243 protein-coding genes, 9 tRNA genes, 3 pseudogenes and 1 CRISPR repeat array (2 of these 256 running past the window's edge) are annotated in these 230686 nt (G+C 48.6%); of the genes and pseudogenes, 135 read left to right on the top strand and 120 right to left on the bottom strand.

From position 1 onward, the window contains the following. Nucleotides 1–890 carry the 5' portion of a 5,10-methenyltetrahydromethanopterin hydrogenase gene (hmd, locus tag N5910_RS07745; protein WP_074359413.1) on the bottom strand. It extends 145 nt beyond the left edge of the window, so only the first 890 of its 1035 coding nucleotides appear in the window; the start codon lies at nucleotides 888–890; the stop codon falls past the left edge of the window. A 597-nt stretch (nucleotides 891–1487) separates the two neighbouring features. Here hmd and N5910_RS07740 point away from each other — a divergent pair. The 13 genes from N5910_RS07740 (at nucleotide 1488) to mcrA (ending at nucleotide 15041) form a co-directional block, all read left to right on the top strand. Next, nucleotides 1488–1847 carry a hypothetical protein gene (locus N5910_RS07740; RefSeq protein WP_074359412.1) on the top strand — a complete coding sequence of 120 codons (360 nt, stop codon included), beginning with the start codon at nucleotides 1488–1490 and terminating at the stop codon, nucleotides 1845–1847. A gap of 4 nt (nucleotides 1848–1851) precedes the next feature. After that, the gene (locus tag N5910_RS07735; protein ID WP_074359411.1) at nucleotides 1852–2895 is read left to right on the top strand and encodes a molybdopterin-dependent oxidoreductase; all 1044 of its coding nucleotides are present in this window, start codon (nucleotides 1852–1854) and stop codon (nucleotides 2893–2895) included. Between the two features lie 5 nt (nucleotides 2896–2900). Continuing rightward, nucleotides 2901–4043 (top strand): Coenzyme F420 hydrogenase/dehydrogenase, beta subunit C-terminal domain, encoded by a 1143-nt coding sequence (locus N5910_RS07730; protein ID WP_074359410.1) that lies wholly within the window; start codon nucleotides 2901–2903, stop codon nucleotides 4041–4043. Nucleotides 4044–4052: 9 nt separating this feature from the next. Continuing rightward, nucleotides 4053–4478: a hydrogenase iron-sulfur subunit gene (locus N5910_RS07725; RefSeq protein ID WP_074359409.1), complete on the top strand. Its 426-nt coding sequence runs from the start codon at nucleotides 4053–4055 to the stop codon at nucleotides 4476–4478. Between the two features lie 113 nt (nucleotides 4479–4591). Beyond that, nucleotides 4592–6109, top strand: a complete 1518-nt coding sequence (gene hmdC, locus N5910_RS07720; RefSeq protein ID WP_261599520.1) for a 5,10-methenyltetrahydromethanopterin hydrogenase cofactor biosynthesis protein HmdC — start codon at nucleotides 4592–4594, stop codon at nucleotides 6107–6109. Between the two features lie 172 nt (nucleotides 6110–6281). Beyond that, entirely contained in the window at nucleotides 6282–6707 is a 426-nt protein-coding gene (locus tag N5910_RS07715; RefSeq protein WP_074359407.1) for a hydrogenase iron-sulfur subunit, read from the top strand. 12 nt (nucleotides 6708–6719) lie between these two features. Continuing rightward, entirely contained in the window at nucleotides 6720–7646 is a 927-nt protein-coding gene (gene mvhG, locus N5910_RS07710; RefSeq protein ID WP_074359406.1) for a F420-non-reducing hydrogenase subunit MvhG, read from the top strand. Beyond that, complete coding sequence (mvhA, locus tag N5910_RS07705) at nucleotides 7647–9065, top strand: F420-non-reducing hydrogenase subunit MvhA (protein ID WP_261599519.1); 1419 nt, start codon at nucleotides 7647–7649, stop codon at nucleotides 9063–9065. It begins immediately after the preceding gene. 20 nt (nucleotides 9066–9085) lie between these two features. Next, nucleotides 9086–10324, top strand: coding sequence for a polyferredoxin protein MvhB (gene mvhB, locus N5910_RS07700; protein ID WP_261599518.1), 1239 nt, complete (start codon nucleotides 9086–9088; stop codon nucleotides 10322–10324). Nucleotides 10325–10725: 401 nt separating this feature from the next. Beyond that, on the top strand, nucleotides 10726–12057 hold the full coding sequence (gene mcrB, locus N5910_RS07695; RefSeq protein ID WP_074359404.1) for a coenzyme-B sulfoethylthiotransferase subunit beta: 1332 nt from the start codon (nucleotides 10726–10728) through the stop codon (nucleotides 12055–12057). A gap of 19 nt (nucleotides 12058–12076) precedes the next feature. Then, on the top strand, nucleotides 12077–12538 hold the full coding sequence (mcrD, locus tag N5910_RS07690) for a methyl-coenzyme M reductase operon protein D (protein WP_261599517.1): 462 nt from the start codon (nucleotides 12077–12079) through the stop codon (nucleotides 12536–12538). Nucleotides 12539–12579: 41 nt separating this feature from the next. Then, the gene (gene mcrG / locus N5910_RS07685) at nucleotides 12580–13377 is read left to right on the top strand and encodes a coenzyme-B sulfoethylthiotransferase subunit gamma (protein WP_074359402.1); all 798 of its coding nucleotides are present in this window, start codon (nucleotides 12580–12582) and stop codon (nucleotides 13375–13377) included. Continuing rightward, nucleotides 13377–15041 (top strand): coenzyme-B sulfoethylthiotransferase subunit alpha, encoded by a 1665-nt coding sequence (gene mcrA / locus N5910_RS07680; RefSeq protein ID WP_261599516.1) that lies wholly within the window; start codon nucleotides 13377–13379, stop codon nucleotides 15039–15041. Before mcrG ends, mcrA begins: the two co-directional genes overlap by 1 nt. Before the next feature lie 135 nt (nucleotides 15042–15176). Here the strand turns inward: mcrA and N5910_RS07675 are convergent, their stop codons facing one another. Continuing rightward, nucleotides 15177–15356 (bottom strand): CooT family nickel-binding protein, encoded by a 180-nt coding sequence (locus tag N5910_RS07675; protein WP_261599515.1) that lies wholly within the window; start codon nucleotides 15354–15356, stop codon nucleotides 15177–15179. Between the two features lie 83 nt (nucleotides 15357–15439). Then, nucleotides 15440–16714, bottom strand: coding sequence for a dihydroorotase (gene pyrC, locus N5910_RS07670; RefSeq protein WP_261599514.1), 1275 nt, complete (start codon nucleotides 16712–16714; stop codon nucleotides 15440–15442). Nucleotides 16715–16836: 122 nt separating this feature from the next. On the opposite strand from pyrC, the gene N5910_RS07665 reads away from it, so the two are divergent. The 4 genes from N5910_RS07665 to N5910_RS07650 all read left to right on the top strand — a co-directional run bounded on the left by N5910_RS07665 (nucleotide 16837) and on the right by N5910_RS07650 (nucleotide 20027). Beyond that, nucleotides 16837–17937, top strand: coding sequence for a nucleotidyltransferase family protein (locus N5910_RS07665; RefSeq protein WP_261599513.1), 1101 nt, complete (start codon nucleotides 16837–16839; stop codon nucleotides 17935–17937). Next, nucleotides 17928–18662: a peptidylprolyl isomerase gene (locus N5910_RS07660; protein WP_074359397.1), complete on the top strand. Its 735-nt coding sequence runs from the start codon at nucleotides 17928–17930 to the stop codon at nucleotides 18660–18662. Before N5910_RS07665 ends, N5910_RS07660 begins: the two co-directional genes overlap by 10 nt. Nucleotides 18663–18843: 181 nt before the next feature. After that, entirely contained in the window at nucleotides 18844–19707 is an 864-nt protein-coding gene (locus tag N5910_RS07655) for a PAS domain-containing sensor histidine kinase (protein ID WP_084531272.1), read from the top strand. Then, a complete protein-coding gene (locus N5910_RS07650; protein ID WP_261599512.1) occupies nucleotides 19653–20027 on the top strand; it encodes an ATP-binding protein in 375 nt (124 codons plus the stop codon). Before N5910_RS07655 ends, N5910_RS07650 begins: the two co-directional genes overlap by 55 nt. On the opposite strand, the gene N5910_RS07645 is transcribed toward N5910_RS07650, so the two are convergent. Genes N5910_RS07645 through N5910_RS07630 form a run of 4 tightly spaced genes read right to left on the bottom strand, consistent with a single transcriptional unit; the run spans nucleotide 19963 to nucleotide 22943 of the window. Then, entirely contained in the window at nucleotides 19963–20316 is a 354-nt protein-coding gene (locus N5910_RS07645) for a hypothetical protein (protein ID WP_261599511.1), read from the bottom strand. The two genes, N5910_RS07650 and N5910_RS07645, sit on opposite strands and share 65 nt — an antisense overlap. Before the next feature lie 39 nt (nucleotides 20317–20355). Beyond that, nucleotides 20356–21924, bottom strand: a complete 1569-nt coding sequence (serS, locus tag N5910_RS07640) for a serine--tRNA ligase (RefSeq protein WP_261599510.1) — start codon at nucleotides 21922–21924, stop codon at nucleotides 20356–20358. 4 nt (nucleotides 21925–21928) lie between these two features. Then, nucleotides 21929–22147, bottom strand: a complete 219-nt coding sequence (locus N5910_RS07635) for a KEOPS complex subunit Pcc1 (protein ID WP_074359392.1) — start codon at nucleotides 22145–22147, stop codon at nucleotides 21929–21931. A 1-nt stretch (nucleotide 22148) separates the two neighbouring features. Beyond that, nucleotides 22149–22943, bottom strand: a complete 795-nt coding sequence (locus tag N5910_RS07630; RefSeq protein WP_074359391.1) for an ATP-binding protein — start codon at nucleotides 22941–22943, stop codon at nucleotides 22149–22151. 197 nt (nucleotides 22944–23140) lie between these two features. Here N5910_RS07630 and rplJ point away from each other — a divergent pair, with 197 nt between their 5' ends. The 4 genes from rplJ to N5910_RS07610 are packed head-to-tail and all read left to right on the top strand — an operon-like array spanning nucleotide 23141 to nucleotide 27647. Next, nucleotides 23141–23623, top strand: a complete 483-nt coding sequence (gene rplJ, locus N5910_RS07625) for a 50S ribosomal protein L16 (protein WP_074359390.1) — start codon at nucleotides 23141–23143, stop codon at nucleotides 23621–23623. Between the two features lie 52 nt (nucleotides 23624–23675). Further along, entirely contained in the window at nucleotides 23676–25958 is a 2283-nt protein-coding gene (gene ppsA / locus N5910_RS07620; RefSeq protein WP_074359389.1) for a phosphoenolpyruvate synthase, read from the top strand. A gap of 21 nt (nucleotides 25959–25979) precedes the next feature. Further along, nucleotides 25980–27125 (top strand): tyrosine decarboxylase MfnA, encoded by a 1146-nt coding sequence (mfnA, locus tag N5910_RS07615; RefSeq protein WP_261599509.1) that lies wholly within the window; start codon nucleotides 25980–25982, stop codon nucleotides 27123–27125. A gap of 18 nt (nucleotides 27126–27143) precedes the next feature. Then, on the top strand, nucleotides 27144–27647 hold the full coding sequence (locus N5910_RS07610) for a fumarate hydratase C-terminal domain-containing protein (RefSeq protein ID WP_191216152.1): 504 nt from the start codon (nucleotides 27144–27146) through the stop codon (nucleotides 27645–27647). Between the two features lie 154 nt (nucleotides 27648–27801). Here N5910_RS07610 and upp read toward each other — a convergent pair whose 3' ends face one another. The 4 genes from upp to cobZ all read right to left on the bottom strand — a co-directional run bounded on the left by upp (nucleotide 27802) and on the right by cobZ (nucleotide 30794). Beyond that, entirely contained in the window at nucleotides 27802–28446 is a 645-nt protein-coding gene (gene upp / locus N5910_RS07605; protein ID WP_238337891.1) for a uracil phosphoribosyltransferase, read from the bottom strand. Next, entirely contained in the window at nucleotides 28424–28978 is a 555-nt protein-coding gene (locus N5910_RS07600; RefSeq protein ID WP_191216606.1) for a tRNA (cytidine(56)-2'-O)-methyltransferase, read from the bottom strand. Before N5910_RS07600 ends, upp begins: the two co-directional genes overlap by 23 nt. Before the next feature lie 208 nt (nucleotides 28979–29186). Next, nucleotides 29187–29930, bottom strand: a complete 744-nt coding sequence (cobS, locus tag N5910_RS07595; protein WP_191216151.1) for an adenosylcobinamide-GDP ribazoletransferase — start codon at nucleotides 29928–29930, stop codon at nucleotides 29187–29189. A gap of 15 nt (nucleotides 29931–29945) precedes the next feature. Then, the gene (gene cobZ / locus N5910_RS07590) at nucleotides 29946–30794 is read right to left on the bottom strand and encodes an alpha-ribazole phosphatase CobZ (protein WP_238337890.1); all 849 of its coding nucleotides are present in this window, start codon (nucleotides 30792–30794) and stop codon (nucleotides 29946–29948) included. A gap of 180 nt (nucleotides 30795–30974) precedes the next feature. Between cobZ and N5910_RS07585 the strand changes: the two genes are divergently transcribed. The 3 genes from N5910_RS07585 to queC are packed head-to-tail and all read left to right on the top strand — an operon-like array spanning nucleotide 30975 to nucleotide 33246. After that, a complete protein-coding gene (locus tag N5910_RS07585) occupies nucleotides 30975–31307 on the top strand; it encodes an MJ1244 family protein (protein WP_074359385.1) in 333 nt (110 codons plus the stop codon). A 56-nt stretch (nucleotides 31308–31363) separates the two neighbouring features. After that, entirely contained in the window at nucleotides 31364–32575 is a 1212-nt protein-coding gene (gene larC, locus N5910_RS07580) for a nickel pincer cofactor biosynthesis protein LarC (protein ID WP_261599508.1), read from the top strand. After that, nucleotides 32572–33246 (top strand): 7-cyano-7-deazaguanine synthase QueC, encoded by a 675-nt coding sequence (gene queC, locus N5910_RS07575; RefSeq protein ID WP_238337889.1) that lies wholly within the window; start codon nucleotides 32572–32574, stop codon nucleotides 33244–33246. Before larC ends, queC begins: the two co-directional genes overlap by 4 nt. Before the next feature lie 415 nt (nucleotides 33247–33661). On the opposite strand, the gene oadA is transcribed toward queC, so the two are convergent. Beyond that, nucleotides 33662–35368, bottom strand: a complete 1707-nt coding sequence (gene oadA, locus N5910_RS07570; protein ID WP_261599507.1) for a sodium-extruding oxaloacetate decarboxylase subunit alpha — start codon at nucleotides 35366–35368, stop codon at nucleotides 33662–33664. Between the two features lie 178 nt (nucleotides 35369–35546). On the opposite strand from oadA, the gene N5910_RS07565 reads away from it, so the two are divergent. Then, nucleotides 35547–35732 carry an ATP-binding protein gene (locus N5910_RS07565; RefSeq protein WP_074359381.1) on the top strand — a complete coding sequence of 62 codons (186 nt, stop codon included), beginning with the start codon at nucleotides 35547–35549 and terminating at the stop codon, nucleotides 35730–35732. A 112-nt stretch (nucleotides 35733–35844) separates the two neighbouring features. Here the strand turns inward: N5910_RS07565 and N5910_RS07560 are convergent, their stop codons facing one another. From N5910_RS07560 to N5910_RS07540, 5 genes are all read right to left on the bottom strand, one after another. Continuing rightward, entirely contained in the window at nucleotides 35845–36939 is a 1095-nt protein-coding gene (locus N5910_RS07560; RefSeq protein WP_261599506.1) for an inositol-3-phosphate synthase, read from the bottom strand. Between the two features lie 293 nt (nucleotides 36940–37232). After that, on the bottom strand, nucleotides 37233–38102 hold the full coding sequence (locus tag N5910_RS07555; RefSeq protein WP_261599505.1) for a hypothetical protein: 870 nt from the start codon (nucleotides 38100–38102) through the stop codon (nucleotides 37233–37235). A 299-nt stretch (nucleotides 38103–38401) separates the two neighbouring features. Then, a complete protein-coding gene (locus tag N5910_RS07550; RefSeq protein WP_074359378.1) occupies nucleotides 38402–39187 on the bottom strand; it encodes an MBL fold metallo-hydrolase in 786 nt (261 codons plus the stop codon). Between the two features lie 54 nt (nucleotides 39188–39241). Continuing rightward, nucleotides 39242–39889: a nucleoside/nucleotide kinase family protein gene (locus tag N5910_RS07545; protein WP_074359377.1), complete on the bottom strand. Its 648-nt coding sequence runs from the start codon at nucleotides 39887–39889 to the stop codon at nucleotides 39242–39244. Beyond that, nucleotides 39886–40566 (bottom strand): diacylglycerol/polyprenol kinase family protein, encoded by a 681-nt coding sequence (locus N5910_RS07540; protein WP_238337886.1) that lies wholly within the window; start codon nucleotides 40564–40566, stop codon nucleotides 39886–39888. The genes N5910_RS07545 and N5910_RS07540 overlap by 4 nt, the downstream gene beginning before the upstream one ends. 70 nt (nucleotides 40567–40636) lie before the next feature. Here N5910_RS07540 and N5910_RS07535 point away from each other — a divergent pair, with 70 nt between their 5' ends. Then, nucleotides 40637–41485: a UbiA family prenyltransferase gene (locus N5910_RS07535; RefSeq protein ID WP_074359376.1), complete on the top strand. Its 849-nt coding sequence runs from the start codon at nucleotides 40637–40639 to the stop codon at nucleotides 41483–41485. Between the two features lie 393 nt (nucleotides 41486–41878). Here the strand turns inward: N5910_RS07535 and N5910_RS07530 are convergent, their stop codons facing one another. From N5910_RS07530 to N5910_RS07515, 4 genes are all read right to left on the bottom strand, one after another. Further along, complete coding sequence (locus N5910_RS07530) at nucleotides 41879–42352, bottom strand: pyridoxamine 5'-phosphate oxidase family protein (protein WP_261599504.1); 474 nt, start codon at nucleotides 42350–42352, stop codon at nucleotides 41879–41881. 64 nt (nucleotides 42353–42416) lie between these two features. Continuing rightward, entirely contained in the window at nucleotides 42417–43562 is a 1146-nt protein-coding gene (locus N5910_RS07525; RefSeq protein WP_370518318.1) for a rhodanese-like domain-containing protein, read from the bottom strand. Further along, on the bottom strand, nucleotides 43489–43830 hold the full coding sequence (locus tag N5910_RS07520) for an MBL fold metallo-hydrolase (protein ID WP_238337885.1): 342 nt from the start codon (nucleotides 43828–43830) through the stop codon (nucleotides 43489–43491). Before N5910_RS07520 ends, N5910_RS07525 begins: the two co-directional genes overlap by 74 nt. 96 nt (nucleotides 43831–43926) lie before the next feature. After that, entirely contained in the window at nucleotides 43927–44166 is a 240-nt protein-coding gene (locus N5910_RS07515) for a hypothetical protein (RefSeq protein ID WP_145924544.1), read from the bottom strand. A 131-nt stretch (nucleotides 44167–44297) separates the two neighbouring features. On the opposite strand from N5910_RS07515, the gene N5910_RS07510 reads away from it, so the two are divergent. The 23 genes from N5910_RS07510 (at nucleotide 44298) to crn3 (ending at nucleotide 70135) form a co-directional block, all read left to right on the top strand. After that, nucleotides 44298–45236, top strand: coding sequence for an ATP-binding cassette domain-containing protein (locus N5910_RS07510; RefSeq protein ID WP_261599502.1), 939 nt, complete (start codon nucleotides 44298–44300; stop codon nucleotides 45234–45236). 5 nt (nucleotides 45237–45241) lie between these two features. After that, on the top strand, nucleotides 45242–46006 hold the full coding sequence (locus N5910_RS07505) for an ABC transporter permease (RefSeq protein WP_191216146.1): 765 nt from the start codon (nucleotides 45242–45244) through the stop codon (nucleotides 46004–46006). A 187-nt stretch (nucleotides 46007–46193) separates the two neighbouring features. Continuing rightward, a complete protein-coding gene (cas6, locus tag N5910_RS07500) occupies nucleotides 46194–46913 on the top strand; it encodes a CRISPR-associated endoribonuclease Cas6 (protein ID WP_261599501.1) in 720 nt (239 codons plus the stop codon). Next, complete coding sequence (locus N5910_RS07495; RefSeq protein WP_261599500.1) at nucleotides 46906–47628, top strand: hypothetical protein; 723 nt, start codon at nucleotides 46906–46908, stop codon at nucleotides 47626–47628. The genes cas6 (N5910_RS07500) and N5910_RS07495 overlap by 8 nt, the downstream gene beginning before the upstream one ends. 184 nt (nucleotides 47629–47812) lie before the next feature. Continuing rightward, nucleotides 47813–48589 carry a hypothetical protein gene (locus N5910_RS07490; RefSeq protein ID WP_261599499.1) on the top strand — a complete coding sequence of 259 codons (777 nt, stop codon included), beginning with the start codon at nucleotides 47813–47815 and terminating at the stop codon, nucleotides 48587–48589. Then, nucleotides 48564–49502, top strand: coding sequence for a type I-B CRISPR-associated protein Cas7/Cst2/DevR (gene cas7i / locus N5910_RS07485; RefSeq protein ID WP_261599498.1), 939 nt, complete (start codon nucleotides 48564–48566; stop codon nucleotides 49500–49502). Before N5910_RS07490 ends, cas7i begins: the two co-directional genes overlap by 26 nt. A 10-nt stretch (nucleotides 49503–49512) precedes the next feature. Then, nucleotides 49513–50205, top strand: a complete 693-nt coding sequence (cas5, locus tag N5910_RS07480; protein WP_261599497.1) for a CRISPR-associated protein Cas5 — start codon at nucleotides 49513–49515, stop codon at nucleotides 50203–50205. A gap of 21 nt (nucleotides 50206–50226) precedes the next feature. Beyond that, entirely contained in the window at nucleotides 50227–52629 is a 2403-nt protein-coding gene (gene cas3, locus N5910_RS07475; protein WP_261599496.1) for a CRISPR-associated helicase Cas3', read from the top strand. A gap of 11 nt (nucleotides 52630–52640) precedes the next feature. Continuing rightward, nucleotides 52641–53129: a CRISPR-associated protein Cas4 gene (gene cas4 / locus N5910_RS07470; protein WP_261599495.1), complete on the top strand. Its 489-nt coding sequence runs from the start codon at nucleotides 52641–52643 to the stop codon at nucleotides 53127–53129. 47 nt (nucleotides 53130–53176) lie between these two features. Further along, a complete protein-coding gene (gene cas1b, locus N5910_RS07465; RefSeq protein WP_261599494.1) occupies nucleotides 53177–54121 on the top strand; it encodes a type I-B CRISPR-associated endonuclease Cas1b in 945 nt (314 codons plus the stop codon). A gap of 14 nt (nucleotides 54122–54135) precedes the next feature. Next, nucleotides 54136–54402, top strand: a complete 267-nt coding sequence (cas2, locus tag N5910_RS07460; RefSeq protein ID WP_261599493.1) for a CRISPR-associated endonuclease Cas2 — start codon at nucleotides 54136–54138, stop codon at nucleotides 54400–54402. A 105-nt stretch (nucleotides 54403–54507) separates the two neighbouring features. Next, nucleotides 54508–58503: direct repeats of the CRISPR family, unit length 30 nt; unit sequence GCTTTAAAATAGACGGAATCGTATGGAAAT. Nucleotides 58504–58885: 382 nt separating this feature from the next. Next, nucleotides 58886–59587, top strand: a complete 702-nt coding sequence (cas6, locus tag N5910_RS07455; protein WP_261599492.1) for a CRISPR-associated endoribonuclease Cas6 — start codon at nucleotides 58886–58888, stop codon at nucleotides 59585–59587. Then, the gene (locus N5910_RS07450; RefSeq protein ID WP_261599491.1) at nucleotides 59584–59742 is read left to right on the top strand and encodes a hypothetical protein; all 159 of its coding nucleotides are present in this window, start codon (nucleotides 59584–59586) and stop codon (nucleotides 59740–59742) included. The genes cas6 (N5910_RS07455) and N5910_RS07450 overlap by 4 nt, the downstream gene beginning before the upstream one ends. 684 nt (nucleotides 59743–60426) lie before the next feature. Then, on the top strand, nucleotides 60427–62850 hold the full coding sequence (gene cas10 / locus N5910_RS07445) for a type III-A CRISPR-associated protein Cas10/Csm1 (RefSeq protein ID WP_191216142.1): 2424 nt from the start codon (nucleotides 60427–60429) through the stop codon (nucleotides 62848–62850). Beyond that, nucleotides 62843–63247 carry a type III-A CRISPR-associated protein Csm2 gene (gene csm2 / locus N5910_RS07440; RefSeq protein WP_238337884.1) on the top strand — a complete coding sequence of 135 codons (405 nt, stop codon included), beginning with the start codon at nucleotides 62843–62845 and terminating at the stop codon, nucleotides 63245–63247. Before cas10 ends, csm2 begins: the two co-directional genes overlap by 8 nt. Nucleotides 63248–63320: 73 nt before the next feature. Then, nucleotides 63321–64025, top strand: a complete 705-nt coding sequence (csm3, locus tag N5910_RS07435) for a type III-A CRISPR-associated RAMP protein Csm3 (protein ID WP_191216140.1) — start codon at nucleotides 63321–63323, stop codon at nucleotides 64023–64025. Nucleotides 64026–64030: 5 nt separating this feature from the next. After that, a complete protein-coding gene (gene csm4, locus N5910_RS07430; protein WP_191216139.1) occupies nucleotides 64031–64936 on the top strand; it encodes a type III-A CRISPR-associated RAMP protein Csm4 in 906 nt (301 codons plus the stop codon). After that, nucleotides 64937–66100: a type III-A CRISPR-associated RAMP protein Csm5 gene (gene csm5, locus N5910_RS07425; RefSeq protein WP_074359358.1), complete on the top strand. Its 1164-nt coding sequence runs from the start codon at nucleotides 64937–64939 to the stop codon at nucleotides 66098–66100. Continuing rightward, nucleotides 66090–67295: a TIGR02710 family CRISPR-associated CARF protein gene (locus N5910_RS07420; protein ID WP_074359357.1), complete on the top strand. Its 1206-nt coding sequence runs from the start codon at nucleotides 66090–66092 to the stop codon at nucleotides 67293–67295. The genes csm5 and N5910_RS07420 overlap by 11 nt, the downstream gene beginning before the upstream one ends. A 40-nt stretch (nucleotides 67296–67335) precedes the next feature. After that, on the top strand, nucleotides 67336–67494 hold the full coding sequence (locus N5910_RS07415) for a hypothetical protein (protein ID WP_191216137.1): 159 nt from the start codon (nucleotides 67336–67338) through the stop codon (nucleotides 67492–67494). Nucleotides 67495–68518: 1024 nt separating this feature from the next. Next, nucleotides 68519–69166: a CRISPR-associated CARF protein Csx1 gene (gene csx1 / locus N5910_RS07410; protein ID WP_261599490.1), complete on the top strand. Its 648-nt coding sequence runs from the start codon at nucleotides 68519–68521 to the stop codon at nucleotides 69164–69166. Between the two features lie 7 nt (nucleotides 69167–69173). Further along, on the top strand, nucleotides 69174–69812 hold the full coding sequence (locus tag N5910_RS07405; protein WP_261599489.1) for a TM1812 family CRISPR-associated protein: 639 nt from the start codon (nucleotides 69174–69176) through the stop codon (nucleotides 69810–69812). 20 nt (nucleotides 69813–69832) lie between these two features. After that, nucleotides 69833–70135 carry a CRISPR-associated ring nuclease Crn3/Csx3 gene (gene crn3, locus N5910_RS07400; protein ID WP_261599488.1) on the top strand — a complete coding sequence of 101 codons (303 nt, stop codon included), beginning with the start codon at nucleotides 69833–69835 and terminating at the stop codon, nucleotides 70133–70135. 74 nt (nucleotides 70136–70209) lie between these two features. Here crn3 and N5910_RS07395 read toward each other — a convergent pair whose 3' ends face one another. Both N5910_RS07395 and N5910_RS07390 read right to left on the bottom strand, forming a co-directional pair. Further along, nucleotides 70210–70545: a class I SAM-dependent methyltransferase gene (locus tag N5910_RS07395; RefSeq protein ID WP_261599487.1), complete on the bottom strand. Its 336-nt coding sequence runs from the start codon at nucleotides 70543–70545 to the stop codon at nucleotides 70210–70212. Then, entirely contained in the window at nucleotides 70517–70675 is a 159-nt protein-coding gene (locus N5910_RS07390; protein WP_191216136.1) for a hypothetical protein, read from the bottom strand. Before N5910_RS07390 ends, N5910_RS07395 begins: the two co-directional genes overlap by 29 nt. 208 nt (nucleotides 70676–70883) lie before the next feature. On the opposite strand from N5910_RS07390, the gene N5910_RS07385 reads away from it, so the two are divergent. The 4 genes from N5910_RS07385 to N5910_RS07370 all read left to right on the top strand — a co-directional run bounded on the left by N5910_RS07385 (nucleotide 70884) and on the right by N5910_RS07370 (nucleotide 75380). Further along, on the top strand, nucleotides 70884–71312 hold the full coding sequence (locus N5910_RS07385) for a carboxypeptidase-like regulatory domain-containing protein (RefSeq protein ID WP_261599486.1): 429 nt from the start codon (nucleotides 70884–70886) through the stop codon (nucleotides 71310–71312). 39 nt (nucleotides 71313–71351) lie between these two features. Further along, a complete protein-coding gene (locus tag N5910_RS07380; RefSeq protein WP_261599485.1) occupies nucleotides 71352–71813 on the top strand; it encodes a hypothetical protein in 462 nt (153 codons plus the stop codon). A 212-nt stretch (nucleotides 71814–72025) separates the two neighbouring features. Beyond that, entirely contained in the window at nucleotides 72026–73135 is a 1110-nt protein-coding gene (locus N5910_RS07375) for a DUF11 domain-containing protein (protein WP_261599484.1), read from the top strand. Nucleotides 73136–73145: 10 nt separating this feature from the next. Continuing rightward, on the top strand, nucleotides 73146–75380 hold the full coding sequence (locus N5910_RS07370; RefSeq protein WP_315901953.1) for a DUF11 domain-containing protein: 2235 nt from the start codon (nucleotides 73146–73148) through the stop codon (nucleotides 75378–75380). Nucleotides 75381–75561: 181 nt separating this feature from the next. Here N5910_RS07370 and N5910_RS07365 read toward each other — a convergent pair whose 3' ends face one another. Then, nucleotides 75562–76500, bottom strand: a complete 939-nt coding sequence (locus N5910_RS07365) for a calcium/sodium antiporter (protein ID WP_074359352.1) — start codon at nucleotides 76498–76500, stop codon at nucleotides 75562–75564. 157 nt (nucleotides 76501–76657) lie between these two features. Between N5910_RS07365 and hypD the strand changes: the two genes are divergently transcribed. Genes hypD through pscS form a run of 6 tightly spaced genes read left to right on the top strand, consistent with a single transcriptional unit; the run spans nucleotide 76658 to nucleotide 82409 of the window. Continuing rightward, the gene (hypD, locus tag N5910_RS07360) at nucleotides 76658–77704 is read left to right on the top strand and encodes a hydrogenase formation protein HypD (RefSeq protein ID WP_191216135.1); all 1047 of its coding nucleotides are present in this window, start codon (nucleotides 76658–76660) and stop codon (nucleotides 77702–77704) included. 11 nt (nucleotides 77705–77715) lie between these two features. Beyond that, entirely contained in the window at nucleotides 77716–78384 is a 669-nt protein-coding gene (locus N5910_RS07355) for a phosphoglycolate phosphatase (RefSeq protein ID WP_084531262.1), read from the top strand. Between the two features lie 4 nt (nucleotides 78385–78388). Beyond that, nucleotides 78389–79681 (top strand): TldD/PmbA family protein, encoded by a 1293-nt coding sequence (locus tag N5910_RS07350; protein ID WP_084531260.1) that lies wholly within the window; start codon nucleotides 78389–78391, stop codon nucleotides 79679–79681. Between the two features lie 59 nt (nucleotides 79682–79740). Further along, on the top strand, nucleotides 79741–80733 hold the full coding sequence (locus N5910_RS07345) for a radical SAM protein (RefSeq protein ID WP_261599483.1): 993 nt from the start codon (nucleotides 79741–79743) through the stop codon (nucleotides 80731–80733). Between the two features lie 27 nt (nucleotides 80734–80760). Continuing rightward, the gene (locus N5910_RS07340; protein WP_261599482.1) at nucleotides 80761–81267 is read left to right on the top strand and encodes an NTPase; all 507 of its coding nucleotides are present in this window, start codon (nucleotides 80761–80763) and stop codon (nucleotides 81265–81267) included. A gap of 5 nt (nucleotides 81268–81272) precedes the next feature. Next, on the top strand, nucleotides 81273–82409 hold the full coding sequence (gene pscS, locus N5910_RS07335; protein ID WP_191216131.1) for an O-phospho-L-seryl-tRNA:Cys-tRNA synthase: 1137 nt from the start codon (nucleotides 81273–81275) through the stop codon (nucleotides 82407–82409). 27 nt (nucleotides 82410–82436) lie between these two features. Here pscS and N5910_RS07330 read toward each other — a convergent pair whose 3' ends face one another. The 4 genes from N5910_RS07330 to N5910_RS07315 form a co-directional block, all read right to left on the bottom strand. Continuing rightward, the gene (locus N5910_RS07330) at nucleotides 82437–82844 is read right to left on the bottom strand and encodes a transcriptional regulator (RefSeq protein WP_261599481.1); all 408 of its coding nucleotides are present in this window, start codon (nucleotides 82842–82844) and stop codon (nucleotides 82437–82439) included. Nucleotides 82845–82858: 14 nt separating this feature from the next. Beyond that, a complete protein-coding gene (locus N5910_RS07325; RefSeq protein WP_074359346.1) occupies nucleotides 82859–83302 on the bottom strand; it encodes a universal stress protein in 444 nt (147 codons plus the stop codon). Nucleotides 83303–83304: 2 nt separating this feature from the next. Beyond that, nucleotides 83305–83781, bottom strand: a complete 477-nt coding sequence (locus N5910_RS07320) for a TIGR00288 family NYN domain-containing protein (protein WP_074359345.1) — start codon at nucleotides 83779–83781, stop codon at nucleotides 83305–83307. 184 nt (nucleotides 83782–83965) lie between these two features. Further along, the gene (locus N5910_RS07315) at nucleotides 83966–84613 is read right to left on the bottom strand and encodes a TetR/AcrR family transcriptional regulator (RefSeq protein WP_191216130.1); all 648 of its coding nucleotides are present in this window, start codon (nucleotides 84611–84613) and stop codon (nucleotides 83966–83968) included. Nucleotides 84614–84764: 151 nt separating this feature from the next. On the opposite strand from N5910_RS07315, the pseudogene mtrA reads away from it, so the two are divergent. Beyond that, a pseudogene (gene mtrA / locus N5910_RS07310) lies at nucleotides 84765–85301 on the top strand (tetrahydromethanopterin S-methyltransferase subunit A); the annotation flags it as partial. A 139-nt stretch (nucleotides 85302–85440) separates the two neighbouring features. Here mtrA and N5910_RS07305 read toward each other — a convergent pair. The 22 genes from N5910_RS07305 to N5910_RS07200 form a co-directional block, all read right to left on the bottom strand. Continuing rightward, nucleotides 85441–85525 (bottom strand) — tRNA-Ser (locus tag N5910_RS07305). A 39-nt stretch (nucleotides 85526–85564) separates the two neighbouring features. After that, nucleotides 85565–85649 (bottom strand) — tRNA-Ser (locus tag N5910_RS07300). Nucleotides 85650–85738: 89 nt separating this feature from the next. Next, the gene (gene rpsJ, locus N5910_RS07295; RefSeq protein WP_074359342.1) at nucleotides 85739–86047 is read right to left on the bottom strand and encodes a 30S ribosomal protein S10; all 309 of its coding nucleotides are present in this window, start codon (nucleotides 86045–86047) and stop codon (nucleotides 85739–85741) included. A gap of 33 nt (nucleotides 86048–86080) precedes the next feature. Beyond that, a complete protein-coding gene (gene tuf, locus N5910_RS07290; RefSeq protein ID WP_074359341.1) occupies nucleotides 86081–87322 on the bottom strand; it encodes a translation elongation factor EF-1 subunit alpha in 1242 nt (413 codons plus the stop codon). A gap of 114 nt (nucleotides 87323–87436) precedes the next feature. Then, on the bottom strand, nucleotides 87437–89629 hold the full coding sequence (locus tag N5910_RS07285) for an elongation factor EF-2 (RefSeq protein ID WP_261599480.1): 2193 nt from the start codon (nucleotides 89627–89629) through the stop codon (nucleotides 87437–87439). Nucleotides 89630–89646: 17 nt separating this feature from the next. Beyond that, entirely contained in the window at nucleotides 89647–90207 is a 561-nt protein-coding gene (gene rpsG, locus N5910_RS07280; RefSeq protein WP_191216128.1) for a 30S ribosomal protein S7, read from the bottom strand. 5 nt (nucleotides 90208–90212) lie between these two features. Further along, a complete protein-coding gene (locus N5910_RS07275) occupies nucleotides 90213–90638 on the bottom strand; it encodes a 30S ribosomal protein S12 (RefSeq protein ID WP_191216127.1) in 426 nt (141 codons plus the stop codon). A gap of 21 nt (nucleotides 90639–90659) precedes the next feature. After that, on the bottom strand, nucleotides 90660–91091 hold the full coding sequence (locus tag N5910_RS07270) for a NusA-like transcription termination signal-binding factor (protein WP_074359337.1): 432 nt from the start codon (nucleotides 91089–91091) through the stop codon (nucleotides 90660–90662). 6 nt (nucleotides 91092–91097) lie between these two features. Then, nucleotides 91098–91394: a 50S ribosomal protein L30e gene (locus N5910_RS07265; protein ID WP_074359336.1), complete on the bottom strand. Its 297-nt coding sequence runs from the start codon at nucleotides 91392–91394 to the stop codon at nucleotides 91098–91100. Nucleotides 91395–91404: 10 nt separating this feature from the next. Then, a complete protein-coding gene (rpoA2, locus tag N5910_RS07260; RefSeq protein WP_261599479.1) occupies nucleotides 91405–92754 on the bottom strand; it encodes a DNA-directed RNA polymerase subunit A'' in 1350 nt (449 codons plus the stop codon). A 17-nt stretch (nucleotides 92755–92771) separates the two neighbouring features. Further along, the gene (gene rpoA1 / locus N5910_RS07255; protein ID WP_074359335.1) at nucleotides 92772–95384 is read right to left on the bottom strand and encodes a DNA-directed RNA polymerase subunit A'; all 2613 of its coding nucleotides are present in this window, start codon (nucleotides 95382–95384) and stop codon (nucleotides 92772–92774) included. Nucleotides 95385–95422: 38 nt separating this feature from the next. Next, nucleotides 95423–97234 carry a DNA-directed RNA polymerase subunit B gene (rpoB, locus tag N5910_RS07250; protein ID WP_074359334.1) on the bottom strand — a complete coding sequence of 604 codons (1812 nt, stop codon included), beginning with the start codon at nucleotides 97232–97234 and terminating at the stop codon, nucleotides 95423–95425. Nucleotides 97235–97258: 24 nt separating this feature from the next. Further along, nucleotides 97259–98803 (bottom strand): DNA-directed RNA polymerase subunit B'', encoded by a 1545-nt coding sequence (locus tag N5910_RS07245; protein ID WP_191216124.1) that lies wholly within the window; start codon nucleotides 98801–98803, stop codon nucleotides 97259–97261. A 66-nt stretch (nucleotides 98804–98869) separates the two neighbouring features. Next, nucleotides 98870–99103 (bottom strand): DNA-directed RNA polymerase subunit H, encoded by a 234-nt coding sequence (locus N5910_RS07240; protein WP_261599478.1) that lies wholly within the window; start codon nucleotides 99101–99103, stop codon nucleotides 98870–98872. 42 nt (nucleotides 99104–99145) lie between these two features. Next, nucleotides 99146–99219 (bottom strand) — tRNA-Lys (locus N5910_RS07235). An 8-nt stretch (nucleotides 99220–99227) separates the two neighbouring features. Next, nucleotides 99228–99299, bottom strand: a tRNA-Asp gene (locus N5910_RS07230). Between the two features lie 130 nt (nucleotides 99300–99429). Beyond that, nucleotides 99430–99503, bottom strand: a tRNA-Tyr gene (locus tag N5910_RS07225). Nucleotides 99504–99546: 43 nt separating this feature from the next. After that, nucleotides 99547–99621: transfer RNA gene (locus N5910_RS07220), tRNA-Pro, on the bottom strand. Between the two features lie 18 nt (nucleotides 99622–99639). Further along, nucleotides 99640–99713: transfer RNA gene (locus N5910_RS07215), tRNA-Thr, on the bottom strand. 40 nt (nucleotides 99714–99753) lie between these two features. Further along, on the bottom strand, nucleotides 99754–100974 hold the full coding sequence (locus tag N5910_RS07210) for a phosphoglycerate kinase (RefSeq protein ID WP_074359331.1): 1221 nt from the start codon (nucleotides 100972–100974) through the stop codon (nucleotides 99754–99756). A 13-nt stretch (nucleotides 100975–100987) separates the two neighbouring features. Then, nucleotides 100988–101662, bottom strand: a complete 675-nt coding sequence (tpiA, locus tag N5910_RS07205) for a triose-phosphate isomerase (protein ID WP_074359330.1) — start codon at nucleotides 101660–101662, stop codon at nucleotides 100988–100990. A gap of 174 nt (nucleotides 101663–101836) precedes the next feature. Continuing rightward, nucleotides 101837–102430 carry a transglutaminase domain-containing protein gene (locus N5910_RS07200; protein ID WP_145924540.1) on the bottom strand — a complete coding sequence of 198 codons (594 nt, stop codon included), beginning with the start codon at nucleotides 102428–102430 and terminating at the stop codon, nucleotides 101837–101839. A gap of 538 nt (nucleotides 102431–102968) precedes the next feature. Here N5910_RS07200 and twy1 point away from each other — a divergent pair. From twy1 to N5910_RS07185, 3 genes are all read left to right on the top strand, one after another. Next, nucleotides 102969–103880 (top strand): 4-demethylwyosine synthase TYW1, encoded by a 912-nt coding sequence (gene twy1, locus N5910_RS07195; RefSeq protein WP_261599477.1) that lies wholly within the window; start codon nucleotides 102969–102971, stop codon nucleotides 103878–103880. Nucleotides 103881–104127: 247 nt separating this feature from the next. Next, nucleotides 104128–104988, top strand: coding sequence for a DUF1002 domain-containing protein (locus N5910_RS07190; RefSeq protein WP_074359327.1), 861 nt, complete (start codon nucleotides 104128–104130; stop codon nucleotides 104986–104988). A gap of 63 nt (nucleotides 104989–105051) precedes the next feature. Further along, complete coding sequence (locus N5910_RS07185; RefSeq protein WP_074359326.1) at nucleotides 105052–106137, top strand: hypothetical protein; 1086 nt, start codon at nucleotides 105052–105054, stop codon at nucleotides 106135–106137. A gap of 117 nt (nucleotides 106138–106254) precedes the next feature. Here the strand turns inward: N5910_RS07185 and sucC are convergent, their stop codons facing one another. The 11 genes from sucC to N5910_RS07130 form a co-directional block, all read right to left on the bottom strand. Beyond that, nucleotides 106255–107349, bottom strand: coding sequence for an ADP-forming succinate--CoA ligase subunit beta (sucC, locus tag N5910_RS07180; RefSeq protein ID WP_074359325.1), 1095 nt, complete (start codon nucleotides 107347–107349; stop codon nucleotides 106255–106257). Beyond that, the gene (locus N5910_RS07175; protein ID WP_261599476.1) at nucleotides 107346–107906 is read right to left on the bottom strand and encodes a 2-oxoacid:ferredoxin oxidoreductase subunit gamma; all 561 of its coding nucleotides are present in this window, start codon (nucleotides 107904–107906) and stop codon (nucleotides 107346–107348) included. The genes sucC and N5910_RS07175 overlap by 4 nt, the downstream gene beginning before the upstream one ends. Nucleotide 107907: 1 nt before the next feature. Further along, on the bottom strand, nucleotides 107908–108768 hold the full coding sequence (gene korB / locus N5910_RS07170; protein ID WP_074359323.1) for a 2-oxoglutarate synthase subunit KorB: 861 nt from the start codon (nucleotides 108766–108768) through the stop codon (nucleotides 107908–107910). 10 nt (nucleotides 108769–108778) lie between these two features. Further along, the gene (locus N5910_RS07165) at nucleotides 108779–109909 is read right to left on the bottom strand and encodes a 2-oxoacid:acceptor oxidoreductase subunit alpha (RefSeq protein ID WP_261599475.1); all 1131 of its coding nucleotides are present in this window, start codon (nucleotides 109907–109909) and stop codon (nucleotides 108779–108781) included. Then, on the bottom strand, nucleotides 109902–110105 hold the full coding sequence (locus tag N5910_RS07160) for a 4Fe-4S dicluster domain-containing protein (protein ID WP_074359321.1): 204 nt from the start codon (nucleotides 110103–110105) through the stop codon (nucleotides 109902–109904). Before N5910_RS07160 ends, N5910_RS07165 begins: the two co-directional genes overlap by 8 nt. A gap of 86 nt (nucleotides 110106–110191) precedes the next feature. Beyond that, on the bottom strand, nucleotides 110192–110560 hold the full coding sequence (locus N5910_RS07155; protein WP_074359320.1) for a dihydroneopterin aldolase family protein: 369 nt from the start codon (nucleotides 110558–110560) through the stop codon (nucleotides 110192–110194). A 98-nt stretch (nucleotides 110561–110658) separates the two neighbouring features. Continuing rightward, the gene (locus N5910_RS07150) at nucleotides 110659–111381 is read right to left on the bottom strand and encodes a class E sortase (protein WP_261599474.1); all 723 of its coding nucleotides are present in this window, start codon (nucleotides 111379–111381) and stop codon (nucleotides 110659–110661) included. A gap of 35 nt (nucleotides 111382–111416) precedes the next feature. Then, a complete protein-coding gene (locus N5910_RS07145; RefSeq protein WP_084531256.1) occupies nucleotides 111417–112310 on the bottom strand; it encodes a hypothetical protein in 894 nt (297 codons plus the stop codon). A gap of 94 nt (nucleotides 112311–112404) precedes the next feature. Next, nucleotides 112405–113706, bottom strand: a complete 1302-nt coding sequence (locus N5910_RS07140) for a DUF515 domain-containing protein (protein WP_261599473.1) — start codon at nucleotides 113704–113706, stop codon at nucleotides 112405–112407. Continuing rightward, nucleotides 113690–114400 carry an archaetidylserine synthase gene (locus tag N5910_RS07135; protein ID WP_074359317.1) on the bottom strand — a complete coding sequence of 237 codons (711 nt, stop codon included), beginning with the start codon at nucleotides 114398–114400 and terminating at the stop codon, nucleotides 113690–113692. Before N5910_RS07135 ends, N5910_RS07140 begins: the two co-directional genes overlap by 17 nt. A gap of 165 nt (nucleotides 114401–114565) precedes the next feature. Beyond that, nucleotides 114566–115231 carry an archaetidylserine decarboxylase gene (locus tag N5910_RS07130; protein WP_074359316.1) on the bottom strand — a complete coding sequence of 222 codons (666 nt, stop codon included), beginning with the start codon at nucleotides 115229–115231 and terminating at the stop codon, nucleotides 114566–114568. Between the two features lie 192 nt (nucleotides 115232–115423). Between N5910_RS07130 and N5910_RS07125 the strand changes: the two genes are divergently transcribed. The 14 genes from N5910_RS07125 to hemA all read left to right on the top strand — a co-directional run bounded on the left by N5910_RS07125 (nucleotide 115424) and on the right by hemA (nucleotide 127126). Beyond that, nucleotides 115424–116056: a hypothetical protein gene (locus tag N5910_RS07125; protein WP_074359315.1), complete on the top strand. Its 633-nt coding sequence runs from the start codon at nucleotides 115424–115426 to the stop codon at nucleotides 116054–116056. Between the two features lies 1 nt (nucleotide 116057). Beyond that, on the top strand, nucleotides 116058–117131 hold the full coding sequence (locus tag N5910_RS07120) for a rod shape-determining protein (protein ID WP_261599472.1): 1074 nt from the start codon (nucleotides 116058–116060) through the stop codon (nucleotides 117129–117131). Nucleotides 117132–117149: 18 nt separating this feature from the next. Beyond that, the gene (gene rnhB / locus N5910_RS07115; RefSeq protein ID WP_074359313.1) at nucleotides 117150–117779 is read left to right on the top strand and encodes a ribonuclease HII; all 630 of its coding nucleotides are present in this window, start codon (nucleotides 117150–117152) and stop codon (nucleotides 117777–117779) included. Between the two features lie 80 nt (nucleotides 117780–117859). Beyond that, complete coding sequence (locus N5910_RS07110) at nucleotides 117860–118699, top strand: MotA/TolQ/ExbB proton channel family protein (RefSeq protein WP_191216115.1); 840 nt, start codon at nucleotides 117860–117862, stop codon at nucleotides 118697–118699. 4 nt (nucleotides 118700–118703) lie between these two features. Then, nucleotides 118704–119090, top strand: coding sequence for an ExbD/TolR family protein (locus N5910_RS07105; RefSeq protein WP_074359311.1), 387 nt, complete (start codon nucleotides 118704–118706; stop codon nucleotides 119088–119090). A 111-nt stretch (nucleotides 119091–119201) separates the two neighbouring features. Further along, nucleotides 119202–119804, top strand: a complete 603-nt coding sequence (purO, locus tag N5910_RS07100; protein ID WP_074359310.1) for an IMP cyclohydrolase — start codon at nucleotides 119202–119204, stop codon at nucleotides 119802–119804. Nucleotides 119805–119834: 30 nt separating this feature from the next. Beyond that, complete coding sequence (locus N5910_RS07095) at nucleotides 119835–120590, top strand: coenzyme F420-0:L-glutamate ligase (RefSeq protein WP_074359309.1); 756 nt, start codon at nucleotides 119835–119837, stop codon at nucleotides 120588–120590. 18 nt (nucleotides 120591–120608) lie between these two features. Further along, a complete protein-coding gene (gene cofD, locus N5910_RS07090) occupies nucleotides 120609–121514 on the top strand; it encodes a 2-phospho-L-lactate transferase (protein ID WP_074359308.1) in 906 nt (301 codons plus the stop codon). Further along, entirely contained in the window at nucleotides 121511–122260 is a 750-nt protein-coding gene (locus N5910_RS07085) for a GTP cyclohydrolase III (protein WP_074359307.1), read from the top strand. The genes cofD and N5910_RS07085 overlap by 4 nt, the downstream gene beginning before the upstream one ends. After that, a complete protein-coding gene (locus N5910_RS07080; protein WP_238337878.1) occupies nucleotides 122257–123006 on the top strand; it encodes an MJ0144 family RNA dihydrouridine synthase-like protein in 750 nt (249 codons plus the stop codon). Before N5910_RS07085 ends, N5910_RS07080 begins: the two co-directional genes overlap by 4 nt. 112 nt (nucleotides 123007–123118) lie before the next feature. After that, nucleotides 123119–124711, top strand: coding sequence for a methyl coenzyme M reductase system, component A2 (gene atwA / locus N5910_RS07075; protein WP_074359306.1), 1593 nt, complete (start codon nucleotides 123119–123121; stop codon nucleotides 124709–124711). A gap of 121 nt (nucleotides 124712–124832) precedes the next feature. Then, on the top strand, nucleotides 124833–125300 hold the full coding sequence (locus tag N5910_RS07070; protein ID WP_074359305.1) for a methanogenesis marker 9 domain-containing protein: 468 nt from the start codon (nucleotides 124833–124835) through the stop codon (nucleotides 125298–125300). Between the two features lie 12 nt (nucleotides 125301–125312). Further along, entirely contained in the window at nucleotides 125313–125936 is a 624-nt protein-coding gene (locus N5910_RS07065) for a precorrin-2 dehydrogenase/sirohydrochlorin ferrochelatase family protein (RefSeq protein ID WP_191216114.1), read from the top strand. Then, nucleotides 125933–127126: a glutamyl-tRNA reductase gene (hemA, locus tag N5910_RS07060; protein WP_074359303.1), complete on the top strand. Its 1194-nt coding sequence runs from the start codon at nucleotides 125933–125935 to the stop codon at nucleotides 127124–127126. Before N5910_RS07065 ends, hemA begins: the two co-directional genes overlap by 4 nt. A 51-nt stretch (nucleotides 127127–127177) precedes the next feature. Here the strand turns inward: hemA and N5910_RS07055 are convergent, their stop codons facing one another. From N5910_RS07055 to eif1A, 8 genes are all read right to left on the bottom strand, one after another. Further along, complete coding sequence (locus tag N5910_RS07055) at nucleotides 127178–128293, bottom strand: AAA family ATPase (protein WP_074359302.1); 1116 nt, start codon at nucleotides 128291–128293, stop codon at nucleotides 127178–127180. A 250-nt stretch (nucleotides 128294–128543) separates the two neighbouring features. Next, on the bottom strand, nucleotides 128544–129374 hold the full coding sequence (locus N5910_RS07050) for a deoxyribonuclease IV (protein WP_315901935.1): 831 nt from the start codon (nucleotides 129372–129374) through the stop codon (nucleotides 128544–128546). 17 nt (nucleotides 129375–129391) lie between these two features. Then, nucleotides 129392–130405 (bottom strand): phosphorylating glyceraldehyde-3-phosphate dehydrogenase, encoded by a 1014-nt coding sequence (locus N5910_RS07045; RefSeq protein ID WP_074359300.1) that lies wholly within the window; start codon nucleotides 130403–130405, stop codon nucleotides 129392–129394. Nucleotides 130406–130715: 310 nt separating this feature from the next. Then, on the bottom strand, nucleotides 130716–131777 hold the full coding sequence (locus N5910_RS07040; RefSeq protein WP_074359299.1) for a DNA topoisomerase IV subunit A: 1062 nt from the start codon (nucleotides 131775–131777) through the stop codon (nucleotides 130716–130718). Further along, entirely contained in the window at nucleotides 131770–133344 is a 1575-nt protein-coding gene (top6B, locus tag N5910_RS07035; RefSeq protein WP_074359298.1) for a DNA topoisomerase VI subunit B, read from the bottom strand. The genes N5910_RS07040 and top6B overlap by 8 nt, the downstream gene beginning before the upstream one ends. A gap of 178 nt (nucleotides 133345–133522) precedes the next feature. Beyond that, entirely contained in the window at nucleotides 133523–134089 is a 567-nt protein-coding gene (locus N5910_RS07030) for a KH domain-containing protein (protein WP_074359297.1), read from the bottom strand. A 42-nt stretch (nucleotides 134090–134131) separates the two neighbouring features. After that, nucleotides 134132–134947 (bottom strand): serine protein kinase RIO, encoded by an 816-nt coding sequence (locus N5910_RS07025; RefSeq protein ID WP_191216113.1) that lies wholly within the window; start codon nucleotides 134945–134947, stop codon nucleotides 134132–134134. Between the two features lie 25 nt (nucleotides 134948–134972). Further along, the gene (gene eif1A, locus N5910_RS07020) at nucleotides 134973–135272 is read right to left on the bottom strand and encodes a translation initiation factor eIF-1A (protein WP_074359295.1); all 300 of its coding nucleotides are present in this window, start codon (nucleotides 135270–135272) and stop codon (nucleotides 134973–134975) included. A 153-nt stretch (nucleotides 135273–135425) separates the two neighbouring features. Here eif1A and N5910_RS07015 point away from each other — a divergent pair, with 153 nt between their 5' ends. Beyond that, nucleotides 135426–136646 carry a molybdenum cofactor synthesis domain-containing protein gene (locus tag N5910_RS07015; RefSeq protein ID WP_074359294.1) on the top strand — a complete coding sequence of 407 codons (1221 nt, stop codon included), beginning with the start codon at nucleotides 135426–135428 and terminating at the stop codon, nucleotides 136644–136646. Nucleotides 136647–136767: 121 nt separating this feature from the next. Here the strand turns inward: N5910_RS07015 and cobK are convergent, their stop codons facing one another. The 3 genes from cobK to N5910_RS07000 all read right to left on the bottom strand — a co-directional run bounded on the left by cobK (nucleotide 136768) and on the right by N5910_RS07000 (nucleotide 140671). Next, complete coding sequence (gene cobK / locus N5910_RS07010) at nucleotides 136768–137559, bottom strand: precorrin-6A reductase (RefSeq protein ID WP_074359293.1); 792 nt, start codon at nucleotides 137557–137559, stop codon at nucleotides 136768–136770. A gap of 4 nt (nucleotides 137560–137563) precedes the next feature. Further along, the gene (locus N5910_RS07005; RefSeq protein WP_074359292.1) at nucleotides 137564–140059 is read right to left on the bottom strand and encodes a calcium-translocating P-type ATPase, PMCA-type; all 2496 of its coding nucleotides are present in this window, start codon (nucleotides 140057–140059) and stop codon (nucleotides 137564–137566) included. Nucleotides 140060–140239: 180 nt separating this feature from the next. Beyond that, nucleotides 140240–140671 carry a UPF0146 family protein gene (locus N5910_RS07000; protein ID WP_074359291.1) on the bottom strand — a complete coding sequence of 144 codons (432 nt, stop codon included), beginning with the start codon at nucleotides 140669–140671 and terminating at the stop codon, nucleotides 140240–140242. A gap of 19 nt (nucleotides 140672–140690) precedes the next feature. On the opposite strand from N5910_RS07000, the gene rimI reads away from it, so the two are divergent. From rimI to N5910_RS06960, 8 genes are all read left to right on the top strand, one after another. Next, complete coding sequence (rimI, locus tag N5910_RS06995; protein ID WP_084531363.1) at nucleotides 140691–141194, top strand: ribosomal protein S18-alanine N-acetyltransferase; 504 nt, start codon at nucleotides 140691–140693, stop codon at nucleotides 141192–141194. Nucleotides 141195–141207: 13 nt separating this feature from the next. Next, complete coding sequence (carA, locus tag N5910_RS06990) at nucleotides 141208–142290, top strand: glutamine-hydrolyzing carbamoyl-phosphate synthase small subunit (RefSeq protein ID WP_074359290.1); 1083 nt, start codon at nucleotides 141208–141210, stop codon at nucleotides 142288–142290. A 17-nt stretch (nucleotides 142291–142307) separates the two neighbouring features. Further along, nucleotides 142308–145487, top strand: a complete 3180-nt coding sequence (carB, locus tag N5910_RS06985; RefSeq protein ID WP_074359289.1) for a carbamoyl-phosphate synthase large subunit — start codon at nucleotides 142308–142310, stop codon at nucleotides 145485–145487. 126 nt (nucleotides 145488–145613) lie between these two features. Beyond that, the gene (locus tag N5910_RS06980; protein WP_261599470.1) at nucleotides 145614–146954 is read left to right on the top strand and encodes a PKD domain-containing protein; all 1341 of its coding nucleotides are present in this window, start codon (nucleotides 145614–145616) and stop codon (nucleotides 146952–146954) included. Nucleotides 146955–147052: 98 nt separating this feature from the next. Continuing rightward, on the top strand, nucleotides 147053–148201 hold the full coding sequence (locus N5910_RS06975) for an amidohydrolase family protein (protein ID WP_074359288.1): 1149 nt from the start codon (nucleotides 147053–147055) through the stop codon (nucleotides 148199–148201). 5 nt (nucleotides 148202–148206) lie between these two features. Next, nucleotides 148207–148638: a universal stress protein gene (locus tag N5910_RS06970; RefSeq protein WP_074359287.1), complete on the top strand. Its 432-nt coding sequence runs from the start codon at nucleotides 148207–148209 to the stop codon at nucleotides 148636–148638. Nucleotides 148639–148672: 34 nt separating this feature from the next. Then, the gene (locus N5910_RS06965; RefSeq protein ID WP_074359286.1) at nucleotides 148673–149518 is read left to right on the top strand and encodes a CBS domain-containing protein; all 846 of its coding nucleotides are present in this window, start codon (nucleotides 148673–148675) and stop codon (nucleotides 149516–149518) included. Continuing rightward, nucleotides 149511–149927, top strand: coding sequence for a hypothetical protein (locus tag N5910_RS06960; protein ID WP_261599469.1), 417 nt, complete (start codon nucleotides 149511–149513; stop codon nucleotides 149925–149927). Before N5910_RS06965 ends, N5910_RS06960 begins: the two co-directional genes overlap by 8 nt. Before the next feature lie 87 nt (nucleotides 149928–150014). Here the strand turns inward: N5910_RS06960 and larE are convergent, their stop codons facing one another. From larE to ercA, 6 genes are all read right to left on the bottom strand, one after another. Next, entirely contained in the window at nucleotides 150015–151085 is a 1071-nt protein-coding gene (larE, locus tag N5910_RS06955; protein ID WP_261599468.1) for an ATP-dependent sacrificial sulfur transferase LarE, read from the bottom strand. Nucleotides 151086–151164: 79 nt separating this feature from the next. Further along, complete coding sequence (locus N5910_RS06950; RefSeq protein WP_261599467.1) at nucleotides 151165–151809, bottom strand: TfuA-related McrA-glycine thioamidation protein; 645 nt, start codon at nucleotides 151807–151809, stop codon at nucleotides 151165–151167. 214 nt (nucleotides 151810–152023) lie between these two features. Further along, on the bottom strand, nucleotides 152024–153211 hold the full coding sequence (locus N5910_RS06945; protein ID WP_261599466.1) for a YcaO-related McrA-glycine thioamidation protein: 1188 nt from the start codon (nucleotides 153209–153211) through the stop codon (nucleotides 152024–152026). Nucleotides 153212–153253: 42 nt separating this feature from the next. Further along, nucleotides 153254–153829, bottom strand: a complete 576-nt coding sequence (locus N5910_RS06940; RefSeq protein ID WP_074359283.1) for a site-2 protease family protein — start codon at nucleotides 153827–153829, stop codon at nucleotides 153254–153256. Nucleotides 153830–153955: 126 nt separating this feature from the next. Further along, a complete protein-coding gene (locus N5910_RS06935) occupies nucleotides 153956–155059 on the bottom strand; it encodes a sensor histidine kinase (protein ID WP_074359282.1) in 1104 nt (367 codons plus the stop codon). A 62-nt stretch (nucleotides 155060–155121) separates the two neighbouring features. Further along, nucleotides 155122–156252 (bottom strand): alcohol dehydrogenase-like regulatory protein ErcA, encoded by a 1131-nt coding sequence (gene ercA / locus N5910_RS06930; protein ID WP_261599465.1) that lies wholly within the window; start codon nucleotides 156250–156252, stop codon nucleotides 155122–155124. Nucleotides 156253–156386: 134 nt separating this feature from the next. Here ercA and N5910_RS06925 point away from each other — a divergent pair, with 134 nt between their 5' ends. The 8 genes and pseudogenes from N5910_RS06925 to N5910_RS06890 all read left to right on the top strand — a co-directional run bounded on the left by N5910_RS06925 (nucleotide 156387) and on the right by N5910_RS06890 (nucleotide 163364). Continuing rightward, nucleotides 156387–156842, top strand: coding sequence for an HIT family protein (locus N5910_RS06925; protein ID WP_261599464.1), 456 nt, complete (start codon nucleotides 156387–156389; stop codon nucleotides 156840–156842). A gap of 158 nt (nucleotides 156843–157000) precedes the next feature. After that, a pseudogene (locus N5910_RS06920) lies at nucleotides 157001–157870 on the top strand (M24 family metallopeptidase); the annotation flags it as partial. 256 nt (nucleotides 157871–158126) lie between these two features. Beyond that, entirely contained in the window at nucleotides 158127–159068 is a 942-nt protein-coding gene (locus N5910_RS06915; RefSeq protein WP_074359280.1) for a type II secretion system F family protein, read from the top strand. A gap of 31 nt (nucleotides 159069–159099) precedes the next feature. Continuing rightward, nucleotides 159100–159288, top strand: coding sequence for a class III signal peptide-containing protein (locus tag N5910_RS06910; RefSeq protein WP_074359279.1), 189 nt, complete (start codon nucleotides 159100–159102; stop codon nucleotides 159286–159288). A 10-nt stretch (nucleotides 159289–159298) separates the two neighbouring features. Next, the gene (locus N5910_RS06905; RefSeq protein ID WP_074359278.1) at nucleotides 159299–160711 is read left to right on the top strand and encodes a lactaldehyde dehydrogenase; all 1413 of its coding nucleotides are present in this window, start codon (nucleotides 159299–159301) and stop codon (nucleotides 160709–160711) included. A gap of 482 nt (nucleotides 160712–161193) precedes the next feature. Further along, on the top strand, nucleotides 161194–162384 hold the full coding sequence (locus N5910_RS06900) for a chitobiase/beta-hexosaminidase C-terminal domain-containing protein (protein WP_261599462.1): 1191 nt from the start codon (nucleotides 161194–161196) through the stop codon (nucleotides 162382–162384). 156 nt (nucleotides 162385–162540) lie between these two features. Next, nucleotides 162541–162759, top strand: a pseudogene (locus N5910_RS09465) (4Fe-4S cluster-binding domain-containing protein); the annotation flags it as partial. Nucleotides 162760–162788: 29 nt separating this feature from the next. Next, complete coding sequence (locus N5910_RS06890) at nucleotides 162789–163364, top strand: radical SAM protein (RefSeq protein WP_261599461.1); 576 nt, start codon at nucleotides 162789–162791, stop codon at nucleotides 163362–163364. Here the strand turns inward: N5910_RS06890 and N5910_RS06885 are convergent. After that, nucleotides 163361–164083, bottom strand: coding sequence for a tRNA-binding protein (locus N5910_RS06885; protein ID WP_074359276.1), 723 nt, complete (start codon nucleotides 164081–164083; stop codon nucleotides 163361–163363). The two genes, N5910_RS06890 and N5910_RS06885, sit on opposite strands and share 4 nt — an antisense overlap. Nucleotides 164084–164377: 294 nt before the next feature. Between N5910_RS06885 and N5910_RS06880 the strand changes: the two genes are divergently transcribed. Genes N5910_RS06880 through N5910_RS06865 form a run of 4 tightly spaced genes read left to right on the top strand, consistent with a single transcriptional unit; the run spans nucleotide 164378 to nucleotide 166736 of the window. Further along, nucleotides 164378–164707 (top strand): PRC-barrel domain-containing protein, encoded by a 330-nt coding sequence (locus tag N5910_RS06880; RefSeq protein WP_074359275.1) that lies wholly within the window; start codon nucleotides 164378–164380, stop codon nucleotides 164705–164707. Between the two features lie 21 nt (nucleotides 164708–164728). Next, nucleotides 164729–165493: an aspartate dehydrogenase gene (locus tag N5910_RS06875; protein ID WP_074359274.1), complete on the top strand. Its 765-nt coding sequence runs from the start codon at nucleotides 164729–164731 to the stop codon at nucleotides 165491–165493. Between the two features lie 14 nt (nucleotides 165494–165507). Next, nucleotides 165508–166251: a tRNA(His) guanylyltransferase Thg1 family protein gene (locus N5910_RS06870; RefSeq protein ID WP_238337874.1), complete on the top strand. Its 744-nt coding sequence runs from the start codon at nucleotides 165508–165510 to the stop codon at nucleotides 166249–166251. 56 nt (nucleotides 166252–166307) lie between these two features. Then, a complete protein-coding gene (locus N5910_RS06865) occupies nucleotides 166308–166736 on the top strand; it encodes a Mov34/MPN/PAD-1 family protein (RefSeq protein WP_084531254.1) in 429 nt (142 codons plus the stop codon). Nucleotides 166737–166899: 163 nt separating this feature from the next. Here the strand turns inward: N5910_RS06865 and serA are convergent, their stop codons facing one another. Continuing rightward, a complete protein-coding gene (serA, locus tag N5910_RS06860; protein ID WP_074359798.1) occupies nucleotides 166900–168468 on the bottom strand; it encodes a phosphoglycerate dehydrogenase in 1569 nt (522 codons plus the stop codon). Nucleotides 168469–168577: 109 nt separating this feature from the next. On the opposite strand from serA, the gene N5910_RS06855 reads away from it, so the two are divergent. After that, nucleotides 168578–169318: a hypothetical protein gene (locus tag N5910_RS06855; protein ID WP_261599460.1), complete on the top strand. Its 741-nt coding sequence runs from the start codon at nucleotides 168578–168580 to the stop codon at nucleotides 169316–169318. Nucleotides 169319–169489: 171 nt separating this feature from the next. On the opposite strand, the gene N5910_RS06850 is transcribed toward N5910_RS06855, so the two are convergent. Beyond that, a complete protein-coding gene (locus N5910_RS06850) occupies nucleotides 169490–170425 on the bottom strand; it encodes a transcriptional regulator (protein ID WP_261599459.1) in 936 nt (311 codons plus the stop codon). A 21-nt stretch (nucleotides 170426–170446) separates the two neighbouring features. Between N5910_RS06850 and N5910_RS06845 the strand changes: the two genes are divergently transcribed. The 15 genes from N5910_RS06845 to N5910_RS06775 all read left to right on the top strand — a co-directional run bounded on the left by N5910_RS06845 (nucleotide 170447) and on the right by N5910_RS06775 (nucleotide 185083). Beyond that, nucleotides 170447–171739, top strand: a complete 1293-nt coding sequence (locus N5910_RS06845; protein WP_074359270.1) for a tRNA(Ile)(2)-agmatinylcytidine synthase — start codon at nucleotides 170447–170449, stop codon at nucleotides 171737–171739. Nucleotides 171740–171777: 38 nt separating this feature from the next. Next, nucleotides 171778–173097, top strand: coding sequence for an MmgE/PrpD family protein (locus N5910_RS06840; RefSeq protein ID WP_191216106.1), 1320 nt, complete (start codon nucleotides 171778–171780; stop codon nucleotides 173095–173097). A 48-nt stretch (nucleotides 173098–173145) separates the two neighbouring features. Then, nucleotides 173146–174045 carry a U32 family peptidase gene (locus tag N5910_RS06835; RefSeq protein ID WP_074359268.1) on the top strand — a complete coding sequence of 300 codons (900 nt, stop codon included), beginning with the start codon at nucleotides 173146–173148 and terminating at the stop codon, nucleotides 174043–174045. A gap of 4 nt (nucleotides 174046–174049) precedes the next feature. Beyond that, complete coding sequence (locus tag N5910_RS06830) at nucleotides 174050–174892, top strand: fumarate hydratase (protein WP_261599458.1); 843 nt, start codon at nucleotides 174050–174052, stop codon at nucleotides 174890–174892. A gap of 19 nt (nucleotides 174893–174911) precedes the next feature. Then, nucleotides 174912–175754: a citryl-CoA lyase gene (locus N5910_RS06825; RefSeq protein ID WP_261599457.1), complete on the top strand. Its 843-nt coding sequence runs from the start codon at nucleotides 174912–174914 to the stop codon at nucleotides 175752–175754. Nucleotides 175755–175978: 224 nt separating this feature from the next. Next, a complete protein-coding gene (gene ahaH / locus N5910_RS06820; protein WP_074359265.1) occupies nucleotides 175979–176293 on the top strand; it encodes an ATP synthase archaeal subunit H in 315 nt (104 codons plus the stop codon). 10 nt (nucleotides 176294–176303) lie between these two features. Then, a complete protein-coding gene (locus N5910_RS06815; protein WP_261599456.1) occupies nucleotides 176304–178271 on the top strand; it encodes a V-type ATP synthase subunit I in 1968 nt (655 codons plus the stop codon). Nucleotides 178272–178276: 5 nt separating this feature from the next. Continuing rightward, on the top strand, nucleotides 178277–178765 hold the full coding sequence (locus tag N5910_RS06810) for a V-type ATP synthase subunit K (protein WP_074359264.1): 489 nt from the start codon (nucleotides 178277–178279) through the stop codon (nucleotides 178763–178765). Between the two features lie 4 nt (nucleotides 178766–178769). After that, the gene (locus tag N5910_RS06805) at nucleotides 178770–179390 is read left to right on the top strand and encodes a V-type proton ATPase subunit E (RefSeq protein WP_074359263.1); all 621 of its coding nucleotides are present in this window, start codon (nucleotides 178770–178772) and stop codon (nucleotides 179388–179390) included. Nucleotides 179391–179406: 16 nt separating this feature from the next. Beyond that, a complete protein-coding gene (locus N5910_RS06800) occupies nucleotides 179407–180564 on the top strand; it encodes a V-type ATP synthase subunit C (RefSeq protein WP_191216102.1) in 1158 nt (385 codons plus the stop codon). After that, nucleotides 180561–180881, top strand: coding sequence for a V-type ATP synthase subunit F (locus N5910_RS06795; protein WP_261599455.1), 321 nt, complete (start codon nucleotides 180561–180563; stop codon nucleotides 180879–180881). Before N5910_RS06800 ends, N5910_RS06795 begins: the two co-directional genes overlap by 4 nt. Beyond that, nucleotides 180878–182632 carry an ATP synthase subunit A gene (locus N5910_RS06790; RefSeq protein ID WP_261599454.1) on the top strand — a complete coding sequence of 585 codons (1755 nt, stop codon included), beginning with the start codon at nucleotides 180878–180880 and terminating at the stop codon, nucleotides 182630–182632. The genes N5910_RS06795 and N5910_RS06790 overlap by 4 nt, the downstream gene beginning before the upstream one ends. A gap of 2 nt (nucleotides 182633–182634) precedes the next feature. Beyond that, on the top strand, nucleotides 182635–184026 hold the full coding sequence (locus tag N5910_RS06785) for an ATP synthase subunit B (RefSeq protein ID WP_074359259.1): 1392 nt from the start codon (nucleotides 182635–182637) through the stop codon (nucleotides 184024–184026). Nucleotides 184027–184058: 32 nt separating this feature from the next. Then, nucleotides 184059–184700, top strand: a complete 642-nt coding sequence (locus N5910_RS06780) for a V-type ATP synthase subunit D (RefSeq protein WP_074359258.1) — start codon at nucleotides 184059–184061, stop codon at nucleotides 184698–184700. After that, nucleotides 184700–185083: a DUF22 domain-containing protein gene (locus N5910_RS06775; protein WP_261599453.1), complete on the top strand. Its 384-nt coding sequence runs from the start codon at nucleotides 184700–184702 to the stop codon at nucleotides 185081–185083. Before N5910_RS06780 ends, N5910_RS06775 begins: the two co-directional genes overlap by 1 nt. Nucleotides 185084–185122: 39 nt before the next feature. Here N5910_RS06775 and N5910_RS06770 read toward each other — a convergent pair whose 3' ends face one another. Together N5910_RS06770 and N5910_RS06765 are read right to left on the bottom strand one after the other, a co-directional pair. After that, complete coding sequence (locus tag N5910_RS06770; RefSeq protein ID WP_261599452.1) at nucleotides 185123–185521, bottom strand: hypothetical protein; 399 nt, start codon at nucleotides 185519–185521, stop codon at nucleotides 185123–185125. A 14-nt stretch (nucleotides 185522–185535) separates the two neighbouring features. Continuing rightward, a complete protein-coding gene (locus tag N5910_RS06765) occupies nucleotides 185536–185868 on the bottom strand; it encodes a hypothetical protein (RefSeq protein ID WP_261599451.1) in 333 nt (110 codons plus the stop codon). Between the two features lie 59 nt (nucleotides 185869–185927). On the opposite strand from N5910_RS06765, the gene N5910_RS06760 reads away from it, so the two are divergent. Together N5910_RS06760 and N5910_RS06755 are read left to right on the top strand one after the other, a co-directional pair. Next, nucleotides 185928–186335, top strand: coding sequence for a DUF61 family protein (locus N5910_RS06760; protein WP_074359254.1), 408 nt, complete (start codon nucleotides 185928–185930; stop codon nucleotides 186333–186335). A 13-nt stretch (nucleotides 186336–186348) separates the two neighbouring features. Beyond that, nucleotides 186349–186498, top strand: coding sequence for a hypothetical protein (locus tag N5910_RS06755; RefSeq protein ID WP_261599450.1), 150 nt, complete (start codon nucleotides 186349–186351; stop codon nucleotides 186496–186498). Nucleotides 186499–186619: 121 nt separating this feature from the next. Here the strand turns inward: N5910_RS06755 and N5910_RS06750 are convergent, their stop codons facing one another. The 5 genes from N5910_RS06750 to ppcA all read right to left on the bottom strand — a co-directional run bounded on the left by N5910_RS06750 (nucleotide 186620) and on the right by ppcA (nucleotide 190473). Then, a complete protein-coding gene (locus N5910_RS06750; protein WP_074359253.1) occupies nucleotides 186620–187711 on the bottom strand; it encodes an ATP-grasp domain-containing protein in 1092 nt (363 codons plus the stop codon). Between the two features lie 28 nt (nucleotides 187712–187739). Next, nucleotides 187740–187811: transfer RNA gene (locus tag N5910_RS06745), tRNA-Gln, on the bottom strand. Nucleotides 187812–187875: 64 nt separating this feature from the next. After that, nucleotides 187876–187947: transfer RNA gene (locus tag N5910_RS06740), tRNA-Gln, on the bottom strand. A 118-nt stretch (nucleotides 187948–188065) separates the two neighbouring features. Next, on the bottom strand, nucleotides 188066–188890 hold the full coding sequence (gene heR, locus N5910_RS06735; RefSeq protein WP_261599449.1) for a heliorhodopsin HeR: 825 nt from the start codon (nucleotides 188888–188890) through the stop codon (nucleotides 188066–188068). 131 nt (nucleotides 188891–189021) lie between these two features. Continuing rightward, entirely contained in the window at nucleotides 189022–190473 is a 1452-nt protein-coding gene (ppcA, locus tag N5910_RS06730; RefSeq protein WP_191216092.1) for a phosphoenolpyruvate carboxylase, read from the bottom strand. A gap of 180 nt (nucleotides 190474–190653) precedes the next feature. On the opposite strand from ppcA, the gene N5910_RS06725 reads away from it, so the two are divergent. Further along, entirely contained in the window at nucleotides 190654–191214 is a 561-nt protein-coding gene (locus N5910_RS06725; RefSeq protein ID WP_074359251.1) for a M48 family metallopeptidase, read from the top strand. Between the two features lie 12 nt (nucleotides 191215–191226). Here N5910_RS06725 and N5910_RS06720 read toward each other — a convergent pair whose 3' ends face one another. Further along, complete coding sequence (locus tag N5910_RS06720) at nucleotides 191227–191568, bottom strand: Mth938-like domain-containing protein (protein WP_074359250.1); 342 nt, start codon at nucleotides 191566–191568, stop codon at nucleotides 191227–191229. 107 nt (nucleotides 191569–191675) lie between these two features. Then, the gene (locus N5910_RS06715; RefSeq protein ID WP_074359249.1) at nucleotides 191676–191969 is read right to left on the bottom strand and encodes a TIGR04076 family protein; all 294 of its coding nucleotides are present in this window, start codon (nucleotides 191967–191969) and stop codon (nucleotides 191676–191678) included. A gap of 65 nt (nucleotides 191970–192034) precedes the next feature. On the opposite strand from N5910_RS06715, the gene N5910_RS06710 reads away from it, so the two are divergent. Together N5910_RS06710 and N5910_RS06705 are read left to right on the top strand one after the other, a co-directional pair. Further along, on the top strand, nucleotides 192035–192430 hold the full coding sequence (locus tag N5910_RS06710; protein WP_074359248.1) for a metal-dependent transcriptional regulator: 396 nt from the start codon (nucleotides 192035–192037) through the stop codon (nucleotides 192428–192430). Between the two features lie 33 nt (nucleotides 192431–192463). Continuing rightward, the gene (locus N5910_RS06705; RefSeq protein WP_074359247.1) at nucleotides 192464–192754 is read left to right on the top strand and encodes a carboxymuconolactone decarboxylase family protein; all 291 of its coding nucleotides are present in this window, start codon (nucleotides 192464–192466) and stop codon (nucleotides 192752–192754) included. Between the two features lie 79 nt (nucleotides 192755–192833). On the opposite strand, the gene N5910_RS06700 is transcribed toward N5910_RS06705, so the two are convergent. From N5910_RS06700 to N5910_RS06680, 5 genes are read right to left on the bottom strand one after another with little or no spacing between them, the layout of a single operon-like run. Then, nucleotides 192834–193271, bottom strand: coding sequence for a hypothetical protein (locus tag N5910_RS06700; RefSeq protein WP_261599448.1), 438 nt, complete (start codon nucleotides 193269–193271; stop codon nucleotides 192834–192836). A gap of 2 nt (nucleotides 193272–193273) precedes the next feature. Further along, a complete protein-coding gene (locus tag N5910_RS06695) occupies nucleotides 193274–194005 on the bottom strand; it encodes a nitroreductase family protein (RefSeq protein WP_074359245.1) in 732 nt (243 codons plus the stop codon). A 24-nt stretch (nucleotides 194006–194029) separates the two neighbouring features. Beyond that, complete coding sequence (locus N5910_RS06690; RefSeq protein ID WP_074359244.1) at nucleotides 194030–194761, bottom strand: DUF6544 family protein; 732 nt, start codon at nucleotides 194759–194761, stop codon at nucleotides 194030–194032. Between the two features lie 36 nt (nucleotides 194762–194797). After that, nucleotides 194798–195307 carry a MarR family transcriptional regulator gene (locus N5910_RS06685; protein WP_074359243.1) on the bottom strand — a complete coding sequence of 170 codons (510 nt, stop codon included), beginning with the start codon at nucleotides 195305–195307 and terminating at the stop codon, nucleotides 194798–194800. Then, nucleotides 195279–196106 carry a hypothetical protein gene (locus tag N5910_RS06680; RefSeq protein ID WP_013296122.1) on the bottom strand — a complete coding sequence of 276 codons (828 nt, stop codon included), beginning with the start codon at nucleotides 196104–196106 and terminating at the stop codon, nucleotides 195279–195281. The genes N5910_RS06685 and N5910_RS06680 overlap by 29 nt, the downstream gene beginning before the upstream one ends. A 159-nt stretch (nucleotides 196107–196265) precedes the next feature. Between N5910_RS06680 and N5910_RS06675 the strand changes: the two genes are divergently transcribed. The 9 genes from N5910_RS06675 (at nucleotide 196266) to N5910_RS06635 (ending at nucleotide 202971) form a co-directional block, all read left to right on the top strand. Then, a complete protein-coding gene (locus N5910_RS06675; RefSeq protein WP_013296121.1) occupies nucleotides 196266–196961 on the top strand; it encodes an endonuclease/exonuclease/phosphatase family protein in 696 nt (231 codons plus the stop codon). A 155-nt stretch (nucleotides 196962–197116) separates the two neighbouring features. Continuing rightward, nucleotides 197117–197512 (top strand): hypothetical protein, encoded by a 396-nt coding sequence (locus N5910_RS06670; protein WP_048901217.1) that lies wholly within the window; start codon nucleotides 197117–197119, stop codon nucleotides 197510–197512. A gap of 168 nt (nucleotides 197513–197680) precedes the next feature. Further along, nucleotides 197681–197884, top strand: a complete 204-nt coding sequence (locus tag N5910_RS06665; RefSeq protein WP_048175579.1) for an ATP-binding protein — start codon at nucleotides 197681–197683, stop codon at nucleotides 197882–197884. Continuing rightward, nucleotides 197874–198872, top strand: coding sequence for a tungsten-dependent formylmethanofuran dehydrogenase subunit FwdF (gene fwdF, locus N5910_RS06660; RefSeq protein ID WP_013296119.1), 999 nt, complete (start codon nucleotides 197874–197876; stop codon nucleotides 198870–198872). The genes N5910_RS06665 and fwdF overlap by 11 nt, the downstream gene beginning before the upstream one ends. Then, nucleotides 198836–199615: a Rossmann-like domain-containing protein gene (locus N5910_RS06655; protein ID WP_231855379.1), complete on the top strand. Its 780-nt coding sequence runs from the start codon at nucleotides 198836–198838 to the stop codon at nucleotides 199613–199615. Before fwdF ends, N5910_RS06655 begins: the two co-directional genes overlap by 37 nt. A 2-nt stretch (nucleotides 199616–199617) precedes the next feature. Then, nucleotides 199618–200400: a molybdate ABC transporter substrate-binding protein gene (modA, locus tag N5910_RS06650; protein ID WP_010876557.1), complete on the top strand. Its 783-nt coding sequence runs from the start codon at nucleotides 199618–199620 to the stop codon at nucleotides 200398–200400. A gap of 21 nt (nucleotides 200401–200421) precedes the next feature. Then, nucleotides 200422–201129 carry a Rossmann-like domain-containing protein gene (locus N5910_RS06645; protein WP_013296118.1) on the top strand — a complete coding sequence of 236 codons (708 nt, stop codon included), beginning with the start codon at nucleotides 200422–200424 and terminating at the stop codon, nucleotides 201127–201129. A 125-nt stretch (nucleotides 201130–201254) separates the two neighbouring features. Further along, nucleotides 201255–201920, top strand: coding sequence for an ABC transporter permease (locus N5910_RS06640; protein ID WP_231855378.1), 666 nt, complete (start codon nucleotides 201255–201257; stop codon nucleotides 201918–201920). After that, nucleotides 201874–202971: an ATP-binding cassette domain-containing protein gene (locus N5910_RS06635; RefSeq protein WP_261599447.1), complete on the top strand. Its 1098-nt coding sequence runs from the start codon at nucleotides 201874–201876 to the stop codon at nucleotides 202969–202971. The genes N5910_RS06640 and N5910_RS06635 overlap by 47 nt, the downstream gene beginning before the upstream one ends. A 7-nt stretch (nucleotides 202972–202978) precedes the next feature. Here the strand turns inward: N5910_RS06635 and N5910_RS06630 are convergent, their stop codons facing one another. From N5910_RS06630 to N5910_RS06610, 5 genes are all read right to left on the bottom strand, one after another. Then, nucleotides 202979–204289: a formylmethanofuran dehydrogenase subunit B gene (locus N5910_RS06630; RefSeq protein ID WP_010876552.1), complete on the bottom strand. Its 1311-nt coding sequence runs from the start codon at nucleotides 204287–204289 to the stop codon at nucleotides 202979–202981. Then, a complete protein-coding gene (locus tag N5910_RS06625) occupies nucleotides 204286–205488 on the bottom strand; it encodes a formylmethanofuran dehydrogenase subunit C (protein WP_013296115.1) in 1203 nt (400 codons plus the stop codon). The genes N5910_RS06630 and N5910_RS06625 overlap by 4 nt, the downstream gene beginning before the upstream one ends. 17 nt (nucleotides 205489–205505) lie before the next feature. Next, the gene (locus tag N5910_RS06620; protein ID WP_010876550.1) at nucleotides 205506–206048 is read right to left on the bottom strand and encodes an FmdE family protein; all 543 of its coding nucleotides are present in this window, start codon (nucleotides 206046–206048) and stop codon (nucleotides 205506–205508) included. A gap of 77 nt (nucleotides 206049–206125) precedes the next feature. Beyond that, complete coding sequence (gene tfx / locus N5910_RS06615; RefSeq protein ID WP_074359241.1) at nucleotides 206126–206542, bottom strand: DNA-binding protein Tfx; 417 nt, start codon at nucleotides 206540–206542, stop codon at nucleotides 206126–206128. Between the two features lie 29 nt (nucleotides 206543–206571). Further along, complete coding sequence (locus N5910_RS06610; RefSeq protein ID WP_013296113.1) at nucleotides 206572–207195, bottom strand: RIO1 family regulatory kinase/ATPase domain-containing protein; 624 nt, start codon at nucleotides 207193–207195, stop codon at nucleotides 206572–206574. A 149-nt stretch (nucleotides 207196–207344) separates the two neighbouring features. On the opposite strand from N5910_RS06610, the gene N5910_RS06605 reads away from it, so the two are divergent. The 3 genes from N5910_RS06605 to N5910_RS06595 all read left to right on the top strand — a co-directional run bounded on the left by N5910_RS06605 (nucleotide 207345) and on the right by N5910_RS06595 (nucleotide 212099). Further along, nucleotides 207345–207863: a hypothetical protein gene (locus N5910_RS06605; protein ID WP_074359240.1), complete on the top strand. Its 519-nt coding sequence runs from the start codon at nucleotides 207345–207347 to the stop codon at nucleotides 207861–207863. 40 nt (nucleotides 207864–207903) lie between these two features. Next, the gene (locus tag N5910_RS06600; protein ID WP_145924538.1) at nucleotides 207904–209910 is read left to right on the top strand and encodes a hypothetical protein; all 2007 of its coding nucleotides are present in this window, start codon (nucleotides 207904–207906) and stop codon (nucleotides 209908–209910) included. Between the two features lie 713 nt (nucleotides 209911–210623). Continuing rightward, entirely contained in the window at nucleotides 210624–212099 is a 1476-nt protein-coding gene (locus tag N5910_RS06595; RefSeq protein ID WP_191216069.1) for an MBL fold metallo-hydrolase RNA specificity domain-containing protein, read from the top strand. A 64-nt stretch (nucleotides 212100–212163) separates the two neighbouring features. Here the strand turns inward: N5910_RS06595 and N5910_RS06590 are convergent, their stop codons facing one another. The 10 genes from N5910_RS06590 to N5910_RS06545 form a co-directional block, all read right to left on the bottom strand. Continuing rightward, the gene (locus N5910_RS06590) at nucleotides 212164–214230 is read right to left on the bottom strand and encodes a right-handed parallel beta-helix repeat-containing protein (RefSeq protein WP_191216068.1); all 2067 of its coding nucleotides are present in this window, start codon (nucleotides 214228–214230) and stop codon (nucleotides 212164–212166) included. 152 nt (nucleotides 214231–214382) lie between these two features. Continuing rightward, nucleotides 214383–214799: a hypothetical protein gene (locus N5910_RS06585; protein WP_261599446.1), complete on the bottom strand. Its 417-nt coding sequence runs from the start codon at nucleotides 214797–214799 to the stop codon at nucleotides 214383–214385. 11 nt (nucleotides 214800–214810) lie between these two features. Then, nucleotides 214811–215044 carry a hypothetical protein gene (locus N5910_RS06580; RefSeq protein ID WP_261599445.1) on the bottom strand — a complete coding sequence of 78 codons (234 nt, stop codon included), beginning with the start codon at nucleotides 215042–215044 and terminating at the stop codon, nucleotides 214811–214813. A 131-nt stretch (nucleotides 215045–215175) separates the two neighbouring features. Then, nucleotides 215176–215706, bottom strand: a complete 531-nt coding sequence (locus N5910_RS06575) for a THUMP domain-containing protein (protein WP_238337870.1) — start codon at nucleotides 215704–215706, stop codon at nucleotides 215176–215178. 132 nt (nucleotides 215707–215838) lie between these two features. After that, nucleotides 215839–216036: a hypothetical protein gene (locus N5910_RS06570; RefSeq protein WP_074359216.1), complete on the bottom strand. Its 198-nt coding sequence runs from the start codon at nucleotides 216034–216036 to the stop codon at nucleotides 215839–215841. Between the two features lie 10 nt (nucleotides 216037–216046). Beyond that, nucleotides 216047–217156, bottom strand: coding sequence for an aldo/keto reductase (locus N5910_RS06565; protein ID WP_074359215.1), 1110 nt, complete (start codon nucleotides 217154–217156; stop codon nucleotides 216047–216049). 73 nt (nucleotides 217157–217229) lie between these two features. After that, a complete protein-coding gene (locus N5910_RS06560) occupies nucleotides 217230–217661 on the bottom strand; it encodes a DUF1284 domain-containing protein (protein WP_084531246.1) in 432 nt (143 codons plus the stop codon). Beyond that, nucleotides 217615–218271, bottom strand: a complete 657-nt coding sequence (locus N5910_RS06555) for a biotin transporter BioY (protein WP_261599890.1) — start codon at nucleotides 218269–218271, stop codon at nucleotides 217615–217617. The genes N5910_RS06560 and N5910_RS06555 overlap by 47 nt, the downstream gene beginning before the upstream one ends. 99 nt (nucleotides 218272–218370) lie before the next feature. After that, nucleotides 218371–219735, bottom strand: a complete 1365-nt coding sequence (gene phrB, locus N5910_RS06550; protein WP_261599444.1) for a deoxyribodipyrimidine photo-lyase — start codon at nucleotides 219733–219735, stop codon at nucleotides 218371–218373. Between the two features lie 114 nt (nucleotides 219736–219849). Further along, entirely contained in the window at nucleotides 219850–220791 is a 942-nt protein-coding gene (locus N5910_RS06545; protein WP_074359213.1) for a YbgA family protein, read from the bottom strand. A gap of 60 nt (nucleotides 220792–220851) precedes the next feature. Between N5910_RS06545 and N5910_RS06540 the strand changes: the two genes are divergently transcribed. Both N5910_RS06540 and N5910_RS06535 read left to right on the top strand, forming a co-directional pair. Beyond that, the gene (locus N5910_RS06540) at nucleotides 220852–222240 is read left to right on the top strand and encodes a sensor histidine kinase (RefSeq protein WP_074359212.1); all 1389 of its coding nucleotides are present in this window, start codon (nucleotides 220852–220854) and stop codon (nucleotides 222238–222240) included. Next, nucleotides 222240–223301, top strand: a complete 1062-nt coding sequence (locus N5910_RS06535; RefSeq protein ID WP_261599443.1) for a sensor histidine kinase — start codon at nucleotides 222240–222242, stop codon at nucleotides 223299–223301. The genes N5910_RS06540 and N5910_RS06535 overlap by 1 nt, the downstream gene beginning before the upstream one ends. Before the next feature lie 116 nt (nucleotides 223302–223417). Here the strand turns inward: N5910_RS06535 and N5910_RS06530 are convergent, their stop codons facing one another. The 10 genes from N5910_RS06530 to N5910_RS06485 form a co-directional block, all read right to left on the bottom strand. Beyond that, nucleotides 223418–223762 carry an ArsR/SmtB family transcription factor gene (locus tag N5910_RS06530; protein ID WP_074359210.1) on the bottom strand — a complete coding sequence of 115 codons (345 nt, stop codon included), beginning with the start codon at nucleotides 223760–223762 and terminating at the stop codon, nucleotides 223418–223420. Nucleotides 223763–223784: 22 nt separating this feature from the next. After that, a complete protein-coding gene (locus N5910_RS06525) occupies nucleotides 223785–224222 on the bottom strand; it encodes a universal stress protein (RefSeq protein WP_074359209.1) in 438 nt (145 codons plus the stop codon). A 122-nt stretch (nucleotides 224223–224344) separates the two neighbouring features. Next, nucleotides 224345–224548, bottom strand: a complete 204-nt coding sequence (locus N5910_RS06520; protein ID WP_074359208.1) for a hypothetical protein — start codon at nucleotides 224546–224548, stop codon at nucleotides 224345–224347. A gap of 61 nt (nucleotides 224549–224609) precedes the next feature. Beyond that, nucleotides 224610–224840, bottom strand: a complete 231-nt coding sequence (locus N5910_RS06515; RefSeq protein WP_074359207.1) for an MTH895/ArsE family thioredoxin-like protein — start codon at nucleotides 224838–224840, stop codon at nucleotides 224610–224612. A 12-nt stretch (nucleotides 224841–224852) separates the two neighbouring features. After that, on the bottom strand, nucleotides 224853–225389 hold the full coding sequence (locus N5910_RS06510) for a permease (RefSeq protein ID WP_261599889.1): 537 nt from the start codon (nucleotides 225387–225389) through the stop codon (nucleotides 224853–224855). 35 nt (nucleotides 225390–225424) lie between these two features. Then, a complete protein-coding gene (locus tag N5910_RS06505; protein WP_261599442.1) occupies nucleotides 225425–225820 on the bottom strand; it encodes a permease in 396 nt (131 codons plus the stop codon). 115 nt (nucleotides 225821–225935) lie between these two features. Continuing rightward, nucleotides 225936–226853: a site-specific tyrosine recombinase/integron integrase gene (gene xerA, locus N5910_RS06500; protein ID WP_261599441.1), complete on the bottom strand. Its 918-nt coding sequence runs from the start codon at nucleotides 226851–226853 to the stop codon at nucleotides 225936–225938. 40 nt (nucleotides 226854–226893) lie between these two features. Continuing rightward, nucleotides 226894–228399 carry a Lon protease family protein gene (locus N5910_RS06495; RefSeq protein WP_074359205.1) on the bottom strand — a complete coding sequence of 502 codons (1506 nt, stop codon included), beginning with the start codon at nucleotides 228397–228399 and terminating at the stop codon, nucleotides 226894–226896. Between the two features lie 26 nt (nucleotides 228400–228425). Next, nucleotides 228426–229571 carry a DNA primase DnaG gene (gene dnaG / locus N5910_RS06490; protein ID WP_074359204.1) on the bottom strand — a complete coding sequence of 382 codons (1146 nt, stop codon included), beginning with the start codon at nucleotides 229569–229571 and terminating at the stop codon, nucleotides 228426–228428. A gap of 64 nt (nucleotides 229572–229635) precedes the next feature. Beyond that, nucleotides 229636–230043, bottom strand: coding sequence for a toprim domain-containing protein (locus N5910_RS06485; RefSeq protein WP_074359203.1), 408 nt, complete (start codon nucleotides 230041–230043; stop codon nucleotides 229636–229638). Nucleotides 230044–230236: 193 nt separating this feature from the next. Between N5910_RS06485 and N5910_RS06480 the strand changes: the two genes are divergently transcribed. Next, nucleotides 230237–230530, top strand: a complete 294-nt coding sequence (locus tag N5910_RS06480; protein ID WP_074359202.1) for a DUF211 domain-containing protein — start codon at nucleotides 230237–230239, stop codon at nucleotides 230528–230530. Between the two features lie 4 nt (nucleotides 230531–230534). Beyond that, nucleotides 230535–230686: the beginning of an RraA family protein gene (locus tag N5910_RS06475; RefSeq protein ID WP_261599439.1), read on the top strand. Its footprint extends 508 nt past the window's final position; only the first 152 of its 660 coding nucleotides appear in the window; the start codon lies at nucleotides 230535–230537; the stop codon falls past the right edge of the window.

The raw sequence follows: 230686 nt of genomic DNA, 5'->3' as shown, positions 1-230686 counted from the left end.
GCTGTTAACTGTTCGAGTGACTCCTTGGCCATCATCTGTGCGAAACCTGCAGGTGCACCGAGGACCTGTGTAACTGAGTCCCTGTAGGTGAGTATACCGGCGTATGTTATGGCTGTGAGTGCAGAGCACATGTCACAGACAGGTCCCAGGAGTTCGGCTGGCAGTTTGTATGCGTTGCCCCTTGCCTTCTGTCCGAGTTCGAAGAGGGTGTTTATGGCTTCCTCTGAGGCGTAGCCCTCTGCAATGTAAACCTGCCCCTTCATTTCAGGTACAGCACCAGGGTGGTAGGATGTTACGTTGAGTGTTTCAGGTCTGGTTACGAGGTCACCGTGTTTTTCTTCAAATATCTTGTAGAACTTGGTGGTTGGGATTGTACATGCGTGGGTGACTATTGCACCTGGTTTTATGTCGTCTATGAATTTGTTGATTATGCCTGGCTGCATGTCACCCTTAGGGAACCAGGTCATTATGAAGTCAGCATCTGCAACAGCTTCCCTGTCATCGGTTGTTATTTCGAATCCAAGGTCTTCAGGGTGTGTGAAGTGGATTGCGCCTTCAGGTGGTTTTGGAAGTTCCTTTGCAACTTCGTTGACCTTTTCCCTTATCTGGGGCATTATCTTTTCAGGGTCCTCCTTGTGGGCCTCTATAACGTCCTCGTAGGCGAAGTCGTCTATCACTGTGAACTGGTTGTCAAAGACAGGGTCGGCGACAACGACTTCATCCACACCTGCAAGTTCCTTGAGCTCTGCACCCATTGTTATTGTGGAATGGGTCATGGCTATTTCTGGTTTTCCAACCATTTCAGCGACTTCGCAGGCCCTGGAGAAGTTTGTTATTCCACTGGCCGCGTGGGTCCTGTAACATCCTGCACCTAGTATTGCAAGTTTCATATTTATCACTCCATTCAGTAATACTACCTATTTTATTAGTAGTACAAATTAATCTGTTAGCGATATAAATATACTTTTTGATCTTTCTTAAACCAAAAAGCTCATAAATAGATTCTATGGTTCCTTTCAGATCCTTGAAAATCATCAAAACGGGAATCACGGTAAACCTGTTGAGAACCACTATGTTATAATAATATATTAAAAATTATTAAAATATTAATATTAATTTTACTGGTTACATGCCTCCAGATTTCATCTTAAAACATCTGAAGACCATCCCTCATGCTGGGAGGGGCATAAATATCATAGTACAGCCATCGGACCCCACCCGATCATTAATATTAAAAAATAAAAGTTTATTACTAAATTCTCTTTTTTCTTCTGATATTAACCATCTGCATTTCAGGACATTCAAGGAACCTATCAAGGATTATGAAGCATTTAAAAGTCCTGATATTTCTAATATCGCATCTAATGTATCATTTTGTCTTGTAATCTCTTCCAAACCCTTTTTGATTTTAGAAACATTTATATAAGTAATACTTATTAGCAGATAATTATGATAACCGTGATAGAACCAGAGGTTGTGGTGAAACCATGGAAATACAGATTCAGAAGATTGGACTTTTTCGCCCTGAGAAAAATCCAAAATCATGCACCCTGAGCCTTGACCTTGACTGGAAAATAGATTACACCTACTTCAGGAAGGATTCGGTCGGCTACGTGTTCTACGTGACCTCAAAAAATGACCTGTCCCTGGACTTCAAGGTTGAAGGCAGGGTCCTGCTGGAGGACTCTGATGAGCTTCCATGCAACCTTTCAAATCTCATACTGGACTCCGGCCTTGAGATGATGGTTGGAATTTTCAACATAACCCGTGAAAGGCCCGTGGAAGTCCAGAATGAACTTGTCAGCATCGATGAATTCAAAAATCAGCTGAAAAACCTGGAGGTTTAGAGAGATGATGGTGAAACATACAGTATGCCCATCCTGCAGTGCCGGCTGCGGGGTGAACCTTATAGAAATTGAAGGATCCCCGGTGGGTACCTACCCCTACAAGAGGCACCCTGTTAATGAGGGGAAGACCTGCAGACCCGGCAGGGAATGCCATGAGATACCCGTAAAGGAGAGGATAACATCCCCCGCCATAAAAAAATCAGGAGCACTCACGGGTGCCGGCTGGGAAGATGCACTGTCACTGCTTGCAGATAAGCTGAGTTCCACATCCCCTGAACAGATATCTGTTCTTGCAACAGGGACCCTTACAGATGAAGAGGCAGCAAAGCTCGGTGAACTCACAGAAAAACTTGGAATAAATGCAGGTGTATTAACGGGTTTCCCTGAATTCAGCTACCCTGAAGTCAAAATCGAGAAAATTAAAGATTATAAAAGTATAGCTGTCATCGGCGATCCACTGACCTGCGCGCCCCTAATTGGAAGGAGGATATTCCATGCAGCCGAGAGGGGTGCAGAGGTAAGATCCTATGACACACGGGACTCAACCAGGATGAGCCTCAACTTCAATTCACACATCCGCTTCAGTGGAGCGGAGGAACTTGTCGGCGCCCTTGAGGAACTCCCTGAAGGATCACTCCTCATCATAACACCCGAGATACCAGGGGTCATAGGAAGCGTCGTTGAACTTGCAGACCGGAAGGGACTTGATGTCATCCCCATCCTTGAGGACTTCAACACAAGGGGGGTCATGAAACACCTCAAACCATTGAGTGAACCGCCCGCAGAAGCCGAAATTGTATGGTTAATCGATCCGGGAGCAGAGGCTGACCATGAAATCAGATCAGACTTTCTTGTTCTACAGTCCATAAGGAGGGGAGAATACAGTCCCGATGTCTTCATCCCCACAGCCGCCTGGTGTGAAAAATCAGGCTCATACACAAATGCCCTTGGATACACCCAGAGACTTGAACCAGCACTCCCCAGACCAGCGGGAGTCCTTACAGATGGAGAAATATTTGAAAGAATTTCAGATTACCTGGAGAGGTGACTGGAATGAAATACCTGCTTGCAAGATCAACCGATGAGGAAATCAGGAAGAGGGGAGAATGTGGCGGTGCCGTCACAGGCATATTCAAGTACATGCTGGATAAGGACATAGTAGACGGTGTTCTGACCCTTGAAAGGGGAGATGACATCTACGACGGTATCCCGGCACTCATTGAGAGCTCTGAGGACATAGTATCAACCTGCGGCTCACTGCACTGTGCGCCCACAATGTTCGGTGACCTGATCTCAAAACATCTCAGGGAAATGAGGCTTGGAGTGGCTGTCAAACCATGCGATGCCATGGCCATAAGGGAACTTGAGAAGAGGCACCAGATAGACCCTGAAAGGGTATACAAGATAGGACTCAACTGTGGAGGAACCATCAGGCCGGTTTCAGCTCGGGAGATGATAGAGCTGTTCTATGAGGTGGACCCCGACGAGGTTGTGAAGGAGGAGATCGATAAGGGGAAATTCATAGTTGAACTTGCAGATGGAACCCGCAGGGAGATATCAATAGACTACCTTGAGGAGGAGGGTTTCGGCAGACGTGAAAACTGCCAGAGATGCGAGATGATGGTCCCGAGGAACGCCGACATCGCCTGCGGTAACTGGGGAGCCGAGGAAGGATGGACCTTCATAGAGGTGAACACGGAGAGGGGTGAAAAACTCCTTGAGGGAGCAAGAAGCGGGGGCTACATTGAGACAAAAACTCTCCCCAAGAAGATGATAGATATCAGGGATAAAATCGAGAAGGCCATGATAAGGATGGCGGGAGAATTCCAGGACAAATACCTTGAAGAGGAGTACCCATCCATTGAGGAATGGGATGAATACTGGAGGCGCTGCATAAACTGCTTCGCATGCAGGGACGCATGCCCGGTCTGCTTCTGCAATGAATGTGAACTTGAAAGGGACTACCTCATGGAGGCAGAGGACCGCACACCGGACCCCCTCACATTCCAGGGGGTCAGAATGTCCCACATGGGATTCAGCTGCATTAACTGCGGCCAGTGCGAGGACGTCTGCCCCATGGACATCCCAGTTGCAAGGATCTACCATAGGATCCAGAGGAAGTACCGCGATAGAACCGGGTTCACAGCAGGTATCAGCCAGCAACTGCCACCAATGTTCAGCGGGGAAAAGGACTGAGGTGATAAAATGAGCTTCGAACCAAAAATGGTTGGATTCTGCTGTAACTGGTGTTCCTACGGCGGGGCCGACACCGCCGGAACAGCGAGGATGCAGTACCCCCCCAACGTCCGGATAATACGGGTGATGTGCTCTGGTCGTGTAAACGCCTCAATGATACTCAAGGCATTCAGGGAAGGCGCGGACGGTGTATTCGTTGGGGGATGCCATATAGGTGACTGTCACTACGATTCAGGAAACTACAAGTGGAAGAGAAGAGCCCAGTTCATTGAGGACATACTCCCAGAATTTGGAATTGAAAAGGAAAGGTTCAGATGGGACTGGATATCAGCATCAGAGGGTGAAAAATTCCAGAAGACAATGCAGGAATTCCATGACCAGGTGAAGGCCCTAGGGCCACTCAGGAGGAAGGAGAAATACCGGGCCGGAAAGTGAGTTAATACCACTCCCACCTTTTTCACCCCATTTTTATTAACTTAAAATTTTTGTCAAAGCTTAAATCAGGCACTCCCCTAATAGTGAATCACAGTGAAGTTAAGGTGAAAGTTATGCATGACATCATCAGGGAAGCCATAAATGACCCGGAAGCTGCATGGGAAATCATTAAGATGGACAGGAACGTCACAGAGGTGGTGGATGCTGTTTCTGACCTATCAAGAGAGGATAAAATCAAACTCGGAGCAACCTTCAAGAGATTTCCACTGGGATGTGACCTCACGGAGCTCATTGTAGGGACATGCGCATCCGACCTTGAGAGGATGGACCTCCTTGGAAACTGCATGGTAGCAGATGCCATCGGAGCAACCATACACGTGTGTGCATATGCATTTGCAGACATCGCCGAGAACTACGGTATGCGGCCGGTAGAACTCATGAGGGATGTCCGTGAGATAACCGAGGTCCCCCTCGACCTTGACCACTTTGGACGATACGGTCCCATGAGGTTCCCTCCTTCAATAACAGGCTGCGGGGGCCAGTGCTACCTCGAGGGACCGCCCTTTGAGGGCTGCCCGAGGGAACGCATACACTCGAGGCTCATTGACAGGGAGAAGGAGGGCCTCCCGGACAGAGAAGAATGGGTTGAACTCGCATCCTCGGTGGCGGTTAACCTTACACCGGTCCAGGGTGCCGATACACATGCAGCACCACTTAGCGAGGCAGAGGAGGTCCTTGAAATCGCAAGAAAGCACGGTAAGGGTGTTGAGGCCATAATGTTCGTTGGCGACGGGTATGATGACCTGATCTCAGGCTTTGAGGCAGGACTTGAGATGGGGGTGGATGTATTTGTTATAGAGGGAGGCCCCTTCAACCTTGCAGGTAACCGTCTGGACGCCTTTGCAGGGGCGGTTGCGGCTGCAAGGATACTGACACCTGGAAAGATAGTTGCAACCAACGGTGCCTATGAGGATGAATGCCGCATAGGACTCAGGGCGGGTCTCAATGCAATAATCACAGGGTTCCCCAGGAATCATCATGGATACATGTGCGGTTACAGTCCAGGGACAGCCAGGAGGGGTAGATTCGGGCTTCCAAGGGTCATGAAGATAATGAGGGATGAGGTCCCGGCTGGCCTCACACCGGTACCTGTACAGAAGCCCCAGCTCGAGGCCCTTGCAGCGGCGGTTAAGGCCAGCGGCACAGAGAACGTTTACCCTGAAAGGATAGGTTACACCTATGTGGGCGACGCCCACTGGGCCTGCCTCCCATCAACACCCATCTATGAGAGGGTCCGGGTAAAAAGGGATGTGAATGGCCTTGTTGAAATGGCTGAAGCCGGTGAAATATCTGGAACGGTCGCAGTATTCGGTGCAAGATTTGTTTCATGGGTCATTGCAAAGAAACTGGACGGCCTGGTGGATGAATTCATCCTCGTGGACAGGGACCCGTGGGTCGAGTCTGTAACCGTGGATAACCTCAGCTCTGAACTCAAATCAGGGGTTCACGGTGGAGGATCCGATGATAGGAGGGCCTATGAACTGGCAGACTCTTCGGTGATATCAACAACCATTCCACAGATATCTGCAGGAATTTCCGAAAAATTCACCGACGCCATAACCCTCCTATGATCACTCCAGTGAAGGCCGATGGATAAAAGGAGGGGTATTAAAAATAATAAAAATTTTAACCACATATATAAAACTTTCTAAATTGTTTCATAAGTAACCTTTATACTCACCCCTCCTAAACCATATACCAAGTACAGTTATAGTACAACCCAAAAAGCAAGGAGGAAACTCTATGGCTGAAGATGACATAAAAATTGTGATGTTCTGTTGTAACTGGTGTTCCTACGGTGGGGCCGACACCGCCGGAACAGCGAGGATGCAGTACCCTACAAACATTAGGGTTATCCGTGTGATGTGCTCAGGAAGGATAGAGCCACAGTTCGTTCTCAAGGCATTCAGGGAAGGCGCCGACGGTGTTCTGGTAACAGGATGCCACCATGGTGACTGCCACTACGATGCAGGGAACTACAAACTGGACAGGAGAATGAGACTCATCTACAAACTGGCAGATGAACTTGGAATCGGCAGGGAAAGGATCCACCACGACTGGATATCCGCATCAGAGGGTGAAAAGTTCGCTGAAACCGTTAAGATGATGGTTGACAGAATAAGGGCCCTTGGTCCATCCCCACTCAAAAAACAGTTAGCTGAAGCATAAGGAGGATGTTAAATGGCCGAAAAAGTAAAAATAGGAACAATGTGGCTTGGAGGATGCGCCGGATGCCACCTATCCATCGCAGACTTCCACGAAGCACTTATTGATGTGATGGAACTTGCTGACTTTGAATTCAGCCCTGTTTTAATGGACACAAAATATGATGAAATCCCTGAACTTGACGTTGTGATCATAGAGGGTGGAATCGTAAACGATGAAAACAGGGAATTCGCCGAAGAACTGAGAGAAAAGGCAAAATTTGTCATAAGTTACGGTACATGTGCAGTTTATGGAGGAATACCTGGCCTCAGGAACCTCTGGGATAAGGATGAGGTCATCGAAGAGGCATACATAAACTCCATAACCACACCAAACGAGGAAGGCGTGATACCATCCGAAGAGGTACCGCACCTTGAAGGAAGGGTCAAACCCCTCGGTGAAGTAATAGACGTTGACTTTGAGGTGCCAGGATGCCCACCAAGGTCAGATGTGGTTGCAGAAGTTGTACTGGCCCTGCTAAAGGGCGAAGAAGTTGAACTGCCACAGACAAACCTCTGTGAAGTCTGCCCAAGGGAAAAACCACCGGAAGGCCTTGCAATGGACTTCATAAAGAGGCAGTTCGAGGTCGGTAAACCAGAAGATGACCTGTGCCTCATACCCCAGGGCCTCATCTGCATGGGTCCAGCAACAGTATCCATATGCGGAGCAGAGTGCCCCAGCATAGCCATACCATGCCGTGGCTGCTACGGTCCAACAGCACGTGTCGAGGACCAGGGCGCCAAGATGATAAGTGCTATAGCCTCTGACTACAAGGTCGAAGAGGACAAAACCGTCGACCCTGAGGAAGTGGCTGAACAGCTGGATGATATTGTTGGAACATTCTACACCTTCACACTTCCAGCCGCACTCGTACCAATGAAAATAAAGAAGGAGGGTAAATAGATGGTTAAACTCACAATGGAACCTGTAACCCGTATCGAGGGCCATGCCAAGATTACCGTACACCTTGATGATGCAGGTAATGTTGAAGACACCAGACTCCACATCATGGAATTCCGTGGATTCGAAAAGTTCCTCCAGGGAAGACCAATTGAGGAAGCACCAAGGATAGTTCCAAGGATCTGCGGTATCTGTGACGTTCAGCATCACCTTGCAGCTGCCAAGGCAGTTGACGCATGCTTCGGATTCGAACCGGATGATATCCTGCCTGCCGCCTACAAGATGAGGGAGATAATGAACTGGGGCTCATACATGCACTCCCACGGACTGCACTTCTACTTCCTCGCAGCCCCTGACTTCATAGCAGGCAAGGACAGGAAAACCAGGAACGTTTTCCAGATCATAAAGGACGCACCTGACGTTGCACTTCAGGCCATAGAGCTACGTAAAAACGCCCTTGAACTCGTCAGGGCAATAGGTGGCCGACCGATACACCCAACATCCTCCACACCAGGAGGTATTTCAACAGAACTCGATGATGAAACACAGAAGGACCTTCTCAAGAAGGCCCAGAGGAACGTTGAACTTGCAGAGGCCACCCTTGAACTTGCAGTGCCAATATTCGAGGAGAACATTGACCTTGTGAACTCCCTCGGGAACATTGAAACATACCACACAGGCCTTGTTAAGGACGGTGTATGGGACGTCTACGACGGTGTCGTGAGGATCAAGGACAAGGAAGGAAACATGTTCAGGGAGTTCAAGCCAGCAGACTATGCCGACACAATCGCAGAGCATGTTAAACCGTACTCATGGCTCAAATTCCCGTACATCAAGGACCTTGGCTACCCTGATGGTGTATACCGTGTATCACCACTCTCAAGGCTCAACGTTGCAGACAAGATGCCTGATGCCGCTCCAAAGGCACAGGAGTACTTCAAGGAATTCAGGGAAAACTTCGGATACGCACAGCAGACACTCCTCTACCACTGGGCAAGGCTCATAGAGATCCTTGCATGTGCTGAATGCGCCGCAGACGCCCTTGAAGGCGACCTTTCAGGTGAAAAATTCCCTGACTCCCTTGAGAGACAGGCAGGAGATGGTGTGGGTATAGTTGAGGCACCAAGGGGAACACTCACACACCACTACACCTGTGATGAAAATGGACTCATCACCAGGGCAAACATCGTGGTTGCATCAATCCAGAACAACCCTGCCATGGAGATGGGTATCCAGAAGGTTGCCCAGGACTACATCAAGCCAGGTGTTGAAGTGGATGATAAGATATTCAACCTCATGGAGATGGTTATAAGGGCATACGACCCATGTCTCTCCTGTGCAACACACACCATTGACAGTCAGATGAGACTTGCCACCTTGGAAGTTTACGACAGTGAAGGCGACCTTGTTAAAAGGATCTGATTTCACCAGAAGGTGGTAAAATGATAGTTGTCAATAAAGAGGACTGCATAAGGTGCGGGGCCTGTCAGGGTACCTGCCCAACTGCAGCCATTGAGGTAACACCTGAAGATGTCATCTACTGTGACATCTGTGGCGGGGAACCCAAATGTGTTGCAACCTGTCCAACAGGGGCCCTCAAACTCGAGGACCTTGTGGTTGATGAAGCAGGGAATACACAGGGCAGGATAGTCTTCAACCCTGATAAGTGTAACGAGTGCGGGGACTGCGTGGAGGTCTGCCCTCCCCAGACCCTGAAACTTGAAGAGGGCAAGGTTAAAAAGATACCGCTCCAGGGCTTCTGCGTCATGTGCCAGAAGTGTGTTGACATATGCCCGGTTGGAGTCATAGGCGTTGAGGGCATAAAGGAACCTGCAAAGATTGAACTGGACATTGAGGGCCCGGTATTCATTGCGGACTGTGTCGGGTGTGGAATGTGCGTACCCGAGTGTCCTGTTGACGCCATAACCCTTGAGGAGGTCGGCGGCGTCATTGAGATAGATGAGGACACCTGTATAAAGTGCGGTGTATGTGCACAGACCTGCCCGTGGAACGCTGTCTTCATATCAGGCAGGAAACCAGAGAAGAGGTCCAAGGAGATCAAGAAATTTGAACTTGATGAAGAGGCATGTATCGGGTGTAACACCTGTGTTGAGGCATGCCCCGGGGACTTCATAACAGCAAAAGCATCAAACCTCACGGTTGAACTCCCAGCCATCTGTACAGCATGCGGTCTCTGTGAACAGCTCTGTCCGGTGGATGCCATCGACCTTGAAGTGGAACTCGGACCCGCCAAACCGGCCAGTGAAGAGGGCCTTGTCTGGGATGAAGAGAAGTGTGACTTCATCGGTGCATGTGCAAACATCTGTCCAAACGATGCCATAAGGGTCGTGACAAAGGAGGGCATGAAGCTGCCTGATAATGTGAAGGTGGATGAGGAGCCATCCTTTGCAATGTGTACCCGCTGCGGTGCATGTACCATGGCATGTCCTAAGGGTGCACTGAGCCTTGTGGACATGGACAAGGTGGTTGATGGAGAGGTTGTTAAAAGGAAGAGGGTGCAGTACAACCCTGCGCTCTGTGACGAGTGCGGTGACTGTATAGAGGCATGCCCCTACGACATGCTGAAACTCACAGAGGAGAAGGTACCCCTCAAGGGATTCTGCATACTCTGTGATCAGTGCATACCTGCCTGTCCAAAAAATGCACTTTCACTGAAATAACCCCTCCTCTTTTTTTCTGTTTTCATCCATGAGACCCCTTCTGCAGGAATGCTGTTATTACATGGATGATTATTTTTATGAAAAACGATTTTTAATATTTAAAATTTTTCTTTTTTTCCTTTTGAAAACATTTATATTATCCTTTTTTCTTATTCAATAGAGTCATAGATGTCAGAAAACTGAAGCATAAGCGGTTATATGCCCGTTAATACTGGTTAATAACTGCAAATCTGGTATGGTCTGTTCTAATATGGGCTGTGCTCTGGAGGTTGGAGGATGAACTTCGGTATAACATGAAGGTTTCTTTCAGGCACTGAAACCATGTTCCATGATACCATCAGTTTTATTAATAAAATAATAAATTTTATTAATAAATAAATAAAACAAGAGGTGTGAATACCATGCCAATGTATGAAGACAGAGTAGATCTCTACGGGGCAGACGGTAAGCTCCTGGAGGAAGACGTTCCTCTTGAAGCCGTGAGCCCCCTTAAAAACCCGACAATTGCAAACCTTGTAAGCGATGTGAAAAGGTCAGTTGCAGTGAACCTTGCTGGAATAGAAGGAAGCCTCAGGAAGGCAGCCCTGGGTGGAAAATCCAACTTCATCCCAGGAAGGGAAGTCGACCTGCCCATAGTCGAAAACGCAGAAGCAATAGCCGAAAAGATTAAAAAACTCGTCCAGACATCAGAGGACGACGACACAAACATCCGCCTCATAAACAACGGCCAGCAGATACTTGTCCAGGTTCCAACCACAAGGATGGGTGTCGCCGCAGACTACACAGTCTCAGCACTGGTGACAGGCGCAGCTGTTGTACAGGCAATAATAGACGAATTCGACGTTGACATGTTCGATGCAAACGCAGTCAAAACAGCCGTCATGGGCAGATACCCCCAGACAGTTGACTTCACAGGCGCAAACCTCTCAACACTCCTCGGACCACCAGTACTCCTCGAGGGTCTTGGATACGGTCTAAGGAACATAATGGCAAACCACGTCGTTGCAATAACAAGGAAAAACACCCTCAACGCATCAGCACTATCATCCATACTCGAACAGACAGCAATGTTCGAGACAGGTGACGCTGTGGGAGCATTTGAAAGGATGCACCTCCTCGGCCTCGCATACCAGGGACTCAACGCCAACAACCTCCTCTTCGACCTCGTTAAAGAGAACGGTAAAGGAACTGTCGGTACAGTCATAGCATCCCTCGTGGAAAGGGCTATAGAGGACAGGGTCATTAAAGTGGCCAAGGAAATGACATCAGGCTACAAGATGTACGAACCAGCTGACTGGGCACTATGGAACGCATACGCAGCAACAGGACTTCTTGCAGCAACAATAGTCAACGTGGGTGCTGCAAGGGCAGCCCAGGGCGTTGCATCAACAGTACTCTACTACAACGACATACTTGAATATGAAACAGGACTCCCAGGTGTGGACTTCGGAAGGGCCATGGGTACAGCGGTAGGTTTCTCATTCTTCAGCCACTCCATCTACGGTGGTGGAGGTCCAGGTATCTTCCACGGAAACCACGTGGTTACAAGGCACAGTAAGGGCTTCGCACTCCCATGCGTGGCTGCAGCAATGTGCCTCGATGCAGGTACCCAGATGTTCTCCGTGGAAAAAACATCAGGACTCATAGGATCCGTTTACAGTGAAATAGACTACTTCAGGGAACCTATAGTCAACGTTGCAAAGGGCGCTGCAGAGATAAAGGACCAGTTATAGGTTACCATGGGGAGTGAGCATGTCAGAAGAAACAGGATTCGTCGATATAAAGATCTTCCCCCAGAGGCTTCTCAAACCAGAGACAGTTGAGAAGCTGCTGAACAGGATATACGAACTCGACGGGATAGTAAGGGTCCTTGTCCACGGACCATCCATACCAGACAGGGTCTACTATGGACCTGCAAGGGGAACAGAGGTCAGGCACAGCGACAGGAAAACAATAACAGTCAGGGGAGAAGAAGTAGAGCTCAGGGTGAAGGTCGGTGAGATCATCGTGGGCATACTCCCGGAAGCCCTGGCGGAGAGGATGGAAACAATTGAAGAGATCCTGGAAGACGTGCTCCCATGCTCCTACAGGGTATTCGTAGGCGCCTTCACAAAGAAGGACATCACCATATCCGATTACCTCAAATACGGATTGAACTTTGAGGATAAAATAGATCCAAGAGTAATAGGAATGGTTGATCCAAGTTCAAGTTGAAGGACACGGTTGTCAATATAAAATGATTGTGAGGTTATGATATGTCTTACAAAGCCCAGTACACTCCTGGGGAAACCAGGATAGCTGAAAACAGAAGAAAACACATGAACCCTGATTACGAATTACGTAAATTAAGGGAAATATCAGATGAGGACCTGGTCAAGGTCCTGGGACACAGGAACCCCGGTGAAAGTTACAAGTCCGTGCACCCACCACTCGATGAAATGGACTTTGAAGAGGACATTGTAAGGGACCTTGTGGAACCAATACAGGGCGCGAAGGAAGGTGTAAGGGTAAGGTACATCCAGTTCGCGGACTCCATGTACAATGCACCTGCCCAGCCATACGACAGGGCAAGGACCTACATGTGGAGGTACCGTGGTGTTGACACAGGTACACTCTCAGGAAGGCAGGTTATTGAGATGAGGGAACTTGACCTTGAAGGGGTCTCAAAGGAACTGGTTGAAACAGAACTCTTCGACCCTGCAACAACAGGTATAAGGGGTGCCACAGTCCACGGACACTCCCTCAGACTCGATGAAAACGGTCTCATGTTCGACGCCCTCCAGAGGTACGTCTTTGATGAGGAAACAGGCCACGTCGTCTACGTCAAGGAACAGGTCGGAAGGCCCCTTGATGAACCTGTGGATATGGGCCAGCCCCTGGATGAGGAGGAGCTCAGGAAGATCACAACAATCTACAGGAAGGACAACATTGCTATGAGGGATGATAAAGAGGCAATTGAAGTTGTTGAGAACATACACACAGGCCGTACCATGGGCGGATTCGGTATGGATGTATTCAAGGAAGACCTAAGAAAAAGGCTAGGTGATGATTAATGGATAACGAAAAGAAACTATTCCTTAAGGCTCTTAAGAAGAAGTTTGAGGGAGAAGACCCTGAAGAGAAATCCACAAACTTCTACTGCTTCGGAGGATGGGAACAGTCTGAACGTAAGAGGGAGTTCACAGAATACGCCAAAAAGGCTGCTGAAAAGAGGGGCGGAATACCCTTCTACAACCCTGACATAGGCGTGCCTCTGGGTCAGAGGAAGCTCATGGCTTACAGGGTCTCAGGCACAGACGCCTACGTTGAAGGTGACGACCTCCACTTCGTCAACAACGCCGCCATCCAGCAGATGGTGGACGACATAAAGAGGACCGTCATCGTTGGTATGGACACAGCCCACGCGGTCCTTGAGAAGAGGCTCGGTGTGGAGGTGACACCCGAAACAATCAACGAGTACATGGAGGTAATCAACCACGCCCTCCCTGGTGGTGCTGTTGTCCAGGAGCACATGGTGGAGGTCCACCCTGGAATCGTCGAGGACTGTTACGCCAAGGTATTCACAGGTGACGACAACCTTGCAGATGAACTCGACAAGAGGATACTCATAGACATAAACAAGGAGTTCCCTGAAGAACAGGCAGAACAGCTCAAGAGCTACATAGGTAACAGGACATACCAGGTTAACAGGGTTCCCACAATCGTCGTGAGGGCATGTGACGGTGGTACAGTATCCCGATGGTCTGCAATGCAGATCGGTATGAGTTTCATCTCAGCATACAAGCTATGCGCAGGGGAAGCAGCAATCGCAGACTTCTCATTCGCCGCAAAACACGCTGACGTTATTGAGATGGGTACAATAATGCCTGCAAGAAGGGCAAGGGGACCGAACGAACCTGGTGGTGTTGCCTTCGGTACCTTCGCTGACATCGTCCAGGCTTCAAGGGTTTCAGACGACCCTGCAAACGTCTCACTTGAAGTCATAGCCGGTGCAGCAGCACTCTACGACCAGGTATGGCTTGGATCATACATGTCAGGTGGTGTTGGTTTCACACAGTACGCAACAGCAGCCTACACCGACGACATCCTTGACGACTTCCTCTACTACGGTATGGAGTACGTTGAGGACAAGTTTGGAATCTGCGGATCAGAACCAACAATGGATGTTGTGCGTGACATATCCACAGAGGTCACACTTTACAGCCTTGAACAGTACGAGGAGTACCCAACCCTCCTTGAGGACCACTTCGGAGGATCCCAGAGGGCAGCCGTTGCAGCTGCAGCAGCAGGGTGTTCAACAGCCTTTGCAACAGGAAACTCCAATGCAGGTGTCAACGGATGGTACCTCAGCCAGATACTCCACAAGGAAGCCCACAGCAGGCTCGGATTCTACGGTTACGACCTGCAAGACCAGTGCGGTGCATCCAACTCCCTCTCAATCAGAAGCGACGAGGGACTTATCCACGAACTGCGTGGACCTAACTATCCAAACTACGCCATGAACGTGGGTCACCAGCCAGAGTACGCCGGTATAGCCCAGGCTCCACACGCTGCAAGGGGAGACGCCTTCTGTACCAACCCACTCATAAAGGTGGCCTTTGCAGATAAGGACCTCTCCTTCGACTTCACATCACCAAGGAAGTCAATTGCAAAGGGAGCCCTCAGGGAGTTCATCCCAGAAGGAGAAAGGGACCTCATCATACCTGCTGGAAAATAATTCCAGCAAAACCTTATTTTTTTAGAAATGGCTATCCCGGTAGGAGCACCGTTTTTTTTCTGCACATGAAAAATAATATTCGTCTGGAATAGGTAATGGAATGTACATCCTGTGTTTTTCAGGGTTGAGCTGTTTTTACTGCAGCCTGATGTATATCCTGTGCTTGTCAAGGTCGAGCCTTGTGAGTGATCCCCTGAATTCCCTTGATGTGTTAAGGATGTCAGTTGCCTTTATGCCATCATCAAGGACCTCGATGAGTATAACGTCCTCCATGAGGAGTTCACCATCCTCAGAGTACAGGTTTGATTCACACATACTTTTTCACCGTCCGGTTTTCACTGGATTCAGGGATATGTTTTTATGGAATATAAATTTTTTCATTATTAATCATGTTCTTTTCAATGTTCGCTGGCCACGTACCTGCCATCACCCTCAAGGACCTCACCATCCTCCATAACAACCTGCCCCCTTACAATGGTCATCACAGCCTCACCGGTATATTTGAAGCCCTCAAAGGGTGTGTAGTGGGCTTTACTGTAGAATTCATCAGCCCTTATGGTTCCGGCGGCCTTCAGATCAACAACGGTAAAGTCGGCATCCATACCCTCCCTTATATGGCCCTTGGACCTCAAACCAAAGATCCTTGCAGGTTCCTCGGCAAGCATCCTCCTGACGGTCTCGAGATTCACCCTCCCCATGGATACCAGGGTGAGGAGGAGTCTGAGCACAACCTCAAGGTTAGGTATCCCTGGCGGAGCATCCCACACACCACGCTCCTTCTCCTTGAGGGTGTGTGGGGCATGGTCGGTTCCGATGATGTTGATCCTCCCAAGATCTTCAGGTGAAAGTCCCTCACCCCTCGCCCTCAGGGGCGGGTTTGTCTTTGCAAGTGTACCGAACCCTTCAAGGGACCCTGAGTCCAGGAGGAGGTGGTGGGGTGTGACCTCGCATGTAACATAATCCCTGAAGGGTTCGATGAGTTCAAGGGCCTTCCGAGTGCTTAGGTGGCACACATGGACCGGGTGTCCATGGTGCAGTGCAAGCGCCAGGACCTCGGCAACGGAGACCTCCTCTGCAAGGGGGGGCCTTGCAAGTGAATAGGCGAAGGGGTCATCCCGCCCCTTGAGCTTCTCCATGGAGCGCCCTATAACCTCCCTGTTCTCACAGTGGACCGTCACAGGCACCCCTGATGACAGCTCCCTGAGCCTCCTGAAGAGGGCGTCAACCATGGGTATCTCTGCAAGATCCATGAAGACCTTGAAGGATGCGGGTTTTAATTCAAGCACCTCCTCGATTTCTGATGGATCGGAGTAACCTGCATGCAGTCCAAAGTCGACGATGCTCTTACCTTCACCTATCCTTATCTTTCTCCTGAATTCCCTGGCATTATCTGTGGGGGGTATGGTGTTTGGCATGTCAATGACCGTTGAAAAACCGCCATGGGCGGCTGCCATGGATCCTGTCCTGAAGTCCTCCTTGTACTCAAGCCCGGGGTCCCTGAAGTGCACATGGGCATCTATAAGTCCTGGGAGGACGAAATAGCCCTTAAGGTCAATCCTCTCCGAGGCCCTGAGCTTTTCATGGGATATCCTGGCTATCCTTCCATCATCAACACCAATATTCACAATGAGGTCCCTTTCGATCCTGCAGTTCTCGAGTAAAAGGTCAAACATTCATCACACCCGCTCTGAATCTCACATCCACTGTTACACTCACAGAATGCTGATCCCCCACCACAGCATTCACCGTGGTGATGCTCTACATATTTATCTGGTGCTAACCCCTATTAATTAACATGCCCCCTGAACCTTCATTCCTTGAGAGCATCATTGAGAGGGACCTTGAAATAATCAGGCGTGATGCGCATCTGAGGCCCGAGTACGGGGACCACTCCCCTGAACCCATGATAATGGCTGACTTCACAGAGTACTCCCCCTTCCATAAAGGCCACAGGCACTGCATGATGGAGGCAAGGAAACGGTTCCCCGGAGCCCTCTTCGTCGCCATCATACCAGGACCCCTCGAGCGCAGTGGGAGGGGAGTACCCTACATAATGAGCCGGGAGGCGAGGGCAGAGATAGCCATACGCGCCGGTGCAGATATAGCTGTTGAGGGACCCCCCATGGGTGTTATGGGGTCAGGGCAGTACTCCCTCTGCCTTGCAGGGATGTTCAGGGCCCTTGATGCCGACAGGATACCCAGGGGTTATAGGCAGGTCCCTGGCTTTAAAGAGGTCCTCAGGAGAATAAGCCACGGCCACAGGGTCGTCCCAAGACCATACAGGATCGTGGACCTTGATGAGGGCGAAACGGTCCTTGAGGGACCCCTTGAGGAGGACAACTATGTTATAGTTTCACTTGCACGGGCCCTTGGTAAGGTTGGCTTTGACTTCACCGGCAGGTTCATATTCATTGAGAGAATCGGGGGGGTCAGCGGGACACGGATAAGGAGGGCTGCAGCGAGGGACGAGCTTGAATCGGTATCCCACATGCTACCCCCAGAGACACTCAGCGTCCTTGAAGGTGAGATAAGGGAGGGAAGGGCGCCTATGCATGAAATACGCCTTGAGGACAGGATAATCAGGAACGCAGAAACACTCCCCCGGGATGAACTCATGGACCTCAACCTCTTTGATGAGGTAACCGCATTAGCCATTCTAAGGAGAAGGCCCTACAGCAGCATCAAAGAGGTGGAGGCAGCAATACCCGGATCATTCAGCCGGCACCACAGACAGCGCATACTATCGGTCCTTGAGGCAAAGGTTCATAAGGGGCTGATCCATAAATATATAGAAAATTATCCATCCGTAATTCGAATTCTTGGATTTAAGGATAAACAGGTCCTTAAAGAATTTAAAGATAGAATACCACACAGGAGGCTAGAGATATGGCAGTGAATAAAGGAGACTTTATAAAACTTGAATTTACAGGAAAGATCAAGGAGACCGGCGAGGTCTTTGACACAACCAGCGAAGAGGTTGCAAAGGATGCAGGTCTTCAGATAAAGAAAACATTCGGCCCAATACCAATCGTTGTAGGCGGCGGCCACCTCATAAAGGGCCTTGATGAGGCAGTAACGGGTATGGAGGAAGGCGAGGAAAAGCACATTGAAATCGAACCAGAGAACGCCTTCGGTAAGAGGGACCCTAAACTCGTCCAGCTCATACCCATGAGGGAGTTCAAGAAGCAGGGAATAAAACCATACCCTGGAATGGTGCTCACAATCGAGGGCCATGAGGGAAGGGTCCTCAATGTTTCAGGCGGCCGTGTCAGGGTTGACTTCAACCATGAACTTGCAGGCAAAACCCTTGAATATGATGTTAGGGTGGCCGAGATCATCACCGATGATACCGAGAAGGTTAAGAGCATGATCCAGCTCCACTACCCTTCACAGAACATGGACATCGACAAGACAGAGGTCAGGATAGAGGATGGTACGGTGACCATCTACATGGATGAGATGACCAAGTTCGATAACAGGCCATACATGGACGTGACCCTTGCAAGGTTCAGGATATCAAGGGACATCTGGCAGAACATGGAGGGCATTAAAAGGGTTGAATTTGCAGATGTCTTTGAGAAAAAGGATGAGGAAGTCACTGAGGAGGAAGCAGAGGAGTGATCCTCCCCACACCACCCCTCCTGTGAAGTTTCCGCAGGGAGGGAAATTTATTATATTTTCCATTACATACACTAACACATGAAGAGAGGGGGAAACCCCCTATAGAAGATTTCCAGACCCCCGGCGGCTGGGCCCAGGGATAGCGGCCTTCATAATAGCTGCTTTCTATGCTATTTTCAGCATGGTATGGATCCTTGTATCTGACTACAAAGCATACTTGAACGGTAACGTCTCACTTATTTTTGAACTCTCGGTTCTCAAGGGATCCATGTTCATAATCTTAACCTCACTCCTTCTCTACGCACTCCTCAGGACGTATCTGGTCTCTCTCATGGAGAGGGAGGACTCCCTGAGGGCCAGTGAAGAGAAGTTCAGAACCCTCTTCATGGAACTCTCTGTAGGCCTTGCCCTTTTTGATGAAAACTGGGTGATAGTTGAATCCAACCCCCTCATGGAGGAGATCTTCAATGGACCTGTTATAAGTAAAGTCCCCGGTGAACTGGATGGAGGGCTCCTCCCGGAACCTGGAAGGGAATCCCTTATAAGGAGGGATAGTAGGTGGATCCGTGTAAGATTTCAGAAGATCAGAGGGGGATTCCTAGGGATATTTGAGGACGTAACAGATATAAAAAGGTCTGAGGAGGCTGCCAGGGAGTCCCTTGAGAGGAACAGGGCACTGCTCGCCGAACTCCACCACAGGGTTAAAAACAGCCTCCAGCTGATATTAAGCCTTATAAACCTCCAGTCATACAGGCTGAGTGATAAAGAAGCAGCTGAAGCTATGAGGAGCCTTCAGAGGAGGATAAAGTCCATTGCAATCATACATGAGATACTGCTCTCAAGGGGGGATGTTGATGTCGTGGATTTCAGGGACTACACCCTCAGGCTTACATCATACCTCAAGGACCTTTACCGTTCAGATGCAGGGATCATGGTTGATGTCCCTGAACTTGCACTTAACATTGAGACCGCGATTCCCCTTGGAATCATATGGATGAACTTGTATCCAACAGCATCAGGCACCTCCCTGAAGGAGGAGAGATAACCGTCTCCCTTGAAGAGAAGGATGATGGCTTCATACGCTCTGTCACTGACAACGGCCCCGGGCTCCCTGATGACTTCAGTATTGAGGAATCAGGGGGCCTTGGAATGGAACTTGTAAGGAACCTTGCAGCCCAGCTGAACGGAGGGTCAGCTATGAATCCGGTGATGGAACAGCCTTCAGGGTTGAGTTCACCGAACTCAGGTATGCTGAGAGGCTTTAGGTTCCTGGAACCCTATATGCAGCAGGTAACCGGTGTCAGAAGCCGATCCTCCATGAGAGGAACCTTATTATCCTCTGGGGGTCCTCCATTAGTATGCTGATTACATTCTGAAGGCTTCCATAGTAGGGTGCAAGGTAGACCAGGTACAGGATATAGAACAGGCAGACGAGAAAGGCGATGATCAGGATGAAGGTTATGAGGAGCTTCTTAAGGGCCCCCATCCTTTCATCCACCGGACCCTCCACGCTCCTCTCCCGGAATATCCTGTCGGCACAGCTCTGACAGTAGTTCTTACCACCAAGCCTCAGCCTGCACTCCTCACACATTATCCTTCCACATATTATGCATGATGCAATGCCTTCACGTTCCGGGTGCTTGTCACAGTTCAAGGTTAATCACCTGGACGGTTCAATCATGATCTCTGCCTATCACTCCACCCGGGGCCATGTGAGGATCCTGGGCACCTCAACCCTCTCCATCCTCTTCCTTACGGCCTCAGGCCACCTTTCAGTGTCAAAGCCCTTCTGGGCGAGGAAACCATATATCCACCTTGAAAGCCCTATACCGGTACACCCGGTCCATATTTTCCTGTTACGGGCCTCCCTGATTGAAAAGCCCTCTATGAAGTGAGTTCCATGGACATTGGCGGATACAACCGCAACACCCTTATCCCTTCCCGGCAGGGAGAGCCTCATCTCATACTTGGGGACATCAGGGAACTCTATACCCCTCTCCTCCACGCGTCTGCCCTCAAGGTAGAAGGGGTCATCACCGACCTCGGTGTACCATTCAAGTTCAAGTTCATCTGCCAGTTCATGGGACAACTCCACGGTCCTGTCACGGATCTCCTCGGTCTGCCCAGGTGTGCCCAGCCACACCAGCTCGATCCTCTGGAACTCATGGACCCTGTCAAGTCCCTTGGCACCCCCCGCCTCCCAGCGGTAGGTCCAGCCGCTCCTGTCAAAGAACTTTATGGGGAGGTCCTCTGCACTCACAACCTCATGTGAGAGGAACTGGTAGAAGGGCTCGCACTGGGCAGGGGCAATAACATAGCCGGGGTCCTTTATACCCTTCTTCAGGAGCTCCATCGGAACCTCACGGTTTATCACAAGCTCATTCTTGAACCTTTCAAAGGTCTCGGGGTCCCTGCGGGGTGCGCAGCAGTAGTACATCCCCTCAGGGAGGCCCTCAAGGTACCTCATCCTGTTCATCACGTCAAGGGGTATGAGCTTGGGGAAGAGGCACTCAACGAATCCCAGGGGCTTCACAATCCCTTCGATGAGGATGTCCTCAAGGACCCTGTGGAGGGCGGTTATCTGGGGGCCGTAGAACCACTGGCCCCGCCCGGGAAACTTCTTAACCCATCCAAGGCGGACGGCCTCCTCTGTTGGTTCACCATGGAAGAGGAACTCCATCTCCCTGCTCCTTGCAACCACCTCACCGGGTGTTGCCTTTGTCACCTTAACCGTCAGGTCCTTGGTTTCAGTCCCTTCAGCCTCACCTGCGGATGATTCAACAAGGTTTAGGGCGTGCTTCACGACCCTGTCAACCACGTGCCTTCGCAGCTCGGACTCCCCGAGGGGGCTGAACTTAACCCTGATCTTACCATCAGCCACCACGGCCTCCTCCACGAAGGGGAGCTCCCCGAGTCCCGGTATTTCAGAGACCCCTGGCGCATCCATCTCAAGGGTGTAATCCTCCACACTCATACCCCGGACCCCCGCCCTGTATCCGGGTCCAAGGAGCTGCCCAAGGGGTTTTTTAAGCCTCAGGAGACCTTCATGTGCACGGACACGCCGCCCTGATTCCATCTCGATGATTATCCGGTCCCCTTCAAGTTTCCATGATTTCACATGGCTCGCCTCTTCCTCTTGGCCCCCTGGAACCCCCCTTCTCAGTATGTCCTCTTCAGCCTCTTTAAAGAACCTTTCAAGGTCTTCCTCTGCTTCAGGAACCTCTCTGCTTAGCTTTATCATGCCTTTAAGTCTGAATTTCATACGATCACCTTATCATACTTTCAACTATCATCTCAGAGAATATCAGATCATCTGCAGTGTTGAGGGCTGTTGAAATGGAATCCGACTCCATATGGAACCTTACCATTGATCCCTGAATTTCAGAGTACACGTAGGATTCGTTTTCCGGTTCGAGGGCTTTCATGACGATTTCTGCTTCCTCATGGTTATCATACTCTGCGGTTACGGTTATCCTCACATTCATTTTAACATTCCTTCTGGTTCTTCATGGATATTATGGTTTCTGAGATCTTTCTTATGGCCCTGTATGCAGCTGATTCAGGGTACCTGCTGAGGGGTTCGCCGTTCATATCAGCCATTATAACGGTTTTATCTGCAGGCACGGTTCCAAGGACGGGTATCCCCATAGATTCAAGCTTCTCCCTTACAAATTCCTCCTCATCCTCACCGGTGACCTTGTTTATGACGGCCATGATCCTTTCTATCCCGATGTCCCCTGCAAGGCCCTTTATCCTTGAAGCTGTTTCAATGGACCTGAGGCCGGGTTCAGCGACCACAAGCATCAGGTCAACGGATTCGGCTGTTTTACGGCCAAGATGCTCTATACCAGCCTCCATGTCAAGGATGACCATCTCATCCTTCCGTACTATGAGGTGCCTCAGGAGGGCCTTAAGGAGTACGGAGGCCGGGCAGACGCAGCCATCACCCCCGTGCTCCACGGTACCCATCACCATAACCCTCAGGTTGGGGCGCCGGGGGTGGGTGACCGAGAGGGACTCAGGAAGGTCGCTTATCCTGGGGTTGAGCCTGAAAACCTCACCGAAGGAGGAACCAGGCTCTGCACCAGTCCTCTCCTTTATAATCCCCCTCATCTCTGCAATGGGGGTTATGTCCTCCATTATCCCTATACTCGATGCGAGGTTCATATCAGGGTCAGCGTCTATTGCAAAAACCCTGAATTCTTCTGAGAATATGCATGCAAGCGTACCTGCAATGGTCGTCTTCCCGACTCCTCCCTTACCAGTTACAGCTATCTTCATGATGACACCATAAACCTTTAAGAGGTATTCCATCCAGATATGTATTTTATATTATTAGAGACCATAACTTATAACCTATTGCTGGAGTCCAAGACAATATTTATTAATGGTTACTGAGATACTCATTTCATAGTTATTCCTCGCGGTCCATCGCGAGCTTGCAGTATTCTCATAGACTTAATTTAGGAGGATTATTTATGGTTCGTGCATACACGAGAAGAGATTATATCAAGAAGATCCCCGGATCAAAGATCGTTCAGTATGATATAGGTAATCTAGCAGCGGAATTCCCCATTTCAATGAGCGTGGCGGTCAAGGCACCCACCCAGATAACCCACAACGCCCTCGAGGCAGCTAGGATAGCATCCAACCGTTACATGCAGAGGCGAGCGGGGAAGATGGGCTACCACCTTAAGATAAGGGTGTACCCTCACCACATTGTCCGTGAAAACCCAATGGCGACAGGTGCCGGGGCTGACCGTGTCCAGGATGGTATGAGGAAGGCATTCGGGAAACCAGTAAGTAGAGTTGCTCTTGTAAAGAAGAACCAGAGGATAATTACAATCGAGACAAACAAGAGGAACTTCAAGGACGCCAAGGAAGCCCTGAGAAGGGCTGCCATGAAATTCCCTGTACCATGCAGGATCGTCGTTGACAGGGGAGAAGAACTCATAAAATAAACACTCATTTTTTTAATTATTCCAGACCTTAAAAGAAAGACCAGGGGATAGAATGGCTAAGTATGTGGCGTTTTTTGAGGAACTCGGTAAGGATGATGTGGGAATTGCCGGTGGAAAGGGGGCTAACCTTGGTGAACTGACACAGGCAGGCATACCAGTCCCTCCGGGCTTTGTTGTAACAGCAGCAACCTATGAAAAGTTCATGGCAGATACGGGCCTCCAGTCCGTGGTCATGGACATGCTGGAGAACCTTGATGTGAACGACACAAAGGAACTCCAGAGGGTATCGGCGGAGATAAAGGATATAATCACATCAACAGAGATCCCGGAGGACATACAGACACTCATAATAGAATCATACAACGCCCTCTGCCAGAGGATAGGGAAGGACGACGTATACGTGGCGATACGTTCCTCGGCCACAGCAGAGGACCTCCCGGAGGCATCATTCGCGGGTCAGCAGGACACCTTCCTCAACATAAAGGGCGCCGAAGATGTCATGGAGTACGTTAGAAAGTGCTGGGCATCCCTCTTTGAGGCAAGGGCAATATTCTACAGGGAAGAGAACAACTTTGACCACTCCAGGGTCTACATAGCCGTCGTGGTCCAGGAGATGGTTGATGCCGAGAAGGCCGGAGTAATGTTCACGGTCCACCCGTCAACAGGCGAGGACAAGATCCTCATTGAAGGGTCATGGGGACTTGGAGAGGCGGTTGTTTCAGGCTCAGTGACCCCCGACACCTACTGGGTTGATAAGAAAACAGGGAAACTCCTTGAATTCACGGTGGGTGAAAAGAACGTCATGTTCACAAGGGAGGATGGAAAAACCGTTAAAAAGGAGGTCCCTGAGGAACTCAGGAACAGAAGGGTCCTCTCCGATGAAGAGATCGCAGCCCTCAACGAGATGGGTAAAAGGATACATGAACACTACGGCTACCCCCAGGACACCGAGTGGGCCATAATGGACGGTAAGGTCTACATGCTCCAGTCAAGACCCATAACAACCCTTGCAGAAGCCACCGGGGAAACCGTGGAGGCGGCGGAGGCAGAATCAGGGGAGGTCCTGGTGAAGGGCCTCGGGGCAAGCCCGGGCATTGCATCAGGTAAGGTCAAGATAATCAGGGAGATCCATGAACTCGACAAGATACAGGTCGGCGACATCCTCGTGACGGTCATGACAACACCGGATATGGTACCCGCAATGAAACGCGCCAGTGGTATAATAACCGATGAGGGAGGAGTCACATGCCACGCAGCCATAGTCTCCAGGGAACTTGGAATCCCGTGCGTTGTGGGTACAGGGAACGCAACCCAGGTCCTCAGGGAGGAACAGGTGGTCAGCATCGACGGTAACAGGGGACTCGTATATGAGGGGCGCGTCCTTGGCGAGGAGAAGGCTGAAGCCGCACCCGAAACCGTCACGGTGGAATCACCACTACTCACGGTAACAGAGGTCAAGGTCAACGTGAGCATGCCTGAAGCCGCCAGGAAGGCTGCTGCAACAGGCGCGGATGGTGTGGGTCTCCTGAGGACCGAACACATGATGCTCACAACAGGGCTTCACCCAAGGAAATTCATTGAAGAGGGACGTGAGGATGAACTGGTCAGGACCCTGGCCGAGAACATACTCAAGGTTGCGGATGAGTTCTACCCACGCCCGGTATGGTACAGGACCCTTGACGCGCCAACAGATGAATTCAAGACCCTTGAGGGCGGAGAGAACGAGCCCTACGAACACAACCCCATGCTTGGCTGGAGGGGTATACGCAGGGAACTCGACGAACCCGAGATACTGAGGGCAGAGTTCAGGGCAATAAAGAAACTGCATGACCAGGGATACACCAATATAGGCATAATGATACCCCTGGTCCAGCACCCGGATGAACTCCGCAAAGCCAAGGAGATCGCAGAGGAGGCAGGCCTGAAACCCCACAGGGACGTTGAATTCGGTATAATGGTCGAGACACCCGCAGCAGCCCTCATAATAGAGGACTTCATAGAGGTGGGCGTTGACTTCGTCAGCTTCGGAACAAACGATCTTACACAGTACACCCTTGCAATTGACAGGAACAATGAGCACGTAGCGGACCTCTACACAGAGGGCCACCCCGCCGTACTGAAACTCATCGAGAGGGTTATAAGGAAGTGCAACGAGGCAGGTGTTAAGACAAGCATCTGCGGACAGGCAGGAAGCATTCCAAGGATAGTTGAAAAACTGGTTGAACTTGGAATAAGCAGTGTATCAGCCAATACAGATGCGGTTGCAGAGGTAAGGAAAACCGTTGCACGGGCCGAGCAGAGACTCCTCCTGAAGGCAGCGAGGAAACTACTCTAAACTATTTTTTCGTGGTAGATGATGGATGAAAAGGGCCTTTCAAGGGAAGAGGTGCTCCGGCTCCTGGAGGAATACCGGAAGCAGGATATGAGCTACAGCTCCGGAAGGATACTGGGCTCCATGTGCACCTGCTCCCACCCCCTTGCAAGGGAGGTCTACTGCAGCTTCCTTGAATCGAACCTGGGAGACCCCGGACTCTTCAGAGGCACCAGGGACCTTGAATCAAGGGTAATAGGGATGCTCTGCGCCCTGATGGGGAATGCTGATGCCAGGGGGCACATCGTAACAGGGGGCACCGAGGCCAACCTCATGGCCATGAGGGCCGCCAGGAACATGTCAGAAACCAAGAAACCCGAAATAATAGTACCCAGGTCAGCCCACTTCTCCTTCAGGAAGGCCGCGGATATACTCCGCCTTGAGCTCAGGGAGGCTGAACTGGATGATAACTACAGGGTGGACACGTCATCGGTTTCGGACCTCATATCGGATGACACCGTGGCGGTTGTGGGGGTTGCAGGGACAACGGAGCTGGGTATGATAGACCCCATCCCTGAACTCTCAGAGATCTGCCTTGAGGAGGGCATCCACCTCCACGTAGACGCCGCCTTCGGGGGATTCATAATACCCTTCCTCAGGGAGGCCGGTTATGAGCTCCCTGAATTCGATTTCAGACTCCCAGGGGTGTCATCCATAACCGTCGACCCCCATAAGATGGGCCTGGCACCCATACCCAGCGGATGTATCCTCTTCAGGGACGAATCCAGCCTTGATGCCATGAGCATCGACACACCCTACCTTACAGAGAAGCAGCAGTCAACCATAGTGGGCACAAGGACAGGTGCATCGGCTGCAGCCACATGGGCCGTTATGAAGCATATGGGCCGTGAAGGTTACCGTAAACTGGCCCTGAAGGTTATGGGGGTAACATTTAAGCTCCTGGAGGGCCTCAGGGGCCTCGGCTACATACCGGTCACCGAGCCAGAGCTCAACATAGTGGCATTCAACCACCCATCAATCCCACCAGGGGAACTTGCAGGGCTCCTTGAGTCAAGGGGATGGGCGGTTTCAGTTGCATCCTGCCCCCCCGCCATAAGGGTGGTCCTGATGCCCCATATCAGGGAGGAGCACATTGAAATTTTCCTCGAGGACCTTGAAGGCCTCATCTGATAAGCCTGGAGTGATAGGATGATTGAGATAACACTACCCGCAGACCCTGCAGAGATAGGGAAACTTGAGGTGGGTGACAGGGTCCTCCTCAGGGGCACCATCTTCACAGGAAGGGACGCGGCACTCCCGAAACTCGTAGGGGCACTTAAAAATGGTGAAAGTCCCATAGATGTCAAGGGGGCTGCCATAATGCACACCGCCGTAAGCCCTGCAGGGATAGCCCCCACAAGCAGTAACAAGGAGGATATAGAGGAAAGCATACCCTACCTTGCATCTGCAGGGGTCCTGGTACATATAGGGAAGGGTAAGCTTGGCGATGACACAATCAGGGCCCTTGGAGAGGCAGGGGCTGTTTTTATTGTAACACCACCAGTAGCGGCACTCCTCACAAGCAGGGTGAAATCCAGGAGGGTGGCGGCCTTCGAGGAGGAGGGCATGGAGGCCATATTCGAGTTAAGGGTTGAGGGGATCCCGGGGATAGTTGCAGCGGCCTCCGGGAGATCCATATACAGTAATGAATGATAGGATGCCCTCAGCAGGGACCTTTTTTCATGGATCCACGGATAATCTGTGTTGGTTTTGCGGTTATTTTTATTGTGGCTTGTGATGACGACTCCACATCCAATCCATGGATAATCTGTATGGCTTCATGACCCATATCCAGGCAGGAGCCCCTTTATTTTCTGCATTCTGATGGCCTGCCGAAGGCCAGGTCACCTGCATCACCGAGGCCCGGGACGATGTACCCCCTATCATCGAGTTTGTCATCAACACCGCAGGTGTAGACCTCAAGGTCCCGCCTGAGCACCCTTTCAAGGCCCTCCCTTGAGGAGAGCACATTGAATATCACGGTCCTATCAGGGGACCCGAAACCCCCCAGCTCCTCAAGTATGCCCAGCATGGTGTTACCGGTTGCAAGCATGGGGTCAGCCACCACAAGGATCCGGCCATCCAGCCGGGGCATCCTTATGTAGTCTATGGATACATTGAATGGGGGTTCATCTGACCGCCGGGCGCCTATGATCCCGTGATGGGCCTCAGGGAAAACCTTCATCACACCCTCACTGAAGGGCAGCGAGGCCCTGAGTATGCTCACAACAACCATCCTTTCCCGGTCGCTTATCTCAACACCACCTGCAACGCCCAGGGGTGTTTCAACCTCCACATCCCTGTAGTTGAGGGTGTCTGCAAATTCATAGGCCATGTAACGCCCCAGCTCAGAGAGTCCCCGCCTGAAATCCGCAGCTCTAACCCCCTTACGCCTTATGGAGGTCAGGGTCTCCCTTACGATAAGGTTATCAATCAATTTCAGCATCCTCATCACCATCCCCTGTCCTAATCCTTTTACCATGGGCCTGGGGGACCACCTCCACCATGGCATCACTGAATTTAAGGTCGAATTCAGCACCATCAAACAGCATGTGGAGGAACACGGCAAGGGATGATACCTCGGAGTGGGGCTGGTTTGTCACACCAACGTTGTAGTCGGCCAGCCTGTAGACCTTCCCGGGGACCCTTGCACCCCCGACAACCACCAGTTTATCCCTCCCCGTCTCCCTCATGGAGGGTATAACGTCCCTTGCAGGGAGCCCGTACATTGTAAGGTGCACGACCTCTCCACCGCTCCTCTTCCAGTCATCAATGACTCCCTGCCAGTTACGCCTGTAGCTAACCCTGAAGGGACCGCCCCAGCGTTCAACAACATCCTCAACGCTCTCCATAAGATTACGATCCTCCTCACCGCTCAGTATAACCTCCGAGGCCCCGAAGGCCCTTGCGGTTAAACATACATGTGTGGTTATCCTAGCATCCCTTGATCTCCGATGACCCAGTCTCAGAACCTTAACATCCATATCATACTCCTCCAGCTGATTTCTTTTCTTCATTAATCAATCCACGATCAGACAATTTTATCGGTGTTGCGTGTTTAATCAGGGGTTTATCCTTACATTTGATATGCTGGAATTTTATCGTGATGCGTAATCGGCACCATCATATCTGACACCCGCGGGAATCCAGGGTACATGTTGAGCATCAACCCCCCGGCCCGGTCTTCATTAATCATATTAACCTGACACCTGCAAGAAGCCCCAGGAGGGACATCATCCTTGCAAACTCATTGGATGCGCCGAGCACGTCACCAGTACTCCAGTAGAAGTTCCTCCTTGCAACAAGTCCCATGAAGACCCCTGCCAGGATTCCGGAGACAACCGAGACCGCCCCCGGCAGCCCGAGGATGAGGTACCCTGCAACCATCCAGATGAGCCAGACAGGGAGAGCACCACCCCTCCTGGCAGCCAGTATAAAGTAGCGTCCGGTCCCGGTGTCAAGGGGCCTTGATACAAGGGCACATCCAGTTATACCCAGCTTGGCCCCAACCTCGGAGATGAGAAGCCCCTGAAGGATAAGGCCCGTGGGGAGGGAGTAGATTGATGCAATGGTGGTGGAGGATACGATTAGAAGAAGCCCCAGGCCGCCGGTACCTATCCTGGGGTCCCTCATTATCTCAACCTTCCTCTCAAAGGTCCCGTGGGACATGAGGGCATCACCCATATCTATCAGCCCATCAAGGTGATGGAAACCGGTGAACCAGACGGCCACAGCATAGGCCAGGCATGCAGCAACAGGACCCGGCAGGACCCTTGAACAGATAAGTCCGCTTAAACCCACAACACCCCCAATGAACAGCCCAACAAGGGGCCAGTGGAGGGTCAGGGATGCTATATCCTCAACACTCGCATCTGAACGGATCGGAACGATGGTTGAGAAGGATAGGAGACCTGCGAATTTCCTGATGAAGTCCATCTCCAGCCACCTTAATCATTCAAAGATGCGGGACATGCACCCTGCTATGAGCCCTGCAACAGCATCATCGACCATGGGGCCCAGCCCACCTATAACCCCGGGCTTCTCCTCATCATAGCGTTTGAAGTTAAATATGGCCTTTGTACCGGCTATCTGGTTTGCGATGGCCATCCCTATAACCTCATCACTGTAAAGGAACGCCGGGTCATCCCTGAGGTCAAGGCCAAGGAGCCTCCGGTTTTCTATGTCATCCTCAAGGTGGAGTGCCGCTGCAAGAAGGGCCCTCACGTTAAGGTCACCCAGGGCCCGGGTTATCTCGGCCTCAAGCCTTTCCCGGAGCTCAGCGGTGACCTCAACACCGACACAGAGCTCCATTCCAGCATCAACCATCTCTTCCATCCCGGCACCGTGCATCCTCAGGCATTCCTCAACACCAGGACCCGGCAGGAGGACCTTGCCGAGAACATCCCCCACAGCACCCCTGAGGCAGGAATCATCATATTCTGAGCTTCCAGGGAGGGATACAAGGGTTATCCTGGACCTCAGGAGCTTCATGAGTATCCCTGCCCTGAGGGAGGCCTCCTCAACCGCGGCCCTGAAGCACTCCAGGACACGGTCACCGCAGGGCTCCCCAAGGACCACAAGGAGATCCAGGACACCATCATGATATGATGATGCGCAGGTAACATTCTCCAGGGAGCTAACCTCAATATCCCCTGACACCATCTCATATTCAAGTTCACCGGTAAACAGTATGGAGTCTCCAGCCACCACCAGTCCAGAATCCCCAGAGACCACCACCTTATCGCCTTCAAATGATACTCCAATCCCGTTAACATTCACTTCTTCCTTCAAAGGGTTCACCTTCAGTTATTTATCGGTTCATCCAGGCATATCCACATTCATGAGGTTCACCCACATGCGGATGGAGGATACCCATATCCTTATCGGCCCATGGCATCCATCTTATGGACCCTGCCTGTAAGGATCTCCCATCATCAGATTTATTATCTGCACAACACATATCTATATCTGGTGATGTTAATGAAGGTGCATCTGCGTATATTCATTGAGGTTGAGAACCTCGGCCGTGTCATGAACATACTGGCTGATGAGGGCGTCACAGGCTTCTACATTGTGGAGTACAGGGGTGTTTCCCCGGCAGAATGGAAGGGATTCACTGTTAAGGAGGACCCTGAATCAGCCATCTCACTGATACATGACTATGCAAGGGACGCCGTCCTCGTATGCTCCGTTGTGGATGAGGAAATGGTTGAACCCATCATAAAAAGGTTCAGGGATGATATGGGTGAGGAGAAGTACACCATAATGGAGATCCCCATAAAGAGGATAATAGTAAACTCCCCGGGTACCTAGATCCAGGTTTTAGCCATATTCACTGAATGCTTCATGACAGGAATACAGGTGCTCCCATGGTTACGGTAATAGACCCCCAGGTTGCAGGTGTTTCAGGGAACATGATGGTCGGGGCCCTCATGGACCTCGGAGCCCACCCCGAAAGGACAGTTGAGGTAATGGAGGAGGCAGCATCCCACTTCGGCGGTGCTGAGGTCAGGGTCTCTGAGGTTAAAAGGGCGGGTATCAGGGCAACCTACGTTGAAGTGAAAACCGATGAATCACAGGCCATAGGATACAGGGAGTTCCTCAGGCGCCTTGACGGCATCAAAAACCCCCTCCTTGATGATGATATGATGTCAATGGCCAGGGCAGTGTTCCATACAATCGCCCAGGCAGAGTCATCGGTACACGGCAGGGGACTCGATGAGATACACTTCCATGAGGTCGGAGCTGCAGATGCGGTTGCAGATGTTATCGGGGCGGTCTTCGCCTACTTCGACCTTAACATGCACATGGATAAGGTCTACACGCTACCTGTTTCGGTTGGGGGAGGCAGGGTCATGGGGGCCCACGGTATAACACCGGTACCCGCACCTGCAACAGCAGAAATCCTGAGGGGCTTCCCGGTGGAGGGAGGGCCGGCCGAGGTGGAACTCACAACACCAACAGGGGCGGCGCTCCTGGTTAACATGGCAGAGGGCCACAGGAGGTTCTACCCTCCAATGGAGATACAGGCCACAGGCTACGGCGCAGGCAGGATGGACCCGGACTTCCCCAACGTCCTCAGGATCCTCAGGGGAAGGGAACCCCTACCCTCCGACAGGATAGTCCTCCTTGAGACAAATGTTGATCACCTGAGCGGGGAGGTCCTGGGGAGCCTATTCAAGCGACTCATGGATGAGGGGGCCCTTGACGTGACACTAACCCCTGTTATAATGAAGAAGAACAGGCCGGGTCAGCTTATCAGGGTAATATGCAGGGAGGCGGAGCATGAAAGGATCCTTGAGGCCCTGTTCAGGGAGACCGGGACGCTTGGGGTCAGGGTTTTCCCGCAAGTCCACAGGAGCATACTTGAAAGGAAGATAATAGAGGGTGAGGTTGAAATCAGGGGGAGGCGCAGGGCAAGGTTCAAGGTGGGATTCCTTGGATCCAGGCCACTGAACGCAAGGATAGAGTACGATGACGCCCGGAGGATATCCCTTGAGACAGGCATACCCCTCAGGGATGTTATTGAGATGGCGGAGGAACAGTTCAGGGCGTCTCTACAGAGATCAGGAGGTCAATGATGAGGAAGGCCATCAGCATATTATCAGCAGGTATGGATTCGGGTGTCTCAACGGCACTCCTAAGCAGAGAATACGATATAAGTGCCATCACATTTGATTATGGGCAGAGGAGCGCCCAGATGGAGGTCAGGTACGCCAGGAAACTCTCAGAGTACCTGGGAATTGAACACAGGGTCATAGAGCTCCCATGGCTCGGCGAACTCGGAGGTTCCGTGTTGACGGATGATGGGGAGCTGCCCTCACCAGGGGACCTTGATGATGTTGAGGAGTGCCTTGAGACAGCCAGGAAGGTCTGGGTCCCCGGCAGGAACATAGTCTTCACCTCGGTGGGGGTGTCCTTTGCAGAGGCCCTTGACGCGGACGCGGTTATAGTTGGCTGGGACAGGGAGGAGGCAGCCACATTCCCGGATAATTCAAGGGAATTCCTCGAGGCCTTCAACAGCCTCCTGGGTATAGGGACCCTCAGGGGTGTCAGGGTCCTCGCCCCCGTCATTGACATGACCAAGAAGGAGATAGTTGAGGCCGGTATGGAGATGGACTTCCCCTTTGAACTCACATATTCATGTTACACCGGAGAGGATGTCCACTGTGGAGTCTGCGAGTCATGCCTCCGGAGGAGGAGGGCCTTTGAACTTGCAGGGGCTGAGGACCCCACAGAGTACCGTGAATGATGAATAGAAGGTCATTCACGGCCTTTAATCAGAAGGCATCCCCATCCCCTTGAGGGCATAGGCATTCACTCTTTCTTCGAGGGAACCAATCCGTAGAAGCCTCATGAAATGACTGTTAGATGGGAAAGGTGGCGGTCAGTGATTATTATTTAATTTTTACCCGGAAGGTAGCCTAAAACCTGAATTTAGAAACCCTCCTGAGTCTCCTGATTATTACGCTGGCCGCACCCGCAGTAATAGCCAGAGAGCCCTGACAATTTATGGTATGCGTCGGATTTTCAGAAAAGAGTGCTGCCTCGGAAGTTTTTCCAGTATCATCAGCTAAAAGGCGCCGACTTTGAAGTTTTTCATTTCAGCTAAAATAGAAAAAAAATAAATTGGGAGGTTCAGGATGTGGGGAAAGGGATCAGTCTAACTATTTTATGACCATGAGGACGGCTCCGGTCTCCACACGTTCACCCTCCTCAACATATATCTTCTCAACAACACCACCATGGGGTGTCTGGATGTCGTTCTCCATCTTCATGGCCTCAACAACCGCAACAACATCCCCTGCATTCACAGTGTCACCCTCATTGACCTTGATCTTCACAACCATACCCTGCATCGTTGACTTAACCGCACCCTCAACATCCAGGGGTTCGGGTTCAGCCTCCTCTATGGTCATGTAGCCTGCAGGAACCACCCTCACCTGGAACTCGTCACCATCAACCTCAACATGGAAGAGGGTCGGCACGTCACCGGGTGCAGGTGACTCCTCTCTGGGTGGCTCCAGGGGTTCGGCTTCAACTTCACCCCTCAGGAACCTGGGTGCTATGGCAGGGTAGAGGGCCAGGGTGAGGATATCCTCCTCCTTCCCTATTATACCCATCTCCTCACCGCGCCTCCTGCACTCCTCAAACTGCGGTTTAAGGGTGTCTGCGGGCCTGCAGTCTATTGGCTTCTCATCCCCTATAACCTTCCTGGCGACCTCCTGATTCACAGGGGCGGGGGGCCTCCCGTAGAGTCCCCTGAAGTAGTCCTTAACCTCATTGGTGACCATACTGTACCTTTCACCGCTTAGGACATTCATAACGGCCTGTATACCGACTATCTGGCTGGTGGGCGTTACAAGTGGAGGGTAACCCATATCCTTCCTCACCCTGGGCATCTCCTCCAGCACCTCCTCATAGCGGTCAAGGGCGTTCTGTTCCTTGAGCTGGGATACAAGGTTTGACAGCATACCCCCAGGGATCTGATAGATCAGCACATCCGTGTCGATCTGCTCGGCTATAGGGTCCAGGATGCTGCTGTACTTCTTCCTTATCCCCTCGAAGTACTTCTTTATGTTCTTGAGTATCCGGAGGTCAAGTCCGGTGTCGTATGGCGTGTCCCGGAGTGCAGCCACAACACTCTCGGTCGGCGGCTGCGACGCCCCCCATGAGAGGGGTGATATTGCAGTATCAAGAATGTCAACACCAGCCTCACAGGCAGCATAGTAACTCATGGGGGTCATGCCGCTTGTGCAGTGGCAGTGGAGGTTCACCATAAGGTCCGTCTCCTCCTTCAGGGTCCTTACCAGTTCATAGGCGTCATGGGGTGATATGAGCCCTGCCATGTCCTTTATAGCCACTGAGTCACATTCAAGGGCCTCAAGCTCCCTTGCAAATTCAACGTAACTCTCAAGGGTGTGGTAGGGGCTTATGGTGTAACAGATGACCCCCTGGACATGGGCATCCTGCTCCCTGGCAACCTTTATGGCGTACTCCATGTTCCTGAGGTCATTGAGGGCGTCGAATATCCTGAAAACATCAACGCCGTTTTCATATGCCTTCTCGATGAACTTCCTCACAATATCATCGGGGTAGTGTTTGTAACCGACAAGGTTCTGTCCCCTGAGGAGCATCTGGATGGGTGTCTTCTTCACGTTATCCTTAAGAGCTCTGAGTCTTTCCCATGGATCCTCATTGAGGTAGCGTATACATGTATCGAAGGTTGCGCCGCCCCAGGCTTCCAGTGAAAAGAAACCCACCCTGTCCATTTCCTCTGCAATGGGTATCATGTCCTCGGTACGAAGGCGGGTTGCAAGGAGTGACTGGTGCGCATCCCTGAATGCTGTTTCAATGACCTTTATCCCTTTCATGGTGACCCTCTCATGAAATCAATCAAATTCTTTATATAGATAGTAGGAACTTCCTTAAATACTTGGAAGCGGTATTAATATGGAGGCCTTTCATCCCACACCCGTAAAGGGTTATAAGGGATGATGACCAAATTCTAACCATTAAATTCACTCATAAAACTGTAAGGGAGAATAGGAAATGGCAAAGATAATAATAGATTACGATGAATGTGATGCATGCGGAGAATGCGTTGATGTATGCCCGATGGAGGTACTCATAATAGTCGACGGGAAACTCAAGGTCCAGCACCCTGAGGAATGCAATGAGTGCGAGGTGTGCATGGACGTCTGTCCAAACGAGTGCATAGAGGTCCAGGAGGACTGAGGTCCTCCGGAGACAACCCATCAAGGGATGTATTTCTCTTTCCCCTTCAAAATCAGGGGGTTTTTAAAATACTTGTTTTTCCCCCCTCAGATTCATTTATAAAAATAGATGTTTATCTTTCTCTTTTCCCTTCAATGAATTCATCCACCATCCTCGCAGCCTCATCATCGGTGTACTGTTCAGGCGGATGCTTCATGGTGTAGGCTGATATGGATGTCAGGGGACCCGCAACACCCCTCTCGATTCCCAGTTTACAGCACCTTATGGCGTCAATGACACACCCCGCTGAGTTAGGAGAGTCCTCAACGCTCAGTCTGAGCTCAAGGTTCATTGGAACATCACCGAAGAGCCTCCCCTCCATCCTCAGGAAGCAGATCTTGTTATCCTTCTGCCAGGGTATGTAGTCACTTGGACCTATATGGATGTTTTCGGGTTCAAGGCGATCATCACCCAGTATTGACTGGACAGCCTCTGTCTTTGACTCCTTCTTTGAGTCAAGACGGTCACGGTTCAGCATGTTAAGGAAGTCGGTGTTTCCACCCGTGTTTATCTGGTATGTCCTGTCAAGCTTCACACCCCTCCTTTTGAAGAGGTTTGCAAGGGTCCTGTGGGTTATCGTAGCCCCGAGCTGGGCCTTTATATCATCACCCACAATGGGGATCCCCCTCTCCTCAAACTTCCCGGCCCATTCAGGGTCACTTGCAATGAATACAGGCATGTTGTTAATGTAGGCAACACCGGCATCAAGGGCGCACCTGGCATAGAACCTGGCAGCCTCCTCTGACCCCACCGGGAGGTAGTTGAGGAGTATCTCAGCACCACTCTCCCTTAGGACCTCAACAACGTCCACGGGATCCTCATCAGCAACCACGAAGGTCTGATCCTCAGGGTAATCCTTCATGTGCGGGGCCACCCCGTCTAGGACGTGGCCCATTGAAACCTTAACACTGGTCTCAGGGACATCACAGAACACGGTTGTACAGTTCGGGGGTGCGAATATGGCTTCACTTAAATCCTTACCCACTTTTCTCTTGTCTATATCGAATGCTGCAACCACCTCAATGTCCCCGGGACCGTATCCGCCGATTTCCCTGTGCATGAGGCCTATTGCATCATCAGCACCCTTTTTCTGATAATAATATATCCCCTGGATAAGGGAGCTGGCACAGTTCCCCACACCTACTATAGCGATCTTTATCTTATCCAATTGAAACACCTTTCAGAGATTTATGGTAATCATAAAATCAAGGCTATGAATTGATTAACTTACTTTTTAAGGTTTGCATATTAAACTATTTAAATCTTTCGCCGGGACACACCTCTGAATGGAGGTCTCTAAAATGGGGGATGGTGAACCACCATGATGCAGCACACCATCAATGTGGAGTTCTCTGGGGTCCTCCATGAGGCTAGGCCATGAAAGGACAAAACCACCCTTCCCTGCTGTACTTTATCAGTTGATGTTCTGGAGTGGGAGTATCATCCGGAGTATAGGGTGTTTCAGTAGTTTATCAGTGAGGCTCTGATGAAGAGGAGTATCATCCAGAGTATAAAGAGGAAGAGCCCTGAAAACCGCCGGTAACCTGGAAGCCCCCTGTTGAACCTCCAGTTAAGGACAACTATAAGGAGCAGGACAATGTTTTCAACGTTCCCCATTATGTTAAGGGGGTTTGTGATGTAGGTGAGGGCCCATCCCAGGGCAAGAAGGAGGATACCGCCCCATCCAAGCCGCTTAAGGGGCCCGTATATTTCAGGGGACCCCCTCCCGCTCCTTGAGAAGATCAGGATGGCGAGGAATGCCCCCATACCCGCAACCATACCAAGGAACTGCATGAAAAGGGGGAGGACAGGCACGTCGAAGACATCGGACTTAAGCAGAGGGAGGAGCAGGAGGGCGTTGAGGGCCTCTGCCGGTGGGAAGGATTCAATATCCCCCACTGCAAGGACATAGGGGTCCCTGTTTGTCTGGCTCCGGACCCTTATACGGTAGGTTCCAGGTTCCACCGTACGGTTGAACTCGGGCCCCTTGAAGTAGGAGTCGCCGCCGAATTCTTCAAAGTACGGCTCCCATTCTGTGAGGTTACCCTGGAGGGTCGTGATGAGGGTGCCGTCATCCCTGAGGATATCAACAGCCACAGGCCTGGAATCCACAGAGTAGGGGACCAGTATGTTAACGTATAACCTGAAGGGTTTATCAGAACTCACCGTGAAATAGACGGGTTTTCCCGTGAGCTTTCCGTAGAATGCCTGGGATACTTCAGGGTTTTTAATTGTAACATCCGTACCAGTGACGAGTCTGGGCTGATGTGCGCATGCAGTGCCTGCAAGGGCAGCTGCAAGTAGAAAAATTAACAGGAGACGCCATCTCATGTTACCATTTATGTTAAATTAAACTAATAAGTTTTACTACCGGTGAACTAAAATCTTATTACAGTTTAGTGGGGCTGTTATGGGTTTTTGTCAGGGAATATGATCTTATTACAGTTTAGTGGGGCTGTTATGGGTTTTTGTCAGGGAATATGATCTTATTACAGTTTAGTGGGGCTGTTATGGGTTTTTGTCATGGAATCTGATCTTACTACAGTCCACTGCACATGTTACGGCTTAGAGTTTTATCACGGTACTGCAGGTCCCTGAACCCTTATTCCACACCATAAGCCTGTTACGGCCTAGAGTTCTATCACGGTCCCGGGTCGCAGGGGCCTGACATTACCCAGGATGTCATCAAGTTCATGGAGGGCCTCCTCTGATGTGCAGTGGCCGGTGTAGATCTCACGGACCTTGAATTCCGCAAGTCCCCGGGCAACCCCGCTGACGTCACCTGAAAGGTGGAACCCCCCTGCAAGGACACCGATGCTCCTATCAGGGAAGAGTTGAGAGGCGGCTTCAACAATATTCAGGATCCCGCTGTGGGAGCAGCCGGTTATAATGTGAACCTCACGCCCGGATTCGATGACAAGGACGATTTCATCCTGAAAGCTGTCAGGTACCAGTCCCGACCCGGCTTCCATGAAGAGTGTCCGGTTACCCGCGGGCCTCCCGAACCTTCCCCCAAAGTCCTTCAGGATGGTGTAGCCATCCCCCAGGGGTAATGTTTCACCCACAAAGTTTATACGCTCACTTTTAACTTCAGGGATACCTATGAACCGTTTAACAGAATCTTCAACCGCGTAACGCCTCCTGAAAGCCCCCTCCCCCATGAACACCTCTGCACTGTCGTTGATACCCATGAAGTGTCTGAGGCCGCCTCCATGGTCATAGTGTCCATGGGATATGATGGCAGCATCTGCACCCCCCAGTTCAAGGCCGAGGATGGACGCGTTTTCTGCAAAGAGGCTGCTTTGACCGGTGTCAAAGAGGATGTCCCTTTCACCCTCAATGTAGAGGGAAAGTCCGTGCTCCCCCATGAGTGTGTGTGATGGCTTATCCTCAACAAGGCATGTTATCCTATTCATTCAGGTCCTCCGGTACTTAGCATGGGATTGGGTTCTGGTGTGGGGATAGTACTCCTATTCATTCAGGTCCTCCGGTACTTCAGCCGGGGCACCCTTCACTGTCCCGGCCCCATGATCCTCCGAGTTTCTCATATCCAGCCTGTCAAGGATCCTGTCGATCCTCCTCTGAACATCCTCGATGGGGTCCTCGGTGTTTATAATGTACCATCCATCCGCAAGTTTAAGGGCCTTCTCACGGGTCTTCCTGAGGTCCTCAAGGTTTTCAAACATCTCATGCTCATCCCTCTCCATGAGCCGCCTCAGGGACTCCTCGGGTGAGACGTCAAGGAAGAACATGTACTCGGTTGTCGGCAGGACCCTGTAGAGGACCCTGTAGAGCAGTACAGCCAGGAACTCAGGGAGATAGGCCACACCCATAAGGTACCTTGAGAATATCAGCGTATCAGCCCCTGGATTCGATCGCCACCGGTACTTCCAGAGGGACCTTATAACGTCAAGGGCGTAGAATATGGATGCACGGATATGGTTTATCCTCCCACCCTCAAGGAGGGCCCTCCTGGCCCTCCTACCGTAGGGGTTGTCATCCTCGGGGTGTGACCTGAAGACCACCCGTTCACCCATTGAGAGGTACCTCCTCTTTATAAGCTCGGCATGGGTGTCCTTACCGGCACCATCAAGTCCATCAATAACTATGAACCTCATAGACCCACCCCTGTGGTCAGAAGGTAGGCTGCAACAGCCCCGAAGCATGCCGTCAGGTTATCAAGCCCCTTAGGTGTCAGCCCCTCAAGGAGGGTTGCTGTAAGGGCAACCAGGAGGATGATGATGGGGTTGGGCCTCTGGGAGTAGTATATGAGTACCAGGGGGATGGTGACCAGGAGGACCAGGAACATCCCCAGGGACCCCTCAAGGCTCTTCCTGTCACCGAGCACACTGTAGGTGGTTTTACCGAAGCGCTGGCCTGTGAGGCTCGCGAATCCATCACCATAGGACATTGCAGCTATACCTATCCCGGTGATCCACGGCCTGTCAAAGAAGATATACGCCATTAGGGTCCAGGATATGGAGTAGTATACAAGGCCAAGGCCATGGCCGTAGGATGAGGCGCGATGCTTTATCTTAAGGGGAGAGTAGGGACTTATAAGGAAGGTGAGGACTATGAAGGGGGCTGCTGCAAGGAATGTGATTACAAATCGGCTCTGAAAGAGGGGAAGTATAAAAAGGATGTTACCCACCATTATATGTATGAATTTACGGCTTAGATTTGGTTTATCCTCAGGTAACCTCTCAGACACAAGTAATAAAACTGCAACATACACATATACCATTAGAAGTCCAAGAACATCACTGCCGTTCATAGAGACTATGAAGTATTTCACTCTATAAGTGACTTTTGATTTAAAGTGGAGCATAGAATCATTTATCACACCCATATGGAGGTGCATCACCTTGAACCCGTACCTTGAGATACTCAGACCAGTAAACGCCCTTATGGCGGTTATAACCATAATACTCATGGCACTCATCGCAGGCAGCTCTGACCCATCAGTCATTGTTGCATCGGCCGTTGTGTTCATCGCAACAGGGGCAGGTAATGCCGTTAACGACTACTTTGACCATGAAATAGACGCTGTGAACAGGCCATCCCGCCCAATACCATCAGGGAGGATTAGCCGGAGGGCTGCAGGGATCTACTCCGCCGCCCTATTTTTTACAGCCTCCCTCCTGGGCCTTTACCTGGGCACCATCCCGGGCCTCATAGTGGTTTCAAGTTCACTCCTCATGGTCTACTATGCATGGAGCCTCAAGAAGAAGTGCCTTGTGGGTAATGTCACAATATCATTCCTGACCGGCCTCAGCTTTGTCTTTGGTGGCGTGGTTGTGGGTGAGGTTGCCACATCCATTTACCTCGGTTTCTACGCCTTCCTCATGACCATGGCAAGGGAGATAGTTAAGGACATGGAGGATGTCCGGGGCGACAGGCTTAACGGGGCATCAACCCTCCCCATAAAATATGGGATGAGGGTTTCAGGCATCCTTGCAGCTGTATTCATGTTCTCAGCCAGCCTAACAAGTCCGGTACTCTATTTCATGGGCATATTCTCTGCACTCTACCTTCCGGTCCTCATGGCTGCAATAGCAGTGTTCCTCAGGGCTGCCCTGATGATCCTGAGGGAACAGGATGTTGAAACGGCCTCCAGGGTGTCCCGGCTGATAAAGACCGGCATGGCGGTGACCTTCATGGCATTCGCAGCCGGAAGCAGGACCCTGACAGGGATTCTGATGGGACTGATATGATGGTCGAAACCATGATCCCTCCAGGTTAAGGGACCCATATAATGGCATGAAGGTGAAATTCACATCCCCAACCCGCCTAGGTGAAGATGTTCACATAAAAACTTTAGTGTATGTGAAGGGCAGTTAACATTAGGGTAGGTGAAGGAGGTAGATGTTCATCCCCCCAACCTTGACACAAACTCCTTCAAAAACCACCCTAACCTTTTCATCCCCCTAACCATGTTCCAGGTGGAACCACCTGGAACCCTACTTCTTTTTCTCCTCTAAAAACTGCACCTATAGAGACGGCTGGCCCTGAAACTGTTTTTAAAAAGAATTAAGTGATCCATCCCACCAAGGGTCCGAGGGTTAAAAAAATTATTTATAAGTCAGGGGACCTGAATTTACCCTTCACTAACCGCTCTTTATCCCCGTTATATCAACCACATCAACGAGTTTCCGGACATGGCTCCTGTTCATCTTCACGAGACAGGCAAGGGGGTCCTCGGGTGAATGACCCAGGGCCCTAAGGATGTTCCTTGACAGGTTCCTGGTCTCTATGAGGTCAGCGAACATCTTCTTAACACGTTCAACCTCCCCGGGTTCCGTCTCCTCAACTATCTGGCCCTGCAGTGTGACGAAGCGGTACTCTGAAAGGTCAGGTTTATAGTTCTCTATCTCAACAGCCACACAGGGGTTGTTCCGCAGGAGTTCTATCTTCCTACCGTACCTTGTTGAGAGGAAGTAGATGTGCTCACCATCAAAGACGTAGAGGAACGGGGCTATGTAGGGGTATTCCCCGTTGAATGCTATCCTGCTCATGAAGTTCTCTGATATGAATTCATCATACTCCTCCCTGCTCATGAGGGGTATCTTAACTATTCCCATGATCTGTCACCTCCAGTGTTTTACGGGTCCTTAAGGATGGTGCCATGACCGTGCAGTGGACAGGCTAACCCTCCACCACAGGGTAACCCGCCCTCACCCAGGCGGTTATACCCCCCAGGAGCGTGGCCGCATCCACCCCGTGTCCCTGCAGTAGGCTTGCAGCGATGGTTGACTTGTAGCCAGAGTCACAGTAGATGAGAAGGTTCCCCTCAGGCACACTGTCAATGTTCCCGGGGAGATCCCCGACCCAGATGTGCTCCGAGCCCTCAATATGGAACCTTTCACGGTCAGTTATCTTCCTGACATCCAGTAAACTGAATTCATCAAGCCTCTCAGCGAGCTCATGGACCCCAAGGGCATCCAGCTTACTGACCTCGTTACCAGCCATGTACCATGACTGGAATCCACCTGCAAGGTAGCCGGCCATGTTATCATACCCGATCCTTATCATGGACCTCCTCACAGGGTCCAGGCCATGGCCCTCACCCACGATGACCAGGGGGTCCTCATAGTTGAGGAAGTAACCGGCGAAGGCAGCGAACCCATCCTGCCAGATGTTAATGCTCCCGGGCACGTGTCCGCCTGCAAATCCAGCGGGGTTGCGGACATCAACCACCTGGGCACCATCATCCATAAGTTCCCTGAATTCAGGGACGCTGAGGGCCTCAAGGTACGGGTTATCAACCGGGGCCCCCTTCAGGTTGTTCTCCTCCATCCTCCTGAAGTATGGGGGAGTGTAGAGCCTCTCTGATCTCTTGTGTTCAATGAACTCCCCACGGCTCATTGAGAGGTAGGGGTTTGTGAGCTTCTCATAGCCGATGGTTGTAACGTCCTGGTCCCTTATCTCGGCACCGCACACAGATCCCGCCCCGTGGGCAGGCAGGAGAAGGACATGGTCACCCAGGGTGAGAATCTTTTCATGTATACTGTCATAGAGGAGCCCCGCAGTTTCCTCTATCCTTTCAGGGCCAAAGAAGTCAACACGCCCGGTTTCACCGGCGAAGAGCACATCCCCCGTAAACACCATTATGGCATCATCGCTGACATCAGGGTACCTTACAGCCACTGAGATGCTCTCATATGTATGGCCTGGAGTTTCAAGGACCTCCAGTTCCAGGGACCCGACTTTAAAGGTGTCACCATCCACCACAGCCGTACCGTACCTGAAGCTTGTGAAGGATCTGTTCATTTTCTTCGGTTTCAGGTCCATCCACCACAGCCGTACCGTACCTGAAGTCCAGTGCAGAGCCATGGAGTATCTCCGCATCCACGTAGCGTGCAAGCTCCACGGACCCGATGGTGTAGTCCTCGTTCCGGTGGGTCTCGAAGATGTACCTTATGTTCATGCCGTGCCCCTCTGCAAGGTCAAGGTAGACGTCAACATCCCTCCTGGGGTCTATGACCGCAGCTTCACCACCGGAACCAAGGAAGTAGGAGTTATGTGAAATTCCCCCGGACTTTACGGTTTCAAGTATCATACCATCACCATATAACAATATGGATGGTACATTCAGTTATAATTTTTTATAAAAATTTAACAGCAAAAATTATTTAATCATGAAAACCGTTAAGATCTATGATTCGTCCAGTGGCACATCAGTTTCTGAATTATCCAGGGGGAATCTGACCCCTATGCGGACACCATCCGAGCCATCTATTTCAAGCCGGCCTCCAAGCTGCCCTGCAAGGTTTATCATGAGCTCCATCCCCAGCTTACCGTCCCTTTCGGGGTCAAAATCCGGAGGAAGTCCCACGCCGTCATCAGCCACTACAAGGTTCGCAGTGTCCCCATCCTGCATAATGGGACTGCTCATGGATCCAGAACACCCAGAATAAAGTTTAAATGATCCTAAGGCCCCCCTGATGGCCTGGGGAGAACAACAAACCCACCACATATTAATAGTATTACCCATAGATTAATCCATGAAACAAGAGGGGGTCCAGTGTGAACATTATAGAGACAGAGGCCATAAGCAAAAGGTATGATGACTTCCTTGCAGTTAACAGGGTTGACCTCCAGGTCCCGGAGGACTCAATATACGGTGTCCTGGGACCCAACGGGGCAGGTAAGACTACGCTCATATCAATGCTCTGCACCATCCTCCACCCGACATCAGGGAGGGGATGGGTGAATGGATACGATATTGTGAGGGAGTCAAAGAAGGTGAGGGAGTCCATAGGGATAGTATTCCAGTCAAGGGCCCTTGACGATATCCTCACAGGGAGGGAGCACCTTGAAATGCACGCAGCCCTCTACGGAGTCCCGGGGGATATAAGGAAACAGAGGATAGAGGAGGTCCTTGAACTCATAGCCCTCGGTGACAAGGCGGATGAATACGTGAAGACCTACTCTGGAGGTATGAAGAGGCGGCTCGAGATAGGCAGGGGCCTCATACACCACCCAAGGGTACTCTTCCTTGATGAACCAACACTCGGACTCGACCCCCAGACCAGGGAGAGCATATGGAAGTATATAAGGAAGCTCAACAGGGAGGAGGACGTCACGGTGCTCCTCACAACACACTACATGGAGGAGGCCGATAAACTCTGCGACGAGGTGGCAATAATGAGCCGGGGCAGGATAATAAAGGCCGACGCACCCCGGAACCTTAAAAGGGAGCTCGGGGCCGATAAGATAACCGTGAAGGTTGACAGGGCAGGGGAGTTCTATGAACTCATAGGTAAACAGGACTACGTCAGGGAGGCCTTCATCTCAGGGGATGAGATAAAGCTGCTGGTGGAGGTGGGTGAGAACCTCATACCTGAGATAGTGAACTTCGCAGCGGCCCGGGGATTCTACATCAGGTCGGTTGAACTGGAGCACCCGACCCTTGAGGATGTCTTCATAAAGTACACGGGTTCAGGTATAGGCGGGGAGGCCTGATACCGATGCCGGAACTTGAAGGTATATACACGATATGGCTCCGTGAGATGAAGAGGTTCTTCAGGTACAGGTCAAGGATAGTGACGTCGGTTGTGACACCTCTGCTGTGGCTCATAATATTCGGGACCGGCCTGGGGGCCGCTGTACGCTTCGGAGGAGTTTCAGGGGGGTACAGGGCCTTCATCTACCCGGGTATAATCGGTCAGACCATACTCTTCACCTCAATATTCTCGGGGGTCTCGGTGATAATAGACAGGCAGTACGGTTTCCTCAAGGAGATCCTCGTAGCCCCGGTATCAAGGCAGGCGATAGTTATAGGGAAGGCCCTGGGTATAAGCACGGCGTCCATGATACAGGCAGCCATACTCCTCCTCCTGTCATTCATAGTGGGTGTTACTATGTCCCCGGCCTGCTTTGCTGTGAGCATGGTCATAGCCCTCATAATATCCATGGGACTCGGCGGCCTGGGCCTTGTTATCGCGGCCTTCACGGATAGTATGGAGGGGTTCAACCTTATAATGAGCTTCATAGTCCTCCCGATATTCCTCCTGAGCGGGGCCCTGTTCCCCATCACGGGCCTCCCGGCATGGCTGCAGGGCGCGGTCTACATCAACCCCCTCACCTATGCTGTTGACGCCCTCAGGTTCACCATACTCAGGGAGTCGGTCCTCCCCCTCGGCCTTAACCTTGCCGTTATAACATTCTTTGCAGTGGTTTCTGTCTCGGCAGCAGCATTCCTCTTCAGCAGGAAGGAGCAGAACCTGATGTGATCATGGGAGTTGAGGACGCTTCAGAAAGGTGAAGGAATCTTTCTTTCCATTGGGGGGATAAGCTTATCCGTGAAACAATGGAAGCACCATATTAAAAGTTTATTATTTTTATTGAATGGTAAATTTTATATATTCTTTCAATTAGATGTGTTGTATACATATTGGCAAATACTGGAATGGTGTATATATGAGGCTTCTCCTAGAATTTAAGACTGATGAAGACTTTAAATACACTGCAATTAACAATTACACCATTCAGGGCTTTATATACTCTTTTTTAAAGAGAAGCAGGTCATTCCATGAGTACCATGACATGGATGGCTTCAAGTACTTTTGTTTTTCAAACATCTTTCCAGTATCTGATTTTAGAAAAGAAGAACCTAAGAGGATACTGATATCATCTCCTGACTATAGGCTAATAAGGACCCTTGAAAGAGAAATCAGGAGAAACCGCTCCGCATATCTGGGCAAATACCCTGTTAAAATAGAATCTGTAAGCCTGTTTAAACCGAAACTCGAAAGAAGTTTCATAACCAGCACCCCGGTTGTCCTGTACCAGAATGCAAGTAAGAATTATTTTTTTTCAATGAAGAAAACTAATGACTTCCAGTTTTTCATGGATCGCTTGAAAGAAAATGCCCTGAAAAAGTATAACTCGTTCTATGATGATCAATACTACTTTGAAGGGAATATTTTTGACCGGCTTGAATATTCTCGTGAAGTGGCGGTTAGACTCAAGAAGGCGGATAAACTTTTTATAGTTATAGGCACACTATGGAAAAACCTTGAAAAGTTTAACATGGATAACAAAAAGTTTTATTATTTCTTACTGGAGTGCGGCCTTGGTGAAAAAAATTCACTCGGATTTGGAATGTTAAACACAGTGGGGAGTATTAAAAATGGTTGAGATGAATTTTGACAAACACGACTTTCTATATGATAACGGCCTTGTAAATATCTTTTTAGAGATGAGGTCTGATGAGAGATTTGAAAACATCGATGAGTATACGGTAAGGTACAGAAATTCAGATTTCAGACTTAAAGATACCTCTCTTGAGTTCAAGGGGACATTTGAGGACTTGAAAGAAGCCTATTTCATTTTACGCAGCATTTATTATTCCAGAGTATTTGAGGAAACTCAAAATTACAAACCTTACTATGACCCAAGGATTGATGATGTTGTAATAAGGCCAAAACTTAATGTTAAACCATTTCTTCAGAGATCCGAAAGGACAAAGGATCTTTTACCTAAAATCAGCGTTCCTAAAGAAAAACTGGAATTTCTAAAAGAGAGAGAAATCGAAGTGAAGAAAAACTTCGATAAAAAGATAGGTAAAAATGAGAGTCTTCAGTACGGTAAAACTGGAAAGGTCATGATTCACCTAGAACCAGAAAAGCTTGGTGAAAAGATTGCATATAAGGTAAAGGAACTTCATGAAGGAGATGGGTGTTACTTCTGTGGCCTTAAATACTCAAAATACCTCGATGCCGAAAGTAAAAAAGAGAAGAAGTTCACAATACTATCTTCTAATCTGATATTTGATTTCGGAACAGGGGACTCAAAGCCATCTTTTAGAGATCTAAGAGCAAAGAAAGACATAACCGTCTGTTTTTTTTTGTGATTTAATATACAGGTACGGTCTTTTAAATAATTATTTTCAGAATAATAACGTTTTCATAATAGCAGCACCTTCCTTAAGATTCCTTTATAATGTTAAAAGGAAGCTGAAAATTCCTGCAGATTACCTTGAAGAATCAAAGAACAGTTCTAATTTCATTTTAGCAGGAGATTTTGCAGCAACTGACGTGTATTCAAAACTGTTACTTTTAATATATAAGGTTAAATCAAAGATTCTGGACAGGGATGATCTCTCATATCTTTCCATATTTTACTTTATAGTGACTTCAAGGAGTGTTGATGATCTACGAGTATATAATAGGCTTTCATATATATCAGAGTTCTTTGATAAAACAGGAGATATAAAAAACAGCTCAAACACTTCTTTTTTAAAAACACTGATAAATTATGCATATTACAAGAATATAAGTAAATTTGAGGTCAAGAATTTACCCAGGAAGGAACTTTCAAGGAGAATACTACTGGGTCTTCCTCTTGACCCTGTCATAATGGATCTCTCTTTTTATAATTTATCTTTGGATAATCCGTCCGGCTTGAATCCCTTATTACTTTATCTGTTTTCTGAAAAATACCTGGAGGTAACTGGAATGACAGAATTAAAGGAATTGCATAGAATATGCAGACTTGTGGGAGACAGGATAGGCTACTTTGCAGCCCAGTACGGGAACAAGGACATACTGTACCCTTTAAGGGAGATAGGGAACCTTGAAGGACTCACAGAGTTTTTCAAGAACCTTGAATATGAAGTAATGAAAGAAGACGCTGGAGCCATATGGAATTCTAAGGCAGATGAAACAGGTAAAAAATACAGCGAGCTGATACACGACATCCTGGAAGAAGCAGACAATAACAAAAAAATCCTCTTAATAAGGAATTATCTTGCTATTTATGCAATACAGAAGTATCTAGCCGCCAAATATGCCAAAAACAAAGGAGGAAATTAAGATGAGCAGAAAATTTGTGAATGTTGGATACATAACTCGGGTCAACATCGACAACCTAAACAGCAGTGAGAACCCCGGGAACATGGTAGTTCTGAAGAAAGTTCAGGACAGTAAAGGAAACTATTTCCCATACGTGTCAGGACAGGCATTGAGATACTACCTGAAGGAGACAATGAACCAGCTTGGAATGAAAATCACAAAACTAGATAAGAACGGCGAATATGTAATTGAAGCTAAAAGTAAGGGAGATGAGAGATACAGGGAGATACTGGATAACCATCCCGACCTTGATCTGTTTGGCTTCATGGAAGCCGCTAAGGGTTCGGGAAAAATGGCTCTTAGGCGCTGGTCCCCTGTAAAGGTTTCACCATTAATAAGCATCTTCCCATGGAAGGGGGAGAGCGATCTCCTCACAAGAAAGAAGGAAGGCCAGGAAGGAGGAGATCTTGTAAAAGTTGAAATCAACACCTTTAATTTCATGAAAGGAAACATCGTAATGGATATTGACGCTATAGGCTCAACTGTTGACGAGCTGAACTATGATATCGAGGCCGTCATAGGACCTGAAGAGAAAAAATCAAGGATAGGGTACATTGTCGATGCAATAAAGAACATAGACGGTGGAGCGAAAAAGGCAAGACTTCTTGATGACTTAACTCCAAAATTAGTGGTTGTAACGCTCCAGAAGGCAGGAACTCCAATTTTCCTCAATGCCCTCGATGTCGATGAAAGCGGAAATGTTAAAATAGAATATATAAAGGAGATAATCGACGAATTCAGTGAAATAATTGAAGACTACTGCATAGGCATAAGATCCGGAATATTCTCCAATGAGGAAGAGATAAAATCAGAATTTAATGAGAATGTAACCTCCGTTAACAGGGCTCTTGACCGTGTCAAGGAATGGGTTTAACGGTGTTAAAATGAAGGCAGTGAGGTTCATTGCAGAGGGCCTTATAAATTCTTTCAGGATGCCCCAGACGTCAGTATTTCAGCTCACATACCTTGCGCCCACAAAGACCCAGATAGCGGGCTTCCTGGCAAATATCATGGGCAAAACAGAGGAAGAATACTACCAGCTCCTTGATGACATCAAAGTAGGGATAGTGCCTTTATACATAGAATCTATTTTCAATGATGCATGGACATTCAAAAAATGGAAATCTAGCGGAGCGGGCAGAGATATACTGCAACGCGAAAAGATTTACAGAGGCAAATTCCTGATTTACATCTCCGCAGACGAGCCTGTCCTTGAGGATATCCTGAAATTTTTAAGGTATCCCTCAAGGATACCCTCTCTTGGAATGGACGATGAACTGGTCCTGATAAGGGACGTAAAAAAGATTGAAATGGAATCTAAAGATGATTCGGTTGTCCACAGTGTATTTACTTACAATGAGGGAATGGAATACAAGTATCGCCCTAAAGGGGATAATTCGCTTCTATTTCCCCCCCGGCTAATCACAGTCAACCTTAAATTTGACAGGAAAGCAATTCCCAGGAAGCCCACGGATTTTGTCCAGGTGGTGGAGTCCCTGGGATTCGAATTTGATGTCAGCGAGGACAAACGAGTCCATATTGACAGGGAATATGAATACAGTGTGGAACTGATCTGAGGGTTATACAGAGGGCATAAAATGATGGAGCTACGGGATTTTGTAGTGGAAAATAAGGACAGGTTTCTTCAGATCTATGATAGGGAACCTTCTTTTTTTGAGAAGAACCTAATAGCAAAAACCAGTAGCGAGGAACCATTTACTCTCCAGGGACACACTGAAAAGGCTTTGAATGCCCTCAAGGATTTTTTAAATGAAAACATGGAGGTCTTCGATTCATTTGCAGAGAGACACAATATCAGTAAACAGTTCCTTCTGGACGCTATCTTTTTTTCAGTTTTCTTCCATGACCTTGGAAAGGGGACCCTTGAGTTCTATAATGACAAGATTCTCAACAAGGGAAAATCATACCATCCCCTTTACTCAATCTACTTTACACACAACCTTAACCTGACCATAGATGATGTTGATTATGTCACACTCGCGGTACTCACACACCACACGGTTTTACATGATGAAATATACTCTGATGAAAAATTTAAGGACATGGATCCCCCCAAATTCTTCAAAAAAACCCTTAAGTTCGCTGAAACTTATCCGGAATACTATAAAAAATTTTTTAAAAGGGATTGCCCTTACACATTCAGATTCCAGATATCATCTGAAAATCCGTATAACCTATTAAGATCCAATTTTTCATGGAATTTTGATGAAAACGGTATTTTAGACAGTCTTAATAATATTCTCAGCGAATCAAACACCTCAGAGAAGAAAAGAATAAAGGAGATTTATGGATTCATAACAGGTAACTTGATAAGGGCTGACTGGCTTGCCAGCGGTTCATATATAACCACCAGGGAATTTATCTCAACGGATGAATTCTGGGAAAAAATCAGACTCAGAGCCAATGATAAAAAAAGAAAATTTGTTAAAAAAGCCTTCCAGGAAGAAGCATCCAGGAGCCGTGAAAATCTCCTTATAAAGATACCTACAGGGGAGGGAAAGACAGAGGCATCACTACTCTGGGCCCTGAATAACGTGAAAAATGAACATACGAAAATCATATATACAATGCCCACACAGGTTACAAGTAATTCAATGTACAAACGCCTTAAAACTTACTTTGGGGATGAAAACGTAGGCATACTGCACGGGTCTTCATCGATTATACTTAAAGAAGAATACGATGATAATGAGAGGATATGGAAGGAAAAGATTCTGAATAAGACATTTTCAAAGCCCGTGACAGTATCAACCTTGGATTCGTTCATTCTAAGTTTTTTCAACGTGAAAAAATGGCCACTATCCCAATTGAATATTGAGAACTGCCTCCTGATAATTGACGAGATACACTCCTACGACTGGCAGATGCTGGGGGCTCTTAAGAGAATACTGCATGAACTCAGGGTCAGAGGCTGCAAGTTCACCATAATGAGCGCCACGTTTCCTGAAAACATTGAAAAGTTCCTCCTTGAGGGTATTGAATACAGGGTGATAACTGAAAATGACCTTTTTGATTACAGACCGTTCACTTTAAAAACAGAAAAATCCCTGATAACTGATAAAACAGATGATATAATCCACGCCTTCAAGGAAAAAAAGAAGGTTTTAGTGGTTACTAATACTGTAAGTAAGTCTAAAGAGGTTTATAGAAATTTGAAGGAGTCAGGAGTTTTTAATACAAGCCAATATTTCGATAAAAGCACAAACCTCATACTTTACAATTCACAATTCACCAAAAAGGACAGGAAAGGCAAAGAGAATGAAATTGAATTTAAGGAAAAATGGAAGGATAAGGGGCTGGTTCTTGTTGCAACCCAGGTAGTTGAGATTTCTTTGGATATAGACTTTGACGTCCTCTTCACTGAAATAGCGCCACTTGACGCCCTAGTACAGAGGGCGGGGAGGATAAATAGGAATAAGGACCCCCTCAGGATGGGTGAGATTTACGTAGCAATGGAAATTGAAGCTGAAAATAAAAGAGGAGACTGGTCTTACCCCTATGAAAGGGATGTGATAGAATGTTCAAAGACCATGGCTAAAGAGGGAACACCCTCCCTGGGTGAAATGGCTGAAATGGTATCTGATCTTTACAGATCTCTTTTTGAAATTGAACAGATTCACTTTGAATTTAAAAATAAATTTAAAAAGGGTTATGATAAATACTGTACAGTTATAGAAAAAAAAGGCCCCTACAGTGTAAGGTTCAGGACAGAGGACCTTGAAGAGATTTCAAAGTTACTAGCCCTCAGGGACATTGATGAGCGCTTCGCGAAAATCGATGTTGTTCCTGCAGTTCTTGCTGATGATGAGGATGCTGACAGATTTGAAAACACGGTTGGAATACCTAAGTATCTCTTTATTAATATGCTAAAGGAGGGCAGGATAGACGAGATGAAAAGATTTTATCTTGTCCATGGTTGCAGTTACACTTACGAATCGGGCCTTGACCTTGAAGAAGAGGATGACTGGAATTTTATTTGACTGTGATCTTCATGAGAGTAACAGGTGTGATGATACAGTACTATGTAGCATGCAAAAGGGAGCTCTGGTTTTTCTCCAAGCAGATAAACATGAACTATGATAACGAGGACATTCTGATTGGGAGAATGATACATGAAAAGAGTTATTCCAGAAATAATAAGAGTATAAATTTTGGGGATATCGCGGTGGATTTTATAAATAACAAAAATTTGACTGTTTTTGAGGTAAAAAAATCAAGTAAACTCGAAGAACCTGTGAGATGGCAGCTTTACTATTATTTATGGTACATTAAAAAATTCACGGGGAAGGATGTTAATGGAGTGATCCTTTACCCAACTGAGAGGAAGAGAGAAGAAGTTAAACTAACCAGGGACATCGAAAGAGAAATAGAAAGAATATTGGATGACATAAAGAAAATTATTGAAGAAAAAAATCCTCCGCCTCCTGTTTTTAAGCCTTACTGTCGTCGATGTAGCTATTATGAATTTTGTACCGTCTAATAAATAAAGGAGGGAGTATATGAAGGATTCCCTATACATAACTTCCCATGGGACGTTGTCTCGCCTTGGCAACACGTTATACTTCATCAATAAAGACGTTAAAAAAACCCCTGCCTGTCAATCGCATAAATGAAATAAACTGTTATGGAAAGGTTACTCTCAAATCAGGAGCATCTTCCATGCTGATGAAAATGGGGGTACCTGTTAATTTTTTCAATAAATATGGTTATTATGAAGGATCTCTATACCCTCGATTACAGCTTAACTCTGGCCTTGTTGTGGTAAAACAATCTGAACATTATCTTGATCCTGATAAGCGTTCAGAGATTGCTAAAGAGATGGTTCTTGGCATCAAACACAACTTGCTTAAGTCCCTGAAGTATTACAGAAAAAAGGGTAAGGATGTTGATCCATATATAGACATCATAAAAAAGGAGAGGGTGGAGGGTGATGTCCCACAGTTGATGAGCAGCGAGGGGCGCATGTGGAATGCGTATTATCAGAGCTTTAACACTGTCTTGAAGAAATTTAAAATGGTTAAAAGGGAGATAAGACCCCCAACAACGGAACTCAATGCTTTAATCTCATTTGGAAATTCTCTTCTTTATGTGAGTGCATTGTCAGAAATCTATCATACTTACCTGCATCCTTCTATCAGCTTCCTCCACGAACCCGCCGAAAGGAGGTTCTCACTTTCTCTTGATATTGCAGATATTTTTAAGCCCCTCATAGTCGGCAGAGTAATATCAAAACTTGTCAATAATAATATGATCTCTGAGAAAGATTTTGAAAGAGATATTGGTGTGATGTTAAATGATAGAGGTAAGAGGATATTCTTGAAGGAATACCAGAATAAACTTGAAACCACCATAAAACATCCGAAAATCAAAAGAAAAGTTTCATATAAATATTTAATGAGATTGGAAGCATATAAGCTTATTAAGCATGTTTTAGGCGATCAGGAGTATGAGAGCTTTAAGGCATGGTGGTAATCAGGGTGTCTTAAATGTATTTGCTTGTAGTCTATGACGTAGGCGACACCACTCGACTTAATAAAGTACATAAATTTTTGAAGACGTATCTTCACTGGAGACAGAACTCTGTATTTGAAGGTGAGATCAGCAGGGCACAGTTTAATGCAATAAAAACAGGCCTTAAAGAGATAATTGATGAAACTTCTGATTCCATCATGATCTACAGGTTGCCCAATAAGAATTATCTATCTATAGATATTATAGGAATTGAGAAAAACCCCATTGAATTCATTCTCTAGGTCTGCCTTTATAAGTAGAGTACATCATTGTAGGTGGACTTATAAGTACCTTGGAACAAAGGATTTTCATCAGGTATTTTCCTGAAAAACCAAAAAATCCGCTCCGCTTTAAAATAGACGGAATCGTATGGAAATTTCTTCAGATATCATGAATTCTATTTTGTTTTCAACTTTAAAATAGACGGAATCGTATGGAAATTATGGGAAATGGAGGGCGATAAGGGGTGTTGCGTTTAGCTTTAAAATAGACGGAATCGTATGGAAATAGGGGGGCCGGTCGAAGATCACGATCACCCGTGAGGCTTTAAAATAGACGGAATCGTATGGAAATCTAAGGTACCGTATGAACAATTCATCAACCAGCTGACTTTACTTTAAAATAGACGGAATCGTATGGAAATAAGTCCGTATCTAGGGGTCCGTATCGTGGACCGTATCGTGCTTTAAAATAGACGGAATCGTATGGAAATACCCATTCCTGGACTCAGGGTACTTGGATTCCTTGAGCTTTAAAATAGACGGAATCGTATGGAAATAGGTCTACAGGTGGATAGAGGCATGAGGAGGGTGAACAGGCTTTAAAATAGACGGAATCGTATGGAAATCTTTTCTCCTTTTTTGTAGTGGTCTCTGTGTCTGCTTTAAAATAGACGGAATCGTATGGAAATACCCATTCCTGGACTCAGGGTACTTGGATTCCTTGAGCTTTAAAATAGACGGAATCGTATGGAAATAGGTCTACAGGTGGATAGAGGCATGAGGAGGGTGAACAGGCTTTAAAATAGACGGAATCGTATGGAAATCTTTTCTCCTTTTTTGTAGTGGTCTCTGTGTCTGCTTTAAAATAGACGGAATCGTATGGAAATAAGTCCGTTTCTGAAGTCTGTTTCTGAAGTCCTATCTGGCTTTAAAATAGACGGAATCGTATGGAAATGCGGCGTTCAGACCCGCACCGAATGCTCTGACGACTGCGCTTTAAAATAGACGGAATCGTATGGAAATAGGGAACGATCAATGAAATGCGCTGGATCCTCAAAAGCTTTAAAATAGACGGAATCGTATGGAAATCCTACATAAACACTGGGAACACGGCGGAAATGGCCCGTACCAGGCTTTAAAATAGACGGAATCGTATGGAAATTATAACGAACTTCATCAGGAACAGAAAAATATATATGCTTTAAAATAGACGGAATCGTATGGAAATAGTGTTGTGTATATAGGATAGATTGAATCTAGTATGTAGGCTTTAAAATAGACGGAATCGTATGGAAATATGTATATGGTGTGGGTGATTTCCTGGTGTTTCGTGGCTTTAAAATAGACGGAATCGTATGGAAATATTCCGAGTATCCTGCGTTGGATGGCGGGGTCGTTGGGTGGTGAGCTTTAAAATAGACGGAATCGTATGGAAATAGGCTTGCTGAATGCTTGGTGGATGAGGATGTTGCGCTTTAAAATAGACGGAATCGTATGGAAATTCACATAATCCTCGTCCACGTCCATGGAATAGGATAGCTTTAAAATAGACGGAATCGTATGGAAATGAGACCACCTACGAAAAAAAATCAACGACACAATCCGGCTTTAAAATAGACGGAATCGTATGGAAATAGGAGGAGGTTCTCGACAGGCTCCGCGAGTTCCCCCCAACTTTAAAATAGACGGAATCGTATGGAAATAACCTCCTACGGTTCCAGGTGAGGAGGATGCCACTTGTGCTTTAAAATAGACGGAATCGTATGGAAATTGAAGGGTCATAAGGCCCTCATATGGTACTTCAAAAGGGCTTTAAAATAGACGGAATCGTATGGAAATCCCTCATTCACCGCCCGTGTGGGGAAGGACAGCTATGCTTTAAAATAGACGGAATCGTATGGAAATTTTCATCCGCACCACCATCCGGGCCCTTCAGAGTTTCGCTTTAAAATAGACGGAATCGTATGGAAATGAGACCGCCAGGAGCGCGTCAGCAGCTCCAGGAGCCTGCTTTAAAATAGACGGAATCGTATGGAAATGGTCTAGGATTTTTTCTTCGAGTTTTCTGCGTGTGTGCTTTAAAATAGACGGAATCGTATGGAAATATGACTTCGAGGAAGGTCCTGCTGTACCTTATTATCGTGCTTTAAAATAGACGGAATCGTATGGAAATTAAGGCTAATAGCACGTATGGGAACAGACAAAGCATATAGCTTTAAAATAGACGGAATCGTATGGAAATTTGTTCATTCTTTATATATTTTTCGGTTTTTACCCACGCTTTAAAATAGACGGAATCGTATGGAAATTTGTTCATTCTTTATATATTTTTCGGTTTTTACCCACGCTTTAAAATAGACGGAATCGTATGGAAATAGATATATCAGAAATGACATGGAAGGCTAATGATGGGCTTTAAAATAGACGGAATCGTATGGAAATTGGTTCTGGGGGTGTTTCCATGTATATGGGGCGGGCTTTAAAATAGACGGAATCGTATGGAAATACATTCATCCTCATCATGTCACCTCATGCCCAAAACGGCTTTAAAATAGACGGAATCGTATGGAAATAAGGACATGCAACGCCGCTACAACCTCTTCAAGAAAGCTTTAAAATAGACGGAATCGTATGGAAATTCTGCCTATCTGCTGTTCGTATCTGGGGCTGATCTCATGGCTTTAAAATAGACGGAATCGTATGGAAATTTTTGAGCGGGCTATGTCGGTTTGTATGGCTGTCTTGGCTTTAAAATAGACGGAATCGTATGGAAATTCACCCTGTTGGAGACCCATGTCGTCTTCTAGGACGGCTTTAAAATAGACGGAATCGTATGGAAATATGAAACCAGTCACATCAGCCTTTATTTTCACCACCGGCTTTAAAATAGACGGAATCGTATGGAAATTCGATCTCAGGGTCTTCTAGTTCAATCTCCATGGGCTTTAAAAGCTTTAAAATAGACGGAATCGTATGGAAATGTAAATGGGTGTGGAGAACCACACCCAAAAAAAGAAAAAGCTTTAAAATAGACGGAATCGTATGGAAATACAGACGGGCGCATCACAGTATCACGTTACACACCCGCTTTAAAATAGACGGAATCGTATGGAAATGTAATAGGTGTGGAGAACCACACCCAAAAAAAAGAGAAAGCTTTAAAATAGACGGAATCGTATGGAAATTCAGAGGTCTTACGGAGCCTGCTGAAGAGAAAGAGGGCTTTAAAATAGACGGAATCGTATGGAAATATACACCCCAGAAACACCATAGATACGGACTTGATACACCGCTTTAAAATAGACGGAATCGTATGGAAATTATTTTTCGGTTTTTCGCGCCATACTCACATGCTATGCGCTTTAAAATAGACGGAATCGTATGGAAATTATTTATACTTTTCGTTTTTGCACCACACACCTACCGGGCTTTAAAATAGACGGAATCGTATGGAAATCCTGTGAGGAAGCGGGCTCTCTGGTGGGATGAACTGGGCTTTAAAATAGACGGAATCGTATGGAAATAAATCCTGAATGCGGGGTCGGGGAGGGGTGTGAGCATGCTTTAAAATAGACGGAATCGTATGGAAATACAGGGAAATACTTGTCTTCAAAGGCCGTCACCACTGCTTTAAAATAGACGGAATCGTATGGAAATGGGGTGTTCTCATATACATGGGGGGGTGATTTCTGGCTTTAAAATAGACGGAATCGTATGGAAATACTCTCCGGATGTTTCCTCCGGGGAGTTTCATGTACGCTTTAAAATAGACGGAATCGTATGGAAATTCGGGGAGGGGGATGTATAGTTTCCCGCTCCTGATCGCTTTAAAATAGACGGAATCGTATGGAAATGTCGAAAAAGACAGAAGCCTCTCTAATATCTTCAAAAGGCTTTAAAATAGACGGAATCGTATGGAAATTATAGATTCATGGGGGTCTTGGGGTGTTGCGCGGCTGGCTTTAAAATAGACGGAATCGTATGGAAATTCCGTGTGTTGGACTGTTGTCTCCGACCCGCCAGGGTGCTTTAAAATAGACGGAATCGTATGGAAATCTACAATTACTACATAGATGGTCACATCTATGTACCGCTTTAAAATAGACGGAATCGTATGGAAATTCAGTTTCTGGCATGACACTGTGAGTATATTGTTTTTTCTGATTTAAAATAGACGGAATCACCATGTAATTTCAATTTTCAAATTTACTATTTTTTTAAGGGGATGGAGCAGAATCTCATCATAGAGGGGTCTCAGGACTGATGAATCATGATGCACATATAGCAAAACAGTGCTATGCGTACAGAGATGAGCGTTTGTCTCAGGACTGATGAATCATGATGCACATGAAAATAAACATATCCGTGAAGGATGAAACATCACATTAAAACTTTATTATTTTTATTAGATAGTCAAATTTATATATTTCAGCTTCTAATTAAATCACAGTGATTCTACTCTGGAGGGATTGAAGTAAGACTGAAAATTGAACTTAAATCACCTATGAGACCATTCAAGATTCCATACAACTACAATCACGTTGTATCCTCCATAATCTACAGAAGGATAGCTGACCTTGACCTTGCAAGTGAACTCCACTCCAGAGCTGGTTTTAAATTCTTCACGTTCTCACAGCTCAGCATACCTCGGAGAAAAGCCTACAAGAACTTCCTGGTATCAGAGGATGGTAGATTCCACCTTTTCATATCATCACCGAATCATGAACTCATCAAGAACCTTGTAGAGGGGTTTATCGATAAACCAGAAATTGATTTTCTGAGGAGAAAGGTCCAGGTGGAGTATGTGGAGTTCCTTGAGCCCCCTGAATTCAGAAGGAACATGAAGTTCAGGACACTATCTCCGATAATCATTAAGACGGTGAGGAAGGATAATGGTGAACTAAGACAGTGGGATGTCAACCCTAATGACCTTAAATTCTATGAGAACATGCAGAAGAACCTTGTAAGGAAATACAGGGAATTCTATGGGGACTATGATGGGGATGAATACCTCAAGGTTGTCCCCTATCAGAGTTCCATTAAGAGGAAGAGAATCATGATCCCTAAGGAGGGTTCTGAGACATACCATCGCGCCTATCACATGAAGTTCCGGGTAGAGGGCGACCCACGACTTCTAGAGTTTGGATACGACTGTGGCTTCGGTGAGAAGAACAGCATGGGATTCGGGATGGTGGTGTCATCATGAAATATGAATTCAAAGGGAGCTCAGACCTTGAATTTACAGGTAACTGGTTTGTTGATTCCGGTATTCTTGGATTTATATTTATCCTTGAAGATATTTATGGCTTCAGTATCAGTGAAGTCATGGAACTTTCAGGAATGAAGGAAATTACCTATTAATGGCAGTCTTTTTCATTATATTTCAAAGTTTTTAAATTCAATAACAGTCATATGGATTCTGCCCTTTGAGTATTCCCTGAACTCCTGAACATCAAAAACTGAAAGGTTACATAAGCACCTGCATCATATGTTCTATAGAAAAATATAAATAATTATTTTAGTAATAAATACTATTGGCAATGTGGACTTTACCAAGAAATTTCATAGCATTATGATCAAACACAGAAAAAAAATCCGCTTCTTGAAATCAGACCAAAATGGGATTGAAATAAATCAACAGTTACTGGAATGCTGCAGAATGCCATATGATTAAAATCAGACCAAAATGGACTTGAAATGACACCTTTTAGCTATTTCTATTAATTTTTTTACATGTTAAAATCAGACCAAAATGGGATTGAAATCTGATGCGAAGATAAACATTGATGTGGAGTATAAGTTAAATCAGACCAAAGTGGGCTTGAAATAATTTATCTTATAAGGTTCTATCATCCATTCCAGATTTCTTTTACTTTCACAGAAATAATCTTTCTTTTAAGGAGACTGTTCAATCATACCCTGAGACTAGCGCGGTCGGTTAGTATTCACATTTACCATATAACCTTTTTCATTTAGTCTCAATCATAAATTATATATTACTCATCATATAGTTTTATAATCAAAACGTTAATTCTGGTGTTACAAATGAAACTTGAAGATATACAGCTGGCTGCCCTTCTTCATGATATAGGTAAATTTTATCAGAGAACATCTTTACAACTCAGTAAATACAAGGGACGCACTGACCTGGACCTTGGGCGTTCAGGAGCCCATGGTAAGTGGTCAGCGGAATTTGTAACCGAAAATAATCTTGGGGAGGACATAGAGGACCTTGTACTCTACCACCACAATCCTTCAAACTCCAGAAACCCTGAGTACGCCAGAATAATAAGGGATGCGGATCATCATTCAGCCTCTGAAAGGAAAAGTGCTGAATCAAAACAGAAGGTTAAGGAAAACCCACTCATATCGGTATTCTCCCGGGTTAACATAACTGACGAGAAACCTGAAGGCGAGTACTACCTGCCGCTCAGGGAACTTGATCCCAGGAGTCTTGACAGCATAAAACCTGAGAGGATGAAGAAGGCGGTGATGTCCGGCTACAACCTTACAGGGGAATACAGGAGGCTTTGGAAGCTCTTCTCAGATGAAATGAAAGGACTTAGAAGACCGGATCTCAACACAGTATATCATCTCCTGAGGAAGTACACATCACTCATACCGTCAGCCGTTTACATGAGCGTACCGGACATATCACTCTTTGACCACCTCCGCACTACGGCCGCCCTGGCCGGCTGCCTGTACCTCCAGAGGGAGGATGGGGGGGATGGTAAGCCATACCTGATAGTATCCGGTGACGTTTCGGGGATTCAAAACTTCATAACAAGTGTGGCGTCGCCTGATGAGGCTCAGAAGGGGATGAGTAAACGTTTAAGGGGAAGATCCCTCTACATAAGCCTCCTTACGGATGCTGTTGCAAACAGGATAATCTCTGAGATGGGCCTTTCCCAGTCAAACATCCTCTTCTGTGGAGGAGGCCACTTCACCCTTATACTCCCCAACACGGAGGGTGCGCGGGGCGTCCTCGAGGGGGTCTCAGATGAGGTTAACAGGAGGTTCATCGAGGCCTTCAACGCTGAACTTTACCTTGCAGTTGCAGCTAGGGAGGCTGATGGAGATGAGCTTAAGGACTTCGGGGCCATCATGGATGACCTTGCAAGGGAGAACCTTAAAAACAAGAGGTCAAAGTTCAGGGGCCTCCTAGATGACTTCTTCAGGCTGGAGGATGAACAGCCAGCAGGTACATGTGCCGTCTGCGGTCTGCCCTCAGCATCATCCATCTGCAGCTCATGCAGGTCCCATGAGGAACTGGGCGCCAGGGTGGCAAATGCAGATTACATGATAAGGGTTCAGGGTTCCATGGGATCTGATTTCAGTGAAGCAGGGGTATCGTACTTCTTTGAGACCGCGGATTCTATAATTTCAAGGCTCGAGGGACTTGCAGGTCATGATGGGCGGATAGATGTGCTTAGGCTTAACAGCACGGACTTCCTTGAAATCCAGGAGACTATTCAGGCTGAAAACGTTTCCTTTGGCTTTTCCCTTATGGGGAACACCGTGCCTGCGGCTGATGGACGCGCCCTTGACTTTACGGAGATATCATCCCTGAGCATTGGGGCGAGTAAACTGGCCGCCCTGAAGATGGACGTTGACAACCTGGGTCAGATATTCAGCCAGGGGCTTGATTACAGGTCGATATCGAGGATTTCAACCATGAGCTCCTTCATGGACCTTTTCTTCCTCGGATACATCAACCAGGTGGCATCGGAGTTCTTCTTCCTCAGGGACCCGTGCAAGGAATGCAAGGGGAAACTCCTGGAGACTGAGAGTGAAATTGGAACTGTATACAAGGCAGGAGGGGCTGAGATCTGCGAGGGGTGCAGGGAGCGTTCAACCCCCACCATATACATAACCTACTCTGGAGGGGATGATGTCCTGGTATTCGGCCCATACGATGATGTTGTTGCATTCGCCGGAAGACTCAGGGATGAGTTCAGGGAGTGGACGTGCAGCAACCCGTCCCTGGAGATATCAGGGGGTGTGTTCATGGGGGGACATAAGTTCCCGGCCGGTAAGGCGGCTGAGATCGCGGATGAACAGCTCGAGAAATCCAAGAAGCTGGGTAAGGGTAAAATATCGGTCTTCGGGGAGACGGTCCAGTGGGATACGGACCGGTTCATCGGGTTCACCGAGCTCCTGGAATTCGGCAGGAAACTGGAGGATAACCAGAGGGCGGGTAAACTGTCAAAGAACTTCATATATTCACTTCTGAAGCTCTGGGAGTCATCATTCGATGAGGATGTAAGGGATTCTGATGAATGGATTGATTCACAGGAGACGAGACTCAGAAAAAAGGATTACGTCCCCTACTATGTGTATAAACTTCGAAACATATCAGATAAACAGTTAAAAAAGGATCTGTTTAATGACATCAGGTTCATCCCGTGGATCAGGATACCGGTCTCATGGGTCAGTTTAAGAACAAGAAATGGTGATAGCCATGAGTGATCTGTCTGTTAAGGATATTAAGAATGAGATAAGTAGACTTGATAAGCTCAGCGACCTGGAGGTGAAGAAATACGCTGACACCGGAGGATATGCTGATGTGATAGCCAGGGCGAACAAGAAACTTAAAACAACACAGTTAAGGAAGTTCTTCGGGGCCATAAGGAGCATGGAAAAGAAAGCAGATTCATGGGAAAAGATAGAGGCCGATTTCTACCTCCTCAAACCACAGCTTGCAAATGCGCTTGGAAGAGACCTTATACCCCGGGAATTCTATGAGATAATGATGGCGATAATGGACAGGGTCGACAGGGGAGATGATGCTGAGAAACTTGAAAATTTCAGGGTCTTTGTAAGTTTTCTTGAATCAATAGTAGCCTATCATAAGTTCTATGAGTGAAATAGTCGGAGGAGATGAAGTAACTCTCGGATAAAAGCCCATTAAGCTATATCATGAGGATGAAGGTGTTAAAATGAAGTTCCAGAAAAATTATATTATATCCGGTGAAATCCTGTGCAGAACAGGACTCCATATAGGGGGGTCCAAGGACTCCATTGAGATAGGCGGCTCAGACAATGTTATAATAAGGGACCCCATAACGAGGCTTCCCTACATCCCGGGGTCATCCATCAAGGGTAAGATGAGATCCCTCCTTGAACTTGCACGCGAACGCTTAACCAAGGGTGGTCCATGCAAATGCGGGGAATGTGAAATATGCAGGGTGTTTGGCAGCGCAGCGGATAACACCAGCAACCTTGGACCGACAAGGATAATAGTAAGGGACGCCTTCCCCACAGATGAAACCATTGAAACCTGGGATGAGAGCACTGATGTTGTTGAAGGCGCTGAACTGAAGTATGAGAACACCCTGGACAGGATAACCTCAAGGGCAAACCCCAGGAACCAGGAGAGGGTCCCCAAGGGTTCAAGGTTCGGGTTTGAGATGGTGGTGAGTGAATACGAGGGCGACGACAACAACCTGAAACTGGTAATTGAGGGCCTCAAACTCCTTCAGGACAGTTACCTTGGAGGTAGCGGGACCAGGGGTTACGGTAAGATCGAGTTCAGGGATATAAAGATCATGGAGAGACCCGCCGAATATTACCGTGGGAAGTCCGCTGAGAAATCCCTGGGGGACTTCGAATCCATTTCAACCATCAAGTTACCTGAAGAGTGAGTTAAATGCTCGTCTACCTTAAACCAGAGTCCTCCCTCCCGCGGCTGTCCTCGGACACCATATTCGGGGCATTGATCTACGGTTTCAGCCAGCTCTACCCTGATGAGGTGGATGACATAGTTGATCTCTTTACCGAGGAACCGCCCTTCCTTATATCATCAAGCTTCCCCTACATTGAGGGGGATGAGAGGCTGCGCTTCTACCCGAGGCTTATAACGGAGCCGGGAAGCTATGACCCCATCAGCTTCAAGGAGTACAAGGGAGCCTCATATATACCTGAGGAAGTCTTCATCGAATGGACCTCCGGGGAAATATGTGAGGAGGACATAGTGAATTCTATGGATGATTACAGGGTTTACGGGGGCCTCCTGATTGATAGAACAGATTTAAAGTTCGGGGAGAAGGAATTTGAGGAGCCCCATAACGTTGTGAACAGGATTGAAAGAATGACCGAGGGAGTGTTCCATCTGAGGCGGGTCTTCTATGAGAACATGGGGAGATTCTTCCTTGTGAGGCTGAGGGATGCATCCTTCAGACCATACATTGAGGCGGCCCTGAGGTTCCTCTCTGACAGGGGCTTCGGCCCTGATGTGTCAACAGGGAAGGGAGCGTTCAGCTTCGAGGTTGACAGCAATCCCCTTGAGGATAATGCTGGTGAAAGGTTTGTAACGCTTTCCAGGCTTATCCCGGCACGGTCTGAACTTGAAGACATAACAAGGGGCGCCTGGTTTGAACTGGGATCAAAGAGGGGGAGAGGCCCTGATGGTGAGATAAGGAAGCAGGTCAGGTTCTTCAGGGAGGGTTCAACCTTCAGGGACACCGGCAGGGAGTACTACGGGACCATGGTCAGGTCGGGGAGATCCGCAGTGGAGTACGGTCTGGCATATAAATTTACACTTGGTGGTGGTTAATTGAAATGCACCCTTCAGGTTATAACACCGGTTCATGTTGGGAACGGGTTGAAGTACGGGCCCCAGGAGTTTTACACTGGAAGGACAAAGGATGGGAAAAAAATTTTTGGGAGGGTTGACGTCTCCCGGTTTTACTCAAACCTTGATGATGACTTGAGGGATAAGTTCATCCATAATCTATCAACACCCGACTTCAGACTGGACAGTATCAAGGAATTTAAAAGAACTGCAAGAAAGTCAGTGAGATACAGGGGGCTTCTTAAAACCGATGCCTCAGAGGTAAAAGAGGTTAGTGAACATATTAAAACCCTGGATGAACTCTATATCCCTGGTTCATCCATCAAGGGCTCCATAAGGACAGCCCTTCTCTATGAACACCTCAGCGGTGATGAACTCAAGGGTATCTCAGAGGCAGTTTCACAAGCACTTGAAAGTAAAAGAAAGAGGAACTGGAAGACTTTGAGGAAAAAACAAGAAGAAATAAAGGATATAATAGACAGTTTTTTTGCATCTGACAGAAGAGAAACCGCAAAGAAGGATGGGAGAGAAACCGCAAAGAAGGATGGGAGAGAAACCGCAAAGAAGAGCATAATGAGGTTCCTTGAGGTCACAGATACCACCACATTTAAATCACCCGCAATCTATCCCGTCAAGGTTCTGAAAGTGTCGGATAACAGTTATAAGAGATTCCGTTATGAGAACTTCCTAATTTACATGGAGTTCCTACCGAAGACAAAGAGAAAACTGGAATTTGAGATGAACTTCACCTATAATGGAAGGTATGATCGTATCGGGCTGGGGAATAAGCGCCGCCTGGTCACCCCTGAAACCATAAAAGAGTCACTGTACACCTTCAGCAGGGATTACATAGAACATGAAAGGAAGTTCGCATCAAGGTATGGTGTGGATTTCCTTGAGAAGATATACAGAAAGCTTGGGAAGCAGAACTCTCCTGATGCCCCCCTCATGAGGATAGGTCACGGAAGCGGGTTCCTTGCAACCACGATAGGCCTCAGATTCAAGGAGGATGATCCCATGACCTATGAATCCATAAGGAAATTTAAGAGGGGAAGAAGCTATCAAGATGAGTTTCCAAAGACAAGAAAGCTTATAGATGGGGAGATACCTCCTGGCTGGGTTAAGGTGATCTTCAATGAAGAGTAGGGTACTTTTCATGACCGTCGGGACAGGGACAGGTGACAGTAATGAAAGGGTGAGGAGCCTTGCCCATGGACTTCTCCAGTCAATATACCATAGAAGACCTGATAGAATAGTGTTCTTCGGGTCTGATAAAAGCAGGGAGACCCTGGATTACCTTCTGGAGGAGGCTAAGAGGGAGGAGAAGGATATACCTGAATACGAGTTCATTGAGGTACGTGAAGTTGACAGGGTCAACGAGTGGCTCGAGGTTTTTGAGGAGCAGATGAAGAAGTACAGGGATTACGATGTGGTGGTGGATTACACATCAGGGACCAAGACCATGACCTCGGCGGCCTTTGTCATGGCAATCCTTTACAGGAAAGAGGTTTCGGTGGTTTCAGGGTTCAGGGATAAAAACGGAACAGTTCAGAGGGGAACGGAGCAGGTTATAACCCAGAACATGTACCAGGTATACGATAAACTGAGCATAAGGCGCTTCAAGGATCTTTTCAACCTTGGCAGGTTTGAAACAGCCATAGATGTACTTGAGAATGATGTGGTTAATCATAATAGAAGGGACGCCTACCTGAACCTCACAAGGGCGTACCTCCACTGGGACCTATTTGAACATGAGAAGGCGTTAGATTACCTTAACAGTGAAGAGGTCAGGTCCCTGGATGAACTCGAGGATGTTATAAAGAGGAACAAGAGGATACTGGGGGAGATTGTCAGTTCAAGGACCGGGAAACGGAAATTCAAGTACAGGCCTTTCCTGCCTGACCTCCTTGCAAATTCCAGGAGAAGGGCTTCTGAGGGCAGGTATGATGATGCAGCGGCCCGGCTTTACCGTGCGCTTGAACTGATAGCACAGGTGATCATCGAGGAGAAATACGGTGATGAGACAGACAGCCTCTCACCTGATAAGTACAGTATGGGGACAAGGTCAACGCTCAAGCTCAATGCTAAGAGGCGTGTAGCCCTCAGGGATGCGTATAAGCTCCTTGCATGTGAGGATTATGACATTGGAAAGGCTTTCATTGAGGATAATAGGGTGATGGATCTTCTTACCGTTAGGAACTATTCCATACTGGCCCACGGCCTTGAACCTGTTAACAGGGATGATTATAAGAAGTTCTATGATAGGGTTCTTTACTATGCAAGGATCCTGGATAAAGATATAGATTCGAAGATAGAGGATGCCACATTCCCCCAGCTTTAATAATTTTTTAATTATCCAGTGAATTATGACAGGTGACCATATGGAGGACTATATGGGGCTCTGCGGCGCCCTCAGGAGCACCATCCTCAAGTATAGGATGGGTGGGGATGATAAGCTCCTGGTCCTTGAGGCGCTCCTCACACTTGACGGTGAGGATGGTGAACTCCTCCTGGAGGGGTTTCAGGAGGATCTGGAGTAATCGGGGGAGGTCCGGGATCGTGACATGGGGGGCGGGGTCTTTAACGGGTTAAATTGGAGGATCTGCGGAGGATCAGTTCCTGGAAGGTCCTGTGAGGATGAAATGATTTGAGGGGGGGTTTTTGTTCTTCATCATCAGGGTTTGGTCTGCATCACTGTGATGGTGCTGGCCCCTACACCATCCATGGGGATCTAAAGGGGAGGGATAATATGAAGGAATTGAGCGAGGCTCCTTTCAAGTGCAATTATCATGGTTGTGGGTGAGAAGGGCGGGCTCCTGGTCAACCTACCCGCGACGGATCCTCAGATGGTGTCTGGGTATGTCAAGTTCCCTGTGGATGTGCGACCTGCTGAAACGCATCGGTGAGTTAAAATCAGATCATCATTTAAGCCTAATTGAAGTTAAAGGGGGACACCCTTATGGCTGGATGGGTCATGTGTAAGGAGAAGGGGGGTGAGAATAATGGATGAGTTATCACTATTACTACTATCTTTGATCGTCGCAGCGATTCTGGTCCCAACGGTAGGGTTACCTGTTTTAATGCTCTTTTTAATGATAATACTCCTGAAGATGTATCCTTTCCTGACTTATATTCTGGTATTTATTGTTCTAATCTTAATTTTATGGTCTTATCTTGGGGGACGCCTATTATTTTTAATATTATTTATTCTATTTCTTTTATTCCTGGGCGCTTTTTGGGATGGCGGGTAGGAGATGTGGCAGAATCACAATGAGGGCGCGGCACTAATGCAGAGAAACTTTCGGCGCGAACAAATCTTTTTTTACTACCCATTTTTACCCACTTTCTTCAGAGCAAGCCCCATAAACATATAATATTTTAATTCATCTGCCACTTCTTACCTGTTCAGTTCTGAGTTTAGGATCAAGGGTTTAATATTTAACACTCGGTCATAAGCCCTTTTCCATGTACCTGAAACAGCAACTCATTTTATTTAGTACTTATCAAGAATATAAACTGGGGGGCGAAGCCATTCCTGCAGATTGTTACGGTAAGGTGTAATAAATGAAAGTTTTAATAGCTCCGTGGGGAAATCCTACACGTTGGAAGGAAGTAACATACAGTCTGGAAGGGAATAACCTAAAATCTAAAACTTCATTAGCACTCCTTCAGGAGACTGTAAATCCAGATAAAGTTATTATAATTGGCTTAGATACTCTTGCAGAGGGAGGTTTAGATTATTTAAGCGTAAAGGAAAATGCGAAGGAACCTATTAAATCTTCAGTTAACTTTAACCAAGATCTCAGTGTCCTAGTGGCTCCCGGCATCGGGGTTTTTAAAAACGGTGCTTTTATTGGGGAAGCTCTTGATTATTATTACTACATTTTAACCGCCATTTCATTAGAACTATTGGAACTTTTTGATGATTCAATAGAGATCCATCTTGACTTAACACATGGGCTGAACTATTCTACGGTACTTACCTATAAGGCTGTCAAGGATATATCAGAAGTATTTTCAGTTTTTGGGGATGTGAAGTTTAAAGCTTATAACGCGGATCCCTTTGGATCAACAGACAACCTCAAAATAAATATTATTGAGGACGTAAAGGTAGTTCCAAGACCCTTTACTGGGGTAATTAAAGGGGGGGTCTGGGCAAAGAGTCCTGGAACCACAAGTATTATCTCCAGAAGAGAGAAAAAACCTCTATAAAGAAGATTTGAAGTTTTTAAGAGAAATAGGTAAATCTGAGATTTCTGCTTTTCTTGGGGCCATGTATAATGGTTTACCTCTGGCTTTATTTAGGTTCTATCCGGACAGGGATAAACTGAAAACCTTGATTGATAATGTCATTGAAAACTTTGAGAAATATACATGTATAGAAAATGGCGATGGAAAACTTAATGTAAAGAGGAAGTTAAGATTTGGAAAGGATTTCGAAGCGTATCTGTTCAGCTATCTGACCTCAGTTTTGCTGAAAAAAAGGGAACTGATTTCTTCGCGGAAGAGTGAAGTAGAAATTAAGGAAATAAAGAAATTAGCCAATGATTTGTTCAAATTCGATGGAAGGTTTAAGAATAGAATTAGTAATGACATTTCTAGGATTGAAAGAGATACGGGGGAGGAAGATAATTTCGATTGGAAAACTTATAATGAATTTTATGGTGAATACGGTAAGCAAGCTGATCTAAGAAAACACGGTAAACAGCAACCTGATCTAAGAAATTTCCTAGCACATTCTGGATTTGAAAGGAACATGGTTCAACTTAAGAAATTTGAGGGCAAAGTGTACCTTAAATACGAGGACAGTATGATTAACACTATAAAGCGTTTCTGTGCGTTCAGTGATCAAAATTAAAGGTTTCATGGAGTCTGAGGATGTCTGTTGATTTCAAAATTATAGAAAAGAAGAATTATACAGTAGTTCATTTTGAACTGAAGGATAAAGTAACTCCTAATATCCTAAAAAACATGAATCCTCCAGGTTTAAGGTGCTCAAAGGGTGTGGTAATAAGTGGGTGTGGCCCAATATGGCTTCACTGCTATCTTGTCCATTATTATCATCCCACATCATTCATCGCTACCTATGACCCTCGTGTTGAGGGGGCAATAATTGTAGAGTCTCATAAAAAAGGTTATGAGACGGGGGATGTTATAAAGGTAGATTGTGATAATTTATAGAGTAAAATAATCTCTTAAGCACGTTCAATGATGATCCCCTGAAATTATTTCGTTATATGTGACTATAACGAACATCACTTTATTATCATGACCTCACCGCACCCGGTCTCACTGCGGTAGGATGCCCTCTGAATCTCTGTGTTACACAGTCTGAATTCATCAAGAACCCCACTCAGATACCTTGACCTCCTCCTTTTATGGACATTATTCACCGGGAATATTCTGACCTCCCCTCCAACCCTCAACATCTCCCTGATGGATTCAACGTGGAACATGTAGCTCAAACGATCTTCATAGAGGAAAAGGAGGTTTGATGAGAGCACAAGGTCGAATTCCCCGTCATCGAAGAGTAGGGCGGGCAGTTCACAGGCAACGTAACCATCAGGGTCTTCTGAAAAACAAAGAAACACCCTGAAATGCTACTGAAGGTTCACCGGCAACGTAACCATCAGGGTCTTTACGGTAGTCCCTGATGAACATCTCATGGACAATTTTCCTGTACTCTGAAAGACCCCTACCTATGAAAACAATGGGCTTCATACATCTAACATGTATTTTATTATATAAATTAATTCCTCTAAATGGCAGGATTTACATCAATCAATGTATATATGACCATTAAGATTGAGAGATTTTTCTAATTTTTTTGAAAACACTTCCAGAATTCCCGTTCTGATGGAATATTATAAATAAATGAATTCACATAATATACAGATGTGTAAAAAAAATGTAAAGGGGGGGGTGAAAAATGAAAAGATTTACACTGGCACTTTCGGTTTTACTGCTGCTACTTACAGTGGGAAGCGTCAGTGCTGCAGATTATGACGATCAAAATGACTCAGATTCTCTTATAACAGGTACGGTGACGTACTGTAACGATTCAGAGCCATTCGAAGGAGTCGTTATTGATGTTACCTCCACGGCAGGTGATAGAGTTGCATCAACTATAACAGGACCTGACGGCACCTACAGCGTATCCTTCAGCTCACCTGAGAGGACATTTATCGTCTCAGCAGTCGCACCGGGCCACGTTATACCCTCAAGGACAGTCACACTGGATGACTCCGGGAGGGCCACAGCTGATTTTAAACTGGGAACACTCAATCTAACAAAGGGTTCATGGGACATAGTAGGACTTGACCCACTTGGCTGCAGGTTAAGGTTAGCTGAGCTTTAAACGGGTTCATGGGACATAGTAGGACTTGACCGCAACGATGTGAATACCGGTCCGAACCAGTATCTCATACAGATCCGTGTGAGGAACGATGCCCTGACCACCGCAAACAATGTAACTGCAAACCTCACATTCACAACAGCCAACCCATACATTAACCTTGCACAGAATGAAACAGCAATCAAGTACCTTGGTGACATACCACCCGGGGTAACTGTGGACGTATTCTACCTTGTGGAGATAACAAGAACACCATTAGCCCATCTCACATCAAGGAATTATACCGTGACCGTAGGCGGAACCAACACAGGATCAGCAGACACCATAGATGGAATCCTCTACGTTGAAAGACTCAACTCACAGAACCGTAATGACGTGGTTTCAATAAGTGTAAGCAACCCAACACCGGCCATAGGGGATGTGATTGCAGTTACCGTTGTATCAACAACTGCATCAGCAACTATGACATCGTTAACCTTCCGCTCACAAATTACAACCCCTTAATACTCCAACCCATCAATGTCACAGTAACCTACGGGCCGAACACAAGCAACAATATACGTATTGATTCACCGGGACAGACCAACTTCGTCTCTGTATGGCTCTTCAATGTAACAGGGGCTGGTGTCACAAGGCTCTTTGGACTCATAACCGACAGAAGCGGTTCAAGCTACCATTACAAGTCAGACTATGGGGAGAACATTACAATAGTCGCTGTGGTTAAGTCTGACCTTGCAATAGCAAAATCCGTTAACAACACAGCACCGAACCTCGGCGATGAGGTTAAGTTCACCATAACAGCGGTTAACTACGGACCAAACAATGCCACAGGAGTATACGTGACAGATATTCTACCACCGGAACTCATATTCCAGTCAGCCACAGCATCAAAGGGCACCTACAACAGCACAACGGGAATCTGGTACATCGGCGACCTTGACTACTTTGAAACAGCAACCCTTAACATAACAGCCATCGTTAACTCAACAGGACTCATAGTTAACAATGCAAACATCACGGGTAACGTCTCAGACCCCAACATGGAGAATAACTATGCATCAGCAACCATCAATTCTCCACCGGCATCAGACCTCACCATTGACAAGACTGTGAACAATCCTATGCCCTACGTGGGTGAAACAATCCAGTACACAATCACGATAAGTAACAGGGGACCTGATAACGCAGCCAATGTCGTGGTGGAGGATGTTCTACCGGCAGGCCTTATACCAGTAAGTGCAACGCCATCAAAGGGCACATACCTGCTCGGTGTCTGGAACGTGGGTGAACTGAACTACCTTGAAATCGCAACCCTGACAATAATTGCAAGGGTTAACGCGACGGGTGTACTTGAGAACTTCGCCAACATCACATCACCGAACTTCGACCCCAACCCGGATAACAACAACGCAACATGTGAAGTTGAGGGTGTACCCTCAGCAGACCTCAGGATAGTCAAACACGTGGATAACAGAAGTCCCAATTATGGATCAAACGTGACCTTTACGGTCACCGTAACCAACCTTGGACCAAGCACGGCCACTGGCGTCACGGTCATAGATGTACTCTCAGAGGGCCTTGAATACATCAGCCACAGCCTCACCAGGGGTACCTATAACAGCACAACTGGAGTATGGACTATAGGAACACTGAACTACCTTGAAGCAGCAATACTTAACCTCACGGTCCTTGTTAACACTACAGAGGATGCCAATAACACGGTTTCAGTGACGGGTAATGAATATGACCCTGACAGGACAAACAACAACGCTGCATCAACCCTGAACGCTGTATCTGCAGATCTGAACATCCAGAAAAACCGTTGACAGGCCCGTTATAAATAACGGTGAGACCGCCACGTTCACCATCATAGTCCGAAATGCAGGTCCTGATACACCATCAAATGTCACTGTAACGGATCTCTTACCTGCAGGCCTATCACTGTTATCCTACACGGTCACACAGGGTTCATTTAACGACACAACTGGAGTGTGGACTGTTGGAGAACTACCCGCACTCTTCCAGGCAACCATGACGCTCCTTGTGAGGGCCACGCAGGCAGGCTTCCAGACAAACATCGTCAATGTTTCATCTGAACTACCTGACCCATTCCCTCAGGACAATGTGGATGCTGTAACTGTTACCGTGATGCCTTCAGCTGACGTTATGGTTACAAAGACAGCGAATAACACTTCACCATACTACCTTGAGGAGGTCACATTCTACATCATGGTGACAAACCTTGGACCGGATAATGCGACTGTTGTGAGGGTGGTTGACACTCTACCTTCAGGTCTGGTCTATCTGGCTCATCAGGCATCAGCAGGGGTCTATTTCCCTGAATTCAATGTATGGACAGTTCCTGTACTTTCACCGGGAGCATCAGAGACACTTAACCTGACGGTACTTGTAAATGCGACAGGTACCTTAGTAAACACAGTCTCAGTAACAAGTGCTGAATACGACCCTGACCTCACAAATAACTTCGCTTCAGAGGTTATGAATGGTGAGGAGATCGCTGATATCGCGGTGCAGAAGACGGTTCTCGTGACACCCATAAATAACGGGCAGACCACAAACTTCACGGTGACGGTAACAAACAACGGACCAAGCGGCGCAACTGGTGTGGTTGTAACCGACTTCTTACCAGCCGGACTCTTAATAGTGTCCTCCACGGTCACGCAGGGTTTATTTGATAGCTTAACCGGCGTCTGGGATGTTGGCAGCCTTGCAAATGGATCATCAGCTGTACTGACACTTGAGGTCCTTGCAAATGCCGTGGGTGTATTCATAAACTATGTGAATGCATCAGCATATCAGTATGACCCGATACTGTCAAACAACAATGCAACGGCTCTACTTACTGTGAACCCATCTGCGGACGTCGCGGTAACCAAGACGGTGAGCAACAGCACACCAAACTATGGTGACGTCATAGTATTCTACATCACGGTCACCAACAATGGACCTGACAATGCGACTGGCGTAACCTTAACAGAGTCTCCACCTGCTGGACTTGTGCACATCTCACATGTGGCATCACAGGGTGTATGCGACCCACTGGCATGCCTCTGGGTTGTAGGTTCACTGGCAAGCGGTTCATCCGCAACCCTGAACGTCACTTTACTTGTGAACGCTACAGGTGAATTTGTAAACAGGGTCCAGGTTGTGGCATCAGAGTTCGATCCGTACCCAGAGAACAACACAGCAAATGTAACGGCCAATGTTCCTCCGGCTGCTGATATTGTGGTTGAGAAGGTTGCTAATGTGACTTCAGCCAATTACAATGACACCGTCACTTTCACTGTGACTGTGAGGAACCTTGGACCTGACACTGCGATGAATGTTGTGGTGAGTGATGTCCTGCCGGTTGGTCTTGTCTATCAGGGTTACGTGGCTACTAAGGGTGTGTATGATTCTGTGACTGGTGTCTGGAACGTCGGTGACCTCTTGAATGGTGACGTGGCTGTGCTTAATATCACGGCTCTTGTGAATGCTTCCAACACTACACTGGTGAACAATGCGAGCGGCTCATCTGATGTGTATGATCCTGACCCTGAGAACAATAATTCAACGGCAACTGTTGATGTTGGTCCATGGGCTCAGCTTACCATCTCCAAGTCTGTTGACAGGCGTGCTGTGCGTGTTGGCCAGAACGTGAAGTTCACCATCACGGTGACCAACGAGGGACCCGACACTTCACTGAACACCACGGTAATTGAGAACCTATCAGGTTCATTCAGGTTCATCTCATCCAATGCAAGTATGGGTTCATTCAACCCATCAACGAAGCTATGGACAATAGGAGACCTCACAGCAGGTTCAACAGCCGTCCTTGAGATCGTTGTACAGGTCCTTGAAAGGGGAAGGTTCGTCAACATAGCTACGGTGAGTTCTGGATCAGGAGCTGATGAGAACAGTACCGAGGTTATCGTTGATGTCACAGAACCAGAACCGGAACCTCAGCCAGAACCAGGCAAGATTCCTATGCAGCCAACAGGTGTCCCTGTACTCATCCTCATAGCGGGATTCCTGCTTGCTGCTGCAGGATCAGTCATCAGCAGAAAATAAAAAAACAACTTTCCTTTTTTATATTTTTTTCCCTTGAATTGTGCTAGTTTTCTTCATGAATACCTTATGAGAGCTTACCCAAGTTAAGGCTCTGATACTGTAGCATGGCCGATAGTTTTCATGCGAAGTATTCTCAGTGAGATGGAATAATTGGGGGGGACCATGCAGGTTTTCTCTGTTTTCATGTGAGGTATATTCTTACTGAGGCATACAGGATGTAAATTATGAGGAGGGAGGCCCCCTCGGTCCTTCTAAGTTCCATGTCCGTCCACATGAAGTACATCAGAATCAGTGTCACGGCTATGAGCACAGGGGCGTCAAGGATAACTGAAAGGGGCTCTACGGGGATTTTAACGAAGAGGGAGGGTATTCCAATACCTATGAGTATGTTGAATATGTTACTGCCGAGGACGGTGCCGAGGGAAAGGCTGCACATGTGTTTCCGTGCGGAGTTAACTGCAACAACCAGCTCGGCAAGACTTGTACCAATTGCAAGGGCGAAAAGACCGATTATCATTTCGGGGACGCTGGCTATTTCTGCAATTTCAACCGCACTGTAAACAAGAACCCTGCACAGGATAACAAGCCCTATAAATCCTGTAATGGCATAGAGGACGGTTTTTGGTTTAATCTCACCCTCCACTTGGGGGTGGTTCAAGTAGTATCTCCTCTGCTTCTTTATGAGTATCCGGAGGTAGATGGCGTAGAGCAGAAGCAGCACGGCACCGGCCAGGAATCCAACCATCCCCATAATCATGAAAATAAGGAGTAGGATTATGCTCAGGAGGCCGAAGAGGCCGTCCCTTTTGATCTCATCCTGGTTTGTTGTCACGGCACACGACAGGGTGGTGGATATCCCGATTATCCCTGCTATGTTCCATATGTTTGACCCTATAACCACACCAACACCGAGGTCAGGGTTTCCTGTTAGAACGGCTATCATTGCAGATCCGAATTCAGGCAGTGAGGTGCCTGCAGCAGCCACCGTAACACCCAGCATGATCTGGGGTATCCTCAGGGCTCCTCCAATATCAACTATGCTGTCCACGAAGATGTCCGCTGATTTTATGACACCGAGAAGAGATGCGATGAAGAGAAATATGAGGATGATGACTGACATGTATAATCTGTTTACTCACCATCAACGATATATTTTTTCTGCTGCCAGCTTCCTGAAACAGCTTTCTATACCTCTGTGGATGTCCTTGTTATGAAAACAATTCTATATATATGGATCATGAGAAATAGACCCTTAAGTGGAATTTGGTGGGTAACACATGAAGAATCTTGCAAGGGAGATAGTCTCAAGGATAAATGAAATAGCCAGACCAGTGAAGATAATGCATGTCTGCGGTTCACATGAACACACCATAATGCAGCACGGCGTCAGGTCCCTCCTGCCGGAGGAGGTTGAGGTGGTCGCGGGTCCGGGCTGCCCTGTCTGCTGTGTACCTTCAAGGGAAATCGATGAATGCCTTAAACTCGCAGAACAGGGGGTCACCATAACAACCTTTGGTGACATGCTCAGGGTCCCCGGCTCGAAGGGTTCACTTGCAGATGCAAGGGCCGATGGGGCGGATGTAAGGATAGTCTACGGTGTCAGCAACGCCGTTGAAATAGCAAGGAAACTCGATAATGAGGTGGTCTTCATGGCAGCCGGCTTTGAAACAACAGCACCCACAACGGCATCCGAGATACTCTCAGGGCCCCCTGAGAACTTCTCGGTCCTCTCATGCCACAGGCTGATACCACCAGCCCTCAGGTTCCTTATAGAGTCTGGTGAGGTGAACCTGAACGCCCTCATAGAACCGGGACACGTATCAACCATTATAGGCATGAAGCCATATGAGCCCTTCTCAAGGGACTACGGGATACCCCAGGTCATAGCAGGCTTCAACCCCTTGGATATCCTCATGGCGGTCTACATGATACTCCGCCAGATCAACAGGGGGGAAGCCAGGGTTGAGAATGAGTATAAGAGGGCTGTCAGACCGGAGGGTAACCTGAAGGCCCAGGAGGTAATGGATGAGGTCTTCTATATCACCGAGAGGGAGTGGAGGGGATTCCCGACCATACCCGACTCTGTATATGAGATAAGGGATGAGTTCTCCCAGTACAATGCAAGGGAGAAATTCGATATAGAAGTTGACGAGGTTGTTGACACACCTTCAGGGTGTATCTGCGGAGCAGTCCTCCGCGGTGTTGCAAGGCCAGAGGACTGCACACTCTTCAGGGACCCCTGCACCCCCACCAACCCTGTAGGCGCATGCATGGTTTCAAGGGAGGGGACCTGTAACATAGCCTACCGTTACAGTTCCCTCTGAGGTGCGTCAGGTTGAAGGCCGTTGCAGTGGACATCGATGGCACGATAACGGATACCGCCAGGAAGCTCTGCCCGGAAGCATTAAAGGCCATAAGGATGCTTGAATCCAGAGGTATACCGGTGATACTCGCCACAGGGAACATCCTCTGCTATGCAAGGGCGGCCTCAGTACTTATAGGCACCAGCGGAGGCATCGTGGCGGAGAACGGTGGAGTCATATACGCTGATGAGGAGGTAAGGGTCCTCGGGAACATCCAGAAGGCGCTGGATGCATATGGGCACCTAAGGCGCTTATACCCTGTCAGGAAGGTTCAGTTCTCTGAACTGAGGGTTTCTGAGGTCGCCCTCACCCGTGAAGTGCCTGAGGAGGCTATAAAGGAGGCCCTCAGGGACTTTGACGTCGAGGTCTATGATACAGGGTTTGCCATACACCTCACCGACCCTGCCGTCAGCAAGGGGTCCGGCCTTGAGATGGTGGCAGCTTCAATGGGGCTGGATGCCTCCAGGATAATGGCCATCGGTGACAGTGAAAATGACATTGAATTCCTTGAAGCGGCAGGGTTAAAGGTGGCTGTTGCAAACGCGGACCCTGAGCTCAGGGAGGTGGCTGATTACGTGACAGCTGCACCCTACGGGGATGGTGTGGCGGAGGCCATCCATAAATTTATACTTAAGGGGTGATCTGATGTTCGAAATCGGAGAAAAGACTCTTAGATTAGCTTTAAGGGATGCTGAAATGGCTGAGGTCTACATTGAAAGGGAGGACGCGGTTGAACTGCAGGTGCAGCGTGAAAGAATAGACTTTGCAAAGACAGAGACCATCACGGGTATCGGCGTGAGGGTCATAAGGGATGGGAGGATGGGCTTCGCATACACCTCGGACCCCTCCGGTGTGGATGAAACGGTAAGAAGGGCCATCGATAACCTCGGCATAGGAGACCCCGATGAAAACTTCGGCATCTCAGAACCATCAGATTACCCCTCGGTTAAGGGGGTCTTTGACGGCTCATTCAGGGACCTTCAGGTTGATGACTACGTGGATGTGGCGCGGAGACTTGTGGACAGGGTCCTTGAGGATGGCTGCGCCCCCACAAGCGGGGGGTTCTCAGCGTCACTGCTTGAAACATTCATCGTGAACTCGGAGGGTGTTGAAGCATCATCCAGGTCAACGGGCTTCTCAGCCCACATATCCGTGAATGCAGAGAAGGGCGGTGTGAAGACAACGGCCTATGAATCTGATTCATCATGCAAATTTGACCTTGACCCTGAATGGATAGCCGGGAGGGCCTGCAGGATAGCATGGAACTCACTGGGGGGTGAAGCCATTGAAACAGGGGACATGCAGGCCGTTCTTGATTACCATGCAGCAGCAGGCTTACTCGGGACCTTTGCAGAGTCCTTCAGCGCAGAAAACGTGCAGAGGGGAAGATCCATCCTTGCAGATAAACTTGGATCCAGGATAACATCATCGGGACTCACGGTGTATGATGACGGCACCCTCCAGGGGGGTCTTCGATCAGGACCCTTTGATGGTGAAGGGACGGCCTCCCAGCGAACTGTGCTTGTAGATGAGGGTGTTCTTGCCGGTTACATCCATAACATCTACACCGCGTCCCGTGCATCAGCAGAGAGCACTGGTAACGGCCTCAGGGATTACTCTGACATACCCGGGGTATCGCTTACAAACTTCATCCTTGACTTTGATGATGCTGAACCCCTTGAGGATTGCGGGGGGATATTCGTAACCGATGTCCTGGGGGCCCACACGGCAAACCCCATATCCGGTGACTTCTCTGTGGAGGCAAACAATGCCTTCCTACTGGATGGAGGGGAATACAGGCCGGTTAAGAAGGCCATGATATCTGGGAACATCTTCAGTCTAATGGAGGGGGTCTCATGCATTGAAATGGAGGAGAGGCAGATAGGCCCCTTCATACTGAAACCATTACTTGTTGAGGGTGTGCGCGTGACCGGTTGAGGTGGATTAACCTGTTCCCGTCACTGATTTACGGTCAGCTGCAGGTCTGGTTGAGTGAAATGTCTGTTAGGAGGGTGCTCGGTCACTACTTTGCGGTGAGGGATAACCTTAAGGAGGCAAGGTTCCTTGTTGCAGCAAGGACACCTGCATCATTCAATCCAGATTCGGGTCTTGAAGAGCTCTGGCTTGAACATGAGAGGATAGCCCGCGGGGGGAGGTGCGATGATAACTGCACAAGGTCATTCCTCGACCTTAAAATTGAGATAGCCCGACGAATTTTCAGTAAATGCTCCCTGTGCCCATGGATGTGTGGCGTTGACCGTTCGGTGGGCAGGGGGCACTGTGGTGTTGGAGACCCCCACGTGGCATCCGAGTTCCTCCACCATGGTGAGGAGGAGCCCCTGGTGCCAAGCCACACCATATTCTTCGCCGGATGCACCATGGACTGCGTCTTCTGTCAGAACTGGGACATATCATGGGACCCATCAGCCGGGAGATACATACCGGAGGATGAACTCGCATCAGTCATAGAGGAGAGAAGGCGTGATGGATCAGCTAACGTCAACTTCGTTGGCGGAGACCCCACCCCCGCCATCCCTTACATACTCAGGGTCCTCTCGAGGGTATCGGTCAATGTCCCGGTGGTATGGAACAGTAACATGTACATGTCAGGGGATGCCCTGGGGCTCATCCTGGGGGTGGCTGACCTCTACCTTACCGACTTCAAGTTCGGTAACAGTGACTGTGCAGAGAGGCTTGCAGGGGTCAGGGACTACTTTGAGGTTGTCTCAGGGAATCACCTCATGGTATCATCGGAGGATATGATAATAAGGCACCTTGTACTCCCCGGGCACCTTGAATGCTGCACAAAGCCCATACTCTCATGGATAGCAGAGAACCTAGGGGAGGAGACGGTTATAAATATCATGGCCCAGTACCGGCCCCTCTACCGTGCAGCTGAACACCCTGATATTTACCGTTACCCGTCAATGGCTGAGATAAGGGAGGCCCGGAGATGGGCGCTGAAGCTTGGCTTTGAGAACATTCTATGATGTTTCAGTGTGTATGGAGGTTTCTCTGTGAAGATTGTAATCACCGGCAGACATGGTAGCGGGAAGAGCACGCTGGTTTGGAGGATAAGGAGTTACCTTGAGGAGACCGATAGATCCACAGGGGGTATCATAACACCTGAAATCAGGGAGGGATCCTCCCGGAGGGGATTTGAGATTGTGGATATTAAATCAGGGAGGAGGGCTGTTCTTGCAGCATTAGATATCAGGGGGCCCCGCGTTGGAAGGTATGGTGTCAGTGTGGAGGCGGTTGATGAAGTGGCTGTACCCGCACTGAGGAGGGCCATGGAGGAGGATGAATACGTTATCATTGATGAGATAGCCCCAATGGAACTTAAGAGTGAGGAGTTCAGGGGGCTGGTTGATGAGCTCTTCTCATCAGGGGTTAATGTCATCGCAGCCGTCCACAGGGGCCTCGTTCAAAGTATAAAAAAGAGGGGGGACATAAAGTTATTTGTAATAAACCCTGAAAACCGTGATGATATTTACAGGGAGATAATCGATTTACTCGGGTGATGCTCATGGAATGCTCTGATTATGGACTTACAAGGACCCTTGAAAGGGATAATCTCAACCTGAACCCGCTTCAGCGTGGCGGTGTCCTGCCAGCCGCGGCAAGGAAGGCGCTGTATGAGTTTGGTGATGGTTACAGTGTCTGCGATTACTGTGAGGGCCGCCTGGACCAGATCCCAAGGCCGCATGTTAACAGCTTCCTTGATGACCTTGCAGATTTCATAAAGGCGGATGCGGTCAGGACGGTCCACGGTGCCAGGGAGGGAAAATTTGCAGTCATGCACGCCCTCTGTGAGGAGGGGGACACAATCGTGGTTGATGGCAACGCCCACTACACCACCCACCTGGCTGCTGAGAGGAACGGCCTTGAAATTGTGGAGGTGCCGTCAACCGGGCACCCTGATTATGAGATAAAACCTGAAACCTACAGGGAGGTTCTTGAGGAGACCCTTGAGGAGACTGAGGTTAAACTGGCTGTACTCACCCATGTTGATGGGAACTACGGCAACCTCACCGATGCAGCTGCTATTGCGGGTATATGCAGGGAACTGGGGGTCCCCCTGCTCCTGAACTGCGCCTACTCCATGGGCCGCATGCCGGTGGAGCTTAAAACCCTGAAGGTGGACTTTGTTGTTGGCAGCGGACATAAGAGCATGGCGGCCTCCGGGCCCATAGGGGTCCTGGGGATGGGTGCTGAATGGGAGGATCTTCTCCTTAAGAGGTCCCCAAGGCATGAGAAGAAGGAGGTTGAGCTCCTTGGCTGCACCAGCAGGGGGGCGCCCCTCGCAACCCTCATGGCATCCCTCCCCTATGTACGGGAGAGGGTTTCACGATGGGATGAGGAGGTTGAGAGGACAAGGTACCTGGTGTCTGAACTTGAGAAGATGGATGGTGTGAGGCAGATAGGTTTAAGGCCCAAGGAGCATGACCTTGTCAGGTTCGAAACCCCTGTATTCCATGAGATAGCATCTTCACATCCAAGGAGGGGCTTCTTCCTTTACGAGGAACTTAAAAAGAGGAGGATAGTCGGTATAAGGAGGGGTCAGACCAGGTGGTTCAAGTGCAGTGTATACGGGATGACTGACCGGCAGGTCCAGTACATCATAGACTCATTCAGGGAGATCGTTGAGGAAAACAGGGACTGACTGCCGACGCACCTGAAAAGGGAGGGGTTACAGGACCACTGGGAACTGCACTTCCCTTGTCTTTTCATGGTAGATCTCCCTTGGAGCACCTATAACATCAAGTTCATTCTCTTCAACGTAATTTACAAGTTCTTCATATGCACTCTCCCTGTCCTTGGAGTACTCTGTTGAGATAACGGTGTGGCCGGGTACCGTCACGATCTTCACCCTTCCGTCACCTGTGGCTTCTCCCTTCACAGGGAACCCAACATCGTATCTTCCTTCATCCTTCAGGGATGCTGTGTAGAATATTACGGTGGGATCACCGTCCACAGCGAGTTTCTCTGACTCTATGAACTCTGAGACTTCCTCCAGGAGTCCTTCTGCTTCAACAAGCTTACCTGTGAATGTTATGAGTGCAAGTTTTTCATCATCAATCCTTTTTTTGCTTATCATATCCATCACCATCATCATCCTACAACCATTATAGGGGTCTCCGCTGATCTGAGGACCTTCCTGGTAACGCTCCCGGATATTATCCTGTCAAGGCCATGCTTTCCGGAGCTCCCCATCACGACAAGATCAACCTCCTCGTCCTCCATGACTTCGAGGATGACCTCTGCAGGGTTACCCTCAAGTATACGGGTCTCCAGGCTGCAGCCCACCATGTGGCCTTCCCTCTGCATGGACTTAAATTTATCCATGAGGGTTTTCACAGCATTCTCTGCCTGATTCCTCAGTATCTCCTCGAGCCTTGCATTAACGTTATCTTCAAGTAATTTACGGTAGGATGTGTCAACAACACTTATACCGAGTATCTCTGCATTGCTGTACCCTGCAAGGGTGAAGGCATGGTCTGTTGCCTTTTCAGCGTCCCTGGAGCCGTCGGTGGGTATCATTATCTTCCGGTACACCGCTATACACCTTCACTTTCAAGTATTATTGAGTCGTCCGCCGAGTTCTGCAGGGCCACGCTGAATCCTGGCTCCGCCCCTATTACTATGGTTTCCTTACCGTTCTCCTTTGCTATGTTTATGAGGGGGAGGAAATCCGCGTTTCTTGTCATAAGGGCAACCACATCAATGTTGGGGTTGTGTATCAGTTCAAAGGCCTCCACGGCGAGCTGCACATCAACGTCACCTGCAACTATCATGGGGGAGAACCCCTGGTTTACAACTGCCTCTATCAGTTTGTCTGAGGCGTACTGGTTCAGGAGGACCTTACCTATCTTCAGGTTTCCCCTGTCAACTAGGAGGTTCTTCACCACGTCAAGGTCTGAGCAGAATTCCTTTCTGAGCATGTTCGGGCCGTCCACTAGGAGCCCGAGGTTTTTCATGTCCTTTATACTGTTATGGATTATCACGTATTCTCCGAGTTCATCATGAATCTTCATTTTTTTTCCTCACTTAGATTAGATTTACTTTTAATACCTTTATGTATCTAAAAGTTTATATACTTAAGTCTGTCCAGGGGTTCTTTATGGGCTGACGGTACATTCTGGCGGTACCGTGTTTGAGAACCGGCTGTTATCTTCCATGGCAGGGGGGATATCTGATAAAATTCAGGTCCCTGCGTCCCTATACCTTTTCCCTGCTCCCGGGTCTGAGTGCTGCTTCAAGAAAGAGTTCAAGGTCATCCCAGAACCTGTCCATGGGGATGTTCCTGGCCTTAAGCACCATCTTTGATGGGAGGTCAAGGTTAAGTGCATTTATGGTCAGTGTATGGATGTATATTGATAGCGCCACAGGGTCCAGGTCACTGCGGATGCTCCCATCCTGCATTCCCTCCATTATGGCCTCCACCATGATCCTCCACATCCCTGTCCTGAGGTCCACGATCTCCCTTGCATCGGGGCTTTCACTGAGCTCAAACCTTTCTGTACCGCTGTAACAGTAGATTCGGAAGTAGTCAGGGTGTTCCTTTGAGAAGTCGTAGAGTGCCTTGGTCATGGCCCTGACCTTACCGTATCCGTCGGTGTCGAGCCTTAAACAGTCCCTGTACATGTCGTGGAGTATCCTGACACCGTAGAGGTTCACTGCAAAGAAGAGGGCCTCCTTGTTTTTAAAGTAGTAGTAGAGGAGGGCCTTGTTGACTTCTGCCTCCCTGGCTATCTCGTCCATGGTAACCCTGTCGTATCCCTTTGCAAAGAAGACCTTCTCTGCAGCCTTTATGATTTCCTTTCGCCTTTCTTTTCTTTCACGTTCTCTCCTGGAATTGGTGGACATGCCCGGATTTCACCTCTATGCTGCTGTTCTATGGTATATTCTAATTCTTTTAAAACACTTATTGCATCGAAAACCTTATATAGGATTAACTCCAAGTTAAACTTTAACCATTAGTTAAAATTTAACTGGTGGTTAAATAGGAGGTATTTCTATGGTCAACAAAAGGGAGGTACCAGAGGAATGGCCCCACATAGTTGGAGATTACGAGGTTGGCGACTCAGAAAGCCCGGTTGCAGTTGTAACCCTCGGGTCCCATATGGGTGATTCACCTGTAAAGGCAGGAGCAGCCATTGCAGGACCACTACACACCGAAAACCTTGGCATAGAAAAGGTTGTCGGGAATGTTGTTGCAAATCCAAACCTCAGGTTCCTAGTCGTGTGCGGTGCTGAGGTCCAGGGCCACATAACAGGTCAGAGTATAAAGGCGCTCCATGCCAACGGTGTTGACCCTGAAAGCGGAAGGATAATCAATGCAACCGGCGCCATCCCCTACATAGAGAACATGCCTGATGAGGCAATAGAGAGGTTCCGCCAGCAGGTGGAACTTGTTGACATGGTGGATGTTGAGGACATGGATGCTATCAGCTCAGAAATAAAGGAATGTGTAATCAAGGATTCCGGGGCCATGGAAGAAGAAACCCTGATACTGAAAATCAAGGAAGATGATAAGGATAAAAAGGTGGAGCAGAACACCTAGACCTATTTTTATGGGGTCCGGCCGAATCACTGGTCGGCCTCTTCCTCCTTTAATTGGCCTGATGTCTTATTTTTAACCGTCATGGAATCATAACCAGAACATGATACTGCCTTATAAATCTGATTTTTTACGCCGGGACTGGGATTTGAACCCAGGAGGAGCAAAGCTCCACAAGATTTCCAGTCTTGCGCCTTACCTGGCTAGGCTATCCCGGCACAGGGGAGCATGTTAAACAGTTCAGAAAAAGTTTTAAACGCCGGGACTGGGATTTGAACCCAGGCGGAGAGAATCTCCACGGGATCTCAAGTCCCGCGCCTTACCTGGCTAGGCTATCCCGGCACTCTCGGATAAAAGAGATTGATAAACAGTATCTTATATACTTTTTGGTTTTTTTTGGGGTAATTTAGTTATAGGGGGTTTAACCCCAGTTAACTTTTGAGTTCAATTTCAATACTGACATTGTCAGGCACATTCACCTTCATAACCTGGCGCATGGCCCTCTCATCAGCCTCTATACCCACAAGCCTCTTGTGGATCCTCATCTCCCATTTTTCCCATGTTGCGGTTCCCTCACCATCAGGTGACTTCCTTGTCGGGACCACAAGCCTCTTTGTTGGGAGCGGTATCGGGCCTGACATGTCAACGCCTGTCCTCTCAGCGATCTTCCTCAGCTGGTCGCAGACGTATGCCAGTTTTTCAGGGTCTGTCCCTGTGAGTTTAATCCTTGCTTTGTGCATTTAAATCCTCCTAATAAAAAATGGGAAGGGGGTTTATTTTGCTGGCACAAGGTCTATACACATTCCAGCAGCCACTGTCTGGCCCATGTCCCTTATGGCGAACCTTCCCATGTGTGGGATGTCCTTTATCTTTTCGATTACAAGTGGCTTGGTTGGTTTGACCTTCACGACAGCAGCGTTACCTGTTTTGAGGAAGTCAGGGTTTTCCTCTTCCACCTGACCGGTTGCAGGGTTCATCTTCTGCACCAGTTCAAGGAAGGTACATGCAACCTGTGCTGTGTGGCAGTGGAATACAGGTGTGTAACCCACGGTTATAACACCTGGATGCTGGAGGACGACTATCTGTGCTGTGAACTCCTTGGCAACCTTTGGTGGGTTGTCGAGGTGTCCTGCAACGTCTCCCCTTCTTATGTCGTTTTTACCTACACCCCTGACGTTGAAACCTATGTTGTCACCGGGTTCGGCCTGGTCGATCATCTCGTGGTGCATTTCAATGGATTTAACTTCTCCACTGACACCTGCAGGCTCGAATATAACGTTTTCACCCTTCTTGAGGACACCTGTTTCAACACGTCCCACAGGAACAGTACCCACACCTGTGATGGAGTACACGTCCTGGATCGGGATCCTCAGTGGGAGGTCCACTGGTTTTTCAGGTGCTTCAAGGTCGTCAAGTGCTTCAACGAGTGTTTTGCCCTTGTACCATGGGGTGTTTTCACTCTTGCTTGTTATGTTGTCTCCTTCGAAGGCTGAGAGTGGTATGAATTCAACTTCACTTGGCTTGTAACCCACTGTCTTGATGAGTGCTGAGACTTCATCCTTGAGTGCGTTGAATTTTTCTTCATCGTAGTTAACAAGGTCCATCTTGTTGATGGCGACTATGAGCTGGTTTATACCGAGGGTCCTTGAGAGGAAGACGTGTTCCTTTGTCTGTGGCATTACACCGTCATCAACTGCAACAACCAGTACTGCTGCGTCTGCCTGGGATGCACCTGTTATCATGTTCTTAACGAAGTCACGGTGTCCTGGGCAGTCCACAATTGTGAACTCGTACTTGTCTGTTTCAAACTTGGCGTGTGCAAGGTCGATTGTAACTCCCCTTTCCCTTTCCTCGGAGAGCCTGTCCATAACAAACCTGAACTTGTCTTCACCGTCAGCTAACTGCTGTTCGGCGATTGCTCCGGCCTGCAGGAGCAGGTGTCCCACTAATGTGGTTTTACCGTGGTCTACGTGTCCAATAAACGCCAGGTTCATGTGTTCTTTTTCTTTAGCCATTAATATACCTCCATTTTGTATGTGATTAGCCTGATTTCAGTCCAGCACAATGGGTGCTGTTTGTCTAAGGTAATCTCCTATATTGTTTTTAATTATATAAGTTTAATGGGAGGGTTAACCCAGGTAGTGATCTGCCTTGTATGGCTCTGGGCTGAGACCCTTCCTTGTCCTCACTTCTCTTATGATTGTGTGCTGGAGTTCGTTTGGCAGTTTCTCAAATCCAGCGTTCTCTGTTGACCATAGGCATCTTCCTTCTGTGGCTGATCGGATGTCGCCTGCGAATCCGAACATCTCTGCAACAGGCACCGTTGATTCCACCGTTACCATGTCACCCTCCTGGGTCATGTTAACGATCTGTCCACGCCTGTTCTGTATTTCACGTGTCGCGCTTCCCATGTAGTCCTGAGGAACGTTGATGAACACCTTCTGTATTGGCTCGAGTATGGTGGGCTCTGCAGACATCATGGCACCGAAGATACCCTTCCTTATGGCGGGCAGCACCTGTGCCGGACCCCTGTGGACAGCGTCCTCGTGTATCTTGGCGTCCATGAGCTTTATCTTAACACCCATGACCTTTTCCTTTGCGATTGGACCGTTGTCCATGGCGCTCTCAAACCCGTCCATGAGGAGTTCCTTGATCTCGTCAAGGTACTGGATACCACGGGTCATGTTGATGAAGAGGGTTTTCTCATATACATCCCAGACCCTTCTGGCCTCCTCCTTATCCATACCCGCCTCTATAAAGGTCTTGGCCATCTCTTTACCTTTAACACGGCCTTCCTTTATTTTACCTTCCTGTATGGCCTTCATAACAGATTCTTCAACGGGTTCGATTTCTATGTAGAAGCGGTTGTGCTTGTTGGGTGATTTACCCTCAACAGGACCTGCGGTGCCTGAGACAGTCTCCCTGTAGACAACGATTGGCTCTGAGGTTTCTATCTCAACACCCTTCTCATTTATCCTGTAGGCTATGATCTCCAGGTGCAGTTCACCCATACCTGATATGAGGTGTTCGCCTGTCTCCTCATTGATCTCAACCCTGACGGTGGGGTCCTCCTTACCCACCTGTCTAAGCACCTCTATGAGTTTTGGCAGGTCCTTGGTGTTCTTGGCTTCAACCGCAACTGTAACAACGGGTTCTGAGATGTGTTCAAGACCCTCGAAGGCTTTTATCTTCCTTCCGACGTCGCAGATGGTCTCCCCTGCAACGGCATTCTTTGCACCTGTTATTGCAACGATGTTACCTGCAGGGACCTTATCCGTGTTAACCCTTTCAGGCCCCATGTAGACTCCGACCTGCTGTACACGTGCCTTGCTGTGTGAACCCACAAGGAAGACTTCGCTTCCCTTCTCTATGGCACCACCGTAGACACGGCCTGTTGCAACTTCCCCTGCGTGCTTGTCAATACTTACGTCTGTCACCATCACTGCAAGGGGGCCATCAGGGTCTGTTTTGAGCATGGCCTGACCTTCCTCACTTTCAAGGTCACCGGACCATATGATGGGCACCCTGTAGGCCTGGGACTCTGCAGGGCTTGGGAGGTGCTCAACGACCATTCCAAGGATGACCTGGTGCAGCGGGACCTTCTGGGCCAGTTCTTTCTGGTTATCCTCCTTACAGTACTTGTAGATGTCATTGAAGTTTATACCGGTTTCCTGCATTATTGGAACGTTTATAGCCCAGTTGTGGTATGCGGAACCGAATGCAACACTTCCGTCCTCAACACGCACCTGCCATTTCTCCCTGAATTCCTCAGGGGCCATGTTCTTGATGAGTTTGTTAGCGTTTGCAATTATCTTTATGAACCTCTCCTGGAGTTCATTGGCATCCAGTTTAAGTTCATTTATAAGCCTGTCCACCTTGTTTATGAAGAGGACCGGTCTTACGTTTTCCTTGAGGGCCTGTCTCAGCACGGTTTCTGTCTGGGGCATTATACCCTCAACTGCACATACAACAACTACTGCTCCATCCACGGCCCTCATTGCCCTTGTAACGTCTCCTCCAAAGTCAACGTGACCTGGAGTGTCTATAAGGTTTATTAGGTACTCATTTCCCTCGTAGGAGTGGACCATTGATACGTTTGCAGCGTCAATGGTTATACCCCTTGCCTGTTCCTGTTCATCGAAGTCAAGGAAACGCTGATCCCCTGCCAGTTCAGCTGAGATCATCCCTGCACCAGCCAGGAGGTTGTCTGAGAGTGTTGTTTTCCCATGGTCAATGTGGGCCACTATACCGATGTTACGGATATAGTCCGGCTGGTACATGAGCTCCTTAATCTTGCTAATCATTTTTGCACGTCTGCTCACTAAAACCACCTGTAAGTTTAATGTGCGGATCTGGCTATCCTTTCTTTCTCTTCCTTCTTCTGGATTGCGAAGCTCCTTGTATCGTAGTCTGCAGCCAGCATGATTTCATTTGCAAGGCATTCCTCTATGGATTTCTTGTTCTTGAATGCTGCCTGCATGGCGCCCTTGGTTATGAATCCAAGGGATAGGTCCACCCTTCTCTGGGGGGATATGTCCACTGCAACCTGGTACCCTATACCACCGTACTTGATCCTTGTTGTCTCCTCCCTGGGGGATGTGTTTTCAACGGCCTTCACAAGGATCTGAACAGGGTTCTCCTTTGTCCTCCGGTTTATTATTTCGAAGGCCTCCTGGACTATCTTGTAGGCCTTGTTCTTTTTACCTGAATTTCTCTCGGTCCTCATAACCTTGTTTATGAGTCTCTCGACGATTGAGACCTTTGACTTTGCAAACTGTCTCTTCACGTGCCTTCCCATGGTGTGGGGGACGAGGATATCATCAAGGCATATGTACTTGGCGAGGCCCATGTCTTCGACCTTCACCTCGTTAAGTTCCCATCTGTCAAAAACTAAACTCATAGGGATTACCTCACTGGTTTTTCTATTTTTCCTTTAACCATTTCCTGGAGGGACACGTTGTTAACCTTCGTAACCTTCCATCGAACACCAGGGATGTCGCCCATGGACCTCCCTGATGGTCCTCCTATTCCTTCAACAACGACCTCGTCGTGTTCATCGATAAAACCAATGGCGCCGTCTCCAGGTGCGAAGGCCGTGATCTGCTTCCCGTTCTTTATGAGCTGAACCCTCACACACTTCCTTATGGCTGAGTTGGGCTGTTTTGCCTCTATACCCACCTTTTCTATTACGATGCCCCTTGCCTGAGGTGCTCCTTCAAGGGGGTCTGTCTTCACGTCAAGGCGCAGTGATCTTCTCTTGTAATGTGTGTCCTTCCATCTAAAATTCTGTCTTTTACTCTTGAGCTTTTTTGCTGCGAAAAGTCCTGGCAAATGAAATTCCTCCTCTGAAATTTATTTTATTATTATGTTGCTTATGTTATGCTGTCTCCTGGCCAGTAGTCTGGCCCTTTCAATGTTCTGCCCGCCCCTTCCAATGGCGATTCTCTTGTTTTTGGGATCGGTTTCTACTGTGGCTATTTTTTCACCGTTCTCCTTCTGGAGTATCCTTATGCTCCTCACCTTTGCAGGTGCCATGAGGTTCTTTATGAACTCCACAGGGTCGTTTGAGTGTTCGATAACCTCAACGCCCTTGTCAACGGCCTTCTGAACCTTGGCAACTGTGCTTCCCTTTTTACCGATGGCAAGACCCATATCTCCCTTCTTAACAAGGAATGTTATCCTGCCGCTATCGTCGTCAACGATGCAGTCCTTTACCATTGCACCGGTCATGCTTTCAAATAGTGCAATGTACCTTATCTCGTTGGTGGTGAATTTGATGGTCACAGGAACCTACCCCACAATTTCCAGTATTGTTGAATCACCGGGGTCCTTGATGAGGAGGGCACCCACGGTGAATGGTTTACCGCATACAGAGCCTAATTCGACACTGGTGCCTTCATGAGTGTAAACTGGAATCTCTGATAGACCAGCATAGTATTCTATATCCTCCTTCAGGTCCTCTGGAATGTTACTGGCCATTACAACCAGTCTTCCTTTACCCAGTTTAAGGTTCTGGACTGTCTCCTTTGATCCAAGAATAACATTACCAGTATCTACAGCGACTCGTATTCCTCTATCTATGTCCATCTACTGCCTCCTATTTTTTCATTATAACACTAACGGAACCTGTACCCAGGGGTATAGGTTGCCCTATAATAATGTTCTCTATAATACCGGTGAGATGATCGACCTCTCCCCTGATACTTGCTCTTAGAAGGTGTTTCCCGGTTTCTTCAAAAGAAGCCCTTGCAAGGACGCTCGCTTTCTCACCGCTAATACCATGTCTTCCAATGGACTTGACAGAACCATCGGCAGTCATCATATCTGCAACGAGCATTATATGTCTTATGTCCACGGTGAGACCCTGTTCCTCCATGGTTCTCTTTGCTTCGTGAATTATCGCGTTTCTGGCTGCCTCTATACCAAGGACTGTTTCTATCTCATGAATGTCGTTGGTGGTCGTCCTGACCTTATCCACACCCTCTTCTTTAAGAACAGCTCCAAGGTTTGAACCCTCTGTATGGATTACCCATTCATCATCCTCTTTACGGATAACCACCTTGCCTATATTTTTAACCCCGCTTATCTGGAGTTTCCTTACTTTATCTGCAAGCAGTCTGAGCTCCCTTATGGTTGGCTTGGGGGGTTCAAATCTCAGTATGTTGTTATCTATTTCTACTTTCTTAAAAGTTTTTTCCACCTTGGCTATTATATCATCATATTCAAGGTGTTTTTCACGGATTTTCTCATCATCCAGCTCTGCTTCAACTGACATGTCGGCATACTGGATGCTGAAATTTTTAAGGACATCGTTGAGGGTGCTCTTACCTATCTTGTTGGCCTTTTTCCTCACGAACTCCTCATCGTATTTCCTGTCGCCTTCAAAGTATATGCTCATTGTTGGGGTGGATATCTTCTTCCTGGCATCCACTATCTCGATGAGCCTGGGGAGACCAAGTGTAACGTTGAGCTCAGCCACCCCTGCATAGTGGAAGGTACGCATCGTCATCTGGGTACCTGGTTCACCGACTGACTGGGCGGCCACTGTACCAACGGCTTCACCGGCCTCAACCATGGCACGTTCATAGGCCCTTCTGACACCCCTTACAAGTTCATCGAGTTCATCGTCACTGAGGCCGTGCCTTTTAATTGCTTCAGCTATCTCTTCAATGAGCCTCGGGGGGAACTTGGCCCTCTTCCTTTTGACGAGCTCCCTGACCTTCAGTATCCTGAGGTATTCATCCTCCACGGCCTTTAACAGTTCTTCTCCTTCAAGGCCCCTGTTTCTCTCACATATCCTGCTGAAGAGCCTTACAAGGTCATGGAGCTCGGGGTCCTTCAGTTTTTCCTCCTCAGCAATCCCTGCCACGTATTCGGTGACAGGGTCCGGGAGCATAATCCCGTTCCTGGAGGAGTAATCCTCTATCTTTTTAATAACGTCCTGCACAGAATCACCTTACCCCTTCACTTCCCTGATTTAAGCCTTATCTCCTGCACGAGTTTGTCAAGGTCAACTATCTTACCGTAATCACTCTTCGCCGGGTCCACGCCATCCTCACCGAAGCGGGTCTGTATGATAACTCCCCTGTTGTCAACGACCCTTCCATTCTCATCCACCGTGAGGTCCTGGAGGGCGTTCACAAGACGCCTCTGCATGTAACCGCTCTGGGCTGTACGGATGGCGGTGTCCACAAGACCTTCCCTTCCACCCATGGCATGGAAGAAGAATTCAATGGGGTCGAGTCCCTCCTTGTAACTTGAGTGCACGAATCCACGTGACTTAGCACCGAGTTCTCCCTTCTTGAAGTGGGGAAGCGTCCTGTTGTCGTACCCCCTTGTTATACGACCACCACGGACAGACTGCTGACCGACACATGCGGTTATCTGCGTCAGGTTAAGCATGGAACCCCTTGCACCTGTAAGTGCCATTATAACCGCGTGGTTCTCGTCCATGTCAAAGTAGCTCTCTACAATCTCCCCTGACTTGTCCCTGGCCTCACCGAGGACCTGCATTATCTTCATCTCGAGGGTTTCCTCAAGGCTCCTTCCGGGGTGGGGTTCGAGTTCACCGTTCTCATATGCCTCGATGAGCTGGTCTACACGGGCCTCGGCATTCCTGAGATGGGCTTCTATGCGTTCCCTGGCCTCCTCAGGGATCTCCTCATCGTTGGTACTGGTGGTGAAACCTGCATGCATTATACCGGCAATAGCCAGTTTTGTGGCGGAGTCGAGGAATTCCCTGGCGGCTTCGCTTCCATACTCCTTCACTATCTGGTCAAGTATCTTACCTGCAAATGCTCCGTAGGCCTTCTCGTCAATGACACCTGTTACCAGCTGACCGTTCTCTATGACAACGTAGGCGTCGTTTTCACAGTCCATCTCAAGGCATTCGTCACATTTCCTGCAGATCTCCGCACGGTAAACCATGTTGAGGTCGTCCGGGAGGACCATGCTGAATATTTCCTTACCTGTCCACTCGCGGCCCTCCCTGTCGGGGAGGGGGAGCCCTGCCTTCTTGAGGATCTGGAAGGCCTGCTCCTCACTGAAAACAGCCTTTTTCCTTGTGAGGAGGTATGCTCCTGAGATATGGTCGTGTATACCCCCGATGATGGGTCCGCCGAACCTTGGTGAAAGGATATGCTCCTGGACACGCATGAGGGTCTTGGCCTCTGCACGGGACTCCTCTGTCTGGAACACGTGCATGTTCATCTCGTCACCGTCAAAGTCAGCGTTGTATGGGGGGCAGACGCAGAGGTTTAGACGGAAGGTCTTGTAGGGGAGGACCCTGACCTCATGGGCCATCATTGACATCCTGTGGAGTGATGGCTGACGGTTGAAGAGCACTATGTCCCCGTCCTTGAGGTGCCTTTCAACTATGTAGCCGGGTTTGAGGTTTTCCAGCACAACATCCTTTGTCTCATTGTAGATCCTTATCTTCCGGCCGTCGGGTCTTATAACGTAGTTTGCGCCGGGGTGGACGTCCGGTCCGTTTTCTATGTACTCCTTCATGCGGTCTATGTTCCACTCGGTGACATAGACCGGTACCGTGACCTCCTTTGCTATCAGTTCAGGGACGCCCACCTCGTTTATGCTTATGTTGGGGTCAGGGGATATGACTGTACGGGCTGAGAAGTTAACCCTTTTACCTGAAAGGTTGCTCCTGAAACGACCCTCCTTACCCTTCAGTCTCTGGGCCAGGGTCTTGAGGGGCCTTCCTGACCTGTGCCTTGCAGGCGGCACTCCTGATGCCTCGTTGTCGAAGTAGGTTGTCACATGGTACTGGAGGAGCTCCCAGAGGTCCTCAACGATGAGCTGGGGCGCTCCGGCTTCCATGTTCTCCTTGAGGCGCTGGTTTATCCTGAGGATATCAACGAGTTTATGGGTGAGGTCGTCCTCTGACCTTTCACCTGTCTCCAGGGTGATTGATGGTCTCACGGTAACCGGGGGGACCGGGAGTACGGTGAGGACCATCCATTCGGGTCTTGCAACCTCCGGGTTGACTCCGAGGAGAAGGGAATCATTGTCGGTTATCCTCTCAAGGCGCTCCCTGACTTCACTTGGTGTTAGCTTGTAGTCGCCCTCAACGATTGAAACCGGTTTGTCAAGTTTTATTTCTTCCTGTTCCTCCTCACAGTGGGGGCACCTGTCACGTCTTGCCTCTGCGTATATCTCCTTTATTATGGGTGTGAGGCTTTCCTCCCTCTCCATGGCTTCAAGTATCCTCTGCCGGTAGTCCTGGATTTCTGTTTCCGTCAGGAGTATCCTGCTGCATTTCCTGCAGATGGATCTGAGTATCTTGTGTATGGTGTCTGCAAAACCAACATGGATCACGGGCCTTGCAAGGTTTATGCTTCCAAAGTGCCCGGGGCACTCACCACCCTTGGCACCGCAGCTTCTGCACCTCAGACTTGGATCTATAACCCCTAACCTTGGATCCATGAGTCCGTTCTCGATGGGGTACCCGTCCTCGTCATAGGTGTCCGGTGTCACTATCTGGGCCACGGACATCTTCCTTATATCCTCAGGGGACATGAGCCCAAAGTTTATCTGGGAAATTTTCTTTAAAATTCCTCTCAAGGTATTCTCTCCTTTGGTTTATTCCCTTAAATCCATTATCATGCCTTATCTTCAAGTACAAGCTTTGGGAAGATGCATAGACTTTTAAGCTCGTCCAGGAGTAATTTGAATGCGTATGAGATCTCCACAGGGAATGATTCAGAGTCCTCACATATTGGACAGTACTTCTTGTCCCTGATCTTGTCGTAGATGGCTATCATACCACATTCCGCACATACGAGGGCCTCGTACTTGTCTGATTCATCAAGAAGCCTCTCTTTCAGGGCCAGAGCTGCTCCATGGGCGATCAGACAGTCCCTTTCCATTTCACCGAATCTGAGACCTCCTTCCCTCGCCCTTCCCTCTGTGGGTTGTCTTGTAAGGACCTGCACCGGACCCCTTGAACGCGCGTATACCTTATCTGTTGTCATGTGGTGGAGTTTCTGGTAGTATGCAACGCCTATGAATATCTCGGCCTCTATCCTTTCCCCGGTTATGCCGTTGTAGAGTGTTTCAACACCTGCACTTTCAAATCCGTTGGCCTTCAGGGCTTCCTTCAGGTCCTTCTCTTCCTCACCGGTGAAGGGTGTTCCGTCCACGCGCCGCCCCTCCATGCAGGCGGCCTTACCTGCAAGCATCTCAAGGACCTGTCCCACCGACATCCTTGAGGGTATGGCGTGTGGGTTCACTATGAGGTCGGGTACAACACCGTCCTCTGTGAAGGGCATGTCCTCCTGTGATACTATGAGGCCCACAACCCCCTTCTGACCGTGCCTTGATGCGAACTTGTCACCGAATTCTGGCTGTCTCTGTTCACGCACCCTTATCTTGGCAAGTCTGCTTCCCTCAACGGTTTCTGTGAGGAGAACGGCGTCAACGATTCCCTCTTCCCCGCGCCTCACGGTTACCGATGTTTCACGTCTTCTCTCTGCAACCGTTCCAAATTCATCGATCTCTTCAAGGAAACGGGGCGGTGATGTTTTACCGATGAGCACATCGCCTGATGACACCTCTGTTTCTGGGTTGATTATACCGTCCTCGTCAAGGTGCCTGTAGTCCCTCTCTGAACGGTAACCCCGGACACCCTTCTCAGGTATCTCGAAGCGGTCCTCCTGCCCCCCGGGGTATCTGCGTTCCGTTGCCTCATATGACCTGAAAAATGATGACCTTGCAAGGCCCCTTTCAAGGGATGCCTTGTTGAGGATGAGGGCGTCCTCCATGTTGTAGCCCTCGTAGGACATGACTGCCACCACGAAGTTCTGACCGGATGGCCTTTCATCGTAGCCTATCACGTCGATTATCCTTGTCTTGACTATGGGGACCTGGGGGTGGTGGAGGAGGTGGGCGCGTGTATCCGTACGGAGGTCATAGTTTGATGCGTAGAGACCAAGGGCCTGTTTTGTCATCCCCGCCTCCATGGTGTTCCTTGGGGATGAGTTGTGGTTTGCGAATGGTATGATCCCTGCACAGATACCCAGCATGGTTGACGGGTCAATTTCAAGGTGGGTATGTTCCTCTGTGACCTCCTCGGGGCTCATTGCTATGTAGGTGTTCTCCTCCTCCTCGGCGTCAAGGTACTCTATAATCCCCTGTGATATGAGGTCGTCCCATTCCATTTCACCGGAGCTGAGTTTTTCAAGGTGTTCCTCCTTGAGGAGGGGTTCGCCGTCCTCCACGATGATCAGGGGTCTTCTGGCCCTCCCGGGATCCGTGAAGATGTATATCTCATGGTTTTCAGGGTAGTGGGTTATGTTCATTTCATGGGATACTTCTCCGGACCTTCTCTTAGCCCGTATCTCCTCAACAAATTCTTCAGGATTGTCGCAGGTCCCTATAAGTTTTCCATTAATGTAGATCTTGGTTTTATTCACGTAACAGCCTCCCGGTGGAAAAAATTAGTTAATAACCCCCATTTTTTTGATGACTTCTTCAATTTCATCAGGGTCTGAGCCCTCGGATATCTTGGCCATGAGGGCGAGGTTCTTGACAAGACCACAGTTCGGACCTTCAGGGGTCTCGTTGGGGCAGATCTTACCGAACTGTGTCGGGTGAAGGTCCCTTGCCTCGAAGTGGGGCTGGCTCCTGCTCAGTGGTGATACAACCCTCCTCATATGGGAGAGTGTACCCATGTAACTTGTCCTGTCCAGTAGCTGGCTCACACCTGCCCTTCCACCGACCCAGTTACCTGTTGCGATGGCGTGCTTCAGGTTTTCGCTCAGGACGTCGGATCTCACGGCCTGCTTTACAGAGGGTTCCTTTCCCCTTGCAAGGCTCCTCTCGAGCTGGTAGCTCATATCCCTGGTTAGACTTGTGAAGGCAACCCTGAAGAGGTCCTCCATGAGGTCTCCTGATACCCTGAGGCGCTTGTTTGTGTAGTGGTCCTTGTCGTGGGGTTTGCGCTCCCCTGAGATGACCTGCAGGAGCATCTCTGTCATCTCAGCAAGGTACACTGCCTTTTCAAGTCTCTTATCGGGTTCTGTTCCTATGTGCGGTAAAAGATAACGGTCAATAACATCCTCGGCCCTTTTTATACGGTAATCCTCGGTCATGCCCTTGGCAACGCGGTTACCGATGTATTTTATGGCGCTTCTTATGAGGTATTCCCTTCTCTCTTCTTCATCCATTTCTTCCATTTTATCGCTGTCAAGTTTCAGCTTGTCAAGGGATACCTGGATGTCGTCTGCAGCTATCATCTGATAGTTGAAGTCATCTGATATGCTTGTGATGATCTCCTGGTCGGTTGCAAGGCCCAGTGCCCTCAGGAGGATTACAAGTGGAAGTTCTCCCGGGACGTAGGGGAACGATATCCTCAGGAAGACGCCTGTCTTCCGGGGCTTCCTGTACTCGAGGGATATTCTTGCCCTGAAACCGCTCCTTAGGGATGTGACGATGGCCCTTGCCCTGTTCTCATCCTCTTCACCTATCCTTTCAAGGATTATCTTGTTGGGGGCTATCTCCTCCATTGTTACAATGGACCTCTCTGATCCATTGACGATGAAGTAGCCTCCAGGGTCTGCCGGGTCCTCGCCCTTTTCAATGAGTTCATCTCTTCCGAGACCATGCAGGTGGCATATCTCTGATTTGAGCATAACAGGCAGTTCACCGATGTAGACCTTCTCGAATTCTGTCTCGGAGCCGCCCTCCTTGAGGAGCCTCATTTCAAGGCTCATATGGGCGGAGTAGGTCAGGTTCCTTAGCCTTGCCTCTGTAGGGTATATCTTGCTCTTGGAACCATCAGCCTCCTTTATGAAGGGCTTTTCGATGGTAACCTTCCCGGTCTCAACGGTGTACTGGCCCTGTTCAAGTTCTATAGGTTCGCTGGTGTCTATTATTTCCTGTATCCTGTTACTCACAAAGTCGTTGTATGAATGGATGTGGTGGTCCACCAGGTCGTACTTATCAAAAAACGCGTCTACCAATCCCCATGCACTTTTTTTCATGGACTTCCTCCAAAACAAATTAAATGATGAATAATTATCATGCCGACCCTATCTTAATCTGGAAAATCAGTCCTGAACGAGCCTGTATGTAATGAATTCCTCTGCAGTTGCACTTCTACGAATTATCTTCACTATATCCCTCCTTTTAGCACCTATGGCCTTCACCACAGGGTCAGTTGTTTTTATCTTGGGCAGCTGTTCTGGATGCACATCCAGCTCCTTCAGCACCCTTTTTGCTTCAGAATCATTCAAAACAACATGTTCCGGAACCAGCTGGTGTTTCAAGATATCCTTCTTCACAATTCAGTCCTCCAGATAAAAAGTCACCGTAAAATTAGATAGCGGGCCCGACGGGAATTGAACCCGCGACCACTTGGTTAAAAGCCAAGCGCTCTGCCAGACTGAGCTACGGGCCCTGAAGGAACGCCCTGGCCGGGAATTGAACCCGAGTCGCGGGCTCGACAGGCCCGCATGATAGCCCCTACACCACCAGGGCAGGTCTCCAGAATGAGAGCATACCACTGTTCTCTCTTTTACCTGCTTATATACTTTACCATTGCTGTATGACATACATGTTTTAAATGTATATTTTCATAGTATTTAAAGCTTTCACACCGATGGTGAAGTCCCGCCTGCCGGACTTGAACCAGCAACCCTCGGATCTACAGTCCGATGCTCTGCCAAATTGAGCTAAGGCGGGTGATATACATCATTGGGGGTGATGTATATTTAAGCTTTGTGGATGGGACCACCCGGATTTGAACCGGGGTCTCAGGCTCCCAAAGCCCAAAGGATCGACCAAGCTACCCTATGGTCCCTCTATGAGTATCATTTAAAGCCCCGGACGGGAATTGAACCCGCGACCACGAGATTACAAGTCTCGCGCTCCACCAGACTGAGCTACCGAGGCATTTCCAATGTTAGTAACTACTCCCTTATATAGTTTGTGGTTAGGGGTGCGTGCATTCCTCAAGCACCCTCACCGCAGGCAGTTCCTCACCTGCAAGCAGGCTTATGCTGGCACCACCACCACTGCTTATATGACCTATCCTGTCCTCAAAGCCCATCTTAACCGCAGCAGCAGCAAGATGACCTCCACCTATAATCGAGAACCCATCTGATGATGAGATGGCATTAAGGATGTCCTGGGTCCCGATACTGAAATCAGGGTTTTCAAAGACCCCTGCAGGTCCATTTGCAAATATGGTCCTTGCTTCACGGATCCTCTCGGCATAAACCTTGATGGTCTCCATTCCAATGTCCTGTATCTGGAGGTTCGGTATCTTTGAAACAGGGACATCCACCCTTTTACCATCCCTGCACACGGCAACATCCACGGGGACAAGTATACGGTCACCGAACTTCTTCTTAAGCTTCCTCGCAACCTTTATGAAGTCACAGTAACCCCTGCTTTTAATGAAGTCACAGTTCACTCTCCCTATCTTCACACCGGAACCTGCAAGGAATATGCTGGCAACAAGTCCAGTTGTCAGTATGAGGTCGGCGCTCCCGTTTTCAAGGACATTCTTCATGACCATGATGGAGTCATCCACCTTCACACCGCCCAGCACATAGACACAGGGCCTCTTAACATCCTTAAGGGCACTGTAAAGGGTTTTAAGCTCCCTCTCCATTACACGCCCTGCGGCGGATGGCAGCTTAACTGCGAAGCCAACAAGGGAAGGCTGGGACCTGTGGGCTGCTGCAAATGCATCGTTTATGAAGAAGTCAATAAGGGGTGATAGCTTCCTTACAAGGTGCGTCTCGGCCTGTTCAGATGGGCTTCTCTTGAGGACCTCCTCGGAGTAGAAGCGCACGTTCTCAAGGAGCAGCACCTCACCATCCTTAAGCTCCCTTATACTCTCCCTTGCAGCGCAGCCAAAGATGTCATCCACGTACCTGACTGGCCTTTCAAGTATCCCTGAGAGTACGTGGGCGTGCTGCTCCAGGGTGGTGAAGTCCTTCTTCCCGGGCCGGCTCTGGTGAGCCATCACAACGGTTCTGGCTCCCCTGTCCGAGAGTTCACGTATCGTTTCTGCATGGAGCCTTATCCTTGTATCATCCAGTATGGTCCCGTTCTGTGGGTCAACAGGTGAATTTATATCCACCCTGACAAGGACGGTCCTCCCTGACACCTCAAGGTCATCGATGGTCTTAAAGTTAAAGGACATTGAAGACCCCCCATCATATCTTACTTACAAGGTCAAGGAGGGCCCTTTCAGGGTCATCTGCAAGGATTATACCCGATGCAAGGAGCACACCCTCCGCTCCCAGGTCTCTGGCGGCCTTCATATCATCACCCGTGGATATTCCGGCACCGCAGAGGACCTTAACGTCTGGGTTGATTTTCTTCACAGCATCCACACTTCCGGTAACAACCTCAGGTTCCGCCTTTGACACAGGTATCCCTGAACCTATAAGTTCCGGTGGTTCAACAGCCACAAAGTCAGGTTCAAGGGCTGCGGCAGCAGCAGTGGTCTGCACATTGTTGGTACAGACAACAGATACCATATCAAGTTCCCTGACCCTTGATATAACAGCCTCCACGTCCGCAAGGAGCATCCTCCTCTCGGAGTGGTTTATGAGGGTGCCTCTAGCACCTGCCTCCAGGGCACACTCTGCAAGCACGCTGCCGGTATGCCCCCCTGCCCTGATGGGGTCAATGTGCTGGGCCATAACAGGGATCTCAACGGCTCCCGCAACCCTTGAAAGGTCCATGTGCTGGGGCGCCACCGCTATGTTCACGCCTGTTTCATCTGCAACCTTCTGACAGGCTGATGCCAGTTCAACGGCTCTTTCACCGGTTGACTCAAGATACGTTTTAAAGTTCAGTATAACGATGGGTGTGTCTTCCTTCAACTCCAATCCTCCGGATGATTAATGAGAATTATCTGATAGTATGGAGGGTATCTATTATAATAATATGTGTCAGTTATAACTCTGCTTGGGCGTGACTGGAGGGATGATCCTGTACTGGATGATGATATAAAAAAAGATGTGTAAACATTATACTACATGTTGTAGGTTATTATACTACATGTTGTAGGTTTTGACAACGGTGTTTGTCTTCCCACAGGTTGCAGTATAATGTTTACTTCCATATCTCTTTGTTACCAGTGACGGTTCAAAGCTTGTCCATCGTCCCTCAGAGTAGACATGGAGCCACCTGTGCCTTGATGAAGCTGATGTTGCACCCTGAACTACCTTTACCTTGTAGCCGTTGGCTGCAAGTTTCTTGGCGGCCCAGTCTGAAAGGCCCCAGCAGTCACCGTACCCTGCTTTTTCAACACCCTCTGCTGTGTGCGGACCACCGGACCTGTGGTTGAAGTTCCTGTTTATGTAGCCAGCGAGTCTTTCAAGGCCCTCATCGCCCTGGAGGTCATTGAGTCCCTCTGAGCCTGCTGCACGGGTGTAGGCCTTCCCTGTGGTGGTCCTGTAACTGGCCTTTGACCTGTACTTTCTCTTGACCTTTGTCCTGTAGGCGGCCTTTGTGTATTTCTTCTTTGTATATCTGGTGTAGCTCTTGGATTTCTTGGTGTACTTCTTTGTGTAAACAGCACTTACCTTAACTGCTTGTTCTGACTTTATTAAAGTTGGTTTTTCGCCAGTGGAATCTTGAGATTCCATCTGTCCTAGAGGTATGGTACTCACTGCTACTGCAAGTGCAAGTAGAGCGAGGTAACGCGAGTGTCTCTTAATCTTACCGCCTCCGCTGATGGCAGGTCATATCCTGCCGACCTTACCATGAACCTTAATCAACATCACAGATATATATAAATCTTTGTTTCCAGAGGAAGACAACAAAGCTTATATACTGCCTTTCTCTTGATTTGGAGGACTCTCAGACTGAATTGGAGGATAAGGTTTTAACTAGCTATTGGAGGGCCCTGTTCATCCAGCAAAGGAAACAGAGGGCCTTAAAGATACTTAAAGGCCCTTAAAATCCATTCAAATACATTGTAGATTAAATATATGTTTTAAGGCGTTAAAAAGTATTTAAATCCATGCAAAGCCCCCTGATGGATTAAAGGGGCGTTTAAGGGTCCATGAATACCCTGCTATGATAATAACCATCAGGATTTTAGTATGATGAAAGTTATCTTTATATCAGGGCGTCCAACCTATAAATTAGAGCAGTCTTATCAAAATTTAAGATGGGTCATGGATGTATTCAGAAGAAGCAAGGCAAAGAATGGAGAGAATGGGGTACCGTTTTGTTGGAAGCAACCTCCACTCAGCCGTTAAAACGTGCCTCTGGACAAAGAAGAGTATAATAAATGAGGGAGTCTGCTATAAGGAGAAATTCTACGGGATTAAAAGCCACAGATGCCTTCAGATGTCCCCGGCAGTACCTTTCTGCCAGCAAAAGTGTCTTTTCTGCTGGAGAAACCTCTCATCAACGCGTGTTCAGTGGGAAGGCCCGTGGGATGAACCCTCAGAGATAATAGACGGGGCGGTTGAGGCCCAGAGGAACCTTCTCTGCGGCTACTTCGGTAACGAGAAAGCCGATAAAAGGAAGGCCCTTGAGGCACAGGAACCATCAAACGCAGCAATATCACTGGCAGGGGAACCCCTCCTTTACCCGGACATGGACGGTCTCCTTGAGGAATTCCACAGGAGAAACTTCACAACCTTCCTTGTCACAAATGGCCTTGCAGCTGAAAACCTCGAGTCCCTTTCTGAAGAACCAACACAGCTCTACATATCCCTGGACGCCCCTGACAGGGAAACATATGAAGAACTGTGCAGGCCTCAGATTCAGGGGGCATGGGAACTCATGAACCAGTCCCTTGAACTCATGCCCTCCTTCAGGTGCAGGAGGGTTCTGCGGATCACCGCGGTGAGGAACATTAACATGAAAAGACCGGAACTCTTCGCGGATATGATAGAAAGGGCCCGCCCAGATTTTGTTGAGATCAAGGCCTACATGTACATAGGTTACTCAAGAAGGAGGCTTGAGGTAGATAATATGCCCCTCTTCTATGAGGTTTACGAATTTGCAGAGAAAATCGCAGCCGAATCCGGCATGGATATAGTTGATGAGTCAAGGGAAAGCCGGGTCGTCCTTCTGGGATGATCTGCATACATTTCTTTTCATCTGATATCCCATGCACCTAGAAGTTATTGGTATAGTTGATACTGAAAACCACCAGGATCTAGGGCATCAAGCTTCAGGATGTTCATGGTTATTGGTATAGGGACCCTATTGAGGAAGTCTGCTTATTCTTTCATGGTTAACGGCCTGGAGGACCCTATTCGTCCTTTGAGGTTACCCATACCGGTATAAATACCCGGAGAACCATAATAATATGGAGGTGGTATCTATGAGAAAACTAGTTCTGGGACTTCTCATCGTCATCATGGTGACCGCACCAGTATTTGCTGCCTCCGGGTTTTCAATAACACTTGGTGAGGCAACAGACAGCAACCCTGCCTACAGGAACTCTGTCCTGAATTACTTCAAATCAAAGACAGACAGGGATATTAACAGTGCTGACATAAGGGTTATAAGGGCATCTGAGGTTAATGAGGTCTCAAAGGGCATCACGGGCCTTGTCTATTCACCATCCCAGATCCTCTCCTGTGCAATGGTGGACCTCTCCTACTCGGAGGGGATAAAGGTCTCGGTTGATGCAAGCAAGATAAGGGTGGTGACACCTGAAATGTACGCCAATGCCCTGAGGTCCTCGGGTATAGATCGTGGATACGTGGTGGTAACATCACCAGTCCCTGCATCCGGTGAGGCCGCCCTTGCAGGGGTTCTCAGGTCATATGAGATTGCTGTGGGTCAGGAGATCCCTGAGGAGGCTAAAAAGGTTTCCATAGAGGAAATATACCTCCAGAGTCAGCTTGCAAATGATACCAATGCAACAGGGGACCAGATAGCACGGCTGTTCGGGGAAGTTAAAAACCAGACAGAGAACAGGAACCTTCAGGACCCTGCTGATATACAGAACGTCGTTGTTAATGTTGCACAGGACATGAACATCAACCTTTCAGATAACCAGGTCCAGCAGGTTGCTGATTCGGTTGCAGCATCCCAGAGGGTTCAGGGAAACCTCACGGACTTTAAACAGAAACTTGAAAGTATGAGCCAGCAGGCTGGAGGTGCAGATATACTGCAGCAGATCTACGATTTCCTTGTGGGTATCTACAACTACATAGTGGGGATGACTTCCCCATAAGGTTTATTTTTTCTGACTGCCTTACAATTATATTTATATTTAGAGCTCTACAATATTTCCTACATGTTGATAGCTCAGAATAACCTTCAGTTCATACTGAAAGTTGCAGTGATAATCCATGTTGGGGTGCTTCTGCTCTTCAACGTGGTGGCAGTTCCACTGAGCCTCGTGATGTTCCTTGGAACACTGATCACGATTATAATTGCATTGGTCTTCGCACTCGACGCAGCATTCCTCTTACTTCCGCTTCTCTCACACCATGAGTTCACACACCCCTTCGGACCCTTCGCAGTGTTATTCTGGGTTACCATGGTGGCATCATTAAACCTCCTGACAGAGGCAGGTATAAGGTCAACATCCATTAAGAAACTATCACTCCTCCTCTTCTTCATCATAGCAATTGCAGGGGGAATCATGCACAGATCATTCCTTATACTCTGGCTTTCCGGATGGGCCTTCGGATACATACTCATGTCCCGGAGTTTCAGGAGAAGCACAAAGATAACCCCGAAGTCCATTGCATCATTCTTCCTTGCAGGGGCAGGGGCCTTCGCCCTTCTGGAGTTCCTATCAAAGGTTCTGAATAAAAGTGTTCTGAGCCCCATGCTCAGGATAACAAGGCTTGAAGAAAACACGATCCCAAGCCTGTCCCTTGTACTCAAGAACACGACCTTCTGGGGCCATGTGCAGGGGTCATGCTACTGGAAATCGGCATGCCTCGGAGGCGCCGATGGATACATAACGCTACCGGTTACAATGATACAGAACCTCGGGCTCCCCTATCACATATTCTATGGCGTGCTTGTTGTTAAGAAGGATTACATAGACTACATGCTCCCGGGGATATTTGCGGTGGCATTTGATGCAGGATTCTTCGGCCTCATCTTCCTGCTCTCATGGGTGATGATAGTAACCATCTCGGGTCTGAAGGTTCTTAAGAGGTACCAGGAGCAGAGGTTAAATGGAAGCAGAATGTACCTTGGAAGGGAGGCCCTCCTGATAGGTTCTCTGGCGGCTTTTCTTTCCCAGAGCCTTATTGGACTGTTTATATTCAACAGGTCCTTTAACTCATCAGCCCTCCTTACGTATATTATAATATCCGCCATGGTCATGGCACACACGGTTACCGTTAAGAGGAGCATTCAGTGATTGTTTTTTTTCCACTTTCTTGTGGAGTTCTCTGGGTTTGTGATGTGGCCAGGAGAATAACCTTTGAAAAGGGAGGATATCATAAGGAAATCAACTCTTTCAAAAAAAAAAAATAAATTATTTTGAAATTTCAACAGCCTTTTCAGCAGCCATTTCAAGGGAGGTTTCAAAGGGGATGCCTGCTTCTTTAAGGATCCTCTGACCCTCCTCTTCATTGGTACCTGTAAGGCGTATTACCAGGGGGACCTCCCTGCCTGCGTCTTTCAGGGCATTCACAACTCCACGGGCCACATCATCGGCCCTTGTTATACCCCCAAGGACATTCAGAAAGATGACCCTTACCCTTGGATAGGAAATAACGAGTTCAAGGGCCCTCCTTATAACCTCTTCTGATGCACCGCCACCTATATCCAGGAAGGTGGCAGGTTCTCCGCCTTTAAGTTTTATGAGGTCCATGGCTGTCAGTGTAAGCCCGGCACCGTTACCTATCACTGCGATATCACCATCGAGTTTAACGAATGCGAACTCCTCGGGCTCGTATTCATCCATCTCCCTGAACTCAGGGTGACGGTAGATGGAGTCATCATCAACCTCCACCTTGGCGTCGGCTGCAACAACTTCCCCATCCGAGATCACAAGGGGGTTTATCTCGGCAAGGCGGGCGTCATACTTCCTGAAGAGGCTGTAGAGTTTCCATATAACACCCCCGACCCCGGGTATCAGTTCACTTTCAAGGCCCATCTTCCTTGCTATCTCCCTGGCCTCGTATGGCAGGAATTCATCAAGGGGGTTTACATGGTACCTCACTATCTTCTCAGGAGACTTCTCTGCCAATTCCTCTATATCAACGCCGCCCTCAATGCTTGCAATTATAAGGGGCATCTTCTCTGCCCGGTCAAGGACAACGCTAACATAGAGTTCCCTGTCTATTGGTATCTTCTCCTCAATGAGCACCCGTTCAACGGTTTCCCCTTTAATCTCTGATGAAAGGAGCTTCCCGGCGACTTCAGCAGTATCTGATGGTGATGCGAAAAGTATTCCCCCGGCCTTTCCACGTCCACCCGTGAGCACCTGGGATTTCACTGCAACGTCACATCCAAGTTTTTCTGCAATACCTGCAGCTTCCTCGGGTGTTTCTGCGACACCACCCCTCGGTGTGGGTATTCCCTCCCTTCTGAAGAGTTCCTTGGCACTGTACTCATATAGTTTCATGGGGACACCTCCTTGACTACCTCACGCCCAGCCCTGAATGCCATGAGGTTTTTTTCATCCGTACCAGGGGGTACACTGTCCCTTATGGCGTTCTCGGCGCCCTCAACACTCACAACACCGGTGGCCTCTGTAAGGGCTCCCATCATGACCATGTTGGCGACTATGGTTAGACCTATCATCTCCTCGGCGGTCCTTGTTGCAGGGGCCCTGAAGTACCTTACATTCCTTTCCCTTATGAAATCCTTTATTTCAGACTCAACGACCATGTCAGGGTCCACGATGAGCGTACCCCCCCTTTTAAGGTCGTGCATGTAGGTTATGAGGGCCTCGTGGGACATTGCAACGAGGATGTCGGGGCTCTGGACCTTGGGGTAGTCTATCTCCTCATCACTTATGACCACCTCGGCCCTTGAAGCCCCGCCCCTTGCCTCAGGCCCGTAGGACTGGGTTTGAACAGCGTATAAACCATCATAGAGGCTTGCAGCTTTCCCGAGAACTATTCCTGCAAGTATAACTCCCTGACCACCAAATCCAGCTATTCTGATTTCTCTTCTCACTTCAATCATCTCTGTAGGCTGATCTGATTATCCTGAGATCCGATCCTGACCTTTCACGGACCATCTCATTTATCCTTTCGCAGAGTTCAGGTCGGGGGTTATCTGAGAACTCACCGACTATAAGCTTGCCCTCAACCTCTTCAGGGTCCATTTTAAGGGCCTTCCTCCGGTTTAAACTGTTCTCCTTCATGAACTTCATCATTTCAACGGGTGAACGCATCCTGTTCTTCCTCCCAAAGTATGTCGGGCACTGGGCGACTGCCTCTATGAATGAGAAACCCCTGTTTTTAAGTCCCTTTTTTATGGAGTTTGCAAGCTGAAGGGGGTGTGCTGTGGTCCACCTGGCAACATAGCTTGCACCCGCGGCCTTCACAAGCTCTGCAAGGTCAAAGGGTTCTTCAAGCGCCCCGTAGGGTGCCGTGGTCCCGAAGCTCCCCTCGGGTGATGTCGGGCTTATCTGTCCACCGGTCATCCCGTATATGCTGTTGTTTATGCAGATAACCGTCAGGTCAACGTTCCGTCTTGCACCGTGTATCAGGTGGTTTCCGCCTATGGCGGCGGCGTCACCATCCCCGGTGAATACAACCACATCAAGAGACGGGTTTCCAAGTTTTAAACCTGTTGCGAATGATATTGGCCTTCCATGTGTGGTGTGGAGGGAATCGCACTTCACATAACCCGGTATCCTTGAGGAACACCCTATACCCGAGACCATTGCAATGTTTTCGAAGTCAAGGCCCGCCATCTCCATGCCCTTGAAGAATGTGTTGAGCACTATCCCGTTACCGCACCCTGCACAGAATATGTGTGGCAGCCTTTCCCTCCTCAGATACTTAAGGTAGGGGTTTTCTTTTCCATCCATACTAACACTCCTATCTGTTCATCTTCAGTATCATTTCAAGGATCTCCCCTGGCCTGTGGATCTCTCCACCTATCTTCGGGAGCAGTTCAACGTCAGCCATTCCACCAGCAGCCCGCTGAACCTCATAGAACATCTGACCAAGGTTCATCTCAACAACAAGTAACTTTCCGGACCTTTCAGCCGCCTCCATGACTTCTGCTTCGGGGAATGGCCATGGTGTGTTTATCTTCATGTAACCCGCCTTGACGCCGTTTTCCCTTGCCATTTTAACTGCGGTTGCAACTGAACGTGATGGTGCACCGTAGGATATGACTGTTATGTCAGCGTCTTCGGTGTACCTTTCATCCACATCCACTATCCGGTCCCTTTTTTTCAGTATCTTGTCACAGAGCCTTTTAACAAGTTTATGGTGTCCCTCGGGGTTTGAGGCGTCGGGGTATCCCCGTTCATCATGTGTGAGTCCTGTTACAGGGATTTTGTAGCCGTCCCCAAAGGCCGGCATCTCAGGGACACCATCATCGGGGGCCTTGAATGGAAGGAATTCCTCCGGGGGAAGCTCAGGCGCCCTTCTTTTCCTTACAGGGACCCTTTCGGGTATGGTGATCTTCTCCCTCATGTGCCCGACGATCTCATCGCTGAGCACGGTTACGGGCACCCTGTACTCCTCTGCAAGGTTGAAGGCCTTAACCGTGAAGTCAAAGCACTCCTGGACCGATGAGGGTGATAATGCTATTATCTCATAGTCGCCATGGGACCCCCACCTTGCCTGCATCATGTCGCTCTGAGATGCCATGGTTGGCTGGCCGGTTGATGGCGACCCCCTCTGGACATTGACGATAACAAGGGGTGTCTCTGTCATTGCAGCGTATCCAATGTGCTCCTGCATCAGGGAGAATCCTGGCCCTGAAGTTGCTGTCATCCCCTTAACACCACTCCAGACAGCCCCGATAACAGCTCCAAGGGCTCCTATTTCGTCTTCCATCTGGACAAAGACTCCGCCCTCGCGTGGCAGGATGGCTGCCATTTCCTCCGCTATCTCTGTTGAGGGTGTGATGGGGTAACCTGCAAAGAACCTGCACCCTGCCTTGAGGGCTCCCCTGGCGCAGGCATCATTTCCCTGTATAAAATATTCTTCACTCATCTTCATACACCACTATTGCCTGATCTGGACACATCATCATGCATAGCCTGCACTTGGTGCACCTTTCAAGGTTTTTTGGGACGGGTTCATGGACACCCTTCCGGTTCAGCTTCTCTGATCTTGCGTAAACCCCTTCAGGGCAGAATTCTCTGCATATGTCACATCCCTTACAGAGCTCCGAGTCTATCCTTATCATGGTAATCTTCCATTGAGTGTTATATCCAGAGTTTGGTTTCTGAATTATAAATAATTAATCAGGGAGGATAATAACTATCCCTGTATTTATTCATCATGGACGTACATGAGGGGGTACTTGAGTTCCTCAATGTACTCGAGGCGGACCCTGATCACTGCTGAGCCGTACTCCACAGTCAGGGTGACATCCAGCATTTCCCCTGTGAGTGATGTGTATCCAAATTCTCCTGACGCCTCCATGAGGCGTTCCCTGTCTATATGGACTTCAACATCCCTGATGGCGGGCTGCAGGCTTATGGCTTCTGCGATGGCCCTTTCAAGGTCCTCTGCGATTCTCAGATTCACGGGTGTTCCGGTAAACTGATGGAAGAGAGCACCCATGCTGATTCCGCCTTCAAATATGGCCCTTTCTCTATCTGTAAGGTTGGAGAAGTATTTACTGTCAGCATCCTTCATTTCTGATTACTCCTTCAGTTATTATGACTTTCCATCATTGGAATTTTTTCATATTATTTCTGTCAGATTCCATCCTTCCAGAACCTTTTTAGACAGGCTCAGATCCCCATCATGCTGTTGATTTCTGAGAGTTTGTCGGATATGAACTCCGGTGGAACAGGGAAGATGTATCCCAGGATAAGAAATAGTGTAAGTCCTATTACAGCAGCAAGGAGAATCCTTTTATCCTCAGAAACAGGGTATATCTTGGTGATAAAAAGCCCTCCGATTAGAAAACCTGTGATTATCAGGAGGGCATAGTACCTCCTGGGGTTTTCCACCTTAAGGCTCTTCTGGTAGGGCGTTATCCTCACAAGTTTGCATTCAACTATGAGCCGTTCCCTTGTTGACCCCGGCGGGTGGCATGTGATGAGGAAAAGCCGGGCTCCCTGTTCCACTGACATCTGGTAGGATTCAGGGACAATGAATGAACGGTTTACACGGTACTCTGCAAGCCCTATACCCGGCCAGTTAAGGTAAACCTCATCCCCAGCCCTTAACCTGTCAAGTTTGAGGAAGGGTGATCCATAGAGGGTTCTGTGACCGAAGAGTATCACGGTTCTGTTCCCGGGGGTGTAGGATCTTGGTTCATGGTAGACCCCGTAGAATACTGATCTGTTGTTTATATTCTCTGTAAGGTTGAGGGAGGGTATCTCAACTACCGGTGAATCAACATCCCTCTGATGGACCGTTATCTGGGAGGAGTAGAAGCTTACCTCAATAAGGGCGTAGAGTGAGATTATAAACATACCAGTGATTACAAGAGCCGTGCTAAGCCTCAAGAGGTCCCCCCTTTAAAAAAATAAAGGTTAATGGGTCAGCGCATTAGCCTCGTGTATGCCACTGCTGCCGCTGTTACAAGGGCCCCTATGACCAGCGGACCGTAGGGCGCCCCTGTTTTTCTGACCTGGAAACCCTGATGATGAACCTGTGGTCCCGTAGAGGGTTCCCGGTGGGTAGTAACCGCCGCTGCCTGTTGAGGCATACCCCCTGTTATCTTTGCAGGCCATTCATAGGTGTAGATGAACCTCTGGGATGTTTCAGGATCCATGGTAACATCCCATGCAGCGACCTGTGTGCTGACAAACAGGTTGTCATCGGAGAATGCCTGGGGGCTGCTGTAGATCACCCTTGAATTTACAGGTGCAATGGGGGCCCTGACGATACCTGAAACCCTCTCATCATCGATGTTTATCAGTGTGAAGCCGAAGGTTCCCTTCCAGTACTTAAGATCAAGGGATGGGTTCAGGACTTCTATCTCATTTGGTATGAACCATGATGACATTAATCCCGGCTCATTTAGGATCGGCCAGTAGTTACTGTCATCTGACTCAACATTTACTATGTAACTCGGGATCTCACCCATTTCCCCTGTTGCCTGCAGACCGAAGGATACCGTCTTTGTCTCCCCTGGTTTGATCTTCCATCCATAGTCACCTCCAAGTTCAGGGGTCCTTGACTTAACCATCTTAATAGCTGCTGGATCCGTCCACTGGATTATCCATTTTATCGTGCTGTTCTCCTGAAGGCTTCCCTGATAGACATGGCCTATCTTGAAGTACTGGACGTTTTTGTCGTTGTTTTTTATCTTAACGGTTATAACGGCTGTAAGGTCCTTCAGTCTGAAGCTTGTTGCAGAAGGGTTTTCCTTCACCCATGTTTCCTTTGCTGCTGATCCGCTCTCAGGGACTACCGCAGCAGAAAGCAGCATTAAAGCAAGTATAAGAATACACAACCTTCTTCGCATATGACATTCCCCACCTATCAATAATAAATTAAATTATCCCCCCAATAAAAAGGTTCATTTATCCGTATATCCTCTGCAGCTCCCTTATCATCCAGTCAGGCGCGTTCTGTGTCGGCACGGTAAGGATTACGCTGTCCATGTTCTGTATGAGGAACAGAACGTCCTCTCTGGGCACCTCAAGGATTATGAGGTAGTTTGCTTCCAGTTCACCCAGGTTTGAGGATCTCTCGTAATCTGAAAGCCGTATACCATAATTCTGAAGTATTGCATTGATTTCAGCCTCGTTGAGGCCTCCTGATGCCGCTGCTCTAAGGAGCTGTTCAACGTCAGTTGATGATGTCCTTTCATTTTCACTCTGGGACGTTATTGAGTTGAGTGTGAGGCGCTGGGTGTTCAGTATCCTGGCATCCACCGTTCCACTGTCCTTTGAACGCAGGATTGCAAGCACGGTGGCACCGCTTATCTTTGGTGTCGATGATGATGGTGCTGTGTTATTTGTGTTATTCTGCCTGAGGTAGACGTCCACCATGCTACCGACACTTATCAGGCCTCCTGCAGCCTGAAGACGTGTGATCATTATGGGCACCGCCACCGTGTCAGGGGTCTGGATCTGGGTATTGGCAAGAACCGTTGCATCTGCCTGGCTCACGAACTTCTTGGCATCATCAACCTTCATTATAACGCGCTTTTCCTGACCATTGTCGGTGTAGTTCACCATTACCCTGTTAACACGATCCTTCTTCAGGTTTATCTGCTGGTTCTGATAGGTTCTCCAGGACTGTGTAGCCGGCCCAACCACGTCCACGGCAAGGACTTCCTCTGGAGTCGTGGCACCATCTATCTGGGCAAGGATGGCCTGTTTCTGTGGATCTGTTGCAAGGGGCCCCTTGAACAGTGCATCCACCTCGGCGATCTTCGTTGCCTTGGCGTTCTGGAGGACCTCCTGGTATGGCTGGTACACAAGGAAGTAGTAACCGGCACCTACGAGTATCATGAGTATAACGCCAAAAACAACCGCACCCACAATGGTTTTCTGATCCTCCTCGGGGATGCGTCTTCCTATACCTCCAGATGACCCTCCTGGTCTCTTGGGGGGTGGAGTAAGTCTAGGTTTCGGTTTCTCACCTGATTCTGATTTTAAAGGCGCCTTTTCGGGTTTCCTGGTTTCGCGTGATTTTAAACGGGGCCTTGGCATGGGACGCGGTTCCCTCTTTTTCTTTGAACCGTCTTCTCCACCACCAAATTTACCTACAAGTCCCTTTAACTTATCCCCAACATCTGATCCTTCTTTTCTGATGTTTTTACGGAGATCTGGAGGATTTTTCTTATCCCGGTCATCACCTTTAATTTTGTCCAGCATTTAGATCACGTCTCATTGATGTTATGGGTATTATAATGTAGATAATCGTGGCAATGAAAAGCATGGTCGAAACGGGGCCTGAAATGGCGCCTGTCATAAGACCCGTTATGATTGCCACCATTATCAGCAAAAGCACCATCAAGGCACTTTTCCCACTAACCTTGGGATATTCAACACTGCTCACCATGAGGATAGAAACAGCCAGCATCAGAATGGCTGCAGCAGTTTCACTGTAGAATCCTGTGAGATAGAATGATGATAGCATCAGTGCCGCTACGGGTATTGGCAGACCCGTGAAGTTTTTCACACCCCCTGTGAGGACATTGAACCTTGAAAGTCTCAGTATACCACATAATACTATTAAGAGACCTACTGATATATTAATATATTTAAAGCTGGCGCCTGCTGAATAGATAAAGATGGCCGGGGCAACACCAAATGAAACTATATCTGAAAGGGAGTCGATGTTCTTTCCGAATCCGGTCCCGGTCCTTCCACTCCTCCTGGCAAACCAGCCATCCATGGAATCAAAGATCATGGCTGTGAGCATAAGTATGCATGCAGCATCAAAGAACCCGTTAATGGATAAAATAATTGATAAGTATCCTGAAGAAGCGTTGAGCATGGATATAATATCAGGGATTCCTATAAACGATGTTATCCTTCTTTCTTCCTTGTTAAATGAATCCTTCATAATGACCCCGCGTCATTTTTCAATTAATAAACTACTAAATCTAAGGTGATTTTCCATTGAGAATCTTTCTTTGAACCATGACATTAGTCGGTTTTCATCCTTAAACGTTTTCATATCCTGAATCTGATTCCTGTTCCTGTCCAAGTTAAGTTTATAATTAAGGACTTAAATGTTTTCTCTGAACCTTGCAACAACGGTCTCCCCGGCCTTTGGCCTTGAACCTGTATCAACAAGGACCTCACAGTTTCCTGGCAGTATAAGGTCCACCCTTGAACCGAACCTTATCATACCTATACGGCACCCCTTCTCAACATGATCCCCTTCCTCAACGTACTGGACTATTCTCCTGGCAACGAAACCTGCTATCTGTATAACTCCAACGTTACCGTAATCTGTTTCTATTACAATTAAGTTTTTCTCGTTCTCAGTCAGTATACTTGACCTGGCAACCCTGAACTTACCGTCAAGGTGCTCGGTGTATACAACCTTCCCGGTTACGGGGGACCTGTTAACATGGACATCGAAGGGTGACATGAAGGTGCTTATGAGGAGACCACCGCTTCCATCAGAAAATATCCTGTCGATGAGGGGATAGTCAGGTCCAACCTCCTCTATACGGTCAATCTTCCCGGAGAATCGTCTGCCATCTGCCGGGGCTACGATCAGGTCTCTTTCAGGAGGCGACCTTCTCTCAGGATCCCTGAAAAACTGCATCATGAATGCGATAATAGTGAACATAAGTATACTCACCGCGTGATAACCCAGAAGGAAGGGGATGGTTGCCACGCTTATCAGAAAACTGACCCTCTTTGCAACACCCTTAACGAACACATCATCACCTGCAGACTCCCCCGAAACTCAACATGAATGGGAACATGGTCATGTGAGAGGGGTTCTATGGACTTTAATTATCAGTGAAATATATATATACTGATTCACTGAAGATTATTCTAATCAGCTCCAAACACATTTTTTCATTGGATTTCTCCAGAAAGTTCCTTTCATATTGAAGACGTGATGGTGATGATAGAAAGCAAGATAAAGGTCCTCAGGAAGGCCGCGAAGGTTTCAACGACCCAGAGTTCAGATAAGCTGTGGGCGGTCATTGCAGGTAACGAGGACATGGTTAACTCGGTTGCCTACGAGTCGATTGCTTCAAAGGATCTTGTGAAGATACTTTTCAGAGAGCACGTTACCATCAGGGATTCCTTTGTAAGAAAAAGATTTGATTTTATAATGGTCTATGGTGACAGTAACAAGATAAGGGACCTTTCACTTATATGTAAGGATAACGGGGGCGCCTTCATCAAGATAGCCCCCTATTATGTGGAGAATGAACCCAACCTTGTACTTCTAGTAGCACCAGAGGATGCAATGAAGAAATTTGCAGGTGAAGCTGAAAAAAACAGCATAGGATTCTCATTCATCCTTGAAGACAGGACAACGGGTTTCATAGAAACTGATGTTTATCTGACAGAGAAACTCTCAGGCTTCATAAGGAACATAGTAGACCCCCTATTCAAGGTCACCGATGTTGTCCTTGTAACCCTTCTCATCTCGGTTCATGAAAGGGATGACGTCAGGAGGATATGTGAGATAGCATCAAGAAATAACATATTTGCAGTTGACTTTAAAGATATCGTTGAGGAGGAGTAGAATGTTTTCATTTGGAAAGAAGAACGAGGAAAAAAAAGATGAAAAAAGGGCGGCCATTGCCAACACCCTTGGCATAGACCTCGGTACCCTCAATACCGTGGTTGCCAAGCCAGCAGGGGACAAATTTGATATTTACAAGATTCCTTCAGTCGTGGCTGTTAAGAAGGAGGACCCCTCATATGTCCTTGCAGTGGGTGAAGAGGCAAAGATGATGCTTGGAAGGACCCCTGAAGACATCATAGCAGTAAGACCCCTCAGGAAGGGTGTCATTGAGAGTGTGGCCCAGGCGGAGGCCCTGCTTGTATATGCAATGGAGCTCGGTGCAGGGGACTCTGAATCCATAGATAGGATTGTGATAGGCATACCTGGGGATGCATCAGAGGTTGAGAGGAACGCTGTGGAAGAGATAGGGAGAAAGGCAGGGGCAAATTATGTTCTTGTCATAAGTGAGGGTCTGGCAGCCGCCATAGGTGCGGGTCTACCAATAGCAGAGGCCTCAGGTACCATGGTGGTGGATATAGGTGCGGGTTCAAGTGACATTGTTGTAATATCCCTTGGAGGAATCACCGACATCGAGACCATAAGGATTGGCGGTGACGATATAGACAGCAACATAGTTGAACTTGTAAAGGAAAAATTCAACGTGGAAATAGGCATACATGAAGCAGAGAAGGCCAAGATAGAGGTTGGAATGGTCAAATGCAGCGAAGACCTTGAGAATCTCAAGACGGTAGTTATAGGGAAGTGCATGGAAACAAACAAACCCAAGAAGGTTGAAATAGATTCTGAAATGGTTGCTGAGGCCGCCGAACCACTTGTTAAAGGTATAGTCAACTCCATAGCCGCCGTGCTTGAAAGGCTCTCACCTGAACTGATCTCTGGTGTCTACAATAAGACCGTGGTTGTGGGTGGAACCTCACAGCTCAGAGGCATTAAGGAGAGGATATTTGAAGAGGTGGGCATCCCTGTTGAGATATCCGACGACCCCATGACCGTGGTTGCAAAGGGAGCCGCAATTGTCGCAGCTGAACCAAGGGCCCTTGAGCCGGAGGTAAGGCTGAAGGCCATGAAATAAAATTATTTTTTTGATTGCATGAAGGTCCTTGGAATTGATGAAGCAGGCAGGGGCCCGGTCATAGGACCCCTTGTGGTTGCCGGGGTGATGGTTCCTGAGAGGAAATTCTCGATACTCAGGAAGATGGGTATAAAAGACTCGAAGAAACTCACCCCTGAGAGGAGACGGTTCCTTGCAAGGAAGATACAGAGAATCGCAAGGGTCTTCACGGTGAAAATCAGCGCCTCAGATATCGATGCGATGCGTGCCCGTGGATTCAACCTCAATGAAATAGAGAAGATAGCAATAAGGCGGATAATCATGGAGGCCCAGCCGGACCGTGTCATAATAGACTCGGTTGATGTGAAGCCCTCAAGGCTTGAGGATGAGATCAGGGCACACTTCAAGGATATGGAGGTGAAGGCCGAGCATGGTGCAGACGCCCGCTATTACCCTGTTGCAGCAGCATCAATAATAGCCAAGGTTGAAAGGGACCTTGAGATAGAGAAGATAAGGAAGAAAAACCGCAAACTCGGGGATATAGGTTCAGGTTACCCAAGCGATCCAAGGACGAAGAGGTTTCTTGAGGGATTCAGCTACGATGAACTGCCTGACTTTGTCAGGAAATCATGGGCAACTGTTAAGAAAAAGAAGGAAGGCCATGATTAACACTTTCCAGGTACATGTGATGAAGACCACTATTTTTAAATATCCCTGTTTCGCAAATACCCTTCCAGGTGATGTTTAACATGTTCCCTGATCAGATCATCAACTTCTTCGCCACCATCCTTGAGATGTTCAGGAGCGGCGGTGCAATAACATATATAATAGCCATCATGGGAATCTACGGCTTCATAACATCAGTTGAGAAGATAAACTACCTCAGAAGGATTTCACGGATAAGCACACCCCAGATAATAGGGACAGTCAACGATTCAATGGAGAGGGGCGGTGCCCTCGAGGCCCTCAGGGAGATCGGCCAGTACCAGAACCCTGTCTCCAGCATCATCTCCGAGGCCCTAAAGATAGGTTACAGGAACCGGTCAGAGGTTGAGGATGCCATGGAACGCGTCTTCATCGTTGAGATGAGCAACATGACAAAGGGCCTGGGAACCCTCAGGACCATCATAGAGGTTGCCCCGATGCTGGGACTCATCGGGACCGTGATAGGGATCTGGTACACCTTCAGGGCCCTGGGTGTGAATGCTGACCCCGCTGCAATGGCTGAGGGGATCTACGTGGCCCTCATAACAACAATACTTGGACTTGCAGTTGCAATAATCCTCATGCCGCTCTACTCCTACATAACATCACGGATAGATGATGAGATCGATAAGATTGAACTCATAAAGAAGATGACAAACTGGGGATACGCCGTCATGAGGATAAGGGTCGATGGAGACGTTGATGAGGTCGTCGAGGCCCTGATGGAGTCTGATGGGGTGGTTAGTGTAAGGAAACTGGATGATGATGATGCCAACCTATCAGTGGCATTCAAGCCGAGCATGCTTGAGAAGAGCATAAACAATATAATACTTGAAAGGTGCGGTAGAAGCGCCGAGATAATTGAAAGCAAGCTGAGGCAGTGATCAGATGCCCCTTGACACGGACAGGTACAGGCGCAAAATCCACGGGAAACCCCGCTTTAACATGGTCCCATTCATCGACATACTCTTCACAATACTGATTTTCCTTGTAGTCACCGCAACCTTCGGTGGTGGAGGGCAGGGATCCTCAGGAAAACCCGAGATAGCCGAGAACACAGGACCATCAGAGTATTACCTCATACCTGTTGCAGGTTTAAGTAAGGTTACCGTAAACGGGGTTGACATGTCAGGGCACATAAAAAACAGTGCCGTGGCGGTCCATACAAGGGTTATTGATGAGGGCGAGATAATCATAAGGCCGAAGGAAGGAGCTATAATCATAACGACCCCTCCAGACCTGCCTGTTGAGAGGGCTGTGAGAACACCATCATGATCATCAACGGATTGCTCAGGGGATTTAACTCTTTCGGCGGGAAATCCCTTCCATCAGGAGGGATAGTTCACATAAGGTCATCAAATGACAAATAAAACTGGAGGTTGGTTTATGTATCTTGGAAGAATTCTTGCAGCTGGAAGGAACAGTGAAGGAGCCTTTGTGGCCTACAGGGTTTCAAGCAGGTCCTTCCCCAACAGGACCACGAAGGTCTTTGAGGACAGGGTGTCCGTGATACCCGTTGAGGGACATGAGGGTGATGTCTTCAGGAACCCCTACATAGCATACAACTGCATCCGCATAGTGGATGATACGGCGGTTGTTTCAAACGGAGCCCACACCGATACCATTGCAGATAAGATAGCCCTTGGAATGAACCTCAAGGATGCAATGGGATTCTCCCTCCTTGCAATGGACTATGAGAAGGATGAACTCAACACACCAAGGATAGCAGCGGCCATCGATGCAAGGGAGGCATTCATCGGTATAGTAACGGCCGACGGCATCACCGTTAAAAGGATCCCTGATAATGAATCAATGTACATCTCCACCTATGAACAGATAGAACCGGCACCCACACAATTCGAGGCTGCTGATGCAGACGAAGCAGCAAAGTTCATACTCGAAGGGGGTGAATTCGCAGGCTTCACCCACCCGGTGACAGCCGCGGCAGCATTTAACAGTGGAGACGGATGGAAACTGAGCAGGGTCTGAACTTTACTCCCTAAAAAATCAGGTGCTTGAATGGAGATCAAATTAATCGGTATTCAGGGCATGCCACTTGTAGAGCGCGGGGATGATATCCCTGAACTCATAGTCAGGGCCCTTGATTTCAGCGGCCAGGAACTCATGGACGGCGACATCATAGTAATAGCAGAAACCATAGTGTCAAAGGCAGAGGGCAACACCATTGATCTGAATAAAATAAGTCCATCAGAGAAGGCCCTTGAGATGGCTGAGAAGACAGGGAAGGATCCGCATCTGGTGGAGGCCATCCTCTCAGAGTCCGCTGACGTGATAAGGGTCGGCCATAACTTCATAGTATCAGAGACCCGGCATGGTTTTGTATGTGCAAATGCAGGTATTGATGAATCAAATGTTAGTGAGGGACTTGCAACGCCACTGCCAGCGGACCCTGATCTTAGCGCAGAACGGATACTGAGGGGTTTAACTGAAAGGTCAGGCAGGGAAATTGCTGTGATAATCTCGGACACCCAGGGAAGGCCCTTCAGGGTGGGAGCCGTGGGGGTTGCCGTGGGGGTTGCAGGCATGGCTCCCCTCTGGGACCGTAAGGGTGAGAGGGACCTCTATGGTCGGAGATTGCAGACAACGGAGATTGCAGTGGCAGATGAAATGGCGGCGGCAGCATCAATGGTGATGGGGCAGGCAGATGAGGGTGTGCCTGCAGTTATTATCAGGGGCTACAGATGGGACCACCTCAAGGCTGACGGGGGGATCAGGGACCTCCTGAGACCCAGGGAAATGGATGTTTTCCGGTGATCTGCAGGGTGTGAATTCATGATAACTGTACTGTCGGGCGGAACAGGAACACCCAAGCTCCTCCAGGGACTTGTAAGGCTCGTTGACCCTGAGGATATCACTGTTGTTGTAAACACGGTTGAGAACGGTTATTTTTCAGGGGTATACGTTGCACCAGATGTTGACACGGTCATCTACACCCTTGCAGGCATCATAAACGAGGATACATGGTACGGTGTGAAGGACGATACATTCATAACCCATGAGACACTCTCGGAACTCGGATGCCCTGAACTCCTGAGGATCGGTGACAGGGACAGGGCATTCAAGATTCAGAAAACACTTCTCCTTGAGGACCATCCACTTCACAGGGCAGTTGACGTACAGTGCAGGGCCCTGGGTGTGAGGTCAAGGGTCCTCCCCATGAGCAACCAGGACTCGGATATAACCATAGTTACGGATGAGGGTGAAATGGGGTTCCACACCTTCCTCATTGAAAGAGGTTCGGAGCCCCGGGTCCTTGATGTGAGGTTCAGTGAGGTTGAACCGGCACCGGGTGTTATTGATGCAGTGGAATCTGCCGACCTGGTCATAATAGGACCATCAAATCCCGTCACATCCATCGGACCGATAATAGGTACCTCAGGCGTGAGGAAGGCCCTTAAAAATTCCCCTGTTTATGCAGTATCCCCCTTTGCAGGGGATAAGCCCTTCAGCGGTCCTGCAGGTAAGTTCATGAGGGCATGGGGTTACAGTGCGTCAAGCCTGGGTGTTGCAGAAATCTACAGGGACTTCCTTGACAGGCTCATAATAGATGAAGTTGACGCTCACCTTAAGGGAGAAATAGAAAAACTAATAAAAGATGTGGAAATAACAAAGACCATCATGAAAAACATAGGGGATAAAATAATGCTGGCCAGAATACTTTTGGGTGAAATATTATGATACAGATGACCTTAATTCAGATAGACAACTACGGGCCATGGACGGTCACACCAGCTCCACGAAATGAGGCGGATCTCCAGATACTCCAGGCAGAGCTTTACGCTGACCTCCAGCGGCAGTTTGCAGCCCATCAGGGGCTTGTTTTCTTCACAAGGTTTGACAACATGCTGGCAGTCACAAATGGTATGGATATTGAGGACCACAGGAGGATACAGAATTCAATAGCCAACCGTTACCCCATAACCGTAAGTATGGGTGTGGGTGCGGCTGAGACACCCTACGATGCCCAGAAGAACGCTTCAAGGGCCCTGCAGAGTCATGGGGGGGCTCAGTCAGAGGAGAGAAAAGAGGTGCTCGCCATAGACGGTCTTGTGGATGAGGGATACGTTCAGATCGCCCACCTTGATATAAACGGTATAACCGAGACAATGACTGACATCGTCCCTGCCTATGACACTTCCTTCATTGTGAACAGGGTTCAGCACTTCTTAATGAAGAAGCTCATCAAGGAGGGGGCTCTTCTCTTCTTTATAGGTGGAGATAACTTCATGTCACCCTGTAATGGTCTGGAGCCCCAGGGACTACTGAGGATAATCAATGAGATAGATGATGAGATAAACGTTGCGCTTAAAGCAGGGATCGGTAAGGCCCCAACCGCCGAGAAGGCAGCAAACCTTGCTGATCTGGCCCTTGAGGAGATCAGGGGTGGATTCACCTACGACCTTGTCCATGTGATTAAGGAATGACCCGTGAGAACTGTCTGAGGGTACTGGCACCCATGGCAGGAATCTCTGATGCAGAGTTCTGCCTTAAACTCATCCCCTATGGCTTTGACATGGTCACCCTCGGAGGATACAATGCAGACATGGAGACCTGCAGGGCAGGTAGACTCATAATTGGGAGGGGCAGACCAGAATTTGATTTTGACTTCAATGAACTACCCGCGGTGGTTGCTGAAGAAGCATCAAAGATAAAGGACAGGTTTGATGTCAGGGTTTCCGTGAACCTCAGGGCCACAGAACCTGAGGGGATCATAGAGATATCCAGACTGGATCCGGTTGATGTTGTTGAGATCAATGCCCACTGCAGGCAGCCCGAGATAACCCGCACCGGGGCGGGTCAGGCAATGCTCCTTGAACCCGAGTTCCTGGGCGACTTCACCCGTGAGGTTGTAAGGAAGGCGGCCTCAGAGGTGTCGGTGAAGATAAGGGGAAACGTTCCAGAGGCAGATACGGTCCTGATATCTGAGATCCTTGACCAGGAGGGCTGCAGCTACATACACCTTGATGCCATGAAACCCGGTGTTGATAGAGCCGACCTTGAACTGGTATCGCGGGTTTCAGGGGCGGTCAGGAGGGCAAGGATTATAGGCAACAACTCAATAAGGGACCTGAGATCTGCAAGGGCAATGCTTGATGCCGGGGCAGACGGCGTATCGGTTGCAAGGGCAGCCCTCTCAGGGAGACTATCCTTCAGCCTCAGCAAACTCTGAAAATTTAATTTCGACTAAAAATTTAGGAAAATTTTAATAGGGATTTCCATCAAAGGAATATACAGTTCATGTTTAATGGATCATATTGATTCTGGTAGCAGAGGGTGAGCAAATGTTTTTTATAAAGCTGGAAAACGTCACAAAGAAGTTTAAGGATGTTGAGGTTCTCAGGGATATCAGCGTTGAGATCGAGGAGGGCAAGGTCCTCGGTATACTCGGCAGGAGCGGTGCGGGAAAGTCTGTGCTCATAAACATGCTCCGTGGTATGAAGGACTACCGGCCCGACAGCGGACGCGTAATCTACAGGGTGGCGGTGTGCCCTGAATGCCTCAGGGTGGAGCCACCATCCTTTGATGGAAGGCCCTGCCAGTGCGGAGCAAACTTCGCCCTCCAGGAAGTGGACTTCTGGAACTGCGATAAAAAGACATTTGCGGCTGTGAGGAGAAGAATAGCCATAATGCTCCAGAGGACCTTCGCCCTCTATGAGGATGACACGGTAATCGATAACGTCATAAAGTCAATGCCTGAACTCGAATACGAGGAGGCCCTCTACCGTGCACTGGATCTACTTGAGATGACCCAGATGAGCCACAGGATAACCCACATTGCCAGGGACCTCAGTGGTGGTGAAAAACAGAGGGTTGTCCTTGCAAGGCAGCTTGCCAAGGAACCGATGCTTTTCCTTGCAGATGAACCAACAGGTACCCTTGACCCCAGGACAGCGGAGCTCATACACGACGCCCTCATTGAGGGTGTTAAGGATAAGGGGATAACCATGATAATAACCTCCCACTGGCCCGAGGTCATGAGCGACCTTTCTGATTACGCCATATGGATTGATAAGGGCGAAATAGTGGAGGAGGGGGATCCTGAAACCGTAGTTGCCAGATTCATGGAGCAGGTCCCGGCTCCTGAAAAATCAAAGGAATTTGAACAGAAAAACCCCATAATAAGGATGGTTGATGTTAAGAAGCACTACTACTCCATTGACAGGGGTGTTGTGAAGGCCGTTGATGGTGTGGACCTCACCGTATATGAGGGTGAAATCTTCGGAGTGGTGGGCCTGAGCGGCGCAGGCAAAACAACCCTCTCCAGGATAATAATAGGTATAACTGAGCCAAGCAGTGGAAAGGTCTGCGTCAGGCTCGGTGATGAATGGATCGACATGACAGAGAAGGGACCCCTTGGCCGTGGCAGGGTAACACCCTACCTTGGAATACTCCACCAGGAGTACAGCCTTTACCCCCACAGGGACGTCCTGGGCAACCTCACAGAGGCCATAAGCCTTGAACTCCCTGCAGAGTTCGCCAGGATGAAGGCACTCTATGTACTCAGGGCCGTTGGATTTGATGAGGAGTATGCTGAGAACATCCTCGGCAAGTACCCTGATGAACTTTCAGGCGGAGAGAGGCACAGGGTTGCACTGGCCCAGGTACTTATAAAGGAGCCACGGATCATAATCCTTGATGAACCAACAGGTACCATGGACCCCATAACAAGGGTCCAGGTCACGGACTCAATTCTTAGGGCCAGGGAGGAGCTTAACCAGACCTTCCTTATAATATCCCATGACATGGACTTTGTCCTGGACGTCTGCGACAGGGCATCCCTCATGAGGGGTGGCAGGATCCTCAAGACAGGCGACCCTGAGGAAATTGTCGGTGAACTCACACCCGACGAGAAGATGAAGATGCTTAAGGAATAAACCCTATTCTTTTTTAAATTCAGAACCACAATTTATTTATTGCCAATCCTTATATGGATTAAAAGGATTCTCATGAACTGTTATTAACATATTTGGTATAATTAATAAAGGAGGATTTTGTTTGGTATGGAGCGATGCACCATCCCATGTATGCAGGGGTGGCGATAAAAGGGCGCTCACATTCTGCTGCCCACCAGTAAAACCATGTCCAATAACCATAGCCCTTGAGGAGGCTGATTTAACACCGCAGGATTACATTGAAATAAAGGAGGAGTTCGCCAGGAAGACAAGGCTGGGTGAAGGTCAGGGCACATGTTTCGGGTCCCTTGTATGGTGCTGCAAGCCGTCAAAACCATGCCCCCTCAGGGACATGGCAATGAAGAGGATCAACATGACGGTTGAGGAGTACATGGAACTAAAGAAGAAGCTTTCAGAGGCACTTGTTGGAACAGCAGGACCCGACACTGAAAGCGTGAAGGCCCTTGCAGAGGCCTTTGATGTATCCATGGATGAGGCAATGGATGCCATCAGGGAGGCTGACAACGACCTCAGAACAGCCATGAAGATACTGCGGATGAAATCCCTCTGATGGATGGTAAAAATGGCATGGACTCCCCTATACATGGACATGGACGGGAAGAGGGTCTTCGTCCTTGGTTCAGGGGAGGTTGGAATCAGGAGGGCCAGGAGGTTCCTTGAGGCAGGTGCAGAGGTGGTTGTGGCGGGCCCGCCGGCAGAACTTGAAGGAGCAAGGTTTGTTGAAATGGATAACCTTGAGTACTGGGTTGAATGGGCGGACCTGGTGGTGGTTGCAAGTCCTGACAGGGAACTGAATGATAGGGTGGCATCCTTTGCAGGTAAGAGGCTCCTGAACCGTGCAGACAGTCCACTGGAGGGGGATGTGATAGTCCCGTCAACCTTCATGGTGGGGGATGTTTCCATTTCAATATTCACGGGGACAAGGAGTCCCCTCATGGCAAGATACCTCAGGGAGAGGATTCAGGATGCCATCCAAACTGAGGATCTACTGATGATAGAGGTCCAGGATAGGGTCAGGAGGAAGATCCGGGAAGAATTCGATGATCACAGGGTCAGGAGGAGGATACTCTACAGGATATCAGAGGACCCTGAGTTAAAGGAGTATCTGAAGAAGCAGGACACCGAAGCAGCCCTTGAAAGGGCTTACACCATGATAGATGAATTCAGGAGGGGGGTTTTAAGATGATTCTCAACATAAGGGTGGATCATAAGACCTCGGATGTGGAGGAAATGGAACATGCATCGGGGGATATCCAGGAACTTGTGGCTGAACTGGAGGCTGCAGGGGTCGTTAAGGAGAAGATCCCCCTGGTGACCTGTAACCGTGTGGAGTACTATCTCTCTGCCGATAACATCCCTGAGGGATTTGATTTCAGGGGCTTCACCGTTGAAACCGATGAGGATGCCCTGAGACACCTCCTGAGATTGTCTTCAGGCCTTGAATCCATGATAATAGGTGAGGACCAGATACTCGGCCAGATAAAGACCGCCAGGATCAGGGCCCTCAGGGATGGTACCTGCGGCCCCCTCCTTGACATGATCTTCACCAAGGCCATTCATGTTGGACAGGCAGTAAGGCGGAAGACGGAGATAAACAGGGGCTCTGTGTCCATAGGATCCGCAGCAGTTGAACTTGCAGAATCCATACATGGAGACCTTAGGTGTAAGAAGGTCCTTGTTATCGGGGCCGGGAAAATGGGGACCCTTGTTGCAAGGGCACTTGCAGAGAAGCACCTGAAAGCCATAATGGTTGCAAACAGGACCTATGACCGGGCATATAACCTTGCATGTGAACTTGGAGGCGAGGCAATACACTTCGACCGCCTTAACGAGTCCCTCAGGGATGCTGATGTTGTTATAAGCGCCACCGGCTCACCACACCACATCCTCACCCTTGAACGTGTAAGGGAGGCTGTACCCCCTGAGCGCAGATCCAGGGTTGTCATGGTTGACATTGCAAACCCAAGGGATATAGAGGACTCTGTAAGGGAACTCGGGATAAGGGTTTTCAGTATAGATGACCTCAGGGGTGTGGCAGAGGAGAACAGAAGAAGAAGGGAAGCCGAGGCCCGGGAGGCCGAGAGAATAGTTGAGGACGAACTTGAACTCCTCCTGAGGTCCCTTAAACGCATGGTTGCAGACCCCCTGCTTGCTGAGATAAGAAGCCGGATGGAGGAGCTCCGCAGGAGGGAGCTTGAGAAGGCCGTGAAAATGATGGAAAATTCTGATGCTGACAGGGTTATGGATGACCTCACAAGGTCAATAGTTGATAAGATCTTCCATGATGTCGCCATCAGCATCAGGGAGGCTGCTGAAAGGGATGATGTTGAGTTTCTGAGGGCCTGTGCCGATATATTCGGCTGTGATTCTGTTTAGCCTCCTGGTGTGACTGCTGATATAGGTGTTCTTTGATCGGCATCATGATCTTCAGGCGAACATGTGCCTGGGTTCATCTGATTTTTTACGCTCTTTGAGTGAGTATTTAATATGTTCAGGTCGCACGGTTTCACTGTCCTCTGCAATGGCCCTGTGGAGGGCTGTTTTAAGCACCCGCTCCCTGATGTCCCTTCCTGACATGCCGCGGGTCAGTTTCACCAGACGTTCAACCGGGCACTCAACCCTCAGGGGCATGGTTTCAATGCATTTCTCAATCATAAGCCTTCTTTCATCATCCCCCGGGAGTTTAAACTCTATCTCCTCTTCAAAGCGACTTCTTATAGCATTATCAAGGAGTTCGGGGTTGTTGGTGGCCCCGATGGTTACAACACCCCAGTTATCATTTATACCATCCATCTCGGTTAGAAGGGCGTTTACAACCTCTGAAACATCCCCCCGGAGGGACTGGTACTTCCTGTCAAGGCCCACAGCATCCATCTCATCAATGAATATCACTGAGGGGGCTGTTTTTGATGCCAGTTCATAGAGTTCATGTATCTGCCTGGCACCATCACCCACATGTTCACCGATAAGACTCGTTGCCTTTATGAGGTAGAGGGGGACCTTTAACTCGTTTGCAAGGGACTTTGCAAGCATGGTTTTACCTGTACCTGGATGCCCGTGGAAGAGGACGTTTCTGGGGGCCCAGTCCCTGAAGCGATCAGGGTCCTCAAGGTACTTCATGATTATCCGGCACTTTACCTTGGCGTCCTCCTGTCCGATGACATCATCCATTCTTATGTTGCTTCTGACCTCATGGAACTCCTCCTTCTCATTCTCAAGGAGTATTATTGAGGTGTTCCCTGTGATCTTTGAACCGTCAGGGTGGGCCCTTATAATCTTGAATGCATAATCAGGGAGTAATTTCTGGTCAAAGAGGTAGGAGCCCTCCCTTGCAGTGAATCCCTCCCACTGGTCCCTGGCATAGAGTTCAAAGAGTTCCTTGTTAACCACGTCTATCCTCGGGGCCTCCATAAGGTTGCATACAAAGGGGTATCCAACCGGTTGAAGCACAATCAGCTTGGCCTCCCTTTCAGGTTCAGGGGCCATAACAGGGAACTTTTTATCAGATAGCTGGGATTCATGGATTATGTTATTGAATTTCACCACATCACCTGTTCTTCAGAAGAAGCTTCTGATACTGTGATATCCTCAAGAAATAGACTCATCATATAGAAATTGTTGCTGGTGGTGTATAAAGTTTTAGGTAATGGAGAGATTCATGCCGCAATTGCTGCAGTCACAGGTCGGGGCACGGCTCTTAAAATTAAACATTAAGGTTGGATGTTGGGGGTGTTATTTCTTATTGGAGGTTTTTTGTGAGGGTTTCTATCTGGTGGCATGGTTTTATCTTTTATCAGAGGTATCCGCCCAGGATCTCCTTTATTCTAACAGCGTCCCTGTCCTTCTGGGGTGTCTCTGAGATTATGGTGGCATCCCATCCGCACTCCACCAGGACCCTGATGAGGGGCTCTACCGGCGGACCGAAGTCCTCTCTGAGTGTATGGTGCCTCTTCTCCCCGGCGTCGGTGTACTCTATTGCCGTGAAGTGACAGTGGAGGTGATCCATGCCGAGGCGGTCCTCTATCGTATCAAGTATCCTGAGGTAATCTGAGGCACCCTCTATACAGCCACCACCCCTTGCATGTATATGGGCGAAGTCAACTGTGGGTTTTATGTTATCGAATTCTTCAGAGAACCCTATTATCTCACCGAGACTCCCCACCTGTGATTTCTTACCGGTGGTTTCAGGTGCAAGGGTGAAGTCCCTTAGACCGGCATCATGGAGTTCATCGATGAGGGTCCTTAGGGATTCCCTGCACATTTCAAGGGCCTTCCTTCTGCCATGTTTACCGTAGAACCCTGCATGGAACACAACCCTGTAGGCACCCATCCAGTCAGCTGCAACCACGCAGTCAAAGAGCCTTTCAATGGATTTTTTAACGGTTTCCTCCTGGTGGGAGGACAGGTTGATGTAGTATGGTCCGTGCATGGAAACAAGGACATCATTCCTTCTGGAGTTCTCATGGATAAGGAGCGCATTCTTTTTCTTTAATCTGAGCCCGTAGGTGGCCTGGTATTCATAGGCGTCCAGTCCCATTGACCTTAGCCTTCTGAAAACATCCACTGCACTGCCCCGGTAACCTACAGGGTTTCCTGCAGGCCCTACTCTTATCAAAACAGACACCAAAAAAATTAGGGTGGTTAGAGTATGCCCATGGCCCTGTTGGTCTTTCTGATGGACTTCATGTTGTCATCTTCAACTTCAAGGAGGGCCCTTATGGCATCCACGCTCTCAGGGACGGCATCTGATTCCTGGTGGACCGCCTGCATGTAGAAGAGTTCGCCGTCCACAACGTTTATGGATTCCTCCCATACAGGTATCTCGAAGAGGTCGTTCCTGGACCTTCCGAGTTCCTTGGCGTACTCCATTATCTCAGCAGTTGATGCAAGACCCTCGGATGTCCGTACGAGCATCACCCTTGTTGTTTCATCGAGCCGGGCCTTTATCTCATCGGCATCCACAGGGTCTTCCAGTTCCACCATTATGTTGTGCTGGTGCATGAGTGTGGTTGGAACCAGGAGGGCCACTGTGTGGATGTTCACGCCCTTCATGACGGTTTTAAGGTCTGGTCCGTGGTGTGATGGCACTGTTGGAGGGTTGGGTACTATGGCATTTATGGGTCCCTTACCCACCTGCACAGGGTCAGCCCCCCTTCGCACCATGACTGCGCGGACCTTCTTTATGCCGCAGAGGTCGTCTATGGGTTTGAGTGTCCTGCAGAGTCCTGTTGTGTTGCATGAGACCACACGGGTGTATTCGGCGCCAAGGGAATCCTCATAGTTCGCAAAGGAGTTGAAGGAGAGTCCTATGGCATCATGTTTTTCACCGCCCTGGAATATGGCCTTTATACCCTTCTTACGGTACATCTCAAGGTTCTTTGCACCTATACCCTCGGGTGTTGCATCCACGACGATGTCGGCTTCCTCAAGCATATCCTCAACGGTACCGCTTACAGGGATCCCTGCCTCATCAAAGAGCTTTTCACGTTCAGGGATGCTTATGTAGAGGTCGTAACCCTTCTCAACTGCAACCCGTGCCTCAAAATCAGGTTTTGTCTTGCTGACACCCACAACCTTCATATCGTCCTGGGCAGCTACGGCATCAGCAACTCTCTTTCCTATTGTCCCATACCCGTTAATGGCTACAGATATCATTTAAAAAAACCTCCTGCCTCCTGAAACCTCTCTGATCCCAGGAGAGCCTCTTTCAGTTTAAAGGTTCAGTTTAATAAATATTTGGACGGGTTCTTTTATATAATTTTATCTCAGCGGCAGCTGCCTTATGGATACCATACATGCTGTTTGAATGTTGTTATCTCGGGTGTCGGCTGCCCTTATACCATGCTGATTCTTCCCCTAAATTATACTTCAAAAAATAGCGCCAGGGTTCTGATGGGTTACATGCTGTTCGGGATGTAACCGTGCACCCTTTTAGAAAAAAAATAAAGGGTGGGGTTGTGGATGGTTACTGGTTCTCCACGGCTTCAAGTTTCTCGGGGAGATATGTGTCCACAACGTACTCAAGACCGTACTTTGAGAAGGACTGCTGTTCCGCCTTCTTACCTATCTTGAGCATCTTCTTGATCTCAACCTTCCAGAAATCATCCCTGTACCTCGGATCCTTGAGGAGTTCCTTCAGCCGCAGGACATCGATGTCCTTGAGGGGATCGGTTGGAAGGTCATAGTTTATTATGTCACTTGCTGTAACACCGAGGAACCTTGCATCGGGTGTTGCAAGCTGATGGTTGACGTGGGCAAGCTTCGCACTCCCTGAGATGATAACCATTGCAATATGGAATCCCCAGGGGTCTCCGTCGTTACAGATGTATACCGGGAGGTTGAGTTCCTCGTTGACCCTCTTGATGAACCTCCTTGTTGCCCTTGCAGCCTGACCCTTGAGTCCGACTATGAGGGCATCGAACTTCTTGTAGGCCTTCTCCTGGACCAGACGGTGGAACATACCCATTGTCTCCACTGCAATCACACGTTCCACGTCATGGTCAACGAATTCAACCTCATCAATTGTCGGGGATATATTGTAACCTGACTTACCTGACCTGAGGGCGTTTATCTCGATATCGCCTTCACGGACCGTTAGCTCCCCGTAAACTGATGCCCCGTCCTCTTCCGGCATGAGGCCCAGGTCCTCCCTTGTCATCCCCAGGGTGACCTCCAGGTCCTCACCGACTATGTTTGACTCCTGCTGGTCTGCGAAGTCCACTTCCCATCCCTCTGAGATGTAGTAGAGCTCCCTGAGGGTTGCGGTCTTCTGCCTGGCTACAAGGTCCTTGCAGAAGTTTGCAGTGTAGAGCATCTGACCTATCTTCTTTATCTGCTTAACGTTACCAAGTGACCTTGTACCGTAACGGTCTCCAAGGACGTAGTGTCTCCTGTTCTCATCATAGATGATGTTTGATGTGCCCCTTGAGGGGACCTTTATCTTTGGAATCTTTCCAGCCTGGACATCCTCAAGTATCATGTCACCGAGGCTTTTGAGTTTGTTAATGGCAATTTCACGTCTATTCATTCAGTGATTCCCCCAGTATTTCCAGTTTTGCTCTTCTTGTAACCTTATCAAGGAGTTCCCTGTAATCGGGTGCTTCACGTTCTGCAAGGAGCGCTGCCTGCTTTATTATAACGGGGACGTAGGTCTCGAAGACCCTGGCCCTCTGGGCCTCCTCCTTGGCTGCCTTCTTCTTCCTGAGGTACTTCTGCAGTTTCCTTGCAACGATCATGGTGGCCTGCCTGATCTCATGGAGTATCTCAGGCTCGGGTGCTATGCTCTGTTTACCTGTTGAGAGGTAGGGGACGTTGGTGGAGACAACGTTCACAAAGATGGTGAGGGGTGTGCTCTCAAGGTCCCTTATACCGTACCGTTTCCAGTCAAGGCTCTTGATACCCTCTGTTATTGCACAGCTACCCGCATCAAAGGTGAGGGGCACCCTGTTGGCGAACCTCATTATCTCGGCCTTCCTCTGGTCACCCACAAGCCTTCCTGAGTTACCGCCGTAGGCTATACCCGCCTCGACTATGAATGCAATACCACCCCTGTAGGTCTTGGGTTTCCTTGTTACTGTGGCCGTGAATTCAGGGTCCAGTATCTCACGCATACCCTTCTCAATCTGGTCCTCACCTATGGGTATGAGGCCTGAGGTCGGAGGGGCCATGAAGTTCATCTTCTTGAAGGCCTCAACTATCCTCTCGGCCTCCTCCCACTTCATGTCCTTGGGCCTCTTGTTGAGGTCTATCCCTGTCAGCTCCTCAAGTTCCTTCACCTTCTTGGCAGACATCCTTGAGAGGTTGCTTGTTAGCATGCTCCTGAATCTTCTCTTCTCGGTGTGCTTTGCCATGAATATGAGGTCGTCTGCGGTCACACCCCATGGGTGCGGCAGGACCTCCTTGGGGAGGGGTGGGACGATGTCTGATGCCCGGTTGAAGACGTAGCGGTTTCCTGCTGGGTCATTGAACACTATCTTTGCATGGGGGTTGGCTATCATTGTCCTTCTTATGTATTCATATGCGCCCTGCTCTGATAGTGAATATGAAACGTCCTTGAAGTGGAGTTCTATGCACACACCCGTACCTTCAACCTCCACATCCTCCCTTTCAAGGATGAGTCCCTGGTTCTTCTTCACATCCATCTTGAGGGACATCTTGACCCCGCGTAGCTCCCCGTTTTCCCTGGTACCTGATATGACCTTTACCGGTTTACCTGTGGTCATCTGGGACAGGAGGACGCATCCACTGCACCCGAGCCCCTGCTGTCCCCTTGACTGGATGTTACGGAACTTTGACCCGGCGAACATGGTACAGAACACCTTTGGTATGTACTTCTCGGGTATTCCGGGTCCGTTGTCCTGGTGTCTGAGGATGTAGTGATCTTTACCCACCCTTTTGAGGTCTATTTTTATTTCAGGGAGTATACCTGCCTCTTCGGCAGCATCAAAACTGTTTGTTATCAGTTCATGGAACACTATCGTCAGTGACCTTATTTTACCGGAGAATCCAAGCATCTGCTTGTTTTTCCTGAAGAATTCTGATGGTGTGAGTTCCTGAAAACCTTCATCAAAGAGATCTAAAGCCTGCCTAGCCAAAAAGCTGCCTCCTTATTATTTTTAAAACTGTTAATACTTGCAGTATGCACTCTTCATATGTATATCTCTGTAGCATGTAACATATAAACTTATACCTATATATGGGGCTGTTTAGGTTGTGGCATTCTGGAGGTGTCGATTAAAATTATTGAAGATAACCTCCATGAAAATAGAAGTTTCACATGAACTTAACGCCTTCCTGAAACTCCTTCATCTTCATTTCCTGTTTCTTCTTTTCAAGGAATGCGTAGACAGATTTGTGCCTGGCCCCATTGAGTATCATTTCAACGGCTTCCCTTGCAACTGAAAGCTTTTCAAACTCCCCTATCAGTGCAACGGTTTTTCCATAGACCGACATGTCCACGCCTGTCATATCATGAATTATCTTCCGTGTTATACCACCACGGCCTATAACACGCCCCTTCTGCCTTGCTATGGCCTTCTTTGACTTACCCACATAGTCGGTGATTTTTATGATGTCAAGTGCAACGTCATCATCAAGGAGCTTGAGGGCTATTTCCGGGTTGAAACCACGGCCTATTGCCTTAACGATGTTCCTGGCCTTCCAGGGTGATAGGGGATCTTCGAGTTCATCCTGGGGTATGAGGGTAACCGCACCGGTTTCGCTGTCAATTTCAAGTTCTGTCTGGGTTAAACGTTCTATCCTGGCTTTAACCTCGCCATTTTTACCTATTAAAACTCCAACCCTTTCGCGGGGTATTTTAAGATATTCCTCGCTGGGCATTTGATTCACCTCAATGAAATAAATGATTAACTGTTAGGGTAACTAATCCTTTCTGGTTATCTGCTTCATTATCTCACTGCCATTTACAGACAGCCCTATCCTTCCAAAGTCCCTCACAATATTTTCAACATCCCTTTCAAGGAGCTCGGGGGCCAGGGGGTGTTCAAGCACCATTGCCTGGGATACATCTATTATTACAGGTTCACCCCCGTGGTTGAGGATATTGAAGAATGATAGATCACCGTGCACAAGCCTAGCACGTGTATAGAGGAGGTGCATGTACTCGACTATACGCTCAAGGACTCCCTCAGGATCTTCAGGCGGGGCCTCCCTCATTGTGGGTGCAGGAGCACCGTCATCCCCTATGAACTCCATTATCAGGATATTGTCCCTTGCAACAGTGGGTTCAGGGACACGGACACCGGCCTCATGGGCCCTTTTAAGGTTCCGGAATTCCTTGTTGACCCATGCCTGGACAAGCTGGCGTTTATTTGTTGTCCTCACCCTGAAGCGGGGGTCGCCCTGGATATAATACTGCATCTTCCTGAAGTCGGATGTGGAGACCCTGTAGATCTTAACCGCAACGAATTCATCACTCTCGGTGATGCCCTTGAAGACGTTGGCCTCCTTTCCGGTGCTCACGGCACCGTTGAGGACCGACAGGTAACCTGCATTTGCAAGCTTGTAGAGTGTCTTGAGGGTGAGCTCATCGAAGACCTCGCTTCCAACACGCCTGTCTTCAACGCTCTTAAGCCTCTTCTCGGCCTCCATCCTTCCAAGGTCAGAGTCAGCCCTGTCCACAGCCCTCGACTTAAGGGCCCTTAATTCAGGTGCGCTTCCAGCTTTTTCAGGATCCATCAAAATCAACTTCTAAAAGAAACCATTAAAGTTTAAGGTAGCCCTTCCTTTCAAGCCAGTTTGACTCTGTACGGGTGTATCTCCATACAACATCTGCCTTTTCATCGCTCTGGAATTCCCAGGGCTTTACAAGTACAACATCGCCTTCACGGATCCATATACGTTTTTTCATTTTCCCAGGGATCCTGCCAAGCCTGATATGGCCATCCGCACACCTTACCTTGAGTTTACCGTGCCCCATTATCTGTTCAACAACTCCGGGTATCTCACCCTTCCTGGGTGTTCTAACACGCCTGACTTCCTGTGTCTGATGTCCTCTACTCAAATACTCTCCTCCTGATTTTTTTAGTTGATTAACTTTGATTAGGGGAATTAAAATCCTTGTCTGCCAATCAAAGAAATAGACACTATAATTTATACCCATCAAGATATAAATAAATTGCTTAGGTATTCAGTACAACTCATTCATGGTGATTACATGGGAACAGAATTTCTTGAAATAATTGATGTTGATGATGCAAGGATGATCATAGGCGAACTGGTGGATGAACTCTACAGCAGAGGCTCTGAAGTGGTTGAAATCGGTGATGCAGCAGGAAGAGTCCTTGCAGTGGACGTGGAAAGCCCCATTGACCTTCCACCCTTTGACAGGGCATCCAGGGACGGGTATGCTGTTGTGGCAGCAGACACATTTGGGGCAGGGGATGAGAACCCGGTAAGGCTTAAGTGCATCGAGATGGTTGAGGCAGGGTCAATACCATCCCTCAGGGTTACGGAGGGGTTCTGCACCCGTATAAGTACAGGGGCACCGGTGCCTGAGGGTGCTGATGCCATCGTGATGGTGGAGTACACCGAAGCCGATGGCGATGATGTCTTCATCTATCGCCCCGCATACCCCTCACAGCATATAGGTGCAAGGGGCTCCGACATAAAGGAGGGGGAGATCCTGCTCCATTCAGGAACACTCCTTTCCCCGGATAAGGTGGCGGCCCTCTCTGCTGCAGGCATCTCCAGTGTCAGGGTCATCTCTGAGCCATCTGTTTACGTGATATCCACAGGGAACGAGCTTATAGGGCCATCAGAAACACTTGAACCGGGAAGGATATTTGACTCCAATTCAGCGGGAATTGCAGCGGCCCTGGAGGAGGCAGGGTGTTCCGTGATACATGGAGGTATAGTCAGGGATGATCATCATGAACTCAGGGAAGCCATCTCCCGGGGCGTTGAGGAGGCAGACCTTGTTATAACCTCAGGAGGCACATCTGCAGGTACGGGTGACGTGCTCTCGGATGTCCTTGAGGAACTTGGGGAGGTCCTCATCCACGGCATATCCATGAAACCAGGTAAACCTACAATAGTGGGTGTGGTATCCGGGAAGATTGTGATAGGACTCCCGGGGTTCCCTGTGGCAGCCCTCCTTGTTTTCAAATCACTCATAGACCCATTCCTGAGGAAGCTTTCAGGGATGAAAGCTTCAGAGGAATCAGTTAAGACATTCAAACTCTCTGAGAGGTTCCATTCATCCAAGGGGCGGGTCCAGTATGCCCTTGTAAGGGTTGATGGAGGATACGCCCACCCCATCTTCAGGGACTCAGGCGCCATAGCATCCCTTGCACAGGCAGACGGGTACATTGAGATACCAAAAAACGTTGAGATACTACATGAGGGGGAGGATGTCCAGGTATTCCTCTTTGAATAGCAGGGTCATGATTTCAGGACGTGTTTGCTGTGCCAGGAACCGATAGCAGTTCCAGTCCCAGTATCATTTTATTCATGGGGTTTGCGCCCCACGGACCCATCTCCTGCTGATGGACTGGATCTCAGGGCCCATCGCCCTTCAGGGATGAGAGAACACCCTCAACATACTCCACCAGGTCTTCAGGGTCACTGAACACGGCTTCACCCTCAAGATCGACACTGGGCCTTTCAACGAGTATCACGGGTATCCCCAGCTCATTCGCAGCCCGCACCTTCTCCTTAAGACCCCCTGTTTCTCCACTGTCCTTTGTTATGACGGCACCGGCACCGTAATCCCTGAGGAGGGCCCTGTTCAGCTCCACCGAGAAGGTCCCCTGCATTGCTATGATGTTCCTGCCGGGGACGCCAAGTTTCCTGCAGGCCTCAATGGATGGGGTGTAGGGGAGTACACGTACAGCGACCCTTTCAGGTCCAAGGACCCCGGTTACTTCAGGAAGGGTTGAAACACCTGCAAGGTGCATCACAACCTCACCATCATCAAGTAGTGATGATGCAAGCTCAGCAGCCTCCCTGAATGTCCCGACCCTTATCACTTCCCCGGCGTCCACAGGGGGCCTCTCAAACCTCACGTACACAGCCCCTGTTTCATGGCAGGCCTTCAGGGCGTTCCAGGTGGCCCTCACAGCAAAGGGGTGGGTTGCATCAACAAGAACACCCGCCCCCTTCTCCTCTATGAGTTCACAGAGCTCTTTTTCAGTGAGGGGACGGGATACAGTTTCTGATGCACCGGATATCCCTGCAAGTTCGGCGCCGTAGTCAGTTGTTGCCGTTGCTGTAACTTCAACTCCCCTTTCACTGAGTTTCCCTATTATCCTCCTTGCATCGGCGGTCCCTGCCATTACAATGACCCTCATCTTCTCACCTTTGATCAGCGAATCTCAGGACAGCCTCCATTATAAGGATGAGGGATGCCACAAGGACTATGAGGACCCAGTCCATGGCGGTGAGGGGCACGGTCCTGAAGATTCCCTCAAGGGGTCCCAGGTAAACGACAAGGAGCTGGAGGATGAGGGATGCCGCAACAGCGACGATAAGGGTCCTGTTTGACAGTCCGGTCCTTGATTTGCAGTTGAACACGTTGAATATCTGGAACATTACGAATACCGTGAATGCAACGGTCATGGCCCTGGCTGTCCCTGCACCAGTGGACAACATGTAACCGTAGAGTCCGAGTGTACCCGCGGCCATAACAGCACCTGCAAGGATTATCCTCAGGAGGTTCCTTCCAGGGAGTATGTCCTCGCGTTCAGGCTTCCTTAACATTATATCTGCTTCAGGGGGTTCAACACCCAGGGACTGTGCAGGGGGACCATCCATTATTATGTTTATCCAGAGTATCTGTATGGGGTTGAAGGGGACCGGTATGTTGACGAGGGAGGCGGATACTATTGTGAGTATGGCCCCAACGTTTGTTGAGAGCTGGAATTTAACGAAGCGCCTTATGTTGTCGAATATGGTCCGCCCCTCCCTGACAGCCCGGACTATGGTTGCGAAGTTATCATCCTGGAGGACCATGTCAGATGACTCCCTGGCCACATCGGTGCCGCTCCCCATGGCAACACCTATCGCCGCCTTTTTGAGTGCCGGGGCGTCGTTCACACCGTCACCCGTCATTGCAACAACATGTCCCCTGCCCTGAAGGGCCTCAACTATCCGGACCTTCTGTTCAGGGAAGACCCTTGCATAGACCTTCACATCCTCCACAACATCCATGAATTCCCGGTCATCCATCCCGTCAAGTTCCCTGCCGGTAAGGGCCAGGCCGTTCTCCATGAGGCCCAGTTCCCTCGCTATTGCCACTGCAGTGTCCTTATGGTCACCTGTTATCATAACAACCTTTATACCGGCCTTCTTACAGGTTTCTATGGCCTCAGCAGCCTCCTTCCTTGGGGGGTCCATCATGCCGATAAGGCCCACGAATACAAGGTTCCTTTCATCCTCTTCATCATCAGGGAGCCTCCTGTATGCAAGGGCAAGGACCCTCAGGGCCTTTGAGGTCATCTCATCAAGCCTTGAGAGCCATTCTTTCACTTCTTTATCCTCAAGGGGCCTTACAGCACCTTCCTCGTCGATGTAGCTGCACCTTTCAAGCACGATCTCAGGGGCGCCCTTGACAAGGAGGTAGCGCCCATCTTCGAACCGGTTTACGGTACTCATACGCTTCCTTGTACTGTCCAGGGGGATTTCCATGAGCCTGGGATAGTTCTTCTCAAGTTCCTCCCTCCTGTAACCGTGTTCCTCTGCGAACATGAGTATCGCTGCATCTGTAGGGTCCCCTATGGCCCTTTCACCTGATATGGTGGCGTTGTTGCAGAGGGCGCATATAAGGAGACCCATCTCCTCTGAGGTGATCTCTGATTCCCTCACGGTCATCCGGTTGTGGGTGAGTGTACCTGTCTTGTCAGTGCAGATCACAGAACAGGAGCCAAGGGTCTCAACTGCAAGGAGCCTTCTTACAATGGCGTTGCTCCTTGCCATGCGCTGCATGCCCAGTGCAAGGGTGAGGGTCAGTATTGCAGGGAGGCCCTCGGGTACGGATGCAACGGCCAGTGAAACCGCTGTCATGAAGGTCTCCACCAGGGGGATTCCCTTCAGGAATTGAAGACCGAAGACAAGGGCACAGACGACCACAGCTATTAATCCAAGGTTTTTCCCGAGGGATGCTATCTTCTCCTGGAGGGGTGTTCTACCTTCCTCTTCCTGTATCATCTCGGCAATCCTACCGATGGATGTATCCATACCCACAGCGATGACGGCACCCTTTCCCCGCCCGGATACAACGTTGGAGTCCATGAAGGCAAGTACATCCCTCTCGTCTTCAGGGTTTTCACAGGTCTTCTGGACGGGTATGGATTCACCTGTAAGTGCTGACTCATCTATCCTGAGGTCATAGGCCTCTATGAGCCTCAGGTCTGCAGGCACATTGTCCCCTTCCTCTATGACAACAATGTCACCGATGGTCAGTTCAGAGGAGGGTATCCTTGCGGGTTTACCATCCCTTATGACAACAGCCTCGGTTGATACGAGGCCCTTCAATTTTTCCATTGCCTTCTCGGCACGGTATTCCTGTATAAACCCTACAGTGGCGTTAACAACCACAACGAACAGTATGACTGCAGAGTCAAGCACATCACCCACAAGGTATGATGCCACGGCAGCCAGAATAAGCAGTATTATAAGTATATCCATGAACTGGGTCAGGAACAGCTTCAGTGGTCCGGCCTTTTTCTCCTCAACCAGTTCATTCCTACCATACCTTTCAAGTCTTTTACTGGCTTCCAGGGAGCTTAAACCATCCTCTGATGTTTCAAGTTCCCTCAGAACGTCCTTTATACTCATCTTAGCCCATTTCATTTTGAACACTTGAATGTGTTTTTTTCTGGAAAACTGATAAGCAGAATTATTCTGCGTTTAGCATCATGAATATTATCAATTATATGTATTATATCTTGGGTGGATACTGGGTTCATCATGGCTTATTTAGTGCCGCCGAGGAAGTTCCAAGATAGACCGAAGAATATTTCAGGGGTTTCATCATGGCTTATTTGCACCCGGCTGATGAGCCCGGGGATTTTCAGGGAGCGGTTTGTACTCATAGAAGAATGTTCTCTGAAAGTTCACAAGCTTCATCCTTTTAGGGGTGACTATATCCTCCCCTGTAAGTGGTTTAATTATCAGGCGGGCCCCTGCAGCATCGGCAACCCTCATGAGGGGGGCGTGAAGTTCAGCCGGCGGCCTTATGGAGTATATGAGGCTCGCCCCCCTGTAAATGTCCATCCTCGGGGATGTTACATCATCTTCAATGATGCCCCCATGGGAAGGTTTAATATCTGTTAGTATCAAATCAATTTTTGAATGTTTCCGGATATGCTCTGAAACATCAAGGAACCTTCCGGCACCAACCTCAACAACCCGGGCGCCGGGTTCGCAGCTTCTGATTATGTAGATTGCAAGGTCTTTCCACATGGTACCAACGGAGATACAGATGATAATAAGAGAATTCAAGCCCCAGGACCTTAAAAGGGTCCTTGAGATCGAGAAGGCATCCTTCAGGGATCCGTACCCCGCCAACCTCCTTAGGGACATCTACAACCTTGGAGCAGGCTTTCTGGTTGCTCAGGAGGACGGTAAGGTAGTGGGATTCATAATCTTCTGGATCCGCTTTGAGGATGAAGGTCATATTATTTCACTTGCAGTGGATAAAGATTACCGTCGCCGGGGTGTTGGAAGGGAACTGGTGAGGATGACCATAAGTATATTTGAAAAGTTTCACATTAAAAATATTAAGCTGGAGGTAAGGGCAGAGAACAGGGTAGCCATAAGTTTCTACAGGTCCCTTGGATTCAGGGAGGAGAAGATTATAAGGGACTACTATGAGGATGGGGAGGATGCGGTGGTAATGACAATGGATATATCTGAACCAGGAGTTAAGAGGAGGTCTGCAGGCGCAGATCAGTTACGATCATCATTAAACCAGGAAGAATCATGATTATGGTGGTGAAATGTTTAAAGAAGCAAAACTCGCCTTGGAAGATGGCACTATACTTAGAGGAGAAGCCTTCGGATTCGAAACAGTCACAACAGGGGAAGTTGTTTTCGCAACAGGCATGACGGGCTACGTGGAGTCGCTCACGGATCCATCATACAAGGGCCAGATACTCATGCCAACCTATCCCCTTCAAGGTAATTATGGTGTATCAGAGGAATGGTACCAGTCAGACGGTATAAAGGCCGAGGGCCTTATCGTAAGGGAGGAATGCAGAGCACCCTCACATGAACTCTCCCAGAAGACCCTCTCAGAGTTCCTGGAGGAGTACAGGATCCCAGGGATCTCAGGGATAGATACAAGGGCGCTCACAATAAAAATCAGGGACAAGGGGGCAATGAAGGGGGCCCTGGCCACTGAAGAAATAGATGATGAGGAGCTCCTTGAACTTGCGGTTAACCAGCCGGACATAACAGAGATTGACCTTGTGGATAAGGTCTGTGTGAAGGAACCCGTGTTCATGAATGAGGATGCAGGAAGGAGGGTGGTTATAGTTGACTGCGGTATAAAGAGGAACAGTATAAACGCCCTCCTCAGGAGGGATGTGGGTGTTGTCATCGTACCCTACACCATGGAACCCGAAGAGATCATGGACCACGACCCCGACGCCCTCCTGATTTCAAGCGGACCAGGGGACCCAACAAGGGTCAGGGAGGCAATAGAGGCTGTTAAAAGACTATCCAGCCGCCTCCCGGTATTCGGGATCTGCCTTGGACAGCAGATAATCTCCCTGGCCTTCGGAGCAAGGATTTACAAGATGAAATTCGGGCACCGGGGAGTGAACCAGCCTGTCAAGGACCTCAGGACAGGTGAGGTTTCAATAACCTCCCAGAACCATGGCTTCACGGTTGACCCATCATCGGTTGAGGGCACCGATATTGAGATAACCCAGATGAACCTCAACGATAAAACACCCGAGGCCATAGAGCACAGGGAACTGCCCGTGTTCAGTGTCCAGTATCACCCTGAAGCAGGGCCGGGGCCTCATGATACAGACAGCATCTTTGACAGATTCGTGAATGTGATGAAGGAATACTGACCTTAAGTGGGGATAAAATGCCGCGGGATGAAAGCATCAACAAGGTACTTATCATAGGATCAGGCCCTATACAGATAGGGCAGGCAGCAGAATTTGACTACTCAGGTTCTCAGGCATGCAAGTCTCTCAGGGAGGAGGGAATAGAGACGGTACTCGTTAACTCAAACCCTGCCACAATCCAGACCGATATGGATATGGCTGACAGGGTCTACATTGAACCCCTCACACCTGAGATCGTTGCAAAGATAATTGAAAGGGAAAAACCCGACGCCATACTCCCGACCATGGGGGGCCAGACAGGCCTCAACGTTGCAACGGGACTTGCAGAGATAGGGGCCCTTGAGGGTGTAAGGGTTATAGGTTCATCCATTGAAACAATAAGGAACGTTGAGGACCGTGACCTCTTCGACAGCTTCATGAAGAAACTGGACGAACCAGTACCCGCAGCAAGGGCTGTTAATTCAGTTGAAGAGGCCTTTGAGGCGGTTGAGGAGATAGGATACCCTGTCATCGTGAGGCCCGCCTTCACCCTGGGAGGTACAGGCGGGGGGGTTGCCCATAACCGTGAAGAACTCGTTGAGATAGCAACAAGGGGCCTGGAGATGAGCTTCATCAACCAGGTCCTCATAGACCAGTCCGTCCTTGGCTGGAAGGAGTTCGAATACGAGGTTATGAGGGACCGCAACGACACCTGCATAATAGTCTGTAACATGGAGAACATCGACCCCATGGGTATACATACAGGGGAAAGCATCGTGGTTGCACCGGCCCAGACCCTAAGCGATGAGGACAACCAGCGGCTCAGGGATGCGACCATAAAGATCATAAGGGCCCTGGGTATTGAGGGGGGCTGCAACATACAGTTCGCTGTCCACCCGGAGACCGGCGAATACAAGGTTATAGAGGTTAACCCGAGGGTCAGCAGGAGCAGTGCCCTGGCATCAAAGGCAACAGGGTACCCGATAGCAAAGATAGCCGCCAAGATAGCGGTGGGAATGACCCTTGATGAGATACAGAATGATATAACAAAGGAAACCCCAGCATCATTCGAACCCACAATTGATTATATCGTGACAAAGATACCCCGCTGGCCCTTTGACAAGTTCAAGGGGATAAGCAGGGAGATAGGGGTTCAGATGAAGTCAACAGGGGAGGTCATGGCCATAGGCAGGACCCTTGAGGAGTCCCTTAACAAGGCCATAAGGTCCCTTGATGTGGGTGCTGATGGCTTCGTCAGGGTGCCCTACACCATGGATGACCTTAAAACACCAACTGACCTCAGGCTCTTCCAGATCTACACCGCCCTCAGGGACGGGATGAGTGTTGATGAGATACACGAGGTAACCAGCATCGACAGGTTCTTCCTCGAGAAGATAAGGAACATCGCAGAATTCGAATCCGGCCTTAACAGGGAATCCATCACAGATCCAAGGGTCCTGCTGAAGGCAAAGAGGCTCGGTTTTTCAGATTCAAACCTTGCACGCATCACAGGGATGGATGAGTCTGAAATAAGGTCCCTGAGACTCAAAAATAATATAAAACCCGTTTATAAGATGGTGGACACGTGCGCTGCAGAGTTCGAGGCCAGAACACCCTACTACTACGGATGCTATGACCTTGAGGATGAGGTGGAGGTTTCAGACAGGAAGAAGGTCATTATAATAGGTTCCGGACCCATAAGGATAGGTCAGGGGATAGAATTCGACTACTGCTGTGTCCACGCCGCAATGGCCCTGAGGGATGATGGCTATGAGGCCATAATGGTTAACAACAACCCGGAGACAGTGAGTACCGATTATGATATATCCGCCAAGCTTTACTTCGAGCCCCTGACACTTGAAGACGTCATGGCCATCATAGAGAAGGAGAAACCTGAAGGCGTTGTTGTCCAGTTCGGCGGCCAGACATCCATCAACCTGGCGGTGCCGCTTGCAGGGGAGGGTGTGAGGATACTTGGAACCCCCCATGAGAGCATAGACAGGGTTGAGGACCGTGAAAGGTTCACAAAGGTCCTTGATAAGCTCGGCATACCCCAGGCCCCCTATGGAATCGCAAAGTCCTTTGAAGACGCCAGGGAGGTGGCTGAGCGCATAGGTTACCCTGTCCTGGTGAGGCCCTCCTATGTACTTGGCGGAAGGGCCATGGAGATAGTTTACGATGAGGGTGAACTTGAGGAGTACATGAAGGAGGCTGTGAGGGTTTCCCCGGAGCACCCCATACTAGTGGACAAGTTCCTTGAGGATGCCATAGAGGTTGATGTTGATGCCCTTGCAGATGGCAGGGACGTCTACATTGGGGGTATAATGGAGCACATAGAGGAGGCGGGCGTCCATTCAGGTGACTCGGCATGCGTAATACCGCCCCAGACAATCCCTGAGGATATAATTGAAACCATAAAGGACTACACAAGGAGGCTGGCCCTTGAACTGGATGTGGTGGGCCTTATAAACATCCAGTATGCCGTTAAACCTGGCTCTGACCCGTCGGTTTACATACTGGAGGCCAACCCCAGGGCAAGCCGTACGGTTCCCTTTGTGAGCAAGGCAACCGGTGTGCCCCTTGCAAAGATGGCCGCAAGGCTCATGATGGGTTCAACCCTCAGGGAACTTGGACTTACAGGTGAAGGCACGGTGGAACACGTTGCAGTCAAGGAATCTGTTTTCCCGTTCATAAAGCTCCCGGGCGTCGACTCCGTCCTGGGCCCTGAGATGAAATCCACGGGTGAGAGCATGGGGATAGATGAGAACTTCGGGATAGCCTACTACAAGTCCCAGCTCTCAGCAGGCATGGACCTCCTTACAGAGGGCAAGGTGTTCATCAGTGTTAGGGACCAGGATAAAGATAAGATCGAGGATATTGTAAGGAAGGCCCATGAGCTTGGCTTTAAGATCATGGCCACCAGGGGCACTGCAAGGGCAGTTGAGGGTGTTGCCGATATTGAGGTCGTGAGGAAGGTCAGCCAGGGGTCACCCAACATAAGGGACGCCATACTCAGGGGTGAGGTTGGCCTCATAATCAACACACCATCAGGTAAACAGTCAGCCGATGACGGTTACCTGATAAGGAGGATGGCCGTTGAACTTGGAATACCCTACGTAACGACACTTGCAGGTGCAAGGGCGGCCTTAAACGCAATTGAGGCTGTTCGCCTTGGAAGGATAACGGTCAAATCCCTTGGGGAATACCATGGTAGCTGATGGACCCATCTAACAGGCAGGAAGGCCATATATATTTTTACTTTTTTTTAACTTTACAGAAACTGTGATGTGCTACACAAACTCCCCATGAAAACTTAATATAATGTGACATTATATGGGTGATCGGTGAAGCATATACGATATGGAAAAATAGTCCTCGCAGTATTCATACTCTCTTCTATAATCACATTACCACTGGCAGAGGCCCACATACTTATAATAGCCAATAGTCGTTCAGACATGGGCGAAGCTTACGATGAGGCCAGGAAGGTTGCAACAACCCTTAAAAATAAGGGATACCAGGTACTTGAACTTTATAATGGCAGTGCAACCGTAAAGAATATACTCAAGGGCATGTACGGTGCTGATGCCGTGATATACGCGGGGCACGGCGGTTACATGAAGGGAAACTATGATGATAATGGAGGAGATGCAAGCCCACCCTTCTCCCTTGTGGCATCAGACGGCTACATATGGGGAGACGGTGAGATGATGCGAGTCGGGAACACATCATTCTATGCCCCATTCAAGGATGGCATACCTGTGATACTGCTCCATGCATGCTTCTCAACGGGATGGGTTGATGAATACGAGGTTAAAAATCCAGTAGAGACAATATACCACTTCTCAAGGATGTTCATGGGTTCAGGAGCCAACTATTATGCGACTGCATGGGACGGCGCAGAGATAATCTACGACTTCCTCAATGGAGCAGCAAACTTCCAGGAGGCCAACCAGAGGAACTGGGAGGTTATCAATAACAGCTCAGTCTACAATGGAACAAGGGTATGGCGCAATGAACATGGATACGCTGCATTTGTAGGTGACTGGAACGGTACATTTCCGAGGGCAAACCAGACCACAAGCTATGATGATGCGGCTGCAGAGGAATGGTACGCCACAAAGACAAGGCCGAACTTCACCGATAACCGGCCACCGGTATGTGACTTCACATACGCCTACTCAGGTTCAACAAGTATCAGGACATTAACATTCCAGTCAGCAGCATACGACCCGGACAGCGACGATATCACACTTAAATGGAAGTTCGGTGACGGCTCAACAGCCACAGGATCCACGGTAACGCACACCTATGCAAGGGAGGGCTACTACACGGTAACCCTTACAGTAACAGACAGCAAAGGAGTCATATCAGGTAAAAGGAAGACGGTTAAGGTCGGATATCCCAGGCCGGACCTTGTAGTCACCGGTGTCAGGAAATCAGGAAGCACGCTCTACATCACAGTAAGGAATCAGGGAACAGACACGGCAAGGAACTTCTACACCCGTGTATGGTACGGTAAATACTCCACAAGGAACTATAAACAGTTATACACGGGAACACTCACCCCTGGGGCCAGCGTAACACTTAAGACATACTACGGATACCGGCGGGGCACGGTTAAGGTGGACTACTTTAACAGGGTCCCTGAGAAGTCAGAGACAAACAACATAAGGACCTTCTAATAATCCTTTTTTTTATTAATTTCTTAATCAGTTTCTGTTTTTTCCGCACCCATCATATACTGGAAACTGTTAATAGAGCCCCCAACATATAGGTCATCATGCTTGTCATTGAGAACGGCACCATCCTGAGGGGCCCCCACCTGAAACCCGAAAGGGGCAACATGGTAATAGAGGATGGTGTAATAAAGGAAATAACATCTGAAAGGATCCCCTGCAGGGACAGAATAGATGCATCGGGCCTTATAGTGGCACCTGCACTTGTGAATTCCCACGTACACCTTGGTGATACGGTTGCAATGGACGAAGGGGATGGAAGACCACTCGATGAGATAGTAAGACCCCCTGATGGCATCAAACACAGGATACTGGAGTCAAGCACACCCGATGAACTTGAGGGGGCCATGGGGTCCTCAGTGGACTTCATGATGGACCATGGCACATCCGCCTTCGTGGACTACAGGGAAGGCGGCATCGGGGGTGTTGAGGCCATAAGGCGGGCCACGGACCCCAGTCCAGTGAAGGGGCTCATACTCGGCAGGGACCCTGTAATCTTTGATGAAGATGCATCACCCGAGGAGGTGAGGAGGAGGGTCCGGAGGATCTTGTGGGTTGCCGATGGAATAGCGCCAAGCGGGATGGGTGAGATCACCGATGAGACGGCAATGATAATCACTGAAGAATGCAGGAGAAGGGGTAAAATAGCATCCATACACGTGGCGGAACACAGGAAATCCCAGATACGCTCCCTTGAAGAGACAGGGATGACCGAGGTTGAAAGGGCCCTCAGGGCAGGCTTCAGACTCCTCGTCCACCTCACACACCCAATGAGGGATGACCTTGAACTTGTCAGGTCCAGCGGGGCAGACGTTGTGATATGCCCCCGGTCCAACGGTGCACTGGCGGCAGGGATCCCCCCTGTAAAGAGGATGCATGAGATGGGTATAAACCTCCTCCTAGGCACGGATAACGTAATGTTCACCTCACCCGACCTCTTCAGGGAGATGGAGTACACCCTGAGGGTTACAAGGGGCATCACCGGCGAGTACTTCCCGCCGGTGGAGGTCCTCAGGATGGCCACTTCAAATGCGCGCAAACTGACAGGGACAGGGTGCCTGGAGGAGGGCTTCCAGGCAGACATAATGGTCACCGAGAAACCATCAGCTAACCCCTATCTCTCCCTCATCAACAGGACTGAATCGAAAAATATAATATATTTAATAATAAAAGGTAAATTAGTTAAGAGGTGAGTTCTATGTACAGTAAAATCCTGCTCCCAACCGATGGCTCAAAACATGCCAACAAAGCCGCGGAACATGCGATATGGATTGCCAGAAAAAGCGGAGCTGAAATAATTGCTTTAACAGTCATGGAGACATCATCACTGGTGAGTCTCCCGGCAGACGACCTTATAGTACGCCTTAAGGAAATGCTTGAGGAGGAAGCCTCCAGATCCCTTGAAGCCGTTAAGAAACTTGTGGAGAAATCAGGAGCAGGTGTGAAGATAACCCTGAGGACAGATGAGGGTTCACCCGCAGACGCCATACTCAGGACCATAGAGAAGGAAGAGGTGGACCTTGTTGTTATGGGGACATCAGGCAAACACGGACTTGACAGGTTCCTCCTTGGAAGCGTGGCTGAGAAGGTTGTAAGGTCTGCAGGGTGCCCTGTTCTCGTTGTTCACTAAAAACTTTTTTTATGGATCATCACCGGTGTTGATCATGCTTGTAAAGGAGATAATGTCAGAGAAAATACACTATGTAACCGTTCCAGGGAACCGTTCAACAGCCCTTGAACTGATGAGGAAGGAGAACATATCAGGACTTCCAGTTGTTAAGAAGGGCACGGAGGAACTTGTGGGTATAATAACAAGGACGGACCTTGTTGAGAATCCTGATGAGGAGCAGATAGCCCTCATAATGACAAGGAACCCCATAACGGTATCCCCTGATGATGACGTCAGGGTAGCTGCCAGGAGGATGCTTGAGAACAACATCCGCAGGGTCCTGGTGGTTGATGGATCTAAACTGGTGGGTATTGTCACAAGCTACGACCTTGTTGCCGGTGCCATAGCAGAGATGGATATATCTGACCCTGTTGAGGATTACATGACACGGAACATTCCAACGACATGGGACAGGACACCCCTCAGCGTGGCCTTTGAGATAATGAGGTACTTCAGGTTAAAGGTCCTCCTGACCCTTAACAGTCAGGGTAAACTCTCAGGGGTCCTTACAGAGACGGACTTCATAAATGAGAGTGAAGTAGTCTCGGAAAGCACCGTCCACAACACCTCAGTGGGTACCGAGGGCGACCGCTGGTCATGGGACAGCAAGAACGTCCTCTACGTTATAAAGAATCAGCTCAGGTTCCCTGATAAGGAGGTCAGGGAGGTTGCAACCACAGATATTGTCACGGCAACCACATCAACAACGGTAACCTCCTGCGCAGAGAAGATGAAGAGGAGGAACATTGAACAGATACCGATCATAGACTATGAGGGTGACCTCGTGGGCCTTGCAAGGGCCAGTGACCTTATAAAAGCCCTGATTGATGGAAATGACTGACCAGCGGGTACACCTCAAGGCATCAGGGGACCTCCTCACGGTGGCTGCCAGGAACCAGGGTGAGGTCTCCATAAATGAAATACACCTGAAGCCTCTACTGGCCTACGCATGGTGGAACAACCTTCCTGTTATTGAAACGGTGCTGGATGTGGTTGAATCCACACTTAAGAAGACGGTGTATGATGTGATGCCACATGATGAACTCCTCATTGAATACACCCTGAGGACGAATGACATCCCTGATGATTCAAATGAGGTTGAGATAATCTTCAATGGGGTAAGCGCTGATGGAGTGCCCTTTGAGGTCTCAGGCGACCTCCTTCTTATGGGCGAGGATTCAAGGGGTTTTCTAAAGAGGATAACGGCATTCAGAAGAAGGACTGATGAGAATATAATCAGGGTTATCTGAGGATTTTCTTTTTTGTTTTCGTCGGTTTATTGTCTGTGGTCTGAGGATTTTCTTGCATGTGTCATCAGTTTTCTCTGCAGATCATGATTAAGTAACGGGACTGCTGTCATCAAGTCTTCTTATTATATGCGGCAGGACTTTAAGGAGGACGTCCTCTGCATCTTCCCTGTCCTTAACATTCCTTGAGACTATCTTACCGTTCCTGAAGATGGTCACGTTCCTGCCGTCAAGGTTAAGCATGATGACCCCCATCTTCTCTGAACACCTCGGCTTCATGGATTCGAGGCTGCTGCAGGTTTCCTTCACATCAATCGGGTAGGGGAGTTTAACCTCAAACATTATCCTTGAATCCGCCTCACGGCATGGCCTGTAGAGGACAAGCTCCTCCTCCCCCTTACTGTAACCTGAAAGGTCCAGCAGAACCCTTTCAAATCCGATTGCCCTGAGTTCACCCTCAATGTGCCTGAGGATGTTCTTATTCAGGAGGCCTTCAGGGTCCTCTACCTGGATGACCGCACTGTTCCCGTCATGGCGCACCCTCACGGCCCCGGCATCTGAGATGCTCCCTATAAGACTCTCAGCATATGAAACCCTGTTTATCTTCTCGGGGGTTATCTCCTCACCTGTATTTATCCTCGTTGCAAGGCATGTCGTGTTCTCCGAGTAATCAAGCCCCCTCAGTTTAAGGTACTCCAGGACGTCGCTCCTCTTCATCCCTGCATTTAGAAGGGGGCTTTCTATTCCAAGCAGGTGGTTCACAAGAACCCCGGGCCGGTCCTCGAACATGTCACTTACGGTTGTCCCGTCCACAACAACATCCAGGCCCATGGCATGCGCTTCACTCATTATGGAACTGTATATGATGTTTTTACAGACAAAGCACCTTTTCGCACTGTTTTCACGGAATTCCCGGTTATCAAGGAGGTTAAGTTCTATGATTTTATGGGGGACCCCTATCCTGGCTGCGATTTCTGAGGCCCTTTCAGTAAAGCCCCGGGGCATGACACCGGTATCAACGGTGAATGCAACCACCTCCTCTGCGACTCCCGCTGCAATATCAAGGAGCGCCGTGCTGTCGGCTCCCCCTGAAAATCCAACGGCAACACGCCTCCCCCTAAGGGATTCTTTAACCCTTCCAATCTTTTCATCAAGTTCCATGGACATCACATTACTTAGGTTATGGCAGGAGAAATCTTTCCATGCAGCTCATGAGAACCTGTTCGTGTAACCATCACGGTTAACCTCTTAGGAGTTTCCTGATGTAACCTATAACTTCAAGGGCGTCCTCCCTTTTGATATCGACACCCTCCCCTTTAATGAACTCGGAGAGCGCATCCTTCTTCCCTTCCTCCATCTCAGAATCATTCAGCACCCTCCTGTAGTTCCTGAGGGGATAGAAGAGGTTCTTCGCAGTGGTAATCAGTCTTTTGTAACCCTCTCTGGATATCAGACCCTTCCTGAGGGCACGTCTGAAGTTGTAATCCATGCTCACAAGGGAATCAGATAGTGGCTCAAGGGTTTCGGGGTCAAAGGCAACCGCAACATCATCATCTGATTCAATCTCCCCTGAAAGGTATGCCCTGAATACGCGCCCCACCCCTATCATTCCAAGTTCACTCAGCTCAGAGGCCCTGAGGGCACCCATACTCGCACCGCCAACAACCGTAACACCACTCTGCAGGGCCTCAATGATCTCCCTGTGCCCCACAGCAGGGCTCTGATGGAAAACACCGTCTATAATTCCAATTATATCCGGAGAATCAGAAAGAGCATCTGTAACATCACCCCTCCTCACAGGGGGCCTGTAGTCGGCCCTGAGGATCTCTGATGCCTCGGCATGGGAAAGTGAGGGGCCTGTGAAGATGATTATCCTTCTCTTCATGAGGGATCAGCCCTCCTTTTTCAGGTTTAATCATTAACTCTTCTAGTAAGTTGAACATGACCTATGATGCGCGTGATGATCCATTAGGGCCCATAAAGGTGTGTGTGGGTTTTGTTCTCTGAGTCCTTCGCTTGTGATGATCCGCGTAAATTGATCGTGGCTGTGGAGTGTGGCCCTGTTCAATGGGCCTCTCCTGGTGGTGATAATGGAGGCTTCATAGAGCCGACCTTAACCGGGGACCGGCACGTTCAGGGTCAACAGAGAACACCTCAAGGCCGGGTACTATTACACGAACCACTGGAACACCCACATCCCTTGTAAGGTCCGTAAAGAGGACGTCCCTGAGCCCCACCCTTCTGAGCCTTTCAAGGGTCACCTCAAGGTCCCTTCTGAAGGATCTTGTTGAGAGGTCCTCCATATCACAGATTCCGATGGTTTCATCGGCCTCCCTGAACCAGTGCCGGTTAAGGCGTTTCATGCGCTCATACCCTGCCCTCCTCATGAAAACGGCCCTTACGGTGTCCTCACGGGTCCCGTGTATCTGGGTGGCCCTGCTCTGGGCGACCTCTGTAAGGGCCCTTATAACGGCAACCTCAGGGTCAAGGTGCGTCCCGACACCCATTGTGAGGAGCGCCGGGTCCCTTAGTTTAACATCATCTGCAACTGCAGCCACGGTGGCAATACATGTATCTGATGTAAGGTCCAGGAGGGTTACCTCTATCTCCGCCCTCTCAAATCTTTCAAGAAGCCCGGCTATGATGTCATTATCGGTCCCTGAACAGTCAATTTCTATCTTAGGCCCCCTTCTGGCTTCAAAGATGCTCCATGCGTCCCTCTCAATCACTTCCATCAGTCCATGAAAAACAGCCTCCTCGGTGAAGTTCCCTGAGGCAAGACCATTGGTGTTTGACCTGAAAAGACCGATCCCATCCACTGGCGGGTTGTAGGGGTGGAAGACAGCATTTGCGGGTACAAGGACCCTCTCCATTGTTTCAATGTTTTCAGCTTCAATCCATTCAATTTCATGGTCAGGGGCACTGCCCCCTGGGAGTATGAGTGAAGATGGGTCTATGCAGTTTTCAGCCTCATCCTGATGGGCGAGGATGGTCCTATCCCCTTTTTTTCTCTCTGCAGAGTACCTTTCAAAGGCCTCCATTATGGCAGATGCCCTTGCCTGGTTTCTTGTGGCACCCTTACCCGCGTATATGCTAACCGCCCCCTCCTCTGCAGTGGGCCTTATTGCAGAGAATACCGGTATACCAACCCTGTCAAGGTGGGTTATCTCGGTTATCCTCGTGACGCCTATTGCCGGTAGTTTATCCTTAAACTCCTGCACGGTCTCGGCGGGTTTAAGGGCACGGTGCGTGCATCCAACATATTTAACAGGAATATCCCTGAACATCCTATCACTCTGGGTCATGCTAAGATTGTATCCAGCTCCATTCTAGAACATGCTGTTAAATGTGAGCGTAAATGCGGCTGCAGCTGCAGCGAGCCATATGAGGGGGTTCCACCTGAAGACCTTTGCACCGTCAAGGACCGCGATGGGTATCAGGTTGAATAATGCCAGGAAACTGTTAACAGCATAGCCGAGCATCGCCACATAGCCAAGGGGGCCGGGGAGTACCGATGATGCCATAAGGAATATGATTGCGAGGGCTATGTTTGTCAGGGGCCCTGCAATTGATATCTTACCGTTAACATCCCTCTCAATGTAGTTCCCATGTATGTAGACGGCACCGGGGGCTGCGAATACAAATCCGAAGTAGGCTGTTACAACTGCAAGTATAAGTCCCTCAACCCACAGTCTGTACTCGGCCCAGAACCCGTAATGTATAGCCGTCAGCTTGTGGGCGATTTCATGGAGGACGAATCCAAGCCCCACGGTTAAGACGGTTACAGGTAACAGGATTACCGTGGCCTGGATATTCCTCCCTGAGAAAACATAGGCAAATACTCCGGCAATCACAATCATGGAAACCAGGATGTCCCTGAGTTCCCCTCTGCTGAATCTGACCATACTCTTATATAACCCAGCCCTCCACTTATAATGGTTTCTACCGGTGATGTTTCATGGGAGTTTTTTGTTCATGGCCTTTTGGTGTGCGGTGCTGCAACCGGAATCATGCCGACTTCATGGGGTTTCCTATGGCTCCATATCCATCCGGTTCCTGTAAACCGGACCCCTGAATTTTATCCTGAAGTAGCCGCCGCCTTCACCCGAGACCTTAAGGGTCCCATCAAGCTGATCTGTTAAAATTTCAACGAGCTTGAATCCCAGGGAGTCACTGTTTCTGAGGCCTTCCTCCCTGAAACCGGTACCGTTGTCCACCACTTCAAGGACATAATACAGGTCCTCCCGGGTGAATCTGACGGTGATAAGACCACCATCCATACCCTTGAAGGCATGTTTCAGGGAATTAGTTATGAGTTCGCTAAGTATAAGGCCAAGGGGGATGGCGGTTTCAAGGTTAAGGTTTATCTTATCGATTTCAAGTGAAAATTCAATGTTCTTATCGGTTGAATAGGACTTCCTGAGGTTCCGGATAAGTTCAGAGGCATATGAACTGAAGTCTATTGCACTGAAGTCTCCTGACCTGTAGAGCTGCTCATGTATGAGTGCCATTGACCTTATTCTGTTCTGACTCTCGCCAAGAAGCGCCCTGCATGTCCGGTCATGCATGTTATGTGCCTGGAGGCTCAGGAGGCTTGATATTATCTGGAGGTTGTTCTTGACCCTGTGGTGCACCTCGCTGAGTAGGATTTCCTTTTCCCTGAGGGACCTTCTGAGCTTTTTCTCCATTTCAAGCCTCTCGGTTATGTCTCTGGCAACAAGGACAGCGTATCTCTCGCCCCTGAAGTCCACCATATCCATTCCTATTTCAACCGGGATTTCCTCACCGTTTCTTTTTCTGAGAGCCCCATCGAGTTTCAGTTTTTTATCTTCACCCTGGAGGATCCTTGAGAATTCACTGTGAAACCCTTCGGGTAGAAGATCATGGATGGTGTGTCCGGGGAGGTCCTTTCTTGAGTACCCCAACCTCTCACAGGCTGAACGGTTTGCATCTGCAAGTTCACCTGTGGGGGTTTTAACAAGGAATATGGCGTCGTCTGTACAGTCAAGGAGCTTCCTGAATCTTTCAAGTTCTGCAAGGGACTCCTGAAGTCGGGGGTAATAACTCTTCCTTATTGACTTCTCACCGAAGCCTATTATCCTCCTCCGGAGTTCTTCCCAGTCCTTTCCAGGCATCAATACACACCATTTATAGTGAACTACCCCGTTCTCGCGGACGGGACTTTTTAGTGACAATGTTAAAGGGCCCTTCTGAATATCTCCTCAACATCTTCCACCCTGGGCTTCATGGGATTTGTGACAATGCAGGGGTCATTCATTGAGGTTTCTGCAAGTTCAGGGATCTCATCGGGTGTCACACCAAGATCAGAGAGGGTCTTGCCGATCCCGATGTCCTCCCTGAATTTACGTATGTAGCCTGTGAGTTCATCCCTTGATGCGCTTTCGAGGCCGAGGGCCCCTGCGATTTTTGAGTACTTCTCCTTGGCAGCAGGAAAGTTGAAGTCCATCACATGTTCAAGGAGGAGTGCGTTGGCCTCCCCATGGGCAATGTCGAGTTTACCTCCAAGGCTGTGAGCCATGGCATGAAGCAGTCCGAGGCTGGCATTTGAAAACGCGAGGCCCGCCTCGAGGCTTGCAAGCATCATGGATTCACGGACATCAAGGTTTTTGGGTTCAGACACCGCGACGGGCAAGCACCTGTTTATGATCCCTATGGAGTCAAGGGCGTTCAGGTCTGTTATATGGAAGCTTGCATTGGATACGTAGGCCTCCACTGCATGGGCGAGGGCATCCATTCCAGTTGCAGCGGTCAGCTCCCTGTCCATGGTCACCGTTGTCTCGGGGTCTATGAGGGCGGCGTCAGGGACCATTGTCTTGCTTATTATGGCCATCTTGACACTTCTCTCTGTATCCATTATGATTGCAAACTGGGATACATCGGCACCGGTACCTGCAGTTGTTGGTATACATATCACCGGTGCTGATGGGACAGGGATCATATCAACACCCTCAAACTCCCTTACATGCATACCGTTGGATGCAACCGCACCTATCGCCTTTGCACAGTCAATGGGGCTCCCTCCTCCAAGGGCAACGATGATGTCACATTCCTCTGCCTCAAAGACCTCGGCGCCCTTCATAACCTCATGGTCCCTGGGGTTCGGTGTGACCTCATGATAAACAGAGTATTCAAGACCCTCATCATCCATACTGGATTTCAGGTCATCAAGAAGCCCGGTATCCATTATGCCGGGGTCTGTTACTATGAAAACATGTTCGCCTCCAAGATTTGAGGCGTATCTTCCTGCAAGGAACCTTGCCCCGTTCCTGAAGACGAATTCGCTTGTCACGAACTTTCTAAGTTCCATGGTTAACACCAGCTGGAGGCGACCACTGAAGGGCATCCCTATACGTATAATACTCTCTTGATGATATAAACAACTAACGGTAATATACATTAGTGTACTCCTGATGATATAAACCTTGACTGCTGGTGTTTAGAATGAGCTTCTGTGAATACTGTGGTATTGATGGCTACTATGGCCGTGAAATCCTCAGGACAGGGCACTGGATAATATACCTTGCCCCGAGTCAGAGGTACCTTGGGACATGTGTCCTTGCACTGAAGAGAAAGTGCAGGGACCTCTCGGAACTCGACAGGGCCGAATGGAATGATTTCTCATCAGCCCTGAGGATGCTTGAAGCTGCATTAAGGATGCTTTTCAGTCCGGACCTCTTTAACTGGAGCTGCTTTAAGAATTCGGCCTTCAGGGACCCGGAACCTGACCCTGAAGTACACTGGCATTTCATACCACGCTACAGCAGACCGGTGCATTTTGCAGGTGAATGTTTCACTGACCCTGACTTTGGCCACATACCACTTCCCATTGTAGGGCGCGTGAGTGAGGCTGTGATGGATAAACTTGAAAGCGCACTGAAGGATGCTCTTAGAGGGTAAACCAGGTTTATAGTGATCAGGTTAGAGTAGATTTGAGGTCTACAATAACCTCAATGGCCTCTAGGACCTTTATACCTTAATCAGGGCGGTAGATCCAGCAGGCATTCAACCGGGTCATATCCCTGGTATTTAGAGGTGATACCTTGAACAGGATTGAAATGGCACTGAATAAATCCACCGAAGGTGGTAAACACATCATAACAAAAAGGGAGAACATTTACTACCTGACGGGTTTCATGCCCTCATCACTATCCATCCTGATCCTGGAGGATGAACCATTCCTCCTTGTAAATGAGATGGACCGCGAGGCCGCCACTGAAAACTCAACCGTTGAGGTGAGGACCTTCAGTAGGATGGGTGACCTGAGGGAGGTTCTTGCTGACACAGAGGATCTGGTTGTGGAGCCATCAATGACGGTTGGGCTCATGAAGAGCCTTGGCATAGGGTCATTTGAAGTGGATGACGTTGTATCGGAGCTCAGGATGATAAAGGACAGGGATGAGATAGGGAATATCAGGAGGGCGCTTCAGATTGCCGAGGAGGCCCTGAAGGAACTTGAAATTGAGGGTTCAGAATCATCCATTGCAGCGAAACTCGAGTACCTGATGAGGCTTGAAGGGTCAGAGGGGGCGTCCTTCGATACTGTTGTGACTTCAGGGGCGAGGTCAAGCATACCACATGCCACTCCGACGGGTGAACCAGCAGGGTCACCGTTACTCCTAGACTGGGGTGCTGTTTACAAGGGCTACCATTCAGACACAACAAGGACGGCTGCATGGACTGAAAGGGAACAGGAAATACTTGAAATAGTGGTTGAGGCCAAAAAGGAGGGTTTAAGGACAATAAAGGATGGTGTCAGGGCATGTGAAGTTGACAGGGCCGTAAGGAGTGTTATGGAGGATTACGGTTACCTGGAGAACTTTATACATTCAACTGGTCATGGAGTTGGTCTCGAGGTCCATGAAAAACCATCACTGGCTCCCGGGGATAAAACGGTTATCAGGAAGGGCATGGTAGTTACGGTGGAACCCGGCATATACCTTCCCGGTGAATTCGGGGTTAGGATGGAGGACATGGTTGTGGTTGGAAATGGTGCTGAGGTCATAAACAGGCTGCCAGACTATAACTGGATTTGAGCGTTTCCTGTCCGCAATCTTCCTTATCTTGCACGGATCATCACATTACAGGTGCTTCTGTATTAATCTTCCTTGCTGTGCGGACATCACCATATAAATAATAGGGTGAACAGAACATTAAACTGAAACATGGAGAAATGGTGGAAAGATGGCTGTATTACCCAGCGCGTTAAAACCGGTAAGTGATGCCTTTGAGAGTATAATCCCTGACAAGTTCCTTATAAGCGTGCAGGAGATACTTATAAGGACGGGGCTCTATGTTAAGGCATCTGATGTTATAACACTGGCTTTTCTTGGTGGGGTGTTATTTGCAATTCTTGGATCCGTTGCAGCGGCTGTCCTTGGCTTAAATGTAATCCTGGCAGTTTTAATTGGTTTCTTCACACCATCTATCCTTCTTGGGGCATACATATTTATAATGATGGAGCGACGTATTGATGCCATTGAACAGGGCACACCCGACTTTTTAAGGCAGATAGCATCCCTCCTTAGGGCAGGTGTGGGCCTTGAAACAGCCCTTGAGGACGTATCAAAGCAGGGGGAGGGACCCCTCTATGATGAACTCAAGAGGGCTGTTATTGAGATAAAGATTGGAAGAACCTTTGATGATGCCATACTCTCAATGAGTGAACGTCTGAAATCAAAAAACCTTGACAGGACCTTCAGGATGATCCTTGAGGGCAGGAGGGCAGGAGGAAGTCTTTCAGATGTCATCGAGACGGTTGCAGAGGACCTGAGGGCTGTGCTGGCCCTTAAAAGGGAGAGGAAGGCTAATGTGATGATGTCAGTAATGTTTCTGGTTGTTGCCGCCATAATCGCAGCTCCCTTTGCCCTCGGGATGATAATGGTGTATTCAGGGTTCATGGAGTCCATAGGGCAGCCGAACCCCATGCTTGGGGCAGCTAAAACCGCTGCAGCAGGTTATATTATAATACATTCAATCATCGCAGGACTCCTTATAGGAATAATAATGTACGGGAGTGCAAGGAAGGGTGTCAAGTTCTCCATCCCCTTGGCAATAGTTGCCTACGGGATATTCTATGTCCTTGGAAACTTTGGAATGACACTCGTGAGCAGTATGGCACCATGAGATCATTTTGATTAATTAAGGAGGATTTTTTATGGATTTAAGGGGTGATGAATCAGGACAGAGTTCAGTTGAACTCATACTCCTCTTTGGAGGGGTCATAGTTGTTGTAACCTTTGCAGTGGTATGGTACCGTAACTATGTTACAGGTGCGGAGAATGCAATGACCTCCGATGTTAAGAATGTCACCAACTCCATCAGTAGCCTTAAAAACAAGTTTTAGGTGATGCGACTTGGATATGATAATCAACGGGGAGATGGTATCCGGCAGCGATACGTTCAGTGTCACCAACCCCTTTGATGAGAGCACCGTCGACAGGGTCCCTCTTGCAGGCAGGGCTGAGGCTGAAAGCGCCATTATGGCGGCACACAGTGCCAGAGATTCAATGAGGAGCCTGTCGGCACGTAAAATATCTGATAAACTATATGATGTTGCCGATGAATTGAAGGCTCAGATGGATCCCCTTGCAGAGATGATAACCCTTGAATCAGGAAAACCAATACGCTTCTCAAGGGATGAGGTCCGAAGATCGGTTGAAACTGCTATTCTATGTGCTGAGGAGGCCAGAAGACTCTACGGTGAATCCATACCCATGGATGCGGGTATAGGTGGAGGGGGCCTCTATGGTTTCACGGTGAGGCTCCCCCTGGGTGTGGTGGCAGCCATAACACCCTTCAATTATCCCCTTAACCTTGCAATCCACAAGGTGGGACCGGCACTTGCGGCGGGAAACACCGCCGTACTTAAACCTTCTCTTGAGGCACCCCTCTCTGCAATGAGACTCGTTGAGATAATGAATGAACACTTACCCCCTGGAGCTGTTAATGTTATAACAGGGAGGGCCTCTGAGATTGGGGATGTTATAATTGACAGTCCCCTTGTGGATAAGATCAGCTTCACGGGCAGCGTTGAGGTGGGGCGCTACATATCAAGGAGGGCTTCTATGAAGAAGGTCACCCTTGAACTTGGAGGCAACGACCCCCTTATTGTTATGGATGATACCGATGTTGACCTTGCGGTTGAGTCTGCAGTCAGGGGTTCATATCTCTATTCGGGTCAGGTCTGTATAGCCGTGAAGAGGCTCATTGTCCACAGGGACGTGGCAGATGAATTTGCTGATAAACTTGTGAAGAAGACCAGGAGTCTGAGGGAGGGGGACCCCATGGATCCAGAGACGGATATAGGTCCCCTAATAAATGAAGAGGCTGCCATTGGTGTTGAGAAAGCAGTACTTGATGCAGCAGATTCAGGGGCTGAAATCCTCTGCGGCGGGAAGCGGAGGGGTAACTTTGTTGAACCCACGGTACTTGACCATGTGAATCCATCAATGGACTTGGTTTCCAGTGAAACCTTTGGACCGGTATCACCCATAATAAGGGTTGCTGATGCTGATGAGGCCATCAGGATAGCCAACGGCACATGCTACGCCCTCCAGGCAGGGGTATTCACTGATAATATAAGAACCGCCCTGAGGTTCGCCTCTGAAATCGAGGCGGGAACTGTTCTTATTAACAAGCAGTCGACGTTCAGGGTTGATCACATGCCCTTCGGGGGATTCAAATGCAGCGGTATGGGTAAGGAGGGCGTTAAATATGCTGTGAGGGACATGACCCGCACCAAACTCATAGTCCTCAATACCCGGTGATGGGCCCGGGAGCTGATACTTCACTTTCACCACATTTACTTAGGAGGAAGCTGCATCGGAGATTCATTTCTGGAGCTTCAGCGCATCAGGATTTTTAAGGATTTTTAGATTCTATTCTCTTATCGTTTTCGATGTTCCATCACCCAGTCATTATCCTCAGAAATCTGAAGGCAGATCATGGGCTCTTATTTTACTTGTTTAAACCTTTATTTTTTCTAAAATTCTCTGGACTCTACACACACTAATTACTCGAGCACACTGAAATTTTTATATTACTAGTATAAAACCAAAATATTCGATTTTTATCTAATTATATGGTTTTATTCACCAATATAATTAATTTAAATCAATAAATTCAATAATTAATAATCAATTTCATATAAAATTTTTTATTCTATATTTTTAAAAAATTTTATATATTAAAAATTTACACATTAAGATATTGAAAGTAATAAGGAGGTAAAATATTGAACCAGAGATTTTTGCTTTCAGCGCTGGTTTTACTTGCTTTCATGGCCGGAATCTCCAGTGCATCGGCGGTAGGAGATGGCAATGGAGTACCGCCCCTACCAGATAACGCCGTTAACCTGACGATGCAGCAGAACCTGTCTGACCCAGAACAGATAATCGTTAACGTTAGCTACAGTGATGAGCTTCAGGATGTCCCCCAGGACATTGCAGTCGATGCAATGCTTGAAATCCTCGAGGGTGACATTACAGGTGCAAACATCAAATGGTACTACACAGATGATCTTCTTAATGGACCATACGCAAACTACACAGTACTGGCAGATGTAAAACAGGCATGGCTCAGCTCATTTGAAGGTGCACTTGTACCGCAGGGACAGGCAAAGCTCTACAATGAGGACGGTCGGAAATACACATGGCTCTTTGTAGTTGAAAATGCTAGGGGCAAGGTCTTCAAGATAAGGGCAAATTCAACAGCCATCAGGATGGTAGATGATAATCTTGAGGTTGTGAAAGTCCTTGCTTCAGAGGAACTAACTGTGGACCTTCAGCCACACTTCTCACTCTCAGACCTCAAAGTTGAACCGGTCAGTGGCAGCGCACCCCTCACAGTAATGGTGAGAGTCAACGTCACCAATACAGGCGTTGCAGATGACTACACAGCCGAACTCAAAATTAACGGTGAAGTGAAGAACACAACAACTCTTGTTAACCTCGCAACCGGTGAGACAAGGGAAGTGATATTCACATACGAACTCCCTGCAGGTCTCTACAACGTCACCGTCGATGACTTAACACCGGTAAGCGTCACATCAATTCCAGCAGCACCCTCTGCAAGCCCTGCATCAGGAACCTACCTCAACAATGTAACCGTTACCCTCACAGGACCTGAAGGCTCAACAATATACTACACTACCGATGGATCCACACCAACCGTTTCAAGCAATAAATACACGGCACCCATCGTCCTGAGCAGATCAGCAACACTCAAATTCATAGCAGTTGCTAACAGTGCATCATCAGCCGTTTCATCAGTAGAATACACAGTCCTGAAGCCAGCGACACTCACCTACTACGTTAAGGTGAAGGTCAAGAAGTGGTACAAGAAGTGGTACAGGTACATGGGTAAATGGAGATACAAGTGGAGATACTACTGGACCTACAGGTACGTTAAAAGGACCAGCACCTACTGGCAGATGACCTAACCCCAACTCTTTTTTACTTTTTCAGGAAAATGTATTAACCATCATCTGCACACTACTTTTTATGGATGAATTTAAGAGCTGCAGACTCTGTGGGTGGAGGTGTGGTGCTGACAGACTCGCAGGTGAAAGGGAGTCTGCGGGGCCTCAGAGACAGAGATAGCCTACACAAGCATAAGCGATGGTCTAGGGACCTTCTCAGTAACCCTCCTTTCATGCCCCTTCAGATGCGCATACTGTAACGCCTACAGGATATCACAGTACCCTGAATCAGGATGGATTTACCGTGGCCACGTTAGCCCTGAAAAACTTGCAGGGGAGGCCATTGAGCAGCTTGAATACAGGAACCTTTCAGGGGTGAGCTTCACCGGGGGTGAGCCATCCATACACACCCATACATCGAGGAGATGGTCAGACACATCCAGAGAAAGAGGACCGACGCGGAGTTCATCCTCGCCACAAATGGATTCTGCACACCCGGAACACTCAGGAGGCTCCTTGATTTCACATCACTCTTCAGCTTTGAGATAAAGGCACTGTCAGATGAACTCCACAGGAACCTTACCGGCGCACCATCAGAACCGGTGCTCAGGAATGCAGGGTACCTTGCAGGGAAGTTCCCTGAAAGGATCAGGATCTTCAGGACGGTTGTGATACCGGGCATAAACCACCATGAGATACCTGAAATAGCAGGTTTCCTTGCAGAGATAAACCCTGAGGTCCCCTACCGCCTCATAGGATTCAGACCAAACTTCATGCTCTACTACCACAGGGGCCCTGAAAGGAGGCTCATGGAGAGACTCGTTGAGGAATGCAGGGCTGCGGGACTGGAAAGGGTTGACTACTCAGGCCACTATCCCCTCCTTAAGGCCGACCTTGAATCCATACTCAGGGGGAAGGGCTGTGACCTCCCAGGGGACTGTGGAAGCTGCAGGCACACAGTCTGCAGGGCGATGGTCAGGGAGCCCTGGAGGGATAGTTAGGATTTTAGGAACTCCTCCACAAGGTTCCTTGCCTCGTTGAGGGCCTCTAGGGGTATGCCCCTGGGCATCTCTCCGGGTTCCCCCTTAACGTCCCTGAGGACGCCTTCAACCCCCAGGAACATGCCCTCACTTGTTATCCCCATGAAGTTCTCAGGGGGCAGGAGGGCAACGGCCACCCGGTCACCCTCACGGACGTCAGGGTCATTTGTAACGACCTTAAGGGCCCTTCCCCCAATGTTTACATTGCAGACCTGCAGCTTATCCGCCCCGGGATGCCCCCCAACACTCATAACCTCACCTGCAAGGATATCAACTCCAATCACAGGGTCGGCTATCTTTCCAAGCATGAGCCTCTTCTTCAGGTTGCCGATGGTGTTCAGGAAGAACCTGACCCTTGCAATGTTCTCCTCAACCTTTTCCCGGTCATCCTTTCCGGCCTCAGAGGCGAACTTCATGGCCCAGTCCTCACCACCAAGGGCCTCCACGATGACGTCAAGTTTTTCCATGACCCCCTCTATTTCAGGGGACCCTGCAAGTTCCCCGGGTTCAAGGTAGGAGTAGAGGATGCCCTGCAGCGTCCTTTCGATTTCACCGGCTGTGGTGAGAGCCAGTTTCTTCTTCCACTGCCCCCTGAAGCTACCTGTTTCAAGGGTTCTCCTGAAGAGTTCAACCGATTTCAGTGCAACCATGAGTCTGTAATCCTTGCTGGTATCCCACATACAGTTCACCTTTCATGATAAGAAAACCTTATTGACCGGTCCTTAATCATTTTCATGGACGGTCCTTATTGGATGGGTTGTCTTCCTGTAAACATGTTTTTAATCATTTTCATGGACAGTCCTCTTAGATGATTATTATTTTCCCATAAACAGGTCCTTAATATTTTCGCGGACTATCCTGTCAGCTGATTATTAATCTTCCTATAAGTATTTAAGCTATGAACAGAAATATAAATTAAGAGTTTACGGGTTAATTCAGGGTGAATCCCTCTTTAACTGTCTGGTGGTGGAAAAATGGTTGAATTATCCAATCTCTATGGACTTGAAATATACACCTCAAGGGGCAAGTATGTTGGAAGGGTTCAGGATGTCGTCCTGAATATAAAGAAGGGACGTGTCTCAACACTCAAGGTTCGTCCCATGAGGCATGATAAGAAGAACGTTGGAATCAAGGATGTCCTGAAAACCAGTATAAGGATAGTGCCTGAATCCGATGAGATAAGGTCCATCCAGGAGGAGGGTATAATAGATATAAACTATGACAGGGTCCAGGCAGTTGGGGATATACTCATAATATCACCTGATGTTTCTGTCCAGAAGGCTGCAAGCCCCCTTGAATCATAATTCATTTTTTCCGGGATATGGATGATTGTAGGTATACTTGGTTGCGGTGCCATAGCCAACCTTATAACGGGATTCGTGAGGGATGGCAGGGTACCTGTGGAATTGGGCTTTTTCTATGACAGGGACCTTGAGAGGGCTGAGAACCTTGCCTCAATGGTTGATGGAACAGCGGTCCTTGATGTGAGGGACATGCTACCCGAGGTTGACCTTGTGGTTGAGGCCGCTTCACCGGAGGCGGTGAGGGAACTGGTCCCGGTGGTCCTGGAGGCAGGAAGGGACGTTGTGGTGATGAGCGTCGGGGCCCTCATGGACCCTGAACTCAGGAAGATGCTGGAGGAGACGGCATCACGCAACAATGCAACCATCCATGTACCCTCAGGGGCAATCGTAGGCCTTGATGGTTTAAAGGCAGCCTCCGTGGGAACTATAGAATCTGTTAAACTTGTCACAAGGAAGCCCCCAAGGTCCCTCGGGATAAGTATGGATGAAAAGAAGGTCCTCTACAGGGGGAGGGCCTCGGAGGCAGTTAAAAGGTTCCCTCTCAACATAAACGTGGCAGCCGCCCTTAGCCTTGCATGTGACAGGGATATAGAGGTTGAGATCATCGCTGACCCGGTAGTTGACCGCAACGTCCATGAGGTGACCGTCAGGGGGGACTTCGGAGAATTCAAGACAATAACCGAGAATGTCAGGTGCTCCGTGAATCCGAAGACAAGCGTGATGGCAGCATACTCTGCCATAAGGCTCCTCAAGTCCCTCAGTGAGAACATGCATGTGGGGACATAGGAGGGGAGTCTTTCATGGTCTTTGATGTGCGTTCACATGAAACCTATTCCAGTCTCAGGGTTCCGCCATCAGCAGAGGTTGTGCTCAGACTTGACGGCCGAGGATTCCATGGCCTCACAGAGAAGCTTGGATTCACCCGCCCCTACGATGAAAACTTCCGGGACATCATGGCGGCCACTTCCATGGACATCATGGAGGAGTTCAGCCCGGCATTCATATACACATTCTCAGATGAGATAAACATCCTCCTCTCAGAGGTCCCCTTTTCAGGGAGGGTGGAGAAGCTTGACTCTGTATTCGCAGCCCTCGCATCATCCTCATTCACCCTTGAAGCACTGAGCCTCGGATTCAAACTGGACCAGGCGGTTTCCTTTGACTGCAGGACCATACCCCTTGCAGGTGGTGCAGTTCAGGAGTACTTCAGGTCAAGGCAGAGCGAGGCATGGAGGAACTGCCTCAACGGATACGCCTACTGGACCCTGAGGGCTGAGATGGGAAAGGAAGAGGCTGTCAGAACCCTTGAGGGCCTTAAATCTGAGGGCATCCATGACCTGCTCTTTGAGAGGGGTATAAATATCTCGAGGGTTCCATCATGGCAGAGGAGGGGTATAGGTGTCTACAGGAGGCCTGTTGAGGTTGAGGGATACAACCCCCTCCGTGATGAGAGGGTCACAGCGTCCCGGATGAGGACCATTGTTGACATGGACCTACCCCTCTTCACAGGAGAATTCTTCAGGGAACTTATCAGGACTGGTTGATTGGATTTTTTTTGGGGTTGTTACAGAAAAAAACTTATCAGGGTCGATTGATTGGGATGGGTTTAACTGATAAAATAATGGCTTCACTCTTTGGTTTCAAACCGGTAAGACGGGTCATCGTGGATTCAGGAGTTATGGAGGGTGCCCTTGAAATTGCCAGGAATTCACATCCAAGGGAGTTCGCAGCCCTACTTGAGGGCCATAGGGAGGGCGACACCCTCCACGTAACAGGTCTAATCTTCCTTCCATCCAAGACATCTGATGAGGGCGCTGTTATGGACGTCCTCATGCTGCCACCATTCACAGGGGCTGCTGGCTCCGTGCATTCACACCCGGGACCATCAAACGCACCATCACCCGCCGATATAAGGTTCTTCTCATCAAATGGCATATTCCATATGATAATAGCCTACCCCTACAGGAGGGAGACTGTGGCCGCCTACACCAGGAACGGAGTCCCGGTTGCCTTTGAGGTTGCTGACTGAACCTGAAAATGAGCAGTTAAAAAAATGGATTCGGCCAGTAAAAAGTATTTTTCATTGATTCATGGGCATTCATCAAATGCAGGTGATTCCGGGCCCTTTCCATGGATTTCAGAATTATAAAATAAATTATATGTTGAATGATGCACCATCAGCTGTAGGGTAATTAAAGCTCTATTGATACCGCGTCATCAACGTTTTCCAGTTTCTTGATCTCCTCTATGACATCAGATGGCACGCTCTGATCCACCTTGAGGACCATGACGGCTTCGCCGCCGATTTCCCTTCTACCCACCTGCATTGTTGCAATGTTGATGCCGTGCTCACCGAGCTTGGTGCCTATGGCACCGATTGTACCCGGGAGGTCCCTGTAGCGTGCTATTATCATGGTGCCCTCGGGCTTCACATCAACCCTGTAACCGTTTATACCTATGATGGTGGGTTCCTTGATGTGGGTGGCCTCAACACTGAACTCGCCCCTGTCAGAGACGGCCCTGGCCATTATGATGGACCTGTAACCATCTGACTCGGACCTCCTGGCCTCCGTCACCATGACTCCCCTCTTCTTTGCAATTGAGGGCGCGTTTATCATGTTCACGGGCTCTGTGAGTATGGGGTTAAGTATACCCTGGAGCATGGTCCTTGTGAGGATGTCGAACTGCATATCCGCCAGTTCACCGCAGTAGGTGACGTCGAGCTTTTCTATGTTACCTGGTAGGGCCTGCACAAGGATGCTTCCAATCTTCTCTGCAAGTTCAAGGTAGGGCCTCATTAACTTGTAAGTCTCGGAGTCCATCACCGGCATGTTAAGGACGTTCCTGGGGGTTCCTCCCTGAAAAACCGTCTTTATCTCATTCGCGACGATTATAGCAGCATCCCTCTGGGCCTCTGAGGTTGATGCGCCGATGTGGGGTGTGAGGACCACGTTTTCAAGTTCAAGGAGGGGGCTTCCCTCAGGGGGTTCCTCCTCGAAGACGTCAAGGGCTGCGCCGGCTATTTCACCATCCTTAAGGGCCCTGTAGAGGGCTTCCTCATCGATTATACCTCCCCTGGCACAGTTCACAATGAAGGCGGATTCCTTCATCAGTTTGAACTCTTCATCCGAGATCAGGTGTTTTGTTTCAGGTGTGAGGGGCACGTGGATGGTTACTATATCGGATTCCCTGAGGAGGGTTTCAAGGTCTGTTACCGTGACACCCATCTCCTCGGCAGCCTCACGGCTTATGTAGGGGTCGTAGACCATTATGTCCATGCCGAAGGCCTTTGTCCTTACAACGACCTGTGAACCTATACGGCCCATGCCTATTATCCCGAGGGTCTTTCCGTTGAGCTCAATACCCATGAACCTGTTCTTCTCCCATTTACCCTCCTTAACGGATTTATCTGCAAGGGATATCTTCCTGGCAAGGGCCAGCATAAGGCCTATTGAGTGTTCGGCAACCGTTATTGAGGTTGATTCAGGGGCGTTTATCACCATCACACCCCTCTCGGTGGCGGCCTTCACATCAACGTTGTCAACGCCAACACCGGCCCTTGCGATTATCTTGAGCCTGGGGGCTGCCTCTATAACCTCACGCGTAACCTTTGTCCGGCTCCTCACAACGATGGCATCAAAGTCCTTTATTGTTTCAAGGAGTTCCTCAGGGGTTATGGTGGTGTTAACAACAACTTCCGCCACCTCTTCAAGTTCTGATATTCCCTTTTCATTGATGGAATCAGCAATAAGCACTTTCATCTCACGCATAATTATTCACCACACTTATCACAGTGATAGACATATAGAATGATATGGATAGAATCTATAGAGGTAGTGTATATTATAATTTTGGTTGGAGGAGCGGCTAATGTTCAATGGTTCGGTGAGAGTTGACGGAGTGGAGATGCCTGAGGCATTCCTTGGAAGCGCACCCTTTGTCGCTGCAGAGTACTTCGGACACCGTTCAAGGCTGTACCAGATGGATCTTAAGAGGAGGCCTGGAAACATTGCGAATGTCATGTTAGGGGCCTATGAGGCCGGTGTGAGGGGGTTTCAGCTGATCCCGGAGGACCCTGTCCTTGAGGCCCTTGTGATGGCGGCTGATGCCGGGTGTGAATTTGAGATCATGGGAACCCTGAGACCCGACCACTTCCAGGAGGACCTTGAAGTCCTCTCTGAACTCGGAGCCTCAGCAGCACTCCTTGATGAACACTACACTGATCTCATGCCGGCATCAGATGTGTCGGAGCTCCTTGATGAGATTGATGGGATGCTCAGGGGCCTTATAACAACCATGCCATCGGGGACCACCGTGAGGCTCCTTGAGGAGGGTGTTGATAACTTTGAACTCTACATGATACCCCTGAACCGTCTCGGTTACATGATGGACTTCTCCATGTTCCTTGAGGATGAACGAAGAAGGCTCGGGGAACTCCTGGGGGAAATCGGCCGGACGGTTGTTGCAGAGAAGGTCCTTGCAGCAGGGATACTGTCACCGGTGGAGGCCTTTGATTTCCTTGAAGGGATAGATTACGTTGACATGGTGACCCTGGGTGTGGCGTCACCTGCCGAGGCCCTTGAGACCTTCGGAGAACTCTTCGGGAGGTAGAAATGTACTGTTAACCTGTGAACTCCTTTAAGCTGATGGAACCCTTAAAATCATCCAGGTTATCTAATGATCAGCTGACCAGAACTCAGCTTAAAAATCAGGAAAAGTCAATTGCAGCGGGCAGCTCTGATTTCATTCTGCTATGGCTTTGAGGGTGTTCCTTCTGGGGGGTCAGTTGTAATCCTTTCTCTCTGCTAGGGCTTTGAGGAATTCCCTGCTGCTCTCCATATCATTGATCTCCCAGCTCTTAATGACCGGGATGCCCTCAAGGTTTTCCTTTATCCTGGGGTTGTCGATTATGAAAACCGAGTCGGATCCACTGACCAGTGAAAGGTCCCTGAGGGGGATTGCCATCCTTTTAAGGGTCCTGGGGTCCCTCTCCTTTTCAAGGTTTGTTATAACCGTACTGTCAAGTTTAAGTTCCTTTGCTAGGGCATCGAAGGGCGTTTTACGGGTCTCGATCATGCCAAACCCTATATCCGCAAGCTTGCCTGATGGCTTTATCTCAATATCCTCCCTTTCAGGGGCCCCGAAGATGTCTATTGAGAGCGTTATCCTTATATCAAGTATCTGTTCCAGTATCATGGCTGTTTCAGGCGAGGCACGTGCAAGACCATTCTCATACTTGTATATGGTCTTTCTGGAGACATGGGCAAGGTCTGCCAGGTCCTTGAGTGAAAGGTTGTACTCCTCACGCACCCTCCTTAGGGTCTCCCCGTCGATGTGCACATAGTACCCTCCCCTGTCGGCGATTATCTCAGGGTATTCACCATCAACAACCATATTCCTGAAGGTTTCAGGTGCAACGACGGGGATGCCGTGCCTCTCATAGACCACATCCTCTTCAAGATACTCTGTCTTTGACTTAACACCCACAAGGAGTGGTGATGCAAGGAAGGTGTGTGCGATGGTCTTTATCTCATGGGCCTGCAAACTATTTATACCATCAATATTTACAAGGACCTTGAGCAATAATAGTAACAGCTTCCTCCTTGCCATGAGGTCAAAGCAGCTCCGCTCATATATACCGGAGGTTTCAAAGCCATTACTGGCAAGGAGCCCATGTATTTCCCTTAATACATGTTCCCTTCTAACAGATTTATCCAATTCAGATCACCAGGTGATGTGATGTGCAGAATTCATGTCGGTATAGATGACACAGATTCCCCCCAGGGAATGTGCACTACCTATGTATCATGTGTAATAATCCAGAAACTTAAAAGTTGCGGTTTTTCTCTTGAGGGCTACCCGCGCCTCATAAGACTCAACCCCTTCGCACCCCACAAGACCAGGGGTAACGGCGCCGTTGCTTTCACTGTGCTGGCAGCGTCATCAGGGGAGCTGGAAGTTATAAGGGACCTGGTCCTCAGGGAGGTGGAGGGGCTGGCTGAACTTGAGAACGAGAACACCAACCCCGGCGTAGTCTTCCATACAGGGGAGATCACCCATGAGATGAGGGATTTCTCCCTCAGGGCAATAAGGAGTATACTTAAAATTGATGATGCCCGGCGTGTTGCAGAGAAGGCAGGGGCGGAGGTCCATGGCTTCAAGAAGGGAAGGGGTATTATAGGGGCCCTTGCAGCCATAGGATGCCCCCTGGATGACAGGACCTATGAACTCCTCACCTACAGGGTCCCTGAAAACTATGGCAGGCCCCGCCGCATCGACCCCGACTCTGTGAGGAGGATGGATGAAATCACGGGGGATGAAACCTTCGATAACATTGACGGTGATTACCTTGCAATCGAACCCCACACACCCTGCCCCATACTCTACGGTATAAGGGGGGAGTCCCCTGAGGTCCTCATGAAGGCCATGGAACTTGTTGAGGTGGGCGAGGAGATCGAGAGGTTCTGCATATTCGAGACAAACCAGCACACCGATCAGCACATCCAGGAGGCTGACAGGATATCTGAAATGGAGGCCTTCGGATGTTACCGTGTCAGTGGGAGGGTCAGGGACACCCCCAAGGTCATCGAGGGGGGTCATGTCTTCTTCACCCTGGCCGATGATTCGGGTGAGATTGAATGTGCTGCCTATGAACCCACCAAGGACTTCAGGAGGGTGGTCCTTGAACTTGTACCCGGGGACGTCCTGACGGTCTACGGGGGTATAGGGAGACACGGGACCCTCAACATTGAGAAGATGAAACTTGAAAGGGCAGCCGAGCTCTATGTTGAGGAGAATCCCCTCTGCACCTGCGGCAGGAGGATGAAGTCCGCCGGCAGGGACAAGGGATTCAAGTGCCCTTCCTGCGGCAGGAGGGTAAGAAATTCCAGAAAGGTTAAGAGGGTCCTTGAAAGGTCACTGGTGGAGGGATACTATGAGGTCCCCACATGTGCAAGGAGGCACCTTTCAAAGCAGCTTGTGAGGATGGGGATCAGGGGATGCGGTGTTAATAAAAAACCACAGCATTCATAACAATCACGGTTATATTTAAAGGCAACATAGTAGGACCAATGATAACCCGAAGGCTTGCAGAGTTCACATCATCAATCTCATACAGTGAAATACCATCAGATGCCACTGAAATGGCCATCACATGCTTCCTGGACTTCCTTGGCGTCTCGCTGAGGGGTTCCGGTGAGAGGAGCAGCAGGATAGCCATGAAGGCCCTTGGCCCCGGTGAGGGTGAATCAACCATCATCGGACATGGATCCGGGGCACCTGAAAGGGCAGCCCTCATAAACGGGATATCCGCCCACAACCTTGACCTGGATGACGGCCACCGCCTGGCAAGGATGCACCCCGGCGCATGCGTCATCCCGGCAGCCCTCGCAGCCGCAGAGTACATGGACCTTGAATTCAGGGACCTCATCACGGCGATGGTGGCGGGTTATGAGGCGACGATCTTCATGGGGATACTTGTAAACCCTGCTCACAGGATGAGGGGATTCCACACAACAGGGACCTGCGGGGCCATTGGCGCTGCAGCAGCAGCATCAAGGGTAATGGGCCTTGACGCTGATGAAACAGCATGCGCCCTTGGACTTGCAGCAACCCAGGCCGCAGGGCTCCTGGAATCCGACCATGCAGGGACAATGGCGAAACACCTGCACGCAGGGAGGGCGGCCCAGTCAGGAATCATATCAGCCCTACTGGCATCCGAAGGGTTTACAGGCGCAGAATCAGCAATCGAGGGCCGTGAAGGATTCTTGAGGGCCATGTCGGATGGGTCGGATGCAGGGATGCCTGAACTGGGCGCCTTCCATATAAGGGGTGTTTACCTCAAGAGGTACCCTGTATGCAGGCACCTGCACCCGGCGCTTGATGCAGCAGCAGACATCATGGCAGCCAGGGGCTTCATGGCCCATGAGATAGAATCAGTCACCGTATCAACCTATGATGTTGCGGCGGAGCATGATAACTACTCACCCGACACCATTGAAGCCGTCAGGCAGAGCCTCCCGGTCTCCCTGGCGGTTCTCCTTGAGAGGGGGGAGCTGAGCGTTGAAAACCTTCAGGACGCCTTTGATGTGGGTGAAACAGCATCAAAGATCACCGTAAGGAAAGACCCCCTGATGGAGGGGTGCGGTGACAGGAGGCCCGCGGAGGTCACGGTCAGACTCAAAAACGGCGAGGTACACACCTGCCGCAGGGACCTGCCGGCTGGTGAACCAGAGGAGCCATTCACATGGGAGGACGTGGTTGAGAAGTTCTCCCGGCTCAACCCGGGTTACCGGATGGAGAAACTTGAAATCCTGCAGGAAAACCCATCAGTAACCGTCCGTGAACTCATGGATGGACTTGAACTGAAGCAGACTCCCTCAGACGTCTGATGTTTTACAGGAGTGATGCAGGGTTAGAATGAAATGGAGGTGAAGTATTTGGAAGAAACCCGCAGATACCTTAACAGTATCGGGATAGGGGAGCCTCATCTCGCTGAATCCGAGAAGAGGTTCGGTGACGGTGGACAGTACAGATTTGAGGTTCCAGGGATACAGAAACCGGGCGCCATGAGGGCCCTCATCGATGCAATGGAAGAGAACGATGTTAAGGTCCACAGGATCACCCAGACGAAGGGTATAATGCTCCTGACAGACACCGAGATCCAGGAGATGGTGGACCTTGCACTTGATGCAGGTGTTGAGCTCTTCCTGAGCGTGGGTCCAAGGGCAACCTATGACACCAGCGCCTCTGCAAGGACACCTGAAGGCGCCAGGATAGGCTACAGGCTAAGGGGATACGATAACCTTGTCTATGCAGTGGAGGATGTCAGGAGGGCCGCGGACCTGGGTGTCAGGGGCATAGTGGTCTATGATGAGGGCCTCCTCTGGGTGCTTGGAAGGATGCGCGGGGACGGGGAGCTTCCAGGCGACATGCACTTTAAGGTTTCAGCCCACTGCGGCCATGGAAACCCTGCATCCGCACGTTTACTCCAGGATATTGGCGCCGATTCAATTAACCCTGTAAGGGACCTGCAGGTACCTATGCTGGCATCAATAAGGCAGGCCGTGGACGTATCTATCGATGTGCACACCGAAAACCCCAGGTCGTCAGGAGGATTCATAAGGCACTATGAGGTCCCTGACATCATAAGGTACGCCTCACCAGTGTACCTGAAGACAGGGGGATCCGTTGCAGGGCACCATGGATGGGACACCACCGAGAGCCAGGCCCGTGAAAGGATAAGGCAGGTGGTCCTTGTAAGGGACATGATAGAACGCTACTACCCCGAGGCTGTCCTTTCATCAGGGGGGGAGCTCGCATTACCCTCACGGAGATGATAGATTGGACCTTGCAGCCAGGGTGCGTGATGCCGTTATCTCTGCAGGTACAGGTTACTCCCCGGACATCATGAGGGCATATGAGAGGGCCCTTGAAGTGGAGGAAGATGATAAATCTGCGTGGATACTTGAGCTTCTGATTGAAAATGCAAGGATAGCAGAGAGAGAGGGAAGACCCCTCTGCGATGACACCGGCATACCCCACCTGATGGTTGAGGTGGGGGAGGACGCCCTTCTACCGGCGGGCTTCTTCAACTTCATCAGGAAGGGTGTTGAGGAGGGCCTGAGGAGCCTTCCGGGGAGGCCGATGGCTGTACGGGGGGATGAAATTGAAAGGATAGAGCAGAGCCGCGGCCTATATGATGACCCTGCAAAACTCCCGCCGGCGCCCTTCCTTGTGGAATCAGTGCCCGGGGACGGCGTCAGGATCCATGTGCTCATGCTTGGAGGAGGCCCCGAGATAAGGGCGAGGACCAGGAGGGTTTTCCACAGGCACAGTTATAGAAAAGTATTTGAGGAAGTTCTAACATGGATGAAAACAGAGGTCCCGATGCTTGGATGCACACCATGCATACCTGTTCTGGGTGTCGGGAGGACTCATTTTGAAGCCACATCCCTGATGCTCAGGGCGATGGCAACAGGAAACCTTGATGAACAATCAGAAATCGAGGAATACATTACAGAATCCCTTAACAGGATGGGAACAGGGCCCCTGGGTCTTGGGGGATCCACAACAGCCCTGGGATCCATGGTGAAGGTCGGGCCGCAGCGTGCCAGCGGTGTTAGAATAGTCTCCATGAGACTGGCGTGCTGCGTGGAACCCAGAAGGGCTACAATAGAACTTTAAATCTCAGTGAGGTGGATGAATGGCGATAGGGAAGGAATCACTGGAAAACGTATTCAGGGTGGGTTCCCCAAAGTGGAGGACTTCTATTACTCGTGTTGAGCCTAATCGTATTGTTACCAAGGGTTATTCTCAGGAGGAGCTTATTGGTGGTGTTTCTTTTTCTGAGATGGTGTATCTTCTGATCAGGGGTGAGCTTCCCTCTGAGAATGTGGCCAGGATGCTGGAGGCTGTTCTGGTTTCCTTCTGTGATCATGGTGTTACTCCTCCCAGTACTCAGGCTGCGCGTATGATTGCTTCTGCCGGTTCTCCGGTGCATGCCTGTATCGCCGGGGGGCTCCTGGCCTTTGGTAAGAACCATGCAGGGGCCATTGAGCGTTCCATGAAGCTCTTCCAGGACACCATCTCAAAATGCAGCTGTGAGGATGATATACCCTCTGCTGCCAGGGAACTGGTTGACGACCACCTCAGGAGGAACCGGAGGATTCCTGGTTTCGGTCACAGGTACCATAACGCCGATCCCCGCGCCATCAGGCTCCTTGACCTGGCCGAGGAGTACAGCTGCATAGGACTCCACACCCGCCTGGCTATGGAGGTCCAGGAGATACTTGTTGAGGAGAAGGGCGTCCGGATGAACGTTGACGGCGCCAACGCAGGAATACTCTCGGACATGGGATTCGACTGGAGGACAGGAGCAGGATTATTCATGATAGGACGCCTGCCAGGACTCATATCCCACGTATACGAGGAGAAGGTCAGGGAACCCGCCTTCAGGAAATTCTTCGACATCGAAGAAATACACTACGACGGAGAAGAAGAGAAGGATCTCCCGGTGACCACGGACTCAGAGCCGATGCCGGAATAGTCCTGATGATGCAGTGCCGGTCCAGGGGTCACCATATGCCATAAGAATCTTCAGTATCATTCAGGAGGATAATCAATTTCATCTGATAATCTAATTAACCAAGGGAGGGATTATGAAGGCTTTGTTAATGAAATAAATTTGGTTAAATATCATAAATTTCCGAATGAAATAGTAAAAGATAAATATACCACAAAATAGACCTTTGCATTATAAGGGTGGTTTAAATGACAACGATATCGGAAGCTATCACTACCATAAAAAAGGCTGAAAATGATGCTGACGGGTTAATACATGATGCCAGAGATGAATCATCCCGCCTCATTGACAGTGCCAGGATAGAGGCCCAGGAGCTCCTGGAAAAGGCAGAGAAGGAAGCCACTGAGAAGGGCGAAGAGCTCATAATGGAGGCAGAGGAAAGGGCGAGGAAAGAGGCCATCAGCATTTCAGGGAAGGCAAAGCGTGAAGTTGAAACCATGAAATCCGCGGCCATGGGCAGGGTCCCTGAGGCTGCCAGTCTTATTGTGAAAAGTATCTTGTAGCGTGAGTAACATGTTTCTACCGGCAAGGATGCGAAAACTCAAAATCATAACCCTGGATCGGTACTCGGATTCAGTGGTTCGTTCCTTGCATGAGGAGGGAATAACCCAGATCGACGACATATCAGAGCGCATCCAGCAGGATGCAGAGTGGGCTCAGATACTGAAACCCTCAAGGGCAACACCATACACAGGGAGAATATCATCCCTCCTCATGAAGACCAGCGGTATCCTGGACTTCCTTGGCTCAGTGGCAGCCGAGGAGAAGGGTCTCAGGGATACCATCAGGGAGTTCATCAACCCCCCGGTATTTGAGAAGAGGGAAGTTGAGGAACTGGACACAGAGGCCCTCATAGAAAGGGCCGAGGACATCCTGGGAAGGGTCGAGTCAAGGACCAGGGTTATGGAGGAAAAACTGAACGAGCTTGATTCAGAAAAGGCAAACGTTGAATCAGGCCTTAGCGTTGCAGAGAAATTAACAGCATTTGATATTGATTTTGGCGATCTCCATGATTCAAAGTACATAACTGCAATAGCCGGCAGGATGCCCCTGGAGCAGTTCGCCGACCTTGAAGAGAAACTATCGGAGATCACAGACGAGTTCCTGATCTTTGATGCTGAGGCAGATACAAAGTCAGAGCGCACGGTGATCATAATAACCCTCAGGAAACACGGAGACAAGGTCGCGGCACTCCTCAGGAGAATGGAATTCGAGAGGTTCGAGATCAGCGAACTCAGGGGAAGACCATCAGAGATAATCTCAAACTCCAGGAACCGCCTCAAAGAGATTAGTGAGGAGCGAAGGGAGATCATCACAGGGCTCAGAGAGGTTAACAGGGAATGGGAGGATGAACTCCTGGTCCTTAAGGAACAGCTTGAAATCGAGAAGGAAAGGAACGAGGTGTTCTCCCTTTTCGGTGAAACAGAGAAGACTGTGATGCTGGAGGCATGGGTACCCCTCAAGGAGGCTGAAAGGGCCATCAGCATAGTCGAGGAGGCATCCGAGGATCACTGCGTCACCGAGCTTGAGGAACCCGACCCTGATGAGGTCCCGGTGCTCCTTGATAACCCCCGCTTTGCAAGGCCCTATGAGAACTTCGTTGAGATGTACTCACCCCTCAGGTACAATGAGATAGATCCCACGGTCTTCATAGCCTTCGTGTTCCCATTCTTCTTCGGATTCTGCCTTACAGATGCAGGATACGGTATATTCGACGCACTCATAGGTTTAATACTCTACAGGGGACTTGGAAAGGTTAACGGGTTCATGAGGGACTTCGGTATAATACTCATGTCCTGCGGGGTCTGGGCCTTCATCCTTGGAATGGTCACCAATGGTTTCATCGGCGACTTCTTCCCCAGGTTCCTTAACATCAAGCTCCCGACGGTCATCCCCGCCATCGATGCGTTCGTTAACCCCCAGAACATACTCATAATGGCCTTGGCCGTGGGGGTGCTGCACATAAACTTCGGTCTCATCATCGGTGCAAGGAACAACATAAGGCTCGGGAACATGAGGGAGGCCCTGGGTTCCCAGATAGTCTGGCTGATACTTGAGCTTGGCATAATCCTCTACATATTCGGAGGCATGCTGCTGGGCGCCCCGCTTATCGTGCTGGCATTTGCAATGCTGCTCTACTACAACGGGCTCTTCGGCCTTATGGATGTTTCAGGGTTCCTGGGGACCCTGCTATCATATGCAAGGCTCCTGGCCCTCTGTCTATCAACGGGGGGTATAGCCATGACAGTGAACATCCTCACGGGCCTCAGCTATGACATGATACCCGTCGTGGGAGCCGTGCTGGCCCCGGTGATATTCGTCTTTGGGCACCTGGCCAACAACGCCTTCCAGAGCCTCGGTGCCTTCATAAACTCACTTCGTCTACACTACGTAGAATTCTTTGCCCAGTTCTATCTGGGCGGTAAAAACAAATTCAATGCATTTTGTGCTGAAAGAAACTTCACTAAGATAAGGAGGTAATTAGAATGGTTGAAATAGCATTAGGAACAGCTTTAGCAGCCATAGGTGCTGGAGTTGCAGTAGGATTTGCAGGTCTCGGATCAGGATTAGGTCAGGGGATAGCAGCCGCAGGAAGTGTGGGTGCAGTTGCAGAGGACCCTGACATGTTTGCGAGGGGTATTATATTCTCAGCCCTTCCTGAGACACAGGCTATATATGGTTTCCTGATAGCCATACTCCTACTGGTGTTTTCAGGTCTCCTTGGAGGAGGAAAACCACTGGATGTCACCGCGGGGCTCGTTGCTGTGGGTGCAGGTGCAGCCATAGGGTTCGCGGGTCTTGGTTCAGGTATGGGTCAGGGTATAACATCAGCATCATCAGTCGGCGCGGTTGTTGAGGACCCTGACATGTTTGCGAGGGGTATTATATTCTCAGCCCTTTCTGAGACACAGGCTATATACGGTTTCCTGATAGCCATACTCCTCATGGTCTTCGGCGGAATCCTAGGAGGCTAAATAGATGAGCTCCGGAGCCGAAAAAATTGTCTCCAGCATACTTTCAGAGGCTCAGGCAAAGAGAGATGCTATCATTCAGGAAGCTGAAAAAGAAGCTGCCAGGATACGTGAAGAAGGCGAGAACAGGGCCAGGATGGCTGCTGAACGCATACTTGAATCAGCCAGGAAACAGGCTGACATGAAGTACCAGCAGATAATCTCAGAGGCAAAGATGAACGCCCGCAGGGCGGAGCTGGAGGCAAGGGAAGAAGTAATACAGAGCGCATTCGAGAAGGCTGAAGATGAACTCAGGAAGCTCTCATCAGAGTCCTCAGAGGAGTACCTTAAAGCCCTGAGGGAGATGATAAAGGAGGCTGCAGTTGAGATAGGCGGCGGCGACCTCATCGTGAACCTCAGAGAGGAGGATTCAGGAAGAGTAGGGGACCTTGATGGCATAGCAGCCGAAGTGGAAGCTGAAACAGGTAAAAAAACAACTCTGGAAGTTGGAGACAGCATCAAAACCATTGGAGGAGCAGTAGTAAAAACCAGGGATGGTCTGGTGGAAGTCAACAACACAATAGAGGCCAGGATGTCCAGGTTCAGGAAGGCTCTACGTTCAGAGGTGGCCAGGGTCCTGTTCGAATAAAGAGGGGAGATGACAGATGGCTGACAGCATCACAACAATTGTAACAGCGCTTGGATTCCCATCAGTAGAATCTTTTATAGGCCTGCTCCTGGTAGGGGGAGCAATAATAGGTGCTATCGTGGTGATAGCAACCATAAGGCCTATATTAGATTTATTCCCCTTCGCATACCCTAATGCAAGAGTCAGGGCAAGAATAGGACGCTTAATAAATGAAAAACAGTTCTCAGAGATCCTTGAAACAGAGAACCTTGAGGAGTTCATGAACTACCTCAGGGGCCTCCCTGACTATGCAAAATACGTGGACCGCTTCCCGGTTGAAAAGGCCCTTGAAAGCCAGCTTGCAGAGACCTACGAGACAGTATCAAAGATTGCACCGGCCTCAATAAGGGAGCCCTTCAGGGTTAACCTTAAAAAATGGGATATAAGGAACATCAAGAGTCTGATAACAGCCAAAGACGCAGGTCTGGGCGCGGAAGAAACACTCAACCTCCTGGTGCCCTTCGGTGAAATCTACGAAACCCTTGAGGCACTAACAGACTCGGAGACAGTCCAGGATGTTGTGGCAGGACTTGAGGGAACAGAGTACGCCCAGGTACTGGAGGACGCCCTCTCCGAGTACGGCGAAACAGGCATGATCCTGCCCCTTGAGGCAGCCCTCGACAGGTACTACCTTGAAAACATGATGAGGGCGGTTGGAAGTCCATCAGACGATAACACGAAGCTCCTGCACACCTACTTCGGTACACAGGTGGACATCTCAAATATAAAGATAATACTCCGTGCAAAGGCAGATGGACTCAGCTACGATGACATAAGCCCCTACATGATACAGGAAGGCTACCAGTTAAGGGAATGGAAACTCAAGGACCTCATGGAAGCAGAGGATGTCAGCGGCGTTATAAGCGGACTTGAAGGGACAGACTACGGTCCGATGCTCTCAGAGGCCCTCTCAGAGTACAGTGCAACAGGATCAATCTCGGTATTTGAAAGGGTCCTTGAAGAGAACCTCAACAGGATGGCAAGGAACTTCGCACTCAAGAAGCCCTTCGGAGTCGGCCCCATGATAGGCTTCCTGAGCAGGAAGGAGGTTGAGGTGAGGAACCTCAAGGTCATTGCAAGGAGCAAGAGGGAGCCAGGGTTCCCTGAATCAATGGTTAAGGAGATGTTAGCATGACTTCAGGTATTGCAGTGGTTGGTGACAGGGACACGGTAACAGGGTTCAGGCTTGGAGGTGTCAGGGAAGGATACGTTGTTGAAGGCCCTGACGAAGCAGAAGAAACAATAAGGAATCTCATAAAGGAAGATTTTTCCATAATAATAATCACAGAAAACATTGGTGATGAACTGAGGGAATTTATTGAGGAAACCACAAGTTCAAGCGCATTACCAATGATAATAGAGATACCAGACAAAACAGGCCCCTCAGAACGCGAAACCGATCCATTGAGGGACCTGATTAAAAGAGTTATTGGGGTTGAGATGGTAAAATGACACAGGAAGGAAGAATTATAAAGATAGCGGGTCCTGTTATCATCGCAGAGGGGATGAGAGGATCCCAGATGTATGAAATGGTTAAGGTGGGTGAAGACAAGCTCATAGGAGAAATCATTGAACTTGAAGGGGACACGGCAACAATCCAGGTCTACGAGGAAACAGCAGGTATCAAGCCAGGGGAGACCGTCGAGAGGACAGGCGGGCCCCTGTCAGTGGAACTCGGACCTGGAATACTCAGTTCAATCTTCGATGGTATACAGAGGCCCCTGGAGGACATAAAGGCACTCACCGGCGACTACATCGAGAGGGGTGTGGATGTACCGTCCCTCCCAAAGGACAAGAAATGGACCTTCAAGCCACTGGCACAGGCAGGTCAGATGGTTAAGGGCGGGGACATCATCGGTGAGGTTGATGAGACATCATCAATCACACACAAGATAATGATCCCCCCGAACGTTGAGGGTAAACTCCTAAGCATAGCACCCCAGGGCGAGTACACGGTCCTTGATGACATAGCAGAGGTTGAGACAGATAAGGGTGTTGAGAAGATACAGATGCTCCAGAAGTGGCCTGTAAGGAAGGGAAGGCCATACAAGAAGAAACTCGACCCTGACGTGCCCCTCATAACAGGTCAGAGGGCCCAGGACACATTCTTCTCAGTTGCAAAGGGCGGTACAGCAGCCATACCAGGACCCTTCGGTTCAGGTAAAACCGTCACCCAGCAGCAGCTTGCGAAGTGGGCCGACGCAGACATAATCGTCTATGTTGGATGCGGTGAGAGGGGTAACGAGATGACAGAGGTTCTCAAGGAGTTCCCTGAACTCGAGGACCCCAAGACCGGAAACCCCCTCATGGACAGGACCGTGCTCATCGCCAACACCTCAAACATGCCCGTGGCTGCGAGGGAGGCCTGCGTGTACACCGGTATAACCATAGCCGAGTACTTCAGGGACATGGGCTACGACGTGGCCCTCATGGCAGACTCCACCTCAAGGTGGGCCGAGGCAATGAGGGAGATCTCAGGAAGGCTCGAGGAGATGCCCGGTGAAGAGGGTTACCCTGCATACCTGGCCTCAAGGCTTGCACAGTTCTATGAACGTGCAGGAAGGGTCATCACCGTGGGTTCAGAGGACAAGGTGGCCTCTGTCTCTGTTGTCGGTGCTGTTTCACCACCAGGCGGGGACCTCTCAGAGCCGGTTACACAGAACACCCTCAGGATATGTAAGGTGTTCTGGGCACTTGACGCATCCCTTGCAGATAAGCGTCACTTCCCATCCATCGACTGGCTGCAGAGCTACTCACTCTACGTTGACAGTGTTGAGGACTGGTGGGCAAAGAATGTGAACCCTGAATGGAGGTCCGTGAGGGACGAGGCAATGGTACTCCTCCAGAAGGAAGCGGAGCTCCAGGAGATAGTCCAGCTCGTGGGACCTGACGCCCTGCCTGACAGGGAAAGGATAACCCTTGAGACAACAAGGATGATAAGGGAGGACTTCCTCCAGCAGAACGCCTACCACGAGGTTGACACCTACTGCTCCCCATCAAAACAGTTCGAGATGCTCAGGACCATCATAATGTTCCACAGGAACGCAACAGCAGCCCTCAAGAAGGGCGCGCCTGCAGCGGACCTCATAGGGCTCCCTGTCAAGGAGGACATAGGGCGTATGAAGTACATACCCGAAGATGAATTCCCCGGAAGAATCAAGGAGATCCAGGAAAGGATCGTCAAGGAATGTAGTGAGGTGTGAAGATGAACGTAAATATCAAGACCCGTGAATACACCACAGTCACAGAGGTCTCAGGTCCTCTCATGATAGTTGAGGGTGTTGAAGGGGTTGCCTACAGTGAGATAGTCGAGATTGAAACACCCACAGGTGAAAGAAGAAGGGGACAGGTACTTGAAGTTAAGGAGGACCTTGCGGTTGTACAGGTCTTCGAGGGTACCAGCGACCTCAACACAGAGACAACAAAGATAAGGTTCACAGGCGAAACAGCCAAGATAGGCGTCTCCCTTGACATGATGGGCCGCATATTCGACGGTACAGGTAAACCCATAGACGGCGGACCCGAGATCATACCCGAGAAGGAGCTTGACATCAACGGAAGCCCCATGAACCCGGCTGCAAGGGAGTTTCCTGCTGAGTTCATCCAGACAGGTATATCAACAATCGACGGGATGAACACCCTTGTCAGGGGACAGAAACTCCCTATATTCTCAGGTTCAGGTCTCCCCCACAATGAACTGGCGGCCCAGATCGCAAGGCAGGCGAAGGTTCTGGCAGAGGAGAGCGAATTCGCGGTTATATTCGCGGCCATGGGTATCACCCACGAAGAGGCAAACTACTTCATGAGGGACTTTGAACGTACAGGGGCCCTTGAACGTGTTACGGTGTTCATGAACCTGGCAGACGACCCTGCAATTGAACGTATCATCACCCCGAGGATGGCACTGACAACCGCCGAGTACTTCGCCTTTGAACATGACATGCACGTCCTGGTCATACTGACGGACCTTACAAACTACTGTGAGGCCCTCAGGGAGATCTCAGCTGCAAGGGAGGAGGTGCCTGGAAGAAGGGGTTACCCAGGTTACATGTACACCGACCTTGCAAGCCTCTACGAGAGGGCAGGGCGAATAGTGGGCAAGGAGGGTTCAATCACCCAGATGCCAATACTCGTGATGCCCCAGGACGACATAACACACCCGATACCTGACCTTACAGGTTACATCACCGAGGGCCAGATCGTGCTGAGCCGTGACCTCCACCGTAAGGGTATCTACCCGCCAGTGGATGTTCTACCATCCCTCTCAAGGCTCATGAGTGGGGGTATAGGTGAGGGCAGGACACGTGAAGACCACAGCGGTGTCTCAGACCAGCTCTACAGTGCCTACGCCGAGGGGCGTGACCTCCGTGACCTCATGGCTGTTGTGGGTGAAGAGGCCCTTACAGAAAGGGATCGTAAGTTCCTCAAGTTCGCGGATGAATTTGAGAAGAGGTTCATCACCCAGGCACGTGATGAGGACCGCTCCATAGAGGAAACCCTCAACCTTGGATGGGAGCTTCTCTCACTGCTGCCAAGGTCCGAGCTCAAGAGGGTCCGTGAGGAGCACATACCCAAATACCTCCCGGGCGCCGAATAGGCCCCATAAATTTTTTATAGGAGAGGTATCTGATGGCACAGGAAATGATCGAGGGGATCAACCCCACAAGGATGGAGCTCCTGAAACTCAAACAGCGGGAGAAACTCGCTGTCAAGGGTTACAGTCTCCTCAAGGAGAAGAGGAACGCCCTTATCATGGAGTTCTTCAACATCCTTGAGAGGGTTAAGGGTTCCCGTGAAAGGGTCGAGGAACAGCTCAGGGAGGCCTTCAAGGACCTCACAGAGGCCCAGGTGATGATGGGTGACGTGGCGGTTGAGAGGGCTGCCATGGCGGTCAAGGGATCCGTGGAGGTTGACATAGACTCAAGGAGCATAATGGGTGTCGTGGTCCCTGTGGTTGATGCCAGGGCAACCAGGAGGACCGTGGTTGAACGCGGATACGGCCTTGTTGACACTTCAGTAAAACTTGACGAGGCAGCCAGGAAATTCGAGGAGTCACTGGCCCTTATAATAGAACTGGGTGAAATTGAGAAGACCATAAGGCTCCTTGCAGGGGAGATAGAGTCAACCAAGCGAAGGGTTAACGCCCTCGAGCACATCATAATCCCGAGGCTCAAGAACACGGTCAAGTACATTGAGATGAGACTCGAGGAGATGGAGAGGGAGAACTTCGTCAGGCTGAAGATGATTAAAAAATCCATGGAGATGGAGTGATGGTTCGAATACTTACAAGGTTAGGCCAGGTCCGTGAGGCAGAGGAGAAGTACAAGAGGGAACTTGTTGACTTCAGGATGGGTGAGGTTTACGGTAACCTCAGGGCCATCATCGCAGATGAGGACGTTGATGTGAGGGCAGGCGAGGCCGTAACAGTGAAGATCAGGGAGGTCAGCATACCAGCAAACCACATAGTCTTCATGTGTGCCTACGCCACGAACCCCTACGGTCACCCCATAGCAGCAGGTGAGGAGACACCACTCCCAATAAGCATGGACCGGAAGACCGACCACGCCACCTTCGTTGCGGTGAGGGATGGTGAAATAAAAAGGAACGACCTCCTGGGGGTCCTGATAATTCTCCCTGTGGAGTTAACCCATTAATTTTTTTTAAAATTAATTTTTCTGCTTTAAGAAAATGTCCTAGCCAAGGAAGGACCTGATTGATTCATAGAGCTCTACCATGAGGTCCTCAGTGTATTCAAGGAGCTCCCTGTATGATTCTATCAGGGCGTCACGGTTATTCCTTATCTGACGGATGGCCCTGGCCTGTGCGGCGGCAGGGCTTCCTGAGAGAAGCCTCCTCAGTTTGGATGAGTCTCTCATGGAATTCACCTCATCCCTCACCTCGGCCATACTCTCAAGGTACTGGCGTTCAACGCCCCTGATATCCCTCTTTATACTCTTCTTTATCCTGAGGAGCTCCTCACGTTTCTCATTGAGTTTCACTATGCTTCTCCTTGTTGAGGATACCGTGGATGTGTCAATATCACCGAATTCTGAGATCTCATGAAGTATCTTCCTGTATTCGCCGGGATCCATCATCCACCCCCTTACTACCGGAATTTTATCCTTATCTCCAGGAGGTTATCCCTGACATGACACTCAGTCTCGATCTCCTCATGCTCCTTTTCAAGTTCACGCACACGGTAGAATATGTTTGTAAGGGCCCCTGTGGTGAATCTTCCTGTGATGTTCTCTGGCTTGGATGATATGAGGATTATGGAAACACCATCATCGGTGATCCTTACATTGTAGTTAACTGCATTGATGTATATACCGTCCGATAGCCTGAGAAGCAGTTTTATGTACTTAACCGGAAGCCCGCTCTTACTGATTATCTCCTTTATCTTATCATTCTCACGGCACTGTTCAATATCAATATCCAATATCCTCCCCTCCATGATCTTAGATATAATTTTATAGAATATAAAACATAGCCTATACGATGAGAGGCGACAGGTCAGACAGGCTCCTGAAGAAGGAGATATTCAACCTCAACAGACACCTTCCATCAAGGAGGAAGACCCTCAGCGAACTCCTCAATGAGGACAGGCCACACGTCACAGGCGCCGATGGAACCAGGCACAGGTTTAAAATTGCGGAACTCGAGGAGCTTGCAGGTATGCTGACCGATGATGAGATAAAGCGCCTCAGGCTCCCGATTTACATTGAAATTGACTCTGAAACATCAGGGGCTAGGATTGCAGGGGCCACCGAGGTGAGGGTTGTCTCGGAGGTCCTTGGAAGGGATGATGAGGGTGATGAGATCTACATTTACAGACCGGAGATAAGGGTTTTAAGGGCGAGGTTCCCCACGGTCACCCAGTACATATTCCTTGTAAGGGAGCTTTAGGGAGGTTAAAGAGATGAGCAAGGATCCGCTGAAGGAGTACCTTAAGGACCCGGATAGAAGGGCGAAACTGTTCCTTTTAATGAGCGGGGGAATGATACTGAGCACGATACTCATAACCATAGGCACCATAATACTGATACTCCTCCTCCTTGGCATAATATAGCATCAGGGCTTAAGGAGGACCCCTGAATTATGGTGCCCCCCTTAACCATTTTACTATCAGTTGATGTTTCATATCAATCCTCTCCACAGAAATTCGAGGTCATGGATCATCCTCAGGGTTTTCATATTATTTTAAGGGATCCCAGGACCTTGGAGCATCTTCTGGATGCAAGTCTAAAGGCCCCCTCAGGGGTTTTATGCTCTGACATTACGGTTACGAGGGGCTCGCCGGCCTCTATAACCGCACCTGGAACCGGAAGGTCATGGACACCCTGCAGATTGATACCCGGGAAAATGCACCTTCCAGGGGCATAGAGTATCCTCTTAACGGCACACATCCTGGGGACGGGTTTTTCAATGAGTTCACCATGGAAGGCCCTTATATGGGCCTCGAGCATGTTGATTCCAAGGGATGCCTCGGCACACTCAAAGGTCCCCTGTATCCTCGGGTTCACCTCTATAACGTAGAGTTCACCATCCCTCAGGATGAAGTCCACGCCATTTGAGCCGCGCAGTGAGAAGTCAAGGATAAGGTCCTCGGCAAGGGATTCAATCTCACCTAGAGGCCCGGGGGTCATGTTACCGGCATATATGAACTGACCCTCAAAGCCCGGCACCCCCCTGTCGATGATCTGCTTGCTTGTAAGGACGGTCACCGCCTCCTGGCCTGTTGAGAGTACGGATGCGCTTACAGGCACGCCCTCAATGTACTCCTGAAGGAGGAATTCGCCCCCACACTCCTGGAGGTCCGTGACTCCAAAGCCCCCAGCCCCCCTGACGGGTTTAATGATGTATCTCTTATCAGGTGAGACCATCTCAGCAGCCTCCCCAGGGTCCCTCAGGAGGTGCGTCTCGGGGGTGAGGTAGGAGCCCCTTATCTTCCTGTAGAACCGGTACTTGTCCTCCACATGATCCGTCCTGGTGTTGCCCATCACCTTCTTCCAGGGGAGTTCCGGCGCTCCCGTGAGGGGTATTATACCATCGGCCTCATCTATGAGGTCCGATGAAATCTCAAGGAGCCGTTCCGTGCTAAATTCCTCATGGAACCTCCCGCAGCTCCTGCCGGGCTCCTGCTTCAGCATACACCGCCTCCTGGTGTAGGATCTGAAGTCAGCGGTGCAGTAATAGCTTGCAGAGATGACCTGGTAGCCGAGGCGGAAGGCTGACTCAGCAACAGGCCGTGTGTTAACACCGATTAAAAGGAGGCTGAACATCTCTAAAACCCTGAGAAAGGTTGATGAATAGTCCCGAGCGGAGTCGAACCGCTGTCGCCGGGTCCAAAGCCCAGCAGGATTACCACTACCCCACGGGACTAGCTGATGGTTAATAGGTGGTGGAGCTGGACATAAATAGGTTTCGATGGGGTGTTATGGGGAGATAGTCCCGAGCGGAGTCGAACCGCTATCGATGGATCCAGAGTCCATCAGGATTGCCATTACCCCACGGGACTTCACTGTAAAACAAGATATCAGCAAGGAATAGTTACGTGGAAGCAGTATAAATACTTTGCGGTTCAGGTTCATGGAGTGAGTTATGTGAACGGGGTTCCAGTTTTTTGAAAAATAGAATTAGAAGGGTGAGAACACCCCTATGAACACCAGCCAGGCCAGTATGGTCTTTGCAGCAAGGCTCAGTATGATGTAGACCCTCTCACCGTAGAGGTAATCCTTCCACCTCCCAACACCCCTGTACTGGAGCAGCATGTTGATGGAGAAGGTGTTGAACATCACGAAGTAGATCAGGAGTGCAAGGTAGACGAAGCTTGGCGGCTGTGTCTCTGCTGAACTCAGGGCCGCTATGAAGTAGGCTGCAATCACTATCCATGGCGTGAAACCTGAGATGCAGCCAAGGATGTACGGGGACCAGTCGATGTTCTCGGTGTACTGGTTGATCTTCTCCATGAGGTAGCCGAACATTATCATTGAGGCGTTGAGTACAAAGATCATCACAAGGGACCAGAGGTCCCAGACACCAACGAAGGTAGCCAGTATAACGATCATTATTGAACTTGAGAGGGCATACTCGTACCACCGGTAGGGGTTCATACCCCTTTTGAGGTTCTCGATGTAGCTCTCATTCCTCAAGAATGCTATTATGAAGTGAGCGGCTGCAGATATCAGGAGGAAGGATGCCAGTATAACTCCAAGGTAGCTCACCGTGAATACCACCTCAGGGTTCGGCAGAACCTGGAATGACGGCGGGTTCAGTGAGAGCACCCTGAACTTCAGATAGAAGGTGTATATGTCCCTGTCCCAGGTCAGCAGATAACCCAGGAAAACCATCAGGAGTCCCTGTACAAGGTGCAGGGATCCGGCTGCAATGTTCAGTTTACGGAGCCCCTCAAAGGTTATGGGGGAGCTCCTTATCCTTTCAAGTCTTTCCCTGTTGTCCATAAATAAAACCCCCTACAATTTAATTATATTATCCGACCCATATAAAATTAATAAATCTGATGGGAACCAGAAAGCCTGCGGTCCCCACCACCATCAGCCATGATCAGGGGGCATCCTCCGATGCCGGTGATTTACCCCAGGAACTTCCTTATACTTGCAGCCTCCAGTATCCTGCCCTGCAGGTTACCGGTCCTGTTGAGTGCAAGGGAGTGGTTGATCTCGTCGGTCACCCTTACATGTTCAGGGTCATGGCTGATGTCAGGGAAGTGCTCCTCAATTGAGCTCCTGAGTTCAGGGGGCAGGTGGGGTGAATGGGGGTTCATGTACCTGAGGGCATCATGGAAGTCCCTCTCAAATCCAGGATAGATCTCCATTATGTAGTCAAGGTCAGGGTCCGTGAGGGAGCTGAAACCAAGTATCTCAGGGGGCACCCCGATGGAGTAGAGGGCCGCGGTGAAGGTTATGGCCCTGGGGAGGGAAACCCCTCCCATACTCCTCGAGTAACCGAAGAGTCCAATGTGGAGCTTCCTCTTCCTCCTCCCGGGGACGTGCCTTGAAACCCTGTTTATCATATCAGCGAGCCTCATGACATGCCTCCTGTACTCACTGGAGTAACGGTTCACAATATCGATTATCCTCTCCCGGTCCACATCCTGGGGTTTACCAGGCTTATGTTCCCTGAGCAGCCTCACGGCATCGCTGACCTCGGCAGGGGGATGGTCGAACTTGAAGGAGGACTGTACAGTGAAGGTGAAGGCACCAGGGTAGTCCTCAACGGCGCGGGTGTTTGATGGTTTCAGGTTGCCCCTGAAGGGCGCTGAACCCATACCTATGATGGGGCAGATCATGACACTTGTCTCCTCCTCAACCTCCCCCAGGGACTGGAGGGCGACCTTGTTGAGGAGTGTGGCCGGGATCATCCCGTAGTTCATTGCAGGGTCGGACCTTGCAAGGAACACCCTCTGATGTTCAGGGTCCTTGCCCTCAAGGTACTCGGCGGTTATCCTCCCAGCTGCCAGCATACCGTCCATGTCCTCAAAGAGGGGGATGACGTTTATCTCCTCTGGACGGAACTCCCCTATCCATTCACCCACCGTCACATCATCCTTGAGCTTCAGGTTCTCCTTCCCGGCCACGAAGTCCCTGTAGTAGTGGTAGACACGGTTAAGGCACCTGCTTGAGGCCGTCATGGGGAGTATAACCTCAAATACCGGCGGCACATCCCTTTCATAGAATAGGGCTGCCGTATCATAGGATCGGGGTATGCTCTCAAGGGTTTCAAGGAGGATCTTTGCCTCGGCCCTTTCCACCGTAGGGTTGGGGACCCTGAGTGTCAGTCTGCAGTCCTCGCCGAGGATGTTCTCCCTGAAGAATGACTCGTATTCTGTGAGGAGCTTCTTGACAACGTAACTGTCCACCTCCTTACCCTCACAGTCCCACATCTGCTCATCACAGCCAAGGTGTGAGAATACATAGTAGGCCTCCTTTATCTCATCCTCCCCTCCAAGTTCAGGGCCTGATGCAAAGAATGGGGGGTTCACGTTGTCAGGGTGCTGTGTGCTCATGCATCTTGGAACATTCATAGGTTACACTCCAGTTCTCTTAAATTTACTTACTCCCCTAAAATATCTGCTGAACAGTTATATATGTCTTGTGTACTGAAGTGTACATATAGGGTATTTACGGGGATGTTCAAGTAAACAGCTCAGAAACCCGAAAAATAGAATTCAGAAAATTTAAAGTACAACTAATAAGGTCTGAAAATGAGGAATATAAGAATAGGTGACATTGAAACGGCCTATGAGGTCATAAGGAGGCCTGTCAAGCATCCAAAGATAGAACTGAGGGACGGCGGGATAAAACTCATACTCCCACATTCCTGTGATGACCCCGAGGGCATCCTGAGGAGACACGAGGCATGGATCCACAGGAAGCTCTCCTACATAAGGGACGCCAGGAGGGAGGCTGAGGGTATCAGCCTCGAGGACAGGTCAGTGGATGAGCTCAGGGAACTCATAGAGGGCCTTGCAGCTGAACTGGCAGGGAGGCTCGGGGTTGAGTATGGCAGGATAACCCTGAGGACCATGAGGACAAAGTGGGGTAGCTGCAGCTCCAGGGGGAACCTCAACTTCAACACCCTCCTCCGCCACCTCCCTGATGAGCTTGTGGAGTACGTTGTCCTCCATGAACTGGCACACCTAGTTGAGAGGAAGCATAACAGGGACTACTGGAGGATAGTCTCATCAGTTAACCCTGCCCATGAGAGGATGGAGCACCTTCTCTCGGTTTACTGGTTCGCCATAGACCGTGATGAGGGTGAATGAGGAACCTGCATCTCAGCAGGTTACATGTATCACCGCAGCCACCCTCTCTCTTTTTATGAGTCTGTTGTACTTCTCTGCGGCTTCGCATGTTGGAAGGCTGATTATCCTGGTTTCAAGGTTCATATCAGGGACCCTGAGGGCTCCATGGACCCATGTGCCCACGATGATGACATCGGGTTCCTCTTCAAGGATCTCTGATAGTTCATCCTCGGAGAGGATGTGTGATGTCCCGTACCTTCTCCTTGAGAGCTCCTTCATTCTTTTACTGACCCTTCCATCCGTGTGTATCACAAGGTCATGGGTGTACTCCCTGCCCCTGAAATTCACCCTCCCGAAGCTGCAGTGAGAGAACATGCCGTCATACCCCCTGTCCTGGTTCTATGGTTCCAGTAACGATCCCAGGCACTTTGGAGAACATCTTATCCTACGTCCTGTCAGGGAATTAGCCCTGTCTGAACACACTATCTGATCCTCCTGCACCTGAATATGACGGTCCCGCCATGGGTGTAGGGTCTGCCCGGGTCAATGCACTGCATGTATGCGCTCTCCTCGTCCCCCTCCACAGTGAGTCCGAGTTCAAGGGGGCACCAGTTCCTCTCAAGGATTGTGGTGTAGTGGAGGATGGTTGAAAGGGCATGGGTGCAGAGGGCATCCGTCCTCTCAAGGTCTATCTTGGGGTCATCGATGACTATACGGTCCCCCTCCCTGTACACCGGGCAATTCCCCCTTATCTCATGTACCCGTATCTCAAGCATAACATCACCCGTGGTGGAGTATGAACAACAAAGCTTAAATAGGTTTTGAATATATATTCATTACCATGAGACTTACAAGGAGCATGGAAAACTACCTTGAAGAAATGTACAGGATAAGGAGCCATGGCATCATAAGGACATCAGACCTCTCGGCCAAGATGAAGGTCAAACCAGCCAGCGCAACCCAGATGCTCAAGAAACTCCACGGGATGGGCCTTGTAATCCACCACCCCTACCTTGGAGCTGAACTCACAGATGAGGGAAGGAAGCTTGCAGCGGAGGTCATGAGGAGACACATGCTGCTTGAGTGCCTCTTCCATGAGGTACTGGGCATGGACCTGGAATCCGCCTATGATGAGGCATCCCGCATGAAACATGAGCTCTTCAGGGAGACAGAGCTTGCCCTCATGAGGTACCTTGGCAATCCATCAAGGTGCCCCCACGGCATACCCATACCCTGAAGGTATTTAAGGGAAGGGTGTCAAGTTAAGACCATGAAGACAGGAGCAGACAGATTCCTAGAAGAATTACCTGCAGTTGCAGAGGCATTCAAAGGCTTTAGAGAAGCTGTAAGATCTGAGGGAAAACTCACAGAGAGGGAGAAACTCCTGATATCCGTCGCATGCGCGGTTGCGGTTAGATGCGATGCATGCACCAGAAGGCACGCTGAAGAGGCCCTTGCCCGTGGTATAGGGGAGGATGAACTTGCAGAGGCGGCAGCACTCGCCGCACTTATAAGGGCTGGTTCTGCAATGAACACCGCAGCAGGGATATTCCGTGATTGATCAGGTCCTTTGAGCCCCCATGCAGCGGTCATCAGCACTTCAAAATGATTCATCAGGAACCATCACCCTATCCACACATTCACCCGTACTTCACAATGAATTTAAGGACGAATTTGAGTCCATGGAGAAACACAGCCACGGCCATAACGATCATTGCAATTAAGAGGGCGAACCTTACAGAATAGAATATGTAGATGTTCCTGAAGGTGAATGGGAAGACACTGTAGAGTGATGAAACCATAAGGTAGCCGAGGGTGTTCAGGATTATCTGGGTGAATGACCAGAGCCACTGCTTCCTGAAGAAGATAAATACAAGGTTCACGGCCAGACCCGCAGCAACCACCAGGTTTATGAGGGGTATGAGGGTGGCGAAGGAGGGGTCAATGAAGGACAGGTTCCATCCCATGATACTGTTGACGATATAGAGGACCACCATATTGGCCAGTGAAGCTGCAATGAACTCTGAAGTACTGAACTCTTTGTCCCTTAGAAATTCCCTCAGGACGTCTTTACCCATTTTTATAACTCCATGTAGCTGAAGGTCCCGGTGTACCTGAAGTTCTTAAGTTCCATGGGATCCTCAAGCACCCTGAACCCTGTTCTGTAGCCGTGGTGCTGGAGTGAGATCTGAAGGTGTGCCAGGGCTATACCCATATCGATGGGGTTCCAGCGGCCAACAAGGCGCCTCTTTATGGGTCCGGGTATTCTGCAGTAGACGTGGATCTCACCATCACCTCCTGTAAGGTACCATGGCTGGTTGTTGACTGCAGATGGAGCCAGCCTCACGGCCTCAAGCACATCATCCATCCCGGTTATATCTGTTATCTCAGAGAGGGGCTTCCTCCTGAACTCTGAGCGGCTCCTGTGAACAGGTTCACCGGCCTCTCCAAGGGCAAGGAATATTACAAATTCAAGTTCAGATTTCAGGTGACCCCCTGGTGAGGGTATCCCCTGCCAGCAGCTCCCGATCCCCATGGATGAGAGCTTCAGGTCCATCTGCTGGAGCATGAAACCGGCATTCATTTTCCCTTCATCACCATCTGCAAAGGCTGCAATATAGTGGGGTGCCGGGCGCTGCATCCCTGTCCTGACATCATCTCTTCCAACAATTTTAAGTTCAACTTCAGAAGATAAGAGCGGCTCCAGTTCCTTGAGGCTTGCTGAAACCATGTTCAGCTCCTCTTCACCGACGGGGCCAGTGTACTTCCTTGTGGACTTCCTCCTGAAGATGAAGGGGTAAAGTTCTTTCATAACGTTCTCCTTTATCATTCATAACTAAAGTGTGTTTATGTTGAATTCTGCTTCCCCAATTCTACCATGGAAGTACTTCAGGTCACCATCAGGCAGGTGCCAGGTTGCGGTGCACTCGGATGGATACAGGAAACCACCGGTATCCTGGTAGGACAGCACCTCAACACTCCAGGGGTGCTGTTCCATGTTGAACTCTGCACAGTACCTGTCCTCGGTGTAGAACTTTATGAACCGCCCCCTGTCATCGAAGGTGAAGATGCCCCCGGCGGCGGTGCCATGGTCCCGGATTCTGGCCTCAACCCTGTTCTCATCCAGCTCTGACCATTCTATGTATTCTGCAAACAGCAGTGATGGCAGGAGCGGGGCCTCTGAGAGGATGGTTACAAGGCCTGACTGGTCCATGGGGGCTCCGCCCTCATCGGCCAGTTTAAGGAATTTCAGGGCCCTTATGATCATCTCGCCATGACCCCCGGAGTAGATATCGAGGCCCTCTACCGGGATTCCGAAGAGGCGTCCATTTATGTAAACGCTCCTGAAGGGTGTCGGGGTGTTGAACTGCAGCATATCCACATCCATCCACCCCGAGCCCCTCCTTATCCTTGAATCAGCCCACCTCATGAGGAGGTTCCTGGGGTGAGGGGGTAGACCGCAGAGGTCAAGGTACCTCATGAGGATCCCGGGGACTTCCCTATCCCCCTGCGCGTAACCTTTTCTGAGTTCTTCTTCAACTTCCATTCTGAATCTTTTTCCAAGCATCTTATCATCTTCTTTCCTTGTGGTTTTCTTCAGCTTTCATTTTGAACACCTTCTTCCACAGTATTCCAGGTACCTCTCCTTTGATGCTTCCTCAAGCTTTGCAAATATGTTAAAGAGGCTTTTGACCTCTTCATCGTCAAGTGAATCGAAGAGGGATTTCACTGCTTCAGCGTCCCTTTTGTCCCTGCCGGCCCAGAATCTATGGAAACCCTCTGCGGGCTCAAGTCGGAGCATCCTCCTGTTTTGAGGGTCAGGTTTTATCCTTATGAGCCCCTTATCCTCAAGGCGGACTGCGAGCTGCTTGACGTTCTGGTGGGTGGTGCTCATGGCATCAGCCATCTCCTGCATTGAGGGGGGCCTTTCAAAGACGTTTCCAAGGATCACCATGAAGAGCCACTGCTTTGCTGTTATGCCATCTTCGCGGAACTCGCGGCTCACTATGTAGCTCCAGCGCTGCTCGATGAGGAAGAGGGCTACCAGTATGTACCTCTCCATGGACTCCCTTGTCTCCCGGTGTTCATCCCGTATTGCCTGCATATCCTTCATCCAGTGTCAACCTCCCTGATGTGATTGCCATTCCCCGGTAGAAAATCCCGGTGACGGCCAGGCCTGTGAAGGTGAGGACCATAAAGAAGGCAGCCTGCCCCCAGCTGAATGGGACCCCCTCCATGGCCATGAAGGCCACCATTGAGAGTATGGCTGTTCCCAGTAATGATACCTTGACAAGGAATACCGGTGCAAGTATGTAGCCCCACACTTCTCTCTTCAGGAGGAAGTATGATGTGAGGAGGGCCGCTGGAACCACGACGCCGAGGTCGAGTGCCTGTATGACGAGGGTTGTGTAGCCCTCAAGGGCCCCCGGGGCCATGCCGGTTATCAGGGAATCTGTGATCATCTTGATCCACATGGCTGCCAGCATTAATCCGGTGAGGGTGAGGTAGATGGCTGTGAAGCCTGATTTTTTTTCATCAACCTTAACCCTGTAGGTGGTTGTGAACAGCTCTCCCATGAGGCCGTAGAGTGATAAGGCAAGTATGCCCACATACAGGAGGAAGAGACTGTTGTAGGATGCGAGGAAGGCCATGGAGGCATAGGTGTAGGTGAAGTAGAACATTCCACCCATCCACAGCAGCCTGGCTTTGGCCGAGGAACGGCTAAGGTATGCTGAAATGATTAGGAGGGGGATCCCTGTGGTGAGTGTCACGAGGTCCTGGCCCATCATCTGTGCAGTTGCTGATAATGAGTCGTTGATGTATGTATTCTGGTCCAGGAGGCCAGATAGTGTTGCAAAGAGCCCCATAAGTGTTATGAGGGCTGTTAGTGTATGGATCTTATTTATTTTCATCTTCTCAAAAACTCCTATGGTAATATATTACATGTTTAGGTAATATATTACATTCTTCCCATATAAATGTTTCCGGTTGTGTTTAAGTTAATGGGCATCACAATTTTCTATAGGATAACTTAAGGTTCTGACATGGAACCTGAACCTGGGGGTGATTGAATGGAACTTAAGGTTCTGACATGGAACCTGAACCGGGCATCCTACAGGCGGAGGAAACTCTGGAGTTATATGGGGGAACTGGAATTTGATGCAGGATTTTTCCAGGAGGTCTACATGATACCCAATGAGGTAAGGTGGAATTACCATACCTTCCGCGGGGAGATGAACACATTACTTCTTCATAAGGATCTCATGCTGGATTCCATGAAAAGGAACTACCTTGAAATCTCAGACAACCACTGTATAGAAGATTTTTATGTTTCCTGCAGAATAGAAATCGGAGGAAATAGTCTTTCCCTCTTTAGCATATACAATTACATTGGGCCAGCAGATAGTGACTTTTCTGAGTTCCTTGACCTCCTGTATAACTACATTGAGGAGGGAGAGGACCTGATCATAATTGGCGGTGATTTCAACATCAATAAAAACTTCAGCCCATCCCTGAGGAGGTTAGCACTCCTTGCAGAGGAGATGACCGGAAGACTCTCTGAACTTGGATTCAGGGATGTTCTCAGGGAGGAGGAAGATCCATTCACATTCATGACACCTAACGGGGGGAAATACCAGATTGATTACCTCTTTGTCCCGGAAGGAGTGAAGATCCTTGACGTCTGGCACCCTCCGGCAGGTGAAATTATAGAGACCAGGCCAAGGTTATCTGATCATATACCCCTCAGGGTAACCCTGGAGATCTAGCACCCTGTGATTAATTTATTAAATATAATTTTACATAACCGGTGCATTGAATGGCACTAAATGGCCTCTTCAGTTGATTGATCGATTCCGATTTTTTGAACATTTAAAGGGCTTTCCAGATTAACCTTTATTATGCGTGTATTAATGAGTGAGTCATGCAGTACATGAACCCGGACCTTCTCTCAAGGGTCAGGGAGAAGCTTTACGCTGCCACGAAGAGCTCAGCATTCGCACTATCCCCCGATGGAGGATCCACACCGACAGCACCATCAAATCCAGGACAGCCACAGGCACCGGGTACATCAGCAGACAAGGGGGAGCCACATCACGAGGAATCACAGGGTTCAGATGTTTCAACATCAGCACCTGGAGTGGAGGCAGCAACTCATTCCTCAGCGGGCGAAAACCAGGGTAAGGCCTATGAGGTCAGCAGCGCCTCAGGTTCAGCTAACCCGGAGACCGGGCTACCTGTCTATGCCATAGTTGGTATAGTGGCGATAGTGGGCCTTCTAGGTCTGGGGTACTTCTTTGGACCTGGAAGAACAGATTAATTTTAATTTTTTATTTTTCAGGAAATATGTGAGGATATCCATTATAACTGCGGGGGTCTTCAGCTGCCATGTAAAACAGTACTGTTTTCATGAGGTCCATTAAGAAAGATTTATATATGGACTTTTGGAATATACGATATGCAAAAAATTACATTTCGAGGTTGGTCTATGATAGTCATCAATAGGGAGAAATGTAGCGGTGTTGAAAACTGCGCGGGAAAAGGCCTCTGCATTCTCATCTGTGAAAAGGATGCAATAATTGAGGACAACGGATTTCCCCTTGTGATAAATGATAAATGTGATAATTGTAGGCTTTGCATCTCTAACTGCCCAAACGGCGCTATTTCTGAGGTAGATACTGATGTTGGTTAATGAAAGGATGGGTTCTGAAAGGAGGACACTGAATTACAATCCGGATCTATGCACGGGTTGTGGGTTATGTTCAGAGACATGCCCTGTGGACGCTATAGATATAGCTCCTCTTCTCCCAATAGCGAGGGGTTTAATCAAAATGAACAGAGTGTCCTTCAACAAGGAGAAGTGTGTTCTATGTGGGTTATGTGCTTCAGTATGCATCTTCGGAGCCATAGATCTCCAGAAGGATGGTAAAAGCATAAGGGGCGCCGATGAATATCCGTTCTGGGACTTTAAACTTGAAATTGATGACGAAAAATGCTTTTTATGCGGTAATTGCGCCGATGCATGTCCAAGGAATGCACTCTTAACCATCAGGGATCTTCCTGAACGTAAATCCCTTGTAAAAGGGGAGATAAATGTATCAATGGAAAAATGCATCTATTGTGGTGAATGTGCAGCTATGTGTCCTGTATCAGCCATTGAAATAAGCTGGAGAGACCCGGATTCATCAAATATGGCGATAGCCGATGGAATCCGGGTGGATGAGGATAAATGTCTCTACTGCGGCATATGCAAAAGGATATGTCCTGTTGGCGCCATCCGTATGAGCTGTCTGACATGCATGTATAAGGAGGAACTGAAGGCCACTGTTGAGGGTGCTGTCATAACAATTGATGAAAAATGTGCTCACTGTGGTTGGTGTATGGAAATATGCCCGGCAAATGCGATCACCGTTAAAAAACCCATCAGAGGAACCATAGGCCAGGCAGATGAGCGATGCAGGGGTGAGTCATGCCACGCGTGTGTGGATGTTTGTCCCTGTAATGCAATCAGTATAATAAATGGTACTGCCCGGATCGATGAGAAATTCTGCGTATTCTGCGGAGCATGCTCCAGTGTCTGTCCCGATGGACTCCTCTCTATTGAAAGGTCTGAACTAAGGATCAGGAATCTAAAGTCAGTGGCATGGGAACACATCATAAAGACGGCACTCCAGAAATAAATGCCCGAAATTGCCATTATACTGGTGCTATTATGATACTTGATGATATACTGGATGAGATTGAGAACATGCCTGAAATCAGAGTAAGGGATGTGGCCATAGGCAGATCATGGACGGCTGTTTGGAGCAGCTCCTGCGGTATAGCCAGTAATAATGGATTCATCAGAGATTTTGAAATTCCAGAGATGACTCATGAATTACTTGAACTTTCAAGGTCATGGGACCCATTTTATTCCAGCCTGGGAATTGCTACTGTTAACTCAGTGATCGAGGGAGGTGGTAAACGATGCAATGCATTTGATATACTGATGGAGGAATGCCGAAATCGAAAAATCGCTATGGTGGGTGAATTCCCACGCCGCTACACTGACAGGATAAGGACGGTTTCGGACGAGTTCTATATTCTGGAGATCAATCCATTTAAGGTCAATCCTAAAAGGGGTGTTTTTCCTGAAACAGCGGCTGAACAGATTATCCCCCGGGTTGATGTACTTGCAGTGACTGGCAGCACACTGGTCAATCACAGCACAGAACGTTACCTTGCACTGGCAGAACTTGATGCTTTTGTGGCTATCATAGGACCCACAACGCCAATGACAGATGTTTTTTTTGAATACGGGGTTGATATGATTGCAGGGGTTGAAATAACTGATCCTGTTAATATTCTAAAGAAAATAAGGTTCAATGAGGGCATGTTACATGAAAAAGATGGAGGAATAATCTACAGGGTAATGGAGGCCTGATCATGGATAAGAAGATAATGGCGTTTGTAATAGGGTTGCTGATCCTTTCAGCGGTTACAGGAGCGTATCTTATCACAGGAAATTCAAAGACTATGAAGGGATCAGAGATCACAGTCCTTGCAGGGGCAGGGCTCATGAAACCAATGAATGAGATAATAACTAATTTTGAGAAAAAGACAGGAAAAAAGGTTAATGTTCAGTATGGGGGTTCAGGAGAACTTCTTGCAACACTGATGACATCAAAAAAGGGCGATGTACTCATAACAGGCGAATATACGACAATGGACAAGGCAAAAGAAAAGGGTTACATAATCAATGATACCATTGTGAATGTAACCTCACATAAACCCGTCATAGCCGTTAAAAGGGGAAATCCGAAGAACATAACCTCCCTTAAAGATCTGGGTAAAGAAAACGTGAGAGTTGCGATAGGAGATCCCAAGGCATGCGCGATAGGCAAAGTCGCCCAGAAAATGCTTGATAAAGAGGGCGTAAATATAAATGAAAATTTAGTTGCAAAGACTCCAACAGTTAATCAGCTCTTAACATACATCCTCTCAGGACAGGTAGATGCAGTTATAATATGGGAGGACATGTTGACATGGAACAACAGTAAATCAAAGCTGGAAATGATTGAAATCGAGGGAGCAAAGAACCAGACAATACCCGCAGCGGTCACTTCAATTTCAGGAAACGTTGAAACATCAAAAGAATTCGTTGAATACATTAAATCAGATGAGGCCAGGGTTATATGGGAAAAATGGGGGTTCAAAGTCATTTTCTGATTTAAACCAGGATCTGATACCATGATACATGAGTTTATCAGGGATAAAATGAACTATCTGATACATTCGTCAGCCATGGAGTCCACATATGTCGAGATCTCTGTGAAGAACCCTCTCCTTGATACATCAACCATCAAGGATTATCCTCTTGTTGAGGGGAGAGAGGTCATGCTCAGAGCGACTCTTGAAGATGGTACTGTAGGGGAGTGCTTCACAGCTACTCCCACTCATTTCAGAGGAACCCTCGGGGAACTTTTAGTAAAAGGGAAACAATCGTGTTTGATAGCTACTTTCAATGCACTCATGAGGAAGAAGGGTTTCATTGATAGGACAGTTCACTGCACTGGAAACGCTCCTGAAAGGTGTGCTGAATTACTTTCAGATTACCTTGAATTGCTGGGATATGACAGAGTTGCTTTGCTTGGGTTTCAACCGGCGTTTGTAAGGAAACTTCACGAGACATTTGGAGACAGATTGCAGGTTACAGATCTGAATCCTGGAAATAAGGGTAAAAAATATGGTGTAGATGTATTTGATGCAAAAAAAAGCAATAAGAAGATAATTCATAATTCTGATGTTTTAGTGGTAACCGGTTCTACTGTAGCTAACGGTACATTTGAGGATATCATGGCCATGGCATCAGATAAAAGAGTAATATTTTATGGAACAACGATAGCAGGGTTAGCAGCACTGATGGGAGTTGAACGGTTTTGTCCATTGAGCGAGTGAGTATTTTCAGAGGTACTTGCAGATTCTTTGCGGTCATCTTTGTGGCCACATTTTTTATAATATGTATTTCACTCTGGACAGTATCCTCTCCGCAATCCATCCTGAATTCATTCACAAGTGCTGATATGATCCACTCAGTGAAATTATCTCTTTTAACATCCACTATAACAACAGTGATTGTGATGTTATCTGCGCTGCTCATTGCTTATTCACTATCAGAGGACTCCTTCAGAGGGAAATCCATTGTTAAAACAGTGCTGGATATTCCTATAGCATTCCCTGAAATTCTTATAGGTATAATGCTTCTCATATTTCTTGGAAACACCCCTCTAAATTATATGATGGATGGACTCGGTATTCAGATAGTCTTCACGGATCTTGGAGTCATCTGTGCACAGTTCTTTGTCTCTTTACCGTATACGGTCAGAATATGTTACTCCACATTCTGTAACATAGATAGGAGACTCAAATTTGTTTCCCGTTCCCTTGGATATACAGAATTTGAGACATTCAGGAATATCATGATCCCTTTATCAAGGGATGGAATATTAGCTGCAACAATAATTACCTTTTCAAGATGCATAGGCTGCTTTGGAGCGGTACTGATAGTTGCTGGAGGTACCTATCAGAAAACAGATACGCTGCCTATATCTCTGTATCTTAATTTATCCTATGGAAACGTGGAGATGGCTGTGGCATCCGGTATCTTCCTTATGATAATTTCATTCATAACAATATTTTTCCTTGAAAAAATGGGGGCTTATGGGAATGAGTTTTCTGGATATAGATAATTTAGAAATCGACCTTGGCGAATTCGTAGTCAGGGTAGATGAACTCCACCTTTCGAGGGGAGATTATCTTGTTATAATCGGCCCGACTGGTAGTGGTAAGTCTATCTTTCTTGAGACCATCATGGGGTTCTTTGAACCGATTTCGGGGACGATATCTCTTGATGGGGCGGATCTAACCACCCTCCCACCTGAGGAACGTGATGTTAGCATAGTATATCAGGATCACTGTCTCTTCCCTCACATGACCGTGGAGGAGAATATAGCCTACGGCCTTCGTAAGCAGACAGAGATGAAGGAAAATATTCACAGACAAGTCCATGAAATCGCAGCTATGATGGGTATAGATCACGTACTGAATAGATACCCTGGAACCCTCAGTGGAGGTGAGCTCCAGAGGGCATCGATAGCAAGGGCAATCATAGTGAATCCCCGATTGCTATTGATGGATGAACCATTCAGTGCCCTTGACCAGAGAACAAAGATATCCCTAAGAAAACTTATCGCAGATATCAGGGATAATTTTGAAACCACTGTGATCCATGTTACACATGACCTTGATGATATATGGTGGCTTTCAAATAAGGTGGCGGTGATGAACCATGGAAAAATCATTCAGATGGGTAAAAAGGAGGAAGTCATCAATAAACCATCGCCCTACTTTGTTGCAGATTTTCTGGGTGCTAATATACTTGAAGGGACTGTTGAAGGCCAGGTGAATGGGCTCACCTCTGTAAATGTTAATTCAAATATCTTCAGGACAGTTGACTGCGGGGAGGGGTCTGTGATACTTTCCATCAGACCAGAAAATATAATGATAGCAGCTGATCCGTTTATGGCATCTGCACAGAATATCTTCAAGGGTACAGTTGAAGACATTATAGAAACTTCAAGGATTGTTTATGTAAACTTGAGGATAGGGGATATAGTTCTGACCTCGGCTGTAACTCCAGGCGCAGTCACTGAGCTTGGTATAAGAACGGGCGAAGAGTTTCAAGTTCTGATTAAAGCCACGAATGTCTGTATCATAGGAGAAAAAAATAAAAATGGTTAGCAGATATTTATTCGCCTTTAATTGATTTAACCCTCTCAAGGATCTGTCTAAGAGTATGTTCGTTGCTCTCTGTTTCAGGGAATGGTGATGTTGTGAATGCCTTATGGTGGATGGGAACATTGTCAAAGCGGTAGAAGGTGCCGCTGGACTCCATAGCATCAATAACTCCAGGGATCACAACATCAGATACAAGTGTTGTTGGACATGGGGCAATATCTATGCATATTACAGGAATCTCTTTCATATACTCAACGCATTCTTTGGGGAGGTGAGCTCCAAGATCTGAACATATAACGAGGACCGCATCGGATTCTTTTCTCTGGAGAAGATCGACTATAGTTGTTTCTCCGGGGTTGTAGCGTGGATAACCCCTTGTAAAATCAACACCAAAGGGGAAACCATACTCCCATGAAGCCACCTGATTAAATCCTGCAACATTACAATGACCTCTTATGGCTCCTATTGTAAATTTGGTGTGTTCATTAAGTGCAGCTACCAGTTTGAGAACCATCTCAACGTTTCTATGCTTACCTTCTGATGATGCAAGTCCAAGACCTCCATAGATGGCTCCAAACTGCGCATTCAGCATTATGTCTGCGACTTCCTTTATGGTTTCAACTGATATCCCTGTTATACTCTCAATACTCCTGTGCGGTTCATTGCCCCTTATAACTGTAAGCAGTGCTGAAAAAAGTTCATAATCTGAGTTTGGTTTCAGCTGCAGATGGATATCGGAGGCTTTAGTTGTTGCTGTTTCACGGGGATCCACGGAGATGACAGTTCTATCTTTTTTACCACGTTCTCTGAAAAATCCGCGCATGAATATGCTGTAACGTGACATGTGGCGAGGCATGGAGTCCATAACATTTGTACCCCAATAAATGATGACGTCAGCTCTATTCTTTATCTCACCTGCCGTAGCAGCGCTCTGTCCAGCTTCCTGGATTCCCATTAATGTGGGGCCATGACATATGGTTGCATTTGAATCCACCATGGCATTTAGATACTCACCAAGTTCAAGACCTGCAGCCATGGCTTCAGTTGACATCTCACTACCCATGAATAGGGTTGGTCTTTTTGACTCTGTAAGTATCTCTGCTGCAGCGTCAAGGGCTTCATCCCATTCTGCGGATCTGAAACCACTTTCAGTTTTAATCTGGGGTCTAAGTATTCTGTGGGAGCTGACCATCTCCTGAAACTTTGCATTCCCCATCCTGCAAGCATTCCTTGTTTTTATTGTTTTCCCATCATAGAGAACCTCTATGTCATCACAAGACCCTCCGCAGACGGGACATGTCACATTTTTATAGACGCTCATTTTCCCACCCCGTATTCCTCTACAAGTTCCTCGGCACTCAGGATCCTTTCACCTTGTGAAGCCTTTCTAAGATAAACCGGCACTCCTTTATACATTGGGGAACCGGTTGACTCGGTATACGGTGGCGTTAGCACATTGGCCCATATACCTCTGGGTATGAATATTGTTCCCATCTGGATTCCAGGGTCCTCAACAGCTCTCAGAACAACTTCATTTCCATGTGATGATACGACAACATTTTCGGGTTCACCTAGGAGCTTATAGTCTTCAGGACTAATACAGCAGCGTGCACATTCATCTATATAATCATCTGTGAGTTTATTGCCTCCCTTTATTATCTGCCCTTCACGGATCGTACTTCCACTGTTGTAGATTACTTTAATTCCCTTTTTTGTGATGACTCTCCCTTCATCGGTCTCATTCTCTAGAATGTGAAGGTTCTTATTATAATTGATGTATAGATTACCCTCCGGATTTTTTTCGGATAGATCTCCTTTGAATAGGATCATAAGGGATCCATCTTCTTTGAATGTTGAGATCTCCTTGAATCCCGGGAGGAGAGAGGAGATCCGTCCATGAATTTTGATGATACCTGATACCATCTCTGCTCCGGGGGCCCTTCCAGCATCCCCGCGTACTGTTATTTCACCCCCATTCATTCGGATGCCGCAGAAATTACCTGCATCTCCACCTATATAAATTTCTCCGGCCATCATACCACCCCCAATATTGTTCCCTGCATTACCCTGTATAATGATTTTACCTCCTTTCATGCCACGCCACTCTCCCCTATATGCGCAGCCAACATAATCCCCCGCGTTTCCATTAATTTTTATGGTGCCACCATGCATTTCCATGCCGATCCATGAAGAAACATTTCCATTTACCTCTATTTCACCGCCTTTCATTTCACAGCCAAGCTGGAGTCCGACATCGCCGTTTATGATGATTTTTCCGGATTTCATCCCTGAACCGATATACTTCACCCTGCTGACATCCCCATCGATCCGTATTAACTGATCTTCATGGGATGTCTCTGCTATCTCAAAAAATTCGCCTAGGGGTCTTTTGATGTTCCCTTCGTATACTTGAAGGGAACGAATTTCATCAAGATCCAGCCCTTCAAACAGATCGGGTCTTATGGTATCTGCTTCCAGAGGTATCTGGAAATCTGATTTTGGTACCAACACAAATCCCATCTTTTTTCACCTCATGTTTATCTTTTCAGACAAGCTGGACAGAGATCCAGCTCATTTCTTTTTATGAAAGGTTCGTTGCAAAGATTACAGATTTCAATTATCTTCTTTTCTTTTTCTGGAACGATCACATCAACAAAATACCAGGAATATAGATTTTCACCGGCTCTTATGAGTTCTGGATTCACTTCTTCTGCGGATACCTTGCGGGTGTTCATGTACCATTCATGTATGATCGGGTAATTGACGGTCTTTTCAGGATCCAGTATTATTCTAAGAGCCTGGACTGTTTCTCCAGGCATACCCTTTCTGTTGATGATGACAGCCATTTTTCCAGTGTCCAGGATATTCAGTCTCCCATTTCCTATTGTTGATTTGCATATGGCCTGGAATGCGTCGGGTAAACAGTTTGTCGTTTCACATGTAACATAAATTTCTTCATCGACTTCAAAATCAAGGACCTTCCTGGCTATTAGTAACATATGAGCTCCTATGACACTGCCCGGGCTTGCGAACCCACTGAAATTTTTTATTAAATCAAGGTATTCTCTGACCTGCCCCACCTTTGATCACCACACGATATGCATATATCTGCATCTCGTTGTATATGGGAGGTACTATAAAAATTTTTTTATAAATTCTAGGAATTTAGATCGACGATAATTTCTCCGTCCCTTGTCACTCCTATTTCAAAATCGCTTTTAACAACCCTGTGAACGATCCTGTGGCTGGCCTTTTCCCTTATCAGAAATGCGAGTGTAATTGAGTCATGTATTACATGTATGCCCTCTTTATTTGATTCTTCCAATAATCTCTTTATAATTTCATCAAGGGTATCCCCGCGTCTGCAAAGTATTCTTACAGGTGATTTTAGGAATTTAACAAAATCTAGAGTGTTCCGGGATTTCTCTATGTTCTCCATGGCCTTTCTTTCTATTGCTGACACGTTCTGTCTTGTGGTCTTCAATTCCCTTGCAATCTTCTTCTGGGACCATCCCCTCTCCCTCATTTCAAGAACGGTTTTCTGTCTTTCGGTTAGGAAAGTTTTTTTACTCAGAATTATCCCTCCTAGCTCGATTATTCAAATTATAACCATTTAGGAGTATGACGTTCCCTCCTTATCAGGGCCCCTTTCTTCTCGATTTCCATGTATTCAGCCACAATTTTTGGATTTACAACAGTTTTTGAGTGATCTTCATAGGCACTCAGAAACCTTTTTATAAGGTGTTTTTTGTCATTCATGGACATCTGTGAGTTACTATCCATTATGAAGAAGCATAGTTTTCCAAGATCATCATAGGGATTCCCATAGTGTATATATTCAAAATCAACCCCAAAAATTTCTTTTTCTGTGAATATGAAGTTTTTAAGATTGCAGTCACCTTTTAAAAGGGTCTTTGACTGTTTTTTTATACTGTGGATTTCTGAGAACCACTTTCCAAGGCTTTCTGTCCATGTTGTGTCTGCCCTAGATATCAGGTCTCCAATGGTTTTTCCTTCGATGAACTCCTCAATCAAGATATTCTTGGATACACCAAGTATTCTAGGCACTCTGACTCCTTTATCCCTCAGTAGTTTCACATTTTCTGATTCGAGGTAAGATTTTTCGCTGGTTTTGTGTACTTTGACGATGAAACTTTCTGTACCTGATTGGATTAAGTATACATGGTTTCTCTTACTTTCAAGTCTTTTAAATCCATGAATCATCATATCTGCATTTCACACCCAGTTATTCTTTTAAAACTGATCTTTCTCCTCGGCAGAGTACTGCAGTTCTGTGGATTCACATACCTATTTATACACGAATTACATAAAAATGTAACTCGATATTTATGATTTAAATGGAGGTGAAAATTGAAATGAAAAACAAACTTCTGACTCTAGTGATCCCAGTGCTAACAGTGTTTCTTTTTACCGGTATCAGCTCAGCGACACCACTGGAAGATATTACACACCACATCTCAAATGACGCGGAGACTTCCCTGAACATATCAAACGCAGATGATATGATCCTTATAACAAATGCCGGTTCAGCAAGGTATTCCAACACCACAACAGAAGACGCGATACAGACCGTGATGGAAACAGTTCCTATAAAATATTCAAAGATTTTTCAGATGAACCAGCCGGACCATGACCCAACCTTCACATTTGCCGTGAAAAACAGCAAGGGATATTATGCAAGGAAATACACAGTTCTTCAGTCAGGGGAAGTGCTAAAAACACCCGTAGTATACATAGGTCTTGACATGACTGAAAACCAGTTCCAGCAGGCAAAGGCGAATCTGGGTTATGATGTGCTGAGCCTGCTGAGTGCATGGAATGCTGGCGCACCCAGTGATCTTTTAAAGGTTGGCTGCGTGGACTGGAAACGTTAGCCCTGGTCTTATAGGGGCATACTCCGCTTCAAAACAGTTCATGGCCAACTATCCACTAACTTCAAATGCAACATCATATCATGTGATAGTCTCCACTGGGGGTGGTGATGATGACTTGCCAATGTTTTTCATGGATTCAACGCCTTTGAAGTGGGTTACAGTAGGTTCAGACACATTTTATAACTTCAAATCAGCATACACGGATGATTCCCATGAGAACATTTACATAAGATGGGATTCTCTCTCAAGGACAGGTGTGATGTTTTACTGGACCCTCTCAGATATGACATATAATGGTGGGGAGACACTTCAGGGACTTATAAAGAATGCTCAGTGTATAGGAATGCTCGCAACTAATCCATCAGCACTCTACAAGTTACTTAAAGCAACAAACATCGACTATCAGACCTTTAAAACACTATGGGATACTGGAATTGACAGCGAATACATTTCATCCATCCCGGTAACTCCAATTGAGTGGATAAGCACAGTCAGTGTCATCCCACGTGAGGAGTACAGTGCAATGTATGCCAGTGGTATTAATGCTGTCATGGTAGCCAATAGAGCCCTTCAAGCTGCTGGTTTTGAACCGCTTGACAGTGATGATCTTCTAATAACATCTGCAGGTTACTCAGAGACACAGGGAATCTCTGCTGGCGCCATTGATGGTATAATATCAGCAACAGGCATAAAATTTAAAAACATATACTCCCTCAAAAGAGGTACGCAGACACCTCTCTGGTACGTGTTCGTTAAAAAACCAGACGAAACGACAGGTCCACTCCACGCGGTTTTTGTTGATGGTAATGGAGCCATAAGACCGGTCACATATGGAGGGACACAGTTCAATGTGTTTGATATCAGCGCTGTAAACCTTGCCGGTGCTACGGGAACCGAAGGCTATCAGAAATCCCTCGCAGTCGCGTCAACCTATGGATACAGCATTCCCCAGTACGCACAGCAGGACTACTATATTGTGAGTCTGGCGAACCAATGGGCTTATGCTATGCCCTACGAGTTCGCTCTGGCTGCCACCGGGGGTGGATGTCCAGGGTCCGGTCTGGCACAGGGATACGTGCTTGCCAACATAATCCGATCATGGCTTCCTCTATCAGATGGGCAGTACTATGCATACATCGGTGTGCCTGCTCACTGTAAGGAACAGGTGCTCATGGAGGTCCTGGGACTCTCAGCAGCGAGAGGTAACTATTTCACGACAGGAACCAGAACAGCATCAGATGCCAGTGCAGTTGGTATTGCCATAAGGTGGGATCCTGTTAAGAACACGGGAAAGGCCATACTTGTATCCTACAATAAAGATGCAGTCAACGCCATACAGCCAGCATCTAACAGTTACTACAAAACAATGTACTGGGCTCTCTGGTACATTACACAGGCATTCCCTGGTAAAGAACTCTATGGTACAGTGACGTCTGCTTATTCCATTGCAAAATCAGTAACTCTGACATCAGGAGAGTTCAAGTCATTAATTGCTGCCAGTGATCCAGTGAGCTATATTAAGGACTTTGAAGATGTTACAGCACCATCTTTAAATGTGCGAGTAGATGACTCCACACTGTACATGGATATCAATGAGGAAGGGACGATCTTCTATTCCTTTGATGGCAGAACATGGAATGTTTACAGTGCACCTGTCAAACTGGGTAAGCATGTAAAGACAGTCTATTACTATGCTGTTGATCTTGCAGGAAATGCCCATCAGGTAGGCAGTATAAGTGTTCCAGAAAACCAGGCTCAGAACACACCAGAAGTTTCCTATGGATCAGTGACAGCAGGAAAAGCTTCAGTGATTTCGTGGATCATGAAAAGAATAAGATCTGATGACTCCAGTGCTGTGGTCGAAGAGGTTACCGGTCAGGGAACATCATCACCAGTAAATCCAGCGGAGCATCCCGGCAGTGCATCATCAAGCTGGTTTATACCTGTGTATGCGGCAATTATTCTGGCTGTCGGGGGTCTGGGCATGTACCTCTTTAGGAGAAGGGCCAGCAGATCCAACGAGGCAACATGGCAACCGGGCAAATAATCCATCACCTATTTCTTTTTTTATGAACTGAATGATGCAGATGTCAGTTTTAATTTTCAGGGTCTTATGTCCGTGTGGACCTACAGCTACCTTCGTAATAGGTCACTATTACGAATATAAAAAATTAATTCACAGGATGATGTGCAGTGATTGATGCTCTCTTCCTTAAAAAGGGGCCAATGCAGAAAAACTGACCTGCAGCTATATGGGACCCTGGCAGCGTTCATTCTGATCCCAGAAGGTCCAGTTGCTCCGCTAAAATAGGTCCAGCTCACACTCCAGATGCTAAGAGTTTCAGCTCCGGTGGGATCATCGAGGCTGTTAACAGCCAGCCCATGAAGTCGCCCGCAGGTCAAGCAGGGGCCTTCTGATGAGACCTTTTATAGACGGAAGGCTTTACAGAATATTCGAGCATAAAAAAATCGAAGTTCAGTCAGTGGCGCCTTCACAGCCATGATCTATAAAACCATTTAAATGTAAAGCTGATGAGCAAAATATTTATAAAATATGCTTAATATTAATTAATATTATTGAGCCATCATGGTTTAATCTGGACTCGCCTCTGCTGTCTCTCTGATGGTATGGGGTAGGGTACTCATAAAGGTGATTGAATGGATGATGATTGCTGTGGTGGAGTCGCTGGGTGCATGCTCTGCATGGTGGGCTTATTGATTCTCCTGGCACTCCTCACATACTGACCCCTGGTGGTTTATATGGACTTCAGGTTCTATGGTGGAGTTGATGAGATAGGCGGTAACAGGATAGAGGTATCCTGCAATGGCGATGGTATATTCCTTGACTTTGGCAAAAGATTCAATATTGAAAACCTGTACTTTGATGAATTCCTGCAGCCCAGGAGCTTCAGCGGGATCGCAGATCTCATTGAACTCGAGGCCCTCCCATGGATACCCGGACTTTACCGTGAGGACCAGGTAAGGTACCTCGGAATGAGATTCGAGGATGAGCCTGCAGTATCAGGCATACTTCTGAGTCACCCCCACCTGGACCATGCAGGATGTCTCAAATACATCCGCCACGATATACCCTTCTACATGACAGAGGAGAGTTTCCTCATCCTGAAGGCCATAGAGGATACATCCGCATTGAGTTCAGATCTCCTTCACTACAAACCCAAATTCCACTTCAAAGAAAAGAAAAGAAAAACTGGAAACACCTCACACATGAGAGACAAGAACATCAAAATAGAAAGACCCATAAAATTGCTTGAACCCTATAAAGCTGAGGATCTGGGCGAATTTGAAATCACACAGGCACCGGTTGATCATTCAGTGCCGGGGTCATGCGCCTATCTGATAGAATCCGAGGAGGCCATCGTATACACAGGGGATATCAGGTTCAGGGGCCGGAGAGATCAGGAATCCCGTAAATTCGTTAAGAAGGCAAGGAAGTTCTCCCCCACCATTATGATAACAGAGGGGACGCGGATAGATCAGGATAACAGCACCTTTGAGGAGGACATTGAGAGGAGGACCTCAGACATAGCTGTTAATCACAGGGGGCTTGTGATCATCAATTATCCCATAAGGGACCTGGACCGTTTCCTGACATTCTACAGAGCCGCCGAGAACTCGGATAGGACCCTCGCAGTCAGCCTTAAACAGGCCTACATCATTAAACTCTTCGAGGGCCTGGGTTACCCCCGGCTCAGGGACCTGGCGGTCTACATACCACGGCGGAACTGGGGACTGATAGCTGAGGACGCCTTCGTATGCTTTGATGGGGAATGGATACCTGCAGCTGACCTTCCAGAGGAATACATGGAACAGGACTACAGGGGATGGGAGCGGGCGTTCCTTGAACTTGACAACATCATAACCTGCAGGGACCTCCGGGAGGAACCTGAGGAGTACCTCTTCCAGTGCGATTACTTTGAATTCAAGGAGTTCATAGACATAAAACCGGAGGGGGCAGCCTACATCAAATCCAAGACGGAACCCTCCAATGAGGAAATGGAGATTGATGCAGAGCGTGAGAGTAACTGGCTCAGGCACTTCGGCATATACCAGTACAGAAGGTTCCACTCATCTGGCCATGCAGGGCGCTCAGACCTGATGGGGATGATACGGGATATTGAGCCAGAGTCAATATACCCGATACACACAAGGAACCGGGAAGAATTTTTGATCTTTGAGGATGAGGGTATACGGGTCCTTGACCCTGCACAATGAAAAGGGTGATCGGGAAAATTAGTCTCAGGACTTGACAGTTTTCTTATATGAAAAATTAGGGGGCTTAGCCCCTTCTTATATTTCTCTTTCTGTTACCGGTTGCACTGTTCTTTGCAAGCGTCGTTTTTTTACCTGAAGAGTATATCCCGTAGTAGGAGTTATATGATGCCCTGTTATAGGCTATAACTGCCCTGTAGGATGATGAGCTTATGCCTGAGCCCCTGTTCCTGTTTGCTGTATTGTAGTATATCTTTGCATAGCTTCCCCTTGCAGTTATACCGTCTCCACCGTTTGACTGTACCGTGTTCCTGTAGATGGTTGCTGATGAACCGGCTGCATAGACACCGTAGCCCCTGTTACTGCTGACGCTGGATGAGTATATGACTGAATTCGCGCCACCAGCATAGATTCCATAACGGTTACCATACACCGTGCACTGCTCTATCGTTGCAGTTCCCCTTGCATTCACACCGCAGTTCCTGTTGGCCGATGTTCTGCTCAGGATCATCCTGAAGCTGGCTGTTCCGTACACTCCATCGGTGTTCCTCATGGATGTGCAGTTGTATATGATGGCATTCTTACCGTAGATGGCTATCCCGCTGGCGGTGTTGTCTGTCGCATTCAAGGACCTTAGAATGGCATCGGGACCATTCACTTTGACTCCGTTCTGGCGGTTGGATGTCGTATTCCCCTCGAAAATGTAACTCCTGCCTCCTGAAATCCATAAACCATTCCCCAGGTTGTTGATTGCTTCAAAGTAGGCTATGGTCGTGTTGTACCCTGAGGAGTATATGCCGTTCCCACGGTTGAGGTTCACAGTGACGTCCAGTATCCTTGCATTTATTCCTGTCGAGTTTATACCACTGAGGGTGTTGTTGGTGGCGTTTTTAACGTATGATAGGTATAGATTCTTTCCTGAAGAATGGATACCGTTCATTCCGTTCTTTTTAACCTCAACGAACCATATATATGCATTATCACCCCGGGATGAGACACCGTTCTGTGAATTTGAGGTCACATCAAGGATGATCTGCATACTTGCAGATGGTCCGGTTGAGAGTATGCCGTTCTCACCATTGTAGGATGCGCTGGTTATATAGAAGAAGCTTGCATTTTTTCCTGAGGAGTATATGCCGTTCCTGGCGTTGAAACTGGAATCAACGTATCTGAATGATGTGTTATCCCCTGTGGAGTATATCCCGTTTTCACCGTTGTAATAGGTGTAGGAACTGCTGACGGTGCAGCCAGATCCTGTTATTTTTATGCCGTTCTTCGTGTTGTTCTGGACATAGCAGCCCTGTACCGTGGAGCCATTCCCTGCAACGTATATCCCGTCACCGCCTGAGTACTTGACGGTGTTCGAGTTTATGGTTGCATTTTTTCCTGAGGAGTATATGCCGGTTCCGTTGTTCCTGAGAACAGTGTTGTTTGTTATCACCGAGTTATTGCCGGAGGATCTTATACCGTCTCCTGAGTTAAATGATATGCTGTTTCTGATTATTGAGGCTCCAGATGCATCTGAGGTTACCCCATCACCCCCTGAGAGGTATATGGTGTTCCCCTCTGCAAGACATCCCTCCCCATGGATGAGGATTCCGCTTCCATTGCTGTTTGTTATATTGTTACCCTGGATCCGGGCATTCCTGCCATTCACAACAATTCCATGGGATGCGGAACCGTTTATGTAGCTGCTGGTAATCGTTACATTGTCCCCTGATACCATCACGGCTGAAGCAGGGTTGAGTATCCTTGAATCATTGACCCGCGAGGAATTGCCTGTGATATTCAGGGTGCCTGTGATGTTTGTGCTGCTGAGGTTACATCCGTTTCCGCGGAGGTTCACTGTCCCGTTGACACTGAAACCTGTTATGCTGGAAGGTGCAATGGCGTCAATAACACCATTCAGCTGGACCGTGCCTGATGCAACCAGGGAGATGGTCCTGTTGATCACCATGTTCACCGTATCATAGATGCCCTCCAAGAAGGTGAAGGTATCACCGTCCTCAAGGGTGTGTTCGGTCCCGTTTAGGGTGAAGGTTCCCTGCACCCCGCCGGGTGTGAATACCTGAAGGTAGGTTGTGTTATCAACGATGTAGTCTGCACCGTAACTGGATCCGCTGAGCAGTGTCATCCCAAAAAAGAGAATGAAGCCCCATTTCATTGAGTCTTTAATAATCAGACCTCCTCTTGATTTTCATAACAATAGGTTATTGTTTATCACTGAGATATAAGTTTTTAGAAAATTAACTCAGTGAGATAGAAAAAAATGGAAAGTTAAAGGTTTCAGGCGGCTGGCTGGAGTTCCTGGTATTGCTGTTTTATCTGTTTGTAGGTCCAGTAGTATCTCCACTTGTATCTCCATTTACCCCTGTACCTGTACCACTTCTTGTACCATTTTTTGACCCTGACCTTGTTGACCTTCACCTTGTTCACGAGCTTTGCCGGTGTGTTCTTGATTATACCCATGGTTGAGTTGGTACTGTTGGTCCTAAGGTATTTCATGATGGTGTTGCCTGTCAGCGCGACCGTACCGTTGTAGAGGGTTATGTTACCGTTACCCAGCTGGTAGTAGGTGCCATTGGCAAGCTGGATCACTGGTGTTTCATTGAATATGAGCAGAGGGTATGTCCTGTTTGTTATGTTGCCTGTAAGGGTGTGCTGTAGTATACCGTACTTCACGGTTCCATTCTTGACGATCATGTACTTTATGTTCACTGTCCTGTTGAGTAGGATCGGGGCACTGTACTTTGTACTGTTCCGTGATGTATGGATCCATCGATGGTGTAGTATACACCGTCAGGGCTGGCTGCTGTCACCCTGAAGACATCACCTTCTCCGGATGTACCCCCTCCTGGCAGTTCACCTGTTAGGATATCATCTGCTGCCGCGGCATGGTTGGCTCCGAGGAGGAACACGGCCACGGATAACAGCAGAAAAGTTGCCATATTTCTCTTGATAATATCATACCTCCTTTTTTTATTTTATTACATCATATTCCAGTATTTTAGTAATATATGATATATAAAAAATATCAAATTAAAATTAACTTTAGTTTTATTAAAAAATTATTTAAGTATTATGGTTTCTTGAGGACATCCCCCGGCCTTAAAACACTCACACCGGTCTCATCACCAACAACCTCAACCTGAATTATCCAGTCCGGCGAATCTGATTCCTTGAGGGCCAGCCTATCCGCCAGGGCCTCGGAAACCCTTTCAGTAACCTCCTCTGGGGACTTTATATACCTGCGGCCGCGGAGGTCGCAGATGACCTGGAATGTCTCGCCTGGTTTAACCTTCTCCGATGCAAGTGCCAGGATCTTCTCCACTATACTATCCAGCCGGGTCCTTACCACAGCCTCAACAGGCACAACCTTGGAAACCACGGTTGTGGGTGAGTTCCTGATTATGTTAACTGCCTCAAGGGGATTCATGTCAAGGTCAAACTTTAAAACGTTTGGAAAATCAGAATCCTTAACCCTGAGCTCCCCCTCATACTGTGAAAGTGCCATTTCTATTTCCTCAAGACCAACAATCTCCTCACCTGCTGAGGCACCCTTCTGGCCACTGAGGGTCACAAGGAGATTGAAATCATCCGGAACCTTCAAAAGATCACCCCCATTATATATTATATCTATGCACATAAGTCATTATCTATTTCTCATGGGGGTATGATGCCCTTTACAGGGTTTTATCAGATCTCCAGGGTGCGGATTGATGTAAAGGATGGGCTTTATTCCTCATGGTTCAAGGTCATATATCAAGAATCCGAGTATAAAACCGAATATCCCAAATCCTATAAAACCCTCAAGGGCGGAGCCAAGGACCTCCCAGTCAAGGGCCATTTTACCTATCATGCCCCAGATAAAGAGGGTCAGCGACCCGAGAACAGCCATTATCAGTGATATTTTAAGGGAGTACTGGATTCTATCAAGCAATTCATCACCTTTAACCCAGCTTTTCATGCACCCTTCTCAGTTCAGAGGGTATGTCTATCATCTGGGGGCAGGGCATGCATGAACCACAACCTGAACAGTTGGAGGCACGTTCCTCATCCTTCATTATCTTACGGTACCTGGTTTCAGCACCCCTCCTGCTCCTGAACCTGTAGATGTCATTCAGGAGCCTTAGATTCCCTGGTATGTCAACACCCTCGGGGCAGGGCATGCAGTACCCGCAGCCGGAGCACGGGACACTCTTCCTCATACGGTAGGCCCTTTTAACCTCCCTGAGAATCTCCCTGTCATCATCTGTAAGGTGGTAATCTGCAGAGGCCAGGGCCGTGTTCTCCTCAACCTCAGCCACACTGCTCATACCGCTAAGGACAACATCCACATCATCCATATCCCACAGGTACCTGAGACACCATTCCACAGGTTTCATGGGATCCTCTGCAAGGTCATATATCTCCTGGACCTCCACTGGAATGTTCCTTACAAGCGAACCTCCCCTGAGGGGTTCCATTATAACAGTACCGGCACCCCGGGACCTGGCATATGCTATGCTCTCTGGATTTGCCTGTTCATCATCAACTATGTTGTGCTGTACCTGCACGATATCCCAGTCATAGGAGTCCATTATGTCAAAGAATACACCGACATCGTCGTGGAATGAAAAACCTGTATATATACCCTGACCCCTGACCTCATCAAGGAAATCAAGGACCCCCAGCCCCTTAAGGTGCCTCCAGGAATCTTCCCTAAGATTATGGAGTAAGTATATGTCAATTTTACCCTTTAATCTTCTGCTCTGCTCCTTGAAATAGCAGTACATGTCATCCTTCTTTCGGACCAGCCATACCGGTAGCTTGGTTGCAACCGTAACCCTCTCAAGGTGTTCAGGGTGTTTGCTGAGGAATTCGCCTATGAACCTTTCACTTTCACCCCCATGGTAGGGGTAGGCCGTGTCTATATAATTCACACCCCCTTCAAGGGCGCGGCCCAGTATCCTTTCACCGGCCTTCAGGTCCAGTCTTCCATGGACTTCAGGGAACCGCATAACCCCTATCCCGAGTATGGATGCAGAGATGCCTGTTGAACCAAGTGTCCTGTACTTCATGAATACCACTTATTCAGAATTGACAGCTTTAACAGTCCTTTCACGCTTCTTGGTTGAGTTAAGGCCTTCAGAATCAATTTTCCCTGTCACTGTGCAGGAGGCAGACATCAATCCAGGAGCAGTCACCGCAGACCTCCCGTATAAGGGAGGCTTCCATGTTTTTAAGCTCTGATTCAAGCTCACTGTAGTCCCTGATATCTCCGCTCCTGATTCCAAGGATCTCCATGAGTTTACTGTCCATCCCCTTAACGGACTCATCCCCCATCATGCATGCTTCCCCATCCATGAAGGGGCAGGCAGTGCAGATTTCATCGGCAGAATCAACGATCATTACGGATACTGAGGGCCGGGATCTGAGTTTTCTGATAACCAGCTCCATGTTTTCAGTAAATTCCTCACTGTAACCGTAACCCTGAAAGCCCTGAATACAGAGGAGGTGATGGGCCCTGATGGTAATATCAGGGCAATCTCCATTCAGCCGCCTTTTCAATGTCAACCTCTTCACCGTAGGGCTCTTTGGGTGTTATGGCCCTTGTAAGTGCCGCTGCACCGGTTATCTTGACAAGGTCGCCTGCTATGAAGGGCAGAAGACCCATCACCAGGAGTTCCCAGACCCCTGGGAATGACCCTGTGGTGGTGTACATCCAGAGGCCAAGGACCATGAGTCCTGGTATGTATATGAGGGCAAAGTTTGCAAAGAGCATCAGTCCAAGCATGGGCATGAACTTCCTTGCACGTATGTACCTGTCAACAAGGTGGCCCAGGAAAAGGGCTGCCAGTACGAAGCCGATAAGATATCCTCCCGTGGCACCCATTATGACGTCGATGCCTCCGCTCATCTCCGCAAACCAGGGTATGCCTGCGGCGCCCACTGCAATGTATATTAACTGGCTCAGGCCACCCCAGTACCTTCCAAGGAGAACACCTGACATGAGAACAGCAAATGTCTGGGCGGTTATCGGGACCGGTGTCCATGGGAGGGGTATGACGATCTGGGCCATCACACCGGTAACGCATGCCATGAAGAATGCCATTATGGTCCTGTTGATGAATGTCTGTTCATTTCTCCATCTGAATAGACTGTAACGTATCCCGTAGTATCCTTCCAGGTTAATGTTCATTGATGAAAACCTCCATGAATTTATGGATAAAAGCTTAATGAATATCCCTAAAATAGTTGATCGGGATAGGATAAAAACTTTTTTGATGGATCATCAGGACCCATCCAGGCCTTCAACCCGCTTCACATACTCCATTATCCTGAATTTTCTCTCAAGTCCACGGTCATTCATATACCTTACCTTACCGAATATCTCCCTCTCACCCCAGGCCCTGTCATGTTTTCCAAAGCACCAGGCAACACCTGCAAAGCCATTGGGGTCACGGCCATCAAGCTCATATTTATTGTTAAGGTACAGTGCAATATCATAGGCCTTTTCAGGGTGATCTGTCCATTCAAGGATCTTTTTACCCCAGTACATCCTCATGTATCCATGCATCTTCCCGGTTATAACCATCTCCTTCTGGGCTGCGTTCCAGTAGGGGTCGTGTGTCCTGGCATCCTCAAGTTCCCTGAGGCTGTACTCGTACTCCCTGGGGTCTCCTGCATGCTCCTTGAGGGTCATGAGGGCCCAGTCTGGAAGACACTCTATTGAATGGTAGTTATCACTGTAATGGACGAAGTTTATGCTCAGCTCCCTTCTCACAATCAGCTGTTCAAGGAACTCAGGACATTTCCCGGCCTTTGAAGCCTTAAGTGCAAGGTAAAGGGGGGATATCTGTCCAAAGTGAAGGTAAGGGCTCATGTTGGAGAGACAGTTTTTAGTGGGGTCATTGCGGTGTTCTTTGAAGCACCTCAGTTTTGTTTTAAGGAATTCATCAAAGAGTTCCAGGGCCCTTGAGGTGCCGCCCCTGAAGAATGATGACCCTGCATCACCCCCTGAAATGAAACCCCTGAGCACCCCTTCAGGGTCAGGACCAGGGTCAAGGTCTGTCTGGAATTTCGGTGTTCCTTTCTTCATCGGGACCATGAATTCAGGAAGCCTCCGGGTTATCCTTGGCCTGAACGTCCCTGCTGAGTATTCTTCCTTGACTGAGGCCTCCTCAACGGGTACAATTATGTTACCCTCAACCTGGACAAGGGGGCATTCAAGGCCATCCCTTAAAGGATGGATCCAGCCATCCTCGATGTCAAGGTACCCCATGTCTGTTATAACCGCGGCCGCTTCATCAGAGTATTCCATGACCACATCCGGTGGGTCGCCCTCATCCACAACAAGGGGGACCCCCACTGATTCAAGGGAGGCCCTGACCTCCAGGAGGCCCTCGGCCATGAATCTGTAGTGGCGTGGACAGGCATCAGGGAAATCCCGAGTAAGTCCGAAAAGGGTTATGAGGGGTTTTCCCAGATTATTGGCGGTTTCAATGGCGTATTCAAGGGCGGGGTTCCAGTGCGTCCTCTGTGATGCGTGCATCCAGTAGAGGACGTATTCACCCTTCCTGTTCACGGCCTCGCTGTTGAGGTGCCGTATCCTTTCCTTCTCTATCATCACCGGACCCTCATAGTGTTCTGTTCTCATGGGGTGCTGCCCCCACTGGCTGTACCATTATACCCTTAAGTGAATTCGTCAGTGAAGGCTTTCCAGTTTTTGGCTAACCCGCCACTGGCTGTCCCATTATAGCCTGAAGTGCCCTCATACTATGAGGGTTACGGGGACCAGTTCCCGGGGGTAGGGTTCAAAGAAGGTCTGACCCTTAAGGTATTCATCATCGAACCTGATAATCCATGATTTAAGGAGACTTATGGGTACTATGAGGGGAAGCAAACCCTTCCTGTAACCCTCAAGGGATTCAAGGAAGTAATTCTTCTCTTCATGGGTCAGTTCTGATGAAAAATGGCCAAAGGCATGAAGAAGTGTGTTGATGTTTCTACCAGGCTTCAGGGATTTCCTGGTTGCCATGCAGAGCATCTTCCGGTACTCTGAGAGCACGGTATCGAAGTCTTCATGGTCCTGCTCTGCTATTATCCGGCCAAGTCTCGCCTGGATGGCGGGGTCATAGGACATGAGGAGCATCTTGTTCTCTGTGTGGAATTCTATAAGGTCCCTGAGTTTGCCAACGGCCCTGAAGTCCCTCATGAGGTATATCTTGATGAGGAAGTCCTCCCTTATCTGCAGGTTCCTCAGGCGCCCCTCATCTTCAACTGCAAGGTACGGGAACCTTTCCTTCACTTTCCTGCCGAAGAAACCCATCCCATCGGTTCTTGATCTGGGGTTATCATCACGGTAGACCTTAACGTTTTTTATCCCGCATGAAGGCGACTTATTCTTTAATATGAATCCATCTATAATTTCAAGGGAATCTAGGAAGGAGTCTATGAATGAATTCATGTCATCGGTGATGTCACGACCGGTTTCCGGCTGGACGAGCCTCAGGACACCATCCTCTTCAGTTATATGTATCGGTGATCTCGGGATGCCAAGGCCCACCTCCACCTCAGGGCATACCGTTATAAAATCAGCGTATGCAGAGAACTGCCTTACGAAGGGACTTGAAATCATGGACCCATCATACCTGCAGTGGTCATGTTCTATGCACCGGCTCAGGACGATGAGGGGTCTTCTGAACTTTCTCATGAAAGTATATTTAGCTAATATGATAGATAAATTTCACCAGGGAGATCTTCAGCTGATAAAATGACATGCAGAATACTCATACTTGAAGACGTCCCCTTTGACGTCGAACTCATGGAAAGGGAGATAAGGCTTTCAGGGATAGAATTCACATCAATGACGGTTGATAATGAGAAGGACTACCTTGAAGCCCTTGAAAACTTCAAACCTCATGTTATACTCGCCGATCATTCGCTCCCATCCTTTGATGGCCTTTCAGCCCTGAAAATTGCACTTGAAAGGTGTCCGAACGTTCCATTCATCTTTGTCAGCGGTAAGATAGGGGAAGAATTTGCGGTTGAAGCCCTTAAAAGGGGAGCGACGGATTATGTCCTGAAAAGCAACTTTTCAAAGGTCCCCATAGCCATAAAAAGGGCTTTAAGGGAGGTTGAAAAGCAGAAGGAACTTGAAAGGGCGAGAAAATCCCTGATTAAGAGTCACTGGCAGCTCAGGGAGGCCCAGAGGATAGGTAAAATTGGAAGCTGGCACTGGGACATGGAAGCCGACAGACTCTCATGTTCCGAGGAGGGGATGAGGATACTGGGGATAAAGCCCGATGAATTCAGTGGCAGCATCCATGAACTCATTGACAGGATACACCCTGATGACAGGGAGGACTTCAGGAGGCGGGTCATGTCAATGGAATCCTTTGAAGGTGAATACAGGGCTCTGATGGATGACGGTTCCATGAAAATCCTTTTATTCAGGGCCAAGGTTATCAGGGGACCCGGCGGCAATCCGGAAACCCTGATTGGAATAAAACAGGATGTAACTGAGGAGAAAAGGATAAGGGAATCCCTTGAGGCATCCCTGCAGGAGAAGGAGTTTCTTCTTTCTGAGGTTCATCACAGGGTTAAGAACAACCTTCAGCTCATATCAAGCCTCCTGAGACTGCAGTCACGATACATAGATGACGAGAAGTCCCTTGAGATATTCAGGGAGTGCCAGAACCGTGTTAAATCAATAGCCCTTGTACATGAAAAACTCTACGGTTCAAGGGATAACTCCAGGGTTAACCTGCGCGAATACCTTGAGGAACTGGTTAACGAAATCAGGGGGATGTGTAACGGTAAGAACATCATCTTCAACCTCCAGCTGGAGGACATGGATGCTGAAATAGATGTGGCGGTATCCATAGGCCTCATCGTTAATGAACTTGTAACAAACTCCATAAGGCACGGGATTTCCTATGAGGGTGCTGTAACGGTTAAACTTGAAATTATGGATGATGGAGCTATTCTTAAAGTTTCAGATACAGGGAAGGGACTCCCTGAAGGCTTTGATATTGATGAATCTCAGGGCTTCGGTTTAAGGCTCGTTAGGTTCATGCTTGAAAGGATAAATGGAAGTATAAGCCTTGAAGATGGTGATGGATGTAATTTTGTGGTCACCTTCAGGAACGGTGGTTTATGATGAAGAAGAGGGTGGTTATTGTAGAGGATGAGGAGCTGGTTGCCCAGGACATAAAGGCCATCCTTGAAGATTATGGTTATGAGGTCCCTGCCATATTCCATTCTGCAGAGGATCTGATTGATAACCTTGAAAGGATAAAACCCGACTCTGTGATAATGGATATAATGCTTGAGGGATCCATGGATGGCATAGAGGCTGCAGGTATCATCAGGAAGAAGCATGATGTCCCGGTGATATACCTCACGGCCTACAGCGGTGATGAGATAGTTAAGAGGGCCATGGAGACAGAGCCCTATTCATACATCCTCAAGCCATTCCATGAGAGGGACATCCGCGTCAACCTTGAGATGGCCCTCTACAAGCATGAGGCGAAGAAGAACAGGTTGAGACTTATACAGCAGAGGACCATAAACGAGTACCTTAAGAAATCCATAGCCGAGAAGGAGCAGCTCCTCAGGGAACTCCATCACAGGGTTAAGAACAACCTCCAGCTAATCATAAGTCTCCTCTCCCTTCAGATAAGGTACATCGGCGACCCGTTGATGGAGGAATTTTTCATTGATTACCTCAACCAGTTACGTTCTATTTCCATGATCCATGAACGGGCCTACCCCTCAGGGGGCAGCTATATTATTGATTTTATTGATTATGTGAGGAGTCTCTCAATGCAGCTACTGGAATCACACGGCAGGACATCCGATGTTAAAATAAGAATCCATGGGGATCATGTGGAGCTTAACATGGACACAGCAGTCCCCATGGGCCTTGTGATTTCAGAGTTAATATCAAATTCACTCAAACATGCCTTCACTGATGGGGGAGGTGAGATCTCCATTGAACTTGAAAAACTTGATGGAAGATACAGACTAATATTCGCCGACAACGGGCCGGGCTTGCCAGAAAACGTTAAATTCCCGGATGGAGGATCCTTCGGGTTCAGGATGATTGATAATCTTTCAAAACAGCTCGGCGGACACCTTGAAATCAGGAGACCTCCAAGGGGGACCATATTTATATTTGAGTTCAGTGAGCAGGTCTACAGTGAGAGGATAGATACTTGAGGATGTTTCTGGGTTTTTTTGCTGTAGTGGAGGGGATAGATAGTTAAGGGGGGGGTGTTTCAGGGATATGGAGAGGACAGTTACATGCCATTTCAGACTGTAACTGTCCTTTATCTTTATATCATATTAAGAATCTCATCTATCTTTCCAGGTAGCTTCTCGTCTGCAAGGCTGTAGTGGACCCATACACCAACCTTTCGTGATTTAAGGATGCCGGCCTGCTTTAATACATTTAGGTGGTGTGAAACTGTTGGCTGTGGCTTTTCAAGGGCGGCCATTATCTCACATACGCAGAGCTCCCCACTGGATAGGAGGTGGACTATAAGGAGTCTTGTGGGGTCTGCAAGGGCCTTCAGAATTTCAGACTTTCGGGCTATATCGTCCTCAGATAGTTTTTTCAGTTTCTCCTTAAGGAGCCTTATATCTTCAGGGTTCGGGTTCCCTGGTTTACATGAAGTCATAACAATTACCTTAATTTCTAACCTATTTTCTGTGAACTACAAGTACCGGGACCTTTGAATTCCTCACAACTCTTTCTGACACGCTCCCCATGATGAATCTTTCAAGGGCGTGTTTGCCTGAAAATCCGACAACGATGAGGTCGGCATCCTCATCCTCTGCGACTTTAAGGATTGAATCAGCTGCCTTTCCCTCAACACTCTTTAAAGTGAATTTCAGACCTGACTCTTTTTCTTCTATCCTTTCTTTTACGTGTTTCAGGGCTCTTTCTGATTCCTCCCTGAAGAGCTTGATCACCTTACGGGTCAGTTCTTCAACCGGCAGTTCCGCAACAGGGTATATCTCAGTCACTGTCAGGACTATTAACTCTGCATCATTCTGTTCAGCTATCCTGATGGCGTGTTCCGCTGCGATATTGGAACATTCAGATCCATCTGTAGCAAGCAATATCTTCCTGTACAATTATAAAACCTCCATTTTTTCGTGTCCAGGGGATGAAGATCATGCTGAGGGCATGAAATCAGGGGCCGCCTGTATTTGGCTGTATCAGCGCTCTGATGCCAGGGTTATAAAAGGGAAGGTCTTCACCTGCTCTTCAGTTTCTTCTCACAGTCATAACAGTACTCTGTGTCTCTGTCGGTTTTGAAGAGCTTACCGCAGCCCTTACAGTTCACGTATCTGAGGCCTGATTTCTTTTTCTCAAGGATACCTGTCTGGCAGGCGCAGGCCCTTGAGTTAATCATGGCCTTTATCTTACCCTCAAAGCCCTTCTCTTCATCACTAACCATGATTCTCACCTTGAATGGATTATCAGGGTATCAGCATTAACATGATTCAAAATTAAATGGATTATGAGAGGATTTTTTTGATCTCGTCCTTTGATGCGACCCTCCCCATAATCTTAAGTTCACCGTCAACCGCAAGTCCCGGCAGGGCTGTAAGTCCTTCTTCGAGTATCTTATCCATGTCCTTTATCTTTTCAAAGTCAGCGTCGATTCCAAGTTCCTTAACAGCTTCTCTGGCGTTTTTCTCAAGCATTTGGCAGTTGGCACATCCAGTGCCGAATATCTGTATCTTCATATTTTCACCTCTCTAGATTATAAGGTTAAAGATGTAACCTGTTAGCGTTATTGAAACTGCCAGTATGGCTATGAAGGTGGCGAGGAGTTTTGGTTTCATAACCCTTCTGAGGATTATCATCTCAGGGAGTGATAGGGCTGTTATTGACATCATAAGTGCAAGGGCCGTCCCTGCAGCCATACCCTTCTCTATGAGGGCCGATATCAGTGGTATGGTCCCGGCGGCATTCGAGTAGAGGGGGACGCCTATGAGCACGGCCATGGGGACCGCGAGGATATTGTCACTTCCAGCATAATCCAGGAGGAAGTCTGATGGGAGATATCCGTGTATCCAGCCGCCGATGGCTATTGCGATGATGATGTAGGGTGAAACCCTCCTCAGTATGTTCACTGTTTCATTCTTTGCAATGATGTATCTTTCCCTCAGATCCGGTTGAGGTAGCTCCACATCTGCGGCTCCAAGGGCCTTCATCTTTTCAACAGTTTCATAGACGTAATCTTCCAGTTCCTTCTCCATCCTCAGTTTCCCGATAAGTATTCCTCCGAGGATGGCGATTATGAAACCGGATATTATGTAGAAGGCTGTTATCTCCCAGCCAAAGAGTCCGAGAGGAGTATTATCGCTATCTCATTTATCATGGGGGAGGATATCAGGAAGGAGAAGGTCGCGCCTAGAGGGACACCAGCCTCAACGAATCCTATGAAGAGGGGGACAGCTGAACATGAACAGAAGGGGGTGATTATCCCTACGAGAGCAGCCAGAAAGTTTCCGGTATATTTATGGCGTTTTTCAAGGAGCTCCCGCACCCTGTTTGGGGGGATGTAGGTTCTGAGGAATGATATAACAAATATTAGGGTTATGAGCAGTAGGAATATCTTTATGGTGTCATAGATGAAGAAGTTAACCGCACTTCCAAGGTGGGATGATGGTTCCAGCCCGATGAGGCTGTATGTGACGTAGTCTGCAAATTCCTGTAGCAACCGCTAACCTCCATTCAAATATTCAAATTCATGGATATATTGTAGCTGAAGCTACATATAAACTTTTTTTATCTGGATGAATCTGAAATCAATATAAGGTATTAATAAAAAACAATTAAAGGAGTTTAGCACGGTCATAGACATTTTTAAGGGTCTGCATGTCCACACTCGTATATATCTGCGTGGTTGAAAGGTTTGAATGGCCGAGGAGCTGCTGTATAGCCCTTATATCCACACCATTCTTCAGGAGGTGGGTTGCAAAGGAATGCCTCAGGATGTGAGGAGTGACCTTCTTGTTTATACCCGCCTTACGGGCATAGTTCTTTATCATCATCTGAACGTACCTTGGAGTCAGGGGGTCGCCGAAGCGGTTTAAGAAGAGGTAATCACTTTCATAGACTCTTTTCTGGAGATAGTCCTCAAGCAGATGCCTGGTGTTCTCATCAAAGAGGACTATACGGTCCTTATCCCCCTTACCTCTTATCCTGATGGTCCTGTCCTGAAGGTCTATATCATTTATCCTCAGGGAGACGAGTTCAGAGACACGGAGTCCCGAGGAATAGAGGAGTGAAAGTATGAGACGATCACGGGTCCTGATGAACACATGAAGCTCTGAGCCGTCATCAGAGACCTCAACAGCATCTATCAGTTTCCTTACATCCTCTTCACTGAGGGACTTTGGTAGCGACTTGGTCCTCTTGGGAGCTTGGACCTCCTCAAGGCAGTTTATTTCACTGAATTCAAAGAACTTCTTCACAACAACGGTTACAAGATATATGTAGTTCTGGGTGACGTTTTTATCCCTTTTAAGATACTGTATGTACCTCTTGAATGATCGAAGAACCCTTCTGTCGTCGTAGAGGTCACCCTCATCCATTAAGAATTCATAAAAGTTTTTAATAATTGATTTATAGGTTTTTATTGTGTTGGGGGAATAATTTCTGATTTCAAGTTCAATTAGATACTCCTCAATGAGTTCAGGGAAATTATAACGTTCAAGAAGGCTCTGGTTTTCCTCTGCAGCTCCATTCATGTTCATTGTATCTACCAGAAAGCCAACTTAAATCTTGCGATTACATGTAACTGCGGTCTATGTTTTCATTGCTGTATCTGTGCTGTGACATGCGCTGTGAACTTGAAAGGTCCTTCTCAAGGGCCTTTTCAAAGCTCTTGTACCTTCTTATGATCTGGTCCTCAACGGAAACAGCTTTCCTCACGGCAACCTCCATGTGCTTGCTTTCAATGTATTTGCTGCCATCCATAACTGCAAGGTCACCGGCCATCCTGACAACGCCTCCAAGGTCACGGAGTCTGAGTGTAAGGGCATCATTTGTGTCATCAATGACCCTTGCACGGCGTCTGGCTTCCTCAATGAGTATCTCAACGGCAGCGGCACGTGCATGGGGTATCCTCCCATCAAGTTCAATCTCCTGTGCAACAAACTGGACTATCTTTGCCCTGTTCTCGTCAGTATCAGGCATTGTTGTGTTAAGGAGAAGTTCATAGCCCTCACCCTGCACACGTGACCTCAGCGGAGGGAGTATGTACTGCAGATCTGCAATGTTACATGCACCCACGAATATGAAGTCGCAGGGGACCTCATCAACCTTCACCGAGCTCCCTGCACTCTGTGGGTTCCTGCCCACAATCGGAAAGGTCTTATCCTGCATTGCACTGAATATGAACCTCTGAAGTCCTGCAATATGGACTATCTCGTCTATGAAGAGGACGCCCTCATGGGCCTCATGGACGGCCCCCGGGACTACCCGTTCATAGGGCTGTGAACCGAGGTCCGGGTGGCCGCCGTAGGGGTCGTGGCGGACATCACCAAGGAGTTCGGTTTCACTGGCCCCTGTTGCTTGGACAAAGGTTTTCCGGTCAAGGGGTACTATGACGTTCCTGGGTTTCTCCTCAACCATCTGTCTTCTCTTTTCAAGGGCGCTCTGGTCAAGGACCTTGATTTCATCACCACCAACCCTCTCATAGATAACAACCTCCTCAACACCATCAATGATCCTTGTGGTGGTAACCCGCTTCTGGGGAACGCTTAGGTGACCTGAACTCATCTCAAACATTCCGAGGAGATCCCCTATATGCTTTCGCCTGGCCTTTATGTGTGAAAATTTGTCCCCGCCACATTTTGGGCAGAGACTGCTGTATGCACTGCTGTACTCCCCGCAGTGTATACACTTGAATCCAAGTCTCTCTGCAACGGCATCCGGAACACTCTGAGGGTCTATCAGTTCTCCCTCAGCCCTTTCAATTTCAAGGATTTCATTTTCTATTTCCTTGCGACTTTTAACCTCAACAAAGGGTCTTTCGGGCCTCTCAGGGTTATGAACGACCGTTATCTCCTCAGATGGTTCCGGCAGATGAAACGAAAGGGCCTGGGCAAGGAGCGACTTTCCTATGCCCGGCGGCCCAACGAGAAGCAGGTGTCTTCGCTGCTTTGCAGCTATCTTTATCATTGGCATTACATCGTCATGGCCTATAACCCTTTCAAGGGGATCCTCAGGTATCCTGACGTCCTCTGTGGTATTTATGTCCTTCAGATACTCCCGATTCATATCAACATACATTTTTCATGCCTTCTTTCATGGATGGGTTATGTGTGGCCTGTTATCAGTTTCAGGCTGTGGGGTTTTTTTACTATGTCCCCGCTCCTCACGGCCACAAGGTACTTTAGCCCCTTCTCAAAGGAGATGTCCACGAGGCGCTGTGTTATGACCCCATCAAAGACCACTGCGTAGGGGTGGTTGTTGACCCTGCTCAGTTCATCGTAGAGGTTTTCCACCTTCACCTCCTTCAGTATGTTCAGGGCATCATCCAGTATCTCCGCGTTCCCTGTGCCCTCAAGTTCCTTGAGTATGTTCTTCAGGAGGACCAGTTTATCCTCTGTTTTTTTCTTTGAGGGCTGCATTCCGAGTTCATGGTAGAACTGTTCAACAGGGACCTTGTTCCTCAGGGCCATCATTATCTCATCCTTCTCAAGGTCCTCAACCTCCTTTCCGCGGGGCGCCCTTGTCACATAGTCTATCTCTCCCACCTGGAGCAGTTCCTTGAGTATTAATTCGCCTCCGCGGTCACCGTCAACAAAGGCCGTGACCGTTTTCTTCTTTGTGAGATCTGCAACGGTTTTCGGTACACTGACACCCTCAACCGCGATTGCATTCTTTATACCGTACTTGAGGAGGTTTAGCACATCTGATCTGCCCTCAACAACGAGTATCGCATCGGATGTCTCAACGTTTGGGCCTGCTGGAAGCTTCTCCTCACCGTACTCGGTGATTTCATGGACCCTCATAGCCTCCTTAACTTCCTCTATCATCCTGAGGCTTTCAGGGGTCACTTCCTCCATCATGCTGGCGTAGATCTCCTTGGCCCTCTCAACCACCCTTTTTCTTTTAACGGCCCTGACATCCTCCACCTTTGTAACCTGGATGTAGGCTTCGCAGGGACCAACACGGTTGATGGTTTCAAGGGAGGCTGCGAGTATGGCTGTCTCAACACGGTCCAGGCTTGACGGGATGATGATCTCACCCTTTGATTTACCCCCCCTTGATGTTATGTTGACCTTGATTCTACCGATTCTCCCTGTCTTCTGAAGTTCCCTGAGGTCAAGGTCGTTGCTGAGAAGGCCTTCGGTCTGACCGAATATCGCCCCAACGACGTCGGGTTTCTCAACGATCCCATTAGCGTTAATCTGAGCGTGAATAAGGTATTTAGTTGTACTTATCTCTTCTTTTCCCATGTAAACCCTCCTTTTGAGGAATGATGGTTATCAAATTAAATGTAATGATAACTGTCAGATATTATCAGTAGAGGTAGGGGCTGACCTGAAACTTCAGCCTTTCAATGTATGAAGGCAGGCTCTGTATGTCCTTGATGTATCTCCTTGTCATGCCCATGAGTCTGCGGCGTATGCTGAGGTCCGGATATGATCCAAGGCTCTGTATATCCATGTAAAGTCTCCTTGCAAGTTCACTGCCCTTCCTATCAAAATCTGTGAGTATTATGACCCTTGAGGACATGGCGGCCCTAAGGGCGATTTCAGAGAGATTCAAACTGGACCCTGAAACCTTTATGAAGGGTCCGTTGACTCCCAGTTCCCTGAGGGCCTCCTCATCCTTCCGGCCTTCTATGAGAATGGGCACTCCCTGCTCTCCCTGATATTTAAGTTCATCAATCTCATCGTTTATCTGCTGAAGCTTCATAAGAGACATTTTAAGCCCTTTTATAACCTTGATAATATCTATATTTTATATGGAGATACTGATATATAAAATAATCACAGAAGCAATCCAATACAATTAATGATTTTTACGGCACCCCTTCTCCGGTATCATGGGGGGTTATAATTTAAATATACTTTTCATCATAATACTTATATCATTTTGATAAAAGAATGGAGGAAAGATGGTGGCTAAAGGCCTTATAAGGATTGTTCTGGATATACTGAAACCCCATGAACCAATAATACCTGAATATGCCAAGTATCTCAGTGAACTGCGGGGTGTTGAGGGTGTTAATATAACCCTCATGGAGATTGATAAGGAGACAGAGAACATTAAGGTGACGATTCAGGGGAACGACCTGGATTTTGATGAGATAACAGAGGCAATCGAGAGCTATGGTGGTTCCATACACAGTGTTGATGAGGTTGTAGCTGGAAAAACCATGGTCGAAGAGGTTACAACTCCTCAAGACTGATTTTATGGTTCGAAGGGGTATAAAACCCATTGAACGTCTCAGGGGTCTTGGCGCTGTGAGGGACCCCACCAGGCTCCTGAAGGACATATCCACCCCACAGCTTTCTGATGCGGTGAAGAGTGTAACCGGTGAAAACAGGGCCATCACATCTCTGAA

This window comes from Methanothermobacter wolfeii, from assembly GCF_025397995.1.
GTDB classification, from domain to species: domain Archaea; phylum Methanobacteriota; class Methanobacteria; order Methanobacteriales; family Methanothermobacteraceae; genus Methanothermobacter; species Methanothermobacter wolfei.
The sequence above is the reverse complement of the archived record's forward strand: the minus strand, read 5'-3'. Positions and strand labels throughout refer to the sequence as shown.

Bases quoted from the DNA above. Each gene is read 5' to 3' on its own strand.
- N5910_RS07740 (WP_074359412.1), top strand. From the start codon at position 1,488: ATGGAAATACAGATTCAGAAGATTGGACTTTTTCGCCCTGAGAAAAAT.
- N5910_RS07735 (WP_074359411.1), top strand. From the start codon at position 1,852: ATGATGGTGAAACATACAGTATGCCCATCCTGCAGTGCCGGCTGCGGG.
- N5910_RS07730 (WP_074359410.1), top strand. From the start codon at position 2,901: ATGAAATACCTGCTTGCAAGATCAACCGATGAGGAAATCAGGAAGAGG.
- N5910_RS07725 (WP_074359409.1), top strand. From the start codon at position 4,053: ATGAGCTTCGAACCAAAAATGGTTGGATTCTGCTGTAACTGGTGTTCC.
- hmdC (WP_261599520.1), top strand. From the start codon at position 4,592: ATGCATGACATCATCAGGGAAGCCATAAATGACCCGGAAGCTGCATGG.
- N5910_RS07715 (WP_074359407.1), top strand. From the start codon at position 6,282: ATGGCTGAAGATGACATAAAAATTGTGATGTTCTGTTGTAACTGGTGT.
- mvhG (WP_074359406.1), top strand. From the start codon at position 6,720: ATGGCCGAAAAAGTAAAAATAGGAACAATGTGGCTTGGAGGATGCGCC.
- mvhA (WP_261599519.1), top strand. From the start codon at position 7,647: ATGGTTAAACTCACAATGGAACCTGTAACCCGTATCGAGGGCCATGCC.
- mvhB (WP_261599518.1), top strand. From the start codon at position 9,086: ATGATAGTTGTCAATAAAGAGGACTGCATAAGGTGCGGGGCCTGTCAG.
- mcrB (WP_074359404.1), top strand. From the start codon at position 10,726: ATGCCAATGTATGAAGACAGAGTAGATCTCTACGGGGCAGACGGTAAG.
- mcrD (WP_261599517.1), top strand. From the start codon at position 12,077: ATGTCAGAAGAAACAGGATTCGTCGATATAAAGATCTTCCCCCAGAGG.
- mcrG (WP_074359402.1), top strand. From the start codon at position 12,580: ATGTCTTACAAAGCCCAGTACACTCCTGGGGAAACCAGGATAGCTGAA.
- mcrA (WP_261599516.1), top strand. From the start codon at position 13,377: ATGGATAACGAAAAGAAACTATTCCTTAAGGCTCTTAAGAAGAAGTTT.
- N5910_RS07675 (WP_261599515.1), bottom strand. From the start codon at position 15,356: ATGTGTGAATCAAACCTGTACTCTGAGGATGGTGAACTCCTCATGGAG.
- pyrC (WP_261599514.1), bottom strand. From the start codon at position 16,714: ATGTTTGACCTTTTACTCGAGAACTGCAGGATCGAAAGGGACCTCATT.
- N5910_RS07665 (WP_261599513.1), top strand. From the start codon at position 16,837: ATGCCCCCTGAACCTTCATTCCTTGAGAGCATCATTGAGAGGGACCTT.
- N5910_RS07660 (WP_074359397.1), top strand. From the start codon at position 17,928: ATGGCAGTGAATAAAGGAGACTTTATAAAACTTGAATTTACAGGAAAG.
- N5910_RS07655 (WP_084531272.1), top strand. From the start codon at position 18,844: ATGGTATGGATCCTTGTATCTGACTACAAAGCATACTTGAACGGTAAC.
- N5910_RS07650 (WP_261599512.1), top strand. From the start codon at position 19,653: ATGGATGAACTTGTATCCAACAGCATCAGGCACCTCCCTGAAGGAGGA.
- serS (WP_261599510.1), bottom strand. From the start codon at position 21,924: ATGAAATTCAGACTTAAAGGCATGATAAAGCTAAGCAGAGAGGTTCCT.
- N5910_RS07635 (WP_074359392.1), bottom strand. From the start codon at position 22,147: ATGAATGTGAGGATAACCGTAACCGCAGAGTATGATAACCATGAGGAA.
- N5910_RS07630 (WP_074359391.1), bottom strand. From the start codon at position 22,943: ATGAAGATAGCTGTAACTGGTAAGGGAGGAGTCGGGAAGACGACCATT.
- rplJ (WP_074359390.1), top strand. From the start codon at position 23,141: ATGGTTCGTGCATACACGAGAAGAGATTATATCAAGAAGATCCCCGGA.
- ppsA (WP_074359389.1), top strand. From the start codon at position 23,676: ATGGCTAAGTATGTGGCGTTTTTTGAGGAACTCGGTAAGGATGATGTG.
- mfnA (WP_261599509.1), top strand. From the start codon at position 25,980: ATGGATGAAAAGGGCCTTTCAAGGGAAGAGGTGCTCCGGCTCCTGGAG.
- N5910_RS07610 (WP_191216152.1), top strand. From the start codon at position 27,144: ATGATTGAGATAACACTACCCGCAGACCCTGCAGAGATAGGGAAACTT.
- upp (WP_238337891.1), bottom strand. From the start codon at position 28,446: ATGAGGATGCTGAAATTGATTGATAACCTTATCGTAAGGGAGACCCTG.
- N5910_RS07600 (WP_191216606.1), bottom strand. From the start codon at position 28,978: ATGGATGTTAAGGTTCTGAGACTGGGTCATCGGAGATCAAGGGATGCT.
- cobS (WP_191216151.1), bottom strand. From the start codon at position 29,930: ATGGACTTCATCAGGAAATTCGCAGGTCTCCTATCCTTCTCAACCATC.
- N5910_RS07585 (WP_074359385.1), top strand. From the start codon at position 30,975: ATGAAGGTGCATCTGCGTATATTCATTGAGGTTGAGAACCTCGGCCGT.
- larC (WP_261599508.1), top strand. From the start codon at position 31,364: ATGGTTACGGTAATAGACCCCCAGGTTGCAGGTGTTTCAGGGAACATG.
- queC (WP_238337889.1), top strand. From the start codon at position 32,572: ATGATGAGGAAGGCCATCAGCATATTATCAGCAGGTATGGATTCGGGT.
- oadA (WP_261599507.1), bottom strand. From the start codon at position 35,368: ATGAAAGGGATAAAGGTCATTGAAACAGCATTCAGGGATGCGCACCAG.
- N5910_RS07565 (WP_074359381.1), top strand. From the start codon at position 35,547: ATGGCAAAGATAATAATAGATTACGATGAATGTGATGCATGCGGAGAA.
- N5910_RS07555 (WP_261599505.1), bottom strand. From the start codon at position 38,102: ATGAGATGGCGTCTCCTGTTAATTTTTCTACTTGCAGCTGCCCTTGCA.
- N5910_RS07550 (WP_074359378.1), bottom strand. From the start codon at position 39,187: ATGAATAGGATAACATGCCTTGTTGAGGATAAGCCATCACACACACTC.
- N5910_RS07545 (WP_074359377.1), bottom strand. From the start codon at position 39,889: ATGAGGTTCATAGTTATTGATGGACTTGATGGTGCCGGTAAGGACACC.
- N5910_RS07530 (WP_261599504.1), bottom strand. From the start codon at position 42,352: ATGGGAATAGTTAAGATACCCCTCATGAGCAGGGAGGAGTATGATGAA.
- N5910_RS07525 (WP_370518318.1), bottom strand. From the start codon at position 43,562: ATGGACCTGAAACCGAAGAAAATGAACAGATCCTTCACAAGCTTCAGG.
- N5910_RS07520 (WP_238337885.1), bottom strand. From the start codon at position 43,830: ATGATACTTGAAACCGTAAAGTCCGGGGGAATTTCACATAACTCCTAC.
- N5910_RS07515 (WP_145924544.1), bottom strand. From the start codon at position 44,166: ATGAGCAGTCCCATTATGCAGGATGGGGACACTGCGAACCTTGTAGTG.
- N5910_RS07505 (WP_191216146.1), top strand. From the start codon at position 45,242: ATGCCGGAACTTGAAGGTATATACACGATATGGCTCCGTGAGATGAAG.
- cas6 (WP_261599501.1), top strand. From the start codon at position 46,194: ATGAGGCTTCTCCTAGAATTTAAGACTGATGAAGACTTTAAATACACT.
- N5910_RS07495 (WP_261599500.1), top strand. From the start codon at position 46,906: ATGGTTGAGATGAATTTTGACAAACACGACTTTCTATATGATAACGGC.
- cas7i (WP_261599498.1), top strand. From the start codon at position 48,564: ATGCCAAAAACAAAGGAGGAAATTAAGATGAGCAGAAAATTTGTGAAT.
- cas5 (WP_261599497.1), top strand. From the start codon at position 49,513: ATGAAGGCAGTGAGGTTCATTGCAGAGGGCCTTATAAATTCTTTCAGG.
- cas3 (WP_261599496.1), top strand. From the start codon at position 50,227: ATGATGGAGCTACGGGATTTTGTAGTGGAAAATAAGGACAGGTTTCTT.
- cas4 (WP_261599495.1), top strand. From the start codon at position 52,641: ATGAGAGTAACAGGTGTGATGATACAGTACTATGTAGCATGCAAAAGG.
- cas1b (WP_261599494.1), top strand. From the start codon at position 53,177: ATGGGACGTTGTCTCGCCTTGGCAACACGTTATACTTCATCAATAAAG.
- cas2 (WP_261599493.1), top strand. From the start codon at position 54,136: ATGTATTTGCTTGTAGTCTATGACGTAGGCGACACCACTCGACTTAAT.
- cas6 (WP_261599492.1), top strand. From the start codon at position 58,886: ATGAGACCATTCAAGATTCCATACAACTACAATCACGTTGTATCCTCC.
- N5910_RS07450 (WP_261599491.1), top strand. From the start codon at position 59,584: ATGAAATATGAATTCAAAGGGAGCTCAGACCTTGAATTTACAGGTAAC.
- cas10 (WP_191216142.1), top strand. From the start codon at position 60,427: ATGAAACTTGAAGATATACAGCTGGCTGCCCTTCTTCATGATATAGGT.
- csm2 (WP_238337884.1), top strand. From the start codon at position 62,843: ATGAGTGATCTGTCTGTTAAGGATATTAAGAATGAGATAAGTAGACTT.
- csm3 (WP_191216140.1), top strand. From the start codon at position 63,321: ATGAAGTTCCAGAAAAATTATATTATATCCGGTGAAATCCTGTGCAGA.
- csm4 (WP_191216139.1), top strand. From the start codon at position 64,031: ATGCTCGTCTACCTTAAACCAGAGTCCTCCCTCCCGCGGCTGTCCTCG.
- N5910_RS07420 (WP_074359357.1), top strand. From the start codon at position 66,090: ATGAAGAGTAGGGTACTTTTCATGACCGTCGGGACAGGGACAGGTGAC.
- N5910_RS07415 (WP_191216137.1), top strand. From the start codon at position 67,336: ATGGAGGACTATATGGGGCTCTGCGGCGCCCTCAGGAGCACCATCCTC.
- csx1 (WP_261599490.1), top strand. From the start codon at position 68,519: ATGAAAGTTTTAATAGCTCCGTGGGGAAATCCTACACGTTGGAAGGAA.
- crn3 (WP_261599488.1), top strand. From the start codon at position 69,833: ATGTCTGTTGATTTCAAAATTATAGAAAAGAAGAATTATACAGTAGTT.
- N5910_RS07390 (WP_191216136.1), bottom strand. From the start codon at position 70,675: ATGAAGCCCATTGTTTTCATAGGTAGGGGTCTTTCAGAGTACAGGAAA.
- N5910_RS07385 (WP_261599486.1), top strand. From the start codon at position 70,884: ATGAAAAGATTTACACTGGCACTTTCGGTTTTACTGCTGCTACTTACA.
- N5910_RS07365 (WP_074359352.1), bottom strand. From the start codon at position 76,500: ATGTCAGTCATCATCCTCATATTTCTCTTCATCGCATCTCTTCTCGGT.
- hypD (WP_191216135.1), top strand. From the start codon at position 76,658: ATGAAGAATCTTGCAAGGGAGATAGTCTCAAGGATAAATGAAATAGCC.
- N5910_RS07350 (WP_084531260.1), top strand. From the start codon at position 78,389: ATGTTCGAAATCGGAGAAAAGACTCTTAGATTAGCTTTAAGGGATGCT.
- N5910_RS07345 (WP_261599483.1), top strand. From the start codon at position 79,741: ATGTCTGTTAGGAGGGTGCTCGGTCACTACTTTGCGGTGAGGGATAAC.
- pscS (WP_191216131.1), top strand. From the start codon at position 81,273: ATGGAATGCTCTGATTATGGACTTACAAGGACCCTTGAAAGGGATAAT.
- N5910_RS07330 (WP_261599481.1), bottom strand. From the start codon at position 82,844: ATGATAAGCAAAAAAAGGATTGATGATGAAAAACTTGCACTCATAACA.
- N5910_RS07320 (WP_074359345.1), bottom strand. From the start codon at position 83,781: ATGAAGATTCATGATGAACTCGGAGAATACGTGATAATCCATAACAGT.
- N5910_RS07315 (WP_191216130.1), bottom strand. From the start codon at position 84,613: ATGTCCACCAATTCCAGGAGAGAACGTGAAAGAAAAGAAAGGCGAAAG.
- rpsJ (WP_074359342.1), bottom strand. From the start codon at position 86,047: ATGCACAAAGCAAGGATTAAACTCACAGGGACAGACCCTGAAAAACTG.
- tuf (WP_074359341.1), bottom strand. From the start codon at position 87,322: ATGGCTAAAGAAAAAGAACACATGAACCTGGCGTTTATTGGACACGTA.
- rpsG (WP_191216128.1), bottom strand. From the start codon at position 90,207: ATGAGTTTAGTTTTTGACAGATGGGAACTTAACGAGGTGAAGGTCGAA.
- N5910_RS07265 (WP_074359336.1), bottom strand. From the start codon at position 91,394: ATGGACATAGATAGAGGAATACGAGTCGCTGTAGATACTGGTAATGTT.
- N5910_RS07245 (WP_191216124.1), bottom strand. From the start codon at position 98,803: ATGAAAAAAAGTGCATGGGGATTGGTAGACGCGTTTTTTGATAAGTAC.
- N5910_RS07210 (WP_074359331.1), bottom strand. From the start codon at position 100,974: ATGTCCTTTAACTTTAAGACCATCGATGACCTTGAGGTGTCAGGGAGG.
- N5910_RS07200 (WP_145924540.1), bottom strand. From the start codon at position 102,430: ATGGAATCTCAAGATTCCACTGGCGAAAAACCAACTTTAATAAAGTCA.
- twy1 (WP_261599477.1), top strand. From the start codon at position 102,969: ATGTATTCAGAAGAAGCAAGGCAAAGAATGGAGAGAATGGGGTACCGT.
- N5910_RS07190 (WP_074359327.1), top strand. From the start codon at position 104,128: ATGAGAAAACTAGTTCTGGGACTTCTCATCGTCATCATGGTGACCGCA.
- N5910_RS07185 (WP_074359326.1), top strand. From the start codon at position 105,052: ATGTTGATAGCTCAGAATAACCTTCAGTTCATACTGAAAGTTGCAGTG.
- sucC (WP_074359325.1), bottom strand. From the start codon at position 107,349: ATGAAACTATATGAGTACAGTGCCAAGGAACTCTTCAGAAGGGAGGGA.
- korB (WP_074359323.1), bottom strand. From the start codon at position 108,768: ATGGATGGAAAAGAAAACCCCTACCTTAAGTATCTGAGGAGGGAAAGG.
- N5910_RS07165 (WP_261599475.1), bottom strand. From the start codon at position 109,909: ATGAGTGAAGAATATTTTATACAGGGAAATGATGCCTGCGCCAGGGGA.
- N5910_RS07160 (WP_074359321.1), bottom strand. From the start codon at position 110,105: ATGATAAGGATAGACTCGGAGCTCTGTAAGGGATGTGACATATGCAGA.
- N5910_RS07155 (WP_074359320.1), bottom strand. From the start codon at position 110,560: ATGAAGGATGCTGACAGTAAATACTTCTCCAACCTTACAGATAGAGAA.
- N5910_RS07145 (WP_084531256.1), bottom strand. From the start codon at position 112,310: ATGCTGCTTTCTGCTGCGGTAGTCCCTGAGAGCGGATCAGCAGCAAAG.
- N5910_RS07140 (WP_261599473.1), bottom strand. From the start codon at position 113,706: ATGCTGGACAAAATTAAAGGTGATGACCGGGATAAGAAAAATCCTCCA.
- N5910_RS07135 (WP_074359317.1), bottom strand. From the start codon at position 114,400: ATGAAGGATTCATTTAACAAGGAAGAAAGAAGGATAACATCGTTTATA.
- N5910_RS07125 (WP_074359315.1), top strand. From the start codon at position 115,424: ATGATAGAAAGCAAGATAAAGGTCCTCAGGAAGGCCGCGAAGGTTTCA.
- N5910_RS07120 (WP_261599472.1), top strand. From the start codon at position 116,058: ATGTTTTCATTTGGAAAGAAGAACGAGGAAAAAAAAGATGAAAAAAGG.
- rnhB (WP_074359313.1), top strand. From the start codon at position 117,150: ATGAAGGTCCTTGGAATTGATGAAGCAGGCAGGGGCCCGGTCATAGGA.
- N5910_RS07110 (WP_191216115.1), top strand. From the start codon at position 117,860: ATGTTCCCTGATCAGATCATCAACTTCTTCGCCACCATCCTTGAGATG.
- N5910_RS07105 (WP_074359311.1), top strand. From the start codon at position 118,704: ATGCCCCTTGACACGGACAGGTACAGGCGCAAAATCCACGGGAAACCC.
- purO (WP_074359310.1), top strand. From the start codon at position 119,202: ATGTATCTTGGAAGAATTCTTGCAGCTGGAAGGAACAGTGAAGGAGCC.
- N5910_RS07095 (WP_074359309.1), top strand. From the start codon at position 119,835: ATGGAGATCAAATTAATCGGTATTCAGGGCATGCCACTTGTAGAGCGC.
- cofD (WP_074359308.1), top strand. From the start codon at position 120,609: ATGATAACTGTACTGTCGGGCGGAACAGGAACACCCAAGCTCCTCCAG.
- N5910_RS07085 (WP_074359307.1), top strand. From the start codon at position 121,511: ATGATACAGATGACCTTAATTCAGATAGACAACTACGGGCCATGGACG.
- N5910_RS07080 (WP_238337878.1), top strand. From the start codon at position 122,257: ATGACCCGTGAGAACTGTCTGAGGGTACTGGCACCCATGGCAGGAATC.
- atwA (WP_074359306.1), top strand. From the start codon at position 123,119: ATGTTTTTTATAAAGCTGGAAAACGTCACAAAGAAGTTTAAGGATGTT.
- N5910_RS07065 (WP_191216114.1), top strand. From the start codon at position 125,313: ATGGCATGGACTCCCCTATACATGGACATGGACGGGAAGAGGGTCTTC.
- hemA (WP_074359303.1), top strand. From the start codon at position 125,933: ATGATTCTCAACATAAGGGTGGATCATAAGACCTCGGATGTGGAGGAA.
- N5910_RS07045 (WP_074359300.1), bottom strand. From the start codon at position 130,405: ATGATATCTGTAGCCATTAACGGGTATGGGACAATAGGAAAGAGAGTT.
- N5910_RS07040 (WP_074359299.1), bottom strand. From the start codon at position 131,777: ATGAATAGACGTGAAATTGCCATTAACAAACTCAAAAGCCTCGGTGAC.
- N5910_RS07030 (WP_074359297.1), bottom strand. From the start codon at position 134,089: ATGCCCAGCGAGGAATATCTTAAAATACCCCGCGAAAGGGTTGGAGTT.
- N5910_RS07025 (WP_191216113.1), bottom strand. From the start codon at position 134,947: ATGGATCCTGAAAAAGCTGGAAGCGCACCTGAATTAAGGGCCCTTAAG.
- N5910_RS07015 (WP_074359294.1), top strand. From the start codon at position 135,426: ATGGGAACAGAATTTCTTGAAATAATTGATGTTGATGATGCAAGGATG.
- cobK (WP_074359293.1), bottom strand. From the start codon at position 137,559: ATGAGGGTCATTGTAATGGCAGGGACCGCCGATGCAAGGAGGATAATA.
- N5910_RS07005 (WP_074359292.1), bottom strand. From the start codon at position 140,059: ATGAAATGGGCTAAGATGAGTATAAAGGACGTTCTGAGGGAACTTGAA.
- N5910_RS07000 (WP_074359291.1), bottom strand. From the start codon at position 140,671: ATGTGGAAAGACCTTGCAATCTACATAATCAGAAGCTGCGAACCCGGC.
- rimI (WP_084531363.1), top strand. From the start codon at position 140,691: ATGATAATAAGAGAATTCAAGCCCCAGGACCTTAAAAGGGTCCTTGAG.
- carA (WP_074359290.1), top strand. From the start codon at position 141,208: ATGTTTAAAGAAGCAAAACTCGCCTTGGAAGATGGCACTATACTTAGA.
- carB (WP_074359289.1), top strand. From the start codon at position 142,308: ATGCCGCGGGATGAAAGCATCAACAAGGTACTTATCATAGGATCAGGC.
- N5910_RS06975 (WP_074359288.1), top strand. From the start codon at position 147,053: ATGCTTGTCATTGAGAACGGCACCATCCTGAGGGGCCCCCACCTGAAA.
- N5910_RS06970 (WP_074359287.1), top strand. From the start codon at position 148,207: ATGTACAGTAAAATCCTGCTCCCAACCGATGGCTCAAAACATGCCAAC.
- N5910_RS06965 (WP_074359286.1), top strand. From the start codon at position 148,673: ATGCTTGTAAAGGAGATAATGTCAGAGAAAATACACTATGTAACCGTT.
- N5910_RS06960 (WP_261599469.1), top strand. From the start codon at position 149,511: ATGACTGACCAGCGGGTACACCTCAAGGCATCAGGGGACCTCCTCACG.
- larE (WP_261599468.1), bottom strand. From the start codon at position 151,085: ATGGAACTTGATGAAAAGATTGGAAGGGTTAAAGAATCCCTTAGGGGG.
- N5910_RS06950 (WP_261599467.1), bottom strand. From the start codon at position 151,809: ATGAAGAGAAGGATAATCATCTTCACAGGCCCCTCACTTTCCCATGCC.
- N5910_RS06945 (WP_261599466.1), bottom strand. From the start codon at position 153,211: ATGTTCAGGGATATTCCTGTTAAATATGTTGGATGCACGCACCGTGCC.
- N5910_RS06940 (WP_074359283.1), bottom strand. From the start codon at position 153,829: ATGGTCAGATTCAGCAGAGGGGAACTCAGGGACATCCTGGTTTCCATG.
- N5910_RS06935 (WP_074359282.1), bottom strand. From the start codon at position 155,059: ATGCCTGGAAAGGACTGGGAAGAACTCCGGAGGAGGATAATAGGCTTC.
- ercA (WP_261599465.1), bottom strand. From the start codon at position 156,252: ATGGAACTTAGAAAGTTCGTGACAAGCGAATTCGTCTTCAGGAACGGG.
- N5910_RS06925 (WP_261599464.1), top strand. From the start codon at position 156,387: ATGAGCTTCTGTGAATACTGTGGTATTGATGGCTACTATGGCCGTGAA.
- N5910_RS06915 (WP_074359280.1), top strand. From the start codon at position 158,127: ATGGCTGTATTACCCAGCGCGTTAAAACCGGTAAGTGATGCCTTTGAG.
- N5910_RS06910 (WP_074359279.1), top strand. From the start codon at position 159,100: ATGGATTTAAGGGGTGATGAATCAGGACAGAGTTCAGTTGAACTCATA.
- N5910_RS06890 (WP_261599461.1), top strand. From the start codon at position 162,789: ATGGTCAGACACATCCAGAGAAAGAGGACCGACGCGGAGTTCATCCTC.
- N5910_RS06885 (WP_074359276.1), bottom strand. From the start codon at position 164,083: ATGTGGGATACCAGCAAGGATTACAGACTCATGGTTGCACTGAAATCG.
- N5910_RS06880 (WP_074359275.1), top strand. From the start codon at position 164,378: ATGGTTGAATTATCCAATCTCTATGGACTTGAAATATACACCTCAAGG.
- N5910_RS06875 (WP_074359274.1), top strand. From the start codon at position 164,729: ATGATTGTAGGTATACTTGGTTGCGGTGCCATAGCCAACCTTATAACG.
- N5910_RS06870 (WP_238337874.1), top strand. From the start codon at position 165,508: ATGGTCTTTGATGTGCGTTCACATGAAACCTATTCCAGTCTCAGGGTT.
- N5910_RS06865 (WP_084531254.1), top strand. From the start codon at position 166,308: ATGGGTTTAACTGATAAAATAATGGCTTCACTCTTTGGTTTCAAACCG.
- serA (WP_074359798.1), bottom strand. From the start codon at position 168,468: ATGAAAGTGCTTATTGCTGATTCCATCAATGAAAAGGGAATATCAGAA.
- N5910_RS06855 (WP_261599460.1), top strand. From the start codon at position 168,578: ATGTTCAATGGTTCGGTGAGAGTTGACGGAGTGGAGATGCCTGAGGCA.
- N5910_RS06845 (WP_074359270.1), top strand. From the start codon at position 170,447: ATGTGCAGAATTCATGTCGGTATAGATGACACAGATTCCCCCCAGGGA.
- N5910_RS06840 (WP_191216106.1), top strand. From the start codon at position 171,778: ATGATAACCCGAAGGCTTGCAGAGTTCACATCATCAATCTCATACAGT.
- N5910_RS06825 (WP_261599457.1), top strand. From the start codon at position 174,912: ATGGCGATAGGGAAGGAATCACTGGAAAACGTATTCAGGGTGGGTTCC.
- ahaH (WP_074359265.1), top strand. From the start codon at position 175,979: ATGACAACGATATCGGAAGCTATCACTACCATAAAAAAGGCTGAAAAT.
- N5910_RS06815 (WP_261599456.1), top strand. From the start codon at position 176,304: ATGTTTCTACCGGCAAGGATGCGAAAACTCAAAATCATAACCCTGGAT.
- N5910_RS06810 (WP_074359264.1), top strand. From the start codon at position 178,277: ATGGTTGAAATAGCATTAGGAACAGCTTTAGCAGCCATAGGTGCTGGA.
- N5910_RS06805 (WP_074359263.1), top strand. From the start codon at position 178,770: ATGAGCTCCGGAGCCGAAAAAATTGTCTCCAGCATACTTTCAGAGGCT.
- N5910_RS06800 (WP_191216102.1), top strand. From the start codon at position 179,407: ATGGCTGACAGCATCACAACAATTGTAACAGCGCTTGGATTCCCATCA.
- N5910_RS06795 (WP_261599455.1), top strand. From the start codon at position 180,561: ATGACTTCAGGTATTGCAGTGGTTGGTGACAGGGACACGGTAACAGGG.
- N5910_RS06790 (WP_261599454.1), top strand. From the start codon at position 180,878: ATGACACAGGAAGGAAGAATTATAAAGATAGCGGGTCCTGTTATCATC.
- N5910_RS06785 (WP_074359259.1), top strand. From the start codon at position 182,635: ATGAACGTAAATATCAAGACCCGTGAATACACCACAGTCACAGAGGTC.
- N5910_RS06780 (WP_074359258.1), top strand. From the start codon at position 184,059: ATGGCACAGGAAATGATCGAGGGGATCAACCCCACAAGGATGGAGCTC.
- N5910_RS06775 (WP_261599453.1), top strand. From the start codon at position 184,700: ATGGTTCGAATACTTACAAGGTTAGGCCAGGTCCGTGAGGCAGAGGAG.
- N5910_RS06770 (WP_261599452.1), bottom strand. From the start codon at position 185,521: ATGGATCCCGGCGAATACAGGAAGATACTTCATGAGATCTCAGAATTC.
- N5910_RS06760 (WP_074359254.1), top strand. From the start codon at position 185,928: ATGAGAGGCGACAGGTCAGACAGGCTCCTGAAGAAGGAGATATTCAAC.
- N5910_RS06755 (WP_261599450.1), top strand. From the start codon at position 186,349: ATGAGCAAGGATCCGCTGAAGGAGTACCTTAAGGACCCGGATAGAAGG.
- N5910_RS06750 (WP_074359253.1), bottom strand. From the start codon at position 187,711: ATGTTCAGCCTCCTTTTAATCGGTGTTAACACACGGCCTGTTGCTGAG.
- heR (WP_261599449.1), bottom strand. From the start codon at position 188,890: ATGGACAACAGGGAAAGACTTGAAAGGATAAGGAGCTCCCCCATAACC.
- ppcA (WP_191216092.1), bottom strand. From the start codon at position 190,473: ATGAATGTTCCAAGATGCATGAGCACACAGCACCCTGACAACGTGAAC.
- N5910_RS06725 (WP_074359251.1), top strand. From the start codon at position 190,654: ATGAGGAATATAAGAATAGGTGACATTGAAACGGCCTATGAGGTCATA.
- N5910_RS06720 (WP_074359250.1), bottom strand. From the start codon at position 191,568: ATGTTCTCTCACTGCAGCTTCGGGAGGGTGAATTTCAGGGGCAGGGAG.
- N5910_RS06715 (WP_074359249.1), bottom strand. From the start codon at position 191,969: ATGCTTGAGATACGGGTACATGAGATAAGGGGGAATTGCCCGGTGTAC.
- N5910_RS06710 (WP_074359248.1), top strand. From the start codon at position 192,035: ATGAGACTTACAAGGAGCATGGAAAACTACCTTGAAGAAATGTACAGG.
- N5910_RS06705 (WP_074359247.1), top strand. From the start codon at position 192,464: ATGAAGACAGGAGCAGACAGATTCCTAGAAGAATTACCTGCAGTTGCA.
- N5910_RS06700 (WP_261599448.1), bottom strand. From the start codon at position 193,271: ATGGGTAAAGACGTCCTGAGGGAATTTCTAAGGGACAAAGAGTTCAGT.
- N5910_RS06695 (WP_074359245.1), bottom strand. From the start codon at position 194,005: ATGAAAGAACTTTACCCCTTCATCTTCAGGAGGAAGTCCACAAGGAAG.
- N5910_RS06690 (WP_074359244.1), bottom strand. From the start codon at position 194,761: ATGCTTGGAAAAAGATTCAGAATGGAAGTTGAAGAAGAACTCAGAAAA.
- N5910_RS06685 (WP_074359243.1), bottom strand. From the start codon at position 195,307: ATGAAGGATATGCAGGCAATACGGGATGAACACCGGGAGACAAGGGAG.
- N5910_RS06680 (WP_013296122.1), bottom strand. From the start codon at position 196,106: ATGAAAATAAATAAGATCCATACACTAACAGCCCTCATAACACTTATG.
- N5910_RS06675 (WP_013296121.1), top strand. From the start codon at position 196,266: ATGGAACTTAAGGTTCTGACATGGAACCTGAACCGGGCATCCTACAGG.
- N5910_RS06670 (WP_048901217.1), top strand. From the start codon at position 197,117: ATGCAGTACATGAACCCGGACCTTCTCTCAAGGGTCAGGGAGAAGCTT.
- N5910_RS06665 (WP_048175579.1), top strand. From the start codon at position 197,681: ATGATAGTCATCAATAGGGAGAAATGTAGCGGTGTTGAAAACTGCGCG.
- fwdF (WP_013296119.1), top strand. From the start codon at position 197,874: ATGTTGGTTAATGAAAGGATGGGTTCTGAAAGGAGGACACTGAATTAC.
- N5910_RS06655 (WP_231855379.1), top strand. From the start codon at position 198,836: ATGGGAACACATCATAAAGACGGCACTCCAGAAATAAATGCCCGAAAT.
- modA (WP_010876557.1), top strand. From the start codon at position 199,618: ATGGATAAGAAGATAATGGCGTTTGTAATAGGGTTGCTGATCCTTTCA.
- N5910_RS06645 (WP_013296118.1), top strand. From the start codon at position 200,422: ATGATACATGAGTTTATCAGGGATAAAATGAACTATCTGATACATTCG.
- N5910_RS06640 (WP_231855378.1), top strand. From the start codon at position 201,255: ATGATCCACTCAGTGAAATTATCTCTTTTAACATCCACTATAACAACA.
- N5910_RS06630 (WP_010876552.1), bottom strand. From the start codon at position 204,289: ATGAGCGTCTATAAAAATGTGACATGTCCCGTCTGCGGAGGGTCTTGT.
- N5910_RS06625 (WP_013296115.1), bottom strand. From the start codon at position 205,488: ATGGGATTTGTGTTGGTACCAAAATCAGATTTCCAGATACCTCTGGAA.
- N5910_RS06610 (WP_013296113.1), bottom strand. From the start codon at position 207,195: ATGATGATTCATGGATTTAAAAGACTTGAAAGTAAGAGAAACCATGTA.
- N5910_RS06605 (WP_074359240.1), top strand. From the start codon at position 207,345: ATGAAAAACAAACTTCTGACTCTAGTGATCCCAGTGCTAACAGTGTTT.
- N5910_RS06600 (WP_145924538.1), top strand. From the start codon at position 207,904: ATGGCCAACTATCCACTAACTTCAAATGCAACATCATATCATGTGATA.
- N5910_RS06595 (WP_191216069.1), top strand. From the start codon at position 210,624: ATGGACTTCAGGTTCTATGGTGGAGTTGATGAGATAGGCGGTAACAGG.
- N5910_RS06590 (WP_191216068.1), bottom strand. From the start codon at position 214,230: ATGACACTGCTCAGCGGATCCAGTTACGGTGCAGACTACATCGTTGAT.
- N5910_RS06585 (WP_261599446.1), bottom strand. From the start codon at position 214,799: ATGATCGTCAAGAATGGAACCGTGAAGTACGGTATACTACAGCACACC.
- N5910_RS06580 (WP_261599445.1), bottom strand. From the start codon at position 215,044: ATGGCAACTTTTCTGCTGTTATCCGTGGCCGTGTTCCTCCTCGGAGCC.
- N5910_RS06565 (WP_074359215.1), bottom strand. From the start codon at position 217,156: ATGAAGTACAGGACACTTGGTTCAACAGGCATCTCTGCATCCATACTC.
- phrB (WP_261599444.1), bottom strand. From the start codon at position 219,735: ATGAGAACAGAACACTATGAGGGTCCGGTGATGATAGAGAAGGAAAGG.
- N5910_RS06545 (WP_074359213.1), bottom strand. From the start codon at position 220,791: ATGAGAAAGTTCAGAAGACCCCTCATCGTCCTGAGCCGGTGCATAGAA.
- N5910_RS06540 (WP_074359212.1), top strand. From the start codon at position 220,852: ATGACATGCAGAATACTCATACTTGAAGACGTCCCCTTTGACGTCGAA.
- N5910_RS06535 (WP_261599443.1), top strand. From the start codon at position 222,240: ATGAAGAAGAGGGTGGTTATTGTAGAGGATGAGGAGCTGGTTGCCCAG.
- N5910_RS06530 (WP_074359210.1), bottom strand. From the start codon at position 223,762: ATGACTTCATGTAAACCAGGGAACCCGAACCCTGAAGATATAAGGCTC.
- N5910_RS06520 (WP_074359208.1), bottom strand. From the start codon at position 224,548: ATGGTTAGTGATGAAGAGAAGGGCTTTGAGGGTAAGATAAAGGCCATG.
- N5910_RS06515 (WP_074359207.1), bottom strand. From the start codon at position 224,840: ATGAAGATACAGATATTCGGCACTGGATGTGCCAACTGCCAAATGCTT.
- xerA (WP_261599441.1), bottom strand. From the start codon at position 226,853: ATGAATGGAGCTGCAGAGGAAAACCAGAGCCTTCTTGAACGTTATAAT.
- N5910_RS06495 (WP_074359205.1), bottom strand. From the start codon at position 228,399: ATGTATGTTGATATGAATCGGGAGTATCTGAAGGACATAAATACCACA.
- dnaG (WP_074359204.1), bottom strand. From the start codon at position 229,571: ATGGGAAAAGAAGAGATAAGTACAACTAAATACCTTATTCACGCTCAG.
- N5910_RS06485 (WP_074359203.1), bottom strand. From the start codon at position 230,043: ATGTCTCTTATGAAGCTTCAGCAGATAAACGATGAGATTGATGAACTT.
- N5910_RS06480 (WP_074359202.1), top strand. From the start codon at position 230,237: ATGGTGGCTAAAGGCCTTATAAGGATTGTTCTGGATATACTGAAACCC.